This is a genomic window from Prevotella sp. HUN102, from assembly GCF_000688375.1.
GTDB lineage: Bacteria > Bacteroidota > Bacteroidia > Bacteroidales > Bacteroidaceae > Prevotella.
In genome coordinates, this window is the sequence record NZ_JIAF01000001.1 from 346028 (window position 1) to 576713 (window position 230686).

General features: G+C 46.3%; 182 protein-coding genes, 2 tRNA genes and 6 pseudogenes (2 of these 190 cut by a window edge). 83 read left to right on the forward strand and 107 right to left on the reverse strand.

The genetic code is table 11. From position 1 onward, the window contains the following. From P150_RS0101610 to ahpF, 12 genes are all read left to right on the forward strand, one after another. On the forward strand, positions 1-395 hold the end of the coding sequence (locus tag P150_RS0101610) for an ATP-binding protein (protein WP_028896199.1). It extends 2560 nt beyond the left edge of the window; only the last 395 of its 2955 coding nucleotides appear in the window; the start codon falls outside the window, past its left edge; its stop codon occupies positions 393-395. Positions 396-397: 2 nt separating this feature from the next. Beyond that, positions 398-1951: a response regulator receiver domain gene (locus tag P150_RS0101615; protein ID WP_028896200.1), complete on the forward strand. Its 1554-nt coding sequence runs from the start codon at positions 398-400 to the stop codon at positions 1949-1951. A gap of 104 nt (positions 1952-2055) precedes the next feature. Beyond that, positions 2056-3186, forward strand: a complete 1131-nt coding sequence (locus P150_RS0101620) for a DNA cytosine methyltransferase (RefSeq protein ID WP_028896201.1) — start codon at positions 2056-2058, stop codon at positions 3184-3186. Positions 3187-3734: 548 nt separating this feature from the next. After that, on the forward strand, positions 3735-4880 hold the full coding sequence (locus P150_RS16775; protein WP_155952890.1) for an McrB family protein: 1146 nt from the start codon (positions 3735-3737) through the stop codon (positions 4878-4880). 6 nt (positions 4881-4886) lie between these two features. Further along, entirely contained in the window at positions 4887-7109 is a 2223-nt protein-coding gene (locus P150_RS0101630) for a DUF2357 domain-containing protein (protein ID WP_081819252.1), read from the forward strand. Positions 7110-7130: 21 nt separating this feature from the next. Beyond that, on the forward strand, positions 7131-8156 hold the full coding sequence (locus tag P150_RS17335; protein WP_028896203.1) for a DUF2971 domain-containing protein: 1026 nt from the start codon (positions 7131-7133) through the stop codon (positions 8154-8156). Positions 8157-8246: 90 nt separating this feature from the next. Then, a complete protein-coding gene (locus P150_RS0101640; protein ID WP_028896204.1) occupies positions 8247-9923 on the forward strand; it encodes an RNA-binding domain-containing protein in 1677 nt (558 codons plus the stop codon). A gap of 584 nt (positions 9924-10507) precedes the next feature. After that, positions 10508-10954 (forward strand): hypothetical protein, encoded by a 447-nt coding sequence (locus P150_RS0101645; protein WP_028896205.1) that lies wholly within the window; start codon positions 10508-10510, stop codon positions 10952-10954. 84 nt (positions 10955-11038) lie between these two features. After that, entirely contained in the window at positions 11039-11959 is a 921-nt protein-coding gene (locus tag P150_RS0101650) for an IS982 family transposase (protein WP_028896206.1), read from the forward strand. A gap of 45 nt (positions 11960-12004) precedes the next feature. Continuing rightward, positions 12005-13768: a M6 family metalloprotease domain-containing protein gene (locus P150_RS0101655; protein ID WP_028896207.1), complete on the forward strand. Its 1764-nt coding sequence runs from the start codon at positions 12005-12007 to the stop codon at positions 13766-13768. A 612-nt stretch (positions 13769-14380) separates the two neighbouring features. Next, a complete protein-coding gene (gene ahpC, locus P150_RS0101665; protein ID WP_028896208.1) occupies positions 14381-14947 on the forward strand; it encodes an alkyl hydroperoxide reductase subunit C in 567 nt (188 codons plus the stop codon). A gap of 308 nt (positions 14948-15255) precedes the next feature. Beyond that, positions 15256-16815, forward strand: coding sequence for an alkyl hydroperoxide reductase subunit F (ahpF, locus tag P150_RS0101670; protein ID WP_028896209.1), 1560 nt, complete (start codon positions 15256-15258; stop codon positions 16813-16815). Positions 16816-17009: 194 nt separating this feature from the next. Here ahpF and P150_RS0101675 read toward each other — a convergent pair whose 3' ends face one another. Together P150_RS0101675 and P150_RS0101680 are read right to left on the reverse strand one after the other, a co-directional pair. Further along, entirely contained in the window at positions 17010-17858 is an 849-nt protein-coding gene (locus P150_RS0101675) for a YwqG family protein (RefSeq protein ID WP_028896210.1), read from the reverse strand. Positions 17859-18056: 198 nt separating this feature from the next. After that, the gene (locus tag P150_RS0101680; RefSeq protein WP_028896211.1) at positions 18057-19247 is read right to left on the reverse strand and encodes an aminotransferase class I/II-fold pyridoxal phosphate-dependent enzyme; all 1191 of its coding nucleotides are present in this window, start codon (positions 19245-19247) and stop codon (positions 18057-18059) included. Between the two features lie 187 nt (positions 19248-19434). Here P150_RS0101680 and P150_RS0101685 point away from each other — a divergent pair, with 187 nt between their 5' ends. The 6 genes from P150_RS0101685 to P150_RS0101710 all read left to right on the forward strand — a co-directional run bounded on the left by P150_RS0101685 (position 19435) and on the right by P150_RS0101710 (position 28086). Next, the gene (locus P150_RS0101685) at positions 19435-20463 is read left to right on the forward strand and encodes a diacylglycerol kinase family protein (protein WP_028896212.1); all 1029 of its coding nucleotides are present in this window, start codon (positions 19435-19437) and stop codon (positions 20461-20463) included. After that, the gene (locus P150_RS0101690; RefSeq protein ID WP_028896213.1) at positions 20463-21173 is read left to right on the forward strand and encodes a tRNA1(Val) (adenine(37)-N6)-methyltransferase; all 711 of its coding nucleotides are present in this window, start codon (positions 20463-20465) and stop codon (positions 21171-21173) included. The genes P150_RS0101685 and P150_RS0101690 overlap by 1 nt, the downstream gene beginning before the upstream one ends. Positions 21174-21283: 110 nt before the next feature. Beyond that, complete coding sequence (lon, locus tag P150_RS0101695) at positions 21284-23746, forward strand: endopeptidase La (protein WP_028896214.1); 2463 nt, start codon at positions 21284-21286, stop codon at positions 23744-23746. Between the two features lie 2 nt (positions 23747-23748). Next, the gene (gene tgt / locus P150_RS0101700; protein WP_028896215.1) at positions 23749-24876 is read left to right on the forward strand and encodes a tRNA guanosine(34) transglycosylase Tgt; all 1128 of its coding nucleotides are present in this window, start codon (positions 23749-23751) and stop codon (positions 24874-24876) included. Between the two features lie 10 nt (positions 24877-24886). Beyond that, entirely contained in the window at positions 24887-26113 is a 1227-nt protein-coding gene (locus P150_RS0101705) for an LptF/LptG family permease (protein ID WP_028896216.1), read from the forward strand. Positions 26114-26166: 53 nt separating this feature from the next. Beyond that, a complete protein-coding gene (locus P150_RS0101710) occupies positions 26167-28086 on the forward strand; it encodes a DEAD/DEAH box helicase (RefSeq protein WP_028896217.1) in 1920 nt (639 codons plus the stop codon). A gap of 173 nt (positions 28087-28259) precedes the next feature. Here the strand turns inward: P150_RS0101710 and P150_RS15660 are convergent. After that, positions 28260-29198 (reverse strand): annotated as a pseudogene (locus tag P150_RS15660) (IS30 family transposase). A gap of 424 nt (positions 29199-29622) precedes the next feature. On the opposite strand from P150_RS15660, the gene P150_RS0101720 reads away from it, so the two are divergent. Beyond that, positions 29623-31605 carry an OPT family oligopeptide transporter gene (locus tag P150_RS0101720; RefSeq protein ID WP_028896218.1) on the forward strand — a complete coding sequence of 661 codons (1983 nt, stop codon included), beginning with the start codon at positions 29623-29625 and terminating at the stop codon, positions 31603-31605. Between the two features lie 161 nt (positions 31606-31766). Here the strand turns inward: P150_RS0101720 and P150_RS0101725 are convergent, their stop codons facing one another. Further along, complete coding sequence (locus P150_RS0101725) at positions 31767-32252, reverse strand: hypothetical protein (RefSeq protein ID WP_231477558.1); 486 nt, start codon at positions 32250-32252, stop codon at positions 31767-31769. A 256-nt stretch (positions 32253-32508) separates the two neighbouring features. On the opposite strand from P150_RS0101725, the gene P150_RS0101730 reads away from it, so the two are divergent. Then, positions 32509-33432, forward strand: coding sequence for a patatin-like phospholipase family protein (locus P150_RS0101730; protein ID WP_028896220.1), 924 nt, complete (start codon positions 32509-32511; stop codon positions 33430-33432). A 35-nt stretch (positions 33433-33467) separates the two neighbouring features. On the opposite strand, the gene P150_RS0101735 is transcribed toward P150_RS0101730, so the two are convergent. The 4 genes from P150_RS0101735 to P150_RS0101755 all read right to left on the reverse strand — a co-directional run bounded on the left by P150_RS0101735 (position 33468) and on the right by P150_RS0101755 (position 36704). Next, positions 33468-34130: a cation diffusion facilitator family transporter gene (locus P150_RS0101735; RefSeq protein WP_028896221.1), complete on the reverse strand. Its 663-nt coding sequence runs from the start codon at positions 34128-34130 to the stop codon at positions 33468-33470. 67 nt (positions 34131-34197) lie between these two features. Continuing rightward, positions 34198-34986: a Cof-type HAD-IIB family hydrolase gene (locus P150_RS0101740; RefSeq protein ID WP_028896222.1), complete on the reverse strand. Its 789-nt coding sequence runs from the start codon at positions 34984-34986 to the stop codon at positions 34198-34200. A gap of 853 nt (positions 34987-35839) precedes the next feature. Further along, entirely contained in the window at positions 35840-36310 is a 471-nt protein-coding gene (rlmH, locus tag P150_RS0101750) for a 23S rRNA (pseudouridine(1915)-N(3))-methyltransferase RlmH (RefSeq protein WP_028896223.1), read from the reverse strand. Positions 36311-36365: 55 nt separating this feature from the next. Continuing rightward, the gene (locus tag P150_RS0101755) at positions 36366-36704 is read right to left on the reverse strand and encodes a DUF4491 family protein (protein WP_028896224.1); all 339 of its coding nucleotides are present in this window, start codon (positions 36702-36704) and stop codon (positions 36366-36368) included. Positions 36705-37188: 484 nt separating this feature from the next. On the opposite strand from P150_RS0101755, the gene P150_RS0101765 reads away from it, so the two are divergent. Both P150_RS0101765 and P150_RS0101770 read left to right on the forward strand, forming a co-directional pair. Further along, entirely contained in the window at positions 37189-38412 is a 1224-nt protein-coding gene (locus P150_RS0101765) for a site-specific integrase (protein ID WP_028896225.1), read from the forward strand. A 17-nt stretch (positions 38413-38429) separates the two neighbouring features. Beyond that, entirely contained in the window at positions 38430-39719 is a 1290-nt protein-coding gene (locus P150_RS0101770; protein ID WP_036931978.1) for a site-specific integrase, read from the forward strand. 89 nt (positions 39720-39808) lie between these two features. On the opposite strand, the gene P150_RS0101775 is transcribed toward P150_RS0101770, so the two are convergent. The 17 genes from P150_RS0101775 to P150_RS0101855 all read right to left on the reverse strand — a co-directional run bounded on the left by P150_RS0101775 (position 39809) and on the right by P150_RS0101855 (position 58205). Beyond that, positions 39809-40120 carry a helix-turn-helix domain-containing protein gene (locus P150_RS0101775; RefSeq protein WP_028896227.1) on the reverse strand — a complete coding sequence of 104 codons (312 nt, stop codon included), beginning with the start codon at positions 40118-40120 and terminating at the stop codon, positions 39809-39811. Positions 40121-40125: 5 nt separating this feature from the next. Then, positions 40126-40410 carry a helix-turn-helix domain-containing protein gene (locus P150_RS0101780; protein WP_028896228.1) on the reverse strand — a complete coding sequence of 95 codons (285 nt, stop codon included), beginning with the start codon at positions 40408-40410 and terminating at the stop codon, positions 40126-40128. Between the two features lie 28 nt (positions 40411-40438). Beyond that, positions 40439-40738 carry a helix-turn-helix domain-containing protein gene (locus tag P150_RS0101785; protein ID WP_028896229.1) on the reverse strand — a complete coding sequence of 100 codons (300 nt, stop codon included), beginning with the start codon at positions 40736-40738 and terminating at the stop codon, positions 40439-40441. 234 nt (positions 40739-40972) lie between these two features. Further along, positions 40973-42286 (reverse strand): sigma-54 dependent transcriptional regulator, encoded by a 1314-nt coding sequence (locus P150_RS0101790; RefSeq protein WP_028896230.1) that lies wholly within the window; start codon positions 42284-42286, stop codon positions 40973-40975. Then, positions 42204-44198: an ATP-binding protein gene (locus P150_RS15665; protein ID WP_081819253.1), complete on the reverse strand. Its 1995-nt coding sequence runs from the start codon at positions 44196-44198 to the stop codon at positions 42204-42206. Before P150_RS15665 ends, P150_RS0101790 begins: the two co-directional genes overlap by 83 nt. 440 nt (positions 44199-44638) lie before the next feature. Then, the gene (locus P150_RS0101800) at positions 44639-45118 is read right to left on the reverse strand and encodes an HU family DNA-binding protein (protein WP_036931979.1); all 480 of its coding nucleotides are present in this window, start codon (positions 45116-45118) and stop codon (positions 44639-44641) included. 228 nt (positions 45119-45346) lie between these two features. Then, a complete protein-coding gene (locus P150_RS0101805; RefSeq protein ID WP_028896232.1) occupies positions 45347-45553 on the reverse strand; it encodes a hypothetical protein in 207 nt (68 codons plus the stop codon). Between the two features lie 19 nt (positions 45554-45572). Beyond that, positions 45573-48917, reverse strand: coding sequence for a leucine-rich repeat domain-containing protein (locus tag P150_RS0101810; protein ID WP_028896233.1), 3345 nt, complete (start codon positions 48915-48917; stop codon positions 45573-45575). A gap of 600 nt (positions 48918-49517) precedes the next feature. After that, complete coding sequence (locus P150_RS0101815; protein ID WP_028896234.1) at positions 49518-50306, reverse strand: PRTRC system ThiF family protein; 789 nt, start codon at positions 50304-50306, stop codon at positions 49518-49520. Further along, positions 50303-51001, reverse strand: a complete 699-nt coding sequence (locus P150_RS0101820) for a prokaryotic E2 ligase family D protein (protein ID WP_028896235.1) — start codon at positions 50999-51001, stop codon at positions 50303-50305. Before P150_RS0101820 ends, P150_RS0101815 begins: the two co-directional genes overlap by 4 nt. A 5-nt stretch (positions 51002-51006) precedes the next feature. Continuing rightward, complete coding sequence (locus P150_RS0101825) at positions 51007-52098, reverse strand: hypothetical protein (protein ID WP_028896236.1); 1092 nt, start codon at positions 52096-52098, stop codon at positions 51007-51009. Positions 52099-52136: 38 nt separating this feature from the next. Further along, a complete protein-coding gene (locus P150_RS0101830) occupies positions 52137-52358 on the reverse strand; it encodes a PRTRC system protein C (RefSeq protein ID WP_028896237.1) in 222 nt (73 codons plus the stop codon). 4 nt (positions 52359-52362) lie between these two features. Continuing rightward, the gene (locus tag P150_RS0101835) at positions 52363-53352 is read right to left on the reverse strand and encodes a PRTRC system protein E (RefSeq protein WP_028896238.1); all 990 of its coding nucleotides are present in this window, start codon (positions 53350-53352) and stop codon (positions 52363-52365) included. Positions 53353-53384: 32 nt separating this feature from the next. Further along, on the reverse strand, positions 53385-53603 hold the full coding sequence (locus tag P150_RS18170; protein WP_036932015.1) for a hypothetical protein: 219 nt from the start codon (positions 53601-53603) through the stop codon (positions 53385-53387). 318 nt (positions 53604-53921) lie between these two features. Further along, entirely contained in the window at positions 53922-56036 is a 2115-nt protein-coding gene (locus P150_RS0101845) for a type IA DNA topoisomerase (RefSeq protein ID WP_028896239.1), read from the reverse strand. A gap of 73 nt (positions 56037-56109) precedes the next feature. Continuing rightward, entirely contained in the window at positions 56110-56370 is a 261-nt protein-coding gene (locus P150_RS0101850; RefSeq protein WP_028896240.1) for a DUF4099 domain-containing protein, read from the reverse strand. 53 nt (positions 56371-56423) lie between these two features. After that, positions 56424-58205 carry a DUF3945 domain-containing protein gene (locus P150_RS0101855; protein WP_028896241.1) on the reverse strand — a complete coding sequence of 594 codons (1782 nt, stop codon included), beginning with the start codon at positions 58203-58205 and terminating at the stop codon, positions 56424-56426. 649 nt (positions 58206-58854) lie between these two features. Here P150_RS0101855 and P150_RS0101865 point away from each other — a divergent pair. After that, a complete protein-coding gene (locus P150_RS0101865; protein ID WP_081819264.1) occupies positions 58855-60207 on the forward strand; it encodes an ATP-binding protein in 1353 nt (450 codons plus the stop codon). 256 nt (positions 60208-60463) lie between these two features. On the opposite strand, the gene P150_RS0101870 is transcribed toward P150_RS0101865, so the two are convergent. From P150_RS0101870 to mobA, 5 genes are all read right to left on the reverse strand, one after another. Then, positions 60464-61153 carry a leucine-rich repeat domain-containing protein gene (locus P150_RS0101870; RefSeq protein WP_155952891.1) on the reverse strand — a complete coding sequence of 230 codons (690 nt, stop codon included), beginning with the start codon at positions 61151-61153 and terminating at the stop codon, positions 60464-60466. Between the two features lie 91 nt (positions 61154-61244). Beyond that, positions 61245-61658 (reverse strand): hypothetical protein, encoded by a 414-nt coding sequence (locus P150_RS0101875; protein WP_231477559.1) that lies wholly within the window; start codon positions 61656-61658, stop codon positions 61245-61247. A 166-nt stretch (positions 61659-61824) separates the two neighbouring features. Continuing rightward, positions 61825-63846 carry a conjugal transfer protein MobC gene (gene mobC, locus P150_RS0101880; RefSeq protein ID WP_028896246.1) on the reverse strand — a complete coding sequence of 674 codons (2022 nt, stop codon included), beginning with the start codon at positions 63844-63846 and terminating at the stop codon, positions 61825-61827. A 17-nt stretch (positions 63847-63863) separates the two neighbouring features. Then, positions 63864-65117: a conjugal transfer protein MobB gene (mobB, locus tag P150_RS0101885; protein ID WP_028896247.1), complete on the reverse strand. Its 1254-nt coding sequence runs from the start codon at positions 65115-65117 to the stop codon at positions 63864-63866. A 1-nt stretch (position 65118) separates the two neighbouring features. After that, entirely contained in the window at positions 65119-65568 is a 450-nt protein-coding gene (mobA, locus tag P150_RS0101890; RefSeq protein ID WP_028896248.1) for a conjugal transfer protein MobA, read from the reverse strand. A 540-nt stretch (positions 65569-66108) separates the two neighbouring features. Between mobA and P150_RS0101900 the strand changes: the two genes are divergently transcribed. From P150_RS0101900 to P150_RS0101910, 3 genes are read left to right on the forward strand one after another with little or no spacing between them, the layout of a single operon-like run. Next, positions 66109-66864 carry a ParA family protein gene (locus tag P150_RS0101900; protein WP_028896249.1) on the forward strand — a complete coding sequence of 252 codons (756 nt, stop codon included), beginning with the start codon at positions 66109-66111 and terminating at the stop codon, positions 66862-66864. A 4-nt stretch (positions 66865-66868) separates the two neighbouring features. Next, a complete protein-coding gene (locus P150_RS0101905; RefSeq protein WP_028896250.1) occupies positions 66869-67318 on the forward strand; it encodes a DUF3408 domain-containing protein in 450 nt (149 codons plus the stop codon). Beyond that, complete coding sequence (locus P150_RS0101910; RefSeq protein WP_051617432.1) at positions 67315-68058, forward strand: DUF4122 family protein; 744 nt, start codon at positions 67315-67317, stop codon at positions 68056-68058. The genes P150_RS0101905 and P150_RS0101910 overlap by 4 nt, the downstream gene beginning before the upstream one ends. Before the next feature lie 150 nt (positions 68059-68208). Here P150_RS0101910 and P150_RS0101915 read toward each other — a convergent pair whose 3' ends face one another. From P150_RS0101915 to P150_RS15675, 9 genes are all read right to left on the reverse strand, one after another. Then, positions 68209-69522 carry a DUF1302 family protein gene (locus P150_RS0101915; RefSeq protein ID WP_028896252.1) on the reverse strand — a complete coding sequence of 438 codons (1314 nt, stop codon included), beginning with the start codon at positions 69520-69522 and terminating at the stop codon, positions 68209-68211. A gap of 1 nt (position 69523) precedes the next feature. Next, entirely contained in the window at positions 69524-70297 is a 774-nt protein-coding gene (locus P150_RS0101920) for an outer membrane lipoprotein-sorting protein (protein WP_028896253.1), read from the reverse strand. Positions 70298-70389: 92 nt separating this feature from the next. Next, on the reverse strand, positions 70390-72738 hold the full coding sequence (locus tag P150_RS0101925; protein WP_028896254.1) for an RND family transporter: 2349 nt from the start codon (positions 72736-72738) through the stop codon (positions 70390-70392). Then, complete coding sequence (locus tag P150_RS0101930; protein WP_028896255.1) at positions 72735-74480, reverse strand: ABC transporter ATP-binding protein; 1746 nt, start codon at positions 74478-74480, stop codon at positions 72735-72737. Before P150_RS0101930 ends, P150_RS0101925 begins: the two co-directional genes overlap by 4 nt. A 22-nt stretch (positions 74481-74502) precedes the next feature. Continuing rightward, entirely contained in the window at positions 74503-76257 is a 1755-nt protein-coding gene (locus tag P150_RS0101935; protein ID WP_028896256.1) for an ABC transporter ATP-binding protein, read from the reverse strand. 25 nt (positions 76258-76282) lie between these two features. After that, a complete protein-coding gene (locus tag P150_RS0101940; RefSeq protein ID WP_028896257.1) occupies positions 76283-76897 on the reverse strand; it encodes a TetR/AcrR family transcriptional regulator in 615 nt (204 codons plus the stop codon). A gap of 234 nt (positions 76898-77131) precedes the next feature. Beyond that, on the reverse strand, positions 77132-77425 hold the full coding sequence (locus P150_RS17350; protein ID WP_155952892.1) for a hypothetical protein: 294 nt from the start codon (positions 77423-77425) through the stop codon (positions 77132-77134). Between the two features lie 93 nt (positions 77426-77518). Next, a complete protein-coding gene (locus P150_RS0101950) occupies positions 77519-78760 on the reverse strand; it encodes a hypothetical protein (protein ID WP_051617435.1) in 1242 nt (413 codons plus the stop codon). An 18-nt stretch (positions 78761-78778) separates the two neighbouring features. After that, positions 78779-81325, reverse strand: coding sequence for a TonB-dependent receptor (locus P150_RS15675; protein ID WP_081819254.1), 2547 nt, complete (start codon positions 81323-81325; stop codon positions 78779-78781). A gap of 403 nt (positions 81326-81728) precedes the next feature. Here P150_RS15675 and P150_RS0101960 point away from each other — a divergent pair, with 403 nt between their 5' ends. Together P150_RS0101960 and P150_RS17020 are read left to right on the forward strand one after the other, a co-directional pair. Beyond that, on the forward strand, positions 81729-82025 hold the full coding sequence (locus P150_RS0101960) for a DUF4134 domain-containing protein (protein ID WP_028896259.1): 297 nt from the start codon (positions 81729-81731) through the stop codon (positions 82023-82025). Between the two features lie 4 nt (positions 82026-82029). Next, positions 82030-82179: pseudogene (locus P150_RS17020) on the forward strand (DUF4133 domain-containing protein); the annotation flags it as partial. Here P150_RS17020 and P150_RS0101965 read toward each other — a convergent pair. The 4 genes from P150_RS0101965 to P150_RS0101980 form a co-directional block, all read right to left on the reverse strand. Then, on the reverse strand, positions 82177-83673 hold the full coding sequence (locus P150_RS0101965) for an ATP-binding protein (RefSeq protein WP_028896260.1): 1497 nt from the start codon (positions 83671-83673) through the stop codon (positions 82177-82179). The pseudogene P150_RS17020 and the gene P150_RS0101965 overlap by 3 nt on opposite strands. A gap of 222 nt (positions 83674-83895) precedes the next feature. After that, on the reverse strand, positions 83896-84375 hold the full coding sequence (locus P150_RS0101970) for an HU family DNA-binding protein (RefSeq protein WP_036931979.1): 480 nt from the start codon (positions 84373-84375) through the stop codon (positions 83896-83898). A 228-nt stretch (positions 84376-84603) separates the two neighbouring features. Further along, on the reverse strand, positions 84604-84810 hold the full coding sequence (locus P150_RS0101975) for a hypothetical protein (protein ID WP_028896232.1): 207 nt from the start codon (positions 84808-84810) through the stop codon (positions 84604-84606). Between the two features lie 19 nt (positions 84811-84829). Then, positions 84830-88186 carry a leucine-rich repeat domain-containing protein gene (locus tag P150_RS0101980; protein ID WP_028896261.1) on the reverse strand — a complete coding sequence of 1119 codons (3357 nt, stop codon included), beginning with the start codon at positions 88184-88186 and terminating at the stop codon, positions 84830-84832. 683 nt (positions 88187-88869) lie between these two features. On the opposite strand from P150_RS0101980, the pseudogene traN reads away from it, so the two are divergent. From traN to P150_RS0102005, 5 genes and pseudogenes are all read left to right on the forward strand, one after another. Next, a pseudogene (traN, locus tag P150_RS15680) lies at positions 88870-89534 on the forward strand (conjugative transposon protein TraN); the annotation flags it as partial. 1 nt (position 89535) lies between these two features. Next, on the forward strand, positions 89536-90120 hold the full coding sequence (locus P150_RS0101990) for a conjugal transfer protein TraO (protein ID WP_028896262.1): 585 nt from the start codon (positions 89536-89538) through the stop codon (positions 90118-90120). After that, positions 90120-90974: a toprim domain-containing protein gene (locus P150_RS0101995; RefSeq protein ID WP_028896263.1), complete on the forward strand. Its 855-nt coding sequence runs from the start codon at positions 90120-90122 to the stop codon at positions 90972-90974. The genes P150_RS0101990 and P150_RS0101995 overlap by 1 nt, the downstream gene beginning before the upstream one ends. A 20-nt stretch (positions 90975-90994) precedes the next feature. Then, complete coding sequence (locus P150_RS0102000) at positions 90995-91459, forward strand: DUF3872 domain-containing protein (protein ID WP_028896264.1); 465 nt, start codon at positions 90995-90997, stop codon at positions 91457-91459. After that, positions 91443-91952 carry a lysozyme gene (locus tag P150_RS0102005; RefSeq protein ID WP_028896265.1) on the forward strand — a complete coding sequence of 170 codons (510 nt, stop codon included), beginning with the start codon at positions 91443-91445 and terminating at the stop codon, positions 91950-91952. Before P150_RS0102000 ends, P150_RS0102005 begins: the two co-directional genes overlap by 17 nt. A gap of 113 nt (positions 91953-92065) precedes the next feature. On the opposite strand, the gene P150_RS0102010 is transcribed toward P150_RS0102005, so the two are convergent. Genes P150_RS0102010 through P150_RS15695 form a run of 10 tightly spaced genes read right to left on the reverse strand, consistent with a single transcriptional unit; the run spans position 92066 to position 96367 of the window. Continuing rightward, positions 92066-92308, reverse strand: coding sequence for a hypothetical protein (locus P150_RS0102010; protein ID WP_028896266.1), 243 nt, complete (start codon positions 92306-92308; stop codon positions 92066-92068). A 29-nt stretch (positions 92309-92337) separates the two neighbouring features. Further along, positions 92338-92586, reverse strand: coding sequence for a hypothetical protein (locus P150_RS0102015; protein WP_028896267.1), 249 nt, complete (start codon positions 92584-92586; stop codon positions 92338-92340). Positions 92587-92598: 12 nt separating this feature from the next. Beyond that, positions 92599-93189 carry a hypothetical protein gene (locus P150_RS0102020; RefSeq protein ID WP_028896268.1) on the reverse strand — a complete coding sequence of 197 codons (591 nt, stop codon included), beginning with the start codon at positions 93187-93189 and terminating at the stop codon, positions 92599-92601. A 5-nt stretch (positions 93190-93194) separates the two neighbouring features. After that, complete coding sequence (locus P150_RS0102025) at positions 93195-93482, reverse strand: hypothetical protein (protein ID WP_028896269.1); 288 nt, start codon at positions 93480-93482, stop codon at positions 93195-93197. A gap of 1 nt (position 93483) precedes the next feature. After that, a complete protein-coding gene (locus tag P150_RS0102030; protein WP_028896270.1) occupies positions 93484-93936 on the reverse strand; it encodes a hypothetical protein in 453 nt (150 codons plus the stop codon). After that, complete coding sequence (locus P150_RS16785; protein WP_051617450.1) at positions 93933-94307, reverse strand: hypothetical protein; 375 nt, start codon at positions 94305-94307, stop codon at positions 93933-93935. Before P150_RS16785 ends, P150_RS0102030 begins: the two co-directional genes overlap by 4 nt. Before the next feature lie 5 nt (positions 94308-94312). Continuing rightward, on the reverse strand, positions 94313-95341 hold the full coding sequence (locus P150_RS0102040; RefSeq protein ID WP_036932018.1) for an LPD29 domain-containing protein: 1029 nt from the start codon (positions 95339-95341) through the stop codon (positions 94313-94315). A gap of 25 nt (positions 95342-95366) precedes the next feature. After that, positions 95367-95576, reverse strand: coding sequence for a hypothetical protein (locus P150_RS0102045; protein ID WP_028896272.1), 210 nt, complete (start codon positions 95574-95576; stop codon positions 95367-95369). Positions 95577-95595: 19 nt separating this feature from the next. Then, positions 95596-95877, reverse strand: a complete 282-nt coding sequence (locus tag P150_RS15690; protein WP_231477560.1) for a hypothetical protein — start codon at positions 95875-95877, stop codon at positions 95596-95598. Beyond that, a complete protein-coding gene (locus tag P150_RS15695; protein WP_036931983.1) occupies positions 95867-96367 on the reverse strand; it encodes a hypothetical protein in 501 nt (166 codons plus the stop codon). Before P150_RS15695 ends, P150_RS15690 begins: the two co-directional genes overlap by 11 nt. Positions 96368-96415: 48 nt before the next feature. Between P150_RS15695 and P150_RS17355 the strand changes: the two genes are divergently transcribed. From P150_RS17355 to P150_RS0102070, 4 genes are all read left to right on the forward strand, one after another. Continuing rightward, complete coding sequence (locus P150_RS17355) at positions 96416-96574, forward strand: hypothetical protein (RefSeq protein WP_155952893.1); 159 nt, start codon at positions 96416-96418, stop codon at positions 96572-96574. Positions 96575-97118: 544 nt separating this feature from the next. Further along, entirely contained in the window at positions 97119-97313 is a 195-nt protein-coding gene (locus tag P150_RS0102060) for a hypothetical protein (RefSeq protein ID WP_028896273.1), read from the forward strand. Between the two features lie 30 nt (positions 97314-97343). Beyond that, positions 97344-99173 carry a hypothetical protein gene (locus P150_RS0102065; protein WP_028896274.1) on the forward strand — a complete coding sequence of 610 codons (1830 nt, stop codon included), beginning with the start codon at positions 97344-97346 and terminating at the stop codon, positions 99171-99173. A gap of 172 nt (positions 99174-99345) precedes the next feature. Continuing rightward, complete coding sequence (locus P150_RS0102070) at positions 99346-99822, forward strand: HU family DNA-binding protein (RefSeq protein WP_028896275.1); 477 nt, start codon at positions 99346-99348, stop codon at positions 99820-99822. 189 nt (positions 99823-100011) lie between these two features. On the opposite strand, the gene P150_RS0102075 is transcribed toward P150_RS0102070, so the two are convergent. The 3 genes from P150_RS0102075 to P150_RS0102085 all read right to left on the reverse strand — a co-directional run bounded on the left by P150_RS0102075 (position 100012) and on the right by P150_RS0102085 (position 104865). Then, positions 100012-103014, reverse strand: a complete 3003-nt coding sequence (locus P150_RS0102075) for an N-6 DNA methylase (RefSeq protein ID WP_028896276.1) — start codon at positions 103012-103014, stop codon at positions 100012-100014. Positions 103015-103081: 67 nt separating this feature from the next. Continuing rightward, positions 103082-104023, reverse strand: coding sequence for a hypothetical protein (locus tag P150_RS0102080; protein WP_028896277.1), 942 nt, complete (start codon positions 104021-104023; stop codon positions 103082-103084). 23 nt (positions 104024-104046) lie between these two features. Next, positions 104047-104865, reverse strand: a complete 819-nt coding sequence (locus tag P150_RS0102085; protein WP_028896278.1) for a DUF4121 family protein — start codon at positions 104863-104865, stop codon at positions 104047-104049. 605 nt (positions 104866-105470) lie between these two features. Here P150_RS0102085 and P150_RS0102090 point away from each other — a divergent pair. Continuing rightward, complete coding sequence (locus P150_RS0102090) at positions 105471-107216, forward strand: phospho-sugar mutase (RefSeq protein ID WP_028896279.1); 1746 nt, start codon at positions 105471-105473, stop codon at positions 107214-107216. A 143-nt stretch (positions 107217-107359) separates the two neighbouring features. Here P150_RS0102090 and P150_RS0102095 read toward each other — a convergent pair whose 3' ends face one another. After that, positions 107360-107962, reverse strand: coding sequence for a LolA-like putative outer membrane lipoprotein chaperone (locus P150_RS0102095; protein WP_028896280.1), 603 nt, complete (start codon positions 107960-107962; stop codon positions 107360-107362). Positions 107963-107997: 35 nt separating this feature from the next. Beyond that, positions 107998-110424, reverse strand: coding sequence for a DNA translocase FtsK (locus P150_RS0102100; protein ID WP_028896281.1), 2427 nt, complete (start codon positions 110422-110424; stop codon positions 107998-108000). A 97-nt stretch (positions 110425-110521) separates the two neighbouring features. Here P150_RS0102100 and P150_RS0102105 point away from each other — a divergent pair, with 97 nt between their 5' ends. From P150_RS0102105 to tilS, 3 genes are read left to right on the forward strand one after another with little or no spacing between them, the layout of a single operon-like run. Continuing rightward, positions 110522-111169 (forward strand): 3'-5' exonuclease, encoded by a 648-nt coding sequence (locus tag P150_RS0102105; protein ID WP_028896282.1) that lies wholly within the window; start codon positions 110522-110524, stop codon positions 111167-111169. Positions 111170-111225: 56 nt separating this feature from the next. Then, entirely contained in the window at positions 111226-112422 is a 1197-nt protein-coding gene (locus tag P150_RS0102110; RefSeq protein ID WP_028896283.1) for a class I SAM-dependent rRNA methyltransferase, read from the forward strand. After that, the gene (gene tilS / locus P150_RS0102115; RefSeq protein WP_028896414.1) at positions 112412-113815 is read left to right on the forward strand and encodes a tRNA lysidine(34) synthetase TilS; all 1404 of its coding nucleotides are present in this window, start codon (positions 112412-112414) and stop codon (positions 113813-113815) included. The genes P150_RS0102110 and tilS overlap by 11 nt, the downstream gene beginning before the upstream one ends. Positions 113816-113924: 109 nt before the next feature. On the opposite strand, the gene P150_RS0102120 is transcribed toward tilS, so the two are convergent. Both P150_RS0102120 and P150_RS0102125 read right to left on the reverse strand, forming a co-directional pair. Then, positions 113925-114006, reverse strand: a tRNA-Tyr gene (locus P150_RS0102120). 5 nt (positions 114007-114011) lie between these two features. Then, positions 114012-114086, reverse strand: a tRNA-Val gene (locus P150_RS0102125). An 857-nt stretch (positions 114087-114943) separates the two neighbouring features. On the opposite strand from P150_RS0102125, the gene P150_RS17770 reads away from it, so the two are divergent. From P150_RS17770 to P150_RS0102160, 7 genes are all read left to right on the forward strand, one after another. After that, a complete protein-coding gene (locus P150_RS17770) occupies positions 114944-116698 on the forward strand; it encodes an endonuclease (protein ID WP_028896284.1) in 1755 nt (584 codons plus the stop codon). A gap of 227 nt (positions 116699-116925) precedes the next feature. Continuing rightward, complete coding sequence (locus P150_RS0102135) at positions 116926-117972, forward strand: hypothetical protein (RefSeq protein WP_028896285.1); 1047 nt, start codon at positions 116926-116928, stop codon at positions 117970-117972. A 99-nt stretch (positions 117973-118071) separates the two neighbouring features. Further along, positions 118072-119049: a hypothetical protein gene (locus P150_RS0102140; protein ID WP_155952894.1), complete on the forward strand. Its 978-nt coding sequence runs from the start codon at positions 118072-118074 to the stop codon at positions 119047-119049. A 566-nt stretch (positions 119050-119615) separates the two neighbouring features. Then, positions 119616-120290: a DUF4230 domain-containing protein gene (locus P150_RS0102145; protein ID WP_028896287.1), complete on the forward strand. Its 675-nt coding sequence runs from the start codon at positions 119616-119618 to the stop codon at positions 120288-120290. Next, positions 120283-120888, forward strand: coding sequence for a DUF4230 domain-containing protein (locus P150_RS0102150; protein ID WP_028896288.1), 606 nt, complete (start codon positions 120283-120285; stop codon positions 120886-120888). Before P150_RS0102145 ends, P150_RS0102150 begins: the two co-directional genes overlap by 8 nt. 5 nt (positions 120889-120893) lie before the next feature. Beyond that, positions 120894-122249: an MATE family efflux transporter gene (locus P150_RS0102155; RefSeq protein ID WP_028896289.1), complete on the forward strand. Its 1356-nt coding sequence runs from the start codon at positions 120894-120896 to the stop codon at positions 122247-122249. A 32-nt stretch (positions 122250-122281) separates the two neighbouring features. After that, positions 122282-122968: a DUF4840 domain-containing protein gene (locus tag P150_RS0102160; protein ID WP_081819255.1), complete on the forward strand. Its 687-nt coding sequence runs from the start codon at positions 122282-122284 to the stop codon at positions 122966-122968. 232 nt (positions 122969-123200) lie between these two features. Here the strand turns inward: P150_RS0102160 and cmk are convergent, their stop codons facing one another. Both cmk and porQ read right to left on the reverse strand, forming a co-directional pair. Then, positions 123201-123890, reverse strand: a complete 690-nt coding sequence (gene cmk / locus P150_RS0102165; RefSeq protein ID WP_028896291.1) for a (d)CMP kinase — start codon at positions 123888-123890, stop codon at positions 123201-123203. A 185-nt stretch (positions 123891-124075) separates the two neighbouring features. Further along, entirely contained in the window at positions 124076-125020 is a 945-nt protein-coding gene (porQ, locus tag P150_RS0102170) for a type IX secretion system protein PorQ (RefSeq protein ID WP_028896292.1), read from the reverse strand. A gap of 235 nt (positions 125021-125255) precedes the next feature. Here porQ and P150_RS0102175 point away from each other — a divergent pair, with 235 nt between their 5' ends. The 3 genes from P150_RS0102175 to P150_RS0102185 all read left to right on the forward strand — a co-directional run bounded on the left by P150_RS0102175 (position 125256) and on the right by P150_RS0102185 (position 127925). After that, positions 125256-126050 (forward strand): energy transducer TonB, encoded by a 795-nt coding sequence (locus tag P150_RS0102175; RefSeq protein ID WP_028896293.1) that lies wholly within the window; start codon positions 125256-125258, stop codon positions 126048-126050. Between the two features lie 126 nt (positions 126051-126176). Beyond that, positions 126177-127151: a polyprenyl synthetase family protein gene (locus P150_RS0102180; RefSeq protein WP_028896294.1), complete on the forward strand. Its 975-nt coding sequence runs from the start codon at positions 126177-126179 to the stop codon at positions 127149-127151. A 75-nt stretch (positions 127152-127226) separates the two neighbouring features. Next, positions 127227-127925, forward strand: coding sequence for a hypothetical protein (locus P150_RS0102185; protein WP_028896295.1), 699 nt, complete (start codon positions 127227-127229; stop codon positions 127923-127925). Positions 127926-128024: 99 nt separating this feature from the next. Here the strand turns inward: P150_RS0102185 and kdsB are convergent, their stop codons facing one another. Together kdsB and P150_RS0102195 are read right to left on the reverse strand one after the other, a co-directional pair. After that, positions 128025-128765 (reverse strand): 3-deoxy-manno-octulosonate cytidylyltransferase, encoded by a 741-nt coding sequence (gene kdsB / locus P150_RS0102190; RefSeq protein WP_028896296.1) that lies wholly within the window; start codon positions 128763-128765, stop codon positions 128025-128027. A 70-nt stretch (positions 128766-128835) separates the two neighbouring features. Beyond that, positions 128836-129819: a hypothetical protein gene (locus P150_RS0102195; RefSeq protein WP_028896297.1), complete on the reverse strand. Its 984-nt coding sequence runs from the start codon at positions 129817-129819 to the stop codon at positions 128836-128838. Positions 129820-129911: 92 nt separating this feature from the next. Between P150_RS0102195 and P150_RS0102200 the strand changes: the two genes are divergently transcribed. Genes P150_RS0102200 through P150_RS0102210 form a run of 3 tightly spaced genes read left to right on the forward strand, consistent with a single transcriptional unit; the run spans position 129912 to position 131841 of the window. Next, complete coding sequence (locus P150_RS0102200; RefSeq protein WP_028896298.1) at positions 129912-130685, forward strand: Rossmann-like and DUF2520 domain-containing protein; 774 nt, start codon at positions 129912-129914, stop codon at positions 130683-130685. Positions 130686-130696: 11 nt separating this feature from the next. Next, a complete protein-coding gene (locus P150_RS0102205; RefSeq protein WP_028896299.1) occupies positions 130697-131215 on the forward strand; it encodes an HAD family hydrolase in 519 nt (172 codons plus the stop codon). 29 nt (positions 131216-131244) lie between these two features. Then, a complete protein-coding gene (locus P150_RS0102210; RefSeq protein ID WP_028896300.1) occupies positions 131245-131841 on the forward strand; it encodes a Maf-like protein in 597 nt (198 codons plus the stop codon). A 628-nt stretch (positions 131842-132469) separates the two neighbouring features. Here P150_RS0102210 and P150_RS0102220 read toward each other — a convergent pair. After that, positions 132470-133573, reverse strand: coding sequence for an Mrp/NBP35 family ATP-binding protein (locus P150_RS0102220; RefSeq protein ID WP_028896301.1), 1104 nt, complete (start codon positions 133571-133573; stop codon positions 132470-132472). A gap of 185 nt (positions 133574-133758) precedes the next feature. Here P150_RS0102220 and P150_RS15700 point away from each other — a divergent pair, with 185 nt between their 5' ends. The 6 genes from P150_RS15700 (at position 133759) to P150_RS0102260 (ending at position 140212) form a co-directional block, all read left to right on the forward strand. Further along, on the forward strand, positions 133759-134715 hold the full coding sequence (locus P150_RS15700; RefSeq protein WP_051617456.1) for an LOG family protein: 957 nt from the start codon (positions 133759-133761) through the stop codon (positions 134713-134715). A 114-nt stretch (positions 134716-134829) separates the two neighbouring features. After that, a complete protein-coding gene (locus P150_RS15705; RefSeq protein WP_051617458.1) occupies positions 134830-135618 on the forward strand; it encodes a DNA/RNA non-specific endonuclease in 789 nt (262 codons plus the stop codon). Between the two features lie 386 nt (positions 135619-136004). Next, positions 136005-136952, forward strand: coding sequence for a cation diffusion facilitator family transporter (locus P150_RS0102240; protein ID WP_028896302.1), 948 nt, complete (start codon positions 136005-136007; stop codon positions 136950-136952). 173 nt (positions 136953-137125) lie between these two features. After that, the gene (locus tag P150_RS0102245; protein WP_028896303.1) at positions 137126-137476 is read left to right on the forward strand and encodes a hypothetical protein; all 351 of its coding nucleotides are present in this window, start codon (positions 137126-137128) and stop codon (positions 137474-137476) included. A 171-nt stretch (positions 137477-137647) separates the two neighbouring features. Next, positions 137648-139408, forward strand: a complete 1761-nt coding sequence (locus P150_RS0102250; protein ID WP_028896304.1) for a 1-deoxy-D-xylulose-5-phosphate synthase — start codon at positions 137648-137650, stop codon at positions 139406-139408. Positions 139409-139792: 384 nt separating this feature from the next. Then, positions 139793-140212, forward strand: a complete 420-nt coding sequence (locus tag P150_RS0102260; protein WP_028896305.1) for a hypothetical protein — start codon at positions 139793-139795, stop codon at positions 140210-140212. A 139-nt stretch (positions 140213-140351) separates the two neighbouring features. On the opposite strand, the gene P150_RS0102265 is transcribed toward P150_RS0102260, so the two are convergent. Both P150_RS0102265 and P150_RS0102270 read right to left on the reverse strand, forming a co-directional pair. After that, positions 140352-141773, reverse strand: a complete 1422-nt coding sequence (locus tag P150_RS0102265; protein ID WP_028896306.1) for an alpha-amylase family glycosyl hydrolase — start codon at positions 141771-141773, stop codon at positions 140352-140354. Between the two features lie 71 nt (positions 141774-141844). Further along, positions 141845-142648, reverse strand: a complete 804-nt coding sequence (locus tag P150_RS0102270) for an MBL fold metallo-hydrolase (RefSeq protein WP_028896307.1) — start codon at positions 142646-142648, stop codon at positions 141845-141847. A 270-nt stretch (positions 142649-142918) separates the two neighbouring features. On the opposite strand from P150_RS0102270, the gene P150_RS0102275 reads away from it, so the two are divergent. Continuing rightward, positions 142919-143701 carry a ZIP family metal transporter gene (locus P150_RS0102275; protein ID WP_028896308.1) on the forward strand — a complete coding sequence of 261 codons (783 nt, stop codon included), beginning with the start codon at positions 142919-142921 and terminating at the stop codon, positions 143699-143701. 520 nt (positions 143702-144221) lie between these two features. Here the strand turns inward: P150_RS0102275 and aat are convergent. From aat to P150_RS0102290, 3 genes are read right to left on the reverse strand one after another with little or no spacing between them, the layout of a single operon-like run. Continuing rightward, positions 144222-144866 carry a leucyl/phenylalanyl-tRNA--protein transferase gene (aat, locus tag P150_RS0102280; RefSeq protein WP_028896309.1) on the reverse strand — a complete coding sequence of 215 codons (645 nt, stop codon included), beginning with the start codon at positions 144864-144866 and terminating at the stop codon, positions 144222-144224. 19 nt (positions 144867-144885) lie between these two features. Further along, entirely contained in the window at positions 144886-147222 is a 2337-nt protein-coding gene (locus tag P150_RS15710; protein ID WP_051617461.1) for an AAA family ATPase, read from the reverse strand. Beyond that, positions 147223-147525, reverse strand: coding sequence for an ATP-dependent Clp protease adaptor ClpS (locus P150_RS0102290; protein WP_028896310.1), 303 nt, complete (start codon positions 147523-147525; stop codon positions 147223-147225). Between the two features lie 279 nt (positions 147526-147804). Between P150_RS0102290 and P150_RS18090 the strand changes: the two genes are divergently transcribed. Further along, positions 147805-147930: a hypothetical protein gene (locus P150_RS18090; protein ID WP_255327165.1), complete on the forward strand. Its 126-nt coding sequence runs from the start codon at positions 147805-147807 to the stop codon at positions 147928-147930. A gap of 36 nt (positions 147931-147966) precedes the next feature. On the opposite strand, the gene P150_RS15715 is transcribed toward P150_RS18090, so the two are convergent. The 4 genes from P150_RS15715 to P150_RS0102315 form a co-directional block, all read right to left on the reverse strand. Next, on the reverse strand, positions 147967-149301 hold the full coding sequence (locus tag P150_RS15715) for an ABC transporter permease (protein ID WP_081819256.1): 1335 nt from the start codon (positions 149299-149301) through the stop codon (positions 147967-147969). Between the two features lie 41 nt (positions 149302-149342). Continuing rightward, complete coding sequence (locus P150_RS0102305) at positions 149343-150575, reverse strand: ABC transporter permease (RefSeq protein ID WP_081819257.1); 1233 nt, start codon at positions 150573-150575, stop codon at positions 149343-149345. A 9-nt stretch (positions 150576-150584) separates the two neighbouring features. Continuing rightward, positions 150585-151568: an HlyD family secretion protein gene (locus P150_RS0102310; RefSeq protein WP_028896313.1), complete on the reverse strand. Its 984-nt coding sequence runs from the start codon at positions 151566-151568 to the stop codon at positions 150585-150587. Positions 151569-151630: 62 nt separating this feature from the next. Further along, positions 151631-153118, reverse strand: coding sequence for a TolC family protein (locus tag P150_RS0102315; RefSeq protein ID WP_028896314.1), 1488 nt, complete (start codon positions 153116-153118; stop codon positions 151631-151633). Between the two features lie 365 nt (positions 153119-153483). On the opposite strand from P150_RS0102315, the gene P150_RS0102320 reads away from it, so the two are divergent. From P150_RS0102320 to P150_RS0102355, 8 genes are all read left to right on the forward strand, one after another. Continuing rightward, a complete protein-coding gene (locus P150_RS0102320) occupies positions 153484-153714 on the forward strand; it encodes a DUF4492 domain-containing protein (protein ID WP_028896315.1) in 231 nt (76 codons plus the stop codon). An 84-nt stretch (positions 153715-153798) separates the two neighbouring features. Next, positions 153799-155334 (forward strand): cytochrome ubiquinol oxidase subunit I, encoded by a 1536-nt coding sequence (locus tag P150_RS0102325; RefSeq protein ID WP_028896316.1) that lies wholly within the window; start codon positions 153799-153801, stop codon positions 155332-155334. Next, entirely contained in the window at positions 155331-156473 is a 1143-nt protein-coding gene (locus P150_RS0102330) for a cytochrome d ubiquinol oxidase subunit II (RefSeq protein WP_028896317.1), read from the forward strand. The genes P150_RS0102325 and P150_RS0102330 overlap by 4 nt, the downstream gene beginning before the upstream one ends. Positions 156474-157114: 641 nt before the next feature. After that, a complete protein-coding gene (locus tag P150_RS0102335) occupies positions 157115-157729 on the forward strand; it encodes a DNA alkylation repair protein (protein WP_028896318.1) in 615 nt (204 codons plus the stop codon). A gap of 8 nt (positions 157730-157737) precedes the next feature. After that, the gene (locus P150_RS0102340) at positions 157738-158268 is read left to right on the forward strand and encodes an HXXEE domain-containing protein (protein ID WP_028896319.1); all 531 of its coding nucleotides are present in this window, start codon (positions 157738-157740) and stop codon (positions 158266-158268) included. 172 nt (positions 158269-158440) lie between these two features. Further along, positions 158441-160006, forward strand: a complete 1566-nt coding sequence (locus P150_RS0102345) for an acyl-CoA carboxylase subunit beta (protein ID WP_028896320.1) — start codon at positions 158441-158443, stop codon at positions 160004-160006. Positions 160007-160025: 19 nt separating this feature from the next. Further along, positions 160026-160175 carry a hypothetical protein gene (locus P150_RS17775; RefSeq protein ID WP_197018026.1) on the forward strand — a complete coding sequence of 50 codons (150 nt, stop codon included), beginning with the start codon at positions 160026-160028 and terminating at the stop codon, positions 160173-160175. Between the two features lie 8 nt (positions 160176-160183). Further along, on the forward strand, positions 160184-160609 hold the full coding sequence (locus P150_RS0102355) for a biotin/lipoyl-containing protein (RefSeq protein WP_028896321.1): 426 nt from the start codon (positions 160184-160186) through the stop codon (positions 160607-160609). A gap of 192 nt (positions 160610-160801) precedes the next feature. Here the strand turns inward: P150_RS0102355 and eno are convergent, their stop codons facing one another. From eno to P150_RS0102380, 4 genes are all read right to left on the reverse strand, one after another. Continuing rightward, positions 160802-162109: a phosphopyruvate hydratase gene (gene eno, locus P150_RS0102360; RefSeq protein ID WP_028896322.1), complete on the reverse strand. Its 1308-nt coding sequence runs from the start codon at positions 162107-162109 to the stop codon at positions 160802-160804. A gap of 787 nt (positions 162110-162896) precedes the next feature. Then, on the reverse strand, positions 162897-163823 hold the full coding sequence (locus P150_RS0102365; RefSeq protein WP_028896323.1) for a hydrogen peroxide-inducible genes activator: 927 nt from the start codon (positions 163821-163823) through the stop codon (positions 162897-162899). 305 nt (positions 163824-164128) lie between these two features. Continuing rightward, positions 164129-164464 carry a hypothetical protein gene (locus tag P150_RS0102370; RefSeq protein WP_028896324.1) on the reverse strand — a complete coding sequence of 112 codons (336 nt, stop codon included), beginning with the start codon at positions 164462-164464 and terminating at the stop codon, positions 164129-164131. A gap of 207 nt (positions 164465-164671) precedes the next feature. Then, positions 164672-165136 carry a hypothetical protein gene (locus P150_RS0102380; protein WP_155952895.1) on the reverse strand — a complete coding sequence of 155 codons (465 nt, stop codon included), beginning with the start codon at positions 165134-165136 and terminating at the stop codon, positions 164672-164674. 679 nt (positions 165137-165815) lie between these two features. Here P150_RS0102380 and P150_RS0102390 point away from each other — a divergent pair. Next, entirely contained in the window at positions 165816-167492 is a 1677-nt protein-coding gene (locus P150_RS0102390; protein WP_028896327.1) for a SulP family inorganic anion transporter, read from the forward strand. A gap of 283 nt (positions 167493-167775) precedes the next feature. Here P150_RS0102390 and P150_RS0102395 read toward each other — a convergent pair whose 3' ends face one another. The 7 genes and pseudogenes from P150_RS0102395 to P150_RS0102430 form a co-directional block, all read right to left on the reverse strand. Continuing rightward, on the reverse strand, positions 167776-169074 hold the full coding sequence (locus P150_RS0102395) for a M64 family metallopeptidase (RefSeq protein WP_028896328.1): 1299 nt from the start codon (positions 169072-169074) through the stop codon (positions 167776-167778). A gap of 32 nt (positions 169075-169106) precedes the next feature. Then, positions 169107-170255: an energy transducer TonB gene (locus P150_RS16790; protein WP_081819258.1), complete on the reverse strand. Its 1149-nt coding sequence runs from the start codon at positions 170253-170255 to the stop codon at positions 169107-169109. Between the two features lie 9 nt (positions 170256-170264). Next, entirely contained in the window at positions 170265-170948 is a 684-nt protein-coding gene (locus tag P150_RS0102405; protein WP_028896330.1) for a peptidylprolyl isomerase, read from the reverse strand. Between the two features lie 482 nt (positions 170949-171430). After that, a pseudogene (locus tag P150_RS15725) lies at positions 171431-172644 on the reverse strand (O-acetylhomoserine aminocarboxypropyltransferase/cysteine synthase family protein). Positions 172645-172878: 234 nt separating this feature from the next. Next, positions 172879-173574 (reverse strand): DUF5715 family protein, encoded by a 696-nt coding sequence (locus P150_RS0102420; protein WP_036931985.1) that lies wholly within the window; start codon positions 173572-173574, stop codon positions 172879-172881. Between the two features lie 113 nt (positions 173575-173687). Next, positions 173688-173885, reverse strand: a complete 198-nt coding sequence (locus P150_RS0102425; protein WP_028896333.1) for a hypothetical protein — start codon at positions 173883-173885, stop codon at positions 173688-173690. Between the two features lie 186 nt (positions 173886-174071). Continuing rightward, positions 174072-176717 (reverse strand): endonuclease MutS2, encoded by a 2646-nt coding sequence (locus tag P150_RS0102430; RefSeq protein WP_028896334.1) that lies wholly within the window; start codon positions 176715-176717, stop codon positions 174072-174074. A gap of 357 nt (positions 176718-177074) precedes the next feature. Here P150_RS0102430 and crcB point away from each other — a divergent pair, with 357 nt between their 5' ends. Together crcB and P150_RS0102440 are read left to right on the forward strand one after the other, a co-directional pair. Continuing rightward, complete coding sequence (gene crcB, locus P150_RS0102435) at positions 177075-177452, forward strand: fluoride efflux transporter CrcB (protein WP_028896335.1); 378 nt, start codon at positions 177075-177077, stop codon at positions 177450-177452. A 95-nt stretch (positions 177453-177547) separates the two neighbouring features. Further along, on the forward strand, positions 177548-178171 hold the full coding sequence (locus tag P150_RS0102440; protein ID WP_028896336.1) for a DUF2284 domain-containing protein: 624 nt from the start codon (positions 177548-177550) through the stop codon (positions 178169-178171). 680 nt (positions 178172-178851) lie between these two features. Here P150_RS0102440 and P150_RS0102445 read toward each other — a convergent pair. From P150_RS0102445 to P150_RS0102480, 7 genes are all read right to left on the reverse strand, one after another. Further along, positions 178852-179859 carry a 4-hydroxy-3-methylbut-2-enyl diphosphate reductase gene (locus tag P150_RS0102445; RefSeq protein ID WP_028896337.1) on the reverse strand — a complete coding sequence of 336 codons (1008 nt, stop codon included), beginning with the start codon at positions 179857-179859 and terminating at the stop codon, positions 178852-178854. A gap of 121 nt (positions 179860-179980) precedes the next feature. Next, positions 179981-185638, reverse strand: coding sequence for an alpha-2-macroglobulin family protein (locus P150_RS0102450; protein WP_028896338.1), 5658 nt, complete (start codon positions 185636-185638; stop codon positions 179981-179983). Between the two features lie 476 nt (positions 185639-186114). Next, positions 186115-186378: a hypothetical protein gene (locus tag P150_RS0102460; RefSeq protein ID WP_028896339.1), complete on the reverse strand. Its 264-nt coding sequence runs from the start codon at positions 186376-186378 to the stop codon at positions 186115-186117. 48 nt (positions 186379-186426) lie between these two features. After that, the gene (locus tag P150_RS0102465) at positions 186427-188925 is read right to left on the reverse strand and encodes a BamA/TamA family outer membrane protein (protein WP_081819259.1); all 2499 of its coding nucleotides are present in this window, start codon (positions 188923-188925) and stop codon (positions 186427-186429) included. After that, on the reverse strand, positions 188909-194032 hold the full coding sequence (locus tag P150_RS0102470; protein ID WP_028896341.1) for a translocation/assembly module TamB domain-containing protein: 5124 nt from the start codon (positions 194030-194032) through the stop codon (positions 188909-188911). Before P150_RS0102470 ends, P150_RS0102465 begins: the two co-directional genes overlap by 17 nt. 648 nt (positions 194033-194680) lie before the next feature. Then, positions 194681-195352: a YggS family pyridoxal phosphate-dependent enzyme gene (locus P150_RS0102475; protein ID WP_028896342.1), complete on the reverse strand. Its 672-nt coding sequence runs from the start codon at positions 195350-195352 to the stop codon at positions 194681-194683. 77 nt (positions 195353-195429) lie between these two features. Further along, positions 195430-195915, reverse strand: a complete 486-nt coding sequence (locus P150_RS0102480) for a DUF4494 domain-containing protein (RefSeq protein ID WP_028896343.1) — start codon at positions 195913-195915, stop codon at positions 195430-195432. Between the two features lie 205 nt (positions 195916-196120). On the opposite strand from P150_RS0102480, the gene P150_RS0102485 reads away from it, so the two are divergent. The 5 genes from P150_RS0102485 to P150_RS0102505 all read left to right on the forward strand — a co-directional run bounded on the left by P150_RS0102485 (position 196121) and on the right by P150_RS0102505 (position 204105). Next, a complete protein-coding gene (locus P150_RS0102485) occupies positions 196121-197326 on the forward strand; it encodes a pyridoxal phosphate-dependent aminotransferase (RefSeq protein WP_028896344.1) in 1206 nt (401 codons plus the stop codon). 8 nt (positions 197327-197334) lie between these two features. Continuing rightward, positions 197335-198582, forward strand: a complete 1248-nt coding sequence (locus tag P150_RS0102490; protein ID WP_028896345.1) for an FtsX-like permease family protein — start codon at positions 197335-197337, stop codon at positions 198580-198582. Between the two features lie 150 nt (positions 198583-198732). Beyond that, positions 198733-200403 carry an AMP-binding protein gene (locus P150_RS0102495; protein WP_028896346.1) on the forward strand — a complete coding sequence of 557 codons (1671 nt, stop codon included), beginning with the start codon at positions 198733-198735 and terminating at the stop codon, positions 200401-200403. Between the two features lie 186 nt (positions 200404-200589). Next, entirely contained in the window at positions 200590-202251 is a 1662-nt protein-coding gene (locus tag P150_RS0102500; RefSeq protein ID WP_028896347.1) for an AMP-binding protein, read from the forward strand. A 486-nt stretch (positions 202252-202737) separates the two neighbouring features. Further along, positions 202738-204105: an Ig-like domain-containing protein gene (locus tag P150_RS0102505; RefSeq protein WP_028896348.1), complete on the forward strand. Its 1368-nt coding sequence runs from the start codon at positions 202738-202740 to the stop codon at positions 204103-204105. Between the two features lie 200 nt (positions 204106-204305). Here P150_RS0102505 and P150_RS0102510 read toward each other — a convergent pair whose 3' ends face one another. Then, positions 204306-204899: a Crp/Fnr family transcriptional regulator gene (locus P150_RS0102510; protein ID WP_028896349.1), complete on the reverse strand. Its 594-nt coding sequence runs from the start codon at positions 204897-204899 to the stop codon at positions 204306-204308. 24 nt (positions 204900-204923) lie between these two features. Further along, the gene (gene lepA / locus P150_RS0102515; protein WP_028896350.1) at positions 204924-206705 is read right to left on the reverse strand and encodes a translation elongation factor 4; all 1782 of its coding nucleotides are present in this window, start codon (positions 206703-206705) and stop codon (positions 204924-204926) included. 175 nt (positions 206706-206880) lie between these two features. On the opposite strand from lepA, the gene P150_RS0102520 reads away from it, so the two are divergent. Beyond that, positions 206881-207273, forward strand: coding sequence for a hypothetical protein (locus tag P150_RS0102520; protein ID WP_051617493.1), 393 nt, complete (start codon positions 206881-206883; stop codon positions 207271-207273). Between the two features lie 135 nt (positions 207274-207408). On the opposite strand, the gene P150_RS0102525 is transcribed toward P150_RS0102520, so the two are convergent. Together P150_RS0102525 and pheT are read right to left on the reverse strand one after the other, a co-directional pair. Continuing rightward, on the reverse strand, positions 207409-208146 hold the full coding sequence (locus P150_RS0102525) for a YebC/PmpR family DNA-binding transcriptional regulator (RefSeq protein ID WP_028896352.1): 738 nt from the start codon (positions 208144-208146) through the stop codon (positions 207409-207411). Positions 208147-208159: 13 nt separating this feature from the next. Further along, entirely contained in the window at positions 208160-210628 is a 2469-nt protein-coding gene (pheT, locus tag P150_RS0102530) for a phenylalanine--tRNA ligase subunit beta (protein ID WP_028896353.1), read from the reverse strand. A gap of 882 nt (positions 210629-211510) precedes the next feature. Here pheT and P150_RS0102545 point away from each other — a divergent pair. Further along, entirely contained in the window at positions 211511-212392 is an 882-nt protein-coding gene (locus tag P150_RS0102545) for a neutral zinc metallopeptidase (protein WP_028896354.1), read from the forward strand. A gap of 152 nt (positions 212393-212544) precedes the next feature. Here P150_RS0102545 and dnaB read toward each other — a convergent pair whose 3' ends face one another. Further along, on the reverse strand, positions 212545-214089 hold the full coding sequence (gene dnaB / locus P150_RS0102550; protein ID WP_028896355.1) for a replicative DNA helicase: 1545 nt from the start codon (positions 214087-214089) through the stop codon (positions 212545-212547). A gap of 89 nt (positions 214090-214178) precedes the next feature. Between dnaB and ispE the strand changes: the two genes are divergently transcribed. Beyond that, positions 214179-215012, forward strand: a complete 834-nt coding sequence (gene ispE / locus P150_RS0102555; RefSeq protein ID WP_028896356.1) for a 4-(cytidine 5'-diphospho)-2-C-methyl-D-erythritol kinase — start codon at positions 214179-214181, stop codon at positions 215010-215012. 44 nt (positions 215013-215056) lie between these two features. Here ispE and P150_RS0102560 read toward each other — a convergent pair whose 3' ends face one another. The 8 genes and pseudogenes from P150_RS0102560 to P150_RS0102600 all read right to left on the reverse strand — a co-directional run bounded on the left by P150_RS0102560 (position 215057) and on the right by P150_RS0102600 (position 228355). Next, positions 215057-216412 carry a zinc ribbon domain-containing protein gene (locus P150_RS0102560; RefSeq protein WP_028896357.1) on the reverse strand — a complete coding sequence of 452 codons (1356 nt, stop codon included), beginning with the start codon at positions 216410-216412 and terminating at the stop codon, positions 215057-215059. A 46-nt stretch (positions 216413-216458) separates the two neighbouring features. Then, positions 216459-217175, reverse strand: a complete 717-nt coding sequence (locus P150_RS0102565; protein WP_028896358.1) for a glycoside hydrolase family 25 protein — start codon at positions 217173-217175, stop codon at positions 216459-216461. Between the two features lie 778 nt (positions 217176-217953). Then, the gene (gene hisS, locus P150_RS0102570) at positions 217954-219315 is read right to left on the reverse strand and encodes a histidine--tRNA ligase (protein WP_028896359.1); all 1362 of its coding nucleotides are present in this window, start codon (positions 219313-219315) and stop codon (positions 217954-217956) included. Between the two features lie 120 nt (positions 219316-219435). Continuing rightward, entirely contained in the window at positions 219436-220716 is a 1281-nt protein-coding gene (locus P150_RS0102575; RefSeq protein ID WP_028896360.1) for an adenylosuccinate synthase, read from the reverse strand. After that, on the reverse strand, positions 220703-221203 hold the full coding sequence (locus P150_RS0102580) for a Fur family transcriptional regulator (protein ID WP_028896361.1): 501 nt from the start codon (positions 221201-221203) through the stop codon (positions 220703-220705). The genes P150_RS0102575 and P150_RS0102580 overlap by 14 nt, the downstream gene beginning before the upstream one ends. 342 nt (positions 221204-221545) lie before the next feature. After that, the gene (gene htpG / locus P150_RS0102585; RefSeq protein ID WP_028896362.1) at positions 221546-223600 is read right to left on the reverse strand and encodes a molecular chaperone HtpG; all 2055 of its coding nucleotides are present in this window, start codon (positions 223598-223600) and stop codon (positions 221546-221548) included. Positions 223601-224511: 911 nt separating this feature from the next. Continuing rightward, positions 224512-225433: pseudogene (locus P150_RS15735) on the reverse strand (IS982 family transposase). Between the two features lie 720 nt (positions 225434-226153). Then, positions 226154-228355 carry a sodium-translocating pyrophosphatase gene (locus P150_RS0102600; RefSeq protein ID WP_028896364.1) on the reverse strand — a complete coding sequence of 734 codons (2202 nt, stop codon included), beginning with the start codon at positions 228353-228355 and terminating at the stop codon, positions 226154-226156. A gap of 603 nt (positions 228356-228958) precedes the next feature. Here P150_RS0102600 and P150_RS17365 point away from each other — a divergent pair. Together P150_RS17365 and P150_RS17370 are read left to right on the forward strand one after the other, a co-directional pair. Then, a pseudogene (locus P150_RS17365) lies at positions 228959-229256 on the forward strand (cell filamentation protein Fic); the annotation flags it as partial. Positions 229257-229439: 183 nt separating this feature from the next. Beyond that, entirely contained in the window at positions 229440-229571 is a 132-nt protein-coding gene (locus P150_RS17370) for a DUF3387 domain-containing protein (protein ID WP_231477566.1), read from the forward strand. A 22-nt stretch (positions 229572-229593) separates the two neighbouring features. Here the strand turns inward: P150_RS17370 and P150_RS0102615 are convergent, their stop codons facing one another. Both P150_RS0102615 and P150_RS0102620 read right to left on the reverse strand, forming a co-directional pair. Then, the gene (locus P150_RS0102615; RefSeq protein WP_036931987.1) at positions 229594-230025 is read right to left on the reverse strand and encodes a Fur family transcriptional regulator; all 432 of its coding nucleotides are present in this window, start codon (positions 230023-230025) and stop codon (positions 229594-229596) included. A 603-nt stretch (positions 230026-230628) separates the two neighbouring features. Next, on the reverse strand, positions 230629-230686 hold the final stretch of the coding sequence (locus P150_RS0102620) for a peptidylprolyl isomerase (RefSeq protein WP_028896367.1). 2087 nt of this gene lie beyond the right edge of the window; the window shows 58 of its 2145 coding nt (coding positions 2088-2145); the start codon falls outside the window, past its right edge; its stop codon occupies positions 230629-230631.

Genomic DNA, 230686 nt, shown 5'->3' on the forward strand with positions numbered 1-230686 from the left:
ATTTGTTTAAAGCGCGCTTGGAAAGACACCAGATAGCATTTAAGCATACCAATGGATTTGCTCGTCATAAACTATTCGGGTTTCGCTCGACATTCTATCCTGTGTTTGTGAACATTATCGATAATGCAATCTATTGGCTGAAGCAAAGTGATATTCCAGAGAAAGTTATACGACTTCATGCAGATGATACAGGTATATATTTGTCAAATAACGGCTTATCTATAAAACCACAAGATAAAGAACGAATTTTTGAGATGCATTTTTCCAGAAAAATCAACGGTCGTGGTATGGGGCTAAGTATAAGCAGGGAGGTTTTAGAGGCTGAGGGGTATTCGCTAATCCTTGACGAGCCCCGTGAGAATTCTACAGTAACATTCAAAATTTTCAAAAAATAATTATGGCACAGACGTTTGAAGAAATTACGAAGGGAGTAGTAAACCGTTTCCTTCAGAATATTCTCTTTATTGATGATAAAGCATTCCAATCAGATAATAAAGAAAATGAATTTGATGCGGGTCAGATTTCCAGTGCTTTCGCGAAGAACGGTAAGCTCTGTACTATTTTTGCACCGTCATCAGAATGTGACTTGTGCCAATGTTCCTCGCTTTTCTCAAAAGCAGATGCAATTGTATTAGATTGGTATTTGGATTTAACATCCTCTAAAGAATCTGTAGATGATGAAAAAGATGCAGAAGAAGACGAACCAAGGGGATTTTATACGAAATACTTGATCGAAGAAATTGTTGCAGATGCCAAAAACGAAAAGTTTAAAATAATAGTGGTATATACTGGTGAAACAGATTTAAGAGGAATAACTCAGGAAATATATAGATACATTGCCCAATATGGGGATTTCAAACAGGGTGATTGTTGTGTGTATTCTTCTAATGTGATGATTGTTGTTCGTGCAAAATATAATGGTGAAGAACAATTTAAACATTTAGAAGATTTGAAGGATAAGGTAATAAAATATGAGAATTTGCCTGATTTCATAACTAATGAGTTTTCCATTCATGTAAATGGGCTGTTGTCTATTTTTGCACTACTTTCAATTTCTATAATAAGAGAGAATACTTCTAGAATATTAAATGTTTATTCTCCAGAATTAGATAGTGCTTATTTAGGTCATAAGATGGTACTTCCAAATCCTGAAGATGCAAAAGAACTGTTAATCAAATTATTTGGTGAATCCATTACAGATTTGATCTCCTCTTCATGCATTGATACTCAGGATTGGTTATCTTTATGGATTAAAGATAGATATAAACAGCCCAAAACAATAAAAGTGACAGACAATAAAAGCATACAAGTAAGCCAAGAGTGTATAGGAAAAATATTCTTGGCGCATTTTGACAATTTTGAAGAATATATCAAAGCGATTTTAAAAGTTTCCAATAAAGAAGCTAAGATTATCTATAAGAATGCCGCATTATTATTGGATGAGAATGCCGACTCAGTTAAAACTGCTAATCTTTTATTTGCAAGATTGACTCATCACAAAAATGTTTTCTTGCCTCAAAGAGAGAATCCATATTTAACTTTAGGAACCATCCTTTATTCCTCAACTACAGACATGTACTATTTGTGTATTCAGCAGCGTTGTGATTCGTTAAGAATAGACGGAATAAGAAGATTCTTATTTTTGCCTCTTGTTGAGAGTGGTGGAGAAACTCATGTCGTTGTAACCAATGAAAAGCAATTACAAATAGCAAAGAATTCTTATGAAATTAAAACCATCAAATTTGAGGCAGATAAAGATAAACGATACGTATGCTCGAAACATATTAAAAATATGGGAAAGGATACTTTTGTCTTTACCTCTATTCATGATGAAGTATTTGAGTGGGTGTTAGAATTAAAAGATCTACATGCTCAGCGCATATTAAATTCTTATAGCGCAAATCTTTCTAGAGTCGGCTTAGATGAATCTGAATGGCTAAGGCAATTGTGATGTAAGAAGTAACACTATGAGTTAGTGGGTAACTATAATACACTTAAAGGGTAACTCGGAAAAGCTAGTGGGTAAGTTAAAACTATTAAGATTACGAAAAAACAATGAATATATTTTCTTTCTTTTCAGGAGCAGGATTCTTGGACTTAGGCTTTGAACTTGAAGGACACTATGATATAGTGTTTGTCAATGAGTTTCATAAGGCTTTTAATGACGTGTATCAGTATGCACGCCTGAACATGGAACTTCCAACACCTTTATATGGACACCATGTAGAGAACATTATTCATTATGTAGACGGGACTCATCCAGAAATGTTTCGTGATTTGATGAATTTGGTTAATGAATCTAAGGAACGTGCTCTTACAGGATTTATAGGTGGTCCTCCATGCCCAGATTTTAGTGTGGCAGGGAAGAACAGAGGAAAAGAAGGAGATAATGGTAAATTGTCACAAACTTATGCAGACCTAATTTGCCAAGCTCAACCTGATTTTTTCCTTTTTGAAAATGTAAAAGGATTATATAGGACAGCAAGGCACAGGGATTTTTTTGAGTCATTAAAGCAACAATTTAGAGAAAGTGGATATTCATTGACAGAAAGGCTGATTAATTCTCTTGAATATGGTGCTCCGCAAGACAGAGATAGAATAATACTTGTCGGCTTTAGTAAAAAAACGGTAGATTCTATGCATTTACCTGTAGAAAATGGGGTATTGCAAGGTTTTCCGTGGTTACAACATCAATTGTATAATTTAGATGAAATTAAAAGTTTACCTTGGCCAAAGAAGGATTCTTATAGAGAAGGTGTTCAAACAATAAAGCCTAATGGTATAATAGAAGATTTGACAGTCATGCACTGGTGGAGTCGGAATGACGTAGAACATCATCCAAATAGAAACATGTATTTCCGCCCGCGTGCAGGTCTTCATAGATTTGTAACAAAAGATGAAGGTGACGATGAAAAAAAATGCTTTAAGAGATTGCACAGGTGGAGATATTCTCCAACAGCAGCATATGGTAATAACGAAGTTCATATACATCCATTCCTGCCCCGAAGAATTTCTGTTTCAGAAGCACTGGCAATCCAATCGCTACCAGCAAATTTCGTGCTTCCTGATGATATTACATTGACAGATGCATTTAAGACTATAGGCAATGGTGTGCCTTTCGTGGCAGCTCGTGGTATTGCTGAGACTATTTACGATTACATCCATCATTATAATCCTCAATTATGAATTTAACAATAGAACACATTCTAGATTTGATCAAAGAACTCCCTGTTAATACTGATTTCAACTATGTCAGTGGTGGAGATAGTAAAGCCAAACTTATTTATGTAGATAAAGAAAACTCCAAAGTTGAAATTGCTCGTGTTAATGCTGATGGCTCGGAAAAAAATGCGAGTATGACCACGGATATTCTCAACTCGTTGGTTGCAAATATCAAAGAAAACATCCCTTTTAAGTTTGACAATGTACTAAATGGAAGTGGGAATGTTCGGTCTACAATGGAGGCTATATTTGCTCACACGAAGGAATTCTATTCTTGCAAAATCAAACGCGTAAAACATTTAATATGGGTTCCAAGCATACCACATGAAATTGGGAAGATTATTAATTATGATACAATAAAGCAAAGTGTTGAAGCATCATTAAGTAGCGAAAAATCAAAGATTGGCATAAAGGACTTACTGTATATAACCGCACTCCGCACTAAGCCCTTTCTTCTTCTTGCAGGCATCTCCGGTACAGGCAAAAGCCAGAAAGTTCAGGAATTGGCATTTATGACTTGCCCCGATGGTGAACTGCGGAATGAAGGTGGAACCACACCAGGGAATTATTGTCTCGTAGAGGTGAAACCTAACTGGCATGACTCAACGGAACTGTTGGGATATTATAGTGCTTTGTCTGGTAAATATGAATTGACGGACTTTATTCGCTTTGCATATAAAGCATCGCAGAATAAAGATGTGCCATTCTTCCTTTGTCTGGACGAGATGAATCTGGCACCAGTGGAGCAGTATTTCGCTGAGTTTCTAAGCATATTGGAAACAAGGAAGAAAGTCGGAAACGAGATATTAACCCAATATCTGTTGAGCAAAGACCGTTTTAGCAACTGCGAGTTGCAGAAGAAAGTATTGGTGAAGGAAGATGGTGACATCATTGAGGGCGACAAGCAGTACAAGATGGAGCTCTTGTATTCTGAAAAGGACGCAGAAATCATTACATACTTGAAAGAGAATGGACTGTCACTGCCCGACAACCTCTTCGTGATAGGTACGGTGAATATGGACGATACCACGCATCAGTTCTCACGGAAAGTAATTGACCGTGCTTTTACCATTGAAATGAATGGTGGTAAGATGTCGGAAATGTTCTCGCCAGAGAGCAAGATGCTGCTGGAATACAGGGAAGAGCCAATACCCCTTGAAGCGTTCAAGGCTGAATTTGTAAGAGCATACGAAGTGCTGGCCGATGCGCGGTTTGCAAAATATAGGGATGTGATTTCTACTCGCATCCCAGAATTGTTGGGTAATTCCGATGGTACTGCCGAGGCGGATAGCATCAACGGCATACTGAATGAAACGCCGTTCCGTGTCAGCTATCGTGTGCAGAATGAGTTGGTGCTTTATCTGAGTACGCTGATAGAGCGTGCCAACTTCCCTCAGCCAGACCAGATAGAAGGACCGATAGGCGAAGCCACACTGGCTATTCTGTTGGAAAAGGTGCTGCCCCGTGTGCAGGGTGAGCAGAAGCAGTTGGAAACGCAGAATGGCAAAAGCAATGTGCTGAAGGATTTGAAGACTTTCGTGGAAAGCCATTTTAAACCCGAAGAAGATACTGATGCGAACTCGCTGTACAACCAAGTCCTTCGGAAGTTAAAGGAGATGGATGACAAGCTGGCGAACTATTATACCAACTTCTTCTAATATCGTATGGAACTATTGCAATACAAATATCACGATGCCTACACCATCCAAGCCAGTAGCACGGATATATGTTTGTCGTGGCGGAAGTTCAAGGTGAGAACTAAGCAACTTCCACCAGAGCGGTATTGCAATTATGTGATGGCGAGTGGCGGTACGCTGAGAGCGTATAATGCAGACAGCAAAGCGATGGAGGAGGTGGCTGAGGCTGACTGGCACGAGGCCCGACCAGTCTTCTTTGAAGACCACAAGTATAACCTCACACTGACGTTTTTTGATGCTGCAGAGGAACCGCGCATCATTCATCCCAACAAAGAGGTGGAGGCGATGTTCAACACTGTTCAGACGGCATCGGGTGAGTACATCGTCAGTAGCAGTCTTGACTTCTTGAACCAGCCAGGTCACTTTGCCTTGGAGTTCGCCTACAAAAATACCGCCAACGAGCACATACGACACAAGATAGAGTTCGACGTGCTTTCGCCTAAACTCGATACGAAACACGACCTTGACATTATCATTCAGCAGATAAGGGCAGAATATGGTGACTTGGTTTTCCGCTATCTTACACTGACCTTTCAGCAGTTTGAGATGGGGCGTGAAGCTAATAACGAACTGATTTGGCTGTCGGTGTTCAAGCAGATTGTGGATAGTTATGTGCAGGCGGTTCGTTTCATCATTCATAAGCCACATAACAAGATGCGCCAATATGAGGAATACCGAAGAGCCGAGCGCATCAAAGGCTGGACACCTATGTTGGCAGAAAGATTCAGCAATGACCGTCTGAATGATGAAGAACAGGCATTAAGGAAATATTATAGGACGGAGCAAACGGAAGCGACTTTGGATACAAGGGAGAACCGCTTCGTGAAATATACGCTCCAACGCATCACTGAGCGTCTTTCGCTGTTAATACAAAGGCTTGGAGATGGAACATCGGATAGCGAGATAGAGAACCTGAAGGAGAAGCAGAAGGAACTGGAAATGCTTCGGCGAAACTCGTTCTTCAATAGCATCGGACACTTTGATGGGTTCCGTCAGCAGAGCATGGTACTCCAGCAGCGCAGCGGCTACTCGCAGGTTTATCGCTATTGGATTATGCTACAAAACGGCCTCGACCTGATACAAGGTGATACAAGCGTAGGTGTGCAGCCCATCTGGCGGCTCTATGAATTGTGGTGCTTCCTAAAGCTGAAGCAGCTTGTCTGCAAGGTGTTGAATATAGATGTCCACAACAAAGAACATCTTGAAAAGTATGTTCACGAAGACACGCAGAATGCCTTTGACTTGTTTAATGGCGGCACACTTAGTGGGAACATCACTTACACTAATCTGGAAAATGGCGATTTGGTGGAGGTGGGGTATCAGTATTCGTTTGATAGGAAAGGCGATGAACATGAGATGCGTTCTGCCACGACTGAGCAGAAGCCCGATATTGTGATGCACATTCACAAGAAGAACCGCGATATTACATTGACATATCTCTATGATGCAAAATATAGTGTCCGTGGCGATGATGACGCAACTTTGGGCAACGTACAAGATGAGCCAAAGCCTGAGACCATCAACGCAATGCACCACTACCGTGATGCCATCTATTATGGTAAGCGTGGTGAGCATCGTTTCTCGAAAGAAATCATCGGTGGATATATCCTCTTTCCTGGGCGTATGGACGAACACCGACTATTGGAGCAATTGCAGGATCACGATGACCAGTTGCCATACTTTCTGAAATCCATTGAAGAAGTAAATATCGGTGCATATCCATTGCTGCCAAACGAGGAAAGCGGATTGCTCTTAGAAAACCATCTCCGCAAAGTACTCCTTGATGAAAGTATCATTGAGCAACTTGAAGTGAGTGTGCCGCAGAGAGGTTTGTATTATATTGACACTCGGCCAAAGTCTGTTGAATCAAAGAATGTGTTTACTGTCACTGTCAGAAAAACGGATGCAGATTACCAGACATTCTTTGCCCATAAGGCAAAGAAGTATGTGATGGAGACCTTGCCAAAGGTGAACATCCTCGAAGCAGTTTACCTCCTTCCGATGGTAGGCGGTGATATTGACGGCTATTATAAAATATCAAGATTAACCATCGAGGATGGCAAGATGTGTCTAAAACTGGGTGAGTTTGTATCACTTGGTAACGAGTGGGTGAACATCTTCCAAAATATGCGTCATGGTGAACTTATTACTATGAATAATGTTTTGAAGTTGTATGGACAAAGATATTAAAGTTGAATATTAACATGTACGATGAATCGAGAAGAATTTGCAAAACGGCTTGAAGGAATCCAAATACAAGAAGGTACAGACCCTAAAGTCCTTTATGATAGCGTGTTGCCTATTAGTGACGCGTTAACACAGATGATGCCCCAGAGTCTATTTCGTTATAGGTCTTGCACTGAGAAGCAAATAGATGCATTTCAAAAAGATACTATTTATGCAGTATCTGCTGACCTGTTTAACGATCCCTATGATACGCTAGTTAGGTATGATCTTGATGGTATAAAAAATTACGTGAATGCCTTATTGGAAACAAATACCCTTGTTCAGTTGAAAAAATATCTTGAAGAAGGAAATGATTTCACAAACAATGTGAAAGATTCATTTCCTAAGGGCATGGTAGAGAAGATAAAAGAGCAAATATTAGCAACAGACTTTGAAGAAAAGAAAGATTTTCTTGCTACTTATAAAAGCCAAATGGTGCAAACAATAGATTTCTTATACCCTCTTTTAGCAGATGCAAGTAAACGGTTTGTTTCTATTGCATGCTTTTGCGAGTCAGTACAGTCTATAACAATGTGGAGTCATTATGCTGATTATCATAAAGGATTTGCACTAGAATACGAAATGCGTCCAACACTAACAAAAGGAATAAAAGAGGGGGTTGGGCTATATCCTGTAATATATGATGATATACGTTACGATGCTTCTCAATACATGGCATGGGCTTTTTTGAAAATGTTTGGCATTTGTGCACCAAATCCAGACGTCCTTTCTCACACAAAATGTGTTTTGCATAAATCAAGGCAATGGGAGTATGAAAATGAGTGGCGTCTTGTAGACTATTCTACAAGAAACTATTTAGTGGAAAATATCACATCCATCAATTACAAACCTACGGCAATTTATTATGGAGTACATATTTCCAATGAGAATAAAGAACGCTTGCATAAGATTGCCAAGGCAAAAGGTATAGCAGAGTTTGATATGTATATTGACTATTCTTCTCCGAGGTATGAGATGATGTATAAATCACACAAATGTTCTTCGGATTAACAAGCGATTCCTGAGAATTAACAAACGAAGGAATCATATTTAGCAGGCAACAAGCGTTATATATAAGTCGGATTAACAAACGTACAAAGTATGACAGAACAAACATTACAACAATATCTCATTAAGCAATACCCCAAAGAGGATGAGGGTTGCGAGTGGAAGGAATTCAAGAACTTGAAGAATGACTTCAGCGGTCATGAGAAGGATGATGTCATCTCCTACGTGTCTGCATTGGCTAACATGGAGGGTGGGCATCTGGTTGTTGGTGTCGAGGACAAAACGTTGAGGATTGTTGGGACGGATACCTACAACTACGATGTGCAAAAAGCACGGCTACGCTTAATTGATCAATGTGCCAATCTACCTTCAGAGGGGCTGCTTGTAGAGGAATTTATTACAGATGATACTCATAAAACAGTATGGGTCATCCATGTGCCAAGACACATGAAGAGACAACCCGTTTATGCGCATAACAAGGCATGGCAGAGGCTGGATGACTCGTTAATAGAGTTGACGGATTCTCGCAGGAATGCAATCTTGGACGAGCTGGACGAAGTGGAAAAGGACTGGTCTTCACAGATTATCCATGATGCAACTATTGATGACCTTGATCCTCGTGCGGTTGCCAAAGCCAGGGAGAAATTCATTGAATTGCATCCTGAAAGAGAAACAGAAATAAAAGCGTGGGACGATGCAACATTCTTGAACAAAGCGAAACTTACGATAAAGGGACAAATCACAAATTCAACAATCATTCTTTTAGGCAGAGAGGAAAGTGAGCACTTCCTTTCGCCTGCCGTTTGCAAGATCAGATGGATGCGCAAAAAGAATGGGACAGACGAGAATGAAGAGTTTGGTATATTCTCTATTCCCATGATACTCGCGGTAGATGAGGTTGCGGGGAAAATAAAGAATGCCACATACACTTATACGATAGAGGGAAACATGTTCCCTGACACCTTATTGCGCTACGATGTTTTCACCATTAGAGAGCCTTTATGTAATGCCATTGCACATCAGGATTATAGCCTGTCTGCGAGAATAGAGGTAGTTGAATATGAAGATGAACGTCTGCGTTTTAAGAATTATGGTACATTCCTACCATTGTCCGTTGAGTCTGTGGTCGAGAATGACTTTCCGGAATCAAGATACCGAAACAAGTTTTTGGTGGAAGCCATGCGTAACGTGAAAATGGTGGAGACAGAGGGCGGTGGTATTCGCAAACTCTATATGCAGCAAAAGAAGCGTTTCTTTCCAATGCCAAAGTATGACTTAGGCGGACAGACGGTAATTTGTGAGATAGAGGGAAGAGTGTTGGACGAGAACTTTGCCAAAATACTGGTCAACAATCCCAATTTGACTTTGGCGGATATTATCTTATTAGATAAAGTACAAAAGCATGAGCATGTTTCAGAAGACTCCCTTGCATATCTTAGGAGAAAGAAATATGTGGAAGGCAGAAAGCCAAATGTTTATTTGGCCTTCTCTGTTGTTAAGCAATCTAAACATGTGGGATTAAAGACATCTTATATCAAAAACAAAAGTTTTGATGACGATTATTTCAAAAAACTCATCATTGACTATATTACCAATTTTGGAAAAGCCACTCGTCAGGAGTTAACTGCATTATTGGAAAACAAACTGCCAGAAACGCTTTCCAAGCAACAGAAATTTGACAAGGTCACCAATCTTCTATCTTCGCTTAAGAAAAAGGGTATCATTAAAGTCATTGATAGAAAATATTGGGTAATGGCAAAGTCGGATTAACAAATCAAACAAACGAAATTCACAAACAAAAAGTGATAATAGTAGCGTAAAATGGGGCTTTATGCGGATGTCGGATTAACAAATGAAATCCAATTAACAAACCAGAATTAACAAATAAGATTTGGTTATGTCATATTAGTTTTGTACCTTTGCACTCACGATGAGCGTTCTTTGATTTGGTGAGAAATGTGTAGGAATATGTAAGTCCTCTCGTTTCTAAAGTGTTACCTTCATCTTTTCCGTTCAAAGGTAACCATCTGATATTCAAATCGAAAATAGAAGTTCTACTATTTTGAGACCGTTCTATTTCATTACCTTGCGTTTCTTTGCTAAATTGCTATTTCCCGTATTTCCGAGGTTTTCTGTGTAATGCATTTATAGTCAGTGAAAAATGCACTATTATTCCGATTTCAGTTGATTATTCCAACGTTTTTCTGTAACTTTGCCCTCGGTAAGCATAGCGATTTTTGTTTGTAATTCTTTGTATTTTAGCACTATAAAGTTACAACAAATTTCGCTAATTGCCAAATTTACAAGAACTTATAATTCATCGAACTCACGTTAATTAATTATTTAATTATACAATGGCAAAAATAAAAATTGGAGATTTAGTAAGAGTAAAATTATTAAATGATATGTATATGTGGGTACATGTACTGTTTGACTCACAATTTATAACAAAAGGGAAAAAAGAAATAGATCCTTACAATTATTTTTCTTTTTATGCATCGTGCTATTTGGTTAATGTTTACTCACAAATTTCAAAAGAAGAGGAATTAAAAGATGATGAAATATTTTTTAAGGGTATCTTTATCCCAAGAAGTCATCTTAGAAAATACGGCTCTACTATATTCAATATTCCAGTTGATTATAAGCAAATAGATTTCCCTGAACATACAGGAGGATTAAATTCTTCTTTTTGGCTATCAAAAGGGGAACTGGTATTAGGCAATATACCAAAAGAAAAGATAAATGAATGGAATAATCGTTTTAACGGAGGTTTCAGTGATATATACGCCAGTTCGGGATAAGAAAGTTGTTGAAAATGTTGGTAATCTCGCTTATTTTTTGTAACTTTACAGTTGAACATCAATTAATTACAAACAATATAAGCGATGATTACCGAAGACAAAGTTATAGAAATTTTCTGTGTTATTGATGAGTTTTGCAAGAATTTAGGCGCAGAATTGAATAAAAACCTTCAAATAGCTCCCACAGACGAAGGCTACAAGCATGTCAGACACCGTAAGGGGCGTATGTGTGAAAGTGAGATTATGACCATTTTGCTATGCTGCCATTTTGGGACTTTCCGAAACTTCAAACATTATTATCTGTTCTTTGTGAAAGTTCATCTTGCCCAATGTTTTCCCACCGCAGTATCCTACAATCGCTTTGTGGAACTTATGCCTCGGGAGTTCTTTACAATGCTTACTTTTATGAAACTTTACGCCTTTGGCAAATGCACGGGAATCAGCTTTGTCGATAGTACTATGATACCTGTATGCCATAATGTAAGAAGATATTTCAATAGGGCTTTTGAGGGCTTTGCCAAGAGCGGAAAGGGTACAATGGGATGGTGCCATGGCTTCAAACTGCATCTGCTTTGCAATGACACAGGAGAGATCATAACATTCTGTCTTACACCTGCCAACGTGGATGACAGAGATCGAAGGGTATGGTCTGTTTTTACAAAAGTACTCTATGGAAAAGTATTCGCAGATAGGGGATATATCAAGCGGGAACTCTTTGAGGGACTCTTTGAGCAGGGAATACATCTTGTACACGGACTGAAAGCAAAGATGAAAAACAAACTTATGCCTGTGTATGATAAAATCATGCTACGAAAGAGATATATAATAGAGTGTATAAATGAGTTATTGAAAAACAAGGCAAACCTTGTACATTCAAGACACAGGTCGATACATAATTTCATCATGAACTTATGCTCGGCATTGGCGGCGTATTGTTTCTTTGAAAATAAACCGGATGGGCTGTCAGTATATTTGGAAGATAAAAGACAACTGGAACTTTTTTAAGATTTATTATCCCGAACTGGCGTATAAATAATTCAAAAATTAGGTATGAAAAAAGGTTTAATAACACTTTGCCTGATACTGATTTCTCTTGTTGCAAGAGCAGGCAAAGCCGATCCTACTCCATTCGAGGTTACACAGCCGGATGGAACAAAGCTAATGGTGATTCTTCGTGGCGATGAACATTTCAGTTGGATGACAACTCTTGACGGCGCACTCGTTATGCAAACGGCCAATGGGTATTACATTGCCAAGGTGGACAGAGCCGGAAGTCTGATGCCTACCAAGCAGTTGGCGCATAACATAAACGTGCGCACAAAGGCTGAAAGGAAGTTGGTAAAGGCACAAAATCAAAATCTGTTCTTCGATGCAGCAAACAAGGCTATCAAGGCGCGCCGTTCGCTCCCCATCGGTACGACTACTCCGGCATACTTTCCACATAGTGGAAATCCGAAAGTGCTTACAATTCTTGTTCAGTTCAGCGATTCCACCTTCCATATCTCTAATCCCAAGAAGAGTTTCGACCAATATCTGAATAAGGAAGGGAAGTTGGAAAACTTCGGAGCTTACGAAGATCGCAATTATGGCTCCGTGCGCCAGTATTTCAAGGATATGAGTAACGGGCAGTTTACACCGCAGTTCGACCTTGTAGGACCTATTACACTTGCTAAACCATTAAGCTATTATGGCAAAGATTCAGGCAATGTCAAAGACATATACGCCAGTGATATGGTAAGAGAAGCCTGTAATGCCGTCAAAGACAGCGTGAACTTTGCCGACTACGACAGCAACGGCGACGGCATCGTAGACCTCGTTTACATTGTCTATGCTGGCTATTCTCAAGCCGTGGGCGGCAACGAAGCTAACGATTTGTGGCCAAAATCGTCTTGGATTCCTAGTGGAACAACTATCGACGGAGTTTCAATCAGAAGATACGGTATCAGCAACGAGTTGAACTTCACGCGTAAACTGAAGAAAGAGGATGGCAGCATTCGCAGGGCAATCAACGGTATCGGCTTGTTCTGCCACGAATTTTCACACACAATGGGACTGCCGGATTTCTATCCATATACGGCTTCTGCACGCGTGGACAACCAGACAATGGAATATTGGGACTTGATGGATGGTGGCGAATATACCGATGCCGGATACACCCCTACCCCATACACGCCGTGGGAAAAAGAAGTTATGGGTTGGATAAAGGTGGATACGCTCACACAAAATACCGGCAAAGTTACGCTCGCACACGATCAGGCATACAAGGTGCTCACACAGAACGAAAAGGAATACCTGCTGCTTCACAACATTCAGAACAAAGGATGGTACACCAAACTCTACAAGGAATGTGGACACGGAATGCTTGTCTATCGCATCAACTACGAGAAATCGGCTGTGAATATGTCCGACCACGTGAACGATATTGCAGGCAAACCCGGTATGACCATTGTTCCCGCTGATGGCATTTTGGTTACATCCTACAATGATAAATACACGCAGAAGGACTATGTTGCCAATCACGCTGGCGACCCTTTCCCCGGAACAAGCAACGTGGACTCATTGACTAGCGTGAAGATGAACTATCATACCTTCGCTTCCAAGCCTATCTACAATATTACCGAAGACACCGAGAAGGGCGAAATCAGCTTTACTTTCGAGAAAGTTTTAACCGGCATTGAACCTCATCCGATTGTAAACATCAAGCCGAAAGCCGACAACAGAATATATACCATCGACGGAAGATTTGTAGGATACGACAGAAAGAACCTGCCACAGGGTATCTACATTCAGAACAAAGAGAAGTTCGTGAAATAATTATCAGTTTCCACCATAATATTATAAGTCCCATAATCAAACGATTATAGGACTTATTTATTTTATCACATATCTTATTGAAAATCAACACTTTAAACATTGGTTTCCAAACGTGCGAAGATTGCAATTCATTCTTCGCAAAAACGCAGCGCAATCTTCGCAAGAATGCGCTGCAATCTTCGCACAAATGAAAATCGTGCTGAAATCAGTGCAGAATGGCAGTTGCACTACTGAATCCGAACGATGCGATTCTCTTGAATAAACCAATGAAAAACGGAGCAGAGAAAAACAGGATAAGGAAATGTGAAATCAATCAATTGATAATCCTTATTACTATTTTGGTAAGAAAATAAAGCGTCTGAAAACTTATTCAGAGCGCATAGAATGCCGAAAAACAAAGGGATTGAAGCGCATTATAGAAAGAATCTATCGTGCGATAGATTTAATCATTTGTAATAATTACATTATTTGGCGAACTTTGCATCGCAATTAAGAAATTAAATAAAACAATTAATAATACGAATGTCATAAGGTAGACTTCAAGCATCGCCTGCTGCAAGCATTAAGAGCAACAAGACACCGAATGGCATTCGCCAAAACAAAATCAAAATTATGGAATCAATTATCAATGCAAGAGTTCCTGAATTTAAGGTTCAGGCTTTCCAAAACGGTGAGTTCAAAACAGTTTCAAGCGAAGACATCAAGGGTAAGTGGGCTATCTTCTTCTTCTACCCGGCTGACTTCACATTCGTTTGCCCAACTGAGTTGGTAGACTTGGCTGAAAAGTACGACGAACTCCAGAAGATGGGTGTGGAAGTATTCTCAGTAAGCTGCGATACACACTTCGTACACAAGGCTTGGTTCGACACATCCGACAGTATCAAGAAAATCAACTACACTATGCTTGCCGACCCATTGGCAGTTCTCGCAAAGGGCTTCGGAGTGTTCAAGGAAGACGAAGGACTTGCTTACCGCGGCACATTCGTAGTTGATCCGGAAGGACTTATCAAGTTGGCAGAAGTACAGGATAACAGCGTAGGCCGCAATGCAGACGAACTTGTACGCAAGGTAAAGGCTGCCCAGTTCGTAGCTTCTCATCCGGGCGAGGTTTGCCCTGCTAAATGGAACGAAGGTGCTGAGACATTGAAGCCAAGCATCGACCTCGTTGGCAAGATCTAAAGAGGAAAAATAACAAAAACATTATGGATAGTCTCGCGCTCTCCACGCCTCACCTGTTCCCAAATAGTGGAACGATTGCTGCAAGGCAATCACAGGGAAAGGCTGGATGGCACGAGACTTTTTCGTAGAATTTATTTACCAAAACATTGGCAAAGAGGGATGACCGACCGGCATCTGGAATTGACTGACGCAGTTTCTGCATCTGTGTTCAATCGGTTAGTCCGATAAAACCAATGATAATCATAGCCGCTCGGACATTCAAAAGTCCTCTTCCTTTGAGAAGAAAAGAGTGGAAAGTTTTCAGAATAATGTTAGATAAAAGCATATTAGAACAAGTAAAAGGTATCTTTGCTTCGCTGAAGTCGGAGATTACCTTCGCTGCAAAGTTCAGCAGCAACGATGAAAAGAAGGGCGAGCTTCAGGAGTTTCTCAACGATTTTGCATCAACGTCTGATAAGTTGAACGTAGAATATACGGAAGAAGACGATGCAAAGCTCCATTTCAGCCTGTTAAAGGACCGCAAGCAGACGGGCATCACTTTCCGAGGCATACCAAACGGACACGAGTTTACCTCGCTTCTCCTTGCCGTTCTCAACACGGACGGACAGGGAAAGAACTTCCCCGACGAGACCATTCAGCGTCGCATTAAGGCTCTGAAGGGCAAGATTGCACTGAAGACTTACGTCTCGCTGACCTGTACAAACTGTCCTGACGTGGTGCAGGCACTGAACCTGATGTCTCTTATCAACCCCAATATCTCTCACGAGATGATTGACGGCAGCATATTCCAGCAAGAAGCAAGCGACCTTAACATACAGGGCGTGCCTGCTGTCTACTGTGGCGACGAGTCGCTGCACATTGGCCGTGGCGATCTCGGGCTGCTGCTTCAGGAACTGGAAGATATGGTGGGCAGCGAAACCGACGACAATGCTGAACCCATCGAGCGCGAATACGACGTAATCGTGCTCGGAGGAGGCCCTGCCGGTGCTTCGGCTGCCATCTATTCAGCCCGAAAGGGATTGCGTGTGGCAGTAGTTGCCGAGCGAATCGGTGGTCAGGTAAACGACACGACAGGGATTCAGAATCTCATTTCCGTGCCAATGACAAACGGTGTTCAGCTCGCTGCCGACCTCAAGAAGCATCTTGAGACCTATCCTATCGACCTTTTCGAGCACCGTAAGATTAAGAACGTTGAGCTTGACGGCAAGATGAAGAGCATAAGCGTGAAAGGCGGCGAAACGTTCAAGGCTCCGGCAGTCATCATTGCAACAGGTGCAAGCTGGCGACGTCTGAACGTGGGCGACGAAGCTAAATATATCGGCCACGGTGTTCACTTCTGTCAGCACTGCGACGGTCCTTTCTACAAGGGCAAGAACGTTGCCGTTATCGGTGGAGGTAACTCCGGAATGGAGGCAGCCATCGACTTGGCAGGCATCTGCAGCAACGTTACCGTGTTTGAATTTGGCGATACGCCAAAGGCAGATACCGTTCTTCAGGAGAAAGCTGCAAGTCTGAATAACCTCACGATAAAGACAAATTCGCAGACAACCAACGTAAAGGGCGACGGCACAAAGCTCACTCAGCTCACGGTAAAGGACCGTACAACTGAGGTGGAAACCGATTACGATTTCGACGGTGTGTTTGTTCAGATTGGTCTGGCTGCCAATACAGACCCATTCAGGGATGTTCTGGAACTCACTCCACACCACGAAATCAAGGTGGATGAGTTCTGCCGCACCTCAATTCCGGGCGTCTATGCAGCCGGCGACGTTACGAACGTGCCTTACAAGCAGATTATAATCGCGATGGGAGAAGGTGCGAAAGCCTCTCTCTCTGCGTTCGACGACCGTCTGCGAGGCATCATCTAAATCTCTGATGGCTATAAACGATAAAGGGGAAAGCACGCAGGCTTTCCCCTTTATTGTTTTAAGGCAGATGTAGTGGCAGTCAGTCAGTCCTTATATAGGAGCTAACTGTTGCAGTTCTGCTTTTCCTTTGCAGGCTTGAAGCTATGATACGAGCCGTCTGCCCGTTTATCAACCTGTCAAATATATTCAGATTCTCAACAGCAATCCCAACTATACAGCACTTTGCTGAAATCGCAACGCTTCAAATCCTCCAAGTTGATGAAGAAGTTTCCTACTCCTACATCGCCCCACATAATGATTTCATTGCCATCCTCATCGTCCACAGAATCAAGTTGCAGCAATACCGTATCGTAAGGACTGTCAGAATCGCGTGGGTCATCCTGTGTAAAGAACGGATAACCGAGCATATTGCTTGTAGTATCATCGCCCAGTTCCTCGTCCATATAGCTGTGTTCTTCCTCTGTGAAATATTCGTCTACATCAAAATCTTCCACCTCTTCATCATACACCTCTTTAAGAATGTCCTGTATTTCGTCGCCAATCAAATCCCAGTACTCCCTCGTAAGGTAAGTTGTCTTCCATACAAGATGGAAAGGACATTCTTTAAAGACAGGCAAGTCTTCGCTCTCCTTGCAGGTTTTTATGCCTAAAGCTTTCACTGCTTCTTCCGTAACCGTTTTGTCTACCTCGGGATGATACACCACTCTATATCCGTTCTGCACGCCGAGATTGTCGAAATCCAGCCCCATCAGATAACCTTCCGCATCGTCTTCTATGAAAAACTGCAGGATGCCTTTCTCAGGAAGCGGTGCTTTTGTTTTCTCTTCTTCAAGATTAATCTGTGCCAACAGCACGAGCTTTTCGCCCTTTTTGTTGGTCGGATAGTCCTGTTTCAAGTCCCAATAAGGCACTCCACCCAATTTAGTACCCGTGAGTGTCATTTCTTCCTCCACGGCATACTTCACCACATAGGCCTCCTTCGCAGTTCGCTTCTTGAGCTCTTCCACGATTCTGATTGTTTTTTCACTAATGTTGTTTGCCATATCTGTTCTGTTTGGGTTAGTTAATCGTATAACAGCGCAAAGATAAGGCATTGGAAGCAGATAAACAAATCTTTTCGATGCAAATAGTTCTTAAAAAATGTTGGATTGCAGGCTAAAAACGAACTCTGACACACAAAAGAAAATGGCTAACGCAGTTGGTTGCGTTAGCCATTTTATATTTCATTTCAGGGAAAATGCTTACTTGATGATTCCTTCTTCCTTGAAAATTGCTTTGAGAATTTCAACGCCTCGCTCCACCTGCTCCTTTGTGTGGGTTGCCATCAGTGCAAAACGCACCAAGGTGTCTTGCGGTGCACAAGCCGGAGGAATTACCGGATTGATGAACACGCCCGCTTCGTAGGCTTTCATCGTGATGATGAAGGTTTTGTAGGCATCGTGAACATACAATGGAATGATAGGGCTTTCGGTCTCTCCTATCTCGAAACCTTCCTCACGGAAACGCTTCAGCGCATAGTTGGTAACGTCCCAAAGACGCTGGATTCTTTCAGGTTCTTTCTGAAGAATGTGCAGTGCCTCGAGCGCGGCAGCCGTAGCCGATGGCGTGTTGCTCGCAGAGAAAATATAGGTTCTGCAAGTATGACGGAGATAATTGATGGTATCCTTGTCGCCGGCAATGAATCCTCCGATGGATGCAAGGCTCTTTGAGAATGTACCCATAATGAGATCAACCTCGTCTGTCAGTCCGAAATGGTCGCAGACGCCCCTGCCCTCTTTTCCGAATACGCCGAGACCGTGTGCCTCGTCCACCATCACGGAGCAGTTGTACTTCTTCTTCAGGGCAATGATTTCGGGCAGTTTGGCGAGGTCTCCTTCCATAGAGAAAACTCCGTCTACAACAATCAGCTTGATGGCTTCCTGTGGAAGTTTCTGAAGCACGCGCTCCAAATCTTCCATATCGTTGTGCTTGTAGTGCAACTGGGTGGCAAAGCTGAGACGGCGGCCGTCAATGATGCTTGCGTGGTCGCGGTCGTCGCAGATGATATAGTCGCCACGGCCGACAACCATCGCTATAACTCCGGCATTTACAGAAAAACCAGTTGAGAAGCAAAGAACATCTTCCTTTTGAGTAAATGCTGCCAGTTCCCTTTCAAGCTGAACGTGCAAGTCGAGTGTACCGTTCAGGAAACGACTACCTGCACAACCAGTTCCGTATTTATCCAAGGCCTTCTTTCCCGCTTCGATTACACGTGGGTCGTTTGGCAAGCCTGTATAGGCATTCGAACCAAACATCAGAATCTTATGACCGTCGATATCGGTAACCTCGGTTCCTTGCTTACTCGTGATTTCGCGAAAATACGGATACACGCCCGCATCCATATATTTTTGCGGCTCACGGTAATTCTTGTACTTGTCTTGTAATTGTCCCATTATAATTAAGGTGTAGTTTACCTAACTACGATTTATTTGGCTGCAAAGATACAACTTTTGAGCGATAATTATACAAAAATGCGAAGAAAACTGCATTTTAAAGTTTTTTTCGTATTAAAAATTTAATATAAAGTTTATATAGTTGTAAATTTGCAGTTCAGTTTTGTTTGAGTTTGCAGCAACTTGTATGAAGAAGAAAATCGTATTTATTATCAATCCGAATTCCGGTGCCGTGAAGAAAGACGGCATACCGGAATTGATTGAAAAATATATCGACAAGGAACAGTTTGACTGTCAGATACAATACACCGAATACGCCGGACACGCAACTGAATTATCCCGTCAAGCCGTTGAAAAGCAGACAGAGGTCGTGGTGGCAGTTGGCGGTGACGGCACCGTAAACGAAATTGGCCGGGCATTGGTCAATACGGATACGGCTATGGGCATTCTGCCCTGTGGCTCGGGAAACGGTTTGGCAAGACATCTTGCCCTCCCCCTCAACATCAGGAAAAGCATTGAGATTCTGAATCAATACGACGTTCAGGCTCTCGACTACGGAATCATCAACAATATTCCCTTCTTCTGCACGTGTGGTATGGGGTTCGACGCCTTCATTTCTATGAAATTTGCAGAGGCAGGCAAGCGCGGAGTGATCACCTATGTGCAGAAAGTGCTCGAGGAAGGGCTGAAGTACAAGCCTCAGACTTATGAAATCGAAGATGAAACGGGTGTTCACAAGTATAAGGCCTTCCTCATTTCAGTTGCCAATGCCTCGCAATACGGAAACAATGCCTACATAGCTCCGCAGGCATCAATGAGCGACGGCTATCTGGACGTAATCATTATGGAGCCTTTCGATGTGCTCGAGGCACCGCAGGTTGCCATCGATATGCTCAACAAGACGCTGAACAAGAACACCAAGATAAAGACTTTCAGGGCGAAAAGCATACACATTCATCGGGAATCCGAGGGTGTGATACACTATGACGGAGACCCGATTGAGGCAGAAGCAGACGTGAATATCTCGCTCGTGAAAAGTGGGATAAAGATTATTGTCAATCACGACGAGAACACGATTCAGTGTCAGCCGAATTTCATTCAGAATGCTTTTTCCGAACTTTTCTGCAATATAGACCATATCAGAAAGGAAATGACCAAGCAAGGCAGAAAGGTGCAGGCGTTAAACAAAGTTATTCTCCGCAAGCTGAAGAACTAATGGACTTTACATTCAAGCAGTTTCAGATAAGACAGGACAGGTGCGCAATGAAGGTTGGCACCGATGGTGTGCTGCTGGGTGCTTGGGCGAAAGGGGGAGAAAGAATACTGGATATTGGCACGGGAACCGGGCTTGTCGCCCTGATGATGGCGCAGAGACACCCCGCTTCATCGGTTGATGCCATCGAAATAGACAGAGAGGCTGCTCTTCAGGCAGAAGAAAACTTTGCCGATTCGGGCTTTTCGCACAGGCTTAAAGCATTCCATACCTCCTTGCAGCGTTTTGCTCAAGATGCAGAAGAAACAGGAGAGTTGGGAAGATATGATGCCATTGTGAGCAATCCTCCCTACTTCGTGGATTCATTGAAAAATAACGAACAAAACAAAACGATAGCAAGGCATACGGAAACATTGTCTTTCAAGGACTTGATAAACTGTGCCTGCAAACTTCTGAAAGACGATGGATGCCTCTCGCTGGTATTACCTTCAGGTGCCAAACACCTGATTGAATTAGAATGTATAAGTTACGGATTTTCAATCAGTAAGCTCGTTTACATAAAAACAAAGTCAAACAAAAAAACCAAACGCATATTATTGGAATTGACGAAAGTGCCACAGCCCTGCTCTGAAGAGGAAGTTTCTTTGATGAATGACGATTCGAGCCGGTCGTATTGGTATGAAAATCTTACGAAAGAATTTTACATTAAATAAAATTTCCCCTATTTATATTTATGTATTATTAAGATTAAAGATAGGTCAATGATTAACCTCTTTCATTTTAATTTTGTAATTTTGCACGTCAAATTATTATTGAAAACTTGATGAAACAAAATAATTCTATACAAATGTTTGCCGATTACGAAGGCGATCTCCCCGAATTGGACGTTAAGATAGAGGGAGAAATACCAGTTTTTGTAACTCGCAATCTTGTAATGTTTCCGGGAGTATTGATGCCGGTTCTCGTTGGCAGAAAGGCAACGCTCAAGTTAGTAAAATTTTTAGAACAGAATCCGGGTAAGGTGTTTGCTGTTGTCAGTCAGAAAGACGGCAATGTGGACATCCCTGAAGAAAAGGATTTATACCGTACTGGTATTTATGCGCGGCTCGTTCGTGCGTTCGATATGCCCGGAATTGAGAATGGAGAAAGCCGGACGGCTATCCTTCAGGGACTCGGTCGCTGTAAACTCGAAAAGATTACAACCGACGAACCCTTTATGATGGGATTGACAACAGCAATGCCGGATGAGATTGCCGACAAGCACGACAAGGAATTTACGACGGCTGTCAATGATATGAAGCTGACGGCAAAGGAATATATTCACGGCAGCGATGAGATTCCCGATGATTCTCAGTTTGCATTGGACAACATTACCAACCCTATTGTCTCCGTGAATTATGTGTGCTCGAATATGCCGTTCAGTATATCCGACAAGATGCACCTGCTTGAAGAGGAATCCATCAAGGATCGTTTGTTCCGTCTGATGAAGATTCTGAACAGGGAAATACAGTTCCAGCATTTGCGCCAGAACATCCGTTCAAAGACACGTGAAGACCTTGACGAACAGCAGCGTGAGTATTTCCTGCATCAGCAAATCAAGAATATTCAGGAGGAATTGGGCGATGGCGAGTCTGCTCCGGAGCGTAAGGAACTCATCGAAAAGAGCAAGAAGAAGAAATGGCCGGAAGAAATCGAAAAGGTATTCCAAAAGGAACTCGACAAGCTGAACACGCTCAATCCTCAGAGTCCTGATTACAGCGTGCAGGTAAACTATTTGCAGACGATGGTTAATCTTCCTTGGAATGAATATACAAAGGACGATTTGGATCTGAAACGTGCGCAGAAGGTGCTCGACCGAGACCATTACGGAATGGAGAAAGTCAAGGAACGCATTCTTGAATATATGGCAGTGCTGAAGCTGAAAGGCAGTATGAAGTCGCCGATTCTGTGTCTTTACGGCCCTCCGGGAGTCGGAAAGACCAGTCTTGGAAAGAGTATTGCAGAATCTATGAAGCGCAAGTACGTGCGTATGTCGCTGGGTGGTCTTCACGATGAATCGGAAATCCGCGGCCATCGGCGCACATACATCGGTGCAATGCCCGGCAGAATCGTTAAGAACATTCAGAAAGCAGGTTCTTCCAACCCTGTTTTCATTCTCGATGAAATAGACAAGGTTGCGCAGAACACGGTTCACGGCGATCCGTCTTCAGCTCTTCTGGAAGTGTTGGACCCTGAACAGAACAATGCCTTCCACGATAATTATCTCGATTTGGACTATGATTTGTCGAAAATTCTGTTTGTAGCAACAGCCAACGACATCAATACGATACCCAAACCTCTGCTCGACCGCATGGAACTGATTGAGGTTTCGGGCTATATTACAGAAGAGAAAATAGAGATTGCAAAGCGTCATCTTTTCCCGAAAGAACTGTCGAACACGGGGCTTGACATATCAAATCCAAAGCTGAAGTTCACAAAACCTGCTCTGGAAAAGATTATTGAGAGCTACACACGTGAGAGCGGTGTCCGCCAATTAGAGAAGCAGGTAAACAAAGCTCTCCGTAAATTGGCTTACAAACAAGCCGTTGATGAGGTGTTGCCATACGACAAGATTTCTCCGGTGGAACTGGAAGACTTGCTCGGAAAGCCTCCTTTCTATCGCGATATCTACCAAGGAAACGACTATGCAGGCGTTGTAACGGGCTTGGCTTGGACGAGCGTTGGCGGAGAAATTCTCTTTATTGAGACTTCGCTGTCGAAAGGAAAGGCAGGCAAACTTACATTGACTGGTAATCTTGGAGACGTGATGAAGGAATCGGCTGTGATTGCATTGGAATACGTAAAGGCTCACATTGATTCGCTGAAGGTGGACTATCGGATCTTCGACCAGTGGAACATTCATATCCACGTTCCCGAAGGTGCAACGCCAAAGGACGGTCCGTCGGCGGGAATCACGATTGCAACCAGTATCGTATCGGCACTCACACAAAGAAAGGTGCGCAAGAATACGGCTATGACAGGCGAGATTACGCTTCGCGGAAAGGTTTTGCCAGTGGGTGGAATCAAGGAGAAAATCCTTGCAGCAAAGCGTGCAGGCATCACAGATATTATAATGTGTAAGGAGAACCGAAAGGATATTGAGGAGATTCCGGAGAAATATCGCAGGGGAGTTGAGTTCCATTACGTTGAGAATATACAGCAGGTCTGGGATTTTGCTTTGACAGACGAAATGGTGGAAAACCCTATTGACTTTTCGATTAAGGAAGAAGAAAACAAGAACAACTAAGGATGAAATTTGAACTTCAATGTACGGATAAGGCAAGCGACGCCAGAACAGGTATCATAACAACTGACCACGGACAGATAAAGACACCTATCTTTATGCCCGTGGGTACTGCCGGAACTGTCAAAGGTGTGCATTTCTCGGAACTTGTCAATCAAGTTAAAGCTCAGATTATCCTTGGTAACACTTATCATCTCTATCTTCGTCCGGGATTGGAGATACTGAAAGCAGCCGGTGGATTGCATAAATTCAATGGCTGGGACCGTCCGATACTGACCGATTCCGGTGGTTTTCAGGTGTTTTCTTTGACTGGAATCAGAAAACTGTCCGAAGAAGGATGCGAGTTCAGAAGCCATATCGACGGCTCAAAGCACATCTTTACCCCCGAAAACGTGATGGATACAGAACGGGTTATCGGTGCTGACATAATGATGGCATTCGATGAATGTCCTCCCGGACAGAGCGATTACAGCTATGCAAAGCGAAGTCTGGAAATGACGCAGAGATGGCTGGACCGTTGTATCAAACGTTTCAACGAGACCGAACCGTTGTATGGCTACAATCAGAGCCTCTTCCCTATCGTTCAAGGATGTACTTACAAAGATCTTCGCACAGAGGCTGCCAAGTTTATTGCCGACAAGGGGGCAGACGGAAACGCCATCGGCGGACTTGCAGTCGGAGAACCTACGGAGGTTATGTATGAAATGATAGAGGTTGTGAATGCCATTCTACCGAAAGACAAGCCAAGATACCTGATGGGCGTAGGTACTCCTCAGAATATTCTGGAAGGAATTGAGCGTGGAGTAGATATGTTTGACTGCGTAATGCCCACCCGTAACGGCAGAAATGCAATGCTCTTTACCTACGACGGTACTATCAACATCAAGAACAAGAAGTGGGAAATGGACTTTTCGCCGATTGATTCGGATGGATGCGAGATAGACAAGATTACCACAAAGGCCTATCTGCACCATCTTTTCAAGGCAGGCGAACTCTTGGGAATGCAGATTGCGAGCATCCACAACATAGCATTCTATCTCAGACTCGTAACTGATGCAAGAGAACACATTGAGAAAGGCGACTTCACTCAGTGGAAAGCATCCATAATTGATCAGTTGGGAAGAAGAATTTAATTGGTATTCAATGAGTCAGAAGTTTGATAAATTAAAGCAAATCGCGAACAATGAAGCTCTTGCATCGAAAGCTAAGAGTCTGTTTGCCTTGCTCAAAAAGACAGGGACTTGGTTGGGTAATCATCTTACTTGGCTAAGTCCAAAGAAATATCTCGGTACGCTGGACTGGTATATCATCAAAAAGTTCATCGGTACCTACATATTCTCTATCATACTTATCATTTCCATTGCCATAGTTTTCGACTTCAACGAGAACTTATCAAAGTTTACGCAGTATCACGCACCGTGGAAAGCGATAGTTTTCGACTTCTATGCAAATTTCATCCCCTATTATTCGAACCTCTTTTCGCCGTTGTTCGTTTTCATAGCCGTAATTTTCTTTACTTCAAAACTTGCGGGCAATTCCGAAATCATATCAATGCTTGCAGCCGGCATATCGTTCAACAGACTGATGCGTCCGTATATGATTTCCTGTGTTCTCATCGCAAGCCTCACTTATTACCTGAACAGTTTTGTAATTCCACACGGAACGGTTATCAGACAGAACTTTGAGTCGCTTTACCGCAACTCGAAGAAAAACACCACTGCCGAGAATATTCAGCAGAAAGTAGGCCCCAACACCGTTGCGTACATACAATACTACGACAACAGATACAAGAGAGGCTACGGTTTCTCATTGGACAGGTTTGAGAACAAGAAGCTGGTAGACCACATGACGGCAACCGAAATCCAGTACGACACCGTGGCAGATGCCAAATATCACTGGAAAGCCTCCAACTGGAAGATTCGCAAGCTGAAAGGCTTGAAAGAGCACATCACGAGCGGCGCACAGATAGATACCGTAATCCTTATGGAACCCACCGACCTTGTTTATTCCAAAGGTCAGCAGGAAACCTTCACTTCGCCTGAACTGTTGGACTACATTTCAAAACAAACCAGCCGAGGTTCAAGAAACGTTGTTCAGTACGAGGTTGAATACCACAAGCGCATAGCGATGTCGTTCTCATCGTTTATCCTTACCATCATCGGACTTTCCCTATCGTCGCGAAAGCGCAAGGGAGGTATGGGAATGTATCTCGGAATCGGACTGGCGTTGAGCTTTGGCTACATTGTGCTTCAGACGGTTTCCTCCACCTTTGCCATAAATGCCAATACGCCTCCCGTGCTCGCGGCTTGGGTTCCCAACATCATCTTTGCCGTGATAGCCTATTTCTGTTACAGGAAGGCTCCTAATTAATATTAATGTAAAAAAAGAAAGCCCTTTGTGATGAAAGGGAACAAGATTAGAATATGAAATTTGAAAATTTAGATTTAAATGACGATGTACTCGACGCACTCTACGATATGCGATTCGAAGAGTGTACGCCCGTTCAGGAAAACTGTATCCCTAAAATACTGGAAGGTAAAGACGTTTTAGGCGTTGCGCAGACCGGTACCGGCAAGACGGCAGCCTATCTGCTCCCCGTTCTTTCCAAACTTGCAGACGGTGGTTTCCCTGAAGATGCCATCAACTGCCTTATTATGTCGCCGACAAGAGAACTGGCACAGCAGATTGATCAGGCGATACAAGGATTTTCCTACTATCTCGACGGCGTTTCCTGCGTCGCAGTATATGGTGGAAACGACGGAAACAGATACGATCAGGAACTCAAGAGCCTCGCCTTAGGCGCAGATTTAGTGATAGCCACTCCGGGGCGTTTCATTTCCCACATGTCTCTTGGCAATGTAGACCTCTCGAAGGTAAGTTTCTTCATCCTCGACGAGGCCGACCGTATGCTCGATATGGGATTCTCTGAGGATATTATGACCATTGCCCGCAAACTGCCGAAGTCTTGTCAGACGATTATGTTCTCTGCAACAATGCCCGACAAGATTGAAGACCTTGCCAAATCATTGCTAAAAGACCCCGTTGTCATAAAGCTGGCCGTGAGCAAGCCTGCCGAGAAAATCCATCAGACGGCCTACGTATGCCACGAAGTGCAGAAAATCGGCATCATCAAGGACATCTTCAAAGGCAGCGATTTGCAGCGTGTGATAATCTTCTCTGGCTCAAAACAGAAGGTAAAACAAATAGCACTCTCACTCAATCAGAAGCACATCAACTGTGGAGAGATGCACTCCGACCTCGATCAGGCAGCCCGAGACGAAATAATGTTCAAGTTCAAGAGTGGTCAGATAGACGTTCTTGTTGCCACGGATATCATTTCTCGTGGTATCGACATCGACGACATTACAATGGTCATCAACTACGATGTGCCCCGCGATGCCGAAGATTACGTACACAGAATTGGCAGAACAGCCCGTGCCGACCGCGACGGTAAAGCGATAACATTCGTTGCCGACGACGACATCTACTACTTCCAGCAGATAGAAAAGTTCCTTGAAAAGGAAATAGAAAAGGTAGCTTTGCCCGAAGGATTGGGCGAAGGACCTGAATACGTGCCGATGGGCAAGCCGAAGCGCAACGGAAATGCCAAGGACAGACGCAGAAAAGACAGAGACCACCAGAGCCATAAGGACAAGAAATCTCACAACAACAAGCGTCGGAACAGCGAAAACAACAGAACACAGGATTCCCGAAACGCCGGCGAAAACCGAAACGGCGCACCTCGGGGAAACGCTGCCGAAGATGTTTCTTCAAAGGCTCAATCCACGGAAAGGAACGATAATTCCGCAAAGAACTCCAACAGAAGCCATCAGAATCCCAATGCTCAGAGACAAAACGGAAACAGGCGCAATACTGACGAGCAGAACAACGGCGAACATTCGGCAGAAAAAAGCCAGAATGCAAATGCCGAAAGGACTTCAAGGAATGCCGACAGAAACAGCAGAAACGCTCGAAACAAGCAGAATGGAAGTCAGAAAAATGACAAACAGCGCACGGACGGCGGAGAAAAGGCTGACAACGCATCACGTGAAAATAGCAATCAGCGTGAGAGAAACAGAAACGAGCGTAAAAGCAAGACCAACGAGAACAGGCAGAAAAACAATAGTCAAAGGCGACAGGACGAAAAGCAGAACACAAATGCACAGAAGCCGAAGAACAGGAATAAGAAAAAGAACCGTGTTCACGACAATGCTGAAAAGCCAAGAAGAAGTACAAAATACGACATCCGTGATGAATATTCCGTACCTTCAAAACAGGATTCAGGAATCAAGTCATTGATCAAGAAGCCCCTGAAATGGCTCAATAAGCTGAGAGGAAAATAAGAACGCTTCCCTATCTCGGAAATAATTTGCAGGGTGTAACTTTCAAACCAACTGAAAGTTACACCCTTTTTCGTTTTTAAATAAGCTGAAAAAGTGCCAAGAAAACGAGCATACAAATTGAGTTTAGCAAATAAGCAAATCTCGGACTGTAGAGTCAACCAGCAAGTGCAAAATTACAACACATGTTTGAAGAACTCGCACTTTGGTGTGGAAAAGTTTAATTTTTCCCTTGGTCTTTCATTCAATTTCTTCTGTATGGCCATAATCCTCTTGTCCGTATAGTTCTCAAAGGAATCCTTTTTAGGGATATATTGCCTGATTAACTTGTTTGTATTCTCAATGGCTCCCTTTTGCCATGAACAATATGGATCTGCAAAGTACACAGGCACGCCCAACCATTTCGTGATATCCTTATGTGTGGCAAACTCAGGTCCGTTGTCAGTGGTAATGGTCTTCAGTCTGTCCTTGTATGGCAGCAGCAGTCTCCTGACTGCTTTTGCCAGAGGCTTCGACTGCTTCCCAAATGGCAGTTTCCGCATAAGCAACATATTGGTGGATTTCTCCACCAGTGTGAGTATGGCCCTTTGGGCAGGGTCGACAATCAGGTCCATCTCAAAGTCTCAAAATCTCTTCCCGTCCACTTCCTTGCTTCTCTCATGGATGCGCACCCTGTCCTTGACAGGAAGATGCCCACCCTTGGGGTGATGCCTGTATTTCATCTGATGTCTTGTGTGCCCGGCAAGTTTCCCTGTAGGGTCATTGTGGATGATGTTGTAGATGGACTGATGGGACACCCTTATCCCATCAGTCACACGCAGATACCCCGATATTTGTCTTGGAGACCATTGGTCATTAACGATATGTTCCTTGATTCTCCAGACCAATTCGTCGGAGAGCTTGGAGTTCGTCCCCGTTCTCTCTCTGCGCTGCATGGCCATGTCGTGCGCCTTCGTCCAGATATACTTTCCCGAGGGCGTGCTGTTGCGTTTGAGTTCACGTGAGAGTGTTGCCTGACTGATGCCGACGATGGCGGCAATATCTTTTCTTGCGGTTTTCTTTTGAAGTAAGGCGAAAATTTGCGACCTTTGCTCCGAGATTAATTGATGGTACATGAACAATACAAAGTTAGTTAATCCTGGGGAGACTTCGGTCTCCCTTTTTTAATTTGTATTGCCGGTTGTTGCTTTTTCCTCGCCGAGAGATGCAGACAACCTCTCGCTACGCTTCGAGAACGTCTGCATCTCTCGGCGAGGGCTACTCTTTTTTGCACTTCGATTTGGAATCTTCAGGACTCATATAAATTTGATTACCTCAGTTCGGGATAAGATGGCAAAGAAAATTCTCACAGATATCACAATTACCTTCTAAAAAGGGCTGATTACTGCAATTTTCATCTTGAAATAAATGAAAATATAGTATTTTTTATTTATCTTTGTGGGGTATAAAAGGGTGTTTTAGGGCGAAATCATCTGTGAACTGTCGTCCTTGCGCCCAACGAATCGAGTGCGTGAACAAACATACAAAATCAAAACATATATGGAAAATCAAGAAAAACTAAATGCGGAACTCCCCGAAAACGCCTTTCGTGAACTGAAGGAGGGCGAGGAGTATCAGCCGGTAATGGCACCACAGAAGGTTTACAGAGAAGTAAACGGATGGTCGGTAACGTGGGGTATTCTGATGGCCGTGCTTTTCTCGGCTGCCGCTGCCTATCTCGGGCTGAAGGTTGGCCAGGTGTTTGAAGCTGCCATTCCTATTGCCATCATTGCAATCGGCCTTTCCTCGGCTACGGGCAGAAAGAATGCACTGGGCGAAAACGTTATCATTCAGAGTATCGGAGCTTGTTCTGGAGCCGTTGTGGCAGGTGGTATCTTCGTGATGCCGGCTATCTATATGCTCGAACTTCAGGCAGATTTTCTGCAAGTTTTCATTGCCGCTGCTCTGGGAGGCGTGCTCGGTATTCTGTTTATCATTCCTTTCCGAAAGTATTTCGTGAAAGATCAGCACGGAAAGTATCCTTTCCCCGAAGCTACTGCGACAACACAGGTGCTTGTAAGTGGAGAAAAAGGCGGCAGTCAGGCTAAACCGTTGCTCATTGCTGGTCTTGTGGGAGGTCTTTACGACTTCGTAATCGCCACGTTCGGATGGTGGAACGAGACCGTTACGACACGAATGATAGGATTTGGCGAAACCGTTGCTGAGAAGGCAAAGCTCGTTCTGAAGCTCAATACGGGTGCTGCCGTGCTCGGTTTGGGATACATCATCGGTCTTAAATATGCTTTCATCATCTGTATGGGTTCTCTTACCGTGTGGTGGCTCATCGTTCCGGCTATGGCACTCATATTCCCTGATACGGTTCTCAACCAGTGGGATCCAACTATCACGACAGCCGTCGGCGCAATGGAACCTGAAATGATATTCAAGTCGTATGCACGTTCCATCGGTATCGGAGGTATTGCTATGTCCGGTATTATTGGTATCGTGAAATCTTGGGGTATCATCAAGAGTGCGGTAGGACTTGCAGCGCGCGAAATGAAAGGCAAGGGAGCCAATCAGGAGGAAGCAATCCGAACACAACGCGATATATCGTTTAAGATTATTGCGTTCGGCAGTATCACAACGCTGATTGTTATCTTCATATTCTTCTATACAGGCGTGATGAAATTCAATCTGATGCACGCCGTCGTGGCTATCGTGCTCGTTGCCCTGATTGCTTTTCTCTTCACAACTGTGGCTGCAAACGCTATTGCCATCGTGGGTTCAAACCCTGTTTCGGGTATGACGCTGATGACACTGATTCTCGCTTCCGTTGTAATGGTGGCTGTCGGACTGAAAGGCAATGCAGGTATGCTCGCAGCTTTGCTGATGGGTGGCGTGGTCTGTACGGCACTTTCAATGGCAGGTTCTTTCATTACCGACCTCAAGATTGGCTATTGGCTCGGCACAACTCCTAAGAAACAAGAGACTTGGAAGTTCCTCGGCACTATTATTTCTGCTGCTACGGTGGCCGGAGTGATGATAGTTCTCGACAAGGCATACGGCTTTAATTCCGGAAAACTCGCTGCCCCACAAGCTAATGCAATGGCAGCAGTCATCAAACCATTGATGAGCGGACAGGGAGCACCGTGGGTTCTCTATGGAATCGGTGCTGTGATAGCCTTCATTCTCGACCGTTGCAAGGTTCCGGCTTTGGCGTTTGCACTGGGTATGTTCATTCCAATAGAATTGAATATCCCATTGTTGGTGGGTGGTGCCGTAAACTGGTATGTAACTTCACGCTCAAAGGATGCCGAAATCAATAAGATTCGAGGCGACAAGGGTACACTTTTGGCATCCGGTTTCATTGCCGGTGGTGCGCTGATGGGCGTTGTTTCCGCGCTGTTGAAGTTCGGTGGCATTGAATTCGACTATTCAGAATGGTGGAGCAATCATCTTTCCGAGCTCCTGTCGCTCATTGCTTACGTGGCATTGATATTGTATTTCATCATTGCAACAAAAGACACGAAAGCGAAAGAATAATCCTTTTAGAATAATATGAGGTTCAAACAGTCAGGCCGTTATGCTTCAACAGCAATTACGTTTCGCATATCTTGACTTACAGAACCTTTTAAATGAAACTATAAAAGCCCGACAATTCTTTGTCGGGCTTTTAATATAATCTAATATAATGAGCTTAAACCTTATTCCGTAATCTGAATGCAATAAGGCAACGGCTGCTGAAGTTCGATAAAGGAAATGGTGGGCTGACCTTCCTTTGTGCAGACAGTAGTACCCGGTGTAGACTTAATTACTTCGCCCATTTCGTATCCCAATGTCTTCGCTTGCTTTTTATAGGCATTGAAAGCAGCACGGTTGAAGAGATAGACATAGAGTGTTGTGCCGTTTTCAGCCAGAAGCACAAGGCTGGAATTGCCTTTCTTGAAGGAAGCAGGAAAGAAATCCTTCGTCAAATTCATATTCTTTACCCAGTTATAGTCCTTTCCATACTTATCCGTTGATACACCTTTATAAGTATATCCTTGGTTTTCCAGAATCCGTTTGGCCTTTTCAAGTGTCTTTCCTTGGAATATCCTGATGGCATCTTTTACTGAAACAACATCACTTTGAGCCTGAATACTCATCGCCAACAAGAGTCCAAAGAACGATAAAAAGATTTTTTTCATCATAAATTAGTTTTGTATTAATGCTGCAAAGATATTAAAAACTTTATGAAAATCAAATATATACGAATATATTTTGAGTCATTTTAAGTCTTGTTACTAAATTATTTAACGGATGATTCAGCATTCAACAGCAAAAATATTCAATAGATTGATTTGTAATTGCTGCTGATTAAGAATTTAAATGCTTATCTTTGCTTCGGAGAAACTGGTTTGCCGTCTGCGTTCAGATGGCGAACTGCATACAGAAAACTGATAGGAAATGACGAATTTACTCAATAAGCTCAAAGGATTTTTTACAAGAAAGCAACAGCCTTCAAGGAAGGTGGCACTGGTGCTTTCGGGAGGTGGCGCACGAGGGCTCGCACACGTCGGAGCCATTGAAGTGCTGGAAGAACGAGGATATACAATTACTTCTGTTGCAGGAACTTCAATGGGAGCACTTGTAGCTGGCGTATATGCCAACGGAAAACTCAAAGAACTGAAAGAACTGGCACTAAACCTCAATCTGAAACAGACATTGGGGCTGATTAATCTTTCGATGGGACTGGACCACGTTGCAAGCGGCGACAAGCTGATGGAGGCGATAGAACAACTCACAGGACAGACAATGATTGAGGATTTACCCATTCCCTACTGCTGCATAGCGTCGGATATAGTGAGCGGACAAGAGCGAGTGTTTCGCAAAGGTTCGCTGACAACAGCCATCCGTGCTTCCATTTCCATTCCTTGCTTCTTCAAACCCGTAAGAGAAGAAGGACATATAGACGTAGACGGCAGCATTCACAACACGCTTCCACTCGACCGAGTGGAGCGGACGGAAGGCGATATGCTCGTTGCCATTAACGTAAACGCACCCGACAGTTGCCCTTACGTCTATCTGAAAAGCGAGAAAAAAGATGCGGAAAAGCCGAAAACGGAGAAGATTTCGACGCTGAAGGCAAAGCTGCCTTTCCGTAAAATACAGTTTTCAGCCAATTATATGAATATGGCTATCCGTGTGGCGAATCTTGCCATTCAGGCAAATACCCAATTAGCATTGCGGCTTACACCTCCGGATATTTGTGCAGAACTTCCGATGGACCTATACAATATGTTCGATTTCAATAAAGCCGAAGAACTGATAAAGTACGGAAGGGAGGAAATGACGAGAAAATTGGATGAATACGAAGCCCGGTTTCGCTAGCAGAAAAGCAGTTTTCACGCTGCTTTCTTTTCGTTTCAGGAATGCGAAGAAGCCGTGAGTGCCCTACCCGTTTCCCACAACAGCCTCACAGCCCAGCGAATAACCACCAATGCCGAAACGATGGCTACGGCAGCATCCACCCAAGTGATATCCCAAAGCCACGCAGAAACAATTCCGATGATGGCTCCAAACTTTGTCAGCACATCGGAAAGCAGGTGCAGGTAGGCTGCCTTGCTGTTGTAGTCGCCCTCTCCTTGTCTGTCGCGCAGCGCAAAAGCACAGATAACGTTGGCTATCAGGCTAACTATTGCCACCCCCAATGCAAAACCAAAGTTCGACATCTGGGCGTCGTGGTCGTGATGCTCGTGCCCGTGCAACACCCCGAAACCCTCTAAAATAATCACGAATGCCATTATCATCAGCAGGATTCCACTCGTGAATGCCGAAAGTTTCAGGATCTTGTCGCTGTCGTAGTTCTCCGACTGTCGGCTTTCCAGTCTCCTCACAAGCACATAGGCTGCCCAGTTAAGCCCTACCAAGAGCACGTGCGACCCCATATGGATACCGTCTGCCACCAAAGCCATAGAATGCGACAGGAAACCGACTGCCATTTCTGCCACCATTACCACGAACGTGAAGAGCACCACGAGCCGGATGCGCTTCTCCTGTTTTGTCCTCTCTATATGAATCGTTTCCAAATTGCTGTTAGTTATCGCTTGTTTTTTACCTTATTTCCCTGCATACATCCTCATTACAGATTCAGTTTCAGTCTATCACGCCGAAATGCTGCAAGGCATTTCTAATGCCGTCTTCGTCTACCGAAGTAGTGATATAGTCGGCTTTCGCCTTGACTTCCTTACTGGCATTGCCCATTGCCACCCCGATGCCCGCCGATTGCAGAATGGAAACGTCGTTTCCTCCGTCGCCGAATGCAATGCACTCTCCTATTTTATAGCCTAAATGCGCTGCCATAGTGCGCAACGCATTGCCCTTGTCGGCACCTTTCACCGTAATGTCCGTGAAATCGGGATGCCATCGCGCCGAAACACAATGAGGCATATCGGGCATAATATGTGCTTCCGACTCGGAAGAAAAGAAAGGCGTGAGCTGAAGAATTGGACTTTCGAGCAGGGAATCAATCGGTTTTCTGATGTCGATATTCGTTACCCCGAGATCTTCCACGAATATTTTAGTGAATATCTCCCTGTAATTGTGGATGGCGATGTCTTTCTTTCCGCACACAATCACACTGTAATTGCGCCTGCTTGCGTCCTCAATCATTGCCAGAACGTCTTCCTTCGGAATGGGTTTTACGACTATATCTTCGTCGCCTACGAAACAATACGCTCCATTGAACGTGATGTAGCCGTCGATGAGGTGCTCTATCGCCCCGATGTTGTTGATAATGGCAACAGGACGACCGGTGGAGATATAAATCTTCACGCCGTTTTCCTTCGCCTTTGCGATGGCATCGATGGTAGACTTTGGTATTTCGTGCGTCTTGAACGACACTAGCGTACCGTCTATATCGAAGAATGCTGCCTTGATTGCCATATAAATACTTCAAGTTTGCTGCAAAGTTACTAAAAGTATTTGTGATTTTGGGAAGTTTTGATGAGATATGAGTGCAGATTACCTAAATATAATTACTGCAAAATATGCAGAAACCGGGTTGTCGGATAAGTATTCATAATTTAGTTGCTATAATCATTACGCAAGGCTTTCTTCCGAAGCAAGCTCTCGAATCTGTAAATATTGATTACTGAAAAAACGCACATATTTTTCTGCAAAATAGAGATTTCCAATGCTTCTCCCGACGGTTGAAAACCATTTTCTGCATCATTGAAATCCATTCAAACGATAATTGCAATGCGTTTTTGCGAAGAATGGGTTGCATTCTTCGCAAAAAAGAAAGACGAATAAACGAAGAAAATCCTATAAATTCAGGTTGTTTTCGCTGTTAATTTGTTCTATTAGCGAACATTAAAAAAAGATTTATATGCACAGATTTGCATAGTCAATCACTAATCTGCTGATAACAAACAGATTAAATATGCACACAAAAAACTTGCGTTTTTGAAAAATAAAAATCTTCTGCCGAAAATAATGGAATTATAGAGAGGGATTTGTAAACATTATTCACAAAAAACGAATGCTATCTGCGCAATCTGCGTAATTCATCGAGAGATAACGTTCTCGCTGATTACGCAGATTGCGCAGATATTTTATTATGCTAAAATTGTTTTGTTATATACTTTAATATTTAAAACGTGAACTGGTATTCTAAAAAAGTTAGATAACTGTACTACAAAATAACTTTTAAAGAACTATATCTTATCGTCTCCTGAAACGTTATTTAATTTGTCAGAGGCTATGCAGCATCATTATCAGCCTCTCATTTACGGATTTACTCGTGATGATACGGCTCGCCTTTTATGATGGTGCAGGCTCTGTATAACTGTTCAACGAAGATAAGGCGCACCATCTGATGGGAGAAAGTCATCTTGGAAAGCGATATTTTCTCATTGGCACGCTTATAGACATCTTCCGAAAAGCCGTAAGGACCACCGATAATGAAGACCAGTCGCTTTGCCGTGTTCTGCTTTTTCTGAAGCCACAGCGCATATTCCACGGAACGGAACTCCTTGCCGTGCTCGTCGAGAAGCACCAATGTGTCTGAGGACTGCACTTCTTTCAGAATCAGTTCGCCCTCGCGGGTCTTCTGCTGTTCTTCAGACAGTTTTCTGGTGTTCTTCAGTTCGGGAATGGTGGTAATGGTAAACGGGAGATAATGCCCTATGCGCGAAACATAGTCCTTTATCCCTGCGATGAAATGCTCGTTTTGAGTCTTTCCGACCAGTAGCAGCGTAACTTTCATAATGGCAAAAAGATTGCCGTTCCATCCTTTTCAGTAAAGGCCCGGAACGGTGTTTCTACTTCTTTCTTTCGTCAATCTCTTTATCGTACTGGCGTGTGTATTCGCTTTCTCTGTCCTTGTTCATCGGAAACCACCCACGCTCGACACGCTTTTTCTGGTCGAAGAGTTCGCCGATTCCCCAGAGAAGCGATGCACCAGTAACACCGAGAAGTGCCGACCAGAACACTTTTTCAATGAACAATGCGCCGACACAGCAGGCAATGCCCACAATAAGGTAGAGAATCCACGGCTTGGTGCCGTAATAATATTCAGTCTTTATAACCAGAGGATGGCAGAGTCCTATAATAAGAAAGGTGCAGATTGCAAGAATCACGCCTTCGTAGTATAATTCCATAATGGGCAAAACGTAATATATAGTTGATAATAATATCCGACGGCATTCGCAATAGTATTCTCATTTTGTACTAATTACAAATCATCAATGCAAAAATACGAAGAATTCGGCTAAAATCGGCAAGAAAACGAAGAATAATGCAAGTATCTGTCTATAAAGGAATAAAGGTATTACGGTTCAATATCTTTCATCTTTTCTAAAAGGCATTCCATTATGGGTTCGTGAACTTTGTTACTACCTATCCGTTGCCTTTTGGAAAGACGAAAATCCATCAAGACAGATATGAATCCCATTCCGGTATTTAGTTGTAGGACAGGCTTATAAGCCCTCCTGTTCACCTGCAAAGATACTCTTTTTCTTCCCGACATGAAAGAAATATGAGAACAATTTTCCCTGCATGTGGCTTTTTTCCTTATTCTGCTATATTCTTCATAGGTTGCAAAGGCTCTGCATCAGTTAAATTTGCAAACAAAAACAGATGATTATGAAACAAAGTGATGTAAGGCTCTCGTTCTACCTCAAAAAGAGCGAAATCAACGAAGAGGGGCGATGTCCCATCATGGTACAACTTGCCGTGGGCAGAAATTCCAGAAGTTCGTTCAGTGCCAAGCTGTCGGCTCCATTAAAACTCTGGGTGTCCGGACGCGTGAAAGGAAAAAGCATCGTCGCGTTGGAAATCAACAGACGATTGGATGAACTCAGGGCCTCCGCCCTCAATATCCACAGGGAACTGGCAGCGGTCCATCAGAGGGTTACTGCCGATGACGTGAAATGCCGCTTGTTGGGCATGGCGGAAGGACAAGTAACCCTGCTGTCGTATTTTGAATCCTTTCTTGACAAGTTTGACGGGCGCATTGGGATAAACAGATGTAGGACAAGCGCAAAATCCTACCATTATGCCTACAAGAAACTCTCTGTCTTTCTACGACACCAATACAGGTTGTCGGACATCTCGTTTACCGCCCTTGACCGTTCCTTTATAGAGAAATATGACACATATCTGCGGACAGACTGCCATCTTGCACCCGGAAGCATCATTTTATTGACCACCCGTCTGAACACCGTCATCGGCGAGGCTATCGCTGACGGCATCATCACGGCCAATCCTTTCTGCGGATATAAGCCAAAGCGTCCTGTCTATAAGAGAAAGTACCTGACGTCAGATGAACTGCACCGGCTTATGACAACGCCCCTGCACAGCGACGTGATGTATCTTGTACGGGACATGTTCCTGTTTTCCTGCTTTACGGGAATATCCTTTGGTGATATGCGCCGCCTGTCCGTGGAGCATTTGGAAAGAAGCATGGACGGAAGGCTCAGGATAAGGTCCATGCGTAAGAAGACAGGGGTGGTTTATGAAGTCCCGCTGCTTGAGCTTCCGCTTCATATCATTGACAAATACCGGGATGCGGCACCTGACGGAAGACTCCTGCCGATGTACAACAATTCCGATATGAACAGATACCTGAAGCGCATTGCAGTCCTCTGCGGCATTGAACGCCGCATTGTCTTTCACATGGCAAGGCACACCTATGCCACGGAGATAACCCTCTCTCACGGCGTTCCCCTTGAAACGGTAAGCCGTATGCTGGGACATACGCGGATTACCACCACGCAAATCTATGCAAAGGTTACGGACGACAAGATAGATACGGACACCAAATTGTTGAATGACCGCATTGCCGAATGTTTCCCCGTTGTAATTTGAATAAAACATCCTGAGACATGACAACTGAAAATAACATGCATCCTGCCGTGCGAAGACACCGCAGCACCTTTTCCGTATTGTTCTACATCAATCGCACCAAGGTACGCAAGGACGGTTCCTGCCAGCTTCTGTGCAAGGTCAGTATTGACTCGAAATGGGAGCAGATAGGAACCAAGGTCTCCGTGAATCCTGCCCTCTGGAATCCTGCGACGGGACGCGCGGACGGACGGAGCGAGAATGCCCTTGTCGTCAACCGGGCCATTGACGACCTGACGGAGAGAATCAACCGGCATTATCGCCGTATCAGGGGGGAATTGGGATTCGTGTCAGCCGAACTTGTCAAGAATGCCCTGAAGGGTATCGGCCAGAAGCCGCTTACCCTGTTGGCGCTTTTCAGGGAGCATAATGACGAGTTCCGCAAGCGTGTCGGTGTGGACCGGACAAGGGAGAGCTGGAAGAGCTATCTGAACTCATACAATCATCTCGCATCATTCGTTGAAGAAAGAATGTCGAGGAAGGATGTTGCGCTGCGCAGTCTTGACAAGGAATTCTATGACAGCTTCGACCTCTACCTGAGAAAGTCCTGCCACATGAAAGCCAAATCAGTCCATGAGCACCTGTACCGCCTGAAGAAGATGACGATGCGGGCGGTAAACCAGGGAACCCTGCGCCGTGATCCCTATGCGCGCCTGCATCCCGAACTTCCCAAGCGGGAAAGCCGGCATCTCAGGCTTGACGACCTTCAGACGATACTTGCGACGCCGGTAGAGCAGCCGAACCTGTGGCGTGTTCGGGACTGGTTCATCTTTTCCACCTTCACGGGGCTGGCCTATGCCGACTTAAAGCGTCTGTGCGAAGACAACGTCACGCAGGCCGCGGATGGGACGTGGTGGATACACATCAGGCGCAAGAAGACCGATACTCCCTCCGTAATCCGTCTCCTGGACGTCCCGCTGCGGATTATTGAAAAATACCGGAATGAACGGAAAGACGGGCGCATATTCAACCTCTATGCCCGCAACTACCTGATAAAACTCACGAAAAGGCTGGGAAAGGAATACGGTATCAATCTAACCTTCCACATGGCACGCCATAATTTCGGCACGCATGTCACCTTGTCCCAGGGAATCCCGATAGAAACCGTAAGCAGGATGATGGGACACAAGAGTGTTACGACCACGCAGATCTATGCGCACGTCACGGACGGCAAGATAGATGAGGACATGAAGATTCTTCAGAAGCGAATGCAGGCAGGCAACCTGTCCCTATACGAACAGGACAATGAGAATTCATTTCTGCAAAAGTAATAATGCGCCACACTGACAACGGGCAGTTCCGATTTCCGGGGCTGCCCGTTGTCTGTATCCAGCATCAAGCGGAAATAGTAATATAAAGTTCAAATCCACTCCTCGCCGTCCATGCTTTTCCTATGAATACTCTCCAGAAATTCCTGAATCTCCGACTCCCGGTAAAGTACCTTTCCCTGCATCTGGTAGTACGGAAGTATTCTTTCCATGCGGTATTCGTGAAGCGTCCGGCGGCTCACTTTCAGCAGGCGGGACAGTTCCTCATCATTGACGAACCGGTCTCCCCTGAAACTTTTCCGAATGTCCGGCTCCAGCCTGTCCAGTGCCTTTTCCACATTGGACAGGCGACGGAGCAGATCCATTATCCGAGGGTCATTCCTGTCTATGAAATAATGACTCATAATGATTATTTTTTGGGGTGATACGATGATTCCAACATTCTCTCCACATCCTCCGGCCTGTAAAAAGCCTTATGGCGGATATAGCTGCAGGCTATCAGCCCTTTTTCCCTGTATGACTGCAAAGTACGCTTGGATATGCCGAGCAGCTCGCATACATCCTGGCTGTCCAGCCATTTCTTGATCCCCACATCCGCTTGTTTCTCCAAAAGGAGGCCTGCCCTTTCCTCTATTCTGCGCACACGCTCCATCAGGGTGTCGAAGGTTCTTAAATCCATGCTTATAATTTCCATTGTATTTCTTTTTAAGTCAGACAACCGGTTACTCTCCTTTCTTTACAGGCAGTTCCTTCCCCTTGCTTTTAAGGAAATCGCCAATTTCAGACGCCTTGTAGTAAGTGCGTCCGTCTATCATGTAATAGCGTATCAGTTTTTTCTGCCGGTAGCGCGCCAGCGTCCGCTTGGTCACGCCGAGCAGACGGCACAGGTCATGATTCTCCAGCAGCGTGTCGCCGTCAAGGCAGTCCTTGACCTTGTTCATGCGCTCCAGTGTCCGGTCCACATTGTCGAAGCGTCCCATTATCTGAAGGAACATCTTCTGTACGGTTTCCATCTGTATCATTGCAAACTGTTTTAAGTTAATATGAATTTTTCCTTAACTTGCCGCGCAACAGGTTATGCCATATAATACGCCAAAAGCATGCCACAGACACTATCTTTCACCAAAACTCATTGATATTCCGCTGAATGTCAATGCAATAGGATTTTAATCATATCTTTCACAGATAATTATGATTGTGGTAAAATACGAGGATTTCTTGCGATATGCCATTGCATACCGCAAGAAATGAACCGCTCATTCAATCCTGTACTTGTTTATCTTTCGATACAGCGTAGTGGGATTGACATTCAGGAGTCTTGCCGCCTGTGTCTTGTTACCCCTGCATATTTCAAGAGCCTTTATGATGGAGTCTTTTTCCAGCCGGGCATCCCTCAATGGGACAAACTGCTCCGGTTCTATCTTTGGGGATGGCGGAATCATGGCTATTCCCAGATTCTTTTCCGTGATACGGGAACTTTCCGAAACCAAGACGGCACGCCTGACTCTGTTCCTGAGCTCTCTGATGTTACCGCTCCACGAATGTGTGAGCAAAAGCCGTTCAGCCTCTTTCGTGAACCCGGCCGTTTCCTTTCTCAGTTCGCCGGAGAATTTCTTTCTGAAAAACTCCGCAAGCGGGAGGATGTCCTCCTTACATTCCCGCAGGGGCGGCAGCCGTATCTCAAACTCACACAGGCGGTGATACAGGTCCTCTCTGAAGAACCGCTTTCCAATAGCTTCCTCCATGTCCTCATTCGTTGCCGCCACGATACGCACATCTGCTGTCCGCTCCCTGTTCCCGCCGATGGGGAGGTACGCGTTCTCCTGAAGCACTCTCAGCAGTGCCGACTGGGTTTCGTAGGGAAGTGTCCCTATCTCGTCAAGGAACAGCGTACCGCCTCTTGCCGTTTCAAAATATCCCTCCTCGCTCCTGTCCGCGCCCGTAAATGCCCCTTTCTTATGCCCGAAGAACAGGGAAGCCGACAGTTCACGGGGTATGGCCCCGCAGTTCACGGCAACGAATGGGCGATGTTTCCTTGGACTGTTGAAATGTATGCTCTTGGCTATTTCCTCCTTTCCCGTTCCGTTTTCACCGAGTATCAGTACGGACAGGTCAAAGGGCGCCACCAGCCTGGCAAGGTGTTCCGCCTCCCTTGCCTTCAGGCCGGGACGCCTGAAATATTCCCTCTGTTCCGACTGCATGACGGAAAGCGCCTTAACCTGTTCGGCTACCAGTTCCAGCAGGCGTTCCCTGTATACGGGCTTTGGAAGATAGTCCTTTGCTCCGAGCTTGATGGATTTCACCGCATCCGGAAAGGAGGCATATTCGGTCATGATGACGTAAGGTACGGCTTTTCCTTCTCTGATCATCCATTCGAGCAGAGATATTCCGTTTCCCCTCGGCAACCGAACGTCTGCCAGAATCAGATCGAACTCCATCTTCTCTATCCACTTTTTTGCAGCAGGCTCGTCTATGGCCGTCATCACCTCAAAGCCGTTCGCCCACAGCCACTCTTTCTGTATATTGGCAAGTGCCACATTGTCTTCCACTATCAGTATTTTCTTTCTCATGTCTTATCCTTTCCAGTTCCTTTTCCGTATCAGCTATAAGTTTTCGTATCTCAATGATGATATTTTCCGTGCAGGTATTGACGGTATTGCTGTCCGTGCCCATGCCCTTGAGCATCTCGTGGTAGTATTGCAGCTTGCATTCCCGCCGCATCAGTTCCCACAAGGGGCGTATCCTGTGCACAATCTCGCGCAACGCCTCCCTGTCAGCCTCTTTCATGGCACGTCTCAGGTCTGCGATGTCTTTCCTTGAACTTGCTATCAGTTTTTGCAGGATACCGCACTTGTCCGTCGTTCCGCGTGTCAGAGGAGTAAAATCGGCACAGCATGTCTGCTGTGCCACAGAAGAGAGGCTTCGCAGCAGTTCGTTGGAAGAAAAAGGCTTGAACACACAGCCGGAGAAGCCTCTTGCCATGATGTCTTCCCGCGAGAAGTCTCCCCGCGCACTCATGGCTATCACGGGAAGTTGCCTTGAGTTCTGCAGGTTCGATTTTCGCAGAAGTTCCAGCAGGGAAAAGCCATCCGTTCCCGACATCCGTATGTCGCTCAGCAGTACGTCGTAGTCTTGCCGGCGTATGGCGGCGGAAAACTCCGATGTGCTGCTGTATGCCGTACAGGAAACACCGTTTCGTTCCAGCATCTCCCTGACCATCTCAAGCTGTAGGGTGTCGTCGTCAATAACCAGCACGTGATGCGGAAGAAGCAACGGCCTGTCATCTTCTCCCGACATGCCGTTGTTCACAGGGAGGTCCGTTTTTGGAAGCGGCAGGGAAACCCTGAAGGATGAGCCTTTCCCCTGTTTGCTTGTGACGCTGATTCTGCCTCCCATGAGAATTACGAGTCCTTTCGTTATGGTCAGTCCAAGGCCATAGCCTTCCTCTTTCCCGGCATTGTCGCATCGCTCGAAAGGAACGAAGATTCTCTCCATCGTCTTCTTGTCCATTCCGATTCCCGTGTCCCGTATTTCCACTTCCAGTTTTCCTTTGGAATATACAGCCCGGAATACAACCCTTCCGCGACAGGTATATTTCATGGCGTTGGTCAGCAGATTGTCTATGATTTCCTCTATACGGTCCGCGTCTCCTATCAGTGTTACATCCGTTGACTTGAAGGTATGAACGAAAACCAAATTCCTGTCCTTGGCCATCTGTACGGCACATGTCACAGTCCTGTCCAACAAGTCCGACAAATGGAAGGGGATTGCATTTACCGTTGCCTTTTCCTCCTTCAGCCTGTATATGTCCAGCAGACCGTTCAGTAGATGCAGGATATGCAGGCAGCGTTCCCTTATATTTGCAAGATATCTGTCGTGTTCTTCCTTGCAGCATGCGCTCATGGCGAGTTCGGCACTTCCGCTGATGACATTCAGCGGACTGCGGATGTAATGAGAGACGGAGAGGATTATTTTCTTGTGCGTTTCCAGCAATATGCGGTGCTCCCGTATGCACTTTTCCTTTTCGAGCAGTGTCTTTTCCAAACAGAGGAAATGCCGGTATATAAAAATGTATGATGCCGAAAGAACACAAATTACGCCGGCTGTCAGGCTGCCTATGACTATGGCATGACCGCCACGTATGGGCAAGGAGTTTCTGTTGCCGGTATATAGGTACAGTCCCGTCTGTATCGGCATTTCCTGCTCCGGCAGGCTGTCGCGTAGCTCCAATAGCGGCGGCAATGATTCCATACTCCTGAAACAGCTCCATTCCCCTGCCTTGATGCAGACGATGCCGCCGGTGAGAAGTACGACAAGCACATAACTAGCAACAAGCTTGATGTGGAAGGAAATTCTCTTTATGCGTTTTCTGATGCTCCCAAGCATATCCTGCAAGGGAAACGAAAGAATATTGTCGGGTGGCAGGCTTTTTATCTGATAAAATAAATGTATTATGGGTTTATAAATCTTGAGTATCATCATGATGGATAAGTTTTTCAGTTATCAACGTTTGGTGGTATGCTGAAAATCCCAACCAATATATCAAAAAAATGCAGAAATCCCTGTCGTTTCTGCGCTCTATGCCACTCTTTCCGTGAACGAATGGCAATGGAAACTGACACTCCCTTGGATTCGTATATCCCTTGGTCTATGTCGGTTTTCACATTTGTTGCTCCTTTGGTTATTTGACCGTTTGTTAAAATGTATGTGTTCCTCCATTACATCCCGTTTCGCATATTAAATTCTATTAACAAAGGTACAATTTTTCCAAAGACGAGGAACTGACTGACAAGGGTTTACTAATAAAAAATCGAATAATACTCACCTCTCAGCAACCAGTCTTTTTGAAACCAAAGGCGCAAGCCCTGTTTCCCAACAAGCCTTGCGCCATATAAATTAAAGAGTTATAAAATTCAAATGATTTATGGGTTGAGATCTTCTCCACCCTCCGTTGATGATTCGGAATCCTCCGAAGTGACCTTGCCTTTCCATTCCTCCCATTCGATGTCCACGTCGGTCAGGCCACGCACGGCACGGCGACCGCCACCTGTGGCTCTTGTGCCACCGCCACGGAATCGGGTTTCGGGAATGAAGCGCACGCGCACCCCATTGATGAGCGCAGCGGTTACTTCCTTTTCTGTTGCCACACCGTTCTTGTTCGTCGCCGCCGTGAAGTAGAAAGAGCCGATACCATCTAATTTTACCGAGCGGCCCTGCGCCATATAGTCGCCCATTACTCCGCCCAATGCTGTGAGCACGGCACGCACATCGGCGGGGCTTACCGTCGATTCGGCTGCCACGCGCTTGGAAATTTGCTCCGTCGTGATGGCAGAGCCTACGAGAATGGATTTGGGATACCACTTGCCGTTCACTTTCATCTGTACTTTCTTGTAGAATGCCATAGGTTTGATTGTTTTGTGCCAAAAGCGGCTGAAATGTTAACAACGACTAAAGTATAAGTAGTGGGGCACTGAAGTATAAGTAGTGCCCTACTGAAGTAGGACTTGTCGCCATCTCTATCTACACCACTCATCGGCTGGTTAATAATTGTTGCTCAAAAGAGCCGTATTGCCGGAAGCATAAATGCCATGCCCCACCATCAGTGAGGCAGAGCATGGCATCACGCTGTATTAGTCTTCCCAAGCATTGAAGCCCGGTTTTGCCCAGTCGTCCTCCTCGTCGAAGAAACCCTGCTTTGCGCCAATGTCGTCTTCCTGTCCGGCACCTATGCCGTGGTTGGGATCGTTGTCCACACCGATGCTCCAAGTTTCCATCAGGGAGTTTACTTCCAGTTTGACAACCTCCGTGAGAGGTTCCGTATATGTTTTTTTCTTCATTTTGCTTTCTTTCCTATTATTATTTGATGATTACTTTCTTTCCGTTGTGGATATAAACACCTTTTGTGGGCTTTACCTGCACGCCGCTGAGATTGTAGTAAGGCGCGTTGTCGCTGTCCTTGCCTGTTTCGATGATGCCGTCGATGCCCGTAACGGTGCTGTCGTCGTCGAACACGATGCAGAAGCCTTTGGCAGGAGCCGACGCGCTGTTTGCCATTCGGAAATATGCCTTGAAGTATGGGAACGTGGCGCCGTTCTTGAGTTGCACGAATTTGCCCCGACTCTTGCTGAAAGCATAGTATTGATAGCCGGTCTCATTGGTGATTGGCGTATCTTCCACAGCACCTATCATACGGTTGTTGTCTGTCTCGCTATAGCCAAGTGCAGTCAATGCCGACTTATCGTGGGCTTGCGCTTCATCCATTTCGCAATAGGAATTCACCGTAACGGCTTCCTTGCTGCGTATGAGCGCACCAACAAAGGCTGGCACATAGTAGTTGTCCACGCTGTATGCCTTTACGAACGGATTGCTTGTGTCGTAGGCGTGGGTGTAGTCCTTCGGCACATAAGGCTTGATGTCGTTGCTGCCTTGTCCGGAAGGATATTTCACGTCGAACGGGAAGCACACCGTGCCGCCGTAGCTGTTGGTGGTCTGCGGTATCTTGTGGGTGATATTGAGCGTGTGCTTCTCTGTGCCTCCTATGGTCTTGGCTACTTCCCATTTATCCTTATATGCCTGCACTTTGCTTTGTTTCACATAAATATTTTGGTTTTCCTTGAACGGATAACTGTCAGGCTGTTCGAAATCAACAGACCCGAGTGAGCCCGGCGTGTCGCCTACGAAATAAACGTCCTTGATGCTGTTGCCCTTGAAGGAATTCATACCGACATAACTCATATCTGCCAGCGAGACGATGGCTTCCGCCTTGTTGGTCTTTTCGTATGCGAAATCGAGAATGCTGCTGACTGTGTAATCCTTCTCCTGCCAAGTCTTGCCACGCGTGTCGGTATAGTTCGGCTCTTTGGCTGTCTTTTCTATGATAACCGATGTGCGCTCATTATAGAAACTGATGACACCCACGTCGCTCACGGAAGTGGGGAAGAACTCTGTGCCGCGGTCGTAGCCCACTTCTGTTACAAATGAAGGATGCACCTCCTTGAATCTGCTGTTATAAGTATTCACAGTCGCGTCGTTGTCACTGCTCTCATACCATTTCTTGCGTACAAAAATTGTAACATCCCTAAGATTTCTGGATTGGTACATGATGTCGTCTTTCAATTCCGGCACACTTTCCTCTCCCATGAAACTGAGCGATTTCAAGTTGTTGCAAAGGGCAATGGCACGAGTGCCGATGGCGGTTACTGTCTTGGGGAATGTAATATTGGTAATCTTGTTACTACCATAGAAAGCATAAGATTTTATCGTCGCAACGTAAGGAACAAGCGCATACTTGGTGCTGGCCTTACCTGCCGGGAATACTACGAGTTCTGTCTTATCCTTATTGGTCAACATTCCGTCAAGTGAAGAAAAGTTCGTATTGGCCGTATCCACCTTGATGGCGGTTAGGTTCTCGCAGAAATTGAAAATTCCAGTACCTATGGTTGTTACCGAAGCAGGAATATTTATTGTAGTCAAATTAGTATAATTATCAAAAGCCTGCTGTTGGATTTCGGTAACTCCAATTGGCAGACTGATATATTGAATTCCACTGGAGCCAAAAGCACCCTCTCTTATCTCTTTAATCTTTGAAGGTGCCTGAAAAGTTACGGTTTCTAAGGCTTCCGTCTTTAGAAAGGCACCCTTGCCTATCGCCGTTACAGAAGCCGGAATATCCAATTTTTTGAGTTTTAAGTCGTTTGCAAATGCTTGGTCGTCTATTCGTTTCATTTTTGTTGCTGAACCATCGAAGGTGAAACTCTCAAGGTTTGGCATGTTACCAAAAGCCTGATAGGTTATTGCATCAAGTTGTGAGCCATCTGCAATATGTATATCAGATAGTTCGGTATAGTTGAACGCACCCGACCCCAAAGTTGCGAGAGAGGCGGGGAGTGTCATACTGCCATGCAGTTTCGTATTACCAAAGGTTGAGCTACCGATATGCGCAAGACGAGAGTTTGCCCCAAAATCAAGCGTTGAAATAGAACTGAAACGAAAAGCTTGGTCTTCTACCTTAGTAAGTGTTGAAGGAAATTTGATACTTGAAAGTTTGGAAGAATAGAATGCCTTACCTTTAACTGTCTCGGTTCCTTCTAAAATCTGGTAAGAGCCTGTCTTAGCTATTGGGCATAGATAAAGTGTTTTCTTATCCTTGGAATATATGATACCATCATCACTGACATAATTAGGATTATTTGAATCAACAACATATTCCTTTATATTATCGCAGTTAAGGAAAGCTCCGTCTTCTATACTGCTCACTTTAGACCCAATATCAACTTTTTCCAAGCCTCTGGCATAATCAAAAGCCTGCATGGCGATAGTTTCTGTATTACTGAGGTCAATAGACTTTAATACCGTAGACGTATGGCAAAATGCATTACCTTTAATGGTTCTTACCGTAGAAGGAACAACATATTTACCACCCGGAAGCGTACCTGTATAATCCTTTGGAAAAGTAATAAGTTCGGTTCCGTTACGATTCAGAAGTACGCCATCTACATCCTTATAGTTTGGATTGTCGGTATCAACCCGAAAATAAGTACCGACAGCCAAGAAACTGCCGGTAATTCCCGTTTCAATATTGGTAACTGATGAAGGAATTTTTATTTCCTGTACATTACCACATACATTAAAAGCCGTTGGCGCAATGGTTGTAATACTACTTGGTATAGTGACATTACCACTAATACCTGTTGGATAAGCTTGAAGCGTTGTTCCGTCTGCGGAAAGAAGCCAACCTTCGTTATTGTTCTTAAATGTAGTATTTCCATCAACCACCTCGAAGAAAATTAATTTGTTATTTGCCTCAAAACAGTTTGTTCCCATCGTTGTGAACGACTTCGGAAATGTAACCTTGGTCAGATTCTCTGATTTGCCATAACATCCCTTTCCCATTTTAGTGTAACCTTCTGAAAAGGTTATACTGGTAACCCCCTTGGCACATCCCGTGTATTCTTTCGACTCTGTGATGTAGACCTTTTCTTGATTCTTGGGATGTATCACATATGAGGGAACGGTTTTTGGACCAGAACCCTCAATATTACTTACAGCTGCCGTGTTTTTATGACTCACTAAATCCATTGCCGTCACAGTGTAAGTAATGTCATCTACCTTAAAAGTAGTTCCCACAGCTTGGGCGTATGCCCCTGTTGCCGACATTATCATTGCCAACAACAGCATAAAAAATAGTTTTGTTTGTTTCATAAAAATAAAATTCTATTGATTTATAGATTTTTGTTGTATTAAACAGATACAAATATTCCCTTAGACCGATGGCAGAAATCTGGCCAACGGATACGACAAATTAAGAAGAGGAATTCTTTGGAATCCCTTTTCTTAAATGGAGTTGCACGAAAAAACTCGCGCGCGTATGCGAAGATGTTTTTGGGGACGTTACGCCGGTAGCGCCTATGAGAGAGAGAGAGAGAGAGAGAGAGAGAGAGAGAGAGAGAGTAACAAATTATTTGGAACTGCCAAATAATCCGACGACAAATTCACGGCATTTTTCACGCCGTACTCCGCAACAGATACCATACGAGAATCCGCAGAAAAACCTCCGTTTCCCTGCGCCGCGCATACACCTTTATTATATAAGGAAAGATGCCGCTGATAACCGTTATTCTCTAATCCGTTCACTTAGTGATATTTATAATTGGATGCAAAGATAGTTAAAGTTTCCGAAATTTGCAAGAGAAATTTGAAAATCAAGTGGAAATAGTGTGCAAACGATTTACAAATGTTAGATTAGGTGGCTTATAATTTATGGAGAACCCAATTCATTGTATGACTTGGATTCTCCATATTTCAGAGGCTTATCGGATTGACCTTCATCGTGCCGAGATTGAGAAACAGCCCCTGATGGTCTATCATTCCGTTTCGGAACAGTTTCCACAGAATGTCGCATCCCAGATGTGCCAGTATGGAGTTGATGAACAGGTCCTGCTTTTCCAATGCCTCTGCCAGCGAACAGCTCGGCCCGGAATCCTTGTCCTTTACTTCCTTGTAGTCCACATATTGCGTGATGACCTTCAGGGAACCGACTGTCTCATACCGTTCGGACTTCGGCTGCTCTATTTCTTCTGGAATGGTTCCCAGAACAGCCTGCCCCGCAGCCTGGGTGTTTCCGAAGTCAAGCCAGTAGAGCGGTGTGAGATCGTCTATATGGTTTTGGGAAGTGAGTTTTTTGAGGACCTTCCATAAGTCTATCCTTGACCGGACATTGTCCGTGCAGGTAATGAAGATGTTCGAGAGGTCCTCACGGGTCATTTTCTTGGCATCTGAGGGGTATCTGCACGCTTTTGCCCTCCAGTCGTTTCCAAAGAAGTTGTTGATTCGCGTGATAAGGCACTGCGCCTTGTTCAATCCTATTTCCGACTGCCCGAAGAGCTGCCTGCCCATATTGGCGGGACTGACGGTGTCAGGGTCATAAAGGGTGACATACAGTCCGGGATGTCCGAGAGCCTGCAGTGTGGCATCCAGCCGTGCCAGGCAGGTAAGCACCTGCGAACCCGTACCGCCTCCGCCAATCAGCGTAACGGTGACGGGGTGCTGCGGGGTCAGCAGGTATGGGATGGTATAGTGTACTCTTTTCATTTCAGGATATCTTTTAGTTTGAGATTGTCCAGGGGCTTCAGTTCGTCAAGGCAGAACGGCGCGTTCCGTGCCGCCTTCGTAACCAGTACGAGGTTGCTCTTTGTGGGATTGCCACGACTTCCAAGATGTGAGAACTCTGTCAGCCAGAAGATCTTCTCCCAGTATTCGAGCAGGTTTTCGAATGTGGGGTTGGAAGGACGCTTCAGCTCGGCGTTCCCAAGACAGACGCCTGCCCCTGATACATTGAAGAACGGAGCGGCATACAGGGGTGTCCTCTCGGTGGGTATCTTTCCCTTGTAGGCATAGATTCTCATACCGTGCGCCCCTGCATCGTAAATGATGCCCGGCAGATGGTATTCGGCATTCTCGATGCCCAGGTTTCCCTTGAAGAACATCATGTGCTTTTGGGGAGGATTGTACCATACATACCGCTCGCTTCCCATCCTCGTGTCACATGCAAGTAGTCGTGCAGGAATTCTTCCGCATGGCGTGACATGGTAATTCGCTGAGAAATTGTGAACGAGTGATTTCATGAACTCCGTGGTTACGGGACTGCCGCTTTCCATCCTGCCGTCATCGCCGATTCTGCGAAGTTCCAGGAAGTACCTGTCATCCTGTTCCGTCTTATAGACAATCAATGCGGCATGGGGATACATGAGCGTCGTGATTTCCTTTGTAAGTTGATTCATAGACATTGTATTTAATTATTTGCAGTGATGTCGATAAAAGAATCCGCCCATTGGAAAAACCTCTCCGGATAGTCGTCATCCATCGTGAAAGGCTTCTCCGTGTCGGGAGAAAGGGCGAGTGTCTCCGTAGGGACAATGCTGTACGAGTACGGCTCATTATAGTTGTAATCGTTTACCAGAGCCTCGGATATGATGTCGTCCGTGTCATAGACCACCCTGACCTGCGACTGCAACGGCATCGGAAGAAACTCCGGCTCTTCCTCATAGAAAGGATCGTATTGATAATCCATGAGGGCCTTTCGCGGAAACAGGAACTCACATCCCTCCTTCATCGAGTCAAGCAACAGACGCTCGTCTTCATTTTGCGGGACATAACGCTGTAGGGCCCGGACTATGTTCCTGTGGTAGGATTTGCCTTCCACCCGTCGCAGCAGCCTGTGTGCCTTTCCTTCTTGGAAAGAGCGGAGGAACCTGTCCGTTTCCTTCCGCTCTTCCTTTTCATATCCGTTCATTTCAGAGTCCTGAAGGCAGGTAATAATCATTTCGGTGTCATCCGCATGGAGAATGGACTCAATCCTGTTTCCTTCCATCAGCCGGTGAAGAAACGATATGCAGAGCCGTCTGAACGGCGGTCGCAGTTTCTCCACGAACTTGACCGGGAAATAATAAAGGGTGTATTCTCCCCATTTGTGAGTTTTCCACAGGTTGAAATACATCCTGCCCTCCTTGTGCTCGATATTGACATTGACATCGCCGTCAAGCAGGTTTTCCATCTCATAGTACAGATGGCAGATGCTTTCTGTCAATGACGTTCTCCGTCGGTGTACGGCCTTCTTTCCCAGCAGTTCCGCATAGCGGTAAAAAGATTCACGCAGGAAAAGGTAGTTTTCCTGCGTGATGAGATTATAGGTTCTGTCTCCCCATTCCCTGTTCAGGAATCCGGGTGCAATGGGTTTATACCTGACATTCAGAAAAGGATTACAGCACCCGGAGGTGCCGTAATTCTTTCTTGTCTTCCTGTCTGGAATCGGTGGCTTTGCCTCAGCGAATAGACTATGAGCCTCGCGAGTGCGTCTTGCTGATGTATATCCAGAAGTGTACATGATTCACTGTTTTTACGTTCGTTATCATTTTCCATTGCTCATCCTTTTACACCGATGGTCGTCTTGAACTCATACTCGGCTTTGTCATCACTGATGCTTGGGCCGTGTACCGTCGCCGTCGTCAGCTCCGGATAGATGTTGGCATAGTAGCTCATGACCATGTCGGGGCTGTAGCTGCCGTCGGGATCTTTGAGTGTGATGTTCTCACTGCCTTTCCTGAACTTGAATGTTCTCTTCATTCCTTTGATTTCGAGTGCCATAGTCTTATATGATTTGAGATTGTTGAACTGTGTGTCTGTTTAGCATGGAGGTCGGAAAGTCCGGATAGCCGGCATATTCTCCCGGGTCATATCCCTGTTCGGCATAGCGCCGTATGTCTTCCGATGCCTGCGGCTGCATGAACTCTGTCGGTTGCTGCACATAGCCCTGCTGCCTGCTGTCGGGATATGCCTGCTGGCCGTTCACCACGGGCTGGGCATATATAGGATATTGATTCTGCATCGGCTGGCCCTGTGCCGGCTGTTGCGGGTATGCGGGTTGTGGAACCGGCTGTGGGTACGGCTGTTGCTGGACAGGGGGATTCTGCTGCATTGGCATGGCTTGCGGAGCGGGTGCCGGTTGCTGCGGCATTGCCACCTGTTGTACTGCCTGTGGCTGCTGAGCGTCTTGCTGTACCGGCTGTTGCTGTGCCTGTGGAGCGGCCGGCTGTGCATTTTCCACCGTTTCCGGCTCTGCCGACATGTCAAACAGGCTTCCACGGCTGAGTTCCTTCTTCTGTGCCTCGATTTTCTCGTCTATGGACTGCAATTCCTGAGGCTTGGCAAACGTCCTTGCCTGCTTGAGGGCTGCAAGGGCTTCCGAGTGTTTCTTCGCGGCGATAAGCTCGTCTGCCTTTTTGAGGTATTTCTCACATTTCTCGCGCTTTTCCCTTTCTTCCTTGGTCTCCTTGGATTTCGCCTCTTTGGCGGCCTTGCTGTTGGCGGCTGCCTTGTCGGCCTGCCGCTCGAACTCCTTCATATTGGTTATCAGCCCGGCAACCCTCTGCACCGGCTGGCCGATTGCCCTGATGAAATCCGCGTCAAGCTCCTGGGGCTGTCCGCTGACGGTCAATGGCACGATGTGGTTCTGCGCCTCGTCCTTCAGGGAGTTGGACTTTGGCAATACGGATACTGTCAGTCCGTTGTCGGACTTGCGGATGACGAGCGTGAGATCCACCGCTTCCGTCATCATTTGATGGATTGATGTAAAAAACATAATTCTGTAATTTTAGATTGTTAAAAAAGTGTCTAAGCATCACGCTGCTGCCTGAAGTATTCCGCCAGCAGCCTGTTTCTGTCTGGATGCCGGATGATTCTCCTGATAGGGTCAAGCAGTGCGGAGATTGGTACCGGTCCTGTTGTCCGGCCGGATGACATCTCCGCTGTCAGCGCCGGGCTGGCTTCCTCGGCCGGTTGTTTTCTGATGGAGGCTGTACTCCATGTTCCTGTCATGATGTTCTGTTCCATAATCTTATGTTTTAAATTTGAATATTCAGGCTTTGGCAGCCTGTCGTGAACTACGAGGGCCTTGGCGGCAAATGTGCCGCGGTAAGGCAAGGTTTTGCGGAAAAATACCGAAAGCCCGCAGGGCGAGGATGATTTTTTCGCAAACCGTGAGGCCTGACCTTGCCGTCCGAGAGGGCCATTTGCCAACTTTGCCCTGTAGTTCCCGACGGACTGCCGGAGAAGTTTCCGTTTTCTGCTTTCGGTATGGAAGACCTGCTGAAACGAAAAAAGCCGCCCCATCGTGGGACGGCTTCATGAAATCCGCATCTTTTGTCCTGCTCAGGCAACGGGCATGCCACTGCCTCTTTTACCCTTGGTCCTCTTGGGGAATGCAAGGGTTATTTCCTGTCCGCTCCCCAATGAAAGGGTGGCGTCGAACGTCTTCCCGTTCTTTCCTCTCAAGCCTTTTATCACTCCGGTCTCTCCCTTTGTCAGAAGCTCTGTCATCTGAAAGTCGGTCAGTTCCTTATTCAGGAACTTCCTGAACAGGACAAAGCCGCACTCCCCACAGTCGCACTTGGCGGCCTTGCCGCGGATGGCGACATTGCCCTTCCGGCATCTGGGGCACGGAAAGGTCTTTTCCCTTATCGCGGGAAAGCGGATGCCGAGTACGTCCCGGGTAATCTGACGGGTATAGTCGCCGATCTCCCGCATGAAGCTTTCCCCTGTCAGGGTGCGCCGCTCTATCTGCAGGAGTTTCTTCTCCCACGTCCCGGTCAGCTCCGCATCCGCCACGCGCATGTCCCTGACGGCATTGTAAAGGAACATACCCTTTTCCGTGGGGATGATATTCTTCTCCGAGCGTGAGACATAGCCCCGCCTGATGAGTGTCTCAATGATGGACGCCCTCGTCGCGGGCGTGCCTATGCCGAGCTCCCTGATGGCTTCCCTTGCCTCCCCGTCGGCGATGTCCTTTCCGCAGGCTTCCATGGCGGCAAGCAGCGTCGCCTCGGTATGGAGCGGTTTCGGAAGGGTCTTTCCCCGGACGATTCCACTGCCTGAGACAGGAATCCTCTCCCCGGACCGGAAGACTGCCGTTCCGTCATTGGGCTCCGTTTCTCCATCCGTGCGGTCTTCCGCTTTTGAAAAGACACCGCGCCAGCCGGGATTCAACACCACGGAGGTGCATGAGCGGAAAACAAGCCCGGCACATTCCGCCTCCATCAAGAGATTCTCTCTCCTGCACGGAGGAGAGAAGGCCTCCAGCATGCGTCCCGCTATCATCATGTAGACCGTCAGTTCTTCCCCGGTAAGGTCCACGGGTGTGACACCCGTGGTGATGAGCGCATGGTGGTCGGTCATCTTCGTGTCGTCCACGCAGCGCATGTTGAGTTCCGTCAGGTCGAAGGACTTCCCGTATTCCCTGAATTCCTTTTTCCTGATGATTTTCCCCAGCAGGGTGGGAATTTCCGCCATGACATCCTGCGGAATATGGCGGCTTCCCGTCCTCGGATAGGAAATAATCTTGCGTTCATAGAGTGACTGGGCAATTTCCAGCGTCTTCTCCGCGGTAAAGCCGTGCAGGGCATTGCAGTCCTTCTGCAATGCGGTGAGGTCATAAGGCAGCGGAGGCGCCTGCTCTGCCGGCTGCCGCTCAATTCTTGTAATGGTGGCAACCGTACCTCCACAGATTCGGGAATATGCCCGCTCTGCCGCCTGCCTGTCCCTGATTTTTTCAGTATGACGGAAAATGCGGTGGTCTCCATCCTTTTTCAGCGTGACATGCAGCATCCAGTAAGGCGTGGGGACAAACTCCCTGTTTTCCCTGTACCGTGAGCATATCATGGCAAGCGTGGGTGTCTGCACGCGTCCGATGGAATTGTTTGCCGTCCCTGAGACGGCTCCGAGCGCACGGCTGGCGTTCATGCCGACGAGCCAGTCGGCCTTGGCGCGGCAGAAGGCGGCATCATACAGGCTGTCGTATTCGTGTCCGTCCCTGAGACGGGCAAGCCCGCCGCGTATCGCCTCGTCGGTGAGCGAGGAAATCCAGAGCCGCCTGAAAGGCTTGCCGGGCTTCAGGTAATCATAAATAAGTCTGAAGATGAGCTCACCCTCACGTCCGGCATCCGTGGCGACGATGATGCTCTCACACCTGCCGAACACTTTTTCTATGATTCTCAGCTGCTTGGCGGCAGCCAGGTCGGTGATCATCCCCCTGTCGGTCCTGACCTGCCTGACGGCCAGCCGGAAATCATCCGGCACGACGGGCAGTTCCTGTTTCCCGTCCCCCGTATGGCCGTATGCCTCGGGCATTGCCAGGGAGATGAGATGCCCCAACGCCCATGTGACGGCATATCCGTTCCCTTCCCTGTATCCTTCCTTCTTTCTTGCTGCTCCGACCACGCGGGCGATGTCCTGTCCCACGCTCGGTTTCTCTGCGATGATGGCTATCATAGTCGAATATGAAATTAGGACCGTTCCCCACTGTTCGCACGGAAGGGGAAACGGTCGGTTGAACATGGTCTGTCTACGCTATCCTGGCATTCTTCACGCCGTTGACCTCAAGCAGCGGCGCACCGTCCTTCCTTACCAGCCGGAGCGTGGCGTCCATGACCACGTCAACGCCGAACAGCACGAGGCTGAGCGTGACGACGCCGGTCTGCTCGCCGCTGAGGAGCGTGTCGAGCTCACCCTGCTTTTTTATGTCTTCCTTTCTTATGCCTATGACTGCGAGTTCCCTCCAGTCCACTTCTTCCACCTTGAATGGTATGTTGATTTTCTTTTCCATAATCTTGACTGATTTTTTGTGTCCTAACTTACATTTTGTTCAGGGGAGGGCCGTCATGAGACTTTCTTTCCCCTTGACTTCTTGGGCTCTTTCTTCTGCTCCTGTGCCTTCTTCTGCGCCTCCGCCACCACATTGCGCTGGGAGGCGTTCTTGTTGCGGTCCGGATTCTCGTTGTAGTAGTCGAGCTTGCCCTGGTAGGGATTCACCTTGACGTACTGCGCGAAGGTCTTTCCGTCAAATCCTTTCATACCCTCTACCAGCACGGCCTTGCCGTCCTGCAGCCCCGCCCTCTGGGTGGCGGAGAGGGTGACGCCCCATATTTCTGCCGGGATCTTGAAGTTCTCACGCTGCTCGAAGCCGTCGGGCGTGCGCGAGTAGCTGAGACGGCCCGTCTCCAGGTCTGCCTTGATGAAGGATGAGAATTCCTCGCCCTTGCGGGTGACCATGTCCTTGAGGAAGATGACCTTGCCCTCACGCAGGTCCTGGCGGTCCTCCGCGGTGAGCGGAACGCCGTTGATCTCCTTGGGGATGTAGATTTCCCTGTCGCCCTCCGGAGAGTCGGGGTTGTATCTCGTATAGGCGGGACGCCCGCTCGCCTCGTCGAGCTTGACGAATGCCGAGAAATACTCGCCGTCGGTGCGCTTCATGTCCTCCACGAAGATGGCTTTCCCGGCATTCAGGTCCGCCACCTGCTGGTCGGTGAGCTTCACGCCTCCGAGTTCCTGGCGGTTGAACAGGCGGTCGTTCTCGAAGATGTATTCTATGCCCCTCCGTTCCGCGCTGAACTGGATATAGGCGTTGAACTCCTTGCCGGAATTGGCCGTCATGCCCTCGATGTAGACGGCCTTGCCCTCCTTCAGGTCGTTCTTCTCCTGCTCGGTGAGTTTCACCTTCTTGATTTCATCGGGAATGTAGGCATTCTCGGCCTTCATCGCCACCACCTCGTTGGTGAGCCTGTCAAGGCTGATGAAGGAGGGGACGTATTCCCCGTTGCGGGTCTTGAGCTCCACCACGCGTCCCATGTTGCCCTTTTCAAGCAGGTTCTCCTTGTCCTCTTCCGAGAAGATGTGCCCGAAGAAGGGGCGGTCGAGGTCGGGTTTGGCGCGTATGCCGTGTATTCCGAGCACGACGGGGCCGTTGGCGGACTGCTGGAACGAGAGGCGGGCATCGGCACGTAGCACGGCAGCCCCGAAATTCATGGAGATGGAGACTGTCTTGCTGGTCTTATAGCTTTTGAGCATCTGCTCCAGCAGCCCCCTCTCCTGCAGGTACTCGCGCGAGAGGCCGAAGTTCTTGAGCTCCTCCCAGTTGATCATCGATTCGTTGTAGCGCAGCGGGGATGCCGTAGTGGCGGCCGCTGTCTGCGCCTGTGTCTGTGGTTCTGGATTTTTCTTTGCCATTTCTTCTTCTGTTTTTGGTTTTGTACTTTGTTCCTTTTCCTTGTTTTTTGGGGTTACCTCGTATTTCTTCAGGAAATCTTCCACGGCATCGGTCTTCCGGCCGTTGGCAAGGTCCTCTATGGCCTGCCGGACTTCCGGCTTTTTCAGGTGCCTGTCCCTGACGGAGAGGATGCCGAAGCGTGCCGGGTCCCTGACCTGGCTCCAGAAGTTCTTGAAGAAATTCTCGAAGATGTCCGCATAACGGTCCACTTTCAGAAAGGAGTTCCCGTGTTTCGCGTCGGCGGGTACGGTCTCATACCTGCCGTTCCTGTCGAGTTTTGAGACTGCCCGGAGTATAAGTTCCATCTTGTCGAGTATGAACACGATGTCACTCAACTGCTCGTTCTCCGTTACCGGTTTTGAGGGTGTTTCCGCCCTGATGCTTTGCTTTGCCATACTTGTTGCTTTTATTGGTTGATAAATAATGGATGTCGCTGCAAATATACACCTTTATGCCGTATAAAATACTGGTTTACAAACAGATGGCTATCCGTGTCATCGTATGTCATTGCGTTGCATTGGCAACATTGGGGAACATGGGGAAAGAAGAATGGAAAGGAAAGGGAAAGGGGAATGAAAAGGCAGGGAGAAGAACTGGAAAATATGCAGATTTGCGAGGTGGGCCGCTTTTGTCCCCCTTCATTCGGCTTGTAGGGACAGGAGCGGGCTTCGTTGGCTGATGACAGTGTTTCCTGAATGGTTGGGGAGATAGTGAAATGAGCATAACATATCCCCTATGTGTTTTTCCTTGACCGTTCTATGCGTCATCGGTCGGCTACGCCTGCTATGTCCCGACAAGACAATCAACTCGGAAGAGTGGTATCGGAGCGTTTTTTTCGGTAAAAAATCCCGCAGGGCATTTTTTGCCGAAAAACCCTTGTGGCCCCGAATGCTCCGATACCACTTTCCGGGTTATCTTTAAAAAGGGACATGGCTGGCGAAGCCGGCAAGGTGTTTTTTCAAAAACGTGATATTTTTCTTGCTTTATTCCTCAAAAACGTGTATATTTGCACATAATTGAATCTCAAAAACGTGATAAATGCTTATGATGAAGCGTAAGATATACCAGACTCTCCTTGAATGGAAGGACAGGAGACAGGGTGAGACGGCACTGATGATAGAAGGTGCGCGCCGTGTGGGGAAAAGCTATATCGTCGAGGAATTTGCAAGAAGGGAATATGAATCGTACATCATCGTCGATTTCAACCATATAGATGCGGAGACGATGGACATATTCGAGCAGTACCTCCCGCAGCTTGACCGGTTTTTCCAACTGCTTCAGCTGAAGACGGGCGTCAGGCTGACGGAGCGCAGGTCGCTCATCGTCTTTGACGAGGTGCAGCTCTATCCCAAGGCGCGCGCCGCCATCAAGTACCTTGTCAAGGACGGCCGCTATGACTACATAGAGACCGGCTCGCTGGTGAGTATCAGGAAGAACTCAAAGGGGATTGTCATACCCAGCGAGGAACACACCGTACAGATGCACCCGATGGACTTCGAGGAGTTCCTGTGGGCAATGGGCGAGGAAATGCTGGCGCCATACATAAGGGATTGCTTTGAGAGGAAAGCCCCGATGGGGCCCATCCACCGCAAGGCGATGGAATGGCTGCGTCTGTACATGATTGTGGGGGGAATGCCGCAGGCGGTGGCAAAGTATGCCGCTACAAAGGATTTCGACTCGGTGGACGAGACCAAGCGCGACATACTGACGCTTTACCGGAACGACATTCACCAGTATGCCGACAATGACGAGATAAAGGTGGTGTCCATCTTTGACGGGATTCCGGGACAGCTGCAGCGGCATGAGAAGAAGTTCAGGCTTTCCTCCATATCCACGTCCGCGCGCATGAGGGAATACGAGTCGGCGTTCGTGTGGCTGAGCGAGGCAAAGATCGTGAACTGCTGCTTCAACACCACCGAGCCGAGCATCGGCCTGCGGCTCAACGACGAGCGCACCACGCTCAAGTGCTACATGGCGGACACGGGGCTTCTCGTCAGCCACGCCTTTGACGAGCGCGGCATCGTAGCACAGGAGATATACACCAAACTGCTGCTGGGCAAGCTTGAAATCAACAGGGGCATGCTCGTTGAAAATTTAGTTGCACAGATGCTCCGTTCAAGCGGGCACAACCTGTATTTCTTCTCGCAGTCGGACAATGAGAATGCGGAGAACCGCATGGAGATAGATTTTCTCATAGCCAAGTCAAGGATTACAAGCAAGCACAACATTTCCCCCATAGAGGTGAAGTCGGGCAAGGGCTATACGCTGACCTCCCTGCGCAAGTGCATGAGGAAATACGGCAATTACCTTGCCACTCCCTATGTTCTCCATGACGGCGACATTAAAGCGGAAGACGGCATCGTCTACCTTCCTCTATATATGACAGGCTTGCTTTAATCGAAGCGAGAATCATATAGGAGTCTGTAATTGCAATGACACTGATAATAGACAATAAAGCAGTATCTGATTTCTATTGCATTATCATTGTTGAGTGATGCACAAGAATCTACATGAAAAAGGAGAGATGTCTAACCTGTAGTCAATCAAGTTTTAACCTCTCTCACTTTGGAGGAGTGTCCGAAAGTGGCGGAAACCAGTCTATCCCCTCTCGTTTGTGTGAGAGGGCGATTATGGACTTTCGGATGATGCCCCTCTACTCTCCGGGATAGTCTTCATTATTCCATCTCCATTGCTCTACTTTCCAGCCTTTCTTTTTAAGTTCAGTCACCTGAGTCGGTGTAAGTTTCTGCGTGTCGCCTTCTTTCGTGTTCTTGAACATGAGTGTACCATTCCCGACTTTAGGCAGTTTCACGCTTTCATAGGTGAGCCTGTTCTTAAAACAAGTAACGGCTTTCAACCGCGTACAAGCACTTGCGTTGAGCAAAGTCAGTTGGTTGGCGGAACAATCCAAATACTCCAACTGCACACAGCCATTTACGTTCAGGGAAGTCAGCAGATTATATCCGCACCTCAAGGTCTTTAGGTGTTTGTTTCCTCTTACGTCCAAGCGGGTCAATTTTATTCCGTAGCATTCAAGATGTGTAACCCTCCCCGTAATCGTGATGGTTTGGGTCACTACCCTATACGTTCTAAGAGACATATGCTCCCATTCACGCCTTACCTCAGTAGCACCCTTTACCAAAGGTTCATCGTCTTTGGCAAAAAGAAACTGAATCTCTTCGCCCACCGGTGCAGCAGTGGTCATCACCATGCCATCCGGAACGGGCGGTGCCTCGTCTTTATCATCATTCGAACAGGCTGCCAGCATCAAGTTTATTGTCATCACCATAGCAAGGGTGTAAACTGTTTGTGCAAAGTTTGTGCAAAATCTTGTTACCTTCATAGTTTGCTCGCTTAAGAATTTTTTCTACTATTGCAGAAACAACAATAGTGTTGTCTTTGCGAAGTGATTATTGTAAGTTATCAACAACATTTTATCTCCAGAAAGCCCTGATGATTCTGAATACAGCCCATAACAGCGTAAAAGGCGCAATGAAGAAGCCGACGATGGTGAACAAGGCCAACTTGAATATATAATATGCCGTCCACTGCCCGTCTGTCCCTGCCATCATCTTATATGGCATGATATCCTCTACGAACATGTAGCCTGCCCATACAGCCATCAGCAGATAGCCTGTCATCCACTGCCTGTCGGGAGATTCCTTGGTTGACAGGAAATTAAGTTTGTAGCCAATGACAAACAAGACTATGAGAAATGCGAGGTTGAGGATGCTCCGGTGAATCTCGTTCCGCTTTCTTCTCTGATAGCATGACTTGCAGAGGATGGGGCGATATTGGGATGCACATTCCGTACACAGCCCCTTGCCACAATCTACACATCGTGCCACAGCTGGTTCGTGTGGATGATTGAAACAATTCATGAGCAATTACATTTTATTATTTTGCGAAAATACAATTTTTTTTTGATAACAAGCAAGGAGCCCTATCATTATTTATAGGTATTTATACTGATTTTCCCGTATCATCCCATCTGCCATTCAATTGTAAGAGCCGTCATTCTTCCTGTTTGTCCTCCTTGGGAATCAGGTGAGCCAAGTCCGGATCGTTCTTGATACGCTCCATTTCATCCTCTATTATCCTCAGCACATCTTTCTTGATTCTGCTGTAATTGCGTTCTATCTGCTGCTGCATGATGTCATTCCCGTCTTCATCCCTGAACTCATTAATAACCGGAATCTTCCTGTATGCCCTCATCTCATCGGAAACCTTTTGGGTATCCACGATAATTCTGGAGTGGAATATCTTCTGGTCTATCTCCTCACCGAAATTGTCGGCCACACTGCCGACGAACGTTCCCTGTGAGAGGTTTGCTATCTTGGAGGCCGGAATAAGGGAGTCAAGCTGCGTGTTGATGGATGTTGACGTATCCTGCCGGTTGATGGAAAGCGACTGCCGTTGCTGGAGGATTTTGCCAAAGCGTTCGGAAAGGTTCTTGGCGGTTTCTCCCACCACCTGCCCGCTGAACACATTGCCTACCGTGTTCTGTATGACCTTCGCCTCCTTGTCCCCATAGTCCCTTGCCAGCTGCGAGAAGTCCTGAAAGCCCAAGCACACCGCCACCTTGTTGCTTCGTGCCGTGGCTATCAGATTGTCTATGCCCCTGAAGTAGATGGTGGGAAGCTCGTCTATGATGATGGAGCTCTTCAGCTGTCCTTTCTTGTTCACGAGCTTCACGATCCTGCTGTTGTACAGCCCCAGCGCCGCGGAGTAGATGTTCTGGCGGTCGGGATTGTTGCCCACGCACAGGACTTTCGGATGTTCGGGATTGTTCAGGTCAAGCGTGAAGTCGTCTCCCGTCATCACCCAGTAGAGCTGCGGCGAAATCATACGGGAAAGCGGAATCTTTGCCGATGCTATCTGTCCCTGCAGCTGGTCCTGCGCGCCGCCCTGCCATGCGTCCATAAACGGGGAGAGGTAGTTCTCCAACGAGGGATAGGAGGTGAGAATCGTGAAGATGTCGGCATACGGCTTGTTGAGGAACTCGATGGCGTGGGGGAAGGTGCAGTATTCCCCGTCCCTGTATATCCTCAGATACCAGATGATGGCCGCCAGCAGGATAATCGGCGACTCCACGAAAAAATCTCCCTGTTTCTGTATCCATGTCTTGTTCAGGTTGAGCATGATGGTATATGCCGACTCATAGGCGTCGCTGATGTCCGACATGAACCTGGGATTGATGGGATTGCAGCGGTGCGATCGTCTCGGGTCGTCGAAGTTGATGACGTAGAACTCAGGCCTTACCCTGTATTTGTCCGTGTTCCTAAGCAACTCGTTATAGGCGATGACCGAGAGGTCGTCGAACTTATAGTCGTAGATATACACGGCAAATCCCTTGGATATCTGCTGCCTGATGAAGCTGTTCACCACCGCATAGCTCTTTCCCGAACCCGGCGTGCCGAGCACGATGGTGGCGCGGAACGGGTTTACCACATTGATCCAGCCGTCCCACTCCCGGCCCTGAAAGACGAAGCGTGTCGGCAGGTTTACGGAGTATTCGTTCTCCATGAGGCGCGTTTCCTGCATGAAACTCTCGTTGGCAGTGTTGAACACGTCTTCCATCAGGTTATGCCTGAACATGCGGCTGATCCAGACGCCCGCCATCAGCAGGAGAATGTATCCGGCCGACAGAACGGAGGCATACAGTGCCATGACGGTAACGGCAGGCAGCGGCAGGTCAAGCAGCCACCAGTTCATGAAGAACAGCACGAGGCCCGGAAGAAAGACGGCGTATATCCTCTCCCAAGTCATCTCCCGGTTCTTCACACCTTTGGTCCCCAGGCAGGACAGGGCGAGGAATATCAGGGCGAACACCTTCGTAAGGAGCAGGCTCCTGAACAGCCCTGCGGTCCGCTGGAAATTCATCAGTATCCTGTCAAAGATGCCGAACTGAACGTTCAGTTCCACAAAAGCCTGATAGCAGTACCAGTAAATGTGAATCACTACGAATATAATAGAGATGGCACGCATGAACTCCATGACCTTTGCCAATCCCCGTAAGTCATCTTCCTGTTGCATGGTCGTATTTTTTTGATTTATGAGATGCCGTTTGAGCGGCGTTTCCTCTTCTTTTTCCCTTGCATCCTCCGCGCAAAGGCCTCTTCCTCGTGGTCAGGGCCGGTCGGTTCGAAACTGAACAGTCCGAAAGCCTGTTCTATTGTCTCTCCCCAATCCATTCCGTCCGAAAGGCTGTTTCCCTCAGCCGTGCCCCGGTTCTCTGCATCCGTAGTTATGGTCGGTTCATTGAACAGTCTTTCGAACATGTTGGCGGAGCATTCCTTTCCAATCCGTGAACCGTTGAACACCTCCCTGTTCCCGTGGTCGATGAATGTCACCCCGTATATGCGGCCTGTCCCGCTTTTACGGAAGATTACGTCGATGCCTTTGGCGGCCAGCAGTCTTGCGAACTTATCCCTGTCGTGCCGGCAGCCGTGCATGGCAATCCTTATACTGTCGGCTGCCACCGGTTTCCGTCCGTTCCGCTTGAAGGCACGCAGGTTACGGGCGATACGCCTTTCGATGCCATCATAGCCGAACCGCTCTCCGATGAGTGAGGATTTTATCGGGGTACAGGCCGGTGTTCCCTTCCCGTCAGTTACCGTATATATGATACCCCGATAGGGCTTTCCGTCAAACTCTCCTTTCACCTGCTTTGCGTCGATGTTGAAGCAGGACAGCAGGGCACTGTATTCGCCGAACGACCGGTAGCCGTAGGAGGAGAACACGCTTTTCAGGATGTTCGACACCTGCGTCTTGACATCCCCGGCGCGGTAGTCCGCTTTTTTAAGATACGGCTCCGGCAGTTCCTTTCCCTTGTCCGCCACCTGCTGCAGTCCGAACTCCGCCTCCAGGTCCCGGCAGACCTTCATTGAGCGGTTCCATTCATAGGCATCGGAAATCTTCTCCCCGTTTTCCTTTACGCAGGTGGAGACGATGTGTATATGCCTCCGCTCGATGTCCTCATGTATATATACGACATAGGGTTGGTCGCCATATCCCATCCTGCGCATATATTCCTCTGCCAGAGTCTTGAACTCCCCATCCGTCAGATGGTCTTCGGGCGTGGGGTTGAGGGAGATGTGCAATATCGGCTTCTCGGTGTTCCTGTTGGCAAGCAGGTAATTCTCAAAGGACAGCAGGGTGTTCCGAAGGGTGTTCCCGCCGTCTGCTTCCATATCCGCGATGATACGGTTACCATGAATGATGCGGGCCGTCCCCTCATCCACTTTTCTCTGATTGTAGATGATTGCTCCATACAGCGAAACGCCCCTGTTAATCTTTACCACCATGTTATTTACCATTTTCTGTGTGGTCCAAGTATCTGTTCCTGTATTCCTGCGTAAGCGAGACGACCTGCCTGCTCAGCATGACCAGTTCGAGAGTAGCCTTTTCAAGTTTGCGAAGCAGTACGAACGCACGCTTGTCCCCGAAGTTCTTCTTCACGGCCTTTACCGTCTGGTTGTAGTTGTTGCCTACTGCCTGGAACTGATGATAGAAATTAGTCAATCGGATGTAATAGTCCATCGTGGCCTTGTCTATCCTCACTACCTTCAGTTCCCTTTCAAGCAGCACGGTCTTGATGAACCTTGCCCTTTGCGTCATGCCCGATTTCTGGAAAAGTGCCTCAAACCTCCCTTTCTCCTCCGCATTCAGTTTGATGCCGTATCGGAATACGGCAGGGTCGGACTTGCGCTTGCGTCCGGCCTTATGTTTCCTGTCATTGCCGTTTTTCTCTGTCATACCTCACGATTTTATATTTTTTCTGTCTGTCTGCGTATTCACGACTTTGGAGTGAATGGACCCGAGCTGCCAGGCGAGCGGCAAGTTGTTTTGGGATGCCCGATTCATTTCGGGCGTCCCAAAACACAACTTGCTATGTTCGCTTGAACATGAATTTTCCTGTCGTCAAATTGTGCTTCGCCCTGTATGCGGACTGCACGGTAGGATTTGACGGTCAGACGGAACGAATCCGCTTCGGCGGCAAAGTTACAGGTAAGGAATCAAATACGGAACAGGCGGAATGATGCAACGGAATGACAAATGGTGACATATGTCGACAATACACGGAAAAGGACTCTGAAAGTCGTTTTTTCTGTGTTTATTTGCAGTATGGATGCATCAGTGCAGGACTGACTTCGTGCGCTCATGCCTGTGTGAAGCCACTTGTTCAAGCCTTCATACAGTCATACATTCATACAGGAAGTATTGATGGCATGGATATGTTCCGCCATTCACCGGTGCAGACACACATTACTGCATACAACTTAAAACATACGGATTATGAAAAAAGAAACGTTATTCGTTGCCCTGAGCAACCAGAAGGGAGGCGTGGGAAAGTCTGCCTTCACCGTACTGCTGGCAGGCTACCTGCATTATCTCAAAGACAAGAACGTGGCGGTGGTGGACTGTGATTCCCCGCAGCACAGCCTGTGTCGCATGAGGGAGAGGGACATGCAGGCCATAGAGCAGAATCCACATTACCGGCAACTCCTTGTAAGGCAATGGGAGCATATCAGGAAGAAGGCCTATCCCGTCGTGGGTGCGACGCCCGACAAGGCAAGGGAGGCTGCCGACGAGCTTGCCCGGGACGGTGACTTCGACATTATCCTCGTGGATCTTCCCGGAACGATGGGCACACAGGGGGTGTTCAGCACCATTGTCAACATGGACTACGTCATCACGCCCATCATTGCTGACCGTATCGTGATGCAGAGCAGCCTGGCTTTCTCCACCACGGTACTGGACTATATCAGGGGAAAGAGTGATATTCCCCTGAAGGACATCCTGTTCTTCTGGAACAGGCAGGACCGGCGTGCTTCAACGGAGATATTCGACATCTACAACGGTATCATCAGACAGCTGGGACTGACGGTGCTCAATACTGTCGTGCCGGAAACGAGGCGTTATGACAAGGAGCTTTCCATAAAGGGAAGAAGTTTTTTCCGCTGCACGCTGCTGCCTCCGCCGGCTGGTCTGCTTAAGGGCAGCGGCTTGGCGGAACTGGCGGAAGAGGTGATTGCAAAACTCAAGATATAGGGATATGGCAAGGAAAAAGATAGAGGTAAACGAGGAGGTCCTGAAGGAAATCATGACAGGCGACCTGCCCGTCTTTGGCAAGGAGCAGCCTGTAAGGGAGACTGTACGGGAAAGACGGGAGGCAGACTCCTCTGAATCCCGGGAAAAAGAGAACGAGGCCGTAAACAATCCAAAGGCTGATGCTGCTCAGGCAGCCAATGAGGGAAGTGGAAATAAAGTCCGATATACAGAGAGGGAATACAGGGAACGTTTTCTTGCGGCAGGAAATATCACCCAGCGCAGCCAGACCTATGTCAGCCGTGAGAATTATGAGCGTATAAGACGTTTCCTGCCGGTAATAGCTCCCGATGCCAGCATATCAGGGTATGTCAACAATGTACTGACACGCCATCTGGAAGAGTGCCGGGAACTGGTCAATGAATTGTATAACCGTGAAATATCAAAACCTTTATGAATATGGAAAAGTATTTATATCTCTTTGTCAAGACGGTGTGCTTCGCATACCTGTCGTGGCGTTTATGGATTTTCCTGTTTTGCCGTTCCTCCGCCTTATGGGGCAGACTCATCGCATGGGCAAGACTGATACATAGTGAAATGGCAAAAAGGCGAATGGTCAATATGAAAAAAGAAAGGCGGAAGCCTGTGATGCAGTCGCAAGCCATTAATGGCAGGGAGGAAGAGGTGATCGGCAAGACAAAGATCGTTTACCTTGAAGATCCTGAGAGGCGTGATGTCGAACCGGTCCGTAGTGAACCGCTTCCTGCTTCGGATTTTATAGGTGAAGACGATGAAATCTCGGACGATGAGGTGGAGAACAGTCTGTCTGCCAGGCATGGATCTGTCAACGACATTCTTAGTGAGGAGGAAAAAAGGGAAATGATGGAACCTGTCGGCGCGGAGCCTGATGCTGATTTTTCGGAAGCCCTGACCTATGAGGATATGAAAAACGTGGCGGATGTGCTGACGGCACAGGGTAATGTCTCCGAAGAAAACTGTATCAGGGCTGCAAAGACCTTATACAACATCCGGCAAACGGACATGTTTGGTTTTATGACCTCTCAAATCGGCAATATGGAGCTGGTGGAGAATCTGCTCAGGGAATGTCTTGACGAGCAGGGAACGCCACTGAAAAAAAGAAAAAAGATGCAGGATGCAAAGAAAACAGAAATATTTGATTGGAATAAATTTGTTTGATGTAAAAGATTTACAGGTGCATAAATCGGGATATGAAAAGTAAATAGTAGGAATGTAGTCAGGGGAAGATATAAATATTACCATACTCTGACTACATTCTACATAGCAATTTCAGAATATTACTTCTTTTTTCTGTTGAAGCCCATATCGTTAAAAACTATATTTCATTTTTATCCATGCCTCAGAGTTCTTCGCATACATAGCAAACTTGCCCTTGTCGGCATGGAAATAGTCGTAGCCAGCGGTAAGTTCCATCTGGTCGTTGAGGGCATAGGATGCGGACAGACGGTTGAAGATGCCGCCGTTGGTAACGTCGATATAGGCGAAGGTAGAGAGTTTCAAGGTGTTGTGCAGCATTTCCTTTGCGATCCTTGCGGTGGCAAGTCCGGCGTTGCGATAGACGGAGAGGCCATCAAGGTTGCCCGATGTGTGTTGATGGCAATACTGCATGCTGATGTTCCAGTCGCCACCCGGATACCAGTCTGCGCCCACGAGAGTGTTGAGGACGTTTCGGCGCGCGGTGTTCTTTCCTAAAACCGCCCCCTGCGCCTCACCTATATAGTCGGCAACTTCAGCACGAAAGACGAACTGACCGGCGGGGAGCGAGCAGTCGGCACCGAACATTGTCATGCGGTGATACTCGCCGTTGATGCGGAGCGACCGTCTGTCGTCCGACAGCACGGGGTAAAGGGCAGGCATCTTGTTCCATGTGCGCAAGGCACTCACGGAGAAATCCACTCCGCTGAAGTTTGCCGTGAGCCGTCCACCAAACTCCATGTTCCTGATCCGCTTTTCGGGTTTTCCGCTTTCCAAGTCGATGGTATAGGGCAGTTGTGCTGACGGCAACCGCACGGCCCACGGATTGCGCTCGTCCGTCGGCAGCACGAAGAAATCGACTATCGGATTGCATACGGCCTCAATGGTGACCGGGCCAATCGTGTACCGTGCCCGCAGAGCGTTGACGGGCATGCGGATGTCGTCGTAGTCCTGTGCGAGAAACTCGGTGTAGTCGAACGGCGACACGCAGTCGGTAACGCGCAGTGCGTCGGCCACGCCCCAGACAATAATCTGCCGCCCCATGCGCAGGTCGAGGTTTCCCTTCGCATAGGAGAGATATGCCTCGCGCAGTTCCAGCCGCGTGCGGTCTTTCAGCACGCCGTTGTAGGTGGCGTTCAGCGACACGAAGAGCGAGGCTGCCCCCTTTTCGAGTTTCACCTCTCCCCGTGCACGGGTCCTTGATGCCATCAAATCGGCCTTTCCCTCCGCCCTCACGGCGTGGTAGGTATCGAGAAATCCCTTTGCCTGCACTTGCAGGGTATTGTCGTCGGCTTCTTCCGGCGGCACGGTCTCCGGACTTGTGCCTATCGAGGATTCTACGACGACGGTGTCAGTCTCAACCTGAGCCGATGCCTGTGCCGAGAACATCGGCACAAGCAGCAGCATGAATAGTCTAAACGGTTTCATATCAGAGTCCTTTCTCCAGTTTGGAAACGGTGAAGAGGTTTGGCGACACTTTCACATTGAACCGCTGGTTGTCCATACGAATGACGGTCTTGTGCCCCGTCTGCACATTCTCCATCTGCATGAGGTGCATAGTCCAGAACCCTTGCACCTTTTCTATATTGGAGATGGTGAGCCGGCGATGCAGCTTGTTCAGCTTGTCGTAGTATTCGCCCTTGACAGCCATCAGGCAGTCCTGCCGGATCCACGTGACGCGGCGCGCATAAATCTCGTCTTTGTCGTTGGGTACCGACTGCACCACCCAGCATTTGTGCCCGCCCAATGTTTCCTCGCGCAGCAATTTGTGCTGTTCCTCGTCCACGCTACGCGTGCTCATGTCGTTGTAGGTAAAGTCGCTGCCCATGAAGTAGTCGGTTTTCGACGACTTTCCGCTGATGCGCCTTGTCTTTTTCATCGCCGGGAGATAGAGCCACTTGTCGTCTACCTTCACGGAGTTGTCATAGTCCCACGTGAGGAAGCCCGTGCCCTTCACATCGCCGGGATAGGTGAAGAACATGATTTTCTTTGTGTCCTTTCCCACGTCCATCGCCCACGACTCCAACTTCCGCATACGCTTGTGCCCGCTTTTCTGAATGAGCGTCATTTCAATGGTGGCATAGCGTGTGTCGCCGTCGGCGCGGTTCTTTACTTTCTGCATGATGTCCCGGCCTGTCAGTTCTGCGGCCTGTGCGGCGAAAACCATCGCCAGAGCCATGATAATCGTTGATATTCTTTTCATTTTTCTTTTATTTTATAGGATTTATATGTTATTTTTCTTTTGCGGAAGCATTGTCGGAAAATCCCGACAGCACTTTTTCCATTATGGAAGCCCTATCCCTGCTTTTCCTTTCCGAATACCCGCAGGTATTTGAAGAGAATAGGCGTGAGGAAGAGGTCTGCCAGCAATGCCGACACCATACCCGCCACGGCGAGAATGCCCCAGTTGCACATCTGCGTGGCATCGGAGAAGATGAAACCGGCAAATGTTGCCGAGATGATGGCCGTGGACATGACGATGGCGAGCCCCTCTGTGCGGAACGTGCGGTTGATGGCTTCCGAGTAATTGCCGCATCGGTCGTATGCCACATGGCTGTGGTTGATGAAGTGGATGGTGTCGTCGACGGCGATACCCAATACCATCGGGATGAGCGAGGCGGTCATCATGTCGAGCGGATAGTCGAGCCAGCCCATCATGCCGCCCACGATGATGGCAGGGGCGATATTGGGTATCATGCCCACGAGTCCCACCTTCCAGTTGCCGAAGATAAGCACGAGGATAACGCCGATGACCAGCACCGAGAGGAGCATCGACCACATCTGCCCACGCTCCACATACTGCTGCATGACGGTGAACTGAGGGATATTGCCCACCACGGAGATGTGCGCGCCGGGGAAAAGTCGGCGAGCCTCTGCTTGCAGGGCGTTCATCTCCTTTTCGGCTTCGTTGGAGTTGTAGTCCTTCATTTCTATTTGCAGGCGCAGCCGCTTGTAGTCATAGTCCATCCAGTATTCCGACTCCGTGCCTCCGGCGTTCTCGTAGAGCAACAGCAGTTGCGCCACCATGTCGGCATCGTCGGGGATGCGGTAGAATTGCTGCTTGTTGCCGTTGAGCGTGCAGTTCATGTCCTTCACGATGTCGGTAACGGAGTTGTGGCGTTTCGTCAGTTTATAGTCACTTGCCGTCTCCGCCAGCCGGTCGAGTTTCTTCAGGTTCTCCGGCTTCTTGGCATCGTTGTCGTGCGGCAGGGTAATCATGAGGTCGTAGGCATACATCGAGCCGAGTTCGGTCTCGCACAGGTCGAGGAACTTCTTGACGTAGGGTATCTTCCGCCCCATCGTCTTCTCGATGTCGAACGCCGGCTCGATGAAGAAGAGCCCGATGCCGCAGAAGATGGTCAGAGCGACCGATGACACGACAAACGACCGATGGTTGCGCATCACGAAACCGCCCAACCGTTCAAAACGATTGCCGATGAATCCCTCAAAACTCCTCGACATGTCGATGGCGGGCTTGCGTTCCTTGCCGAACGACAGCAGAATGGGCGTGAGCAGCAGACAGGTGAGCAGCACGGCCAGCAGACAGAGCGAGGTGTTGATGCCGATGGCCTGCATCGGGACAATCTTCATCGAGAGGAATGTCATCATGGCTGCCACGGTGGTAAGCCCCGACAGCAGCACGCCCCAGCCGGTCTCGCCCACGGCCTCCTTGATAGACTCCCTGCGCTTGCCCGTCTCCACAAACCGCGTCTTGAAGAAGTTATATAAGTGGATGTTGTAGGCGATGGAACAGGCAAAGGTGAGTATCACGCCTATCATCGCCGTAGTCATGTCAATGTAAATGCCTGTCCAGCCGATAATGCCGAAACTGATGAGCAGTCCGGAGACGGAAGTGAGCAGCGGTGCGACGACTCCACGCAGCGAGCGGGTTACGACGAACATCACCATGATGGAGATAATGAAGGCAAAGAGGAACAACCGTCCCATTTCGCCTTGCAGATAGGTAAATTTCTCATAAGCCAAATAAGGCATCCCTGCGGCGTTGGGCGACAGCTCGGCATACTTCGCCTTGCTGATGATATGCCCGGCCTCCTTGCCCGTGAGCATGTCGGGGGCAATGTTGCTCGTCTTCTTCCATACGCTGTCCTCGGGGAACGGGCGCAGTTTTACCATAATCCATGTCATCGTGCCGTCTGTCGACACCATCTTCTTTGCCAGATAGGGCTTGCTGTACGCCTTGCGTCTGATTTCTGCCAATGAAGTGGCGTCCAACGGTATCTCGTCCGGCACAATCTGCTCGATGGTCATGCCCTCCTCCGTGCCTGCGGCAAACTCGATGTCGGTGAGCGATGTCACCTTGTCGGCATACGACAGACTATCCTTCAGTTCGTTGCTCAACTCACGGATGAGTATCAGACTGCGTTGTGAGAAGATGTCCTTGTTCTTCACCAGCACCGCTACATAGTAGTCGTTGCCGAAGATGGACTTGAACTCATTGGTCTTGAGCAGCATCGGGTCATCGCTCACGAAGTAGTCGTCGAATGAGGTTCTCATCACGATGCGTTTCGCTCCCACGAACGAGAAGGCGACGACGACTGCGAACAGCGCACCCACCACAAGGCGGTGGCAGAGTATCCATTCTGCCAACTGCCTGAACTTACTGTTAATTCTTACGATTTTCATTGTGCTATATCTGTTTTGTTGTCATTTTCCTGTTGTAAGGCCACCATTCTTGCAAACTCACCATTCATTGCCATTAACTCGTCGGGTGTTCCCTGCTCGCTTACCGTTCCGCCGTTGAGTACCACGATGTGGTCGGCATTGCGGACCGTGCGCATGCGGTGGGCAATGATGATGACGGTTTTACCCTGTACCAGTTCGGAGATACCTGCCTGTATCTTCGTTTCATTCTCGGCATCAAGGCTGGCGGTGGCTTCGTCCAATAGAATAATGGGGGCATCTTTCAGAAGGGCGCGGGCAATGGAGATGCGCTGCCGTTCGCCGCCCGAAAGGTTTTCACCGTTCTCACCGATAACGGTGTCGTAGCCCTGCGGCATGCGACTGATAAAATCGTCGCACTGTGCCAACCGTGCCGCATGACGCACTTCCTCGTCGGTGGCATCGCGCTTGCCAATGCGGATATTGTCGGCAATGGAGGCATTGAAAAGCAGTACGTCTTGGAAAACGATGGCGTAGTTTTTCAGCAGCGTTTCAGGATCTATCGTGGAAACATCTCTTCCGCCTATGAGTATCTGTCCGCTATCAATGTCCCAGAAACGCGCGGCGAGTTTGGCCGTCGTGCTTTTTCCTCCGCCCGATGGTCCCACAAGTGCGGTAACCTCTCCCCGGCGGGCGGTGAAGGAAACATTGCTCAGTACCTGTTTTTTGGTTTCGTAGGCGAAACTCACGTTTCGGAACTCTATGTCGTAGTTATTTATCTCCAACTCTCTGCTTCCTTCCTGTGCCGGCATCGCGTCGATTTCCTTTACACGATTGATGCGCACATCGAGAAAGGCAAGTATGGCAAGGTTGTTGCACACCTCCTGAATCGGGTTGTACACCATTGCCGAGGCTATGAGAAAAGCCAGATAGGTGAACATCGACACGTCGCCCCGTTGCAACAGCCACGCCCCCACGAGAATGACCGACGGCATGCCTAACTTCAACAGCACGGCGGAGAGGTTGACGAACGTGCCGGCAACCAACTCGTGGCTGACCAGTTCCTTTTCGTAACCTTTCAGCCGCCGGTCAAAACTGTGGCAGTATGCCTCTTCACCATTGTACGACTTGATTTCCTGCACACATTCTAGCCCTTCCTGTACCTGTTCGGTTACACCACGCTTTACGTCATAGACCTGTTGGAAAGCCCTGCCGAGTTTACGGCGCGACAGCAACAGAGTGGCTATGCCCAACGGCACTACCCAGAAGAGTGCGGCGGCCAGCCGCCAGTCGTAACAGAACATTCCGACGGCAATAATGATGACACTCGTCATGGCGGCAAAAAGTTGCGGTACGGCATGCGAGAATATCTGTTCCAGCATGGTGCAGTCTTCCATTATGGTGGATGTGAGGTCAGACAGGTTGCGCTCGCCGAAGAACGCAAGTGGCAGGCGGCGCAGTTTCTCCGCCACGCCGATGCGCCGCTGTGCGCTTTCGGTGTAGATGGTGGTGTAAGTGCTGTCGTACTGCCACCGGGCCACGAGGAACATAATCACCGCCAGTCCCGCCGCCAAGAGCAGGTAAAACCACAGCGTGTGTTGTCGTGTCTGCGTTTCCGTTCCGATGCAGTCCATAAGGAACAGAAACAAGTAAGTGGGCGGCAACATCAATGCAAGATTGAGCAATGTGGAATAGGCTATTCCTCGCCGCAGGTCTTTTGCCCCTTTTTCCGACAGGGCGAAACGGTTTTGAAAATATCTTATCATTGTCGTATGGCTTTTTGAATGGTTATAACTTCCATGCTACGGATTTCTGGTATTCGTTCCACATTTTATAATACAGTGCCTTACGGGCGATGAGTTCCCCGTGCGTCCCCTGTTCGGCAATCCCGCCGTTCTGTATTACCACGATGCTGTCGGCATCCTGCACGGTGGTCAGCCGGTGGGCTATCATCAACACCGTCTTGCCGCGAGTGAGATGCGCAAGGGCCCGGCGGATAAGATGCTCATTTTCGGGGTCTGCAAAGGCAGTCGCCTCATCGAGTACCACAATGGGGGCATCCTTAAGAATGGCGCGCGCAAGAACGATGCGCTGCTGCTCGCCGCCCGACAGGTAAGTTCCCTCTGCACCAATCACGGTCTCCAATCCTTGCGGCAGCCGTTCGATGATTTCACGGCTCTGAGACAAGTCTATGGCGCGGTTTACCTGTTCAAGCGTGGCTTCGGGACTGCCATAACGGATATTCTCTAAAATGGAGGTTTTGAACAGTCGGGTATTCTGGAAGACGAACGACACGCTGTGCATCAGTTCCTCCTTGTCCATCTGTCGCACGTCTATGCCTCCGATGCATACACTGCCCTCACGCACATCCCAAAATCGGGGAATAAGTCTTGCTATGGTGGTCTTTCCGCTCCCCGATGCTCCCACAAGTGCTATTGTCTTTCCTTCGGGGATCGTGAGGTCGATATGGCTCACGGCGTCTTTCTCCGCTCCCTCATATCGAAACGACACATCATGGAAGCAGATGTCGAAAGCCTTGACTTTCCGTGGCGTTTCACAGTCGGGAAGCGGTAATGCGCAAGTGAGGTTCTCCAACCGTTCCACCGCCTCGTTCGCCAGAAAGAGGTTCTGGCTGAGGTACATCGTCTTCATCACATTGACGGAGATAATCGGGGCTATCAGCACATAGAGTATCATGTCGGAAACGATGACCGCCAACTCTCCGCCATGCCCTATCAGGATAATGCCTGTCGGCACGAGAAAGAAGGCAAAGGCATTGATGGCGACGGTGTAGGCAGACATCGGAGAACGCCACTGGAGCGTGTATCTGATAACAAGGTCACGATAATTGATGATACTGTCGTAAAAACGCTTGAACGAGAAGACCGTCTGCTGAAATACTTTCACCACAGGAATGCCGCGCACGTATTCCACCGCCTCCGCGCTCATCTTCTCCTGCGCATCGAGATACATCCGTTGGAATTGGTTGTTTCGTGGGTTCATCATATAGCCCATGATGCCAAAGGCACAGATAAACGGTATCACTGAGGCAATGCCCAGCTGCCAGTCTACCGCAAACAGAAGGATGATGACACCGAGCGGAGCGACTATGCTTCCAGCCACGTCGGGCAGGATGTGTGCCACGAAAGTGTGTGTCTGCCCTGAGTCCTCATCTATGATTTTGCGCATCCGCCCCGTATTCCGGGGATCGAAGAACCCCAGTGGCACACGCATGAGCCTTTCCATCGCACTGCGCCGCATGTTGGTCTCCACACGGAAAGCGGCAAGGTGCGACAGCATGAGGGCGACGAAGTAGAGCAGCACGTTCACTATGGATACTACGAATGCCGCGAGGGCATAGTCCCACAGAGGCGTGCCGGCAAGGTCGCCTTCGACCGTGAGCAGCGTGCGCACCACAAGCCACAAAAGAATAAAGGGAACGAGCGACAGCAGTCCGTTGAGTGCCGACAGCCCGACGGAACAGGGCAGCAGCCATCTGCGCCCTCCCATGTAAGCTCCTAAGCGTTTGAGTGTCTTTATCATATATTTGGTCTGTCTTGAGAGTCGGTTATGGTTTCATCAGCTCTTTCCATCCGGCCATGCCGAAGGACACGTATTGCTTGAGCGTCAGCTTGATTTCCTCGTCGCTATAATCCTCATGCTCCACGAGTTCGCAGAAGAGAGTCATCCATGCAGAGCAGGTAAGATGGACCAGAAACGGGGAGATGTTGATGTTGAGATGCGGATAGCGCTCTTTCATCAGGCGCATATATTCTATGCCCACCTGCATCTGGTGGTCGATGATTTTATTCTTATATCCCTCCAGCGAAGTGCCTTCGGCATTGAAAAGGAGCAGCCGCAATTCGGGACGAAAATCCTTGATGAGCGCAAGCATGGAAAAGATGTAGTCAATCTGCTGCTGTCGCATATCGAACACCTCTATGGATAGATTCTCCTCGTCGTTGTGCGAAAGGATATATCGGTCGATTGCCGAGAGCAGCGGACGCATCACCGCGCAAAACAAGGCATCCTTGCTGTCAAAATAATGGTACAGGTTGCCCACCGTCACACCGGCCTTGCGCGCCACGTTACGGATGCACGTGTGCCGAACACCGTTCTTGATGAACTCCCGATGCGCCACCTCCAATATACGTTGTCTAACATCTGTCTTTAATTTCTGCATAGTCGGATTAGAATAGTGAACATTGTTTTGGATTGTTCATAAAAAAAACGCACAATGCCATAAGCCGTAAGTGCGTATTTGGAGTTCGAGAGTGTTATATGAATGATTTTGTATCATATCTATCACAGAATAAGCATTATATTTCCTTGTTCCATTTCCACGCTTCATAGGCAAGGGTAATGCCCAGCACGACGAGCATGGGGTGGATGAAAAGTTGCGGAAGCTCAAAGCCGGTTACCAGTTCCAGACTATGTGCCGTACAGAACAGGGAAAGGAGGGAGGCAAGGCAGAAATGAACCGTTTTATGCAACGCTTGCCGGCATAGAGTGAAAGTAGCAGTCCTGTCGCCGGTATCGTGAATGAGACAATGGCCATCAACACCAATATGGGCATCGGAGCCACGCCTTCATCAGAAATAGCAATGTTTGCTTTCCAGAAAAGAGGAATCATGTCTATCAGGGAGTGTGCAGACATCCCGGCTATCATTGCCACCCATAGAATGGATATTTTAAGATTTCCCTTCATCATTTCTTGTTGTTTATTGGTTATGTAATGAAGGACGAGTTCTGTAACCTTCTTGGCAGTTTATGGAAGTTTACAAAAACTCGTCCATAAGTTGTTTTAGTCTAAAGAAATCACCTTATAGGCACCGGTAGGAGTCTTCACGCTTGGCTGCATGGAACCTTTACCCGTTGCCATGTCGTAGCGATAGAAACCTATGCCGCTGTCGGTGTGCTCACCAAAATAGATGGAATCACCCACCTTGATGACGGCATTGGCAGCCCAGCCACACGATGCGGGGAGGGGAAGAATGCGTCCGGTCTTCTTGTTCACGTCTATCTCATAAGGTACATAGCATTTGTTGACGATATAGGTCTTGTCGTCGGGGTCTTTTACGAGTGATGGCTTATAAAGGAACGTGTAGATTTTCCCGTTGCCGCCATAGGCCATTGACATCCCGTAAGAACCGACCTCTGCTCCCTCGGTGGTTTGCAGACTCATATAAAACTCCTTGTCGAACTCTGTCTCGCCTTTCTTGATACGCAGCAATCCGTCCTTGTATCCCTTGCCGGGCATAAACTGGCACATCATCGCCGCACGCGGTCCGGTATGGAAATAGATATTGCCGGCTTCGTCGATGACAGGAGTGGTATGTCCGACCATTCCGAGGCTGGTCGCACGGTCGTCTTTTATGACTTTATCCACCTTGTCGGTCGCCACGTCGATGACGGCCACTTGCGCAGGTGTAGCAAGGATCTCCTTCATCGACTTTGCCTGATTGAGCGGCAGGAAGAGTTTGCCGTCGCGCACAATGCCATTGCCTCCGTCTGGGTCCTTGTCCTCTTCCGCATAAGGCGAAAGGTCTATCTCTTTCGTCACGCTCATCGTGGCCGGGTTGAACACAATCAGTTGCCCACGGCTTGCGCATGTGACGGCATAGGCTTTTGTGTCGCTCGCAAATACGATTTCAACCACGTTGGGTGAACCCGGAAAAGAAAGTTTGCCGGCGGGCTGGGCGGAAAGTTTCCCGTTGGCATCCACCTCGTATTTGTAGAGCGTCTGCTCGCCTCCATAGCCATACATCGAGCCGGACTGGAGATAGACATACTTTCCGCGTTTCTCCATGAACAGATGTCCCGTGGGAAGCGTGACGGCTTTGTTGTAGGTTACAGTCGTGCCTTCATTGAAATTCTCAAACCCCGTGATGAAGAAACTGTTGTCCGATTGTGCGGACATCAGGAAGTGGTTCTTGGATTGGGGCTGAGGGACAGGCTGGTCGTTGTTTTCCGAACACGATGAAAATGTTGCTGCAAACAGCATGGTCAGACAGGGCAATGCCCATAGAATTTTGTTTGTTTTCATAACTTTTATATTTTATGGTTATCTTTTATTAATAATGTATTTTATCTTCAAGTGGAACGTGCGTCTTTCCATCGGATAACGGAACTCCGCCCAATTCTCACGATTGAGTATGTTTCGCACCTCAAGACTAAGTTGGCATTGGCTGTTGAAAGAATGATGAAGGGCTACGTCCCAACTGTATCTTGCCGGTATAAGCATAGTGTTGTTGTCGCTTGCCTCCCAGTTGTAACTAAACTCCTTGGTAAATCCGAAAGAAGAGACAAGTGCTGAGGACGTAGAACGCCCGAGCAAGCCATCCTTGTGCAGACGCAGCCCGACGTTGCCAAAGAGGTAAGGCATGTTGGGAATACGATAACGATAGTGAAAGTTTTCCCCACCGCCAACGGCATCCTTTCGCCTGTCGCGGGCATCCTGCCATGTGATGTTTCCTTGCATATCCAGCCAACGGTTCAGTTTGCCGTCTATTTCCATGTCCACGCCCATCACACGGACCTTGCCGATATTGTCATAGGCCATATTCATGGAACTATACATCAGTTTAATCATGTCCTTTGCACTCATGTAGAACGTATTGAGGCCAAGCCGCACCTGCGGGTAGTGTCCGACATTGATGAGCCATATCGCACCTGCATTGATATTGAGGCTACGTTCTGGCCGAAGTTTTTCAGACGGGAGCAGCAGCACACCGTCACCAAACAATTCCTCGGCTATGGGCATTCTGACGGCCGATTGCATGGAAGCTTTCAGCGTCAGGGCATTATTCGGAAGAAGATGCAGTGCCATTGCCTCGCTCCAGCCTATCATGGTACTGTGGTTGGTTGAGGTTCTGGGTTTGTCTTGCAGCATGATTGATTCGGCAAACGGAAGAACTCTTGAATGGTGGTTGAAGACCTTTATCCCCAATTCGTTTGTGAACTTGCCATCGTATAGTTTCCATTCATGGGTCAACCCGGACACGATGGTATGGAGCCGGCTCGGGTAGCCGCTGGTTGGCAAGCGGGAGTAACGATCGGCAAGTTCGTCTTTGGGTATCTTGCGCCCATAGCGGTAATTGGTATTCCATGTAATAAGTTGATGGTTGTCAATCTTGTAAGTCAGGTTGAGCAGCTCACGGATAGAGGTATGCCTGTCGTGTGAGTCGTTTGGAACGGAGCCAATCTCTCCACGTCCGGAGCCACTTGGAAACTTGTTTCCGATGAAATCGTAGCAATAATGGGAGGTGTCTACCTGATTGACAAGGCTGAAACCGATAATCGAGTGGAGTTGTGCCGTTAGCTTTCCATTCAGAAACTTTTTTTCAAGACTTAATGCTATATTGGCCGAACGTGTACGCGTAAAGGCATGTTGGATGTTGTTTTGCACGTTCATCAGTCCGCCTTGTATTTCCTTGCGATAATAGTCGGCACTCAATGTGATGTCAAATTGCTCAAACCATAATTGTCGGCTGCTGATGCCCACACTGAAACCTCCGTGCAAGTAGGCGTCATGGTCGCGATGAATGGTGCGTCCCAATTCAAACGGGGAAGAAAAACTATAATTATTCTTCGCATAGTTCATCGTAGCACTGGCATGCAGGGTTGTTGATGTCTTCCCCAGATAATGTTTCAGTTGCAGGCTGCCGATATAGGTGTTGTAAGATGCCGCCTCTAATGCCGCTTCCAAATGATTCTTTTTGAAGTCCTTCAGAAGGATATTCACGGCACCGCCCAATCCATCACCACCCAACCACGCAGGGATTATGCCTTTATATACTTCCACCTCCTCTATCATGTCGATTGGAATACTGCTGAGCTGGAACTCATCGGAGTTTCCCATTGGCATGCCATTGACGAATATGCCGATGCGTTTGCCGTCCATGCCTTGTATGATGATACGCGATGCATTTCCCAGCCCTCCTTGTTGCGCCACCTTGATACCGGCAGTGTTGTCAAGAATCTCGTTTAAGGTGGCTGTCTTATATTTGAGTGATTTTCCGTCTATGATTGTCACTGCCGAGGGGACTTCACGATGCATCTGTGCCTTGCTCTTTCCCAATACTACTACATCAGACAGGAGGTTGTCCAACGGTAGTAATTCCACATCACAGCAGATGCTGTCATTGACGTATGACTTTTGACCGAAGGTTATGTTGCGGCTTTTATATCCTATGTATTGTACTTTTATCCTCTTGTCGTGTCTCGAAGGAACATTCATCTTAAATGTACCTGTATGGTCAGAGGTTGTTCCTGTTCCGGAATTGTCCAATATGACCGTGGCACCGTTCAAGGGTTTGTGGGTCTGCGCGTCAGTGATTCGACCATAAATGATTTTTTGGGCGTAAACATCCTGCCATGCGAATAGGCAAATGAAAACTATAAGAAAGTTTGGTCGTGTGCGCTTACTCTCATTGCTCCACCCAGACTCTCTATGATCATGATTATATGACAGTCTATTCAGGCACTTCTTCAAAAGTGAACACCCGTCAACTTTATTCATAAAAAAAGCGCACCGTCTTTTATCTGAACGGTGCGCTTGGCTTAGTGGACTTTCATGCCCATGTCGTATATCTATGTGTGTCCTTATCATAACTTCTTTTTTTCGGTGCAAAGATAATAAGGTTTACATAATGGCACAATACCCAAAAATCGGTATTTTATATCCATTTATGCTTGTGATTATATCGCAAACGTATGCAAGAAAAAGTATGCCTATCCTTATTTTTTCTCTTCCTCTCTGTGACAGTACACTAACGCACAGTATATGCATGATAAAATTCAATACCGTATATTAGCGTAAGAAAGAATTTCTCCGTAAATTCAGCATTGTATGTCGCTAAGAATCTTCTCTTGATGTTCATTGAAAAGCATCTTATCGGATGCAATATAATGACATAAGATGACAGATGTCGTACAGTCAGGAAAATCTGTTGTCATATCCTATACTTTTGTGGTCGGAAACATTTTTGTCTAATTATTTTATATTTCGACCTATGAAAAGAAAAGTCTTTTTTGCAGCCTTAACGCTGCTTGTATCAATGACAGCCATTGCTCAAGGCAACGGTATCTCGGGTATCAACCAAGCGACAAGCATGGTGACGAGTTATTTCGACCCTGCCACGAAACTCATCTACGCCATCGGTGCGGTCGTGGGACTTATCGGAGGGGTAAAGGTCTACTCAAAGTTCTCGTCCGGCGATCCGGACACCTCGAAGACCGCCGCAAGCTGGTTCGGGGCGTGTATCTTCCTCATTGTCGCAGCCACCATTCTGAGAAGTTTCTTCCTCTAAGTCTATGGAGACCTATCCCATCAATAAGGGAATCGGTCGCTCGGTAGAGTTTCAGGGACTCAAAAGCCAGTATCTGTTCATTTTCGCCGGAGGGCTGCTCGCCCTTTTCGTGCTGTTTGTCATCCTCTATATGGCGGGATATATCAAGTATTTATTTTCTCAATATCTCAAGGCATCTTTTCAGCATAGTTTCGTTACCGAGAATTATGACATATAATTTTTGTCTTGCTCTTGTCAAAATCTGATACAGCATCTGCCGTTGTGAATAGTAGTCGTTACCTGCCGTTAGTTTTCCGTTTCCATCGTACCTGAAAGTTTCGTCCATTACTGCTACAACTTTATCAAATTCCTGACCTATCACAGCATGTGCACTTTCTTCATTGGCTATTCCATACCCTTCATATTTAAATATGGAAACTGTTCCGGGAGTATATTTAGGTACTTTCCAACCTTTTTCTTGTAGGTATTTTGACAATGCTATAACATCTTTCTTGGTCGAACAATAATGCAAATTTATGTTTGAATTATCAGAATGGGTTATTTTCTCATGACAATCAAATAAAGGCTTAATAAAAGAAGCGATTTCTTTATTGGTTCTTATCTTGTCTGTCAGTTTGTAAATTGGTTGAGTCAAAATCGCCAAAATTTGTCCAGACATATTCCGCGCCCTCTCGTTATTATGTAAATATTGCTTTTCGTCAAACGAAAAGATACACTTCATTTTCTTTTTTTCCGCATTAACTTTTATATCGTTAAATTGCGATTGGTATATTCTTTGTGCTTCATCTACTATTATCACTTCAAATTCTGCCAAGTTTTTATATCCAATATTTTTTGCCATACAAATATCCCAACCATATTCGCTTTGCAAAACATATTGCCCTTCATTCAATTGTGCACAATGAACAATGAGAACCTTTTTATCTTTACTCATCAACTCCTTAGCTATGTCGTATGTCAGCAATGTTTTTCCCGTTCCTGCTGCTCCTGTAAGTGCCATAAACTCTGCCTTAGTACTTTCGACAGCATTCAAAATCTTGCATTTGATTTCCTCCTGATGCTCTGTTAGGAAGTATTCCTCTTCCATAAATTGCTGTGTAGAATTGAATGGAGATATCAGATAGTTGCCAGGATTGAAAAGTCTGTCAATATCCTCTGTTACAGTGTTGTCTTTCGACAATTCCTTATATAAAATGTCAAAACTTATGGAAACAATATTATCCTCATCGTTCAGCATATAGAGTGTGTTAGACTCTTGGATGTATGTAAACAATGATACTTCCTTATTTAAGAATTTCAGATAATATGAATTTCTTTTGAGTTGTTTCAATATTTTTTCCTCGCCTGCCTTGGATTTTAATTCGATATTGACAATATTGTCATCGTTTATTCGCAGTAAATCAAATTCTTTTCCAATTTGTGGAATCTTATAGCCCACAAAGAAATTATCCAATAAAGGTGTAAGGTTATCCACTGTTTTAAATTGGTTTATGAAAGATTTCATACACTCCAATTCGCCTTCTTTCAGTCCTCCGTTTTTACCTTTCTCTGCCAATTCTATTCCGTAAAAACTTAGAAATGCGATTAGAGTGTCTTTGGATAGTTGCTCATACGCATCTGTTAAAGTATTCAGATTTATTGCTTTCATTTATTTAGTATATTAATTCTGTGTTGTATGTACAAAAACAGTGCCAAAGAGTTATCCAAATATCTAACCTATATAAAATAAGCAAGCATTACATGATAATAATTACCGTTTTTTGTTTTCTCCGTTCTAAAACGGAATAGAGATAAATCAAAACAGGCGCAAGCCCTGTTTCCCAACAAGCCTTGCGCCATATAAATTAAAGAGTTATAAAATTCAAATGATTTATGGGTTGAGATCTTCTCCACCCTCCGTTGATGATTCGGAATCCTCCGAAGTGACCTTGCCTTTCCATTCCTCCCATTCGATGTCCACGTCGGTCAGGCCACGCACGGCACGGCGACCGCCACCTGTGGCTCTTGTGCCACCGCCACGGAATCGGGTTTCGGGAATGAAGCGCACGCGCACCCCATTGATGAGCGCAGCGGTTACTTCCTTTTCTGTTGCCACACCGTTCTTGTTCGTCGCCGCCGTGAAGTAGAAAGAGCCGATACCATCTAATTTTACCGAGCGGCCCTGCGCCATATAGTCGCCCATTACTCCGCCCAATGCTGTGAGCACGGCACGCACATCGGCGGGGCTTACCGTCGATTCGGCTGCCACGCGCTTGGAAATTTGCTCCGTCGTGATGGCAGAGCCTACGAGAATGGATTTGGGATACCACTTGCCGTTCACTTTCATCTGTACTTTCTTGTAGAATGCCATAGGTTTGATTGTTTTGTGCCAAAAGCGGCTGAAATGTTAACAACGACTAAAGTATAAGTAGTGGGGCACTGAAGTATAAGTAGTGCCCTACTGAAGTAGGACTTGTCGCCATCTCTATCTACACCACTCATCGGCTGGTTAATAATTGTTGCTCAAAAGAGCCGTATTGCCGGAAGCATAAATGCCATGCCCCACCATCAGTGAGGCAGAGCATGGCATCACGCTGTATTAGTCTTCCCAAGCATTGAAGCCCGGTTTTGCCCAGTCGTCCTCCTCGTCGAAGAAACCCTGCTTTGCGCCAATGTCGTCTTCCTGTCCGGCACCTATGCCGTGGTTGGGATCGTTGTCCACACCGATGCTCCAAGTTTCCATCAGGGAGTTTACTTCCAGTTTGACAACCTCCGTGAGAGGTTCCGTATATGTTTTTTTCTTCATTTTGCTTTCTTTCCTATTATTATTTGATGATTACTTTCTTTCCGTTGTGGATATAAACACCTTTTGTGGGCTTTACCTGCACGCCGCTGAGATTGTAGTAAGGCGCGTTGTCGCTGTCCTTGCCTGTTTCGATGATGCCGTCGATGCCCGTAACGGTGCTGTCGTCGTCGAACACGATGCAGAAGCCTTTGGCAGGAGCCGACGCGCTGTTTGCCATTCGGAAATATGCCTTGAAGTATGGGAACGTGGCGCCGTTCTTGAGTTGCACGAATTTGCCCCGACTCTTGCTGAAAGCATAGTATTGATAGCCGGTCTCATTGGTGATTGGCGTATCTTCCACAGCACCTATCATACGGTTGTTGTCTGTCTCGCTATAGCCAAGTGCAGTCAATGCCGACTTATCGTGGGCTTGCGCTTCATCCATTTCGCAATAGGAATTCACCGTAACGGCTTCCTTGCTGCGTATGAGCGCACCAACAAAGGCTGGCACATAGTAGTTGTCCACGCTGTATGCCTTTACGAACGGATTGCTTGTGTCGTAGGCGTGGGTGTAGTCCTTCGGCACATAAGGCTTGATGTCGTTGCTGCCTTGTCCGGAAGGATATTTCACGTCGAACGGGAAGCACACCGTGCCGCCGTAGCTGTTGGTGGTCTGCGGTATCTTGTGGGTGATATTGAGCGTGTGCTTCTCTGTGCCTCCTATGGTCTTGGCTACTTCCCATTTATCCTTATATGCCTGCACTTTGCTTTGTTTCACATAAATATTTTGGTTTTCCTTGAACGGATAACTGTCAGGCTGTTCGAAATCAACAGACCCGAGTGAGCCCGGCGTGTCGCCTACGAAATAAACGTCCTTGATGCTGTTGCCCTTGAAGGAATTCATACCGACATAACTCATATCTGCCAGCGAGACGATGGCTTCCGCCTTGTTGGTCTTTTCGTATGCGAAATCGAGAATGCTGCTGACTGTGTAATCCTTCTCCTGCCAAGTCTTGCCACGCGTGTCGGTATAGTTCGGCTCTTTGGCTGTCTTTTCTATGATAACCGATGTGCGCTCATTATAGAAACTGATGACACCCACGTCGCTCACGGAAGTGGGGAAGAACTCTGTGCCGCGGTCGTAGCCCACTTCTGTTACAAATGAAGGATGCACCTCCTTGAATCTGCTGTTATAAGTATTCACAGTCGCGTCGTTGTCACTGCTCTCATACCATTTCTTGCGTACATAAATGGTGACGTCCTTAAGATTGCCGGATTGGTACATGATGTCGGCTTTCAATTCTGGCACACTCTCCTCTCCCATGAAACTGAGCGATTTCAGGTTGTTGCAAAGAGCAATGGCGTGCGTGCCTATTTCCGTCACCGTCTTGGGGAATGTGATATTGGTAACTTTGTTGCTGCCATAGAAACAGTAGGCTGCGACTTTCTTGAAGTAAGGCACGAGCGTGTATTTTGAGTCGGCTTTTCCGGCAGGGAACACTTGCAGTTCTTCTTTGTTGATGTCGCAGAGCATACCGTCAAGCGTACTGTATTTTGTGTTGCCTGATGCGACGATGAATTTCAGGAGACTCTCGCAGAAATTGAACGCTCCTTGCTTTACTTCCAAGAGATTCTTGGGCAACTCTATCTCCGTGAGTTTCGTACAATGGTCGAAAGCCAGTTCTTCAATCAACTTTATGCTTTCGGGAAGTTTGATATGTGTGATTCCGCAGTCGGCAAATGCTCCTTTGCCGATGCTTGTAAGAACCGACGGTTCCTCGAACAATACGGTTTCCAGAGCTTGCGCTCCCTTGAAAGCACCGGAGGCGATGCGTTCTACGTTTTTGGGTACGGTGAACGTTTTCAGACTTGCACAATTGCTGAATACGGAACTTTGTATCGTTTTCAGGTTGTTTGCCCCGTCAAAAACCACCTTCGTAAGTTTTTCTGCATTCGAGAAAAGAAAAGGAGGCAGGGATTCCAACAGACTCCCATTGGCAATATGCACCTCCGTGAGTGTTTTTATGTCGGCGAAACATGCATCCCCAAGTTTCTTTACCGTTGCAGGTATGGTTAATGTTTCCAACTTGGTGTTTTGGAAAGCATTTGCCCCGATTTCCTCAAGTTGCGAGGGAGTTGTGAAATTGACCTTTTTCAAAACCTTGGCAGTCTTGAAGGCAGCCTGACCAATGGTCTTCACGGTCTTTGCAATCGTGATTTCCTCCAATTTCTGAACATCTGCGAAAGCAGACTCTTCAATCTTTTCCGTACCTTCAGGCACTGTATAGACACCCTCTTTCCCCGATGGATAAATCAAAAGAACTTTATCATCCTCTGTGAAAATGACACCATCTTTTGATTTGTAATGAGAATTTTCTTCTGCTACATCAAAAGCCTTGATTTTAGGGCAGTTGGTAAATGCACCCTTGCCAATCTTCGTTACGTCTTTGCCAATCTTCACGCTCTCCAAAGCACTGCATGAGTTAAAAGCCGAATTGCCGATTTCCTGTGTCTCGTTCAAATCAAGTTGCTTCATATAGCAGTTGATTGCCGCATTCTGCGCCACAGTTTTAACGCCGTTAGGAATGGTAAGTTTCTCATCAGGAGTTTGCAGTTGGTCGTACTTGAAAGGAACGTGTACGAGTGTTTTGCCATCATGGCTGCACAAAAGACCGTTGATATCCTTGTATTTTACATTGCCTGGCACTACTGTAAAATGAGTACCGCTACTGTTGAACGAGGGGTACTCGGCATTCTCCGAAATCTTGCTGACGGAAGTCGGAATGGTAATCTTTTTCATTTCCCTGCAATTGGAGAATGCCGACGGCATGATCTCTTCCACTCCACTGGGAACGGTGTAGTCGCCGGTCTTGCCTGCAGGAACATAGACAAGCTGCCTGCCATCTTTTGACAGCAGTGCTCCCTCATAGGTTTTATATTTGTTATTTCCCGATTTCACCACAAACTCCGTAAGTTTCTGACAGTTGAGAAAACACCCAATACCTACCTGCCCGCAAGTTGCAGGAATGATTATCTTTTGCAGGTTTTCGGCAAAGCGGAGAGAATGTGAGTTGATTTCCTTGAAGCCCTCGGAAAACTCCACTTCGGTAACACCGTTATCCACCTTGGATTCCCAAGGCACACAGCCCACCACATTGTACCATTCCAGGTCCATGCCAACCGGAGTTTGTACCTTCGTGGGGATAACCACCTTGCCGCTACCCCCTACTTTCAGCACTTGCACCTCATTCAGTGAGGTATTATGCAAGTCTTTCTTGACAACCTTATAGGTACAACCCTGGTAGTCGAATATTGTTCCTACCGTCTGGGCAAACGCCCCTGTTGCCGACATGATGATTGCCAGCAACAATGAAAACAATAGTTTTGTTTGTCTCATAATTTAAATTGATTAATTAAATTGATTAAAATATATAGTTTATAACTCTTGTTTATTCTTGAAAAATTCTCACTAATGTGGACTTATATCCGTTAGCAGACACTTGGCCAACGGACACGACAAAACAGGCAACGGAACTTCTTGTAAGTCCTTTGCCCAAAGGCTTTGCGCCGTTTCTCATGCGCGCGTATAATAAGATGTTTGTGTAAGGAGTTGCGCCAGTAGCGTCTATGAGAGAGAGAGAGAGAGAGAGAGAGAGAGAGAGAGAGAGAGTAATAAATTATTTGGAACTGCCAAATAATCCGACGACAAAATCACAGGAAAATCTTGTTTTTCCTGCGCCACACATATACCTTTATTACATAAGGAAATATGCTGTTGATAGCCGTTGCCCTCTAATCCGTTCACTGAATGATAGTTATAATGGGGTGCAAAGGTAAGGAAAATTTCTTAATTGACAAATATTTGTCAGATATATTTTCTTGAGCTACTTGCTTGAAGCACGGAAATCATGCCGTAGTCTCATCTGTTCACAGCAGAGATAATTCCTGTGTGAAAGCGTATCGGCAAGAGGTAAATAACAATTGAACCTACCTCTTTTGTACTGGTTTGTGAAAATGCGTTGAAAAACTACAGGGTATGGCAGGGATGCTCTATTGATGACCGTTCTCTCATATAATGTGGGAGTGGAGAACTTCATCCGTGTGAAAGCGACGGTCAAGGACTTCCGTGAGGAGACGAACATGAGTGTCATCACGGAAGACGGGGCATTTTACACCTTTAATGTCAAGTATGCCAACGAGCCGCTGTTACTCAATGTGGAAATGGCGGACTTTATCCACGACGGGGCGGGCGTAAACCGACCGAACAACGCAATGGAGGTTTATCTCAAGGAACTCGGCAGCGAGAGTCCGATGCTGGTAAGGCTTATCATGAAGTCCATTCACAAGGAGGACAGGCGGACTGTGAAGCACATCGGCAGCAAGTCCTTCGGTATTCAGTACCTGCTCAAAGGGTTGTACTCTCATAACGGACTGCTGTATTTCCATACAGAACTGCGCAACAAGTCCAATGTGCCGTTCGACATCGACTTCATCACGTTCAAAATCGTGGACAAGAAGGTCGCCAAGCAGACCGCCATGCAGGAGCAGGTACAGCTTCCGCTGCGTGCCTACAACTATGTTACCTGCGTGGCGGGGTATTCACGCTTCAGAAGTTCACCATCCCCGATGACAAGCATCTCATTGTGGAGATGCACGAGAAGAACGGAGGAAGACATCAGTCCTTCGTCGTGGAGAATGAAGACCTTGTGCGTGCAAGAGTAATTGACGAGCTCAAAGTGAAGTGATATGAGAAAGCTCGCATTTTTCCTGTTTGTCGTGTCGCTTGCCCTCTTTGCAGGGCAGGCGCACGCCCAACGCTGTCTGCCCAAGATGAAAGGCATACGCCTGACCGCAGGCATGGCGTACGGTTTTTATTCCGCTTCCTCAAAGAATGAGACAGGATACTCGTTCGGGGCTTCGCTTGCTACCTACACGAAAGGCGGACATCAATGGGTGTTCGGGGTGGAGTATCTCCGCGGATACCATCCTTATCGGGATAGCCGTATCCCTGTGGAACAGTTCACGGGCGAGGGAGGTTTCTTCTGTAACGTGCTTTCAGACGGAAGCAAGACCTTCTTCCTCTCCACCGGCATTTCCGCTTTGGCGGGTTATGAGACGGTCAATGGCGGAGAGAAACGGCTCTTTGACGGCTCGACGCTGCGCAATAAGGACGGCTTTATCTACGGTGGTGCCGTTACCTTGCAGACGGAGACCTATCTGACGGACAGATTCGTGTTACTGCTCTATGGCAGGGAGCGTTGCCTGTGGGGAGGCTCTACGGGACGTTTCCATACGCAGTACGGTGTCGGACTGAAAATCATGCTGGACTGATGGACGTGCGACAGATGAGAGAAATCCCCATTGTGGACTTCCTGAACGCGATGGGGATTCATCCGACCAGACAGAAAGGAAACGCCTTGTGGTATTCCGCTCCGTACCGCACGGAGCGGACACCCTCCTTCAAAGTCGATATCGTCAAGAATGTCTGGTTCGATTTCGGGACGGGCAAAGGAGGTGATATCTTCGACTTGGCAGGAGAGTTTATCGGAAGCGGTGATTTCCTCCTGCGGGCGGCATTCATCGCCAAGAGCGGAACGTGTCCGCTGCCTGCTTTGAAACAACCGCAAAGAAGCGAAAAGAAAGAACCAGTCTTCAATGATATTTGGGTGCGACCGTTGCAGGATGCCAAACTGCTGGGCTACTTGAAAGAACGGGGTGTCAATGCCCACGTTGCCATACCCAACTGCGAGGAGGTTCGATACCGTGTGCATGGCAAACGGTACTATGCCATCGGCTTTCGTAACGATGCCGGAGGATTGGAGCTTCGCAACCGCTTCTTCAAGGGCTGCATACCGCCGAAGGATATTTCCTTGAAGTGTAACGGCTCGGACGTGTGTTCCGTTTTTGAGGGCTTTATGGATTATCTCTCCGCCATGCAACTCGGTATCATCGCTTCGGATAGGCTTGTCCTTAATTCCGTTTCCAACGTGGAGAAGGCAGTAAGAGTCTTGCAGGGCTATGAGAGGATAGAATGCTTCCTCGACAATGACGAGGCGGGGAGAAGGACTTTTCAGAGACTACACGACTGTTTCGGGGAGAAGGTCATCGACCGTTCCTTTCTGTATGCCGAGCATAAGGATTTGAATGAGTTTCTGCTTTTCAAGAATGCAGAGAACAATGTATAACAGCAAAACGATAATGAACAATGAAGAAGAAAATATTGAATACGATTTGGGTAATGGGAGTGCTTGCCCTCGCAGGGTTTTGTCTATCTGCTTGTAATCACGAGTTGGATATTCAGCAGGCGTACCCGTTCACGGTAGAGACAATGCCGGTGCAGAAGCATATTGTCAAGGGACAGACGGCGGAGATACGCTGCACGCTCAAACGGCAGGGGCGGTTTGAGGATGCACGCTATACCATTAGGTACTTTCAGCCCGATGGCAGTGGTAGATTGAAAATGGATAACGGTACAGTCTTCAAGCCCAATGACCGTTACCCGCTCACTAAAGAGGAGTTCAGGCTATATTACACCTCCGTTTCCATCGACCAGCAGACGATAGACGTGTATGTGGAGGATAATTTCGGACAGGCGGAAAAACTCTCGTTTGAGTTCAACAGCCAAAGGGACGAGGAAAAGGAGAAGAAAAATGATGAGGGTAAGAAGTAAACTTGTCGTCTTGTACCTTGTCTGCCTTTCCTGCTTACAGCTTTCCGCTCAGGAGGGCGGAAAGGCTCTCTTTTCATTACCGCCGTTTGAGCGTGCCATTGTCTGCATCAAGCATTTTGAGGGCTTACATACTTGGAAAGATTACCCATATGTAGGCTATGGACATCGGCTTCTGCCCGGAGAGCGGTTCACGGCGGCGATGACGGAACGGCAGGCGGACTCCCTGCTTCGGACAGACCTGATGAAGCGTCTGATGATGTTCAAAGACTATGGGAAGGATGCCTTGCTTCTTGCCGTTCTGTCCTATAATGTCGGAGTGGCCAGATTGCTGGGATATGGGAAGTATGCCAAGAGCAGATTGCTACGAAAGATAGAATTGGGCGACAGGAATTTCTACCGCGAATTTATATCTTTCTGCCGATACAAGGGCAAAGTCCTCAGAGGATTGGTCAAACGGAGAAAGGTGGAGTTTGCCCTGTTTTATATTCCTTGACTATAAAAATGACTCTTGCAATACATTATAAATATTGCAAGAGTCGTTTTTGATGATGAATCTATTTATATTTAGGACTTATAGCAACAGAGTAGGCTGGCTAATATGCCAACTTATCCTTTATGTCTTTTCTCTTTTTTTCGGAGAGTTATCCTTCCAATCTTCACATCGGGGTGAATATCAAATGCCCAATCCACTTCTTCTTCGGGAAGTGTGCTGTGAATGTTTCCACCCATTACCAATCCGCAATCTTCTCGGACTTTCTGCTGTGCTTCCTCCCTGTTTTCTGCAACCAACTCATATACGCCATTGAATATGTATTGCGTATGTACCCGGTATATTCGTTTTTTTTCCATAATTTCAAAATTATATAATACAGTTTATTCTACCTTTTATTATAAATGACATCACAATCCTCTGCTTCCGCAGATAGTCCGAAAGCCGGTACACAAGAGAAATAAGGATGCGAGTTGCCTGCATTGTCTCTATGAGGTGATATGATTTCCACACGATTATCCTGATACCATTTATCCACAAGCGCAATTTCCTCGTCTGTCAATCCCGTTGCATCGCCGTTTACCAGATAGCACAGGCTCCATGTAGGAATTTTCTCTGTTGTCTTATATTTTTTCATTGCTTTTCCAGATTAATTAAACAACGTTCCGTCAGATAGAAACTCGTACTCGTTTGCTTCACATTCATCCGCGAAGGCTTCCATGCTTATCATATACTCCGCATCGTCCATGCAGGCTTTGAAAAAGCTGTCCAGACAATTATCCATCAGCTCATACAGTGTTGTGTTGTCAGGACTTTTCAGGAAGTCATATATGGGATTCAGGATATTATGGTCAAAACAGTAGCCTGTAAGCACGCAGCAGTCCGTTACGAAGATGCGGCTCCTGCGCCTTTTGTCGTAACTGTGCTTCCAATTAATCTTGGGAATATACGGGACATCCCAATAGTTATTGACAAGGTATTTCAGCAATCTTACCCCTTTCAAGTTGTCTTCCTCCTCGCTGTAATGGGAAGTGAAGCGATAAGTGTATGTGCAGGTATCGTATGACCATCTTTCCACCTCTATTTTGAACACCTTTTCAAAAGCCTTCAATGTATCACGATTTTCCTTTCCCCAAGGGTATTCAAAATTCTCCATCCATTGGCGGTATGCTTTTTCCTGTGCTTCGCCGGACAGTTCATTCAACGGGTATATCTCGTAAGTCCTTGTTTCCGTTCTCATATCCGTCAGGTGTTATCAGGTTTGTTATTGACGATGTCCTCTCCGCTGGCAGAAAAGACTTCTATTGTCGGCTGACCTCCGTTTTCTTCCACGGAAAGACTTTCTGAAGTGTCAAATAAGGTTTCGCCATCCGTTATGATGACTCTTTCGTCGTCTTCCATTAAAAGGACATCCTCTCCTTTCCATGACTTGACGACGGAAACGGCTTCCTTGTAATTCGCTGCCTTGACCTCAAAATAGGTGCGTTCCCAACAGGTAACCTTTTGGTCTTGATAAAATCTGTATTTATTCATCTTATTGCTTATTTGAAGGGTGGTTATCCGTTATTATGTCCTCTAATGTGAAACTTTCAGCCCAGAACTCCTCATTCGTATGCTTGCCGTATGCGGAATACATAAAATCGCCTTTCGGATAGACATGCAGCCGGTAGAGGTTGAGCCTGTTCTCTGGTTTCACGAGCCTTTCCTCCTCGTTCTTTTCCAGTTCAACATAAGCCGGGGAGTCTTTTTCCAGCAAGTTTATAATGTCTTCATCCTCAGTATGGTAGAAATCCACACCGGTGTCATAAAAGGCTGCGGAACAGAAATCCATGTTTTCCGCAAATGGCCGAACCATTTCCAGCCTTTTCCTCATTCTCTTGAACCATGATTCTTTACAATGGATCAGCGCAAAGTTGCATCTGTCCCATTCGCTGTCGGTATATGCCCTGACCAGTATCGTGTCAGTCGGGTGATTTGCCTTTTTCATCTTGTCTTTTGGTTTTGTTTGTTCATATTCAATAGTATATTCTCAATCCTGTCGTACAGGCGGTTGAACTGTTCCTGATAATGATTCAGAAATTCCCCATCCACATTGCACATTTCCTCCAGTGGAAGGTTGTTCCTCCTTGTGAGAATGACATCCGTCAGGAATGTTACGGCCTCTATTGTCAGGGACCTGTCCTTGTCCTGACCTGCATTGTCTATCCACGACATCGCAAGGGATACGGTCTGTATCCTCTCCTGCATTTCCGCAGGTATGTCCTGCCAGGCTGACAGGGGCAGCCCGTATTCAGCCAGTGTCTCTTTGAGGCATGCGAGCTGCTCTTGCCCGTTGCTTTGATTTTTCTTCATCATCATAATTCTTATACGGTTTGTAATTGATGTTTTTCCTGCCAGGCCTTATATGCCTCGGCATATTCCTGCCGCTCTGTTTCCAGTTGATGTTCAGTTACAGGAGTATAGCCGAGGAAACGGATTACTCCCTCCCCGCAGCCGGTCAGCTCACACCGTATGCCTGCCTGTTCCAGCTTGTCTATCCGCTTTTGTGCCGTTTTCGCACTTGAATAGGTCTTTGGCCAGAAGAAACGTTCGCCGGTACGGCTGTAGGTGTCTTCTCCGAGTATCAGCTCTCCGTGGAATTTATGGCTGTCCAGAAAGCCGAAACGCGCCTTTCCCAGTGCCTGCCTTACCGCCTTGTGCGCCTTGCCTTCGGGATGCCTGAACACTTCGGCTTTCTTCCCCTTGCAATCAAGTCTGGGCAGGACTACCTTGTACGGCTTGTTGTATTTCCCGATTCCCAGTGAAAGATAGAAATTGGTGTCGAAATAGTCGGTCATGACGTCGCTGTTGTCATAATTGTAGGACATGGCAAAGTCACGGATGTTCGACAGCACCTCCCTGGCACGGTCGGTAAGGACGGAGTCGGAGTCAATGTGATATTGGTTCACGTCATGGTATATGATGCCCGAGTCCTTGGCGAAAGGCTCAAAGTCCGCGGACATGAGGAAAATCCTGATGGAGCCGTAGCCGTCCCTTGTAACGGAGAAGCGGTACCGAGGATAGGTTTCCCTGAGCCATGTGCGGATAAGGTCTGCTATCTCCGGCACGCGCTGGCCCTTGTAGTTCCTGCCTCTCCACCTGTATTCGTTATAGACGAACTCGGTATATTCCCGCGCGGATGCGTCGGAGTAGTCGTTCTCATACCCTGTCAATGTTTCCGAAACGTCGCGCCTGTCCTTCCAGACTGCATATAGTTTCCCGAACTCAAGGTTGATTTGCTGCATTATCGTGATATCGCCTCCCCTGTCGGGATGATATTGCAGTGCCAGCCGGCGGTATGCTCTCTTCAATTCCGCGAGGCTGCCGATATTTGTGAAATGACTCGTTTTCATAATCATTGCGTTTTTATCACTGCCCTCAGACAAAGGCAAGTCGGTTGATGAAATATGGGATATAGTCGTTTTCCAGACCAAGATTGCTGCATGCCAGTTCAAAGTCCGAATATCTTAGGTCGTTCACTTCCTGCAGCTCCATCAGGTTCTGCACCTCGCTTTCGAGGTATTCGCTTGCTTCTTCCAGCTTGCAGCAGCAAGTCTTGCAAATCAGTTCAATCATTGTCTTTTTCATAATTACTCATTTCTTGTTTTTATATGTTTATACATTCCTCTTTCTCACGCCTGCCGTCGTACAGGCTGACAGCCCTTTCCACCAGAAGCTGCCGGTTCCCGTCCGACAGTTCCGCATAGAGGCGTTCTGCTGCTCCCCATGCGGAAGGTTTGCAGACTGCGCACCATTTGCTCCATATATGGGCCGACATGTTGCCGTACACGGCCTCGCATTCCTCATGGCTCCATCTGTTCCACATATAGAAGAAGTAACTGGAGACATTGTCGGTTGCTTTCCTGTTTCTTTCCATTTCACTCTTCATTTTCATTAAACATTCTGGAGCACATCATCTCTCTCCTGTATTTTTCGGCATACATACCGGTATCCTCACATAACTCTTCGGGGTAAATCATATCGTCATCATCGTTTTCACCTGCGACGGGATTGCTTTCGCACATGTCCATATAGTGGGACACCATCTGGTACGGATCATCGTCGGCGAGGTTGTGCGCATGGCGTCTGCACCAGTTTATGAAACTCTCGTGTTCCTCTTCGCCCGTCTGTTCCAGAGCCTCCCTCAATTCGAAGAAGTTTGGGAGGAGACTGTCTTTGGTTATCAGCTCTTCGGGAATATTGTCCCATTCCGTGTATCTGTACTCAGGGGCTTTCTCCTTAGGGAAAAGCAACGAACAGGCTCTGAGGAACTCATCCATGTCGCCATAGTCGGATAAGGTCAGCAGGTATTCCTCCGGCTGTCCGGTATCAATCAGGTGTTGTGTGGTCACTGCCACTTCTGCGTTGTTCAGATTCATGTCTTCTGTTTTTATTTATTGACAATTAAAATATTCATGTGGAAGGCTTTGGAAGCCATACTTCCATTCCACGGGCGGCAAGATGGGCGTATCCTCGGCTGTGCAAGGTTTTTCGGGAAAATACCGAAGCCCCTGTGGGCGAGGATGATTTTCCACGAAAACCGCTTGCGGCGCAGACCTTGCTCAGCCGGCAAGGGTACGCCCTAATTTTGCCAGTGGAATGGAAATATGGCTTGTGGACCGGAAATAAATCTCTTATACGTGATTATCTGCGGATAGGGGAAACACCGTGAAACAATATTTGCGCATGCCTTTTGCACGTTTTTTGAATTTATCTGTTTTTGTTTGTACATTTAAGAAAATTTAATTACCTTTGCAGCGAAATTCCAGTAAATTGCTTCAAAAAGGACTATACATAGTGAGGTGTGACAGGCGGCAAGAAAATGGTGTTTCTTGCGCGAAATTGTCGGTAAATTATTTGGTCATTCCAAATAATTTGCTAACACACACACACACACACACACACACTCTCTAACCGCCAATAGGCAGGTATCTTTTTTCACTTGTTCGTACGCGCGCGTGACCGCGCGACAACCATAATGGGCAAAGGCATTCCGAAAGGTTTGCCCTTGCCCATTATCGTATATTTTTGTTGTTGCTCAGAAATGTGAAATAAGAGCGGATAAAAGATACATTTTAAGAAAAAAATGCAATCAACGAAGTTTAATTATGACAAAATCAAGTAGTGATTATGAAAAAGAAAAAGTATCAGCGGCCACAGATAGATGTGGTGCAAGTAGAGTGTAGCAACATTATCTGTACTTCTCCGCAGACCGGAAAAATCGAGGATTGGAAATTGGACAATGACGATTCCGGGAGCGACGACTGGGGAAGCGACGAAAGCAGAAGTAAGGGGAATAGCCTCTGGGGAGGTTTTGAAGATTAGTCAATAACCAAAAAAGAAAGAAACATAGTAATGAAATCATTAAAGAAGATGAAACTCATCGCATGTGTCGGCATGGTAGCCGTTATGGCCTTTACGGCTGTGTCCTGTTCTGATGAGATGGTAGAAGAGAAGAAAGGCCCGGGCGAAGGTCGGGGGAAGTTTGAGGTAACTCTGTCGGGAAGCATCGCTTCTTCGGAAACAGGCGGAAGGCAAAATGCCCGATCGACGCGTGCAATAACCCAGCCCGACGAGGCATGCGGATTGAAGACCTTGTGGAAAGTCGGAGACAAGATTACGGTAGGTTTCTACGGTTGGAATGACCAAATGAAGACTGTGGAGATGACAGTGGAATCAATAAGCGGCGGTATCGCGAAATTCAAGGGCGAAGTTGAGGACTACTGGGATAAGCAGAAATTTCAGGAGAGTAAGCTTTTTGCCGTAAACAACGAAGCCGACGACAAGATAAGCGTAGATGTGAAAGAGAATCATTTTATGGTGGATGTTGATTTCAGCGGACAGAACGGAAAACCTGAAAACATTGCCAACTACGACCTGCTCTATGCCGAGGGGAAGGCTGCTCAACGGCTCAATTTCTCACATAAGACAGCAGTGATGCGGCTTGGCCTGAAACCTGCAAACGGCTCTTCGGGCAGTCTTTCAGGTCTCTCGTTCTTCTATAAGCCCAATGTTTCCACTGCGGGCACATCTTTATTCGCAGGCAAGCAGACATTCAAGTTTGGTGAAAGTCCGGAAGAAAAATACGAAGCCAACTCTTTTCTTTCCCTGTCGGAAACCTCTATCGGGCAAAGCAACGGCAAGGCACAGGTATATGTGGCAGTGCCGTCTAACGGCAAACTCTACGGCACACTGTCTGTTCTGGCAAGCTTTACCAACGATACTTATCACAAGGAACTCAATCTGAAAGGTCAGGCGTTCCCCGCACAGCATGTCGTGGCAAAGGACATCGTTTTGAAATCCGACGAGCGTGCTCCAAAAGTTGGCGACTATCTGTACAGCGACGGGAGTTGGGGACCACTGGTTTACTATACTGACAAAGTTCCGGTGGCTCTTGTTTTCAGCAACTACACAAGCCCGGCAGACAGAGCGAAAGGCTATACTCACGGCTATGCCATAGCACTTAGAGATGCCGCATGGCCTACACCTTGGGGACCAAGCAATACGGATTATCCTGAAGCGGACAATCTGTTTGAGCATATTGGTGTTACAGCACCACTCACGATGATGAACAATTTGGACGGATTGACAACATCCAATACTTTATATGAAAAGTATCTGAAAGGATATGGCTGGAACGAACATTATGACAATCATAAAACTACTGCCGCAATCACCGTTGCCAAGGAATACGGAGGCAGCGCATGGCGAAGAGCCTATACTGATGTTACCGTAGGTGTTCCCACGCCATCAACTACCAGTGGCTGGTATCTGCCAAGCCTTGGGCAGTGGTTTCTCATGTTTGCCAATCTTTCGGGATTAGATCCAAACCAGCTGTGTTTCTCACAAGATTCAGGCAATAATATATATAGTCTGAGTTGGCTGTTCCATTCGGCAGAGGAAAAGAACAGTTATTTGAGTAAGTTTAAGAATTATTTTGATACCTATTCAAATACGACTCTCAGTAGGTATTACAGTGAGGGGAGAATACCTCAGTCTGTATTCTATCTTCCCAGTAATTTTCAGATACCTTGGTATCTTTGGGCTTGCAATGAAGCAAAGTCTGACGGAACTGCCTGCTGTGTACGCATTACTGAAACTGAAATAGGTTTTACTTATCTTGGTAAAACAGAGGGAGGGCAGATCGATAACGGTTATGCTGCCCGTGCGGTAATTGCCTTCTAAGCATGAGAGGTTCTCTGGCAATTCAAATACTAACCAGCCGAATGGTGATGTAGATACAGATTGCGGCAAGTCCTACTTCGGTGGGGCACTACTTATACTTCAGTGCCCCACTACTTATACTTTAGTCGTTGTTAACATTTACACCGCACTTCGGCACAAAACAATCAAACCTATGGCATTCTACAAGAAAGTACAAATGAAAGTGAACGGAAAGTGGTATCCCAAGTCCGTTCTCGTAGGCTCTGCCATCACGACGGAGCAGGTTTCCAAGCGTGTGGCAGCCGAATCCACCGTAAGCCCTGCCGATGTACGGGCCGTACTCACGGCGTTGGGCGGTGTGATGGGCGACTATATGGCGCAGGGTCGCTCCGTGAAACTCGACGGCATTGGCTCGTTCTACTTCACGGCGGCGACGAACAATAACGGTGTCGATACAGAAAAGGAAGTAACCGCTGCGCTCATCAACGGCGTGCGCGTTCGCTTCATCCCCGAAACCCGCTTCAAGGGAGGCGGCACACGAGCCACCGGCGGCGGTCGCCGTGCCGTGCGCGGCCTAACAGATGTGGACATCGAGTGGGAGGAATGGAAAGGCAAGGTAGATGCCGACGAATCCGGCTCGTCGGGCGGTGACGAGAATCTCCTTCCGTAAGTGAATTATTTTATAACTCTTTTAATTTGTATGGCGCAAGACTTGTTGGGAAACAGGGCTTGCGCAATTTGTTTCTTGTTCTTCTATTTTAGTTGTTGTTTTCATAGTTGCAGATGCTTGCATACATATAAAAAGCATATCATAAACCGCATTTTCCACTTCTGAAATATGGTTTATGATGCGGACAGGCTAAGCCGTGATGCGCTGGCTTCCCCATGTGATGCGTACCTTGCCCTCGCTGTCCTGATTGCGCACCAGCAGACTGTCGATGACCGACATCGTTATGTCGAACTCCTCGAAAATCTCCGATTTCCGCTTCACCTCTCCCGTCTTGATGAACTCGTTGAGCCTTTCCTTGGTAAGTACCAAAGCCATTAGGTTCTGCTCCACGGAATCCTCATAGGTAACGAAATGAACGTTTTTGAGCTGCTCGGAATCAAGCCGGATAAAGCGGAAATAGAACTGCTCCATCTTGGGAATGTTCCATTGCAGCGATTCGAGGATGACATCGTTGCAGGTAGGGATGTTTACCGAGCTTTTCAGGCTCTGCTGGGTACAGATGAGTATGCCGTTGACGGAACTGTCGAAGGCGCTTACTATGGCCTGCCGTTTCCTGAACGACACGTCTCCCTTGATGATGAATACCGGGCGGTCGGGGAAACGCTCGCCGATGCTTTTCTCATACAGGCCCAATGCCGCGAGCGACGTGCAGCCGACGGCTACCTTTCCGGGTATCCGGCTGATCATGCTTGCGATATAGCGTGTCTTCCCCGGATAGTCATTACCGAAATAGCCTTCTATCAGATGAGGGAGCGAGCAGGCCTTGATAAGCAGCTTTATCTGCCGTATCAGCCGCAGTCCCGCGTCTTTCCTGCTGTCGCCCGTGCTATTGTAGTAAAGTTCGCAAATGCGGAAGAACTCCTCGATGATGATGCGGTAGACCTCCCGCTCTCCGTCGGAAGGTGTTACGGAATGTGTCCTTATCCTGTATTTCTCGCCCGCGAAGTCCTTGAACTTGCGGGTTATGACGGTCTTGGCTATCAAGCCGAAAAGTTCATCCTTGTTATATACGTCCTGATTCTGCTTCTCTATGCCGAAGACGGTTGCCTTGCCCGGACAATGGCATGCCTTGAACAGTACATGCCCGCGGTAGGGCGGAAACGGCTTTCCGCGATATGGGTTGTCGGAACCCTCTATCGTCTTGTCCCTGTTCTCCCGGTAGATGTTGGCGCAATGGCAGATCATATTGGCGGAATTGTTGTAGAGCAGTTCAAACTGGGAGTAAAGCTCGGTGATGTTGTTGCGTGTTGTGGTCCCGGTGGAGAGAATCTTATATGGCAGTCTCCGGAATATGCACAGGACATGGCGTGTGCGCTGGGAAGTCGGATTGGTTATCTCGTCCGACTCATCGAACACCAGGCAGGTCTTTCGGGAATGTTTCTTGTTGAATCGCATGAGCGGTCTTTTCAGTTTGGCGAGCATTGAGAGTGAAATCACAAGGAACATGCCCTCCCGTACCGTTTCCAAGTCTGCCTTGCAGTGTATCATGCGGAACTGCTCCCCGTTCATCGTAAGGAAGGGAATCCACGTCATGTTCGTGGCGATGGCTGGGGCAAGGATGAAGACGTTTCGTACCTTCCGCTGCTTGAGCAGGTATCTTGCCCAGTGATAGACGGCGGCGGTCTTGCCGGATCCCTGCTGCCAGTTGAGCAGGGCATAGCGTTTCTGCAATACCATGTTCAAGTCGTGCTTCTGCAACCGCGTGAACCGGCATGTGGCATGGTCCTTGTTGATGAAGGTTGCGTCGTCAAGGTAGCGTGCGATGGAAACGTCGGGCTGCATGGCTGAAAAGTCCGGACTCTGAATGTCGAACTGCCGTCTCTTGCGTGCTATGAGTTTCCTTGCGCTTCTCATCTGCTGCTGTTGCTTTTCCGTCGGAATCGGCATGGCGGGCAATTCCGCGACTCCCAACACGAGGTCGTTCATACTGACTGCCCTGTGCTCCACCTTGTCAAGCAGCCGGGGAGCGTATTGCTTGAGCTTGAAGCCGTATGAGGTTTTCACAAGGGCCACCTCCTTTCGCGGTATGGTGTTCTGCCCGGCAATATAGCGGCGGATGATTCCGAGCACCTTCGCCGAGGTAAGCTTTCGTCTTTCCCATTCCTTGTATTCGACTGTCGAGCAGCCCTCCGGCGGCTTTTGATTGCGGAACTTTGCAACAAGGGCGACGGCCTTGTCCAGATGCCTGCGCAATACCTCGTGAACCTTCAGCTCATAGAGGTATTTTGCTATCTTATACTCAAAATGCTCCATCTCGGCCTTGTCCATAAAGTGCGTTTCGCGCATCAGCTCAATGCGCCGGATGGATTTCATCGCCCTTGCCTCCGCTATCCTCGCCTTGAGTTCCTCCTTGGTCAGGAACTCATCGCTCTTGTAGGGCTGCATCTCGATGTGCCTGGACTGACGGAGAAACACCATGATCTTGGTGTTGAAGTTCTGTACTCCGGTCTGCTCAAAGGCATTTGCTTCGAGCCGGGTCTGTCCGATGAAGGAGAAGTGCTCGTTGACGGTGCCCACCCTCGTCTTTTCCCAGAACTCATTTTGAAGGAACGAGAGCGGCACGACCATCATAAGCAGTCCCGCCGGGTTCAGCACGTCGTATGCCTTTTCCATATAGAACTCCTGGGACAGCCGGAAGTCGATTTTCAGGTTGAAGGGTGGATTGCCGATGATGACGTCGAAGCGTTGTTCCGGCAGATAGCGTGAGATGTCGCACTGCTCGATATGGGCGTCAGGATACAGGTACCGCGCCACGGTGACGGCCTTGGCGTCGATGTCGAATCCGTAGGTGTTGTGCGGGTTGGGCAGGTGGTTGAAGAAATTGCCCATGCCGCAGCACATGTCGAGAATCATTTCCGAGGGTTTGGGAGCAAGCATTTCCACCATGTCACGGCAGATTTCGTGGGGCGTGAAGAACTGTCCCATCTCAAACTCCTTCTTGGCCTCCGCATATTCGCTATAATTGGAAAAGTCTGCCTTGTGCAGGTTGTGCAGCCCGCCGATGCCCGTATAGCAGTTGTATACGCTCTCCTGTGGAATGTCATTCTTTCCCTTGTCTATGCAGAAGAGGATTTTCTCGTTGATTTCCGCACGCTTGTCCTGCGGTATTCGTTGGGGGATTATTTTATACATATCTTGGATGTTCTTGTGAAAATGAAGACACTCCGCAGGGAGATTCCTGCGGAGTGCCCTGAAAATGTCAGTAACTCTCCGGCTTGATGTCGCCGAGCCTCAGCCGGCCGTAGCAAGCCTGCGCCGCCTCCCTGTCCTTGAACCTGATGTCGATGCGGCCGTTCTTGAAAAATCTGATTTGTTCGGCGTTGGCGGTTGTCAGGTCATACCATGAGAAGACGTCTATGTTGTCCTCGTTGAAATTGAGAATCATGTCGCTGCTTCCACAGAGCAGGTCGTCTGAGCCGAAGACGATTCCCGAGCAGAATGTCTCAAGGTCGGTCCGATAGTTGTAGTGAAGGCGGTTCTGATTATAGTTCGTACTGTAGAAGTCGTCAAAACTCAGAATATTGGGAAATGAAATCTTGCAGTTTTTCAACTCGGGAACTTCGGGACTCCACCTGCATTTATGTACGGTTCTGTGAAAGCGGATGAGGAGTTCCTCTTCGGCGGTGGTCCTGAAACTCCGTCCGCCAAGATGCTCGATGACCATATCCACATAAGTGGCATAGTCGGGGCGGAAGCCCATTTCCAATGTGTCCTTGTCTATTGAGGGAGACGGAACGGAAACGTTGTAGGTCCTGTTGAAATACGAGACGATACGGTTGGCGAACGCGCTGACGGCCCGGTAGTTGCAGTCCACCATTTCATTGATGACCTTGAACGGCTTGAATTCCAGTTCCGTATAGTCCTTGCAAACTTCTCTGTATGAAGGATAACTGTCCCTGTACCGGATTTCACCGTTGTCCTTGTAACTGATCCGGTGGCTTTCCCTATATTGTTCTGCCTCTTCCGTGAAGATGCCGTACCAATGGTCGATGCGGTCGAGAGACTTGTACAGCTCGTCCTGTTGCTCCCTGCAATATCTCCTGTCCTGTTCCGTAATCTTTTCCTCGTTGTGTACCTGTACGTTCAGAATGTCTGTCAGTAGGTCGGAACCACACTGCTTTTCCTTGTTGATTGTTTCCATTTGAATATGATTTTTGAAAGTTGTTACTGTTGGGTTCTAATGCGGTACAGGGTTGTGATGTGCTTTTCCCTGTTCTTGACAATTTTTACCTGCTCCCTGTAGCAGTTGATGCTGCGCTCGGAAATGGGAGCTTTCATTCTGTCCCATTCTTCTTGTGGGACAATCCTCTGTCCTTGCCTGAAGCACCAGATGACGTAGTGATTATGAAAGCTGCCGGGGAAAACCGTTGCTTCATAATCCTGCAGGAATTGCTGATATTCTTCCTCTGTCCGGAATGCGATTCCGTCACCGCTGTATAAATACCTGCTGCCATTTTCAACATTTTTTCGGATATGGATTTTACGCCATGTCTCGGTGGTGAAGTCTCCATAATAAGGATTGGGTTCGGAATATTCCCACAGAGGGACTTCTGCCGTAAAGGAGACCGAGCCATTTGCCGTCGCACCGCAGTGTCCCCATGCCTTGAACGCGCCTTCATACCTGCCTGCAAATCGCAGGTTATCAGGGTTCACTCCCGTGAAAGGCCCTCCGCTCACGTCAATCCAGATTGGTTTGTCCTTGGCTGTTCCCACAAATGGTATGTATGGGTTCATACAGACGGAGAGATTCTTTCCCCGTTCTTTTTCAAGCAGGGCATTGGGATAAAAGTCGCCGTATTTATCGGTCAGTCTCAGCCTGTCCCCGATTTGTGGTCTTACATCCGACCGGCTTTGTTCGATCACTTCCACGAGCCTGTTCACCATGCTCACATCTTCTTCCATAAGCGAATGCTCACGGTCAAATGAAAGATTGACCGGACGGAGCGTTTCGAGAGTGTACTTTCCTTTTGTTGTCTGTTCCATATTTTTTTGTTTGATTAGTCCGGCTTTATGGGGCCGGAGTTCCCATAACTACAGGCATATAAGGCTCGTGCGCTGACCATACAAGGTTTTCTGGAAAAATACCGCAAGCCCTATGGGCGAGGATGATTTTTGCAGAAAACCTTGGAGGGTCAGGAAAAGCACGAGCTAACTTTGCCTGTGGTTATGGGATACTCGGTGACAGGAACAGGCTTTATCCGCTTATTATTCCATATCTGTTCTTGGCACAAAAGGAATCATAGAAAAGATTTCAGGGAATTTTATATGTGTTTTCGGGTAAAATGATTATCTTTGCCGGTGATAAGGAGTTGTTTGGCAATCTAAGAAATAATGGCAGTTCAGGGAAGAAACATTTTTCTTATCCGTTGCCGATTATTGTTTGATTTCTTTTTATTCTACTTGTAATCAGTATAATGGCACTTGATTACATCAAAAATACAAAAAATAAATCAATAAGCGCATTATTTTCGGAATAATTCAGTATATTTGCATTGATAATAAATTAGGGGCTAACCACTTTATAAAAATAGGTATAGAAACAATGTATGCTCCTGAATATTTTGGACATTTTATTTAATAATTAATATATGAATAATCAGGAATTGATCGCTCAGTGTGAGCAAAAAGCAAAGCAATGGCTCTCGCCTGCTTTCGACAAGGAAACACAAGATGCAGTAAAGTCTATGATTGAAAGCGAGGATAAGAACAATCTTATCGAGAGCTTCTACAAGGACTTGGAATTTGGTACCGGCGGTCTTCGCGGTATTATGGGTGCCGGCTCGAACCGTATGAACATCTATACAGTGGGTATGGCTACTCAGGGATTTGCCAACTACCTCAAGATGAACTTCAAGGACAAGGAAGATATCAGTGTAGTGGTCTGCCACGACTGCCGCAACAACTCGCGCCTCTTTGCGGAGACCACGGCAAACATATTCTCTGCAAACGGCATCAAGGTATATTTGTTCGAGGATCTGCGCCCTACGCCGGAATGCTCTTTTGCCATTCGCCACTTCGGCGCACAGGCAGGTGTAAACCTCACTGCGTCTCACAACCCACGCGAATACAACGGCTACAAGGCTTATTGGGGAGATGGCGCACAGGTAATTGCTCCGCACGACAAGGGGATCATTGAAGAAGTAAACAAGGTAACGGTTGAGAACATCAAGTTCGAGGGCAACAAGGACTTGATTGAGATTATCGGCGAAGAGATTGACAAGGTATATCTCGAGCAGGTAAAGACTATCTGCATTGATCCTGAGGTTATCAAGCGTCAGCACGATTTGAAGATTGTCTATACTCCGTTGCACGGCGCAGGTCGCGTAATGATTCCGAGAGCACTCGAATCTTGGGGTTTCGACAACATCCACTGCGTGAAGGAACAGATGATAAAGGACGGCAATTTCCCAACCGTAGACCGTCCGAACCCGGAAATCGCAGAGGCTCTCACGCTCGGTCTTCGTGATGCCAAGGCATTGGATGCTGACATTCTGATGGCTTCCGACCCTGATGCGGACCGTGTTGGTATGGCTTGCAAGGACAGCAACGGCGAATGGATTCTCATTAATGGCAACCAGACCTGTCTGCTCTACCTTTGGTACATCATCACAAACCGTCAGGCAGTGGGCAAGATGCAGCCTACGGACTTCATTGTGAAGACCATTGTTACAACAGAATCCATCACGAAGATTGCCCAGAAGCAGAAAGTGGAAATGCGCGATTGCTATACCGGTTTCAAGTGGATTGCCCGCGAAATCGCTATCTCCGAAGGCAAACAGCAGTATATTGGTGGTGGCGAGGAGAGCTATGGCTTCCTTGCTGAAGACTTCGCACGAGACAAGGATGCCGTAAGTGCCTGCGCCTTGTTGGCAGAAATCTGCGCTTATGCCAAAGACAAGGGCAAGACGCTGTATGACATCTTGATGGATATCTACCTTGAATATGGTTTCAGCCTCGAGCATACAATCAATGTTGAGCGCCCGGGCAAGTCTGGTGCTGAGGAAATTCAGCAGATGATGAAAAACTTCCGCGAAAATCCTCCAAAGGAACTTGGTGGCAGCACCGTATGCCTGTGGAAAGACTATCTCACGCTTGAGTCTGTTTCTGCCGACGGCACTAAGACGGCACTTGATATGCCGGCTACAAGCAACGTGCTTCAGTGGTTCTGCACAGACGATACCAAGGTAAGTGTCCGCCCATCGGGCACCGAACCTAAGATTAAGTTCTATTTGGAAGTGAAGGATACTATGAACTCTGCTTCTGAATACAAGGCACTTGTTGAAAAGGCGATGGTAAAGGTTGAGGCTATCAAGAAGAGCCTGAATCTCGATTAATATTCAATCAACTTACAAATAAAAAACAGCTTGCACCTGAAAAAGTGCAAGCTGTTTTTTATTGATGGTATAAGTCTGAAAAAATCTCTTTCTATTTTATTGCTTTGTTCCTGAATCCAAGCAGGGTTGCAGGGAAGAAAGTTTTATCTCAAATCTACGATTTCAGCCGAAGAATACTGGTTCTTGTTGAACGTAAACGTATTGTCGGGCTGCTTTGCCGCCTTGATGTTGGAAACATTGATGGTCAGCCATTGCTTGCCTTGCAGCATTTTGATTTTCTGCAAGACGTAAGATTTTGACACGGTTACATAGAACTCCTGCATACTGCGCGCCGGATGGATGGCCTTCAAATGAACCTCGTATCCATTATTTACCGTTTTCATCGACATATTGTAGCCGCTCTTATACAAAGTGAGGAAACTGTAAGGATTGATGGACATACGCTGAGACTCGTTTGGCGTTGAGATGTTTACCTCGTTTGTACTCTTCATATACGACCATTGAGTCTTTCCGTCGAACCATACCGTCATTTCGGGAGTCGTAACCTTGAATTTCTTGTCCTTCAAGAGGATTGTTCCCGACGTGTTTCCCTCACTTCCACCCGAAACACTGAAGTTGGCAGAAGCTCCGGACTTAATTGTCAGTTGCTTTGCGCACTTATCCAAAACTGTTTTTGCATTCTGCGCAAACGTTCCTATGCTGAGTGCTATGCCAAGTATGAGGCATAAATGTCTTTTAATGTTCATAATATTCTCCTTTATTTATAAATTAAACATCTATTCTATTTTAAGGTGGACAGCAAGGCGTCGAGACTTACTTCGTCCGTAATGAGCACTTCGCGCGGCTTTGAGCCTTGTGCAGCTCCCACAATTCCCGCTTTTTCCATCTGATCCATAAGTCGGCCGGCTCTATTGTAGCCGATGGAGAAACGTCGCTGAATCATACTCGTTGAGCCTTGTTGGTTCAATACAATTGCCTTGGCTGCCTCCTCGAATAGTGGATCGATGCTCGATGAATCGAGTCCTACGCCACCTGACGCTCCACCTTCTTCGGCAATAGGTTCCGGAATCTCCAACGGCAGAACAGGACCGGGCTGATTTGCGATGAAATCGGATATATTTTCAACTTCCGGCGTATCTACAAATGCACACTGAACACGTATCGGTTCGCCTCCGTTCAGATAGAGCATATCGCCTCGACCCACTAATTGCTGTGCGCCGGGACGGTCGAGAATGATTCTCGAATCCATCATTGCGCCTACTCGGAATGCGATGCGTCCGGGGAAGTTCGCCTTTATATTACCCGTGATGATAGATGTTGTAGGACGCTGCGTGGCGATGATCATGTGCATTCCCACGGCACGAGCCAACTGCGCAATGCGGGTAATAGGCATTTCTATTTCCTTGCCTGCCGTGAGAATAAGGTCTCCGAACTCGTCGATAATCACAACGATGTACGGCATAAATTCGTGTCCCTCCTCCGGATTCAGCTTGTGGCTGAGATACTTCTGATTGTATTCCTTGATGTTTCTTGCACTGGCAGACTTCAGGAGATTGTATCTCTCATCCATCATAACGCAGAGTCCCTTGAGCGTCTTCACTACTTTCTGAACATCCGTAATGATTGGCTCGTCCTCATTTTCCTCAACGGCTGCCATAAAAGGCTTTGCAATCGGCGAATAAACGCTAAATTCAACCTTCTTAGGGTCTACAAGAACTATCTTCAGTTCGTTAGGATGCTTCTTGTAGAGCAATGAAGTGATGATGGCATTCAATCCAACGGATTTACCCTGACCAGTTGCGCCAGCCACGAGCAAGTGCGGAATCTTCGCCAAATCCACCATATACACTTCGTTTGTAATGGTCTTTCCCAATGCAATAGGCAGTTCCATCGTTGATTCTTGGAACTTTTTGGAATTGAGAATCGAATACATCGACACGATTGACGGTTTCTTGTTAGGCACTTCAATACCGATAGTGCCCTTTCCGGGCATAGGAGCAATGATACGAATACCGATTGCAGCAAGTCTTAGCGCAATGTCGTCTTCGAGATTCTTAATTTTTGAGATGCGAATACCCTGTGCAGGGGTTATTTCGTACAAGGTAATGGTAGGTCCTACCGTTGCTCTGATGCTCCTGATCTGCACACTGAACTCGTCGAGCACCTGAATAATCCTGTTCTTGTTAGCCTCAAGTTCTTCCTTATCAACGTAATTTACTTTTGAATCGGAATCATACTCCTTCAGCAAAGCCAACGTAGGGTATTTCCAACTTGTAAATGGTTCACGTGGATTTATCGGAGTAGAAAGGTCTACATTGCCTGCAACCACCTTGCCTTTGGCCTCTTCCTCCTTTGTAGTGGCATTAACGTCGATTTCTATTTCATCGTTGGTCTTAGCCTTTTCTTTCCGTGATTTGTGGGCTTTTTCTTCATTTTCGCCTTGAATATTGTCGTCCAAGAACTCAACGGTTGTTGGTATTGGGTCGATAAATTCGTCGTTTTCCGTTGCCAAATCCACCGTTTCGCTGCCAGTCGCTGCACTTTCAGAATGATTCACGATGGTAAACTTTACCTTGTTTCGCAGGTAGCCAACAGGATTGAGCATTTTCCGCACAACTGTAATCGTTTCATTGGTTATATATGTGAGGAAAGCGAGCATCACAATTACGAGCAACGCTATCAATCCCGGAGAACCGATGATATTTTCTACGTATTGAACGCAGAAAGCACCGTGATCGCCGCCTGCATTGAACACCTGATTTTCCGTCAATGGCGCGAGGAATTTGGCAAAAGCAATCGAACTCCATACCATAACCAAGGCTGTACCGAAAAACCATTTCCACAGATTCGTCTTCTCATACGCCTTCATCATCTTCACGCCACATATAATAATGTAGACCGGAATAAGGAATGCCGGTATGCCAAAGCACTTCGTTATGAAGAAATAAGACAGAATAGCACCGATTGACCCACAGGTGTTTTGAAATTCCTTGGCAGAATTTTCAATCTCACCGGGACGCAGTGCCGTAACGAGACTTTGGTCTGCCTGCCCCGTGGAGAAATAGCTGATAAAAGCTATAAATACAAATATTGCCAGACAAAGTAGGATCAGTCCGAATACAAAACCAGTCTTGTCATTAACTATATAATCCAATCCGATAGCCTCGCTAAATGTCTTAGGTTTGCTCTCAGTTTTCTTTTTTGCCATCACTAAACGTTTATTTACTGCAAAAGTAGTGATTTATAAGGAGATTCTGATACCTTTTCAGAACTTTTTTTTAATTTTGCACATCCATTAAGACGTTATGACAACAATATTATATAATAAGTTTGATAAAAAGAGTATCGGGCAGTTACCGAGGGCTACGTTTCCCGGGAAAATTGTCGTCGTTCTAAATGAGGAAGAAGCAAACAAAGCCGTAGACTATCTGCTCTCTTGTGATATTCTGGGAATCGATACTGAAACCAAGCCCGTCTTTAAAAAAGGTCAGCACAATAAGGTTGCTCTTCTGCAAGTAAGCACAAGGGACATCTGCTTTCTGTTCCGTCTGAACCTTATTGGCATTCCTCTCTGCCTCGTTCGTTTCCTTGAAGACAGAACCGTTCCTAAGATTGGACTGTCATTGACCGACGACATTATGATGCTGCACCAGCGTTCGCCATTCAAACAAGGCTATTTCATCGACTTGCAGAACCTTGTCGGAGAATTTGGCATTGAAGATATGAGCCTTCAAAAGATTTACGCCAATCTCTTTCACGAGCGAATCACGAAGCGCGAACAACTCTCAAACTGGGAAGCTCCAATTCTCAATGACAAGCAGAAGATGTATGCGGCAACCGATGCTTGGACCTGTATACAAATCTTTGAAAAGCTCAACGAACTGAGAGATTCGGGCAATTACAAGACAGAAGTCGTTCCGGTGCCTGACACGGATAATGAGGAGGCGAAATAAGAGAATGGAAATCATTGAATGTTAAACATTTATTCCAAATAGATTAAAGTAAGGCTATGTACAAGAATATATATCTGAAAAAAGGAAAAGAAGACAGTTTGCTCCGACGCCATCCGTGGGTTTTCTCGGGAGCAATCGCAGGAATGGACGATGGTCTTGCTGAAGGCGATATCGTTAGAGTGTTAACCCGTTCCGGCGATTTCATCGGTGTAGGCCATTATCAGATTGGTTCGATAACGGTAAGAATCCTTTCGTTTGAAGACAGACCTATCAATGACGGATTCTGGAGCGAAAGACTCGCCTCCGCATTGGATGTCCGCAAATCAATCGGTGTAATCAGAAACGGCGATGACACTTCTACACCAAACAACACATACAGATTGGTACACGGCGAAGGCGACAATCTGCCCGGATTAATCGTCGATGTGTACGACAAGACCTGCGTTGTTCAGGCGCATTCAGTGGGAATGCACGTTTGCAGATTCGATATTGCGAAGGCACTCAAAGCCGTTTTGGGCGACAATGTAGACAGTATCTATTACAAGAGCGAGACCACATTACCTTTCAAAGCAGAATTAGGACAAGAAAACGGCTTCATATATGGCGATACAGACAACAATATTGCCATCGAAAACGGGCTGAAGTTCCATATTGATTGGCTGAAAGGTCAAAAGACAGGATTCTTCATCGACCAGAGGGAAAACCGAAGTCTGCTCGAATACTATGCAAAGGACAGAACCGTTCTGAATATGTTCTGCTACACCGGAGGCTTTTCCGTGTATGCTATGCGTGGTGGTGCCAAGACGGTTCACTCGGTGGATAGTTCAGCAAAAGCCGTGGAACTGACGAACGAGAACGTTGCCCTGAACTTCCCCAATGACGAACGCCACGCCGCATATTGCGAGGATGCCTTCAAATATCTCGATGAAAACGACGATAAATACGACTTAATTATTCTCGACCCACCTGCATTTGCCAAACACCGCAGCGCACTGAAGAATGGTTTGCGTGGTTATACGCGTTTGAATGTTAAGGGATTTGACAAAATAAGAAAAGGTGGTATTCTCTTCACTTTCAGTTGTTCACAGGTCGTTACAAAGGAACAATTCCGTCAGGCTGTGTTTACTGCGGCTGCTCAGGCAGGCAGAAAGGTAAGAATATTGCATCAGATTCATCAGCCTGCCGACCATCCTATCAACATTTATCACTTGGAAGGCGAGTATCTGAAAGGACTTGTGCTTTATGTTGAATAAGGTTAAGGCATATATCGACAAAGAAAAACTGCTGAACAAGCAGAAACTCTATCTCGTAGGACTATCGGGAGGGACAGACAGCGTGTCCCTTCTCCTGATTTTGCAGCAATTAGGATACAGAATCGAAGCTGCACACTGCAATTTCAATCTGAGAGGCGAAGAGAGCATAAGGGATGAACAGTTTTGCATCGACTTATGCTCAAAACTCAATATTAAGCTGCACATAATACATTTTGATACAATGTCTTATGCCGAATTGCATAAAGTAAGTATTGAAATGGCTGCAAGGGAATTGCGCTATAAGTATTTTACAGATTTATCAAGGGATATAGATGCAGAAGGCGTTTGCATTGCCCACCACAGAGACGACTCCGTAGAAACCGTTTTTCTTAATCTCGTTCGCGGCACCGGCTTAAAAGGGTTGCAGGGAATCCGTCCGAAGAATGGAAACATCATTCGTCCGTTATTGAATTGTCAGCGTTCGGAACTGGAAGATTACCTGACGGGGCAAGGCGAGAGCTATATTACAGACAGTTCAAACCTGAAAGACGATGTGAAACGTAATAAGTTAAGAATAAACATATTACCACAATTACGCGAAATTAATCCTTCAATAGACAAAACGATAGCCCGGATGTCTCAAAACATCATCGAGGCAGGCAGGATTATCAATGCTTCTATATCCGGAATACTGCCTTCTCTGCTCCAAGGACAGGCAGAACAAGTTGCCTTCTTTACTCATATATTATATAATGTGGAACAGAATGCAAGCCCAGAACAGCGTCCGAAACTTGCCATCTTCGACAAAGAGGTAATAAAAGCATTCCCTTCCAGCGAATATCTGCTTTTCTTTCTGCTCCAGCCATTCAGATTTAATTCCGTTCAGATACAGGAAGTCAATGCTTCGCTCGACGTTCATTCCGGCAAAAGCTGGACTTCCGACGGCTACGAACTGGTTTTGGACAGGGATGCTCTGATATTGTCTGCCACCGATGGAATGCAGAAAGGAAAAACAATGAAATTTCCCGAAACCGGCAAATACGTTTTTTCAGACGCTCTCACTATCTCCATTGAAGAAAAAACAATCGACAAGTCATTCATAATACCCAAATCCCGGCAGCAGATAGCAGTAGATGCCGACAACATCAACTTCCCCATCACTTGCCGAACTGTAACAACCGGCGACAGATTTATACCGTTTGGAATGAATGGCTCAAAACTGGTCAGCGACTATCTTACGGATATTAAACTGAACCTCATCGACAAGCGCAGTCAGTTAGTTCTCGTCGATGCGAGCGAACGGATAGTATGGGTCTTGGGGCTGCGTTCCGACAATCGTTTCAAGATTACTCCCGAAACAAAAAGAGCCATTTTAATTTCCTTGCAGGCGTGAAACCACGATGAATGCTGCCCAACCGGAATAAGCATCCATTAACAACTGGGAAACAAAATCAATTATTAGGAAACAAAAAAGGATGCAGTAATCTGCATCCTTTTCAGAGTGGGTAGTGATGGATTCGAACCACCGAAGCTAGAAGCAGCAGATTTACAGTCTGCCCCATTTGGCCACTCTGGAAACTACCCGTCCGTGGGCGTTGACGGATTCGAACCGCCGACCCTCTGCTTGTAAGGCAGATGCTCTAAACCAGCTGAGCTAAACGCCCTTACTTTTCGTAAGCGAGTGCAAAAGTACATTTATTTTCTTGATTGTGCAAATTATGCGATAAGTTTTTTTACAAAAAAATCTACCCCATACAAGTATATTCAGGCTAACTTACTGAAGCAATGATAATTCCAAGTTTTTATTCTCGTACCACAATTCATAGTCAAGAGAAATTATATCTCATAGATTCAGTACCATCCTATTGTGAATTATCTTGACAAAAGGCTCTCTATAATTCGTATATTTTCGACCAGAGATTTTTATTTTTCAAACATGCGCTGTATTGATGTGCATAAATAATTCTATGAATATCAACCGAATAGGGCTATGAAACTTAAATTTGTGCAGAAAAATTACGCTGATAAGTTCTTAAATCAACCAATAAAACAGAATTATACAACACATTTTAGGGTGCATTCAACGTATATTTGCATTCCATTCTTGCGACAAACACATTGCATTTATCGCAAGAATGGAAAATGTTCTTCACGAAATTGCATTGAAATACTCCGTTTTTCCATTTCCATCCAACCGAATTAGGCTTTTATTTCTCTATTTTGAAGAAAAAAAACATCGTTTTTTGAGTAATATTTCTTGATAGAATCATCCGATGGAATCACAAAAACAAGTGCGAATAATCAATGAAATCATTTTAGATTCTGATAATTTTCAAACGCCCTCCCACCCCATTTTCAATTTCCATTTTCCGTCGTCAATTTGGCTCTTAATGACTTTCTGATGCCGTTATCAGCTACAAATCTACACATTATTTGAAATTTGGGCGATTTTTCTTGCATTTCTTATTTAGTTTTTATACCTTTGTAGAACTATTCCATTAAAAATCTAAATTTATCATATATGTACAAAAATCTACTTAAAACAGCATTGGTCGTATTGGCTCTTGCAACAAGCATTTCGGCGCAAGCCATCGACAGACAGCATTTAGCTAAATATGCTGCCCAACTTAAAGGTTTAAAGAAAGCCGACTTGAAAACAAAAATCCACGAAATTATCGGTAATCCTAACACATTAAAGTATGGTGGAAAAGGAAAAGGAACGTGGTGGGGTTTTTATCGTACCGACCGTATTGCAGAAACAAATGAATGTCGTAACCGATACAGCGACAAGAAATTCTACTTTACAGGGAATTATGAAACAAGTGGAGCGTCAATTAAAGGTATGAATATTGAGCACTCTTTTCCAAAAAGTTGGTGGGGGAAAGAAGAAAACGATGCCTATAAAGACCTTCATCATCTTTATCCTTCAGACTCAAAGGTAAACAGTGCCAAAGGAAACTTGCCAATGGGTAAGGTTAAAGGCTCTGATGGCTCAACTGAAAAGATAGGTAACAGCGAGGGTACGCCAAGTAGTTTTCGCGTATTCGAACCTGCAAATATTTACAAAGGCGACTTCAGTCGTACTTATATGTATATGTGTACGGCATATCAGAATTTAACTTGGAAAGGGGATAATGGTTTACGTGAGTTGGAAAATAACAAATGGCCTACTCTTCAGGAATGGGCTTATAAACTCTATTTACAATGGGTAAGAACTGACCTTGTAGACCAAATAGAAGTAGAGCGCAACAATGCCGTTGCAGAGATTCAGGGCAACCGAAACCTCTTTATTGACTATCCTTATTTGGCAGAATATGTTTGGGGAGACAGCGTTGATGTAGCGTTCGACCCTTATACTTCAATCACAACAGCAGCAGACGACAGCCGTTATGGCAATCAGGTTGCTCCGAAGGTGGCCACTCCAACATTCTCTGAACCCGAAGGTACATTCCTTGCTCCGTTCAACCTGACGCTTTCTTGCGCTACGGAAGGTGCAACCATCTATTACACAACCGACGGAAGCACTCCATCTGCTGCAAGCACAAAGTATGAAAGTCCTGTAACTGTCAGCCAGACAACCACCGTGAAGGCTATTGCTATCAACGGTGCCGACCAAAGTGCAGTAGCATCCGCTATCTATACATTTGCGTCTTCAGCAGGTTCTTGCTACTTCGTTAAACTTAGTGGACAGCCAACTACGGGCAAGAAGTATCTCATCGTTGCAAACAATGGTGGCACACTCAAGGCTGCTAAGCGCGCAACTCCGAAGAGTGGCAAGAATTACTCATATCTTTACGAACAGGATGTAAATGAAATACAAGGCGTAATCATCCGTTCCGACTACGAACTTGCCTACACATTCGAGGCAAGTGGCAGTGGATTCACTATCAAGGACAATGCAGACAATTATTATTCTCACCAGAGTAATTTCAAGACATTCACTATAACAACAGATGCTTCAAATGCAGATGTATGGAATGTTAGTATGAATGCAGACGGAACATTCAAGATTACGGCTTCAAACGACGGACATCTCATTCTGTATTCGCCACAATACAAGTCTTTCGGACAGTATGCGAATGCTGATGCAGCCAACCTCTACCCTATTCTCTACGAAGAAACAACCTACGAAGTTGCAGGAATAGAGGATATTCAGACAGAAGCAGCAGCGGGAGACGGCAAGATTTACAATCTTCAGGGCGTACAGATGCCAAGCAAGAATAGCTTGCAGCCGGGCATCTATATCCTCAACGGCAAGAAATTTATCGTAAAGTAAGCACTCGCCCTAAAACATATCCGGAATGAAATAGGTTTCGGATAGCAGACAATATTAAAGCTGACAGTTTGCAACATTTCGTTGCCAACTGTCAGCTTTTCTTTTATTTTCTTTGTTATATGAAAACTTTTATATACTTTTGTTCCCCAAATTAACTTGCTCATATAGAAAAACAAACTGTCATATTAGATGATTGCCCACATTCAAATGGCAGAAAAACTGGAATAATGAAACGGCTATTATTACATATCGCTCTCTGTCTTGCGTGCCTGACAGCGTCAGCTCAAGCATTGCAGACCTATCTGCCCAACTTCAAGAAAGGTCAGAAGGTACATTATGAATACACCTATACCACTACAAGTACCAATACCAACGACGGAAGCGTGAACAACGACGTGAACGCCTACCCTCTCTTTCAGGCTGACAATATGAACAGCATCTACCAGCGTGCCGTTCCCGGCGAAGTATATACAAATAAATTCTCGCTGAACGTACTGGAGGCAACTCCCTACACCTATACTTTTGAACTCGATATTGAGGAATCCAGCAACATTCTGAGCGTGGCAAGCCAAGAGCCTGACGTACTGATGCTGAAGATTATAGGCCAATCGCTGAAGAAAGTGAAGCCTGTCATCACTTTTCCGCGCGATATGAGCAGTTTCCTCATCAACAACAAGCGTGAAATCATCGCACAGTTCGGCGAAGACCTATGGACTTATATGATAAAAGACCAGCAGTATTCGCAGCAACTGGAGGACGAAATGCCCGATAAGGACGAAATGATCAACCAACTGACGACGGAACTCAACAAGGGAAACGAGCTATACGATGACCTTAATATTCTTTGTCCCGGCTTCAATGCTCTCACACAGGCTTACTGCCAACCGTTCGCAATCGGCAGTTTTGAGGCAGGTCAGCCACTCAATGGCTATAACCGTGATGACGTTTATGAGAAGCAGAGCGCAGCAATCGGCAGCGACGGCGCGCTGAACTTCAACAACACCGTGGAGTTTTTCCGTTATATGAACGACAACACCGAGCCAAACGAATATTCATCTATCGACAAGAAGAAAAACAAGACACCCGAAGACAATATTCACAGCTACGAAACATACCCTCCCACGGCTGCAACGGCAAACGACGTGCGATGCAGCGTGCAGATTGAAATGAAGAGCAGCGCCGATACTTGGATGGAACTCTACCGTGTTGCGTCCATTGCCGACTTCCGTTCGTCTATATGGGTAGGAAGGGAACATCTGAAACGCATCGGGTAATCGACAGAAAGCCGATTACCACCCTCTCATCGAGCCACTTGCCAGTCATAAACGGCGCAGGCTGCACTAACATTCCTACATAAATTAACCTAAGATTGTATGAAAAGATTATTATTTGCATTCATCACAGCATTGTTCTGCCTGAATGCAGCCGCACAGCAACAGCACTACAAGCCCCGCTTCAAGGTGGGCGACACAGCCATCTACCATTACGAACGTAAACAGAGCAAACAGGAGAAGTCCGGCCTCAATCCGGATATGCACTACCGAAGTCTTGACAGCCAATGGAGTGCTTTCACCCAATACTTAGATGGTTTGTACTCTCACAATATATCTCAGGACATTAAGCTCACGGTGCTCGAAGTTACTCCCTACACAACAACCTTTCAACTGGAAATGCTGAACACCTTGGACGCAAGTCTCGACAGCACAGAGCAAGAAATAATGAGCATTCTAACCTCTACGCTCAGCCGCAACAAGCCTATTCTCACCTATTCCTCGAGACTTGGCAGCTATCTTTGGGCAAACAAAGCTGCATCTATAAGGGAAATTGCACTTGCAGCGAAAGCCAACGACCCGGAAATAGAAGAAACAATTGAAGAAATCATTGCAATGTATGAAAGTCTGTCTGAACAATTTGACCTCTTAGACCTGTTCTGCCCGGCTCTCGAAATGTTTTCAAGAGCCTATCAGACTTCTTTCGTTGAGGGAAAACACACCGAAGGCAAAGAGCTTTCGGGCAGTATAAAGGATGCCTGTTTCGCGCAGGAAGCAAGCCTAAGCAAGAAAAACGAGCTGAACTTCACGAGCAATATCAAGGCCTATCTGCGATATGTGGAGTACATAAACGAAGACGACCTGTATGAAACGGATAATGAAAGCGACAATGAATACGGAGTGAACCCGAAATATCTGCGACTTGGGAATGTAGATTATCGGACAGACCCGGGCTGTTTGCCCACGCATTACACGCCATTCGTTTCCATTCTTCGCAAGAATGCAGTGCGCTTCTGCAAGCAAATCAATCACAAACCAACAAGCTCTCGCCGTTGTTGGAGACAGGATTTCCATACATAGTAAGCCATAAATTTGCATCATTGTAAAGATCAGTCGATTATTATGGTATACCGATCCCTCAAAAGGGTCGAGGGTTTCAAGCGGAAGGGTCGAGGGTTTTGAGCAAAAAGGTCGAGGGTTTTGAGCGGAAAGGTCGAGGGTTTTCTTGAAAACCCACGACCTTTTTCGCGTATTTGCACCGAAGACACAGAAAAAACCGCCGGAGGGTACAGGCTCCCGACCTCCACACGGCAACCCACCGTGGAGCACCTAAACAGAAGAATGGATTTCTTTTTCCGCACACTTGCAATTCATTCTTGCGAAGATTGAAATTTCAAAAAGAACAAACTCTGGCTGATAATTCGCCATTTTATGGAACATTAGGCAGTAAAATGAGGATGGAGAAACAGCGACAAAGCCTGAAAGATGGAGTATAACAACTATTAATATGCATTATTTGTGCAGTTGAGCCGAAATATCTAACTTTGCACACATTATATAATAAATCGGAATCGGATGCAGGAACATCAGCGTCAGCATTGGAAAATCTGATTTCCGAAAGGCAAACTACACGAAAATTCATCATTATGAAACGAATCATTCCCATACTGATATTGTCCGTGCTGCTCGGAGCTTCGTGCTCAAAGGACAAGAACGCACCGACGGACGAAACGCCCGCAGACACATTGGCACTACTGATTACGGGCATTCAGAAATGCTCCAAGCTATATGCCACCGAGTGCCACGTACACAAGATTATCACGCACAAGGACAAGGTGAAATCGAACTTCACAATTCTGAATCAGGAGATAAGCCTTGACGTGCCCGTAGGCGTGCGCAAGATAGCCATTCCCATTGATGCCGTTCTGAAGGCTTACGTGAATTTCGACGGTTTCAGCGAGAAGAACGTGCAGCGCAACGGCGAAAAAATTATGATAACGCTTCCCGATCCGGAAATCGTGCTGACAAGTACCAAGGTAAACCACGCCGAAATGAAGCAGTATGTGCCGCTTCTGCGCGGGAATTTCTCCGACGAGGAAATGGCAGGCTACATCAATGAAGGCCGGCAGGCCATCGTCAAGGCGATACCCGAACTCGGCTTGATAGAGAATGCACGCAAGAGTGCGGCAAGTCAGCTCGTCCCTATGATAATGGCGTTGGGCTACGCCGACAAGAACATCACGATAGCTTTCCGCAAAAACTTTACCGATAGCGATTTACGCACCATCATTGACAAATCAACAGTAGAAAATAATGAATAGATTTTTCGACGGATTACTGAGATTCATCCAAGGAATCAGCAAGACTGTATGGGTCGGTGTCATCGCTGTCGTCCTCCTTGCAGTCGGTATCTTCTGTTTCTTTCCGTGTAAGGAAAAGCCGAAAACGGTCAATCCCATACAGATTCAGAGCATAAAGGACATAGGACAGTGGGAATTTCTCTCCATCAGCAACGAGGAACTCGTGGACACCGTTTCCAAGAATATGTTCGGCGACGACGAACTGGCAAGGATATACTACGGCACCGTGCGCATAGGGATAGACCTGAAACAGGCAAAGCCGAAGTGGATACGCACCGAGGGCGACTCGGTGGTTACGGCCACGCTCCCACCCGTCGGGCTGCTCGACCGCGATTTCATCGACGAAACCCGCACAAAACCCTTCTATGAGGATGGAAAATGGACTCCGGAAGACCGCGAAAGCCTCTACAACAAGGCGTACAGGAAGATGATTGCGCGCTGCCTGACAAAAGAGAACATAGCAACAGCCGAACAGAATGCCCGCCAACAGTTCACGCAACTGTTCAAGGCAATGGGCTTTGCCAAAGTGAATATAGAATTTGAGAAGGAAAAGAAATAATAAAAATGCTGTTAAACCTCAAGCCTTATTACACACATTACCGTTCATTGACTCATCTGGGAGTGCCCATCATCATCGGACAAATCGGTACTATCGTGCTCGGATTTGCCGACACGCTGATGATCGGCCGACACAGCACGCAGGAACTGGCTGCTGCGGCATTCGTAAACAATATGTTTGTGCTCGTGCTTATCTTTGCAATGGGATTCTCCTACGGCCTCACGCCGATTGTAGGGTCGCTCTACGGCCGCGAGGAGCACGGCAAGATAGGTGGAATGCTCAAGAACTCGCTGGTGGCGAACACATTGCTGGCGTTGGGACTGGTGGTAATAATGACCATTCTTTATCTGAATCTGGGCAATCTCGGGCAGCCCGAGGAACTTTTGCCGCTGATGAGGCCCTACTTTATCGTGAATCTCATATCGCTTCCGTTCGTCTCTTGGTTCAACACTTTCAAGCAACTGTCTGACGGAACCACGGACACGAAAACGCCGATGTGGATTCTTTTGGGTGGAAATCTGCTCAACATCGTAGGAAACTATGTGCTGATATACGGCAAGGTGGGCTTTCCCGAGCTCGGTCTGTACGGTGCAGGTCTGTCTACGATGTTCTCACGCATCGTGATGGCACTCGTCTTTGCCTACGTGTTCCTCTGCACGAAGCGTTTCAACAGCTATAAAGGCGGCTTCTTCGCCGAACCCATCAATGGCAAGGACATTTCGCATCTCTGCCGAATCGGCTTTCCCCTGAGCATACAGATGGGAATGGAGACGGCAGCCTTCAGTCTGAGTTCCATTATGGTGGGCTGGATTGGAGCGATGGCACTGGCCGCCCATCAGGTAATGCTCACTATTTCGCAGTTCTTCTATATGGTATATTACGGAATGGGGTCGGCAGTTGCCGTGCGTGTGAGCTATTTTACCGGTCAGCACGACTATAAAGCCGTCAGCTATTCAGCCTCGGCCGGCTTCCATCTGATACTCCTCATAGCCTTTGCCGTCTCTGTTCCGGTGGTTATCTGGCGCGATTCGTTGGGCGTAATCTTCACCGACAGCAGCGAAGTGTGCGAAATGGTGGGGCTTGCCATACTGCCGTTGATTGTCTATCAGTTCGGCGACGGAATGCAATGTGCCTACGGAAACGCACTGCGTGGGCTTTCCTATGTTCAGCCTCTTATGTACACGGCGTTCATTGCCTACTTCGTTATCAGTCTTCCGCTCGGATATTTCCTTGGAATCTACCTTGAGGGAGGACTGCTCGGCATTTGGTTTGCCTTCCCGTTCGGGCTTACCACGGCGGGATTTCTCTATTATTGGTACTTCCGAAAGCGATTGAAGGAAGTGTGGCATCTGCAAAGGTAAAGTAAGGACGAATATCCACAATACTATAACTTATGAAACAAACTGTTTTCAAACCTATTCTTATCGGCATTTTCGCTATCCTGATGCAATCCTGTCATAAAGACCCTGTGTTTCTCTACGGCTACATACATTCATCAGAGGTTCAGAAAAAACTTATGGAGGGCGTGAGCGGAACCTATTCGGGTAAGATGCTCTGTATAGGAAGTGCTGAAACGCAGCCCGATGCGGAGTCTGTGAGGAAGACAACAGAGGACGTCAGATATACCGTGGATGGCTATCAGCCCAATTACAGCGGCAAGAATGCGGGATACATCACCATTCACAACTATCCCGTCAGCCTGATTGGCTACACCGTTACCGATCCGGAGCTTGCAGCCGCCCTGAAAGCACAGCCCAACCGCGACCTGCAAATTCGTTTCTGGATAGGCGACCCTGTCCTCTCCCGTGAGGAAAACAAGACCAAAGGCACTATCAATTTTGAGTATATACCGGTCAGCCTGTCTCTGGAATATGGTGGAACGTTGCACAATGTGCTTATCAAGTTAGGAGGAAACAATGCCATCGAAATAGATGGAGAGAAGGAATCAACGTGGAATATCAATGCATTGACTTTCTCTGTCAGTTCCATTTCGGTAGACGGAAAACTGAAACAGGAATACGAACAATGGGAAAAGAAGTCGAGTGAGTTCTATACATTCATACGAGGCAAGCGGGACTAAGAGGGACGGTTGGCAAGAAGACAAGGGAACAGATTGGCAAGAAAACCACTTCTTAAGCTGAGTTCGGAATAAACAGACAAGAAAATAAGGTAACGGATTTACAGGAAAACCGGTTGATGATGGTAAAGCTATAAGCTGATTGTTTAAGAATCTCCATCTCAACCCGCCCCATTGGCATTGATTTTCTTGTAAATCCGTTCCCTTATTTTCTTGTCTGTTTCCTAAATTCTGCCTATTGTACTGCTTTCTTATACTGTTCCATCAGCCATTCCTTCTGTTCGGCAATGGAGATATTGCTGTTGTCGAGTTCTATTGCATCGTCGGCTTTGCGCAGAGGCGACGTTTCGCGGTGCGAATCAATGTAGTCGCGTTCCTGCACATTCTTGAGAATCTCGGCGAAATCGGCATCCGTTCCCTTGGCTTTCAACTCATCGAAACGACGCTGCGCACGCACTTCGGCAGATGCTGTAACGAAAATCTTGAGTTCGGCATTCGGAAACACTACCGTACCGATGTCTCTGCCGTCCATCACGATACCTTTTTCGTCGCCCATCTTCTGTTGCTGGGCCACGAGTGCAGCACGGACAGATGGCACGGCAGCGATTGGACTGACGTGAGACGATACTTCCATCTGGCGGATTTCCTGTTCCACGTTCTCGCCGTTGAGATAAGTATCGGGTCTGCCCGTTTCCGGATTCAGCCTGAAACTGATGTCTATGTCGGAAATCCGTGCTTCGAGTTCGGCAAGCTTGATAGTACCGTCTTCATTGAAGAGATTGTTGCGGAGGGCAAACAGCGTTACCGAACGGTACATTGCGCCGGTATCTACATAGATATACCCGATTTCGCGTGCCAAGTCTTTCGCCATTGTGCTCTTACCACAAGAAGAAAAGCCGTCGATGGCTATAATGATTTTTTTCATAATAAATTGGTTTCCAGTCCTTTCCCACGAAAGGAATACTTTGGGAGAAAGTGGCCGGAAATTATTTTAAATGTTATACTTTGTTTTTTCAAGTTCCGTTCATCCACCATCGGGAGCGTATCGCATCAGGACTAACCCTCGGCAAGGGCGCATCCCTTCGGAGAATATTCGCGGCGTTCGCAAGATTAAAGCGTATATGCGAGATTCACGAGGATTGAGCTGCTCGATGCGTGATACTTTCCATAGGCGAGGTTGAGCTTGAAACGCTCAAGATTGATGCCTCCACCAAAGCTGAACCCGGCTCCGTGTGCGCTTGCGTCGTCCATCTTGCCGATAACCATCTCGTCGGCTTTACGGAAATTGTAGCCGCCGCCAATCCAAATGCTCTGCGAGAGAAGAATGTCTGCACCGAGATTGACGTGATTTGCAAAACGATAATTGTAATGAGTGAGGTCTACCAACGTGAGCGAGAGCCGCACCGGAAGGGATGCAAGCGTCTTGCTCACGCCCACTTGCAGGTCGAAAGGCATCTTTCCGAAGTCCTCTTCGTAAGCCTTCACTTGTCCACCAAGATTTTTCGCAACGGCGGAAGCCGACCATTCACGCTCGGGATCATAGTAATTCAAACCAAGGTCTACGCCAACGGCAATGCTGTTGTAGTTGCCGATATAAGAAGTAACGAATTTCGCCGTGATACCACCGACGAAATTCCGTGCCAGTTCGTAGGAAAAAATGCCCTGTATGGCTATTTCGCTCGCATTAAATTCGCCTGTCTGGACGTTGTTTTCGTCCACTTCCTTCATCTTTCCGTAGTTCATATACTGTATTCCGCCTGCGAGCGTGCCTTTTTCCTTGATGGTTTTCGTGAACGAAGCCCCCATATAGTTCGCTCCTTTCATATAGTTCATATAGTTCAGCCCGATGGTCATATCGCTGACCGACGATGCAAGAGCCGGATTTGAGAACATCAGGGAGGGATCATCCTCTATAATCGTAATGTTTTCGCCGCCGAGAGCTGCTGCGTGCGCACTTACAGGTAGGCGCAGGAAGTTATATTCTGTCTGGCTCTCCTGTGCCCAAGCCATCGTTGTCGATGCTATAAGGAAGAGAGTGAAAATGAGCTTTTTCATTTAATCTACTTTAATTTATCGGCAAAGATACATCTTTTTCCGAATATCTTATTAATTTTGTCAGTCGAAAGTGGTGCTAAGGGCTATTGCACATTCGGACAAACAAGCCGACTTGCAGCTTTCCCGTCAGCATTTCAACACCGTGTCTTAGCGAAGAAGAAGGTTCGTTGCAGAGCCTGAAACCTTCATCAGACACTCTTTTATAACGAGTTTCGGCTCTTTTTAGTGTTCAGAATTGGAAATAAAGAAAACAAATAAGGCAGATTTAGAGAACAAGCGATGGATAGGTTTCGTGCTTGGGCTTGTCTGTGCGCTTTCAATATTCTTTGTTGCAATGGAATATTCCGATGAAAATACAAGCGATTCCGAGAAACTCATCGACTTGGTAAAAGACCTTGAACTGAAAGATACGGAACTTCTGCCTGCCATTGACCAACAGGATTTGGCTGCTGAGAAGGAAGATAAGAAGCCAACGATGGAGGATATGCTGAATATGAAGCGCAGCGAAACGCCACAGAAGGTTACACCGAAGGAAATCGGCAGTATGGATTCAAACGATGACAAGACGGCTGCGCCCAATGTGAGCAACGTTCCTGTGCTTACGACGGAACCGACTACGATTCCCGACCCTCCGACGGTTTCGGAAGTGGACAAGGAAGAGAAGAACAAGATGACCGACAAGAACTCCGATGAGGAACTGGAACGATACGATGACAAGGTAAGCAAGCGCATTCTGTCCGATACGCCAACCCCTCCGGGAGGATGGAGTGAGTTTATGAAATGGCTTACTTCGAGCATCAAATATCCGATTTCGGCAAAGAATGCAAACAAGCAAGGCATTGTAAACGTAACGTTTATCATAAATGCAGACGGATCGGTAAGTGATGTAAAGATAAAGAACGGAAAAACACCCGAGTTCGACAACGAAGTGCTGCGTGTGGTGCGCACGATGGGAAAATGGAAACCGGGTATTGAAAACAATAAACCTTGTCGGTCGATGATAGAAGTGCCCGTAGTTTTCTCGCTGTAAGGCTTCGACTGCGCAACATTTCTTTCACAGTTGTCCTACACCTTATATAATATAGGACAATAATTTTAATACTTTTCCGTTATTGAGAATACAAAATTAATCTGAAAATATCAAAATCTGACATATATGTACACATCAGAAGAACTTCTAAAGAAAGTAAACGATTATCTGGCAGGGCTTACTTACGGTCGCAAACCCGCAAGTCTGTACGAGCCAATCAAGTATGTGTTGGACTTGGGAGGCAAGCGTATCCGTCCGGTATTGATGCTCTTGGCGTATAACCTTTATAAGGACAATCCTGAAACAATACTTTCCTCTGCCTGTGCATTGGAAACCTACCATAACTACACGCTCCTTCACGACGACTTGATGGATGAAGCACCTATTCGCCGTGGTCAGCAGACGGTACATAAGAAGTGGAACGACAATCAGGCGATACTTTCCGGCGATTCAATGTTGGTGCTTGCGTATGAAAGACTGGTGCAATGCGATGCCAAACATCTTAATGCCGTGCTTCCTCTATTCACGGAAACGGCATTGGAGATAGGCGAAGGGCAGCAATATGATATGGAATTTGAAAACCGTAATGACGTTACGGTGGACGAATATATCGAAATGATTCGCCTGAAAACCAGTGTTCTGCTGGCCTGTGCTATGAAAATGGGAGCTATTCTTGCCGATGCGCCATCCGAAGATGCCGAAAATCTCTATAAGTTCGGCGAACAGATAGGTCTCGCTTTTCAGTTGCAGGACGACTATCTCGATGTTTACGGCGATTCAAAGGTATTTGGAAAGAAGATCGGTGGAGACATCGTTTCAAACAAAAAGACCTATATGCTCATCACGGCTTTCAATCAGGCAAACGATGAACAACGCTCACTCCTTGAACATTGGATTGGTCAGGAAGAGTTCGATGCTGAGGAAAAGATTGCAGCCGTAACGAAATTGTACAACGAAATAGGGATTGACAGACTTGCAAAGGAAAAGATTGACGATTATTTTGAACTAAGCAAGAAATATCTCGAGGGGGTAAACATTCCCGAGGAACGCAAAGCTGCGCTGAAAGCATACGCAGCCGATATGATGAAGAGACAAAAGTAGAGAAACCATATTCGCTGTTTCTTATCGCTTTTTCCACCAATTTGCCAATCCTGATACTTTATTAAACATTCAGAAATGCCTTACAGACGACTTCCAAAAACCGATGCTGCACGCCTGAAAGCGTTGAAAACATTGTTGGAAAACAATGAAATATATACTGTCCGAAACAAATTCATAGACTGGAAACTGCTGAATCAGGCACAACCTCTGCACGACAGACTGCTCACTGCCATTGAGCAGTACAGGATTTCTATGTCGTCGCAGGTGCGGAATGCGAAGAAGATGGACGGACTGCAAAAGCGTGCGCTGATGTATCTCAGCCATTTCATTCAGGTTTTGCTGATGTCCGTAGAACGAGGAGAGATTAAGCGCAGTCAATTAGTGCTTTACGGTTTCGATGAAGATACTACAACGCTCCCGAATCTGAAAAACAATGTGGGATTATTGGAATGGGGACCGAAAGTTATAGAAGGCGAAAAGGCACGCCAAAAGAAGGGAGGCCGCCCCATCTATAACCCGTCAATCGGTATGGTTTCCACTCATTTCGACATTTATCAAGAGGTGCGTAATTCGCAGAAGCGTCTCCAACAGCGTACCTTCAAAGCCCATCAAGACATATCAAAGCTGCGTCCGGAAATCGACGAACTGCTCTTGGAACTATGGAACGCCATAGAAAACCACTTTGCAGAGCTTCCTCCGGAACAGAAATTCAACGAGTGCAGAAAATTTGGCGTGGTATATTATTACCGTCGGCACGAAGAAAATCTTTATTAAGACGATGTTAAAATCTCACAGTCCCAGTATCTCTATCCTTCTGTAAGAGATTTTCTGCTCTTTTACGAGAAACTCACTATTCTTTTTAAAGCCTCTCCCCTATCTCTTTGCGAGAAACTCCTCTGCCTTGCTCAGGTCTTCAGGCGTATCAATACCTACGGTTTCTATATCTGTCAAGCCCACCTGAATCCTGTAACCGTTCTGAAGCCATCGCAACTGTTCCAATCCTTCGGCAAGCTCAAGGCTCGACTGTGGCAGTTTCGTAATTTGGCGCAACACCTCTGAGCGATAGGCATAAAGCCCGATATGCTTCAGGAAAGGATAACTTTCGAGCCAGTCTTTTTCTTCCTTGCCACGAATGTACGGAGCCAACGCACGGGTAAAATACATTGCATAGCCGTTGTTGTCCAGAATAATCTTAGGCGAATTGGGATTTCGTGCAGCCTCGATGCTCTCAAATCTTTTTCCCAATGTAGCAATCTGCGTTCTGTCGTCCTCAAAACAGGAGATTACCGTTTCTATCTGGCTTTTCTGAATGAAAGGCTCGTCTCCCTGAATATTGATTACCACGTCGAACCCACCTCCAATCTTTTCAAGTGCCTCTGCAATACGGTCGGTTCCACTCTGATGGTCGGAACGCGTCATAACAACATTCGCGCCAAGCGATTCCACCGTATTATATATGCGCTCATCATCGGTTGCCACCCAAACCTCATCAAGCACCTCTTGAACCTGTTCGATTACTCTCTGGATAACATATTTACCTCCCAATTTTGCCAAAGGTTTGCCGGGAAAGCGTGTAGACGCATAGCGTGCGGGAATTATTCCAATTACTTTCATTTTTTATTTTCTGTTTAAAGTCGAAGCAAAGTTACGATAAGTTTTCCACAATAGCTTTGCTTCCCGAGATTTATATTCTGTAATACCAAAACAAAAGTTTGTTCAACCAAGAATAGGAAAACCTGAACCACCGATAGGAACTCACAGGTTTGCCGCCGAAACTCAATATAAAGTCGCGGTATTGGCTGTGATTAAACGGCAAACCGATATTAAGAAAGTGCAGATGATCCTGTCCGATTGCATACATTTCCTTGAGCGCACACCATATAGTGGCGTAATGAGGATAGAACAAAGCATACCTTTTCTTGAGCGAAGTCTCGAACCACAGCATCGACTCCTTTCCCGAATCCACGATAACGCTGCCTCCGATAATCTTATCCTTATAGAGCGTTACGAAAATATGTCCGTTGGCACTCGCTCCAATGAGCTGAAAAAGTTTCTCATTCGGAATGTAACGCTGTTTTCTGAATCGGTAATAGCCTTTCACCAATTTGTAGAAAGCCCTTATCTCCTCATTGCTTTGGGCTTCACGGGTCGTAATTCCCGAATCCCACGCCTTCTTCAAACGCTTGACGGTCTTCTTGGAAAGTCTTTCCTCTGGGGCTTTGCTGTGCAGCGAATTGTGAATCTGCGACCACGGTATGGGCACAAAGTTATGGCTCCGCAGGCATTTATAGCCGAACATCTTCTGCGAAATGTCGCTCACTTCCACGTGCGTGCAACGGTGTTTGCGGAGATATGCCATCAGCGTATCGAACATACAGGTAAAAACCTTCAGCTTCTCCACAACATTTTTCTCGACACTCTCCTCGTAAACACCCTCTCCATAGACACGTCCGTAGTCCAATAGATGGAAAGGAACGAACCGCCACCGATGGCGGATCGTTGCCAGAAGCTGCCCTATCGTTTTTCCGTCTTCACGAACGGCTACAACCATACACGGAGACATACCTGGCGTACGCTCCAGAATCCCAAACAGCTCCTGACTATGAAAGAAATTGCCAAAAGTAAGTTGTGGAAGGTCTCTACTGTCGGTTATAATACGAATCGTCATAAATCCTCCTTAGCTGCAAAAATAGTAAATGTTTTCTAAAAAAGCAACCTACATCGTGTTTTTTGACTGTCTTTTAGTAATTTTGTAGTATTATGAAAATAGTATTGATAGGTGCCGGCAATCTGGCCACCTGCCTTGGAAGGGCACTTCAGCTTGCAAAACACGAGATACGTCAGGTGTACAGCCGGACGCTTTCCTCGGCTCAGCAACTGGCAGACAGGCTCAACGCTGCTGCCGTCTCTGACATAGAAGAGGTAACGAAAGATGCCGACCTCTACATTATTGCTGTCAAAGACAGTGCGTTGGAATCCGTAATTCGGCAGTTGTGCGTGGGCAGAGAGGAGCGCATTTTCGTGCATACGGCAGGCTCTATGCCGATGAACATTTTCAGCGGCAGGGCAAAGCACTTTGGAGTAATCTATCCTATGCAGACCTTTTCCAAAGCGCGTGAGGTTGATTTCAGGGAAATTCCCATTTTCCTCGAAGCCAGTTCGGAATCCGTTTATGCAGAAATCAACGAACTGGCACGAAGCATTTCAAGCAGAATTTACAAGCTGAACAGCGCAGACAGACGCTACCTGCACCTGTCTGCCGTATGGGCGTGCAATTTCGTAAACCATTGCTATAACATTTCATCGGAAGTGCTTGAGCAGAAATGCATTCCCTTCAGCGTAATGCTCCCATTGATAGACGAGACTGCACGGAAAATACACACGATGCAGCCGAGAGATGCCCAGACCGGACCTGCCGTCCGCTACGACGAAAACGTGATTCGCGCACAGATGGAGCTGATGGGTTTCGATGCCGACTCGCAGAAACTGTACGAAAGCCTGTCTGTCAATATTCACAAAAAGAACAACAAATAAATTTCAATACAATGATCAACTACGATTTAAAGAAAATCCGTGCAATAGTATTCGACGTAGACGGCGTGCTCTCTGCCGGAACCGTCGCTATGGATGCGAAGGGCGAACCTATCCGGACAATGAACATCAAGGATGGATACGCCATTCAACTGGCAGAAAAGCTCGGACTGAAAATCGCCATTATGACCGGAGGACGCAATGAGGAGATTCGCCTGCGCTATGAATACCTCGGCGTGAAAGACGTGCTCCTGAACTGTTCGGTAAAAATCAGACATTGGAAGGGCTTTACGGACAAGTACGGCTTGAAAGACGAGGAGATTATCTACGTGGGCGACGATATTCCTGACTACGAAGTGATGCGCCGCGCCGGCTGTTCGTGCTGTCCCAAGGACGCTTGTTCCGACATCAGGGAAATTGCAACCTACGTGAGCGATACGGAAGGAGGCTACGGCGTGGCGCGCGACGTGATAGAACAGGTGCTGCGAGCACAGGGAAAATGGAAAATGGAGGGTAAAGCCTTCGGATGGTAACAAACTGTAAGACCAAGAACATAGAAACGATGCCTTTCAAGAACTATAACATAATTCTCGCAAGCAATTCCCCACGCAGAAAGGAATTGCTTGCCGGACTGGATATTGACTTCAAGGTCAGTGTGTTGCCCGATATTTCGGAAGATTATCCCGACGATATTCCGGCATCGGACATTGCCCGATACATCAGCGAACAGAAGGCAAAAGCCTACAAGAGCCTTATCGGCGAGAACGATTTGGTTATCACCGCCGATACAGTAGTGATAGTGGGCGACGACATTCTGGGCAAACCGAAATGTGAGGAAGAAGCACGGGAGATGCTCGAAAAGATCAGCGGGCGCACGCATCAGGTGGTTACGGGTGTCTGCCTGACCACGAAAGCCTTCCAACGCAGCTTCAGGGTTTCCACAAACGTAACGTTCAAGCAGCTCAAGGACGAGGAAATATCCTATTACATTGAGCACTACAAGCCTTACGATAAGGCAGGAGCTTACGGCATTCAGGAATGGATAGGCTATGTGGGCGTTACCTCTCTCGAAGGCAGCTATTTCAACGTGATGGGACTGCCCGTTCAGAGAATCTGGGAAGAACTGACTGCGTGTTTGGGAAGTGAAGAAAACAATTAGAGCGTCCATTGGCGATGTTCGGAAAACAACGGATATGGATTGCTGACTTGTAAAAATAGATTACCAAAAAACGCACATTTTCTTTTTTCAAACCAGAGAAAATACGGCAGAATCTGAACGCTTGAAAATCATTTTTCGCAATTTTGCAATGCAATCTTCCGAAGAACGTACTGCATTCTTGCGAAGAACGGAAACCGTTTGTGCAAGAACAACGCCCGAAACTATGAGGAATTGAAGCGAAAAGATAGTCGAAAAGTCGGTTTTATAAGTCTATTTGAGAATTATTTTTATTCCTTTTAATGCACAAAGCTAAATCTTCAGGCACATATACCTGATTATCAACAAACTAAGATTGCACACTCATAACTCGCTGATTTGAAAAATGAAAATATTTTATTCAGAATATGCGAGTTTTAGAGCGTCTTTTGTCAAGATTATTCACAGAGTTTTGGATAAGAAAGCAAGGGCATTCTTTCATCGTTTTCGGCTCGTTCTGAATTTAGAATCGCAGCAGTTCATAGGCGTACTTACAAACAAAAGAATATAAATAGAAAGTGCCTGCATCCGATTGAATGCAAGCACTTTCCGTTTGATTGATTATATGATTACTGGAATAAGCGTAAACGGCTTACTTCTGCGTTACTTCCACAATCTTTGTTGGGGCTTTCTCCTTGTTTCTACGGTTCACAACAGTAACGACTGCCTGTGCAAGATTGATGAAGGCCTGTCCGGTTACGGTGTCAATCTGCGTTGCAGCCGGCGTACCCTTGTCGCCGTTTTCGCAAATGCTCTGCACAATAGGAATCTGAGCGAGCAGCGGACATTCCATCTCTTCTGCCAGTTTCTTCGCTCCGTCCTTGCCGAATATGTAGTATTTATTGTTTGGAAGCTCGGCAGGAGTAAACCACGCCATATTCTCTACCAGTCCAAGGATAGGCACATCCACCTTTTCATTCCGGTACATATCTATACCCTTGCGCGCATCTGCCAAGGCAACGTTCTGCGGAGTGGACACAATCACGGCACCGGTAATTGCCAGAGTCTGGAGCAACGTCAGATGAATGTCGCTCGTTCCGGGTGGTGTGTCGAGGATAAAGTAGTCGAGTTCGCCCCAATCGCCGTCGGCAATCAGTTGCTTCAGCGCATTGGATGCCATACTGCCGCGCCACAAAGTAGCTGTATCGGGATTGACAAAGAAACCCACGGAAAGGAGTTTCACGCCGTATTTCTCCACCGGTTCTATCAACTGGCGGCCTTCTTTCTCGACGGCATACGGACGAACGTCCTCAACGCCGAACATCTTGGGCATACTCGGACCGAAAATATCGGTGTCGAGCAGTCCCACCTTGTAGCCGAGCCGCGCCAAAGCGATGGCAAGATTGGCAGAAACGGTGCTCTTTCCTACTCCGCCCTTGCCCGAACTTACTGCAATCACGTTCTTTACCTGTGGCAGCATCTTGCCAACTTCGGGACGTGGTGCCGACTTGAACTCGGTCTTGATTTCCACTTCCACATCCTTGCTCACGGAGTAATGAATCTGCGCCTCGACAGCCTTGAGCGTAGACTTCATAAACGGGTCTGTCTCGCGTGGGAAAAGCAGCGTAATCGTTGCCTTCATTCCGTTGATTCTCACATCATCGGCAAGCATTTCGCTCTCGATAATATTCTTTTTAGTTCCGGGATATACCACCTGCGCCAACGCATCGGTAATGAGTTTTGGATATAGTGTCATAATCTTAAATCATATATTTTGTATAGTTATCTGCAAAGATACGAAAAAAGCGGGAGATAGAGGTGTGAAAAGAAGTTATATTTCGTTGCAACAGTCATTGAATACGGCTTAAAATTAAGCAGAGAAGGGGCTGAATTTGCATCGTTTGCTATTTTTTTGTAACTTTGTGGAAAAGGAAAAGAATTATGATTACAGTTCCGGAATACAAAGAGATTGAAGCAATCGGCGAATATCTGAAGGGCGTTCCCTTCGACGTAAGCCGACAGTCGCTCTATTCGGCAGCAGAACTTTATAAGGGATACGACATCCGTCGTGAGAAATCATTTAATGAATGCTACGACAGAATTGTGTATCAGCATTATATGCGAAATGGAAAACGTGCTGAAAATGCGAACGAAGCATTGGCCCGCTCGCTTCACGACCATCATATCAGCGTGGCAACAGACCGTTTTCTTGACGTCCACGACCGACATCTGTGCGTAGGAATAATGGGAGGACACGCATTGCTGCGAACCGACAGGATGTATAAGGAAATCGTTATGATAAGCAAACGGCTGACCGAACTGGGATTCGTAATGATAAGCGGGGGTGGTCCGGGAGCTATGGAAGCAGCTCATTTAGGCGCGTGGATGGCAGGTAGGAGCGCAACCGAGGTGCAGACGGCTCTCAACATTCTTGCCCCTGCTCCGTCTTTTCGCAATGAGGGTTGGCTGAGAACGGCATTTGAGGTTATCGGCAAATATCCACAGACGTACTTTGAAAGTCTTGGCATTCCAACTTGGCTCTACGGACACGAGCCGTCTACGCCCTTTGCCACGCATATAGCCAAACTGTTTGAAAACAGTATTCGCGAAGACAGCATCCTTACGTTTGCCTACGGTGGCATCATCTACACACCGGGAAGTGCCGGAACTATGCAGGAAATATTTCAGGAGGCCGTGCAGAACCATTATCTGTCGTTCGGATTTGCCAGTCCTATGGTGTTTATGGGCAAGGATTTCTGGACAAACGAACTGCCCATTTATCCTCTTTTGCAGCAACTGATGGAAAAAGGCAAGTACAAGAATCTGCTTCTGTCGCTGTCTGACGACTCCGAAGAAATCATTTCGGAGATTGTGAGATTCCGTGCATCCAAGAAGTAATCAGCAATGAGTATCTTCAGGCAGTGGATAACGCCGACGGAATTGAAAAAATCACAAAACATTCGCCGTGCTTGACTAAAATAAGTACCTTTGCAAAGTAATAATTACTTGATAATGAAACTGAACAAATTATTCGTCGTATTGGCAACTTTCGCTGCCGTACTCACGTCGTGCGTCAATGCTGATACACAAAGTATGGAGATTCCTGCGAGACTTCAGGATCGTCCGGAGCAGATTCTCAAAAGAAAGGCTTATACAGTATCGTACAACAAAGACACGAAATGCGCTAATTGGGTGGCTTGGCATCTGACAAAGGAGCATACCTATGGGCGCAATCAACGTTCGCAGGATATGTTTGAAGAGGATTTTCAGGTGGCAACGCCACGTGCAACGAAAAATGATTATTACAATTCGGGATTCGACAGAGGGCATCTTTGTCCGGCTGCCGATACGAAATGGGACAATACTGCGCTGAAAGAGTCGTTCTATCTCACGAATATCTGTCCGCAAAACCATAACCTGAACAAATACGAATGGAATGACATTGAGATGCTTTGTCGCTCTTGGGCACGCAAATACGGCTCTGTCGATGTGGTTTGTGGCCCTGTCTACTATGCAGACAAAGCTCCGAGAATCATCGGAAAAGGCAAAGTTCGTGTTCCCGATGCGTTCTTTAAAGTAGTTTTGTGCCGAAACAGTGGCGCGAAAGCCATCGGATTTCTCTACAAGAACGTGGGCAGCAAGCAGAATGTGTACGACTGCATCCGTACCGTAGACGAAATAGAGAAGCTCACAGGCATTGATTTCTTCCCTATGCTGGACGACAATACCGAGAAAAAGGTCGAAGCAAGTTCAGACATAAAGGCTTGGACGCCCAGTTATCCTAAGCGATACAGCAAGTAAACACGCATCCGATTTAATGCAGAAGCAATGTGCTTTCTCTCAAAAAATAATAGTTTTTCAAGGAAAAAGTAATGGGTTCTCAAAGAAAAAATAATAGATTTTCAGAGATATGGAGGGTTTACGGTAATCATAAGACCATAAAACACCCCATTGCTTTAGGATTGAAGGAACAAGGCAGAGCATAGAAAACGGGGAAACGAAGTGGCAACGCCCTGAAGTTATCCGACGAACCGGATGCCTTCACGTAATTTATACAAAATATTGGTGCGTGATAGCTTTTTTATCCGTTTTTCTTTTAACATTCGTTTTGTTGTTGTATCTTTGCATTTCACGGATTTTTATCTGAATAATGAGAATGTTCATCTGATAATAAAGATACTCAAAAAATGAAAGAAGAACAGAAACAAGGACATAAGAGTGGTGGAATGCTCAGCGTTATTGCTGCTTTGGGAGCAAACATACTGGTTGCAATATCTAAATTTGTGGGTTATGCGCTTTCAGGCTCAACGGCAATGCTGAACGAATCCATACACAGTATTGTGGATTGCGGCAATCAGGTGTTGCTCTTGATAGGAAACAAGCAGGCACAGAGAGAAGCAACTGAAATACATCCGTTCGGTCAGGCACGTGCAAAATACTTTTACAGCACCATCGTGGCAATGATGTTGTTCTTCGGTGGTGGTGCATTGGGAATTATGGAAGCCTCCGAGAAGTTGTTTCACAGCGACCACAGCGTGGAAAACACGTGGCTGGTAATGGGTATTCTTCTTTTTGGCTTTATCGTAGAAATGTTCAGCTTGCGCGTTGCATTCAAGGAAATAAAGGAACTGAACAAGGATAATCTTCCATTGTTCACGTTTCTGAAGGAAAGCCGACACAGCGAAATACTGATAATCTTCGTGGAAGATTCCTGCGCCGTACTGGGTTTGCTGCTCGCAATGGCGGGAATGTTCCTCAGCCACATTACAGGAAATCCGTTCTTCGATGCACTTTCCGGTCTGTTCATCGGCATTCTGCTCTGCTGTGCAGCCCTCTTTCTCGCCCGAGAGTTTTACAGTCTGATGGTTGGAGAAAGCGCAACGAACAAGGATTTGGCTATTATAAGAAAGTCTTTTGAGCGCGATGAGATTTCCAAACTCATATCCCTGAAGACTATTCATCTAAGTCCCAGCGACGTTTTAATGACTGCAAAGATAGATGTAAAGTCTGAATACGAGCCACAGACCACTACGCTGATAAACGATATAGAGAAGAACGTGCGCGATAGTCTGAAGGAATACAAGATGTATATCTACATTGAGACTGACAAGTACAAGGAAGACTACAAGAGATAAATACAAATTCCGATTAAGACTGTTGAAAATAAGCGCATTATCTTCCATCATTGAAGCATACCTATGCGCTGAAGAAAATGTAATTGCCACAAGAATGCCCGAAACCACCAACAAGAAGAAATTGTAATATTCGGCATACAGCAATACAAAATGATAACCCTTACAATTAAATTATGAGCAAATTCCACCTACTCGACATCATTTATTTCTGTGGCGAACACGAAGGAAAGTTCACGGATGGCATTGCCGTTCTGTCGATGCCTGTTTGCCTTGCCCTAAGTCTGCCGTTGCTTTATCTTGAAAGCTTTTGGATTTTCATTCCGTCTACCATTATTTGGGCTGTTGTGTTCAAGATTACCAAATATTTTTATAACACGAGGGAACGCCGTACAATGGTACTCGAACATTACAGTGGTTCCGTTTATGATAACAAAACCCTTGCCCCACTCGTTGTCATAGCCTATTGGACAATCATTCCCCTCTTGGCACTCCTCGCATACATCTTTTTTCATCCACAATTATAAGTCCGATACCATCCATAAATCCAACGGTTTGTTTTAATAACAGTTAAAACAAACCGTTTTTTATATAAAAAATCCATTATTGTTGACTTACACTTATTCTATATTTTCATTTCTAATGGAAATAAATTATCTTTGTATCAATCAAAATAAGACTTAACAACACATATTAATATGTATATAGAAAAAATTGACAGTCCGAAAGACTTGAAGGATTTAAGCATCGAACAACTTTCTGTATTGGCCGACGAAGTCCGTGCAGGTGTGCTGAACAGAGTAAGTAATCACGGCGGACACGTGGGGCCTAACCTCGGTTTTACCGAAGCTACCGTGGCATTGCACTACGTTTTCAACGCACCGGAAGACAAGATTGTATTCGACATCTCACACCAGAGCTATCCTCACAAGATGCTCACAGGCCGCAAGGAAGGCTTCCTTGATGTAAGCAAAATCAATTCCATATCAGGTTATTCCTCTCCTTTGGAAAGTCCGGAATACGACAACTTTGAAATCGGACACACCTCCACGTCGGTTGCCCTCGCATCCGGCTTGATTAAAGGCAGGGACATACTCGGTGGAACAGAGAATGTGATTGCAGTGATTGGCGATGGTTCGCTGTCGGGAGGCGAAGCATTCGAAGGACTGGACACGGTTGGCGAACTCGGCACCAACGCCATCATCATCGTGAACGACAATGAAATGAGCATTGCCGAGAACCACGGCGGACTCTACGGGCATCTGCGCGAACTGCGCGAAAGCAAAGGACTGTGTGCCAACAACTATTTCAAGACGCTCGGCTTCGATTACACGTATCTGGAGGAAGGAAACGATGTAGGAAAACTCATCGAAGCATTCCAAAAAGTAAAGGATATAGACCATCCTATCGTGGTACATATCCATACAGAGAAGGGGCACGGATATGCTCCCGCAGTCGCAGACAAGGAGTCTTGGCATTGGAATTTCCCATTCAATCTCGAAGACGGCAGTCCCAAGAAGCAGCGAGGCAGCGGCGAATACATACCACAGATGCTCGGCAAATGGCTATTTGAGGAAACAAAGCGCGACCCGAAACTTGTTTGCATCTCTGCCGGCGTGCCTGCCATCCTCGGATTCAACGAGGAAATCAGAACAAAGATGGGCAAGCAGCACATCGACGTGGGCATTGCAGAGGAAGAAGCCGTGGCACTGGCTTCCGGAATGGCGAAGCGCGGAGCACATCCTGTGTTTACTACCCACGCAACATTTATGCAGCGCACCTACGATCAGCTCTGTCAGGACCTCGCCGTGAACGGCAATCCGGCTGTAATCAATGTTACGGGTTCGTCCATCTACGGTATGAACGATTTCACACACATCTGTTTCTTCGATATTCCGATGATAAGCCACATCCCGAATCTCGTCTATCTTGCCCCGACTACCTACGAAGAGCTTATCGCAATGGAGAGCTGGGCTATCAGACAGGAGCAATACTCGGTTGCAATCCGTGTTCCAGAATATGGAGCACACCACGCCAAGGAGCCGGTTGATACGGATTATTCAGACCTTAACAAGTTCAAGGTGGCTCATCGTGGCAACACGGTAGCTGTCGTTGCGGCAGGCGACTTCTATCAGAAGGGCGAAGCTGTGGTAAAGGCTTTGCAGACTGACGGAATCGACGCTACACTGATTAATCCCCGCTATCTTTCGGGAATCGACGAAGCCTTGCTGGAAGACCTGAAGAAAGACCACCAACTGGTGGCAACCATCGAAGATGGTTCGCTCGATGGTGGTTTTGGCGAACGTATCGCCCGTTTCTATGGTCCTTCAGACGTGAAAGTGCTCTGTTTCGGTGTGAAGAAACAACTCTACGACCGTTACGACGTGGAAGAAGTTCTGCGCGAGAACCATCTGACCGACGAGCAGATTGTTGAGGATATCAAGCGCATCATCAAATAAAGTTCGGAAGTCTCAATACGATTTGTAAGTGTCTGAAAATCAGATAGTAGAACAATGATTTCCATTCTTGCGAAGATTGCATTCCATTCTTCGCAAGAATGCACGGCAAACGTGCGAAGATTGCAAGCCATTCTTCGGACAATTAAAAATCGTATATAAATCCGTCTGCAATGAATGGTCTATGGATTATATCGCTTGGTCGCACTTTTAAGAATAGAAGACAGTAATACCCCATCGCCTGATTAGTGAAAATCTAATCAGGCGATTTCCTTTTGTTGTACTGATAATCCCTTAATTCTTTGGTAGTATTGGATATTTTGAGTAATTTTGTCCGGTCTGTATGTGTTGTTGCAGCAGATAAACAGAGAAAATTTGAAAGAAAGTATGAGTTCAAATTCAGGAAATAAACCTACCTATACCACACCGGTCGCCATCTGTGCCGGTGTACTCTTCTTCGGTTCGCTGTTGCTCACCTGCCTGATGGCTACCCGCGATATGGCACCGCCACGCAAATACGAGGTGGATATGACGGGTACGATTATCGGTGTAGACACAACATCGAAGATTCCCGTGCTGACAAAGGAAGAAGCAAAGGAAGTTGAAATAAAGGAAAACAAGAAGGTGGATTACGTGGAACCACCGAAAACGGAAGCTGAAGACATCCCTGCTCCGGAACCTATCACGCTTCCGGCTGCCCCTCCTCCTATTATGGAAAGCGAAAATGCAGCTTCTGCTGCACCAACTGCCACGGCTCCGAAGACGGAAACCAAGATTCAGTCTCCGAAGATTGAACCAATAGAATAAGAAGATACAAAAAAGAGTTCGGGATTGTCTCGAACTCTTTTTGTATATTAAGCTGCAATTCTACTGATTCCTTGCAGATTTATGCGCAAAATCGTCAGTATCTTGCCATCTATTCTCTATCCGAAACACGGATTTTTCCTTATTTCTTCACAAGAATATAAGAAGTCAATGGAGAGAGTGTACCCTTCAAAATGCCTTTTTTTACGCTGAACATCTTACCGGAAACCTCATCCTTGTACTTGCCGTTGGGAAGACTTGTTGCAAGGCTTATCGTCTGTGGCTCTGAAGATATGTTCAGCAACGCCACACCTTTCTTACCGCGGGCAACCTCTACCACCTTTCCGTTGTCCGAATACACAAGCATCTCGGGCTGTCCGTGCATAGCCTTGCGGAATTTGTTCACGGCAGCAACTTCCGGATGCTTGAAAGCATCGTTTCCTTTCTTACCGATAATGTTGTTTCCCCATACGTTTTCAGGCGAACTTCCGTCAGGACGGGAATAGAACAACGGCACACCATACTGCCGTGCAGTAATAAACACCCATCCCATTCTTATCTGTGCATCCGTCAGATGAGCCGATTCGTGGGCATTGCAGTAAGTATCGTGCGACTCAACCCACGTGATAAGCTGACTCGGCTTTGCAGGATGGCAGTAGGTTGCTATCTCATCCTTCTTCCATTCGTTGCCCTCGAGCGCGTAACGGATGCACCATCCCATAGAACTCGCAGTAACTGCGCCAATCGCATCGGCGTATTCTGCCTCCTTGACGTTTCTGTCTTGCAGCACTTCGCCGTAGATAAACAAGTCTTCTCTCGGCATTGAGAGCGTCAGACCTTTCACGGCTTTCTTGCCCGTAGCCACTTCCCAGAAGTCGTTTTGCGTTGCTTTCGGATCCTTCGGGTCGCTGGGCAGTCCGATGTGCTTCGCCGTATCGTAGCGGAAACCACGCACACCACAACTGATAAGGTCGTTTACGTAGGTCATATAATAGTGTTGAAAATCAGGATTCTCCGTATTCACATCGGGCAATCCTCCCATCTGTCCGGTCGTACATTGCAAACGGTCGTTGTAATCCTTGATTTCATCAAAGCCGGCCTTGTGATAAAGGTTGTCGTGTCCTCCTACGGCAGCATCCAGAGCATCCTCCACCTGACAGTCGTTGAGAGCCGTATGGTTAGGCAATACATCCACTATGATGCGAATGCCGTACTTGTCTGCTTCCCTGCAGAGTGCCACAAGGTCATCGCGCGTCCCTACATTGTAGTTTCCAATCTTCCAGTCTGTGGGCTGATAGTGGTAATACCACTTGCCTTTGCCGAACAGTTGATTGCCACCACCTTTGTCTCGGCTCACTTCCGTTACGCAATGCTGGGCAGGCGAAGTCTGAATTACGGTGTAACCTGCCTCTGCAATATCCTTCATATTCTCACGAATGGTGTTGAAAGACCAACACCAAGAATGGAGAATCACGTCGTCATTATTGGTTTGCACCGATTGCTGTGCATAAGCACCCTGAAACTGAAATGCAAGGGCTGCTAAAAGTAAAGGAATTTTCTTCATTTGTCGTTATCTGTTAATATTTGGTTCAACTTCGTTTCATATATTCTTGTTGAGCGTCTTTTGCGCTGCGTCTACTTCATCTCATATACTTCGCCGGGCGTTTTTCGCTTCAGCACTTCCAGTCCGAAGTCCTTTCCCGGCACAATTCCGTTTGCCCTGAGAATCGACTCAATGGTTTTTCTTGCCAATTCAGGATGATTGTTCTCATCGCTCAAGTGGCAAAGCCATACATATCGCAGTTCGGGAGTGGCGTTTTCAGCAAGCAGCGTGGCGCATTCGCCATTGCTCAGATGTCCGATTGGACCACTGATGCGCTCCTTCAGATAGGCAGGATAAGGGCCGGCAGCCAATTTTTCCGGCTCGTGATTGGCTTCAATCACCAGATAGTTAGCCAAACCTACATACTTCCGTATCTCTTCCGTAACGTGCCCACAGTCGGTTACGAGCGTGAACCTGATTCCTTCGTGCTCGATATAGTAGCCCACGCAGTCGGTACTGTCGTGAGGAACAGCAAAGGGAGTTACCGTAAACTCGCCTATCCGATATTCCCGGTTCTTCTCTATGAGGCGAACCGACTCGGGATTCACTTTCTTACGGATGCACCAGTTACGGTCGATGCCTGCGTGTACCTCCTTTGTGGCGTAAACCGGCAGCTTATGGTCTGCACTGAACGACCCAACAGACTTCACGTGGTCTGCGTGGTCGTGTGTTACCAGTATATTATGTATCATTGATAATTGAAGTCCGTAATCGTGGAAATGCTTCTTCATAGTTCTGATACCCACCCCGCAATCTATTATAAGGGCGTCAGTATCAGAATATAAGAGATAGCAATTACCACTACTACCACTTCCGATAGACAAAAATTTCAGCATTATTGAAAAATATTTAATGCAAAATTAACAAAAGAAATCAAGACTACAAAAACATCCCCTTGCTTTCTCCGTGCTTTTTCATATTATTAAGATGTAAAAAAAGCAACAGAATATGTCCCTTCTGCCATTTTCAACCGACTACTTTGCAGCATATTAAAAATAATGAGTATCTTTGCAGCAATTCACTTGAAAGAAAAACGGCAGAAATCAACGATTGTTTGCCACTATCTTAAAAGGTGGTTTCCACAATCAAAATACGAAATAAAGAAAATGTACGGAACAGTTTTAGGATTAATGATCCCCCTCTTGGGGACTGTTTTAGGCTCGGGCTTCGTGTTCTTTATGCGCGACGAGATGCCTCCACGCCTTCAGAAGGCTCTTCTTGGCTTTGCATCGGGCGTGATGGTGGCTGCGTCTATCTGGTCGCTCATCATTCCTTCGATGGAAATGGTGGAAGACGATATGGGAAAGATGCGAATCATCCCTGCCGTGGGAGGATTTCTGTTGGGCATTGCTTTTCTGCTTGTCATCGACTTCATCACTCCTCACCTCCATTTAGGCAGCAATACGCCCGAAGGACCGAAGAGTAAGCTCAGCCGAACGGCGATGCTTACCTTTGCCGTAACCATACACAATCTGCCTGAAGGTATGGCTGTGGGCGTTGTTCTTGCCGGTGCGCTGCAGGCAGGGAGTGCCATTTCCACCACGGCCGCCCTTGCAATGGCGATAGGTATTGCCATTCAGAACGTTCCCGAAGGTGCGATTATCTCGATGCCGATGCGAGAGGCCGGAAACTCCAAGCTGAAATCGTTCATCATCGGTTCGTTGAGCGGCATTGTAGAACCTCTCGGCGGCATCCTCGTGATTCTTCTTGCAAGCACTATCGTGCCTGCCCTGCCCTACCTGCTCAGCTTCGCAGCCGGCGCAATGCTCTATGTCGTGGTGGAAGAACTCATACCTGAAGCCTCGGAGGGCGAGCATTCCAATCTCTCCACCATCGGTTTTGCCATCGGTTTTGCCCTTATGATGACGCTCGATGTGGCATTGGGATAGTATGCACGGCAGAAACGACAACCAACCTAAGCCGAAAACACATTCCATTTCTGTGAATTTTATTGACAAAAGTCTCTCCATAATTCGTTTATTTTGAGCAAAATATTTTTCATTTCAAAATAAACGAATTATGGATGTGCAATCATAACAAGCTAATAATCAAAATAATGTGCTTTCTGTGAGTGTTTTGTGCATACAAATATCATCAAAACAATCGCAAAAAGGACAATAAACAAGACGAAACAACCAATATTTCAGCTCCATTTTCCGTATTTTCATTCCTTGTTTCTGCGACAAACGAAATGCGTTCTTCGCAAGACTGCAACGCCGCCTTCGGATATTTGCTTTCCAATTCTCCGAAAAATGAAATCCAATGCTCCGAATACGGCTCGTAAATCTCCAGATTGCTGAAAAATTTTGTGCGTTTTTTGGTAAATGAATTTTACAAAGGGGCAAGGCCGCAAGAGGACGAGGAGACAAGGAAATTAGTGCTGACAAAGTGTATTTGCAGTCTTCCCTACTATTCCAAATACTTCAAATATTCGTCATAAGGGATGAAAGTACCGCCCATCGACTTGAGATGCGGGGTCTCGAACTGGCAATCTATCAGTCCTCCGTCGTGCTGTTTCAGGAAGTCTGCCAAATAGATGAGAGCTAACTTTGAAGCCGACGGAACGAGCGAAAACATACTTTCGCCAAAGAAGTTGCGACCAATCGTTACGCCGTACAGTCCTCCTACCAGCCTGTCTTCCTTATCCCACACCTCAACGCTCGCAGCAAAGCCGCGCTTGTGGAGTTCCTTGTAGGCCGAAATCATTTCCCCGCCCAGCCACGCTCCCTCGTAGTTATAGCGAAGTCGCGAACAATTCGTTATCACGGCATCGAAATCCTCATTCATTCCCACGCTATACTGCCCCTTGTTCATCAGCGTCCGCATACTGTGCGACACGTGAATCTTGTCAGGAAATATCACGAACCGGTTCATCGGGCACCACCAAAGTATCTGTTCGCGACGACGGAAGTCGAACCACGGAAAGATGCCGTTGCTGTAAGCGAGCAACAGTCGGTCTGCACTCAAGTCGCCACCGACGGCAAACAAACCGTCTTCTTCGCCCAGACGAGGGTCTGGAAAGCCGATTATTTCGGGGTCTAACTGAAAAATCATAGCGAATCTGTCTTGTGAATTATTGCACGTTCAAAACCAAACTGCCCTTCAGAGCATCGGTTCTGCTTTCCTTTGAACTCTCTTCAGGCTCACAATCCACCATCACTTTTCCACCTTTCTTCAGTTTGCCGAATAAGATTTCCTTCATCAGCAACGGCTTCAGACGACTGTTGATAACACGGTCCATTTCGCGCGCACCATATTCGGGAGTAAAACCAAGCGAAAGCAGATAATTTGTCGCATCTTTTGACAGTTCCATCACAACCTTCTTAGCCTCCAGTTTCTCCTCCAACTGACCGAGTTTCTTCTTCAGAATGAGTCGGGCCATCGGTTCATCCATATCACGGAACACAACCGTGCCCGACAAGCGATTGATAAACTCCGGCTTAAATGTTTTCTTCACTTGTGCAAGCATTGCTTCGCCACGTCCTACACCACCTCCAAAACCTACGCTTGCACGACCGGCATACTGCGCTCCGGCGTTGGAAGTCATTATGAGGACAACGTTTCGGAAGTCAGCCTTCTGACCTTTGTTGTCCGTCAGTCGGGCATAATCCATTACTTGAAGCAATATGTTGTAAATATCTGTATGAGCCTTCTCTATCTCGTCTAATAAAAGTACACAGTTAGGAGTCTTTCTTATAGCATCAGTGAGCAATCCCCCGTCTTCATAGCCCACATATCCGGCAGGCGAACCAATGAGTTTTGCCACCGTATGCTTCTCCGTATATTCGCTCATATCGAAGCGCACGAGTTCTATACCCAGTTCCTGTGAAAGCACTCTTGCCACCTCCGTCTTTCCAACACCGGTAGGCCCTACGAAAAGGAGGCTCGCCAACGGCTTGTTGTCGTCCAAAAGACCTGCTTTCGCCATCTGGACAGACTCCACAACCTGCCTAATGGCTTCGTCCTGACCATATATCTTCGTGCCAATACGATTGTAAAGAGTTTTCAACGCATCGTTGTTCTCCTCCTTCATAGCCACGGCGTCTATCTTGCATACCTTTTGCAGTATCTGCTCGATAAGCCCTTTCGTTACATATTGCGTTTTTTTGTCCGTAGGATGAAGCTGCAAATAAGCCCCGGCTTCGTCTATCAGGTCGATAGCTTTGTCGGGAAGAAAACGGTCTGACATATATTTGTCGCTCGCCTTTACGGCAAACTCAATGGATTCGGGGCGATAAACCACACGATGGAACTTTTCGTAGTTTTTCTGCAAGCCCTGAATGATTTTGATGGTTGCATCAACAGACGGTTCCTGTATGTCAATCTGCTGGAAACGACGCACAATTCCCTTTGCACGAGCCATCTGCTTGTTGTATTCGTCGTAGGTAGTGGAACCGATAAAGCGTATTTCGCCCGATTCCAGATAGGGTTTCAGAATGTTTGAAGCGTCAGGTCCGCCATCGTTCGTCGCACCTGCACCCATAATATTGTGGATTTCATCGAGATAAATAATTACGTTGCCCTCCCTGATGGCTCCGTTCATTACCTCTTTCAGACGCTTCTCGAAGTCGCCACGGTATTGAGTGCCGGCAAGCATCTGCCCCATTTCCATCTGATAGATGCGGCAATCTTTCAGTTTCTCGGGCACTTGCCCACGCCTGATTCTCTCTGCCAGTCCATACACCAAGGAAGTCTTGCCCACTCCCGGCTCACCCACGTGCAACGGATTGTTCTTTTCCTTTCTGCAAAGCACCTGCACCGTTCTGTCCAACTCTGCTTCGCGCCCGATGAGAGGGTTGTGTTGGTCGAGATTGTCGGTAACGCACATTACCAACTGCTTCCACTCCTCGCCCAGTTGCTCTTCGTCCGTCGGAAAACTGCCCTGCGCAAAGCCGAAGGCATTGTCGGGATTCGATTCAAAATCATCGGTTTCATCGGAATCTTCTCCACTTTCGCCCGACATCAATTCGTAATTTGAAATCAGATTGGCCATAAACTCCGCCTCATCCCCGATAGCATTTTCCAGAAATATGGCTGCCGAAGATTCCTCCAAAAGCAGAATGGCTTTCAGTAATTGCGGAATTGTAAGTTCGGCACTTTGCGCACTCGCCTTCATTTGCAGGGCAAGATTTACCATCTCGGAATACTGATAGGAGAAAGAAACGTTGCCGTCGTGCTCAAAAGGGTCTTTTTCCAAAGAATGCAGATAGAGTGAGAGCCGTTCTTTCAGGAGGTTAAAGGCATTGCTGTTGCTTTTGAAAGTTTGCTGAAACGGTGGCTGAAAGAGGACTCCGTAGAGAAAATGCTCCGGCTGCACGAACTCGTGCGAGAGGCTGTCGCTCAATTCCACGGCTCTATTTACGGCAAAATTTACCCATACGGACAGTTTTTCTTCGTATTTTCTGCTCATTTATTCTTCTTCGTAAGTTAATCGTAATGGGAAATTATATGTTCGAGCCAATTGAGTGGCTTTCTGCACTTTCGAGACGGCAGCATCAAGCGTGTAAACGCCTGCAACTGCCTTGCCTTCACGGTGTACCTGCATCATCAATGCTTCGGCAGCTTCCTCCGTTTTAAAGAAGACCTGCACAAGAATCATTACCACAAAGTCCATCGTTGTGAAGTCGTCGTTGTGGAGAATCACTTTATAACGCTTCGGTTCTCTGATGCCCGTGCGTTCCCTTTCCTTGATAGATGATTGTTCTTTTCCCATTTGCAGGCAAAGATAATGATAAAAATCGGAATAGCCAAACAAGGTTTCTATCTGAAATTGGGATGAATCCGAATTTAAAGATACAAGGCAATAAAGGGATAATTTGACAGGCATATCGTCTCGTAAATTCAAAGGAAAAACAAATGACCGAAGAATGGAAAACAATCTTCGGGCATTTGCAATGCGTTTTTGCGAAGAACGGACTGCATTCTTCGCACGTTTGAAAATAGAATATTTGTTAATTGATCATCAGATAGTTACAGTTATGATTTCAGAGAAATGCGAGATCACGGCTATAAGGCTGAGAGCGAGCCAATGGATGGGCAAAATACTTTCTTCCTTATTTCAAATTACAACGGAGAAGAAAGGCTGAAATCATTTGATGATGAAGAAACCTACTTGTAAACTTGTCCCCTTGTAGCCTCGTCTCCTCATATCGTTTTATACATTATCTCCGGAATGCTTGTGTCGCTCGCTGCGTTCTTTTCTGATTTTCTCCTGAATGCTGCTTGTTCGTGCCAGAGCGTGCTTGCGCGCACTGATAATCTGATAGCGATAAACAAGGCAAGTGATGAAGAAATAGACAAGGGTCTGAATCCAAAGGGCGATGTATTCGGTGCGAACTTCCTGCAAGGTGGCTCCCATTGAGGAGATTCGGAGGAACCCACGCACGCCGAACGTAGAGGGAATGAGCCAACTGAAGCCTTGCCAAATGCCGGGAATATTGCTCTGCGGCCAACTGATTCCGGTTAGGAAAAGGAAGGGTATGGAGGTAAAGACTACGAGCAGCATCACGTTCTCACGATAACGGACGAGACAGGAGACGGTCATTCCGAAAAAGATGACGGAAAGCAGATAGGGCACCATCAGTCCGATGAGGTCCGAAGGTTGGGCAAGAGCCGTGAAACTGAAGAAGTGCGGCACGGCAAGCGTTACATAGGCTGTGATTACACAATAGATCATAAAATAGCAAAGGGACTTTCCCAATACGATTTTGAAGATTCCGTTGTGATGCTTGCTGATGGGCACGAGGTCCTGATAACGGTTGTTTTCGCGCGCCGTACCGGCTGAAAGACCGATTCCGAGAAGGAGCGTCTGCTGGATAATGAGAATCAACACACCGGGAAGAAGCGAGTTTCCGTAACCGACGGTGGTATTGAAGATTGGTTGCTCGTCTATTTCCATCGGATGGGTATTGAGTTCTTCCTCGCGAACAGTAAAGCTGCCGGTTTTCGGTTTCTGAATCTCGCTGTTCATTGCAAGCGATACCGTCTGCGCCGACAGGAGGATGGCTTTATAGGTAAGCATCAGACTCATATCGCAGTAGATGCTCAGATGTGCCTGTTCGCCACGATAGATTCTGCGTTCAAAGTCTTCGGGGAAGTAAAGAATGCCGTTTGCCTTCTGTTCCTGTATGAGAATCTGCGCTTCCGACATAGAAGTGCAGCGATAGGCAGCCTTTGTGTCGGGCGACGCGTCGAACTGACGGATGAAGTTCCGGGAGGTCTTGGAATTTGACAGATCCACAATGGCAACGGGAACTTCGCGCACCACTTCGTTATTATAGACCCAAGAATAGAGCAAGGGATAGCCGAGCGGCACCAAAATGAAGAACAGAAGCAAGCCTTCGTCCTTAACGGTATTCTTCATTTCAAGCCACCAGATATAGCAGACGGAAACGAAAAGCGATGTAAGTCCCCGAAGTCCTTTTTCTTCTCTTCCCTGTTGGGAGAATGAAGCTGCATTGGTGTTGTTGTCTTTTGGTTTGTTCGACATTGATTCTTACTTTTTGAGGGTTGCAAAACAAATCTCGATTCCTACGGTATATAAACGTATTCGAGCATTGCTTTTTTCATATTCCGTGCCGTCAGTATCGGTAAGAGGGCGAAAGCTGCGAGTGCCACCACGTTCCACCACGCATTAATAAGTGGATAGCCGTTGAAAACGGTAATCTGATACACCATATAGTAATGCCGGAGTGGGATAAGTTGGGCAAAAGATTCGAGCATCGGGTGCATTGCGAACACCGGAAAGGTGGCACCACAAAGTGAAAAGCCGACGACAGCCCACAACGAGCAGATACTCATTGACATACGCAGCGAGGGCATCAGCCCGAACATAAAAGTGCCGAAACCTTGTGAGGAAAGAACGGTAAGGAAGCCGAGGAGCAGTATTTTTGATGCTCCACCGGGATGGGGAAAGTTCAGATAGCCGTAAACATACCATTCGTAGCCCAGAAAGATAGTCATAAAAATGAGGAATTGAGGCAGCAATTTGCCTGAAAGGGCTATGAAGATGTTGTTTCCCGACATTTCCAGCCATTCTTTTCCGCGTCCGAACTTCAGTTCCGTGCCGATACTGTAAACCGTAATCAGGAATATGAAGAGCACAAGAATACCCGGCACCATAATCGTAGTAAGATAAATGTTGTAGCTCAACAACGGATTGCCCACCAAGTGCATATCAAGCGCAATGGGTTGGAGGAACGTTTTGATTTCTTCCGACGTTTTTCCGAGCATCTGTAATTTGGCAGAACCGACGGCTGCACCACCAAGTGTGGACACGGTTTTAAGGTCTTTGAAAAGCATCGAGCCTGCCACGAGCGTTACATTACTATAATAAAAGGAGATTTTCGGCTGTCGCTTTGCAATGAGTTTCGCCGTCGTGCCTTCGGGAATATAGAGGAAAGCATAGATTTCATTGCGCTGAATGGCTTTGCGTGCCTCGTTCACGTTGGGATAATGAGCCACAACCTCGGTGCTTTGAAAGGAATCAAGATTCCGGATAAGCGCACGGGTAGTAGTGGAATTATCGTTATCAACCACGCCGCAAGGCAAATTTACGGGCTGTCCTTCCTGCATCAATGAGGTAAAGAAGAAAATGATGAGCAAAGGAAAAACAATCATACAAAAGAGATAAATCGGCGTATGGATGAGTTGGGCGACCTCTCGGGAGGCGACAGCAAAGAGACGCAACAACGCTCCGCCCACTCTTGCACGCAGGGAGGGGGCTTGTGATTGTCCGTTGGTGTCTTTTTTCCTCTTGAACATCGTGTTTCCTTACTTTATTACCAAGGACATTCCCGGCTTCAATCCGTCTACCTTATTTACTGGTTTAGCCTTTACCTGAAAGGTCTTGAGATCGTACTGACCGGTGGTCTTCGTAGCTTTCCATACAGCATACGAACCTTGGTCCTTAATGGCTGTTACTTTCATATCAATACTCTTGTTGAAAGCCGGCACGAAAGCCTTGATAATGCTGCCCACTTTCATTCCCTTGAGCTGATCTTCACGGATATTGAACGTGCCCCAGACGTCGTCTACCATTGCAATGCTCATAATCGGGCTACCGAAACCCACGAGTTCACCTTCCTTTGGGTAAATCGTTGATACTTCGCCGTCGGCTGTGGCATACTGCGTTGTTTCCTTCAATACCGAACGAACAACATCGACTGCCGAGCGGGCTGCCTGTGCCTGCTTCTGCGCCGCACGTTTGGTTTCCTTACGGGCACCGTTCTTTGCCAGTTCCCATTGCGAACGGGTGGCTTCAACTGCTGCCTTTGTTGTCTTGTAGGCAGCCTCAGCTTCATCGCGCTTCTGTGCTGAAACAACTCCTTCTTCAAAGAGTCTGTTCAGGCGACCGTAGGTCTTTTCTGCGATTTCATTAGCCGTAACAGCTTGTTGATAAATCTGATATGCACCCTCAACGGTTTCCTGACGAGTCGGTGCTTCTGCCAAATCGCTCAATGCCTCGGTGGCATTTGCCGTAGCTTCGAGCACTTTTTCCTGTGCATTTGCCTCCGGAATTTCAAGTACGGCAAGCACGTCGCCCTTATGAACAAAGTCGCCTTCCTTTACACGGATTTCGGTTACACGTCCCGGCAACTTGCACGAGACTCTGTATTCACTTACTTCCACCTCTCCCTGTATGACTTCTTCAGTACGCTCGAGCGTGAAATAACCTATTACAGACACAAGGACTACTACGAAAACGAATCCTAAAATTGTTAGGAGAATACTGTTATGTTGAGTTTTTGCAGACATAGTTCTTTTTGAATATATGATTTTGAATATTATCTTACGAATATTGTTGTCAGCGACTGCTCTTAATTCATCAAACCAAGGGCTTTTCGCAATCCCACCTGTGCCGTGCGCACTGCTATTTCAGCATCAACGATGGCGGTCTTAGCCTGCATCCACGCTGTCTGTGCGCCCATAACATCGGTTATTGTCATTACCCCTTCCTTGAATCCTACGTTGGCACAACGGAGATTTTCCTCTGCGGCAACCATATTTTTATTGGCAGTTGCAAGCTGTTTGTTGGCATTTTTCAATCGGAAACGATGTTGTTCCACCTCCAGTTGTATTTTGTTACGCACGTCGCCAAGTTCCATTTCGGCAATGCGCGTCGCCGTTTTGGCCGCCCGTAGTCGGTATTTGCTTTCGTTCCAACGCCAGATAGGCACGTGGACAATCACACCAATGTTCCACACATCCTTGAATTTCTGTTCAAAACCATTGAAGAGATTCGGATTCGACACCGTATATCCGGCCGTGAGAGCCACGTGGGGAAGATAGAGCGAACGGATAAGTTTGTTGTTCTGCCTGCTGATATCAACTGCATTTTGCAGCAAACGGACTTCCGGACGACCGTTGAATGTGGTGTCCCGAACATCATAATCTATCGGTTCGTTCGCTGCCAAAGCGTCCGTCTGTTCGTCTTCGAGCAGCAATTCGCCGTCAAGCTCAAGCCCGCAAAGCTCGCAAAGAGCCATCTTAGAAAGTGCAATTCCGTTCTGAAGCTGCGCAATCTGCAAGTCGGCCGTGTTCAGTTTCACATCGACTTTCAGTCCGTCGGCTTTCGTTGCCACGCCTTCTTTATACATTTTCTGCACGTTGTCGCTGAATTTCTGTATCAGATTCCTATATTGCAGTGCCAATCGTTCTTTCTTTTTCAGAGAAACGGTCAGCCAATAGGCATTGTCTACTGCGTAAAGCACGGTTTGTTGCTTCAGCGCAATAGTATTTTGTGCAATATCCTCGCCTATCGTGGCAATATCGTTCGCAGCTTTAATCGCCCCACCCATATAAATAGGTTGTGTTATCATCACGCCTGTCGCATAAGTATTCCGGGAATTTGAACGGAAAGCATCACGGACGGACTGCCCGATGTTGTTGCCAGCCTGCACAAGCGGCGTGGTAAGATTGCCGAACATCTGTCCCAACTGCTGCGCAACGTCGGGCGTGATGATGCCTTGCTGCGCCAAGCCTGTAATAGTCTCCCCTATCTGTCCTCCTATCTGCCCGATGGAATTGGTGCCGAGATTCGACAAAGCCTCTTTCTGACGGTCGCTGAGCAACGACACTTCTCGTGTAAAATGCTCATAACCTGCCAGTCCGCTCACTCTCGGCAAGTATTTAGTCTTTGCCGCTTTGTGGACATTCTCGGCAATATCGGCCGTCAATTTTGAGATTTTCAACTGACGGTTGTTTGCCAATGCCAGTTCCCTGCACCGTTGCAATGAGAGCGTGCTCTGGGCAAAGGATGCCAAAGACACACCGGAAAACAATATTATAGAATATATGAACTTCATCATAAGCCTTACAAATAGCTAAAAGTCTCCACTAATATCATCACGGAAAGGAGATATTTCATCCTCTACCGGCCCGTTCATAGGCTGCGAGCATTTTGCAGCTTTCCTTTTTCAGAGCATTACTTTCTCGCTTTCAGGTGCAATCCTTTTCCTTTTCGGGATAAGAACAGCCCAATTTCGAGGAGCTTTCTTTTTTCTCTTACAAAAGTATTCAATTTTGGTAATAATTCCAATTAAAATTGTTCGATTCTTCTTTATTTTCTATAAATGATAGAATTTTGGAGAAAAAAAGGATAAGTTTAAAATATTTTAATTAAATTTGTACCATCATTTGTAAATATTACAGATACGAAAACATTACCGTTATGAAAAAATCGGGTTTCTTTTATCGAGCTTTCGATTTATACTATGAGGGTTTTAAGAATATGACCCTTGGCAAGACGCTGTGGACTGTCATTATCATCAAGCTCCTGATAATGTTCTGTTTTCTCAAGCCTTTCTTGTTTCCAAACCACATAAAGCAGAATGCGGCGAAAGGACAAGAAGATAAATTCGTGGCAACGGAAATGCTGGAGAGAGACGGAAACGGCAAATGAGAATGATCATAGATGCTATATCGAGGTTCAGCAATTAAAGTATAACATTCAAATTCATAATTCAAATAAATCTAACAGTTATCAATGGAAAATCTATTATTAGCCATCGACCCAGATGTAGTGAACTGGTCGCGCGCTCAGTTTGCCCTTACAGCCATCTATCACTGGCTGTTCGTGCCTCTGACGCTCGGACTTGCGGTCATTATGGGTATTATGGAAACGTGCTATTACCGCACGGGGAAAGAGTTTTGGAAGAAAACTGCCCAGTTCTGGCAGAAGCTCTTCGGTATCAACTTCGCAATGGGTGTTGCCACAGGTATCATCCTTGAGTTCCAGTTCGGCACAAACTGGAGCAACTATTCTTGGTTTGTGGGCGACATCTTCGGTGCGCCACTCGCCATTGAGGGTATTTTGGCCTTCTTTATGGAGTCTACCTTCGTGGCAGTAATGTTCTTCGGATGGAAAAAAGTGAGCAAGGGATTCCATCTTGCCTCCACTTGGCTTACCGGCCTCGGTGCTACTATCTCTGCGTGGTGGATTCTTGTTGCCAATGCTTGGATGCAGTATCCAATCGGATGCGAGTTCAATCCTGACACGATGCGCAACGAGATGACCTCTTTCGTGGACGTTGCACTCAGCCCGATGGCAGTAAACAAGTTCTTCCACACGGTAACATCTTCTTGGGTACTCGGCGCAACGTTCTGCGTGGGCGTTTGCTGTTGGTATCTGCTGAAGAAACGCCACGTGGAATTTGCAAAGAAAAGTCTTAAAGTAGGCGCAGTTGTTGGCCTTTTCGCCTCCTTGCTCGCAGCCTTTACCGGCGACGAGTCGGCTTATCAGGTTGCACAGCATCAGCCAATGAAGCTCGCTGCAATGGAAGCTCTCTATGAAGGTGGCAAGGATCAGTCTCTTACAGGCATTGCACTCGTGAATCCGTTCGAGCAACCTGACTATATGAACGAGAAGGAACCCTCAATGCGAATCGCCGTTCCCAATGCACTCTCGTTCCTTGCAACACGCGACCTCCACGGATTTGTGCCCGGCGTGAAGGATATTATCAATGGTTACACCAAGGATGACGGCACCGTTGAGCCTCCTCTTACCGAGAAAATAGAGCGTGGTAAGGCTGCCATCGCCGCCCTGAAGGCTTATCGTGGCGGCGAAAAGACTGCTGAAAACGAGAACACGCTGAAGGAAAATATGAAATACTTCGGCTATGGCTACATCAAGAATGCCGAGCAGACCGTTCCTTTCATACCCATCAACTTCTGGACATTCCGCATAATGGTAGGTCTCGGCTGCCTATTCATCCTCGTATTTGCCGTGATTCTCTTCTTCCTCTACAAGAAAGACATCGCACAACCACGCTGGTTGCAGCAAATCGGACTTTCCCTCATACCTCTGGGCTACATTGCCAGCGTGAGCGGATGGCTTGTGGCAGAGTTCGGACGTCAGCCTTGGACCATTCAGGATATGCTCCCTACTTGGGCAGCCGTCAGCGATGTTGCAAGCAACGGCGTAGCACTCACATTCTTCTTATTCCTATTCCTCTTCACAGCAATGCTCGCAGTTGAAATCAGCATTATGTGCAAGCAAATCAAGAAAGGGCCAACACTATGACATACGAATTTTTGCAACATTACTGGTGGTTCCTCATTGCAGTCTTAGGAGCCTTGTTGGTGTTCCTGATGTTTGTTCAGGGCGCAAACTCAATGATATTCCAGTTGGGTAAAACCGACATTGAGCGTCGTCTCGTTGTCAATTCCACGGGACGCAAATGGGAGTTTACCTTTACCACACTCGTTACCTTCGGAGGCGCATTCTTTGCATCCTTCCCATTGTTTTACAGTACCAGTTTCGGCAGTGCCTACTGGGTTTGGCTTGCCATCCTCTTCACGTTCATCATTCAGGCCGTGAGCTATGAGTTCCAGAACAAGGCTGGCAACCTGTTCGGCGCAAAGACATTCCAGACCTGCCTGATTATCAACGGCATCCTCGGTCCGTTGCTCATCGGTGGAGCCGTTGCAACCTTCTTCACTGGTTCCAACTTCATCGTAGAGAAAGGTAACATTGCCGACGAGATTCCTACTGTAATCTCGCATTGGGCAAACGGTTCCCGTGGTCTCGACGTGCTGCTCAATCCTTGGGTAGTTATCTTCGGTTTGGCAGTTGTGTTCCTTGCCCGCGTGCTCGGCACACTCTATATTAATAATAATGTGGACGACAAGGAAATCCGTTCCCGCGTGCGTCCTCAGCTCATCGTGAACACCGTGCTCTTCCTCGTCTTCTTCCTTACATTCTTTGTGCGCACCCTCGTCAGCGACGGTTTCGCAGTAACGGAGTCGGGAGAAGTAGTGATGGAACCGATGAAGTATCTCAACAACCTGCTCGATATGTGGTATCTTGCCCTCATTCTTCTCGTCGGCGTGCTGCTTCTGCTCTACGGCATCGTGCGCACCGTCCTTCAGAAAGACTATATCAAGGGCATCTGGCCTGCCGGCATCGGTGTTGTACTGGTGGTAATCGTGCTTTTCCTCATCGTGGGTTACAACAACACGGCTTACTATCCGTCTACGGCCGACCTCCAGAGTTCGCTTACGCTTCAGAACAGTTGTTCAAGCGAGTTCACGCTCACGGCAATGTTCTATGCGAGCCTTCTCATCCCATTCGTTCTCGCCTACATTTTCTACGCTTGGCGCAGCATCGATGCAAAGAAGCTCGACCGTGAGGAACTGGAAAGCGACGACCACGCATACTAAGTGCAAGCACACAAGATATTATCCGAACATACGATAAGTAAACAAGGGAACGAATCGTAAGCAGACTCGTAAACTTGGAAGCAAATCAGACTATTTCGCCCAATCAGATTAAACCCTGATTGGGCGAAACTGTTTAATGCAAGTTCGGCAAATCATTTACTGCAAGTTCGATTAACTCAAGAGATTACTCAAGCTCAAACCGAATATGATACTTCGTGGACACAGCCGATAGGAAGTATAGCTTTCTGCAAAATCGCTGTTTGTACGAGAAATAAAAGTACAGGTGTTGAAGACATTATCCCAATCCAACTATACCGAACTTAAGTATCACAATTATGAATATTCATACATTTCTTCATTCAAGAAGTAAAATCATAACACATTAAAAATCAGAATATTACAAACCAATCCCATTCTTCGCAAAAACGCATTTCATTCTTCGCACAAATGCAACGCAATCTTCGCAAGAATGCGCTGCGTTCTTCGCACGTTCAGAATGCAAACGCAGCGTATGTATAATTATACAAGAATTGATTAGAATAAAGCCGAGGCTAATTCCCGCACTATATATCTTTCGCAATAAATCGGATGTATTTGCGTTAGCATTATAAGAAGACTTATCCCTTACATCGTTCAATATAATGAAGATAGACAACATACTGAACAAGATACGGCAGATAGAACACGGTTTTCAGCACATTATTGATGGAACTGATGAAATTCTTTCTGCATACTCAAACGAACAATCTTTTAATCTTGCTCTTGAACTGTTCAAGCACGAAGCCTATCAGGCACGAATGCTGGCTACAACGATATTAGGCAGATTGGCAGCAACGAATGACGAAGCCCTTGGTTTTCTAAAAGAACAAGTAAGCATAGATGAAAACTGGCGTGTACAGGAAATGCTCGCAAAGGCTTTTGATGGAGTTTGCAAGCACAGGGGATATGAAATGTCTTTACCTCTCATTAAAGAATGGATGAATAGCGACAATCCGAATGTTGTCCGTGCCGTAACAGAAGGGTTGAGAATTTGGACAAGCCGTCCATTCTTCAAAGAAAACCCATCAGTTGCCATTGCTCTGATCAGCAAACATAAGGCACACGAAAGTGAGTATCTCCGTAAATCCGTTGGAAATGCTTTGAGAGACATAAGCAAGAAGCACGCAGAATTAATACGGAAGGAAGTACAGCAATGGGATTTGAATAATCCAAAAGTTCTTTTTACCTACAAACTTGCAGCAAAGTTGCTGAAATAAAAGAAAAGATGATGAATTTAGAACTGATAATGATACTTCTCCCCATTGTATTTATGGTTCACGAATACGAGGAGATTATTATGTTCAAACGGTGGCTTGGGCAGAATAGGAATGAACTGAAAAGGCGTTTTCCGAGATTCGAGCAGTTTCTTGCAAGCAGGGGATATTTTGATTATTCAACAGCTACATTTGCCATAGGAACAGCCCACGAGTTCATTCTGATTTCCGTTGTTTCTTTCTGTGCCGTATGGTTCGATGCTTATCAATGGTGGTTCGCAGCATTTGCAGGCCATTCCATACACCTTATGGTGCATCTTGCACAATGGGCAGTCTATCGAAAGTACATACCTGTCATCATTACCACAATCCTGACATTGCCTTATTGCATCTATGCCTTTGCAGAATTTGCAAAAGCCTCTATTCTATCTCCTACGCAGATGTGTTTATGGGCAGCAATCGGCGTTGTTCTTATGGTGCTTAGCCTGCTCTCTGCATTGTTCCTTATGGACAAGTTTCAAAAGTGGCAGAATAAACATTGAGTTAAATAATTAAGTATATATCCATTGAATTTCACATTATGATACTTAACAAATTTAAAAGATGGGCAGTTTCTGTGTGAGTATCAGCTTTTTTTCGTATTTTTGCACGTAATTTATTGGAATTATTCAACTATAATTCATTTTAGACTTTACAAAGAAAATAAATATATTTATGAGTAAGCAAACTGAAAAAATCAAAGAGCTCGTAGCAAAAAGAGAGCAAGCTCGCTTGGGTGGTGGCGAAAAAGCTATCGAAAAGCAGCACGCTCGTGGTAAATATACTGCTCGTGAGCGCATCGAAATGTTGGTGGACAAAGGTAGTTTTGAGGAATATGATATGTTCAAACTCCACCGTTGCCACAACTTCGGAATGGAAAAGAAGCAGTTCTACGGCGATGGTGTCGTAGCCGGTTCGGCAACAATCGACGGCCGTCTGGTCTATGTATATGCACAGGACTTTACCGTTAATGGTGGTTCGCTCTCTGAAACGATGGCTCAGAAGATTTGCAAGATTATGGATATGGCTATGACAAACGGCGCACCCGTAATCTGTATGAACGACTCCGGTGGTGCCCGCATTCAGGAAGGTATTACTTCTCTGGCCGGTTATGCTGAAATTTTCGAGCGCAACATTCTCGCTTCAGGTGTGGTTCCGCAGATTTCAAGCATCCTCGGTCCGTGTGCCGGTGGTGCTGTTTACTCTCCCGCCCTCACGGACTTCATCATTATGAAGGAAGAAACAAGTTATATGTTCCTCACAGGTCCGAAGGTTGTTAAGACTGTAACGGGCGAAGACATCGACGCTGAGGGTCTCGGAGGTGCAAGCGTACACGCTACAAAAAGCGGTGTTACCGGTTTCACGGCTAAGACGGAGGAAGAGGCAATGGAAATCATCAAGACTTTGCTCTCCTATATTCCTTCAAACAACCGTGAGGAAGCTCCACGTGTTGAATGTACTGACCCTATCGACCGAAAGGAAGACTTGCTGAACGAAATCATTCCTGACGATCCTAATCAGGCATACGATATGTATAAGGTAATCAAGGCCGTAACCGACAACGGAGATTTCTTTGAGATTCAGCCTAAATTTGCCAAGAACATCATTACCGGTTTCGCCCGTTTCAACGGTCAGAGCGTGGGTATCGTGGCCAATCAGCCGTCAGCTTACGCAGGCGTGCTCGATGCAAATGCAAGCCGTAAGGGTGCTCGTTTCGTTCGTTTCTGCGATGCTTTCAACATTCCAATCGTGTCGCTTGTAGACGTTCCGGGCTTCTTGCCGGGCACAGGTCAGGAATACAACGCCGTGATTCTCCACGGAGCGCAGTTGCTCTACGCTTACGGAGAAGCCACCGTTCCAAAGATTACCATCACACTTCGCAAGAGCTACGGTGGTTCTCATATCGTTATGGGCTGCAAGCAGTTGCGTTCCGACCTCAACTATGCATGGCCGAGTGCCGAAATCGCAGTTATGGGTGCGTCGGGTGCCGTTGCTGTGCTCTGTGGTAAGGAAGCAAAGCAGGTCAAGGATGAAGGCGGCGACGTCAAGGCATTCCTCGCTGAGAAGGAAGAAGAGTACACAGAGAAGTTCGCCAATCCGTATGAAGCAGCACAGTATGGCTACATCGACGACGTAATCGAACCTCGCAACACTCGTTTCCGCATTTGCCGCGGCTTGGCTCAGTTGGCTCATAAGAAGCAGAATTTGCCGGCGAAGAAGCACGGTTGTATGCCAATGTAATCATCAATAGGAGAATAAAATGGACAAAAACAAATTTGCAGCTATTGCAATGGCACTCTTTGAGTACAGTGGCAATAATGTACACGATATCGAACCGGGCATCATTACCATCAAACCTAAGTGTACGATGTGGGATGCCAAGTTTGAGATTATGACCCAGAAACCATAAGATAAAAAATGAAAGAATTCAAATATACAATCGACGGTAAGGAATACAATGTCGAAATCGGCAGTATCAGCGAAGACTTCGTAGCTGACGTAAAGGTGAATGGCGAAGCATTCCAAGTTCAGATGGAGAAACCGGCAGAACCAGAGAAGAAAAAGGTTGAACTCGGCAAGCCTGTTGCAGAGGAAAGCGCAGCATCAGGCGCACCTGCAAACTTCAATGCTTCCAATGCCATCAAGGCTCCGCTTCCGGGCACTATCACTTCAATCGAGGTGGAAGTGGGTCAGGACGTGAAAGCCGGCGACACAGTTCTCGTGCTCGAAGCTATGAAGATGCAGAACAATATCGAGGCTGAAAAGGACGGAAAGGTAACCGGTATCATTGTAAAAGTAGGTCAGGCAGTTCTCGAAGACGAGCCAATGATCGTTATTGAATAAATAAGGAGATTGCTGAATTAAGGCAAACTCCGTAATTCACATCGAAGATAAAGATAAAAGCAGGTATCGCTTGATACCTGCTTTTATTTTAACCGAACTCCGGTGGAGCTAAGCGAAAACTTCTCTGACCAACAAAAAACAGGGAGCAATCGGTTGATTGCTCCCTGTTCTATAATTTAGCGTAAGCGTTGTTTACTTTACTTTGTTGTAACCGTACTTAGCTGTGCAGCAAAGTTCCTCTTCGATGCGGATCAACTGGTTGTACTTAGCCATACGGTCTGTACGAGACATAGAACCAGTCTTAATCTGACCAGAGTTTGTAGCAACAGCGATGTCGGCGATTGTTGTATCTTCTGTTTCGCCTGAACGGTGAGAAGTTACTGATGTGTAGCCTGCACGGTGAGCCATTTCGATAGCTTCGAGCGTCTCTGTGAGCGAACCAATCTGATTAACCTTGATAAGGATAGAGTTGGCAGCACCCATCTTGATACCCTTTTCGAGGAACTTAACGTTGGTAACGAACAAGTCATCGCCTACCAACTGGCAACGGTCGCCAATCTTGGCTGTGAGCTTAGCCCAGTTTTCCCAGTCGTTTTCATCCAAGCCATCCTCGATAGAGTCGATAGGATACTTAGTAATGAGTTCTTCCAAGTAAGCAATCTGTTCGTCAGCAGTAAGTTTCTTGCCGTTTGGATCCTTTGGCATACCGTCCTTGAGCTTGCTGTAATCGTAGAACCAAGCACCGTTTTCGCAAGTTGCAAACTCAGAGGCAGCGCAGTCCATAGCAATCTTCACGTCCTTACCCGGTTCGTAGCCGGCATCCTTGATAGCCTTCATAATCTCATCGAGGGCATCTTCGATACCGTTGAATGCAGGAGCGAAACCACCTTCATCGCCAACAGCAGTAGAAAGACCACGCTTCTTCAGGTTCTTCTGCAATGTGTGGAACACTTCAGCACCCATACGGAGAGCTTCACGGAGTGAAGGAGCACCTACCGGACGAATCATAAATTCCTGGAATGCGATAGGAGCATCTGAGTGAGCACCACCGTTGATGATATTCATCATAGGAACTGGCAATGTGTATGTGTTAGCACCACCGATATAACGGTACAAAGGCATATTGAGAGCCTTAGCAGCCGTCTGGGCTACTGCCAAAGACACACCGAGGATAGCGTTGGCACCGAGCTTGCTCTTTGTAGGAGTACCGTCGATTTCCAACATCTTATAGTCGATTGCACGCTGTGCAGTTACGTCGAAGCCCTTGAGAGCAGGAGCGATAACGTTGTTCACGTTCTCAACTGCCTTCAAAACGCCCTTACCACCGAAACGACCCTTGTCACCATCACGAAGCTCGAGTGCCTCGTTCTCACCGGTAGATGCGCCAGATGGAACACTTGCACGACCCATTACACCATTGCAAAGAGTTACTTCTACCTCAACAGTAGGATTGCCACGAGAGTCGATGATCTCACGAGCGTGAATTTTTTCAATCTTCATAATTTTACCTTGTTATTTTTAATATAATAAAATATAAACCTTATCATTCTTTTAGATTCCATATTGAAAATGAATGCCGACACAAACTGTGTGGATGTTATCCAATTCTCAAACAACATTTTTCTTAGCGTTGAGGAAACAGCTTTCGCATAAGCTCATTTTCGGAGTTCAAAATTATAAAAAAAGAATGAACGGAGCAAACATTTCACAGAAAATAACACGGCTTTCAGCCACTATAACAAGGCTATTTCACATTGTTTCAATATCTCTTTCGTTTTTGTAATGTGCAGATTGCAAAAGGTTTACGTTTATTCGGTCCACAATAGGGGCAACAATGGGGCTCGATCGGTCGCAGTAGGCAGACAGGATTACAAATTCCGGAATTTGGAAGCACGTTTATTAAAATCTAATTAATGGGTAAACAGATTTACAAAACACTAAAAAAGATGATTCCTATACATTCATCGTCTTCCATCGGACCATATTTAAAGATGGCGCAACACCTCAATCAACAATAATTTGTAAGTGTCTGAAAATCAAAGAATAAAATATAAGGTTGCAAACGTGCGAAGATTGCATTTCATTCTTCGCAAGAATGCAACGCAAACGTGCGAAGATTGTAAGCCATTCTTCGGTTACTTGCAAAGTGCCTGAAATTGGATTGAAAACGGGACGGGCAAACAGGAAAACAAGCGTACAGTAATAATGCCCTGCCCTGATGAATAACACACGCTATATCTTGTCATTCATCGTCCAGAATTTGATTTTTCAGCAGACAATAAGAGCCTCACACTTCCTCTTGCGACTTCTGCATCTTTATCATCGAATCGGGAACGGCCTGCTGAATTTTATCTACAAGCAATTCGCGCAGCGTGGTTCTGATGAAGTTCTTGCCAGTCATAAGCACTACATCGCGTGTAGGAATAGGATGAGCAAATGGTTTTACGAGCTGCTGCTGCGCATCAGAAAGCTGTGCTATGGAAAGTTCCGGGATGAAAGTAACGCCTTTTCCACTCTCAACGATGCGCATAAAGGTTTCAATGCTGCCGAGATTATAGGCTTTCTTGCTCTTGATGGCCGATTTCAACTGGCAGAATTTCACTAATTGGTCGCGGAAACAGTGTCCCTCGTCGAGCAGCCACAGATATTCGCCGCTCAAATCGGCTGTCCGTATCGCCTTGTAGTCATAAAGTGCATCGCCTTTTGCTACGTAAACAAAGAATTTCTCATAAAACAGATGCGAACATTCAAATTCTTCCAAACCCTCCACACGTGCCAGAATACCTGCGTCGATATCGCCTCGTTGCAAAGCCCGTCGCATATCCTCGGTCTTCAGTTCCGTAACACGAATGTCCATATCAGGATATTCATTCATCAGCTGAGGCAGAAACCGCGGTATGAGGTAGGGAGCGACGGTCGGAATGACACCGAGATTGAACGTTCCGAAGAGCGAATGCTTCTGCTCTTCCACCACTTCCTTCAACCGTCGGGCACGAACGAGCACGCTCCACGCACGTTCAATGATAAGCTGCCCCGAGGGAGTCGGCTTTATAGGCTGTTTTCTACGGTCAAAAATCTTCACACCCAACTCATCTTCCAGTTTCTGAATCATAGAACTGAGCGTAGGTTGGGTAACATTGCAGTGGTCGGCTGCCTTGGCAAAGTGCTTAAACCGATAGACAGCCATTACATATTCAAGTTGTTGAAGTGTCATTCTTAATAGTCCTCCAAGTGCAAAGTTACCCAAAATAATCTATCCCTCAAAATACCGACCATCGGAAAAAGCATTTGTATCTGAAAAATCACTAAAAATGATGATAAAATTAAATATACCAATAAACATTCAATGATTGAAACCCGTATAAAAGAATTAAGCCCGGCTTTGAGCCGAGCTTAATATATTAAATGTCTTATGCTTGAATTAACGTCTTTCGCCTGAAGTTCATATTAAAGAGGGCGTATACGCCTCATCAATAAAGCCCCGCGAAATGAGTTAAATTTGCATTACTCCAATTTAGATTAACGGACTACAACCTTAGAAGTCTTAACAGTACCGTCCAACATCTTAACCACCTTGATATTAACGCCGGTAGTTGGCTGTGCAACACGCTTACCTGTAACGTCGAAGTAAACTACTTCTGCTGCCTCTTCGTTAGAATCTACTGTGCTGATACCTGCTGTAAATGCGCCAGTACCCTTGAGTTCGCAAGCTGTATAGAACTCAACAACAGCCAAATCAGCTCTGTCGTTATTGAAAACTACCGAAGTTGCAGGCTTGAGTGTGTACTTGTCTTCAGCCGGGTTGTAAACAAATACAACATCTGCCAAGTCTGTTATATCATCGAGTTCTTTCATTTCCTTTGATGCGCTCCCAAGAATAATTTCAAGTTAGTTGCAATGCCAATATACTGACCCTTAGGGAATGTTACCACATTGTTTGCATCGATAGTACCCTTAACGGCAGCATTAGCGCATTCTTCGATATTGAGAAGACCCTGGAAATAAACATCGCTCCCTACACGTCCTACCTTCACAGTTCCGTCAAACTCATTTTTACCAGTTTTACTGGCAGCATTTGGAGCCGTCATCGCTAAGATTGAGCTTGATGTTATCACCGTCGATTGTGTAAGTAAAAGACTTATCAGTGCTTTTTACATAATCGTCACCTTTAAATTCATATACATCAACATTCAACAATGTGGTACCTGTTTCGCCGAGATCAGGCAAGAAGAATACAGTCTGACCAATAGGAACTGTGATTGTATTGCCTTCTTTCGTACCTTTTACCCAAGTACCGATGGCGATTTCTGCAATAGGGTCCTTGATGTAAACTCCATTGGATGCAGTTGTAACCACTTCCAGTGTAGTGTTCTTGAACACGTGGATCTCGCCCGTATCAGAGTTAATAAACTTACCAGTACGGTTGTAAACCTTGTGTGTACCTTCAGGCACAACAGTGATCATGTTTTGTGCAGTTGCTCCGATTGCCATCATAGCAACAAGAGCGAGGAGTAAAATTTTTCTCATACGTTTAAAATTGTTTATATCAATAAATCTAGTCTATATATTTTTGCTTACAAGTCCAGTCTATATATTATGGGCAAAATAACTATGTTTTTTTGAAAAACCAACTTTCAAATAAAGTTTTTTCAGATTAAGTTATTTTTTTTATATAGAATGCTTAAAAACAGTCTATTAAAAGCCGTCTGATAGACCTTTTTAATTTATTTGATCGTGTTTGGATAAGCCTATACATATTTATATATAGGGAGATGAAATCACAATTTTGCATACTGTAAGCAGACCTAATTACACTGTCGGCACAGCAGAATAACGAAACAACTGCCTGCAAATAAAAACACGATTTGCAATCTTCGCAAGAATGCAATTCATTCTTCGCAAAAATGCAGCGCAATCTTCGCAAGAATGGAATGCAATCATCGCAAGATTGGAAAACGAATTTTTATCCGTTGATTTTCAATTACTTACAAACAGTATGAAATTATACTTTACATAATTTTGATTGGCAGGCTGATGAAGTGCGGCAATATGTATAATTTCCTGTCGGCAGCATTTTGCAATGCTTGATTCAAGCAAGGATTGGTCATTACTTTTGCCTTTTACGATTATATTCTTTTAATTTTTTAACTTTTTATTCTTTAACTTTTTCTTACCTTTGCAGCTCATTGCTATTACTACAAGAATAATGAAACTATTTGATTACAAGCCAGTACTGGCTGACACGCTTCGCAGTTACAGTAAAAAAAGCCTCGTAGCCGACTCTATGGCAGGCATCATTGTCGGTATCGTGGCACTTCCTTTGGCAATCGCTTTTGCCATTGCTTCGGGCGTTTCTCCTGAAAAAGGTATCATCACGGCGATTATTGCCGGACTGATTATCTCTATTTTTGGTGGAAGCAAGGTACAGATTGGTGGTCCTACGGGTGCTTTCATCGTCATTGTCTACGGAATCATCGAACAATACGGCATACAGGGACTTACCATTGCCACGATTATGGCCGGGCTCTTCCTTATATTATTAGGTGTATTGAAGTTGGGAACCATTATCCGATACATTCCCTATCCTATCGTAGTTGGTTTTACGAGTGGTATTGCCCTGACCATCTTTACCACACAGATAAAAGATCTCTTCGGACTTACCATCGACAGCGTGCCTGCCGAGTTTATAGACAAATGGATTGTATATGCCCACTCCTTCGATACTATCGACTGGTGGAGCACCGTCGTGGGCATTCTCAGCATCCTGATTATCGTTGTTACCCCGCGTTTCTCGAAGAAAATTCCGGGTTCGCTGGTGGCAATCATCCTGATGACCGCAGGTGTATGGGCATTGAAGAGCTTTGCAGGCGTCAATTCCATCGAAACTATCGGCGACAGATTCACTATCAGCAGCAGTCTTCCCACAATGGAAATCCCGTCGTTAGACCTCGAAACCATCAAAGGGCTTATCTCTCCCGCCATTACCATCGCTATCTTGGGTGCGATTGAATCTTTGCTCTCGGCAACCGTAGCCGACGGCGTTATCGGCGAACAGCACGATTCAAATGCAGAACTCGTAGGACAGGGGCTTGCCAACATAGCAGCACCACTCTTTGGTGGTATTCCTGCAACTGGAGCAATAGCGCGCACAATGACAAACATCAACAACGGCGGCAAATCGCCCATCGCCGGCATTATTCACGCCATTGTCCTGTTGCTCATTCTTCTTTTCCTGATGCCGTTGGCGCAGTATATTCCGATGGCGTGTCTCGCCGGAGTTCTCGTCGTTGTTTCGTATAATATGAGTGGATGGCGCACGTTCGCTGCCCTTCTGAAGAATCCCAAGTCCGATATTCTCGTGCTTCTCATTACCTTCTTCCTTACCGTCATCTTCGATCTCACGATTGCCATCGAGGTCGGGCTCATCATTGCGTGCCTGCTCTTTATGCGTCGTGTGTCTGAAGCTACCGACATCCGAATGATCAGAGACGAGATTGACCCGAACGACGACACGGACATACAGCTCAACAACGAACATCTGACCATTCCCGAAGGCGTGGAAGTGTATGAAATCAACGGTCCTTACTTCTTCGGAGCAGGCAACCAGTTTGAGAATCTGATGATGAATATGCACAAACGTCCCAAGGTTCGCATCATCCGTATGCGTAAAGTGCCTTTTGTTGATTCAACGGGAATTCACAACCTCACTACACTCTGCGAGCGTTCGCAGAAAGACAACGTGAAGATTATCCTTTCGGGAGTCCGTCCTAATGTTGATGACGTACTCCGTAAAGCCGGATTCAACGAACTCGTAGGCGAAGAAAACATTTGCAGTCATATAGATATTGCTCTCGAACGTTCCAAAATTCTTATTTCAAAATAGCAAACGGACAGCCGGGAGTAAAGAAAACGGATGGCATTATATCCGGGTTCGGAATTATCCCTAATTAAAGCGTTTTGCGTTTTTGCGAAGATTGCGTTGCATTCTTCGCAAAAACGCATTGCAATCTTCGCAAGAATGCAGCGCAATCTTCGTATAAATGGAAACGTGTTCTTTATTAACTGATTATCAATGATTTAACTAAACAATAAAGAGATAATAAAAACGTGGCGTATTTGAAGGTCAAACTTCAAATACGCCATATTCTTTTTCCGAACGACAATCGCTATTCGGTATAGAAATCCACCAGTCGCTTGATGGCTCTTTGGCAAACAGGACAGAACTCGGGATTGCTGTTGGTGCGCATTCGGCAGTCAGGATAAGGACGATAGACGCCCTTCTGCGAGTAGCCGGCAGGCGAATAAGCTCCAATCTTCCATTTTGCGTACTTCGCACCGGGCTTATCCAAATCTGCCGGCTGCGGAGTTGGAACAGCAGTTTTGCTTTCCGTCATATCCTTCCATTTTGATTTGAAATCCACCAACGTGGTAAGGTTGGGCTCCCAAGGCTCAATATCGTGAGGATACATATTCAATTCCTCTGCGCCATAGGCATATTCATCGCCCAAACCTGCAAAGGAATGTCCAAACTCGTGTACCACCACCGGCTTGAAATAAGGATGATGCGTCATAGAAAGGTTATAGGAGTTCAGGATTCCACCACCTCCGTAGCTGTCTGTATTTACCAATACGATGATATGCTCGTAGGGAGTGCCCGCCAACCAGTTGTGCAAATCCTTCAGATGCAATGTGGTGAGATACCGGTTGCTGTAAAATGTGTCGAAATTAGAGTGCAGTGCCGTGTTTTTCCACACGCCGAGAGTCGGCTCGGAAGTGCCGCTGTCCACCGACGGTGCCTTCACGGCAACGATATTAAAGCGGTTTCGCACAGACTTGAAAGGCTCGTGGGCAAACATTGCCTCCACAGCTATCTTGCAATCTTTTATGAAAATCGGCATTTCTGCCTCTGTGTAGCCTTCGGCAATATAGGCAATGTGGATGCAGCGAGCCGTGTCGGCAGCCTGCTGAAGCGTTTCGTATGGCGTGATTTTCCGTTCGCCAATCTTTCTTATCAGTATATCCGTCGGCACAACGGTATGCGTCAGCGATGCCGTTATCTCTCTTCTGTTGTTTCGCAAGTCCACCGTTACGTCCACCGTGTCCTTTGGATAAGGCACAAGGAAGACATTTTCAAACGACCTTGTTTTTGTCTTTGCCTCGTCATAGGTAATCCATTCCTGAAAAAGTGTTGAAAAAGAGTTTCTGTAAATCACTTCCTTTGTGCGATGATGGCGCACCGTAATCTGTCCGTTTCCCTCTACGGGCAGTTCCGACAGACGTTTTGTCTTGCCGTACCAACGTGGAATGCGACACAGTTCATCAACGGCGATATACTGTTTTTCGGCATTTCCCGAAAAAGAATAGTCTATTCGCAGTGTAGCATCTGTGAAATGCTGATTGAAATCCTGTGTAAAGGCTGTCAGACAACAGAATGCAAACAGGATAAGTGTCGTGATTTTTCTCATCTTATTATGGTTATTTTGGTTATTACAGAATATTAATAAAATCGGAATCTGACCGGTATCATAAGCCAGCAGCGCACCGGTTTTCCTCCTTGCTTTGCTGGTTTGAAACGTGGAAACTGCCTGATAACCTTCAATGTTTCCGTTCCGAATCCGTCTTCTCCCCCTTTGACGATGATTGGCGAACTGATGGTTCCATCGGTTTCTACAACAATTTTCACTACCGAACGCCAATTAATGCAATCATCTATATGGATAGCAGGAATTTGAATGTGCTCAGCTATAAACTTGAACATAGCATTCAAACCACCCGGAAATTCAGGCATCTCTTCACAAAATTCATAAATACGTCCACGCGTGGGTCTTGTTCCGTCAAGAACAATGGCTTTGTTGCGTTCAAAGAACTTGCGCGCACCGTTTATTCTATATTCCTTCCAAGGATAGACAGAGCAGATTGCCTGTGCAATAAACGATTCGATATGTGCTTTCTGGTCGTCGGTAAGGTCGTCGGGGATTGCTTTCTTAACACAAACTTTGCACTCTTCTATCTTGCCCACCGTTTCTGTACGCCCAAAACTTACATCGAATAAAATCTTGTGTCCCTCAATCGTGGGCAAATCGGCAATCGGGATATAATTTTCCACCGAATCCCGCTGAAAAACCTCCTCTACTGTCAAGCCGGGATAAACCTCGTTTTCAAACGATTTGGCCTTTATTATTCTGCCCTTTTCCATCGTCAGCAGCACTTCACGCTGATAATTGCGCTCGAAACCACTATGAAGATAATACAGCAGAGAATCCTTGCCCAGTCGTAAGCTGCCCGAAACCCAAGAAGCAACAATCTTTCCCTTCTGAACATACGCAGCGCAGACTGCCATCATCTTGTCTTTGTCGAGCTTTTTCATCGTCGAACCCTTGTCCCGTAAGCAGATACTGTCCAGCACCAACAATGAATCATCCACCGACCAATAGCCCGTATAGCCCGTCCAATTGGACGTTACATAGCCGACTTCGGGCAGCATCTTTCTGATTTTTCCGTTCAACTCTGCGTTCATTGAAAGAGGGTGCGCCAAAAGTTCCCATTTCTCGCCTCCATAGTATATTACATCTCCCACCTGACCAGTTGGCGAAGCACTTCGGACGCAGAAAACGAAAAGCAATAATAAACAGGTAACTTTCTTCATACGCCGTGATTATTTCACAACCGTAGCCCTGATGATTCTTATATCAACATTCGGACGGTCGTTTTCATCGCAGACAGCAGATTGGATTTTCTCTACAATCTCCAGTCCTTCCACCACTTCTCCAAAGACTGTGTAGGTAGCATCCAAATGAGGCGTACCACCGATGTTTTTATATATTTCACGCACTTCGGGCGACATCTTTACCGTTCCCTTCGTATATTCGTCCAGTCGTCCCTGTGCCCAGTCCAATTGCTTGTCGGAATAGCGAATGCCCCAGACGATGTAGAACTGCGATGCCGAGGAAGCGTGCTCCGGATTCACGTCGTCAGGCTCTCTTGCGGCAGCCAAAGCCCCACGCTTGTGCAGGAACTTAGGGTAGACGATTTCGGCAGGAATCGAATATGTCTCCGGTGTGTCACCCAACTGCTGCCCCGACTTGGCAGTCTTGGAACCCATATCGCCCGACTGCACCATAAAATTCTTTATCACACGATGGAAAAGCACGCCGTCGTATTTGCCTTCGCGCGTCAGTTTCAGGAAGTTGTCTCGGTGTTTCGGCGTTTCAGTATAAAGCTGAACGCGAATGTTTCCACTGTCGGTTTCCAAGAGAACTTCGTGTCGCAAGGTATCGGTTTGCGCCTGACCAGCCATAGCAATCAGGCAAAGCAGCAAGGTTATAAATTGTTTTTTCATATTATCAGTATTGTTTAATTAATTTGTTCAACTGCAAACTTACTCATTTTTTTCGAGTTATGCAATCACTCGCCGCAAAAGTATTGATTTTCTATCCCCGAAAAGGCTGTTTTCCTCTTTCCAAAAAGAGATTTCCCCAATTATTCCACGATACCCTTTTCACTTACCTGCAACACTTAATTTCATCAACAAAAAACGTTTGAAAGAACACGGTTTGCAAGTAACCGAAGAATGCAATCCATTCTTCGCAAAAACGCAGCGCAATCTTCGCAAGAATGGAATGCAATCTTCGCAAGATTGGAAATTGATTTTCAGACACTTGATTTTCAATCACTTACAAACAGGAATATAGGTTTGCAATATTCGCAAACAACGGAAATTATAAAAGTTACAGAACTCAAGTATTCCGCTTTCTGAAAACGCTGTATAAAGACTTTCAGCGTAACAAAATCAGGAAAGGGATACTTGAGTTCTGTAATTGATTAGAGTTTGTCCAATGCCTGACGAATATCGTCCAGCAAGTCGTCTATATCCTCAATACCAACCGAGAAACGGATGAGGTCGGGCGCAATGCCTGCATCGCGCAGTTGCTCGTCGGAGAGCTGACGGTGTGTGTGGCTTGCCGGATGCAGCACACAGGAACGGCAGCCGGGCACGTGTGTTACGATGTTGATGAGTTCCAGCGAATCCATCCACTTGATGGCAGTTTCACGGTCGCCCTTCAGTCCGAACGACAACACGCCGCAAGAGCCGTTCGGCAGATATTTCTGCGCACGTTCATAGTTCTCGTTTCCTTCCAATCCACAGTAATTTACCCACGCCACACGTGAATCATTGTTCAGAAATTCGGCAATCTTCTGCGCATTTGCGCAATGCTGACGGATGCGAGATGCAGACTTTCCATTCCGAGATTGAGAAGGAAGGCGTTTTGCGGACTTTGAATGCTTCCGAGGTCGCGCATCAACTGCGTCGTCATCTTGGTAATATAGGCAAGTTTGCCGAAATTCTCCGTGTAGGTAAGGCCGTGATAAGAATCGTCCGGCGTGGTAAGACCGGGGAATTTATCCTTGTTTGCAGTCCAGTCGAAGTTGCCGCTGTCGATGATTGCGCCACCTACGGCCACTGCGTGTCCGTCTAAATACTTAGCGGTAGAGTGCGTTACGATGTCACATCCCCACTCTATCGGGCGACAGTTGATTGGTGTTGCAAAGGTATTGTCCACTATCAGCGGCACACCATTCCTGTGAGCAATGCCTGCAAATTTCTCAATGTCGAGCACGGAGCAGCCGGGATTGGAGATTGTCTCGCCGAACAGCAGCTTAGTGTTCGGCCTGAAAGCCTTCTGAATCTCTTCTTCGGGAAGATTCGGGTTGATGAAAGTACATTCAATGCCCATCTTCTTCATTGTTACGCCGAAGAGATTGTAGGTTCCTCCGTAGATTTCATTTGATGAAATGATGTGGTCGCCTGCTGAACAGATGTTCAGAACGGCATAGAAACTTGCTGCCTGACCTGAAGAAGTGAGCATACCTGCCACGCCACCTTCGAGTGCTGTCAGCTTTCTTGCCACATTGTCCAGCGTAGGATTCTGCAAGCGCGAATAGAAATAGCCCTCTTTTTAAAGGTCGAAGAGCATTGCCATTTCCTCTGAATTGTCGTACTTGAACGTAGTGCTTTGCACGATTGGCACTGCAATAGGCTCGCCATTCTTTGGTTCTCACCCTGCTTTCACGCAGAGTGTGGAAGGTTTTAGTTTTCTGTTTCCCATAAGTTTAATTTTACATTGATTGTTGTTATCCGAAGCATTGCAAGTGATATATAATGAATATCGTCAATGGGAACTGACGGTTATCCTGTAAACATATTCCTGAATCTTCGTCTATATATAATATCTATTCTTTACTTTAGTCTAAATGAGATTGGATCTGAATCATTTTTTTCTCACGGTTATGTGGAAACAATGCTGATTTCTCTCGAAAATCACCCAGCATTTTCCCTCTTCTCTGAGTTCGTAAATCACTTCGCCGAGCATATTTGCCATCACATCGTTGTTCACGGGTTCGCCGTCCGTGCTGATTCTGTTGTACCGGGTATAGCTCAAATCGAATGTTGTGCCATACATATGTGAGGAATTTGAGGATGCGTTGCCGTTCACTTTCCGCAGACTTGCCACATCTTCGCGGGTGCGCAACATAGAGGTTGCAATGATTCTGTGCGAACGATAGCCCGCTTTCTTCAGCTTTTTCTGAAACCGTTTGCCGATGGTCTTGAGTAACTGCTTGGCACCGTCAGTGAGATAAGGGCTTGAATGCGTCATCGGGTCGAGCAGATAATACTTGTTCGACGTTATCTTGTTCAGCTTTCTTGCCTTTTTCCTTACTTCGCTTCTACGTTCAATGGGCGTAATTCCATATTTCGTTGCCGCCTCAAGCTGCTGTCCGTTCAGGTCTTTGAAGTGATATTTGCTGCTTACCGATGCGTCATCTTTCCGGAAAGTGCTGCCAGTTCCACTATATTTGCCGCTCACACACGCAGCAATCACGCCCAGTACAAAAAGACACGATGCTATTGCAATCGTCTTGTACGGGTTGAATTTTGGTCTTTTCTTATATATTCTTCTAACCATTATTCTTAAGTTCAGCTGACAATGTATGGCTTTCAACCACTATTTTTCATCTTAACGGAGATAGATTTACTATCGATTGCACACTAACAATCTCTTCATTGCGTGCAAACGGGCTACAATCGGCTTGTTTCCAACAAAACATCGGCAACGTCTGACGGTTCATTGAAGAGCATTCCCTCTTCGAGTTCATCGTCTCTCAGTTCGTTCAACAACTGAATCGCAGTAGATTCGTCGATGGCCGGCTCGCCGTTCTGCTTCGTTCTTGCGAGCAAATCGTCGAGAATCGCCTGTCTGTATTCCAGTATATTCATATTCTTGTCTCCTATTCCCACTAACGAGGGATATTGATTTTTATTATATATCTTTCTCTTTATAAGTTACTTATAGTCGAAAACACATTCATTGGAAGCATTGTATCGTCTGAACATTATTTCATCTTCGCAAGTTTTTGCCTTAATGGGGTTTCCCTGAAGACGAATGGAGCGCGTAATGCTCCTCTACAATTCCACTATCGTGATTCCGGCACCGCCGAACTGCACGTGCTCGTCGCGAAAACTCTGCACATTGGGAATGGAATTGAGATACTGCCGAATCATCGTTCGCAGAATGCCGTTGCCTTTTCCGTGCAGAATCTTCACTTGTCCGGCTCCGACAAGTATGGCATCGTCGATGAAATACTGCACCTGATTGATGGCTTCATCGGCTCTCAAGCCCCGAACGTCCAGTTCTTGCCGGAACTGGTTACGATGCTTGTCAATCGTTTCGCGCGTTTCACGGCTGTAATTGTAGGCTTGGAATTGCTTTTGCGACTCTTGAATGGAAGCCGTATCGGCGTGTTCCAACCTATTGAGTTGCATCTTCGTGCGCATTCCACCGAATATAACCACGGCCTGCTTGCCGTCGATGCTTTCCACCTTTCCAATAGATGTCAGGCCTTTGATACGCACTGAGTCTCCTTCCTTGATGGTCTTGCCGTCCTTCTGCTTCTGAATTGCAGTCCGCAATGACTCCACGGCAGCCTGTTTGCGCTCGGTTTTATCTTTCTTATGCTGTTCGTGGCGTTCCTTTCTATTCTTTATTTCATCTATTTTCTTCTGAAAGTCCTCATCACTCAAAAGTCCGCTATTGCGCATATCCTGCTTATTGGCAGGTTTTTTCCCATTTCCTTTCGAGTTGTTTGCAGGTATGGTGCCATCTCCTTCAAGGATACTTGCTTCGTAATCAGCCAACTGCTGCCGTAATCGCTTCGTTGCTTCCTTCTCGGCTTGCTGTTCACGAATCTCGCGAATCACATTCTCAATGCGCCTGTTGCTCTCCTTTATCATCTCTTCTGCCTGAGCTTTGGCGCGATTGATAATCTGCTTGCGACTCTCGCGCAGCTCTTCCATCTCCTTTTCGTACTTTGCTATCGTCTTCTCCAACTCTTTTTCGTGGCTGTGGATAGTCTGTCGCTTGCTCTCCCAATAGCGTTTGTCGCGCACAATGTCCTGCAAATACTTATCGCTCTGAATATAATCCGAGCCAACTATCTCTGAAGCATCCTTTATTACTTCGTCAGGAATACCCGTCTTTCGTGCAATCTCGATGGCAAAGGAGCTTCCCGGACGACCAATGGAGAGTTGAAACAAAGGACGCATCTCGTGTCTGTCGTACAGCATTGCGCCGTTCGCTACTCCCGGATGATCTTCGGCAAAGTGTTTCAGGTTCTGATAGTGCGTGGTTATCACTGCCCAAGCCTTCTTTTGCCAGAATTGCTTCAGCACGGATTCGGCAATTGCACCGCCAATCTGCGGCTCTGTACCAGTTCCGAACTCATCAATGAGAATCAGCGTTCGGTTATCGGCCTGCTTCATCATATTCTTCATATTCATCAGATGCGAAGAATACGTACTGAGGTCGTTCTCAATGCTCTGCTCATCGCCGATATCTATCATCAGATGATGGAACGTTCCCGTTTCAGAACGGTCGCCGACGGGAATCGACAAACCACATTGAAGCATATATTGGAGCAATCCCACCGTTTTCAGACACACCGATTTGCCACCTGCATTCGGTCCGGAGATAATCAGAATACGCTTGTCTTCGGTCAGTCTGATGTCCAAAGGAACAACTGTATTGGGCTTTTGCTCAATGCTTTCATCAACATTCGCCGCCAATGCTTTTCTTGCCAGCGATAATTGAAGCAATGGATGAACAGAACGAATCCAATCTATCTGTGGTTCAGGGCTTATCTTGGGTTCAAATGCCTTGAAAAGTCTGGCCAATTCAGCCTTTGAGCGTATGAAATCTATGCGTGCAAGGAAATGATAGGAGTCGAGAATCTCGGCCACGTGTGGGCGAACCTGCTTGGCAAATTCCGTCAGAATGCGAATGATTTCCCTTCGTTCCTCATTCTCCAACTCACGAATCTTGTTGTTTGCTTCCACAACCTCCGTTGGTTCTATGTAAACCGTCCTACCCGTGGCACTCTCATCGTGAACGATGCCCGATATTCTGCGCTTCATTCCCGGTGCAACAGGTATCACAAGACGGCCGTCGCGCATTGTAGGAGCAACATCTTTCTCCACCACTCCTTCGCTCTGGGCAGCACGGAGAATGCTGTTCAGCGTGCGCGATATGCTCCCCTCCACCCTTGCAAGCTCTCTTCTGATTTGCAGGAGATCGGGCGATGCCGTGTCGCGCATCTTCCCAAACTTGTCGATGATCTGACTGATGCGCTGCACGAGTATCGGAAACGTTGCCACTCCATCGGCCAATGCGTACAAAGCCGGGTAGAATCTCCTTATCTCTCCGTCGTCCCGTTCCTCGCCTGCGCTCAGAAACTTCACGATGGCAATGATAGTTTCCAGCGAACGCTTCAAATCGAAGAGTTCATCGACCTCCATATACGTGCCCTGCAAGCGAATACGCGCCACGCTCTGCCGAACATCAAACACGTTGTCGAGTGGAAAGTCCTCCACTCCTTCCTGTATTCTCCTAAATTCGCGCAGTTCTTCCATCCACTGATTAATCTGATTTGTATCAATGGAAAACTCCATTCGGTCCACTTCTTCCTTTCCAAGTGTAGACAAACAGCGTTGATGGAGCAGCGAACGTATTTCGTTGAAACCTATCTTTTGTTCAAAGTTGTTGGGATATATCATTGATTCTCCTTACTTCAGCAATTATAATCCAAAGTTCGGGCTGCGCAGCACAACGTTTCATCCGTTTTACGCCACTCGTTCTCCTCACTCTGAATTGATTCGCAAAGTTACAATTTTTCTTTTTAATAATGTTGCAGTTTGGTCGTTAATTGCTTTTTTCGTACTTTTGCAAGGATTGAAACGAACTGGTAACAGGGGAATCAAGCCGCTCGGGAAACATTATTTTGCAACGGAAACACTCCTTTTAAAAGACCAGAGAAGTTGCACTCAAGAACATTACAAGAACAATAAACCAAAGAATGAGCAATACATTTCAATAAACTGAAATACAATGTATTGAAAACGTAAATAAAATATATTATGAAAGAGTTTTTACTCGTAGGCATTGGCAGTTTCCTTGGTGGTGGAATGCGCTTTCTCGTTTCAAAAGCAATGATCTCTTGGATGGCATCCTCTTTCCCTTTAGGCACGTTCACGGTAAACATCATCGGATGTTTAATCATTGGTTTTGTTTCAGGTCTGCCACTCGGAGGATGGTTTTCGCCCAACACGAAACTTATTCTTACAACCGGTTTCTGCGGAGGATTCACAACTTTCTCCACCTTTATGAACGAAAACTCATCGCTCGCAAAGGACGGCAATTTCACATTGGCTGCTCTCTACATCTTCGCAAGTCTTGCCATCGGCTTCCTCTGCGTGACAGCCGGACACCAGTTGGCAAAAACATTCCAATAATCTATTCCTGGACAATACGCATTTTTTGCCCCTTTCCTTGCCCGTCTTCGAGAAAGATTCGTACTTTTGCAATACCTATACAATAAACATTGACTATGAGCACAAGAGAAATAACATCTATCGGCGAAGCTAAGGACAAAGGTTTCAGCCTATCGAACATCGCTACCACCATCCCCGTAAAGGAATATGCAGATGGTTACAGGGACATTGAGAAGTTTCTCGGTTTATGCAAACAATGCCCTCGCTTCGGAAAGAGCTGGACTTGTCCTCCCTGTGAATTTGACGTTACCGAATACGTGGAACAATTCAAATATGCCCACATATTGAGTATGAAGATGACGTTCGACGAGGAAACGATGAACAAGACCAATACTGCCGAAGACGTGCGCACCGTTTGCGATGAGGCTATGAAATTCAGCCTGACGAAGGCATCTGCCTATCTCAGAAAATACGAACGGAAATACCCCGGAAGCATCTGTTTTTTAGGTTCCCGCTGCCTGCTTTGCGGCTCAAAGCCTTGCGCCCGACTGGAAAACAAGCCGTGCCGACATCCAAAGGACGTGCGTGTTTCGCTGGAAGCAGTAGGTTTCGACCTTGGAAAAACAAGTCAAGACCTGTTGGGAATTGAAATGAAATGGGGAAAACCAGACCGCCTTCCCGAATACATCACGCTCATCACGGCTCTTCTCACGAACGACGAGAACCTTGTGCTGACCTGAAAGAACGTTCCTGAGCGCATACTTCAAACTGCATCGTTTTTATTATGAAGGATATTTCATTTGCATATCTCCCTTCTTCACGCCTACCAACGTTAGCTTCATCTTCGACTCAGGGGCGAATTGAGTTTTAAATACAACTGAATTTTCTTTACATATAGCCTAAAATTTTGCCCATATTTTCAAAAAAGAATCCCTTTGTTTGAAAATATGGGCATTTTTGACGGCTTTAATAAACTGTTGATTTACAACGAATTAAATCCTATCACCCAATAATCAGGACAAAGCACGCCATATATTCTTCGCAAGAATAGCAGAAAATAGGTCAAAATACGGCAATGACAGCGAAACATTCTTCGCAAAAACGGATTGCATTCTTGCGAAGAATGCAAAACAAACTTCGCAAGAACGTTTGGCAGTTGTGCGAAGAATGGAAAATAAACTCGCAAATTCGGATTTATATTCTTTGTTTTATCTGTCCGGATTTTCTATTTTCAGATTTTTCAAAGGGCGTTTTTCGGTAAATCATTTTTACAATATTTATTTATGAGTTCGGGACAGTTGCAAACTTATAGGTAGAAAACTACAAACAAAAAGAATGCAAAACTTTCAAGAGATTCTGTCGCTCTTGAATGCTTTGCATCCTCTGTGGGAAAAACAATATCCGTAATTCGGTCAGCCGCTTACACCATTACGCCGTTTACCTTACGGAGGATTTCGTCTCTGCATTCCTCCATCAGCCATTTCGGCGTGCTCGTTGCACCACAGATGCCAACGGTGTTTACATTCTTGAACCACGCCATATCTATCTCATCGGCACTTTCCACCTGATGCGAATTGGGGTTCACGCTCAGGCATTCGTGGAAAAGCACCTTGCCGTTGGAGCTTTTCCGCCCTGCAACGAAGAGTACAAGGTCGTGTTTTGTGGCAAAGGACGAAATATTCGGCATACGATTCGCCACCTGTCGGCAAATGGTATCGAAACTTCTGAAAGTTGCATTGGGAGAAATGTTCTCCTGAATGTATTCAATTATCTTATGAAATTCGTTCAGGCTCTTTGTTGTCTGGGAATAGAGATAGATGTTCCGTTTGAAATCCAACTGCTTTATTTCCTCGAACTTCTCTACAACGATAGCCTCGCTGTGTGTCTGCCCCACCAATCCTAACACCTCGGCGTGTCCGGGTTTGCCGAAAATAACTATCTGGCTGTCTTTATTGTCAGCCTTTTCCCGCAATTCTCCACCTATATTATAAGGTGTAGATTTCCGAACTTCGGTATTTTCGTCGGCAAGGGAGCATCCGGTGTCTTTCAATACCCGTTCATCCGTTTCTGCCGAAGCAGCATTCGCCCCTCTTTCATACTGATTCTTGATTCTTCTTTGCAGGGCAAGCACCACAGGACAGGTGGCATCGATAATCTCTATATTGTTCTTCCGTGCCAATTCATAGGTTTCCGGTGGTTCGCCGTGGGCACGCAGCAATACGGTAACGTTGCGGAGTTCCTTCAACTCATCGTGATTGATGGTAATCAACCCTCTTTTTGTGAGCCGTTCCACCTCCATACTGTTGTGAACGATGTCGCCCAGACAGTACAGTTTCGTTCCTTTCTGCAATTCTTCTTCAGCTTTCTTTATGGCTGTCGTTACGCCAAAGCAGAAGCCGCTGCCGTCGTCTATTTCTATTTGAAGCATTTTCGTTTTTACTTAACGGCGAGGAATGATGACTATCAATAATGTTTGGGATTCAGACACGGCATCGTGATTGCCCATCCGAACCCCAAATCATCTTGAAACTCATTTCCTCTTGGATATCTTATTCATTAACTCTAACTATCGCTGCCCCTGTTCGGCCTGAATACTCGGGAGCATAAGCACATTGTGCTGTGCAGGTTCCGGTCTGATAGACGCCTACGCGATCTATATAATATTCTGTTTCAACAACGTGTGTTCCTTTCGCCATCTGGTCGAAATAGAAGTTTGTTGTGTAATCTTTCGGCGCAATGTAGTATCCGCTCCAACCTTGATAACCGCTTAATTGCTTTACCGGCTCCAGACAAGCTGCCCGTTTGTCTATTACCTGAACGAAATCATAGTCGCGGTCGGCTGTTATCGTAAGGCGAACAACTACCTTGTCGCCCACTTTCAGCTTCATTTCGCCGGTGGTTCTGTTATCAACGCTTACAGGAATCAGTTCGCGCTTTACCTTCAGTTCAGAGTTTGACGACTTGATTTCCGTAATTGGCTGGAAGAACTGGGCGTAAACGGCTCCCCAACTTGTGCCGGTGCTGGTCTTTTCAACTGTCAGCGTGCTTGCAGATTCTCGGCTTTCATCATTCGGGGTCGTGTTTACAGACACCTGTTTCTGCACCTTCACATAGCCCAGACCTGCTGTTGCCTTCGGCGTTTCAATACGCTTGCCATCCAGTTTCAACACGCTCGCCTCGCCATTGTCCATCGTCCATCTGCCGTCGTTCATAAATGCCCAGATGGCATCCACGGAATTGATTGGCGTATCCCAAGCCTGTGTGCGCTTCGACTGCAATATCCATCGCTGCATTTCCTGCACGGTCTTCACGTCGTTCGGTCTGATGGTTTTGAAAGCCTCGATGGCAGCCACTTCGGTAGGAATCTTGTAGTCGCTCCAACTGTAATATGCGTGGCGGGTGTCGAAATATCTGCCTTTTTCTTCAGAATAAACCGTGTATTCCTTGATGCTCTGGAGATACTCTTCGGCTTTCTTCGTCTGGCCATATTGCTTCAGGATTACGGCAGTATTGGCCTTTCCGTAGATTGTCAGATCGACAGGTTTCTTCGCAAGAAGACTGATAAGGTAAGTGATGTCGGCCGTTGTAGGACGCTTTGCCAAAGCATTGCTATACAGGTAGTCGCAGAGTGCGTCGGAAGGTACGATATTCTTGTATCCCTTCTTCTCAAGTTTCTTCATTTCAATAACACGTTCGGCCACTTCCTTGTCCAAATAACGGAACGCACTGGCGAGCAGCGTCTTTGTTTCGTCGTTATTCTCGCCCATCAGGGTGTTGAGACGGGTCAGCGTCTTCACTACGGACACCGTCATATACATATTTCCTCGCATCCCTTCCCACCAAGAGAACGAGCCGTCGGAGTTTTGCAGCCTCTTCAGGTTTGCCAATGTCGAACCGATATTGCTCTTTAATTGGTTCTCATCAAAGAAACGGATGAGCATCTGTTTCTGCTCAGCTTCATTGTTGGCATCAAGCACCCACGGCGTTTCGTTGAGCGCAAGCTCCTTCAAATCCTGATTCTTCTGCAATGCCGACATCATAGATGTCTCCTCGCCCTTTTCATTTCGCCACGCTTCTATGGTCTGCTTAATCTTTGGCGAAGTCTTGATTATCTTGTTTGCAAGGTTGTTTGCATAGAAAGCCGACACGAGACTGATGGCATTCTTTGTGTTCACGTCAGCCACATAAGGCAATGCCTGAATCATCAGCCAGTTAGGATTGTTCGTATATTCCACCGTCAATCTCTGATTAGTGGTGTTCTTCGGGAAGAGCTTTGTCAGATCAATGTTCTTCACACCGGCTTCATTCTGCGTGAACGGATAGGTGTTGATGACGTACTCACGGTTTGGAAGCACAGCAAGATAGTGCTGCTCGCCGTCGGAATAGCCGTCGCCCTTGGCAAAGATTCGTACAATGAGCATATTCTGGTCGGCCGTAAGCTGCCTTGCACTGCCTTCTTTCAGCACGTCTGCCAAAGAGAAACTTGCCGATGAAGTGCCGTTTGCAGCCATAGTAAAGTCCTTTTCTTCAGTATATAAAACCTTATCGGTCAATGGATCAACGAGTTCGAGGGTTGCAATGCCGCTCACTTCCTTTGCAGAAGTGTTCATAATGCGTGTGGAAACAACAGCCTCGTCGCCCAAACGCACGAATCTCGGCAGGTTTGGCTGCACCATCACGGTTTTCTGTGCGATTACTTCACCGTCAATCTGGCCATAATTAATTGCCTTATCGTGAGCAAAACCCATAAATTTCCACGTGGTAACGCTCTCAGGCAATTTAAACTTCACGCTGATATTGCCTGCATCGTCGGTTTCCAAGTTAGGATAGAAGAACGCTGTTTCATTGAAATTCTCGCGCATCTGCAACTTTGGCTTCTTCGCAGTAGCCGCTCCGGTTTCGACTGCTGCTTTTGCCTCGGTCTTTCCTCGCATTTCTCCGTACTTAGCAGGCTCTGCTTGCGATGCACTCAATGAGGATTCGGCTGCTTCTTTCTTGACAGCTGCCAACTCAGGTACGGCCATATCGTACATAACATTCTTATCCATTGAACCTGCTCCACGCACCATTATCCTCCGACGATTGAAAACCATCTGCTCATTGAAGTCAATAAAATAACGATTGTCGAAACCGGCGAAAGACAAGTATCGTATGCCCGATTGCGGAACAGGCACCGTATAATACATTTGGAACGAAGAAGTGAGTGAACCAGAGAAAGAAGCACCTGTCAATCGGTCGATAAAGTTTTTGCCGAACGCCCAATAATGTGTCTTAATCTGGTCGAGACTCATATCATAGAGCGTTGTCACCATCCGTGCTTTTGCAGCTTTTCCGTCCGGCGATTTCACTGTCAGCGTCCATTCTTCGGCTTGTCCCGGCACCAGACGGTCGCGGAAGGTCTTCCACTTCACGCTCAATTCCTTGTCGGGATGCGGACGACGGATGGCTGCATTGTGAGAATACATCACACCGTTCTTAACCCAAGCGTAGTTTATCGTCAAGCCATCGCCATATTCAGGCTTGTACGTAAACTTACGTGTTGTCAATGCGTTGCTCTGACGGATTGCTCCACGCTCCAAAATCTTCTTGTCAGAATATATTGTATATATAATGTATTGGTCTTCATCGCTCGAACCAATCTGAATATAGACCGGTTTGCCGTCGTTCGGGAATCTGTCTGCACTCTGATAGAACCAATCGTGCGTTTCAAGCACGGGTTTCTTGTCGTCGAGTGAGAATATAATGAAAGTCTTACGCAATGTATCGCCTTCACAGGTAGCGAACAATTCGTACTGACCAGACTTCAAATCCTTCAGTTCGATAGGTTTATTGGCAGCCACGGCAGTAAGAGAGCCGAACATCTGATTGTCTTTCCTGTATGGAACAACGGCATATTCCACCTTTCCATCGACTGGCTGACCGGCAGCATTTACCATCTTGAGCGTAAACTGCTTCAGTTCGCCCCTCAATGCTCTATCCGGCAAATCCGTCGTTATCTCTATCGGCTTGAATCGCAACGGCAGAACCATATCGCCTTCGTGGGATTCGCCTGCAACATCCGTTACCTTTGCTTCCACTACAAACCTTAGATATGGACGGAAATAGCTTGTTTCTTCTGTTTCCTTTGCCTTTTCGGGCATAACGATAGGAACGGAGATTTCGAACTCGCCATTCTCATCGGTCGTTACTTCGCCCTTTGCAAGATTGAGGTCGTAATGAGAGGTGTACCAACTGTAATACGAGGCTTTTCGGTTGATGCTGTATTCCACCTTTGCGCCTTGAACGGCAACGCCGGAATAGGTTTTGGCACGTCCCTTTACCTTGATTGTGTCGCCATCGGCGTACTTTTCCTTGTATTCGTCAAATTCAACGTCGAAGGTCGGACGCTTGTATTCCTCCACACTAAAGTAGAAACTCTCGTGATTACAACTGATGGAATAGCTGCCCGTAAGTTCGTTCTTTGGCAATTCAAAGTCGATGGCAACTGCACCATACTCGTCTGTGGTTGCTTTCTTCGTGGCAACGGTTTCATAGTTGGCATTATAGAGACGTACCGTAAGCTCCTCATTCGCCAATGCGCGCGACGTGAGCAAGTTGTGGTTCATCTTATAATACATTAGCGATGCGTGAACGGCCTGTCCGGGACGGTAGATGCTCCTGTCCGTAAATATCCTTACGATATTCTCTTCGCCTATTCTATCTCCTCCTTTCAGGTATCTGTACATAGCATCCGACGACGGAAGCGCACGGTCTTTATCGGTATAGACATAAACAGAGGTGCGCTCTCCCGCCGAAGGCTTCAGAACTTCTCCGTCGGCATTGGTTACAAGCGTTTTAGCCTTGTCTCTCTTGAAGTAATATTCGTTGGAAATCATTACCTTTGCGCCCTTTACCGGCTGGCCGGTGGTAGCATTCACAACCACGAAACGGTCGCCACTCACCGAGGCATCCTCGCTCAGGAGGAAGAGGTCCGTAACATTGTAGAGTTCGTATTGCGGTGCAATTTTCCTGTCAGACGATGATATTTCCACCAAATAGATGCCCGGTTCGAGCTTTGGCATAGCGAAAGAGCCTTTCGTAAACTCGTATTCGGGACGCTTGGGGAACGTAAAATCGAAGGTCTTTGCCGATGAAGGAATGAGCTTGGCTCTTATTTTCTTGAGATTTTCCCGGTAACTTGGGTTCAGACCGTGGTCGCCTTCCAACGTGGTGCGTGTTATCGTGAGCTTCAAATCGGTAAGATTCCTAACCTCAAACTCCTTTATCTTCTGTATGGTATTCGAAGGCCAGACGTATGAATCAAGCTCGAAGCTGAAACTCGGCGCAGTCATCTCATTGCGTTTTTTGCGCAGAAGTTCCATTTCGCTGAATGCTCCCCAACGCTTCAAGGCATCATCAATATACGCAATCCTGTCCTTTGCCTCCGAACGGTCATTGAAAGCCAACTGATACTTCTTGACTGCTGCCTTTCCACATATAGGCAAGTCGCCGTAAAGTACTGTCAATGAATCCATTTGAGCCACCGTGGCATCCTTACCCAACCTGTTATAGGCCGAAAGGAATGCAGCCTGACGGTTGCCTGTGGAAGAATAATACTTGTCCATCACGTCGTATCTGCCCGTCTCGGCACCGATTACGTGCAGCAGGTCGTCATTGTAGATGGCATCGTCCTTGCCCAGTTCCAGCAACGGCTTGTATTCGGCTGCCTTGTGCTGTGCCAGAAGTTCCGGATTCGCTATCGCCTTGTCGAAATAATATTTATATGATTTTGTGCTGAACGCATCATCGGGGTCGGTTTCCTCGTCCGTCATATTCTCCAATACGCTCGGAACATCCTCCACATCGTCGAATCCTCTCGAGAGCAGCAGCAGTTTGCCCAAGGCACAGTTGTAGATTGCCGACTGCACCTTGTCGCGCTTGTCGGCCTCCTCCACCAGTTTCACGAGCCGTTTCTTCTGCACATTGGCAGAATCGGGCGAAATCAAGGTAACAAGACTCGACGTATAAAGTTCGGCAGCCAACAGGTTGCCGTACGATTTCTCCTTCTGTGCCTTCAGGATTATCTTGCCCAGCACCTCTATCTGTGTCTTTGGCAAGTCTTTCCGCGAAGCTTCATCTACCTGCTTCCATAAAGCATCGTAACTCTGTGCGAAAAGTGAAAATGGAGACATAACCATTATAATGAACGTTATTAAGATTTTCTTCATACCTTATTTATTTTATAATGTAGGATACAAAGATAATTATTTAAATCCAAATAGCCATACAAACTGATAATTAGAAATATAAAATTATCTTTTTTAAGAATGGATAGCCTATAAAGTGAGATTCAACTAAAAAATGTTTTGAAAAACATTACCTCTCGGCTTTGCTGTTTCCTCTCTCACGGATTTCAAGGAAGCACGGATATTATGAATATAAATTCATTTTACAACTACTTGTAATTCAATGTATTACAAGTAGTTTTCATTTTTGCGAAGAATGCACTCCATTCTTCGCAAGAATACATTTCAAACGTGCGAAGATTGCCTTCCAATCTTCGCACGTTTGAAATGTAAGGGTGCAGTATGCGTTTTTCTGCATATAAATACAGGAAAACGTCAATGAATATTCTGCCGCTCCATACTGTGGACAGAACCATTCTCAAGACCGAAAATCGGAAGATTCGGAAGGAAGAACAGAGCTAATTCAACTTACGGCTCTGCCGCACTTCCTTCAGCACGTTCAAGCGTTGTTCATATATCGGCCGCCACTTGTTGATCATTTCCTGAAGTGTCTGGCTCTGCCTTTCCAACTCTTTATACTCTACTGATGCTTCTTCATTGGCGCGGCTCAATTCCAACATACGAGCGAGAAAGAGCCTCTGCTGCTCGTCGGCACGCTTTAATTGGGCACCGAGCTTCTCCACTGAGGCTATATAATCGAGAGCTTTGTCTATATTATCCATAAGTCTATTCGGATTTGATGATGTAAAATGATTTGAATCACGACACTATCAGAACGGCATTCCGATGGCAAAATGCAATGCCTGCGCATCGCGGAATCGGTCGATATTGTAGAATCCGCTCTTGCCTGTCTCGTAAGGCACGTGCAGACCGACGCCCCAGTCCACGCGAACCATAAAGAAACCGAGGTCGTAGCGAAGTCCTACACCTGTACCGAACGCCAGTTCCTTGAAGAAATTGTTGAATTTGAACTGCGAACCGGGACGGCCGTCGTCGTTATGGAGCGTCCAGACATTTCCGGCATCGAGGAAAGCCGCGCCGTAGAGATTGCCGATGAGGTGCGGACGGTACTCGAGATTCATCTGTATTTTCACCTCGCCAGTCTGTTCCACATACGAACGTGTACTGAACTCGGGAATATACTTGCCCGGTCCTATCTCGCGCACGTTGAAAGCACGGATGCTGTTTGCGCCTCCCACGAAGAACTGTTCGGAGTATGGGGCAAAACTGCTGTTTCCGTAAGCCCATATTACGCCTCCGTTCACGTGGGCTGCAATGGAGGTTTTGGACGAAAGTGTCCACAGTTTGGTAAAGTTCGTCTCTAATTTCACGAATTGTGCAAATGGATTCTTGAACATTGTCTTGTTCCTTTCACTCCATTTCTCGCCGAATGCGGCATAGCCTGCCGAAAGAACATTGGACGCTTCGCTTACCGTTGTCCACCAACGAATCGGATTCGCATAGTTCATCGGGCTTTGATAGGTGTACTGGAGACTGGCTTTCGGGATGAACTGGTCGGCCATCGACACTTCCAGATAAGGTATGTCGTTTATCAGCGTGAGGAAACGGTCGGTTACGCTGTGCATATATTCATACGAGAGCGACAACGGTTTGAAGATAAACGAATTGCGCTCGTTGGGCATCCAACTGTAAGCCAGTTCGCCCGATACGACGTGCCGCTTGAAATACCGCGAACGGTTCAGTACGTTTACCGATGCGCTGAGCGTGGTCATCGGTGTTTCAAAATATTTCCGACGAGGTTTGGGAGCCAGTGGCGTTTCGCCTCTCGCCAATGCTTCCTCACGTTTGCGGCGAATGCGTGCCCTCCGTATGCGGGGCGGTACTTGGAAAGGATTCACGATTCGTGGAAATTGCAGGCTTGCTTCGGCTCCGTATTCATAATCGTTCACACCTGCCATTTCATCGTCGTCGCTACGGTTTGTTATCCATTCGTAAGCTCCGTGCAGACGGATGTTGAGCAGCTCGCCGCCACGGAACGCATTGCGCTTCGTAAGACCGACAACCAGCTCCGGACCATACTTTCCTGTGGTTTTTCCACGGCCATAAGCCTCAACGTAGAAGTCGTAAGGCTTGTCGAAAATGGCATCGAGCGTCATATCGAGAATGCTGCAAGTGTCGGTACTGTCGTGTGGAGCGAAGGTAAAGTTTGTGGAAGTGAAAAGCCCGGTTGCGTTGATTTTCTCCAGACTTTCCTGATATTTCTCCAGACTGTAAAGGTCGCCACGACGCATCTGAAGGTCGTTTGAAAGCACACGGGTGCGCAATGGCGAACGGCTGCCGTTGTAATTGATGGTAAAGTTGCGTGTCTTGCGCTGATTGTGCAGTTCCTCGAGGAAATTTCTCTGAAGATTGATGGTTATTTCTCCAATTCTCCACTTGCGAATCGACTTGTCGCTCACGGAATCCGCCATCTGCAAGCGCATAATTGCCTTGCCGGGAACGAGCGTTGTATCGGCAAGATAGCTCGCATCGTTGTTCTGATAGTAATAATAGCCGTTGTCCCGGAAGAGAGTCGTGATGCGCTGTCGTTCCCCTTCAAGCGTAGCCACGTCGAAAGGGTCGCCATTGTGGATGACGGCATTCGCACTGTCGGAACGTATCAGGCTGTCGGCCTCGGGGGGGAAGTTTGTGTATTGCAGGCTGTCGATGGTCCAGAGGTGTCCCATATCCACAAAATACTGCATCTTCATCTTCTTAGGATGGGACTGCGGTACTTCCTTATAAGTGATTTTTCCGTTGAAATAGCCTCGCTTGTCGAGAAGATTCTCGCCCACCGTTACGTGCAGGTCGGGCGCAACGTGGCTCATCAGCACGGGCTGTGAGCCGAAAGCACGGGTCATCCATCGGCCGAATCCAGTTGTGTCGGGCGAAAAGGCATTCCAGATCCACAAGCCGATGGGGAACGGTGACTTCAAGGATGGACTGCCGAAGAGCGAGCCGTTCGGCGTGGTGGCAAGTACAAGATCCAACTCTTCCTGCACAGACGGAAAGTGATTGTTCTTTTCGTAGTTGGAATATTGCGTCGTCTTCATTCCGGTATATAAGTGTTCGCCGTCGGGAATCGCGTTGGTCGTGCTGCAAGAAGCCAAAACAGACAGGAGCAGACAGATAAATATGCCTGCAAAGAGGACGTTTCGGAACGCATTTTGGATGCCGTTGAGGGTACTTCTGCCTGTGTCGTCTTCCTTTTTATAAGGATTGGCACGCTTCTCGCCCACCACTATATACTGATTACTTTTTCTTTCCATTCTCAAAGTTGATTAAACTGTCGCGGGATGTCGGCTGTTGTGGGGCAGATGTGTCTTCGCCGTTGCTCCTGAACTTGAAGATGTCCTTGAAATGACGGAGTTTTCTGCGCCACATAAAACCGATTCCGTATTCGCCTTGCTCTCCTTCGAGCCAGTCGTAAGCCTCGCGCTCGTAGTAAAGTTTCAGATATTTCGTTTCTTTCTTGTTCAATCTGTACTCCACGGACAGGTTATCAAAGAAGGCTCCGTTGCGTTCCGAGAATTGAGAACCGGTAGAAACACGTCCTCCCATAATGATTCTCAGTCGGTTGTCCCACAATCTCTTCGAGAATTTGAAGGTATAATCCGTGTGCAGACTGCCGTTGGCGTCCGCCGCACTCTCCATATTTGCAGTTATATCAAGCCCCATTGAGTTCAGAGCCTTGCCGGTAATGGAGTTCACCTGACTTTGAAGGAAGCCTGCCAGTGCGCTGTTCATAGCCGTGTTGGCGTTGGAATTGTTGGCACCGTCGAAATACATTCCCGAAGCCAACATCGTTACGGCGAGCTTTGAACGCTCTTCCGCACTCTTGGTACTGAGCGTATTCTGCATTTCTTGGTCTTCGGGAGCATCTATTATAAACTCAACGCCGGGCTTGGGGAATCTCTTTGTAAGACGAACTCCACAAGCAAAGTCCACCAGTCGTCCCTGTCCTGTACCGTCGGAAACGCTCGTCTTGATGTCTTCCGTAGCTTCAATGCTCAGCAACGGCTGCATCGGGTCGCCCGAAAATTCGAGATACGAACCTTCCTGAATGTTGAATGTGCGCAAAGGAATAATCGGAAGCGAATACTTCATCACACCACTGTTGAGCGTATATCGGCCACGGAGCTGAATACTGTTGGTCGGATCGTAGTTCATTGTGAGAGAACCGCCGCCGAAAAGGTCGATATAATTGGACTTATCGGAATTGAGCGCACAGACAATATGCGCCTGTTCGTCGATATCTATGCCCAACTGCATACTGAAACCAGTAATGTCGGGTCGCCGAATCACGTCGGGCGTGGAATCATTGAGGTTCGTAAACTGCACCAAATCCTTGAGTTCATTGTCCGTTGTCAGCGTTGCATCGCGCAGAACATAGGTCATATCCGTCGTTCCGAGCACATCCAGCTTGCCACGCAAATTAAGATTGGAGAGCAATCCCTGCATACGTCCGTTGAAATTGACGAATGCCTTGCCGAAAACCTCCGAACGGGGATTCTCCTTTGCATCGATGATTTCAAAGTTTTCGGCACGCATCCGTACATCCATCTTCATACGGTCGAAGCTCGAGAAGTCGAGATAGCCTGCCATTGTAAGCGGGGAATCGTTGTTGGCAAACATTTCAAAGTTCTCAAATTCCACACGGCTGTCCTTAATCAGCACAGGGTCGTCGGCAAACCGCATATCAATTCCATAAGGGATACTTACAAGATGCGCCGAATCCAAGTAGAGTTCGCCATCTATATCCAACTGATTCAGCGGTCCCTGAACCGACAACAGTCCTTCGCCCTCACCACGCAAGCCCACTATCTGGTCGGGAACGAAGCCGTTGATATAGCTCAACGGGAAACGGTCCATACGGAAATCGGCATCCAGATAGCCCTCTCCGTCGCTCTTGTAACTGCCCGAAAGTTCGCCCACCTGCCTGTTTCCCTTCGTAAGGATAGCATCAATCTTGTGCGTTCCATCCTCGAGAGGAATGTAAACGAACTGCGCTCCCACGTTGCCCATCGCACTGTTCTCGTATATCATATCCCTGATGGTCATATCACTGGACACCGTAAGGTCGCTTTTTGTCTGAACAATGTGATAATCGCCATCGAGAACACCCGACATCTTTGGTGCCAACGGAAGCACGGAGAGCAACTGTCCGATTTCAAACTTGTGCATTGAGAGCGTCAGATTCTGCAAGGAAGCCGTGTCGGCATCCTCCGTGAGCAACTGAATACCTCCTCCATCGTCTGCCATCAACTGCAAATCCGCCGACAATCGCCGGTCTTTTCCTATATAAACATAGTTGTCCTCGTTTACATTAAACTGCTTATAGCCCAGAATCGCCTTCGAGGAAGTGAGGTTCAGCTTGATACCTTCGGCTGCCATTGCAGCTTGCGTGGACAGTGCCAACGCAGGCTTGTCCTTCATATCCATTACTGCAAGCGAGGCATTGATGCCGTGTTCAAAGAAAGAACCCTGAAGGTAACCCTTGTAAGGATAGTCGTTGTCGGGTCCATTGAGCAGGGCCGCCTCATATTCAAGCCCCTGTTGTCCGGTACTTAATTCTATCTGCATCGTGTCGATGCGCAAACTGTCGTACACGAGCCTATCAATGAGAATCTGTCCATTCAATCCTCTCGACGGAGACGACGTTATATCAATGTTAGCCGAATTGAAAGCGTAGCCCCTTTCTGCCAGCAAACGACTGAAAAGATTGCCTGAACCACTTTCAAGAATGAATCGTCCGGTGGGCAGATTGCGCTGCAAAGCCAACTGGTCGATGGTCTTGTTAGCCAACTGCTTGCCCAAATCGCGCGATATATTGCCGAAAGACGCAAGCACCTGCTTGTAGCTTCCGTCCAAATCGGTGTTGAGCAGGAAATCGCCTGCACGAATAACGGCGTGCGTGGTGTCTCTCCGGCTCAGCACATCAAGGCTCACATCGCCCGGAACATAGGCCTTGTCGCGTGTCTGCACCTGCAAATCGCCGAGCATTCCCTTTACCATCAGGTCGTCTTTCATATCAGACGAGAAATCGACGTTGGCAGAGAAGTTCGTGCTGAACGGCTGATCCACAATGCCCAACTGATAGAAATCGGCATTGGCAACAAGTCCGTTGAGACTGCCCTTAATATCATTGCCCGACATACTTGCGCCAAGATTGAAACTTCCGGCCAACAATCCCACCGTATTCGAGCCACGAACCTCGTTCAGTTTCAGGTCGCCCAGATAGCCGCTGACAGAATACCGGTCATTCATATTCGACTTGAAATCAATGTCGGCATCGGTAGAGAGTTCGTAAACCTGACTTACAAGCCCCAGACCTTTCAGGTCGGCTTTCGCCAGATGTCCCTTTATGTGCGAATCGAGATTGCTTCCCTGCACGGCAGCCGTAAGATTAAAGTCGCCCACAACCAGTTTTCGGCTGCGTATCAGCCCAGCATCGGTAAGCGAGAAATCGAGCAACTTGCCCTTGATATAATGCCTGTCGTTGAGATTCGACCTCACATCCACGTCTGCCCACGCACTGATTACGTAAGCATCGTTCATTGCGCCGAGCCGTTTCAGGTCTATCCGTTTCAACATCCCCTTCAGATGGCCGTCCACCAGCTTGTCCGTGAACTTACCGCTGAACGAGAAATTCCCGCCGAGCATCCTGTTCGTGCTGTTGATTGTCGCCTTCGTGAATCCGTTTTTCATCGTGATTCTGCCCTTGATACCGTCAAGAACATAATCCTGATATTGGAATCTGCCGATGTCGGCACTGAGATTTACGGCAGCATTGGGACTGAAAAAGTCCATTCCGTGTCCACTTGCCGAGACCGTTCCGCTGAACGGATGCAAGCCCATTGTGGGCAGAAATTCCTGTAATTGCAGATTGTTTGCCTTTGCCGTAAGGTTATATGCGTCGTTTCGTGTGTCGTAGCTTCCCCTGACGTGGACATTTCCCCGTCTTTCCGACAAATGAATGTCTGCCGTATAAACGCTTTCGCGAATCTTCACATTGCCGTTGATTCCCATTCCGTGAGGGAATTTCACGGTTTTCGCCACCTCTCTCGGCAAGAGTTTGCCCACGAAGTCGAGATTCTCTGCCTTTCCTTTCAGCGCAATATCCGAACGCATACGTGCTGGCTCTGTGGGATTGGCTATCCATCCCGTAGCGGTCAGGTCGAAATTGCCGGGCATTGCCAAGTGCAACTGCCTGAAAGTGGCGTATTTCATATTTCCCTGTAAAAGCCCCTGTACGTTAATCGGCTTTTGAGGAATGGCATTCAGCATCTTCGGGTCGAGAGAAGTGAGGAACGGTTTCAGGTCGGCTACGGACAGAAAACCGTCCAACCTCGTATAGAGTTTACCGGGATTGACCTCCGAGAAAGCATTCATTTCCATCCGGAACGCCCCTGCCAGCTCCGTTCCGGGCATTTTCAGATACATTTCCGGCAGATGAATGGCAACGGAATCCATTGAGAACGGACCACGAAAATCCTGTATCACAAGCCCGCTCTTCTCCTTGAAGTTTGCCGTTCGCACCCTCGCTGCAATCTTCGGAGCTGCATACACGAAGGAATCTACGCCTATGTTCAGTTCGCTCATAGCGATATAGCTCGCATCGAAACCACGCCTTGCACGAGGCTCATAGTTCAAATCGTAGTTGAGCGAGCCACCGTTCCAGTCCAGCGAGCTTACCTTATAAATGCTCTTGTCCAAGGCAAGTTCGGTGTTTTTCGCCGCAGCCTTCTCAAAATTCGCACGCACACTCATCGTATCCCCCGGCAGGTGCAGCCGGAAGTCGGTCTTCGCAATCCTCAACATATCAATATTGATTCTGTTGAGCGCATTTTCGGAAGATGTGTCTTCGGGAACGGTGTCTGCAAGGGCTATGTCGAGCCAGCCTCCTTCGATGTCGGCAAAGTTGATCCGCAGCGAATCTCCTCCGAACGTGAAACCGCGGCTGACCAGTTTCAGTTTTTCAAGATTGGCTTTAACTTGCAGATCGCCTATAAAGTTCGTGGTATTCGCCTTCAGACGTCGGAAAGAAAATTCGTCTATTTCCACTTTTCCGCTGAAAAGCGGCATCATTCTCACTTGCAGCACAAGACTTTCCACGTCGGCAACGGTATCGTTGCGCTCGGGAATGGAGTCGTTGGGCTTCAATGCCAGCAAGCCGTCGAGCTGAAGGTCGATGGGAAAGGAAAGATTCACTTGCTCAATGCTGACCCTCATTCCCGTTTTCTCAGAGGCATAGGATGCCGCCTGCCTTACAGCCCAGTTCTGAACGGGCGGCAAGTAAAGCAGCAATGTAAGAATAAGAAAGAGTACGACCGGCGCAAGAACGATTGCCACGAGCCATTTCATTGTTTTCTTCATACCCAGATGCCTTTGACAGTAGCTACATTATTATATAACAACATTGCAAAGTAACACAAAAAAACTGGAATTACGAAAAATCTACACATTAATTTTACGATATTAATATGCAACGCTCGGGATAGACGGACAAGCGTACAAGGAAACAAGCCTGAGAGGCAAGCGCAAATATATCTTTCCGTTCTGAATAATCTTAACAAAACACTCTCCATAATTCGATTATTTTGAACGAAATGTTTTTTATTTTCAAATACGCGAGTTTTGCGTGTGCAATCTTAAACTACTATATATCAACACACTAAGAGCAACACACCAGTCAATGTGCAGAAAGAAAGCATCAGAGACTTCCCAAACAGAACATTATATCATACCAAAAGAACAGAATTTACAGTAAATTCCTCACGGAAACGGCATACGTTCTTGCGAAGAACGATTTGCATTTATCGCAAGAATGGAAGACAATCTTCGGATATTTCAGAAACAATGTTCCCAAAACTAAAAAACATTGGTGGGAAGAAGGCTGAAAATTCTCCAGATTACTGAAAAATTTTATGCGTTTTTCGGTAAATGGATTTTACAAAAAAGAATTGCAAGTGCCATTGGGGAATGAAACCTCAATGGCACTTGCAATTCTTAATTCCACATCAATCAATATATGCGTGGGCCGAAAATGGCCGTACCCACTCTTACCATCGTGGAGTTGCATTCGATGGCTATCGGGTAATCGTCGCTCATTCCCCAAGAGCGTTCCCTGAAATCGTCGTCATCGGCAAAATACGTTGCCTTGATTTCGTCAAAGAAATCAGATGCCGTCATCATCTCTTTACGAATCTGCTGCTCGTCGTCCGTGTTGGAAGCCATCATCATAATGCCCGAGATATGCACGCCTTTCATTTCCCGCCATTCGCCCGATGCCAGAAATTCCCGGCATTCATCGAGCTTGAAGCCGTACTTTGATTCCTCTTCGGCAATGTGCAGTTCGAGCAGAACATTGATAACTCTTTCGTTCTTCAGGGCTTGCTTGTTGATTTCCCTCATCAGTTTCACAGAATCAACAGCCTCTATCATCGAGATATAAGGTGCTATGTACTTTACCTTGTTCGTTTGCAGATGCCCGATAAAATGCCATTCAATGTCTTTCGGCAGGGTTTTCGCCTTCTGCGAAAGCTCCTGTTCGTGGCTTTCGCCGAACACGCGCTGCCCTTCGGCGTAAGCGACTTCCAGATATTCGTTGGGATGAAACTTACTGACGGCTATCAATCTCACGCCGTCAGGAATGTTTGCCATCACATCGTGCAAACTCTTGGCTACATCAAACATATTTTCAATCAGTATTTAAAGGTTAGGTCAGTGTTGCGGGATGGAGATACGCGACGCACCTCCATTCCTCCGGGATTTTACCCTTCGTATTCAGGCTTTGCATCGGCAGCCTTGGAAGCCGAACGGTGCTCGAAAACGTCCATTATCTTTGTGTCGGCGATTGACACGATGGCGTAGTCTATCATCGTCTGTCCCATCACTTCGTCCACGTGCTTCACGGCACCGTTTACCGAGTTTGCCTGAACGAGATAGGTAATGTAGGAACGTTTCTCCTTTTCCGTCTTTTCGTCAATCATGATAAAAGAGAGTCTTGCCTTGTACCACTTGTCGTCCATATCGCCGTCGCTGAAGAAGATTTCCCCATACACGGCAGGCGTGATTGCCTTCACGTCGAACTCGCCGCTTATATAGTGCGACATTTCCTCCGTTATGGCACTTTCTGCCTCGGAAAAGCTCAACGCCTCCACGGTGTAAGCCTCTGTAACCTTCTTGTTCTGACCATCTTCCATCGTCTTGTCGTAGCGCACCTTGGTCTCGAACCACTTGCTTGTCTTACTTCTCATCTTATGATTATTTTATACCGCACGACCTGTGTCGGGCTGTTTTTAATGTTTATACTTATGCAAAAGTAGTAAAAAAGTCTGGCTTAATCTGAAAAATGTGCCATTAAAATAAAAAAAATATCTATCTTTGCATATCATAATATCAGCACAAGGTTTCATAATGTAAGCCTTCTCGATATTAAAGTATTAATTTAAAGTAGAAACTATGCCGGAAATATCAGTTCGAGGACTTCAAATGTCTGAATCACCTATCAGAAAACTGACACCGTTGGCCGAAGATGCAAAGAAACGGGGCGTCAAAGTTTATCATTTAAATATCGGACAGCCAGATCTGCCAACTCCACAGTGTGGACGCGATGCGCTGAAGAATATCAACGGAACCGTTATGGAGTATTCTCCGTCGCAGGGCTATGCTTCCTATCGCGGGAAACTTTGTGGATTCTACAAGAAATCCGACATCAGTCTTGATGCAGACGACATCATCATCACGGCAGGTGGTTCGGAAGCCGTGCTGTTTGCATTTATGGCTTGCCTGAATCCGGGCGACGAAGTCATCCTGCCCGAGCCTGCCTATGCCAACTATATGACTTTCGCCATTTCCGCCGGTGCGACAGTCAGACCTATCCCCACTTCCATCGAAGAGGGATTTGCATTGCCGAAGGTTGAGAAGTTTGAAGAACTGATAAACGAGCGCACAAAGGCCATTATGATATGCAACCCTAACAATCCGACGGGTTATCTCTACACGCATAAGGAAATGGAGCAGATAAGAGACATTGTGAAGAAGTACGACCTCTATCTGATTTCGGATGAGGTGTATCGTGAATACAATTACACCGGTCTGCCATATATATCGGCTATGCACCTCGAAGGAATCGAGCAGAACACGATTATGATAGATTCCGTTTCCAAGCGTTACAGCGAGTGCGGCATACGCATCGGTGCGCTTATCACTAAGAATGAGGAAGTCAGGAAGACGGTAATGAAGTTCTGTCAGGCGCGTCTTTCTCCTCCATTGATCGGTCAGATAGTTGCCGAAGCCAGTCTGGATGCGCCCGAGGAATACTACCGAGAGGTGTATGATGAGTATGTGGAGCGCAGAAAATGCCTCATTGACGGACTGAACAACATTCCGGGAGTCTATTCTCCTGTTCCGATGGGTGCATTCTATACGGTGGCGAAACTTCCGGTAGACAATGCCGACAAGTTCTGCCGATGGTGTCTGACCGACTTTCAATACGAAGGCGAAACTGTAATGATCGCTCCCGCATCGGGATTCTACATCACTCCGGGCGCAGGCATCGACCAAGTGCGCATTGCCTACGTGCTCAAACGTGAGGAATTGCAGCGTGCCCTGACCGTTCTTCAAAAGGCTTTGGAGCAGTATCCCGGCAGAAAAATAAGCGAATAATACGATATATGAACTTTCCATTATTTATAGCGAGAAAGATAAACGACAGCGGGGATAAGACCAGAAAGGTTTCCAAGCCTGCCATCCGAATTGCCACTTTCGGCGTGGCTATTGGTCTTGCCGTTATGATAGTGTCGGTTTGCGTGGTATTGGGATTCAAACACTCCGTGCGCAACAAGGTAATAGGGTTCGGAAGCCATATTACCGTTGCCGACTTTATGACTTTGCAGAGTTCCGAACAATATCCTATTCAGATTACGGACAGCGTGAGGAACGCATTGGCAAAGGTAAAAGGTGTGAAGCACGTGCAGAGATTCGCCTACACACAGGGCATATTGAAAACCGATGACGACTTTCTTGGTATGGTATTGAAAGGTGTCGGACCTGAGTTCGACTCCACTTTCATTCATCAGAATATGCTGGAAGGCAGTATTCCCGTCTTTTCAGACAGTGCCAATCAGCAGAAGATTGTCATATCGAAGACCATTGCCGACAAGCTGAATCTGAAACTGGGGCAGAGCATCTTCGCCTATTTTGTGAATAAAGATGGGGTGCGCACGCGTAAATTCACAATCAACGGAATTTACGAAACGAATATGAAGCATTTCGACTCGCAGATCTGCTTTACCGATTTATACACAACGAACAAGCTAAACGGCTGGGCTGCCGATCAATATTCGGGGGCAGAATTGCAGGTGAACGACTTTGAGAAGCTCGACGAAACGGCACTGAATGTCTTGAAAAGCGTGAAGAATAAGACAGACGACTACGAAGGTACTTATTCTGCCGATACTGTCATCGAACAGTATCCACAGATATTTTCTTGGCTCGACCTGATGGATCTTAACGTTTGGATGATTCTCGCCCTGATGGTGGCAGTTGCCGGCGTAACGATGATTTCCGGTCTTCTCATTATCATACTGGAGCGCACGCAGATGATTGGTTTACTCAAAGCAATGGGCGCAAAGAACAGACAGATAAGAAGTATATTCCTCTGGTTTGCCACCTTTATCATCGGCAAGGGACTGCTGTGGGGCAACATTGTTGGAATAGGAATCATATTAATCCAGAAGTATTTCGGACTGATTGAGCTGAATCCACAGACCTATTATGTGAGTACGGTACCCGTGGAAATCAACATTCCCCTGATCTTAGCCCTGAACATAGCCACATTATTAATATGTGTGTTCGTGCTCATCGCACCGAGTTTCCTCATAAGTCATATTCATCCTGCCAAATCAATGCACTACGAATAGACGGAAAAACTATATTAAACTATTGAGTTTTTGATAATTACAACATTTTTAAACAGAAAAAGCGAATTAAAGAACACATTTTTCTGCACAAAACGTTTTGAAATGAGCAAAAAATAAAGTAACTTTGCACGCAATTAACAAATGTGTGCAATGGATTCAATACCAAGTTTCAACTCATACATAGAGAACAGTATCAAGGATAACTGGGAAAAGGACGCCTTGACAGACTATCACGGGGCGACACTCCAGTACCACGACGTGGCAAGAAAGATTGAAAAACTGCATATCCTTTTTGAATACAGTGGGCTAAAGAAAGGAGACAAAGTGGGATTGTGCGGACGAAACTCCTCAATGTGGGCAGTCTGCTATCTGGCAACCCTTACATACGGAGCTGTGGCTGTGCCGATTCAGAACGAATTTACGCCCGAACAAGTCTACAACATCGTAAATCATTCCGAATCAAGACTTCTTTTCGTCGGCGACGTCGTTGCTCCAACGTTGGATGCAGCGCAAATGCCCAATCTTGAAGGCATCATTTATATCCCGGACTTGTCGTTGGTAATGTCAAGGTCGGAACAACTAACGTATGCACGTGAGAATCTGAACGCCATCTTCGGACAGAAATTCCCTAAATATTTCCACAAGGAGCACGTAAGCTACCATATTGACTGTGCGGAAGAACTGGCTCTGATCAACTATACCAGCGGAACAACCGGCTTTTCAAAAGGCGTAATGATTCCTTATCGTGCGTTATGGAGCAACTTGGATTGGGCAAACAGCGAGTTCGGCGTGCATATTCCGAAGCACTCCAACATCCTTTGCACGTTGCCGATGGCTCATATGTACGGTATGACGTGCGAGTTCATCTTCAACATCTGCTTCGGAAACCATCTCTTCTTCCTCACAAGGCTGCCCAGTCCAACGCTGATTTCAGAGGCTTGCAGCGAAGTAAAGCCGGCAATGGTCGTTGCAGTTCCGTTGGTTGTAGACAAGATTATACGCAAAAAGATATTTCCACAGATTGACAACAGAGCCACTTCAATGCTGTTGAAAATGCCCGTTATCAACAAGAAAATCAAGGAAAAGATCCGCAACCTTGTAATGGAGGCATTCGGAGGAAACGCCTATCAGGTAATGACCGGTGGTGCGGCGTTGAACAAGGAAATTGAAGATTTCCTCACAAGCATTGATTTTCCCGTGAATGCGGGCTATGGAACAACGGAAACTGCTCCGATGATCACATACAGCGACCAGTCGGATTTCGTGGGAGGTTCGTGCGGCACCATCGTAAAGCACATGGAAATGAAGATTCTCAGTTCCGACCCAAAGACCATTCCGGGCGAAATCATCGCACGAGGATTAAACGTAATGCAGGGCTATTTCAAGAACGAAGAAGCCACAAAAGCCGTGCTCGACAGCGACGGATGGTATCATACGGGCGACCTTGCCACAATGGATGAAACCGGACACGTATTCATCCGAGGCAGAATAAAGAATATGCTGCTCGGCGCAAACGGGCAGAATATCTACCCGGAAGAAATAGAAGACAAGCTCAACTCAATGGCAATGGTCAGCGAAAGCCTGATAATCCAAAACGGCGACAAGCTGATCGGACTTGTAGTACCCGATATGGAGGAAGCATCCTCAATGGGTTTCAGCGAGGAAGACCTGCAAAGCATTATGGAAGAAAACCGTAATGCCCTCAACCAAATCCTCCCGACATTCTGCAAGATATCGACTATCAGAATCCAACAAGAGGAATTCAAGAAAACTCCCAAGAAGAGTATCAAGCGTTATTTATATCAGAACGCAGAAGTATAACACATAAAAGGCATTAAGTACCACTGATTTATTCCTTCAACGTCCGCTGCACCGTTATGCAGTAATTGGAGGATAAATCAGTGGTATTTTTGTTCTATTTAGAACGACAAGGCTAAAAAACTGCACATTATTTTTTGAATTGTGCAGATTTATGGCTATCTTTGCACTTAGCTTAAACATTATGCGATGGAAAAAATACCAAGTTTTAATGAAATGATAGAAAAGAGCATTATTTCCCATTGGGATTTGGACGCTCTTACAGACTATAAAGGAAAGACCCTTCAGTATCACGATGTGGCTCGAAAGATTGAGAAAATCCACATTATGTTTGAAGCAAGCGGTGTAGTGAAAGGCGACAAAATAGCTATTTGTGGCAGAAATTCATCTATGTGGGCTGTTGCATTCCTTGCAACACTCACATACGGAGCGATTGCAGTCCCCATTCTGCACGAATTTACACCCGATCAGGTACACAACATTGTGAACCATTCCGACTCAAAGATTCTCTTTGTGGGCGACGTTGTGGCAACAGAAGTCGATGCAACAAAGATGCCGGGACTCGAAGGCATTATCTATCTGCCCGACCTCTCGCTCGTTATCAGCCGAACAGAGAAGCTCACATACGCCCGCGAACATCTGAACGAGATGTTCGGTAAGAAATATCCGAAATATTTCCGACAGGAACACGTTCACTACTACCGTGAACAAAGTCCCGACGAACTGGCACTTATCAACTACACAAGCGGCACTACCGGCCGTTCAAAGGGCGTTATGATTCCCTACCGTGCAATGTGGAGCAATGCAGACTTCGCCATCCACGTGCTCGGAAAGCAAATCAAGGCAGGCGACAACGTAATCAGCATCCTGCCGATGGCGCACATGTACGGAATGGCCTTCGAGTTTATCTTTGAATTCATCCACGGAGTACATATATTCTTCCTTACCCGTATGCCGTCGCCGGCCATCATTGCTCAGGCACTTGCCGAAGTGAAGCCCTGCATAATGATTGCCGTGCCGCTCGTTATCGAGAAAATCATCCGCAAGCGCGTGTTCCCAAAGATTCAGAACAACAAGATGAAGCTCCTCCTCAATATGCCGATGATCAACAAGAAGGTAAAGGAGAAGATTCGCGAACAGGTGTATCAGGCGTTCGGAGGCAATCTTTACGAGGTAATCATTGGCGGAGCCGCGCTCAACAAAGAAATTGAAGCCTTCCTGAAAGACATCGAATTTCCATTTACCGTTGGCTACGGAGCCACGGAATGTGCGCCGATTATCTGTTACAGCGACTGGAAGACATTCGCAGAAGGCTCTTGCGGCAGGGCGGCACTCCATCAGAAAGTGCGTATCGACAGCTCCGATCCGGAGAACATTGCCGGAGAAATCCTCACAAAAGGCCCCAACGTGCTTCTCGGCTACTACAAGAATGAGGAGGACACAGCGCGCGCCATCGACAAGGATAACTGGTTCCATACCGGCGACCTCGGCACGATGGACGCTGAAGGAAACGTATTTATCCGTGGACGCTCAAAGAATATGCTCTTGGGAAGCAACGGACAGAACATCTACCCTGAAGAGATAGAAGACAAGTTGAGTTCGCTCCCACTCGTTGCAGAGTGTCTCGTGATTCAGCGTGAGGAAAAACTCGTCGCACTGGTCTATCCCGACCACGAGGAAGCCAAGAACTTGGGATTGAGTGATAATGATATCAGAAACATTATGAACGAGAACAAGACGCAGCTCAATGCCGCTACCCCAGCCTACTGTAATGTTTCGGATTTGGAAATACTCGACGAAGAGTTCCAAAAGACTCCAAAGAAGTCTATCAAACGATACCTATACAAGTAGGAAAAGAAATGCTCTTCAGTCTGATACAGTCCTAAAGTTCTGAAAACAGCACTAAAATTCAAACTGAGAACGCATTTCTCTCAAACGAATGCACATTAATTTCATATAGATTAAGCCCTCAAACTCTCGCAGTTTGAGGGCTTTTTCATTGCTCCATCAAAACGTTGGAAAGCATTGCCAACAGAAAAATGAGACAATCTTTCCACCATTAAAAAGAACACTCATAACACATTGAATATAAACCACTTACAAACACTCTACAAACATGCGAAGATTGCAGCTCATTCTTCGCAAAAATGGAATGCAAATGTGCGAAGATTGAATTGCATTCTTCGCACGTTTGCATCACAACGGAATAACGCCCATTTCTCTCTACATAAAAAACAGGCACAATAATTTGTAAAACTGCTTTAATTTGATTATTTTTGTAACGAACTAAACAATAGTACAACAATCTATTGATTCATAACCAAATTTATATCCATTATGAAAAAACAAAAAATTTCATTCATCCTAATGCTTCTCGGCATTATTATGTTCGCAGCTTGCTCTGACAAGGACGAGCCGGAACAGTCGTTTACAATCTCCGTGAAACCTGCCACGCTATCGCTTATCGTAGGACAGAGTGAAACACTCACCGTAACCGGTGCGCCCAAAGATGCAGAAATAATATGGAGATCGTCCAACGAGCAAGTTGCTAAAGTGCGAAACGGCAGAGTGGAAGCAGTCGGAGAAGGCTCTGCCAACATTATGGTTATTGCCAGAAAAGGCAATATCTCTTCTGAAGCACAGTGCCAAATTACTGTCAAGAAAGCTGTTTTGGAGAAGTATATCAGCTTTGACGATGCCTACCTGAACAAGACTTTGCTGGAGATTCCCGGTCTGGATGCCAATAAAGACGGTGAGATTTCGCCCGAAGAAGCCAAGACCATACACAAACTCAACTTCAGCTATCCGGCAGGCGAAAGTGTTCCCGCTGAGAAAACCATCAAGAGTCTAAAGGGTCTGGAATATTTTGTAAACCTCGATACGCTTACATTGAACTATCATAAAATATCCGATGCCACCCCTATCAGCAAGCTGAGCAAACTCTCGCAACTGCACTTAGGCGGTAATCCCATCACGGCTATCGACCTTTCAAACCTCAAGGAACTGAGAGACTTGCGCATCTTCAAGTGTGAAATAGCCAATCTGAACCTTGCCAACAACACCAAACTGGAGATATTGGACATTCACAATACGAGCATCGGCAGCATAGACCTCACCTCACTCAAAGAGCTTTCAATTATCGTGGCGCGTGAAACGAAGCTCACAAAGATTGAACTCAAAGACCTGCCAAAGCTCACTGGCGTAGACTTGCGCCAAAGTCTGCTGCAAGAAATAGTTGTAAGCAATTTGCCGAAACTGGAAAAACTGTATATCGAACAAAACCAAATCAGCAAGATTCAGCTCAGCAACCTGCCCGAACTGCAACATCTCGTAGCTTATGAGAACCAGATCAGCAAGATAGATTTCAGTCTTCCGAAACTGATGTTCCTCACTATCCACCAGAATAAAATTACCGAAGCCGACTTCAGCAAGATGCCTATGCTCTTCCGTTGCTATATGAGCAACAACCTTTTGAAGAAAGCCGACTTCAGCAACAATAAGGTTATCGCACAAATAGAAATGTCGGAAATGCCGAATCTCGAACTCATCGACCTGAAAAACGGCGAATTTTCGGATAATGCCGAATACGAAATGCTGTATAACAACGTCAAGTTGAAGAAGATACGCGTAGACAGCGGCGCAGAAGAAACCTATGTGAAGGGCTTAGTAAAGAATTTCCCGGACATTGAAGTGGTAACAGAGTAGGAGAAATAAGGCAGATAAGTGTGAATGATAAAGAAACCTTCTCATAAATTTGGTGATTTCTTTACTTATTCTATTATCAACTTATTCCAAACCTGGCTATAAACAAAAAAGCGATGTGCGTTTATGAATATACGCACATCGCTTTTTCTTATCACTTATGTTGCACTCTTCTTCAGAAAAACCTGTATGGAAGAATGTCTTTAATCGAGCAGAGTGGACGCACGCACACGGCTCAGCGTCTCGGGTGTCATCTGCAAATAACTTGCAATATACACCAATGGGGCACGGAGAATAACCTGTGGGTTCAGCTTGCACATCTTCTTGTATCTGTCCTGAGCCGTCTCGAAACGCACGAGGTCGGCGTGTATCTGGGAAATAATCAGGCTCTCTTCCAATATCTTACGATACAGAATCTGAATATTCACGTTGTGCAAAGCCACTTGCTCCAATCTATGTTTCGGCAAAGCATATACCAAAGTCGGTTCCAACGCTTCCACTTGGAGCTTTGTCGGCTCTTCGCGGAACAGACTCTCGATACACATAAAGATGGTACGGTCTTCTCCCAGATGTTCGGTAATCTGCTTGCCGTTCTTGAAATAGAACTGGCGAATCAGTCCACGCTCAATGTAATAGATACTGTTGCAAACTTCGCCTTCCTTCAGAATCATCTCGCCTTTCGCATACTTGCGTGGGACAAGAATACTTTCCAACACGTCAAGCTCATCGTGAGTCATTGTGCTGTACTTCCTCGCCAACTCACGCGCTATATCTCTGGTTTCGATGGTTTCTTTCATTATGTTATTTCTCCTAAATGGTTTCTAATCCAACTTCAATACGGCCAAGAACGCTTTCTGCGGCACCTGTACATTGCCCACCTGCTTCATACGTTTCTTACCTTTCTTCTGTTTTTCCAAGAGCTTTCGCTTTCTGCTCACGTCACCACCATAACACTTAGCCGTTACGTCCTTGCGCACCTGCTTGATGGTTTCGCGCGCCACAATCTTCCCTCCGATGGCTGCCTGAATGGCAATATCAAACTGCTGGCGAGGAATCAGTTCCTTTAATTTCTCGCACATTCTGCGTCCGAAGGCTACGGCGTTGCTGTCGTGAGTCAGCGTAGATAGTGCGTCCACAGGCTCTCCATTCAGCAATATGTCCAGTTTTGCCAGTTTCGACGGACGGAACGAGTCTATATGATAATCGAATGAAGCATATCCCTTGGAAATACTCTTCAGTTTATCGTAGAAATCTATCACGATTTCGCCCAACGGAATCATAAAAATCAGTTCCAGACGGTTGCCGCTCACGTAGTTCTGACTGACGAGTTCGCCTCGTTTGTCCAGACAGAGCGTCATAATCGGACCGATATAATCAGCCGAAGTAATGATGGATGCCTTGATATACGGCTCTTCAATATGCTCAATCATCGTAGGTTCAGGCAGCCCCGATGGGTTATGCACCTCGCGGATCTCGCCCAACTTGTCGTAAACCATATAGCTTACGTTCGGAACGGTCGTAATCACATCCATATTGAACTCACGGTCCAGACGTTCCTGAATGATTTCCATGTGCAGAAGTCCGAGGAATCCGCATCGGAAACCGAATCCCAGAGCCTGAGAACTTTCAGGAGAGAATGTCAGCGAGGCATCGTTCAACTGTAATTTCTCCAAGGATGCACGCAGGTTTTCGTAATCACTCGGATCAACCGGATATACGCCGGCAAACACCATAGGCTTAACCACTTGAAAACCTTCGATGGCACTTTCGCAAGGACGATCAATATGCGTTACGGTATCGCCCACTTTCACTTCACGTGCGTTCTTAATGCCCGATATTATATATCCTACCTCGCCCGTACTCAGCTCTTTCGTAGGCTTCATATCCATCTTCAGCACGCCCACTTCGTCGGCATCGTATTCCATTCCCGTCTGAACGAACTTCACTTTGTCGCCTTTCTTTATCGTTCCGTTCGTTACCTTGCAGAGCGTGATAATGCCGCGGAAGGAATTGAAAATGGAATCGAAAATCAATGCCTGCAACGGCGCGTTCTTGTCGCCCACAGGTGCAGGCACACGCTTGATGATTGCATCCAGAATGGCAGGTACACCTTCTCCGGTCTTGCCACTGGCACGAATGATGTCCTCTCGTTCGCAGCCAATGAGGTCGATGATTTCGTCCTCAACTTCCTCCGGCATAGCGTTAGGCATATCAATCTTGTTGATTACCGGAATAATCTCGAGATTGTTATCAATGGCCATATACAGGTTGGAAATGGTCTGTGCCTGAACGCCTTGCGTGGAATCGACTATGAGCAGCGCACCCTCGCACGCCGCAATACTTCGCGAAACCTCATAGGAAAAGTCTACGTGTCCCGGAGTGTCAATCAGGTTGAGCACGTACTTCGTTCCCTCTTGTTCGTACTCCATCTGAATGGCGTGACTCTTGATTGTGATTCCTCTCTCACGTTCCAAATCCATATCATCAAGCATCTGACCACTCGTTACCTGAATAGTTTTCGTAAACTCCAAGAGACGGTCGGCTAATGTGGATTTTCCGTGATCAATATGCGCAATGATACAGAAATTTCTTATATGATCCATTGAAATATTATTCTTTTATCAGGCAAAATTACGAATAAAAAGCGAAATATACGAAAGAACAATTCATAAAATACTACATTTTTTCTATCTTTGCATTCTGATTATTCGGATGATTTCATTTGGAAAGCAACTCCGATTCATCTTCACAACAATTCCAATAAAACGTTTTATAGTGATGAAAAAGTTTTTTGTTTTCTGCATTGCAGCCTTATCGCTCGCCGGATGCCACGACAGCTTGGAAGAACGTGCCAAAAAAGACACGGAAATGTACACGCTCAAGAAGTGTCCTACGCCGATTATCTACAATGAACGCACCGACAGTATCGTTTTTGAGCCCGACACCCGAACGCTGCACTATCATCTTTCACTGTTCAATGAAGCTGACGATGATGCCGTCATAGCCTTGGTAAAGGATAAAAAGACTGCAAATCTGCTTGAAATCCTGAAGAATGATATGCAGAGAAAGGCCTATAAGGACGAAGGATTCAATTTCAGATACACCTACGTATCGGGCAAGAATCCGAAGAAGGTCTACATAGACGTAATTTTCAAGAAAGGAGATTATTAAGATTATCTGCCGGAAGAAACGGCAAAACCAGATAATAGAACAAAAAGAACATTGTCTTACAATATTCAAACGGAGTGTTCCAATATTCATTTGAATACCGGAACACTCCGTTCTCCTTATATTATTAAGTCAATATTATTCAGCTTTATCAGCCGGTTTCATATTGGTATATACATTCTGCACGTCGTCGAAGTCTTCGAGCTTGTCAATCATCTTCTCAATCGTCTCACGTTCTTCATCGCTAACTTCCTTCAAATCGTTAGGAATGCGTGTGAACTCTGCCGATGTGATTTCAAAACCGTTGTCTTCCAAGTGCTTCTGAATCTCACCGAAACTTGTCGGTTCGCCGTAGATGGTGATTTCTCCCTCTTCTTCGTCGAGGTCGAACTCATCTTCCACTCCGTAATCAATCAAATCGAGAATCAATTCATCCATATCCAGTCCTTCCTTCGCCTTGAAACTGAACACAGACTTGTGGTCGAAGAGGAACGAAAGTGAACCCTGCGTACCGAGTGTGCCATTGAACTTGTTGAATACCGAACGGACATCACCCACGGTGCGTGTGGTATTGTCGGTCAAGGTATCCACGAAGATGGCAATTCCGTGAGGTCCGTATCCTTCATACGGCACTTCCTTGTAGTCGCTTGTATCCTTACCCATAGCGTTCTTGATGGCACGCTGGATATTGTCCTTTGGCATATTCTCGCGCTTACAAGTTGCGATAATCGCACGCAAGCGTGGGTTTGTTTCCGGTTCAGGGCCACCAGCCTTTACGGCGATAGCGATTTCCTTACCCAATTTTGTGAAAGTACGAGCCATGTGGCCCCATCTCTTCAGCTTAGCAGCTTTACGATATTCAAATGCTCTTCCCATTGGAATTGTTCATTTAGCGGAGTTCTGCTCCGAGTTTATTTGTTAAATTTTTAATTAATTTCTGCATAATGGCGTCGATAGCCTTGTCGTTCAGGGTCTTGCTCTCGTCCTGAAGAATGAAGTTCACGGCATAGCTCTTCTTACCTTCAGGCAGATTCTTGCCCTCGTAAACGTCGAAAAGCTCCACCTTCTTCAGCAGTTTCTTCTCGCTCTCACGTGCAATCTGCTCTATCTGTGCAAATTCCACATTGGAATCGAGCAGCAATGCGAGGTCGCGGCTGACGCTTGGATACTTGGATATCTCTTCAAACTGAAGATTGTTCTTGCGAACGGCCTTCATCAAGCCCGTCCAGTTCAGCTCAGCATAGTAAACCGGCTGTGCAATATCCATCTTCTTGAGCAGTTTATGGCTCAAGATACCCATCTCGACAACCACCTTTCCGGCACGGGTCTTCAGTGCCAAAGCCTTGTCGAAGATGTTATTATCAGATGATTCTGCAACTATCATTCCCTGTGCCACACCGATACGGCGGAGAATATTCTCCACGTGAGCCTTCAGTTCATAGAAAGTGCTGTCTTCGTTGGCGTGCGCCCAAGAGCCTTCAACACGCTTGCCGGTTACCCAAAGTCCCAAGTGGTAAGTCTGATTGTAGGCCTTGATAGGACTTTCCTCGCTCCACTTCTCCTGTTCGTACTTATAGGTGTTGCCCATCTCAAAGAACTTCAGGTTCTGTGCCTTGCGGTTCACATTTCTCCTGATGCTCTCCAGACCACCGAAGAGCAATGTCTGGCGCATAACGCCCAAATCGCTCGACAACGGATTCATCAGTTTTACGGTCTGTTCCCAAGGATAAGCGTTCAGCTCCGTCCCTTCATAGTAAGACGATGCCGTGAGCGAATTGTTCAGAATCTCGTTGAAACCTGCGCCAACAAGCTGCTCGCTGATGATATCTTCCTTATGATGGTTCTTGTCTGCTTCTTCAGCAATGGTGAGAGACGACTTCAAGGTAGTCGGAATCTCCACATTATTATATCCATAGATACGCAGAATATCCTCCACAACATCACACGCACGCTGAACATCCACACGATAGGGAGGAACGATGAGGTCGAGCCCTTCGGCATCTTCCTTCACTATTTCCATTTCAAGACTCTGTGCAATGCTCTTGATGGTTTCGGCACCGAGCTGCTTACCAATCAAACGATCGGCATATTCATAGTTCAGACGAACGGGGAAGCCTTCCATCTTCGTGGGATATTCGTCACGGATTTCCATACTTACCTTCGCACCGGCCAATTCCTTACAAAGGATTGCAGCCTGCTTCAGGGCGTAGATAGTGCCGTTAGGGTCGATACCACGCTCGAAACGGAAGCTGGCATCGGTGGACAAACCGTGGCGGCGGGCACTCTTGCGAATCCACGTGGGATGGAAATAAGCACTCTCCAAAATCACGTCCTTCGTATTTTCGTAAGTGCCGCTGCCCTTTCCACCGAACACACCTGCGATACACATCGGTTCTTCGGCGTTGCAGATAGCCAGGTCGTGCTCTCCGAGCGTGTGTTCCTCGCCATCGAGCGTAACGAACTTCTTACCTTCGTTCTTGTCTTTCACGATAATCTGTCTGCCTGTTACCATATCTGCATCGAAGCAGTGCATCGGCTGTCCGTAGGCCATCATCACGTAGTTCGTAATATCCACAATATTGTTGATAGGACGAACGCCGATAATATTCAACTTATCCTTCAACCACTTCGGACTTTCCTTTACCTCACAGCCGGTTACGCTCAAGCAGGCATAACGACGGCACGCTTCTGCATTCTCTATCTTAACATCAATTTCAAGATCGTGATTATCTACAACAAACTTATCGCAATCCGGGCGGTGCAATGAAGTTTCATAGCCATTCTGTTTCAGCCACGCATAGAGGTCGCGGGCTACTCCATAGTGGCTCAAAGCGTCGGCACGGTTGGCAGTTATGTCTATTTCCAAGAGCCAGTCGCTGTCCAACTGATAGTATTCGGCTGCCGGCATACCCACCTGAGCATCTTCCGGCAAAACGATGATACCGTCGTGGCTCGTGCCCACACCGATTTCGTCCTCGGCACAAATCATACCCAAGCTCTCAACGCCTCTGAGTTTGCTCTTCTTGATTGTGAAGCTCTCTTCGCCGTCGTAAAGCACGCAGCCCAAATCTGCCACGATTACCTTCTGCCCGGCTGCCACATTGGCCGCGCCGCAAACAATCTGCTGCGGCTCGCCTTTGCCCAAATCAACGGTGGTAACGTGAAGATGGTCTGAGTTCGGGTGCATCTCGCAGGTAAGCACCTTTCCCACGAAAAGCCCCTTGAGTCCACCACGAATCGTTTCCACTTCCTCCACGCTTCCGACTTCAAGTCCTGTGGATGTCAGCGCAGCCGCCAAATCCTGTGGAGTGAGGTCGAAATCCACGTATTCCTTAAGCCATTTGTATGAAATATTCATTTATCTTGATATTTTATTTATTTCAAATTTATGAGAGTTTACTATAAAGTAACGTGCAAAATTAATAAATTTTATCGATATGCCCAAATCTTAATCTACCTAATTAATACAGGCAGATGCAATTATAGGTTCGTTGGATTTGCATCCGTTTTCCAACTGTCTTTCCTACCGGCGAAGAATCCTTGATGGGCTTAGCAAAACCTTTCATCTGCCGCCTGCTTTCGGAATAAGTCTATTGGACAATGAATCTATAAGTTTAATAATTCAGGGATAAATACATTGATAATCAAATTGTTTAACCATTTCTTTTCAATTCTTCTCGAAGCTCAGTCGTAATCTTCTCGCCCGTATATTCGTCTGTTGCCATATTATAATGAAATCCGATTTATCAACAAATCGGATGGGATTCTGCATCAGCCGTTCAGCAGAACAATTATCACGCTCGAGAAAGAGAAACAAACACGTTTTGCAAGTATGCGAAGAATGCACTGCAATATTCGCAAAAACGCAACGCAAACGTGCGAAGATTGCAGCGCATTCTTCGCACGTTTGAAACCAAGGAATATAACCATTGATTATCAATCACTTACAAAACCAACAACAACCACGGCACAGTTTCATTCCAAACTTATGTATGAAAAAATCCGACGAACCGGAAACCTCTGCCTCGTTCTGCATCTGTCTGTTTTCTCTTACTGCCTGATTTTCATATATTTTCTGCAAACTCATCATCAGATTTCATAAATTTGATTCTATCGGAAAATTATAAATATTTTCACATTAGGCAAAGACTTTTAGCAAATATCATTTTTTTATTTTATCTTTGCAACATATTTATATAGACAAAAGACTATTAACAGATAAAAATCAAGCAGAAAGAATATGAGACTTACAGGACGCAGACAAAGCAGCAACGTTGAGGACAGACGTGGAATGAGCACCGGTGCGAAAGCTGGCATCGGAGGAATTGGCGGTATCATCCTCATTGCAGTGATGACGCTTCTCGGTGGTGGCAACATCGGCGACGTAGTTACACAGGTGGTTCAGCAGCAGATGCAGGGACAAGTACAGGAAAAGACCAACGGCAAAACCGAATTTACGACTGAAGAACAGGAACTTGCCGAATTTTCAAAGACTATTCTTGCAGGCACGGAAGACGTGTGGGTGCAGCAGTTTCAGGAGAACGGAATGCAGTATCAGTTCCCTACCCTCGTGCTCTTCACGGGTGCTGTGAATACGGCTTGTGGAAATGGGTCGGCAGCAATGGGTCCGTTCTATTGCAGCGGCGACCAAAAGCTCTACATCGACCTCAGTTTCTTCTCAAGTATGAGAAAGCAGCTCAACATTGAGGCCAAGGGCGACCTCGACTTTGCCTACGCCTACGTGATTGCGCACGAGGTAGGCCACCACGTGGAGTATCTCCGCGGAATTCTCGGAAAAGCACACGCAAAGATGGCTCGCTTGGATAAGACAGAAGCAAACAAAATCAGCGTCAAGCTCGAGTTGCTCGCAGACTACTACGCAGGCTGTTGGGCACACTACGACAACGAGAAATACCAGAGTCTTTCGGACGGCGATCTCGAAGAAGCCATCGACTGCGCCGAAAAGATTGGCGACAATTACTTGCAGGAAAAAGCACAAGGCTACTCGCAGCCCGAAAGTTTCACGCACGGTACGTCTGAACAGCGTATGTACTGGCTGAAGAAGGGCATTGAAACGGGCAACTGGAACACTACGACCTTCGCTCCGGGCGAATTGGACTAAGGAGCATTCCATCCTCAAACCTGTTCTTTCGCCATCTTATGCCTATGGCTTCGGGCTGATTGCTAAGGCATACGCCAGATTGAACACCATAGAAAAAGACCATATCTCGTCCTTTGGGAACAGAGATATGGTCTTTTTGGTATGTCAATATCTTAGAACGGAGGGCGTTCCGTGCCGGGAGGAGGCAACGGTCCGTCGTCGAAACCGGGTGGAGGAGGCAGTATGTCGGGGCCGTTCATCTTACTTCCGACAATCTCGCCTCCCATATCAAACGGACTGGGAAGCCCTGAATCATCTGGATTTGCAAACCTTGTGAACTCTCCTCTAAAGTTCAACAGCACGTCGCCGGTTGCACCTTTACGGTGTTTCGCAATGATAATCTGCGCCATACCGCGAAGGTCGTTGCCCTTTTCATCCTGATAGATGTGATAATACTCCGGACGATGCACGAAGAGAACCATATCGGCATCCTGCTCAATGGCTCCGGATTCGCGCAAATCGCTCAACTGCGGCCGCTTTCCCTCGATGCCGTCGCGCTGCTCAACGGTACGATTCAACTGCGAAAGTGCCAGAACGGGGATGTTCAGTTCCTTTGCCAATCCCTTCAGCGAACGGCTGATGGTGGACACTTCTTCCTGTCGGCTGCTGAATCGCATACCGTTTGCGTTCATCAACTGGAGGTAGTCAATCATCAGCACCTTGATTCCGTGCTCCCTTACCAGTCGTCTGGCTTTCGTTCGTAACTCGAACACCGACAATCCGGGCGTGTCGTCCACGTAAACGGGTGCTCCGTCCATCTTACGGATGTTCGTATCGAAACGTTCCCATTCGTCGGGTGTGAGCTGACCGTTCAGAATCTTGCTGCCGGGAATGGAACAAACGTTGGAAATCAAACGATTGACCAACTGCACGTTGTTCATTTCAAGAGAGAAGAATGCAATCGGCGTCTGATAGTCTATCGCAATGTTCTTGACCAAACTCAAGGCAAACGAGGTCTTACCCATCGCCGGGCGGCCGGCAATAATCACCAAGTCGGAAGGCTGCCAACCGGCAGTTATCTCGTCGAGTTTGTAATATCCGGTCGGAACACCGGTCAGTCCTCCGTCGTTCTGCGATGCCTTGAGGAGAATCTCGTGCGCCTGCTTCACCACGGTGTCTATCTGAACGTAGTCTTGCGCCATATTCTTCTGCGAAAGCTCGAACAGGCTTCCTTCGGCGCGCTGCATCAGCTCATCGACATCGACCGTCTCGTCGAACGCATCTGTTTCAATCATTGAGGCAAAGTGTATCAACTGGCGCGCCAGAGACTTTTGCGCAAGGATTCGCGCGTGGTATTCTATGTTGGCAGATGATGCCACCTGCGAAGTGAGTTCGGCAATATAAGCCGGCCCGCCTACGTCGGCGAGCGTTGCCTTACGCCTCAACTCCTCCGTAACGGTCATCATATCCACAGGGTTTTCCTGAAAATTCAGCGACTGGATGGCTTCATAGACTTTCTGATGGCGAGGTTCGTAGAACGTTTCAGGGCGCAATATCTCTGAAACAACGGTAAATGCGTCCTTATCGACCATCAATGCGCCCAGAACCACACGTTCAATATCCGTGGCCTGTGGCTGCAAGTGTCCGAATGAGGTGTCAATAGGAGCCGACTGTCGTCTTCTGCTATTTCTTGTAGTGGTGGTATTCTTTTCTGCCATAACGCTACAAATTTACAAAAAAGTTTTCAACTCGGGCGTTTTATCATTCAAGTTTTTCTATCTTTGCACTACATAAAATTACATACGATATGATTACTTATCCCTGTTGCAAAATCAATCTCGGACTGAACGTAGTGAGCAAACGCGAAGACGGCTATCATAATCTGGAAACGGTGTTCTATCCCATCCCACTCTGTGATGTATTGGAAATCAAAGAAGTAGACAACGCATCGCATTCCCTGTGTACATTGCAGATGGAAGGAAACGAGTTGGACTGCAACGCACAGGACAATCTCATTGTGAAGGCCTACAACCTAATAGCCAAAGACTATAAACTGCCCTCTGTAAAGGTGTCGCTCGAAAAGCGAATACCGTCGCAAGCTGGACTGGGTGGTGGTTCGTCGGATGCCGCTTTTATGATAAAGTTGCTCAATGCGCAGTTCAATCTGAATATATCCATAGCTCAAATGGAGGACTATGCAGCCAGACTCGGCGCAGACTGCGCATTCTTTATTCAGGGAAAACAGACTTTTGCCACCGGCATCGGAAACATTTTCACACCACTGAATACGGACAAAGACCTTCTCAAAGGCTGTTACATAGCTATCGTGAAACCTGATATTCCCATCCCAACCTCCGAGGCTTTCAGAAACATCAAGCCTCAACACCCGGCTATTTCCTGCGAAAAGGCAATTCTCGAACCGATAGAGGACTGGAAGAATATGCTGAGCAACGACTTCGAGAACTCTATATTCGGGCTTCATCCTGAATTGCCTGCAATCAAGAACAAGTTATATGAACTGGGAGCGACATACGCACAGATGTCGGGAAGTGGAAGTTCGGTATTCGGAATATTCAAGAATGAACCTGAAAACTTGAAGCAATGCTTCGATGGAGCATTTACCTTCACAGCCAAACTCTAAGAAAAACAAAAACGGAGCAGCTTGTGCTGTTCCGTTTCTTTATGTTACCAAGATATCGAAGTTATCTTTCCGTTCTGTAAAGTTGCATTAATCGTTTTATTTACTTTCGGACTTGTACCGTCTTTCTTGCTATATGCTATAAAGCCATTAATCGAAATTTTCAATGCAGAACTGCCGTCCTCCTTTTTCTCTACCGTAACATTTGCCGATTCTTTGTTGAGATTCCAAATCGCCTGACTCACATCTGCCTTGTAGAGGTCGATACGGATATAGTCCATTACGTTTTTGGCTGTCGCGCCCGCTGCTCCTTTGAAGCTGAAAGTTTCTGCCACTTCTGCCTTAATCTTGTCTGCACTGCGGCTGTTGATACCCACGAGGAAATTCCGTACTGCCGAAACTGCCTTCGACTTGTCTTCAGAACTTGCCTCGGCAGGCAATGATGCCTCTGCCATATCCTTCAGTTTCTCTTCTGCTTCAGCCTTGTGCTTACCGTATTTCTGCTGCTCCACGAACAGGCAGTAATCAAGATACGACTTCTCCGTATCTTCGGCAGTAGCGTTTGCCCACGCAATCTCATCCATCTTGTCGAGGATTTCGTTCTTCTTATCCGAATCAGGATTCTTAGCCAAATATGCACGGTATGCCTCTATCGTGTTCTGAGCCTCGACCTTGGAGAGTTCGTCGTCTCCCTGCGTCAGGGTGGCAATGGCATTCTGCAAGGTTTCCTTCTGTTCAGCCGAAGCGTTCGGATGTTCCTTCAGGTATTTCAGAATCAGTTCAACGTCATTGCTCTTCAAAGCTACTGAATATTCGTCTGCCGCTTGGTCTGCCAGAAGCCCTTTATTATAGAAGAACAGGAAGATTACACCTATCAGCACTGCCAACAGCAATGATACCAGCAGCGCAATATGATTGTTCTTCTTTGTTTCTTCGCTTGTAGCGTCGCTTATTTCTGCATCGTCATCGACTTCGGCATCAACAAAAATCTCTTTTTCCTTTTCCGACTCAACAACTTCTTCCAACTCAACGGCTTGCAGAACTTCATCGTCTGTTTCCGAAACATCCGCCGCCACTTCAGCACCGTGCATCGCTGCCGCCTCAACTACCGTCGTATCAGCCTCAGCCAGAGAAGCATCTGCACTGGATTCATTATCCATTACGATTGCTTCGGCTGAAGATTCGTCAGCCTTTTCGGTATTCTCCAATCTGTCTTCTGCAATATTTTCCGAACCGGTCAATTCAGAATAATGACAATTCGGGCAGGATGTTTCAACATTGAGATAAGTTTCGCCACAGTTGGAACATTTAACCAAATGTCCTGCTATCTCCACTCCACAATGTGGGCACAATGGTGCCTTGTCGCTAATCTGATGTCCACATTCTGGGCACTTAATAATCATAACTCTATTAAAATTATATTTTGGAATCTATATTATTATCAGGTTATCAGTTTCTTCGTCGCTTGGGGAATTTTATCTCCCTCATACTGTGCCGTCCCATCAATCGGCTCTTATCCACGTAGCCTTTCACGCCTCTGATTTTTCCCTTACCGGTATATTGCCAAGCGTAGATGTCTCTGCCATCGCTCAACACGGGTTCCGCATCGGAGTATTGGGCAATAAACAACTTATAGCCATCCAGACAGCCACCTGCCAAATGTTTATTGTAGAAATTGGTATAGGTATAGACCAAAGGCTTCACTCCGTACTCAGCAGTTACCAGTTCGAGGAACTTCGTGAGGCTGTCGCGCAGGGCATAACTGCTCAGACCGCCGTTGGTTTCGATGTCAATCATCGGAATCAAGTCCTGATCCTGCGGACGGCACTGCGCACGAAAGTTGCGCAACTGCAACACCTGCGGCACCGTTGGTCTGTAAAAATGGTACGAACCCACGTTCATACCGTGTCTCTGCGCAGCCTGAATATTCTCATAATATCGCTTGTCGATATAATCTCTTCCCTCAGTCGCCTTCAGATAAACGTAATTCATCTTGTGATTACTGTTCTCTGCCACCTGTTCCCACCATACATCGCCCTGATAATGGCTCATATCCAGACCGTGAACGTGTGAACACGTATCTTCACACTGTATCGTATATTGTGCCTTTGCAGCAACAACGGCAAACGCACAGGCACAAATCAAAAGGAGTCGTTTTATCATCATACTTGCAAAGTTACTATTTTAAATCCACATATTAGTGTTTATTTAAACTTAGAAAAAATATTTAGCACTTTTTAGATAGCGTTCTGAAGCCGTAAAAAGGCACACGCTCAAAATACTGATAGAACAGAAGCCGCGCTGCTGACTGAAACTGCATTCGTTGAATCTTTATTGCCACGCATCGGCATTGCATCATTTCCATTCCGAACGCTCTGAATATTCTTTACAAAAGGCTCTCCATAACTCGCTTATTTTGAACAAAAGAGTTTTATTTTTCAAATACGCGAATTTTGACTGTGCATCCGTAAGCATCTATATTGCAACTATCTATGTTTGTCCATCAATTTTTGTGCATTAATTTCTCAATAATTATTTCTGATATAGATGAATAAATCCGACTTTCCGACCTCATTTCGCACATTATTCATCGCATTTTCGGATTGTGTCCGTGCGATAAACGCTTTGCATTCTTCGCAAGAATGCAAAGCAAACTTCGGTAGTTTGCTATCAGAAATTGCGAACAATGGATTTCAATCTTCAAAATATGCTTCCATTTTCTCTGTATTGCTGAAAAAATACGAGTGTTTTTCAGGATAATATTTTTACAAAAATATTGGAATCAGGATTAATGAACGAAGGAGGCAAGGAAACAAATTAGCAAGGATATTAAGTTGAAAAGAGGAAAGTTTAGAAGTAGGTTTATTCGCCACTCATAGTTTAGGGCAAAAGAAAAGGGAACGCATTTGCGCTCCCTTTCGTCTTTTTTGTAAATTGAAAATTTCTACTTGATTTTCTCCAAAAGCTCCTCCAGAGTTACCAGCAACTGTTCGCCGGTTGCCATTATCTTCAGAGTAATCTTGCCCTGCTCCATTTCATTGTCGCCTGCAAGCGCGACGAAAGGAATGTTCTTCGCATTGGCGTACGCCATCTGCTTCTTCATCTTCACGGAATCGGGGAAAATCTCAGTCCTGATATTGGCAAGACGGGCTTTGGAAACGATTGGCAAAACATAGTCGGTTTCCTTTTCTCCGAAGTTGATGAACAACAGTTGAGTGCCCTGCACGCTTTCCTTGGGATATAAATCCAATGCGTTCAACACGTCATAGATTCTGTCTGCACCGAAACTGATGCCTACTCCGGAAAGTCCCGGCATACCGAAGATGCCCGTAAGATTGTCGTAACGGCCGCCACCGGTAATAGAACCGATTGCAACGTCGAGTGCCTTCACTTCAAAAATGGCACCGGTATAATAATTCAGACCTCTCGCCAAAGTTAAATCAAGCTGAATTTCATTGTTCAGGGCTGTCTTCTTCAAGGCATCAAGAATGTATCTTGTCTCTTCAACGCCTTTCAGACCTGTTTCGCTTTCAGACAACACGCTTGCGATGGTCTCGAGTTTCTCGTCGTTCGTTCCTTCCAACTTGAAGATTGGCTGCAATTTTTCGATGCCTTCCTTGGATATTCCTTCCTTTTCAAGCTCTTCGTTCACGCTTTCCAGACCAATCTTGTCGAGCTTGTCGATAGCCGTTGTAATCTGAACTATCTTGTCTTGCTCGCCCATTACCTCCGCCAGACCGGTAAGAATCTTACGATTGTTGATTTTTATCTGCACACGCACACCGAACTTAGTGAACACCGTGTCTATAATCTGCATCAGCTCTACTTCATTGAGCAGCGATTCGGAGCCAACCACGTCGGCGTCGCACTGATAGAACTCACGGTAACGGCCTTTCTGTGGTCGGTCTGCGCGCCAGACAGGCTGAATCTGGTAACGCTTGAAAGGCAACTGCAACTCTTCACGGTGCATTACAACATACCGTGCAAACGGTACCGTGAGGTCGTAGCGCAGTCCTTTCTCGGAAAGTTTTGTCTGGAGCTTCAGCGTGTTGCGACCAACGAGTTCCTCATCTGTGCATCCTTTGAGGAAATCTCCCGAATTAAGTATCTTGAAAAGCAGTTTATCGCCCTCTTCGCCATATTTTCCCATCAGCGTCTGAAGGGTTTCCATAGCCGGAGTTTCTATCTGCTGGAAGCCATAAAGTGCATAAACTTCCTTTATCGTGTCGAATATATAATTTCTTTTTGCCATCTCCACCGATCCGAAATCTCTCGTACCCTTTGGGATGGATGGTTTATTTGCCATAGCCTTTTATTTTAATGGACGGAAAGACAAGTGAAGTAGTGAACCAATAAACTACCGACTTGGACTTCAAGTAATTTACTTGCTCACCCCCACTTACCTGTCTTCGCATTATTTTTATACTTATCTGTTTCTTTCAATCGTCTGTGCTCTGTCCGGACCTATCGAGATTACGCCAATCTTTGTTTCAAGGAAGTTCTCTATAAAGGCCACATACTCCTTAAATTCCTGCGGGAACTGCTCTTCGCTTGTGAAGCCGGTCATATCTGTTTTCCAACCTTTGAACTCCTTATAAACAGGCTTTACATCGATAATCTCGTATGGCAGTTCCTCAGTAATTGTTCCGTCAGGCAGTTCGTATGCGACACAAGCCTTGATGGTATCGAAATCATCGAGCACATCGCTCTTCATCATAATCAGCTCCGTTACGCCGTTTATCATTATGGAATAGCGCAGTTGAATGAGATCCACCCATCCACAGCGACGCTCTCTGCCGGTTACTGCACCGTATTCGTGGCCGAGATCGCGGAGTTTCTCGCCTGTCTCGTCGAACAGTTCTGTCGGGAACGGACCGAAACCGACACGTGTGCAGTATGCTTTCATAATGCCATAGACGTTTCCTATCTTATTCGGACCGATGCCCAGACCAGTACAAGCACCTGCTGATATGGTGTTTGAAGAAGTTACGAACGGATAAGAACCGAAATCAACATCGAGCATTGTGCCCTGAGCACCCTCGCAAAGCAGGTTCTTTCCATCACGGAGAATATGATTTATCTCGTGTTCGGAATCCACAAAACGGAAGTTCTTCATATATTCGATGCCTTCCAGCCACGTTTTCTCCACTTCCTCGAAGCCGTCAAAGTCTGTCCAACCCATCGAAGCCAGCATCTTCAGGTGGCGTTCCTTGTGCTGTGCGTATTTTTCCTCGAAGTTTTCGAGAATGTCGCCCACACGAAGACCGTTCCTACTGGTTTTATCCGTATAGGCAGGACCGATTCCCTTGCCGGTAGTTCCCACCTTTCCATCGCCCTTTGCAGCTTCCAACGCACGGTCGAGCACACGGTGTGTCGGCATAATAAGGTGTGCTTTCTTAGAGATATAAAGCCTTTCAGACAATGGATGCCCGCTCTTTTCCAAGTCCTTTGCCTCTCCCATAAAGAGATCCGGAGCCAATACCACGCCGTTTCCGATGATATTTACCTTGCCTCCTTGGAATATTCCCGACGGAATAGAGCGCAACACATATTTCTGACCTTCGAACTCCAAAGTGTGACCAGCGTTAGGACCACCCTGAAAACGTGCTATCACATCGTAGCGTGGAGTCAATACATCAACTATCTTTCCCTTGCCTTCGTCTCCCCATTGCAGTCCTAAGAGGACATCAACCTTACCTGTTTTCATTAGCTTTATCTTGTTTCTGTTTCAACTTGTTGCGTTCCCTCGACATCTTCGCCTGACAGCGGGAGCATACACCGTAGATGTATAGCGAGAAACCGTCTTTCCTGAATCGCTGAAATTTGGTATTGGCTATAGCATCGGTTATTTCCACTGCCTCTATCTCTGTAACGGCACCACATACCGTACAAATCTGATGTATGTGATCCTCGTTGTTGTAGCAGGCTTCGTATTTAGTCTGCCCGATGAAACGATGACGCACAACCAAACGCAGCTCTATGAAAAGCCGCATCGTATTATACAGGGTGGCTCTTGACACTCTGAAATTTGAATTTTCCAACGCCAAGCTCAGCTCGTCGAGCGAGAAATGCCCTTGCATATCATAGACAGCGTCGAGAATAGCAAACCTTTCAGATGTCTTTCGATGATTGTTCATCTCAAGATATCCGTCAAGAATATCCCTTACCTTTTCTTTGACTATATTTTTAGTCACTGTTGTCTGATTAAATTTCCCACAAAGTTAAATATTTTTAAGAACAAAATCCAAATAAGAAGTAGAAAAAAAAGTTAAATAAAAGGATTGGAAAGCAAGTAACCGAAGAAATAAGCTAACGCTTTGGAAAGACGCCTACCGTCTCATTCACACGAAAACATTTTCACGCACAGCCGAGCCAGTCCGCCCAAAACGCAAAAAGGAGGCACTCTGACTGTCAGAATGCCTCCCGAGATTGATATAGAAGATTAGGTGTTCAAGATTAAACGTACTTACTTTTTCCGTTTATTCTCTTCTAACTCTGCATCAAAAGATTTTGAACACCTGTCTCAATAAAACCTTTTACTTTATCAGATTCACCGAACGCTTGATGAACTCATTGAGCGATGCGCCTTTCAGCATACCGTTCTGGAGCAATGCAAGGTCGATAAGCTGATGAATGGTGCCGTTGTCCTTCGCATAACCGGCAATCACCTGCTTTTTCTCCTCACGCTGCTTGCTGAGGTTCTGTTCTGTATTGCTGAGGTCGTCCTTCTCCTCCTGCGTGATTTCCTCGGGCTTCTTCTTGCCCTGTTCCTGCTGAAGAATGGTCTGACGAGCCTGCAAACCCTTGATTTCGCTGAGGATAGGCTTCAGTGTTTCCTTCGTAGATGCTTCGCCCTCGGAGAGAATCTTCTTCACGAGTGCGTGGTCGGAATTGAGCACGAGCGTATAGGTGTCGGGCATCTGACCATAGAAAGCCATTCCCTGCTGATAACGGCTCATTTCCTTCATACGGCGCATATACTCGTTCTGCGTGATTATCACAGGCTGAGCATCCACACCCATAGCCTGAACGTCTACCATAAACTCGCTTTTATCCAACTTAGGAACCTGAGACTGGAACGCTTCTGACAAAATGTCGCGCTGCGTCTCGTTCAGGTCAAGCTCCGGCGCATTGTCCTTTGCGATGATACGGTCGATGGTATCGGAATCGACACGCACGAAGCGAGACTTCTCGAACTTCTGTTCCAACATAGAAACGGCAGGCACGTCGAGCTGTCCGTCGGTCAGCAACACGCTGTATCCCTTAGCCTTGGCAGCCTCAATATATGAGAATTGCTCTTCCTTGTCGGTTGCATAGAGATAAACGAGCTGACCGTCCTTGTCGGTCTGATTATCCTTAATCAGCGTTTTGTATTCCTCGAACGTGAAATGCCTGCCGTCTACATCCGTAAAGAGCGAGAAGTCCTTTGCACGGTCGTAGAAGTCGTTTTCAGAAAGCATACCATAGTTCACAAAGAGTTTCAGGTCTTCCCATTTTTCCTCGTAATCCTTACGGTTATCCTTGAAGATTCCGTTCAGTCTGTCTGCCACTTTCTTCGTGATGTAAGACGAAATCTTCTTCACGTTGGCATCGCTCTGCAAGTAGCTTCGGCTCACGTTCAAAGGAATATCCGGCGAATCTATCACGCCGTGCAGCAACGTAAGGAACTCGGGCACAATGCCCTCCACCTGATCCGTTACGAAAACCTGATTGCAATAGAGCTGAATCTTGTTGCGCTGCAGCTCTATGTTGTTCTTCACGCGCGGGAAGTAGAGAATACCCGTGAGGTTGAACGGATAGTCCACGTTCAGATGAATCCAGAACAGAGGTTCGTCGTTCATCGGGAAGAGCGTGCGGTAGAAGCTCTTATAGTCCTCATCCTTGATTTCAGATGGCGACTTCGACCACAACGGAGCCACGCTGTTGATTACGTTGTCCTCATCGGTATCCTGCATCTTGCCGTCCTTCCATTCCTGCTTCTTGCCGAGAATCACGGGCACTGCCATAAACTTGCAATACTTGTTGAGCAGTTCCTCTATCTTGCTCTTCTGAAGAAATTCTTTGCAGTCATCGTCGATGTGGAGCACGATGTCGCTGCCTCGGCTCTCCTTCTCGGTCTCCTCAAGCGTAAATTCAGGACTTCCGTCGCAGCTCCACTTCACGGCCTTCGCACCTTCTTTGTAGCTCTTCGTGATGATGTCCACCTTCTTGGCCACCATAAATGCCGAATAGAAGCCCAATCCGAAGTGTCCGATGATAGCCTCCGCCTTGTCCTGATATTTCTCCATAAAGTCGCTCACGCCGGAGAATGCAATCTGATTGATATACTTGTCAATTTCCTCTGCATCCATACCGATACCGTTGTCGCTGATGGTAAGCGTGCCTTCTTTCTCGTCGATCTTAATGCGTACAGCCAAATCGCCCTGTTCGCCCCTGAAGTCGCCTGTGATGGCAAGCGTCTTCAATTTCTGCGAAGCATCCACAGCGTTCGACACCAATTCACGAAGGAAGATTTCGTGGTCAGAATAAAGGAATTTCTTGATAACCGGAAAGATATTCTCCGTTGTTACTCCAATTTTACCTGTTTGCATAGTTCTGTATTTTAATTCTATTTTCTTATTTTTCTTCCCAACTATTTACAAATACCGTGCCAACAGCAGCTCTTTTCGCAACAAAAGCACTATTTCCGAAAAACATCTTCCACGGAAATTATCTCCACTTTCCGCGAAAGCAAAATCAGAGTTTGTAAAAATCAGTTACCGAAAAAACGTACCTCTCCCATCCTCGTTTTAGAGAAAACAGAGCCATTTCAGCACGTTTCCTCCTCCATTTTCCGAGCTTTTCCCCAGAAATATCCGAAGATTGCGTTGCGTTCTTGCGAAGAATGCACTGCATCCATCCGAAGATTGCAAAGCGAATCTGCGAAGAATATATCGCAAAAACAGTCCTTTCTTTCCATTTTATTTTCCCTTTTAGGAACAATTCAAGGAATTTATTATGCACAAAAAGAGCGTAACACAAGGCAAACCATTACGCTTCAACCACTTACATACGCACACTCATTTTGCCAATATTTGAAAAATAAAAATTACTGGCGCGAAATACGCGAATTATAGCGCAGCTTTTGTAAGAAATATTCATTGTGTGCCACAACCATTTTCCTGTGCCTACAAAGAGGATTTGGAATCAAGGAATCGCATACTATCAAGTTCGGATTTATCCCGAACCAAGGCAAGGAATAAAGATATGAAAGGACAAAAGATAAAGAAACGGGAGAACAAGGAAAAATCACAATAAAAAAACGCCCAATTACTCACGTAATCAGACGCTGAACATTTCTGACTCGAACCTCGCTTTTGTCCTATTGAAGACCTTTTGGATTCGAGAATCAGAAAATTTTGAAAATTTGTAGAATCCGTCTCTCGTGGATTTTCAAGCAATCCAAACGAGAAAACAGATCAATAAAATCTAATATCAATACGCCAGTTCGGGATAATAAATCTTAAAAAAGTTCCAGTTGTCTTTTATCTTCCACATATACTGACAGCCCATCCGGTTTATTTTCAAAGAAACAACATGCCGCCAATGCCGAGCATAAGTTCATGATGAAATTATGTATCGATCTGTGTCTTGAATGTACAAGGTTTGCCTTGTTTTTCAATAACTCATTTATACACTCTATTATATATCTCTTTCGTAACATGATTTTATCATACACAGGCATAAGTTTGTTTTTCATCTTTGCCTTCAGTCCGTGTACAAGATGTATTCCCTGCTCAAAGAGTCCCTCAAAGAGTTCCCGCTTGATATATCCCCTGTCTGCGAATACTTTTCCATAGAGCACTTTTGTAAAAAACAGACCATACCCTTCGATCTCTGTCGTCCACGTTGGCAGGTGTAAGACAGAATGTTATGATCTCTCCTGTGTCATTGCAAAGCAGATGCAGTTTGAAGCCATGGCACCATCCCATTGTACCCTTCCCTCTCTTGGCAAAGCCCTCAAAAACCCTATTGAAATATCTTCTTACATTATGGCATACAGGTATCATTGTACTATCGACAAAGCTGATTCCCGTGCATTTGCCAAAGGCGTAAAGTTTCATAAAAGTAAGCATTGTAAAGAACTCCCGAGGCATAAGTTCCACAAAGCGATTGTAGGATACTGCGGTGGGAAAACATTGGGCAAGATGAACTTTCACAAAGAACAGATAATAATGTTTGAAGTTTCGGAAAGTCCCAAAATGGCAGCATAGCAAAATGGTCATAATCTCACTTTCACACATACGCCCCTTACGGTGTCTGACATGCTTGTAGCCTTCGTCTGTGGGAGTTATTTGAAGGTTTTTATTCAATTCTGCGCCTAAATTCTTGCAAAACTCATCAATAACACAGAAAATTTCTGTAACTTTGTCTTCGGTAATCATCGCTTATATTGTTTGTAATTAATTGATATTCAACTGTAAAGTTACAAAAAATAAGCGAGATTACCAACATTTTCAACAACTTTCTTATCCCGAACTGGCGTAGATTTTAGACACATTTACTCTAATATGACAAAAGTGTGCTTAAACCCCTTATTAATAGGAGTATGGGATTTAATAAAGTCTTGAATGAATAGTTTTATTCTTTCTGCGCTCATCCCCTTGTGCAAGGTTCAGTTTTGTCTTTAAATCAGCATTCAGCGATTCTATGACATTGTTGATATTTGGTAAGTTTACGATAGATGGACCTGATTAAGACTCCGTATTCTTCTGAAAGATTCCGGATAGTTAAATTGCCCTTAGAATAACTACCATTTACCATAGTTGGAGTAAATCGTTTATGTCCAACAAAGGTTCGGTTGTAGGACTTACAACACCAACGTTGTGCATCACGAAAATGACCACGCTTTACAGTTAGCTTTGAGCCACAATAAAAGCAGATTTTGTGCCATAATATATAAATGGAACAAAGATAATGATTACAAGAAACTTACAAAGATTTTATGCAATTTTTTGTCATATAAGCCACAAACTTTCTATCATCGACCATAAAAAAGCAGTTGCTCTGCAAAAAGAGAAGAGCAACTGCACGAAGAAATCTACTTTACTTAGATTAATAATCTAATTTTAATCCAAATTACAAAATGTTGTTACCCGATTATGTTATAAAAAAGCAACAGTAAGCCCTGCCATTACAATACTGACCATTGACATCAATTTGATTAAGATGTTCAAACTGGGACCTGACGTATCCTTGAATGGGTCACCAACAGTATCACCGACGATAGTAGCCTTGTGATTCTGCGATCCCTTGCCGCCATAGTGTCCTTCCTCTATCATTTTCTTTGCATTGTCCCAAGCACCACCTGCGTTAGACATAAATATCGCTAAGGTAAAACCTGCTGCCAAACCTCCCACGAGCAAACCGAGAACACCTGCCACGCCAAGCACCAAACCAACGATGATAGGGATTGCGATTGCCAGAAAACTGGGCAAAATCATTTCGCGCTGTGCGCTGCGAGTAGAAATCTCCACACAACGACCATAATCGGGTGTTGCCTTGCCTTCGAGAATACCTGCTATTTCACGGAACTGACGACGGACTTCCTCTACCATTGACTGGGCTGCACGGCCTACCGAACCCATTGTGAGTCCACAGAAGAGGAAAGCTGTCATAGCACCTATGAATGTTCCAACGAGCACTTTAGGATTCATCAACGTTACCTGAAAGAAGTCCATAAAGTCGGGCATTGTAGCTTTTGACGGTTCAAATACCTCTCCTGTCGGATAAAGAAACTGCTGACCACCCTCTACGGCACGAACCATTGCTATCTTTACCTCTTCAACATAAGATGCAAGTAATGCCAATGCCGTGAGTGCAGCACTACCGATAGCAAATCCCTTACCCGTAGCCGCCGTTGTATTGCCAAGCGCATCAAGTGCATCTGTGCGCTGACGAACCTCCTCGCCCAAGCCACTCATTTCGGCATTGCCACCTGCATTGTCCGCAATTGGGCCGTAAGCATCGGTTGCCAAGGTAATACCGAGTGTGGACAGCATACCTACTGCCGCTATACCTATGCCATAGAGACCGTAGCTGATGGATTTCGTGTTCATACTGAGATCGAAGCCATTCGCACAAAGATAGCTCAACATAATGGCAACAGAGATTGTCAATACCGGGACACAAGTTGAAATCATACCAGTTCCAATGCCTTTGATAATAACGGTTGCCGGACCGGTTTCGCTGGATTCAGCAATCAACTGGGTGGGCTTATAGGAATGTGATGTGTAATATTCCGTAGCCTGTCCGATAATGACACCTGCAACAAGGCCGGTAACTACTGAGAATGAAATGCCCATCCAGTTCTCCAGACCAAGCAGATAAAGGATAACAAACGATGCCGTTGCCACCAGAATGGCACTAACATTGGTTCCTAAGCCGAGTGAATGCAGCAAATCCTTCATCGTTGCGCCTTCTTTCGTCCGTACCAGATAGATACCAAACAATGAAAGGAAAATACCTACTGCCGCAATGATCATCGGAGTAATGACTGCTTTAAGCTGCATATCGGTATTCAATGAGAAAGCCGTTGCACCAAGGGCAGCCGTAGAAAGAATGGAACCACAGTAACTCTCGTATAAATCAGCTCCCATTCCGGCAACATCACCCACATTGTCGCCCACATTGTCGGCGATAGTGGCAGGATTGCGTGGGTCGTCTTCAGGAATGTCAGCTTCCACTTTCCCCACAAGGTCGGCTCCAACATCAGCCGCCTTCGTGTAGATACCACCTCCAACACGCGCAAACAATGCCTGTGTAGAAGCACCCATACCAAAGGTAAGCATTGTAGTAGTGATGGTAATCATCGCCATTTTCTCACCTGCATACACGGCACTCAATACAAGAAACCATATAGCAATGTCGAGAAGGCCAAGACCTACAACCACCAGTCCCATTACGGCACCACTGCGAAAAGCAATCTTCAATCCTCTGTCCAATCCTTGGCGCGCTGCATTAGCCGTGCGGGCAGAGGCATAGGTGGCAGTCTTCATACCGAAAAATCCCGCCAACCCCGAGAAAAGTCCACCGGTAAGGAAAGCAAATGGCACCCAAGGGTTCTGCACGCGGAGCACATAAGCCATAAATGCAAAAATTACAGCTAAAACTATGAATACAATCAACACTACTCTATATTGTTGTTTCAGATAGGCCATAGCCCCATTACGCACATACTGAGCTATTTCTTTCATTTTAGGAGTACCCTCATCCTCACCTAACATAGACTTGAAAAAGAACCAAGCCATACCCAATGCCACAATAGATGCTATCGGCACGAGCCAAAATACAGTTGGAATGTTCATAGCGTTTTGTTTTTACGGTTAGTATTAATTGTTTGTCGATTAGTTTCTGCCCAACTCTCCACAGAATAATTACTTAGATAGTTGGCAGTATGTGAACAAAAGTACAAATAAAAATATTTTCTCTCCCTATTTCCATTTATTTTTAACATAAATAAATGCTATTGTCTTTCATTTTTATCTTTTTACCCTCGCCATAAGTAATCATCCATAACCTTATATCAATTATACTAATCCTCACTCACAACTTACTTTTACCGTAGATTTCTTTTATCTAAAAATTATCGTTGGGAAAATTCAGTACCAGTAAGATTTCAACTAATCTTCTTCTTTAAAACAAATTCCAGTATTCCGAACTTGAATTTGATGATAAAATCAAATGGACTAACTCAGAATGGACTGCAAAACAATAAAGTATATAGGACTGAGAATTTATTTCCTTAAAAGAAGAGTTTTTACTCTTCATTTTCGCTTATTATTATACAAGAATATTTACTATATTTGCAAATAATACTTAATGAAAGTGGCAACCAACAGAATAAAAGATTCACAACGAGACAGGTATCAAGCAGATCTGATTCAGCGAGAAGTTTCGCAAGAGTATAACAAATGCCAGAGAATACCTTTGACGAAATTATGAACAAGTATGTCAAGTATGCTAAAATGAACGTGCCTCATCCTTTTATGGAAAGCAATATTCGCAGCACTCGCATTTGGCTTGACCTTATGCCAAAGTGTCCTCTCAAACGGTATATGGATTGGAGCCAGATAGGCAAGAAAGACTATCTAAATGCCATACGTGCGCGTGTAGCTGATAGCATCATTTGGTACAGCCTGTGCTCATTACAAAGATTGATGACAGAGAAATGGTTAATAAGGATGTTCATATTATTACGAACAATAATGAATGATTATAAAATAAGACATAATTCTTTCAACGGAACTAAGTCTTTCCACAATGCCTTGATCAAGCCGCAAGCAATCCACTACTTTTATAGTAATGAAGAATTGGTTGCCAAGACAAAGGAGTTTATTGACTCTTTGCGTAAAAATCGCACAATTGATTACTCCTGCCGGCATACGCAGAATGATTAAGCATCTTCTGAAGAGATACCATTACCCACCAGAAGAAGTTGCCAATGCATTAGAAACCATTATCAAGCAGTGCGAGCAGTGGGTGGATAATGAACAAGAGAATTATTCAACAAAATCTGCATAATTTATGGGAGGACAAGCGAGAGTTATGAAACGCTTGTGTGATTTGTTTGCTGACAATCAGGACAAATGCCTTTATAGTATAGTTGGGCATCCTCGATTGTGAAGCCTTCCATCTGACCACTGACCATTCTCGGGGGACGCACGTCGTGGAAATCGAATACGCGGCCACAATGTTTGCAGCAGAAATGGGCGTGTGGGACTGTTGTTCCGTCGTAGCACACTCTGTGCTCATCAATCGTAATCATCAATGCTGCTCCCTTTTCGGAGAACATTCGCAATGTATTGTAAATCGTAGTTCTGCTGACTGTCGGGATTCGCTTCTTGAGGTTCACAAACACTTCATCTACTGTCGGATGAGTGTGATGCGTTAGAAGATAACGCATAATCTCTATGCGCTGAACAGATGGGCGTATGCCACAATCCATCAATTTCTGATATGCTGGGTCAATATTCATAATCTATAAAAATCTTGCGCAAAAATAATTAATAATCTATGAATAACCAAATAATTATCTGAAAAGATTCCAAATTTAACCATAGAATGGCTATTTGAGGGGACGAGTTTACAAGGAGACAAGTTTACAAGGAAATTACTTTTGTATGTGGAACAAGGAAACAAGGGGACGAGATTACAAGGGGAGATATTTAAAACTGATATAATTCAGGAATATAAAAACTAATCAACAACTCATTCCAACATCATCTGATTCTCTTTCTTATCGGTTGATTCCTTGATTCATTTACACGCATAATTCATTCAACTCGTAAAATTATAAATCTGTCCACTCGGCAAATCGCTCCTGCATCGGCTGCTCTCCTTGGTTCATTGACACGCATAATTCATTCAACTTGTAAAATTACACGAGTTGCTCTCCTATCAACTTCCCTCTCGTTCACTTATACACGGTCAAGTCTTTCAACTACAAACTTACAATACATAAACTATCAAAATCTTTTTCGTATAAATCTGAAAACGCATCAACCTATCCCCAATACAAAAAATATGGCAGCACGAACTGTGCTGCCATATTTTTTATGATGAAATTTGCTTTATAAACTTAGAAGAACAAGTAACGCTTGTCTACTACCTGTGCCTTCAGCACGAGATCCTGCATA

What these genes read in the sequence shown, in the direction of transcription:
- P150_RS0102025 (WP_028896269.1), bottom strand. Translation starts at nt 93,482, where the DNA reads ATGAATAAATACAGATTTTATCAAGACCAAAAGGTTACCTGTTGGGAA.
- P150_RS0102575 (WP_028896360.1), bottom strand. Translation starts at nt 220,716, where the DNA reads ATGAAAACAGGTAAGGTTGATGTCCTCTTAGGACTGCAATGGGGAGAC.
- P150_RS0101680 (WP_028896211.1), bottom strand. Translation starts at nt 19,247, where the DNA reads ATGGGACAATTACAAGACAAGTACAAGAATTACCGTGAGCCGCAAAAA.
- P150_RS0102430 (WP_028896334.1), bottom strand. Translation starts at nt 176,717, where the DNA reads ATGATATATCCCAACAACTTTGAACAAAAGATAGGTTTCAACGAAATA.
- cmk (WP_028896291.1), bottom strand. Translation starts at nt 123,890, where the DNA reads ATGAAAAAAATCATTATAGCCATCGACGGCTTTTCTTCTTGTGGTAAG.
- P150_RS0101925 (WP_028896254.1), bottom strand. Translation starts at nt 72,738, where the DNA reads ATGAAAATCGTAAGAATTAACAGTAAGTTCAGGCAGTTGGCAGAATGG.
- hisS (WP_028896359.1), bottom strand. Translation starts at nt 219,315, where the DNA reads ATGGCAAATAAACCATCCATCCCAAAGGGTACGAGAGATTTCGGATCG.
- P150_RS16790 (WP_081819258.1), bottom strand. Translation starts at nt 170,255, where the DNA reads ATGAAGAAAGTTACCTGTTTATTATTGCTTTTCGTTTTCTGCGTCCGA.
- P150_RS0102500 (WP_028896347.1), top strand. Translation starts at nt 200,590, where the DNA reads ATGGAAAAAATACCAAGTTTTAATGAAATGATAGAAAAGAGCATTATT.
- ahpC (WP_028896208.1), top strand. Translation starts at nt 14,381, where the DNA reads ATGGAATCAATTATCAATGCAAGAGTTCCTGAATTTAAGGTTCAGGCT.
- P150_RS0101975 (WP_028896232.1), bottom strand. Translation starts at nt 84,810, where the DNA reads ATGAAGAAAAAAACATATACGGAACCTCTCACGGAGGTTGTCAAACTG.
- P150_RS0102135 (WP_028896285.1), top strand. Translation starts at nt 116,926, where the DNA reads ATGAAACGGCTATTATTACATATCGCTCTCTGTCTTGCGTGCCTGACA.
- P150_RS0101935 (WP_028896256.1), bottom strand. Translation starts at nt 76,257, where the DNA reads ATGATAAAGACACTCAAACGCTTAGGAGCTTACATGGGAGGGCGCAGA.
- P150_RS0102310 (WP_028896313.1), bottom strand. Translation starts at nt 151,568, where the DNA reads ATGTCTGCAAAAACTCAACATAACAGTATTCTCCTAACAATTTTAGGA.
- pheT (WP_028896353.1), bottom strand. Translation starts at nt 210,628, where the DNA reads ATGAATATTTCATACAAATGGCTTAAGGAATACGTGGATTTCGACCTC.
- P150_RS0102265 (WP_028896306.1), bottom strand. Translation starts at nt 141,773, where the DNA reads ATGAAGAAAATTCCTTTACTTTTAGCAGCCCTTGCATTTCAGTTTCAG.
- P150_RS0102095 (WP_028896280.1), bottom strand. Translation starts at nt 107,962, where the DNA reads ATGAACATTAAAAGACATTTATGCCTCATACTTGGCATAGCACTCAGC.
- P150_RS0101835 (WP_028896238.1), bottom strand. Translation starts at nt 53,352, where the DNA reads ATGTTTTTTACATCAATCCATCAAATGATGACGGAAGCGGTGGATCTC.
- P150_RS0101655 (WP_028896207.1), top strand. Translation starts at nt 12,005, where the DNA reads ATGAAAAAAGGTTTAATAACACTTTGCCTGATACTGATTTCTCTTGTT.
- P150_RS17770 (WP_028896284.1), top strand. Translation starts at nt 114,944, where the DNA reads ATGTACAAAAATCTACTTAAAACAGCATTGGTCGTATTGGCTCTTGCA.
- P150_RS0102445 (WP_028896337.1), bottom strand. Translation starts at nt 179,859, where the DNA reads ATGCTTCAAATAGAAATAGACGACGGCAGCGGCTTCTGCTTTGGCGTA.
- P150_RS0102290 (WP_028896310.1), bottom strand. Translation starts at nt 147,525, where the DNA reads ATGGGAAAAGAACAATCATCTATCAAGGAAAGGGAACGCACGGGCATC.
- P150_RS0101845 (WP_028896239.1), bottom strand. Translation starts at nt 56,036, where the DNA reads ATGATAGCCATCATCGCAGAGAAACCGAGCGTGGGACAGGACATCGCC.
- rlmH (WP_028896223.1), bottom strand. Translation starts at nt 36,310, where the DNA reads ATGAAAGTTACGCTGCTACTGGTCGGAAAGACTCAAAACGAGCATTTC.
- P150_RS0102270 (WP_028896307.1), bottom strand. Translation starts at nt 142,648, where the DNA reads ATGCTGAAATTTTTGTCTATCGGAAGTGGTAGTAGTGGTAATTGCTAT.
- P150_RS16785 (WP_051617450.1), bottom strand. Translation starts at nt 94,307, where the DNA reads ATGATGATGAAGAAAAATCAAAGCAACGGGCAAGAGCAGCTCGCATGC.
- kdsB (WP_028896296.1), bottom strand. Translation starts at nt 128,765, where the DNA reads ATGAAAGTAATTGGAATAATTCCCGCACGCTATGCGTCTACACGCTTT.
- P150_RS0101915 (WP_028896252.1), bottom strand. Translation starts at nt 69,522, where the DNA reads ATGAAACCGTTTAGACTATTCATGCTGCTGCTTGTGCCGATGTTCTCG.
- P150_RS0101730 (WP_028896220.1), top strand. Translation starts at nt 32,509, where the DNA reads ATGACGAATTTACTCAATAAGCTCAAAGGATTTTTTACAAGAAAGCAA.
- P150_RS15705 (WP_051617458.1), top strand. Translation starts at nt 134,830, where the DNA reads ATGAAACTGAACAAATTATTCGTCGTATTGGCAACTTTCGCTGCCGTA.
- P150_RS0101910 (WP_051617432.1), top strand. Translation starts at nt 67,315, where the DNA reads ATGAATATGGAAAAGTATTTATATCTCTTTGTCAAGACGGTGTGCTTC.
- ispE (WP_028896356.1), top strand. Translation starts at nt 214,179, where the DNA reads ATGATTACTTATCCCTGTTGCAAAATCAATCTCGGACTGAACGTAGTG.
- P150_RS0102000 (WP_028896264.1), top strand. Translation starts at nt 90,995, where the DNA reads ATGAAGAAGAAAATATTGAATACGATTTGGGTAATGGGAGTGCTTGCC.
- P150_RS0101800 (WP_036931979.1), bottom strand. Translation starts at nt 45,118, where the DNA reads ATGGCATTCTACAAGAAAGTACAGATGAAAGTGAACGGCAAGTGGTAT.
- P150_RS0102005 (WP_028896265.1), top strand. Translation starts at nt 91,443, where the DNA reads ATGAGGGTAAGAAGTAAACTTGTCGTCTTGTACCTTGTCTGCCTTTCC.
- P150_RS0102060 (WP_028896273.1), top strand. Translation starts at nt 97,119, where the DNA reads ATGAAAAAGAAAAAGTATCAGCGGCCACAGATAGATGTGGTGCAAGTA.
- P150_RS0101690 (WP_028896213.1), top strand. Translation starts at nt 20,463, where the DNA reads ATGGACTTTACATTCAAGCAGTTTCAGATAAGACAGGACAGGTGCGCA.
- P150_RS0101740 (WP_028896222.1), bottom strand. Translation starts at nt 34,986, where the DNA reads ATGGCAATCAAGGCAGCATTCTTCGATATAGACGGTACGCTAGTGTCG.
- ahpF (WP_028896209.1), top strand. Translation starts at nt 15,256, where the DNA reads ATGTTAGATAAAAGCATATTAGAACAAGTAAAAGGTATCTTTGCTTCG.
- P150_RS0101810 (WP_028896233.1), bottom strand. Translation starts at nt 48,917, where the DNA reads ATGAAACAAACAAAACTATTTTTTATGCTGTTGTTGGCAATGATAATG.
- P150_RS0102185 (WP_028896295.1), top strand. Translation starts at nt 127,227, where the DNA reads ATGCCTTACAGACGACTTCCAAAAACCGATGCTGCACGCCTGAAAGCG.
- P150_RS0102495 (WP_028896346.1), top strand. Translation starts at nt 198,733, where the DNA reads ATGGATTCAATACCAAGTTTCAACTCATACATAGAGAACAGTATCAAG.
- P150_RS0101960 (WP_028896259.1), top strand. Translation starts at nt 81,729, where the DNA reads ATGAAAAGAAAAGTCTTTTTTGCAGCCTTAACGCTGCTTGTATCAATG.
- P150_RS0102210 (WP_028896300.1), top strand. Translation starts at nt 131,245, where the DNA reads ATGCCTTTCAAGAACTATAACATAATTCTCGCAAGCAATTCCCCACGC.
- P150_RS0102545 (WP_028896354.1), top strand. Translation starts at nt 211,511, where the DNA reads ATGAGACTTACAGGACGCAGACAAAGCAGCAACGTTGAGGACAGACGT.
- P150_RS0101900 (WP_028896249.1), top strand. Translation starts at nt 66,109, where the DNA reads ATGAAAAAAGAAACGTTATTCGTTGCCCTGAGCAACCAGAAGGGAGGC.
- P150_RS0102030 (WP_028896270.1), bottom strand. Translation starts at nt 93,936, where the DNA reads ATGAAAAAGGCAAATCACCCGACTGACACGATACTGGTCAGGGCATAT.
- P150_RS0102470 (WP_028896341.1), bottom strand. Translation starts at nt 194,032, where the DNA reads ATGAAGAAAACAATGAAATGGCTCGTGGCAATCGTTCTTGCGCCGGTC.
- P150_RS0102220 (WP_028896301.1), bottom strand. Translation starts at nt 133,573, where the DNA reads ATGACACTATATCCAAAACTCATTACCGATGCGTTGGCGCAGGTGGTA.
- P150_RS0102465 (WP_081819259.1), bottom strand. Translation starts at nt 188,925, where the DNA reads ATGGAAAGAAAAAGTAATCAGTATATAGTGGTGGGCGAGAAGCGTGCC.
- P150_RS0102600 (WP_028896364.1), bottom strand. Translation starts at nt 228,355, where the DNA reads ATGAACATTCCAACTGTATTTTGGCTCGTGCCGATAGCATCTATTGTG.
- P150_RS0102245 (WP_028896303.1), top strand. Translation starts at nt 137,126, where the DNA reads ATGAGCAAATTCCACCTACTCGACATCATTTATTTCTGTGGCGAACAC.
- P150_RS0101870 (WP_155952891.1), bottom strand. Translation starts at nt 61,153, where the DNA reads ATGAAGGTAACAAGATTTTGCACAAACTTTGCACAAACAGTTTACACC.
- P150_RS0102365 (WP_028896323.1), bottom strand. Translation starts at nt 163,823, where the DNA reads ATGACACTTCAACAACTTGAATATGTAATGGCTGTCTATCGGTTTAAG.
- P150_RS0101630 (WP_081819252.1), top strand. Translation starts at nt 4,887, where the DNA reads ATGGAACTATTGCAATACAAATATCACGATGCCTACACCATCCAAGCC.
- P150_RS0102395 (WP_028896328.1), bottom strand. Translation starts at nt 169,074, where the DNA reads ATGAGAAAAATCACGACACTTATCCTGTTTGCATTCTGTTGTCTGACA.
- P150_RS0102090 (WP_028896279.1), top strand. Translation starts at nt 105,471, where the DNA reads ATGAATAATCAGGAATTGATCGCTCAGTGTGAGCAAAAAGCAAAGCAA.
- P150_RS0101785 (WP_028896229.1), bottom strand. Translation starts at nt 40,738, where the DNA reads ATGATACAGATGGAAACCGTACAGAAGATGTTCCTTCAGATAATGGGA.
- P150_RS0101640 (WP_028896204.1), top strand. Translation starts at nt 8,247, where the DNA reads ATGACAGAACAAACATTACAACAATATCTCATTAAGCAATACCCCAAA.
- P150_RS0102205 (WP_028896299.1), top strand. Translation starts at nt 130,697, where the DNA reads ATGATCAACTACGATTTAAAGAAAATCCGTGCAATAGTATTCGACGTA.
- P150_RS0101995 (WP_028896263.1), top strand. Translation starts at nt 90,120, where the DNA reads ATGGACGTGCGACAGATGAGAGAAATCCCCATTGTGGACTTCCTGAAC.
- P150_RS0101710 (WP_028896217.1), top strand. Translation starts at nt 26,167, where the DNA reads ATGAAATTTGAAAATTTAGATTTAAATGACGATGTACTCGACGCACTC.
- P150_RS0102150 (WP_028896288.1), top strand. Translation starts at nt 120,283, where the DNA reads ATGAATAGATTTTTCGACGGATTACTGAGATTCATCCAAGGAATCAGC.
- P150_RS0102305 (WP_081819257.1), bottom strand. Translation starts at nt 150,575, where the DNA reads ATGTTCAAGAGGAAAAAAGACACCAACGGACAATCACAAGCCCCCTCC.
- P150_RS0102325 (WP_028896316.1), top strand. Translation starts at nt 153,799, where the DNA reads ATGGAAAATCTATTATTAGCCATCGACCCAGATGTAGTGAACTGGTCG.
- P150_RS0101930 (WP_028896255.1), bottom strand. Translation starts at nt 74,480, where the DNA reads ATGATAAGATATTTTCAAAACCGTTTCGCCCTGTCGGAAAAAGGGGCA.
- P150_RS17775 (WP_197018026.1), top strand. Translation starts at nt 160,026, where the DNA reads ATGGACAAAAACAAATTTGCAGCTATTGCAATGGCACTCTTTGAGTAC.
- mobB (WP_028896247.1), bottom strand. Translation starts at nt 65,117, where the DNA reads ATGGTGGTAAAGATTAACAGGGGCGTTTCGCTGTATGGAGCAATCATC.
- P150_RS0101620 (WP_028896201.1), top strand. Translation starts at nt 2,056, where the DNA reads ATGAATATATTTTCTTTCTTTTCAGGAGCAGGATTCTTGGACTTAGGC.
- P150_RS0102065 (WP_028896274.1), top strand. Translation starts at nt 97,344, where the DNA reads ATGAAATCATTAAAGAAGATGAAACTCATCGCATGTGTCGGCATGGTA.
- lon (WP_028896214.1), top strand. Translation starts at nt 21,284, where the DNA reads ATGAAACAAAATAATTCTATACAAATGTTTGCCGATTACGAAGGCGAT.
- P150_RS0102525 (WP_028896352.1), bottom strand. Translation starts at nt 208,146, where the DNA reads ATGGGAAGAGCATTTGAATATCGTAAAGCTGCTAAGCTGAAGAGATGG.
- lepA (WP_028896350.1), bottom strand. Translation starts at nt 206,705, where the DNA reads ATGGATCATATAAGAAATTTCTGTATCATTGCGCATATTGATCACGGA.
- P150_RS0102275 (WP_028896308.1), top strand. Translation starts at nt 142,919, where the DNA reads ATGTACGGAACAGTTTTAGGATTAATGATCCCCCTCTTGGGGACTGTT.
- P150_RS0101990 (WP_028896262.1), top strand. Translation starts at nt 89,536, where the DNA reads ATGAGAAAGCTCGCATTTTTCCTGTTTGTCGTGTCGCTTGCCCTCTTT.
- P150_RS0101815 (WP_028896234.1), bottom strand. Translation starts at nt 50,306, where the DNA reads ATGAAAAGAGTACACTATACCATCCCATACCTGCTGACCCCGCAGCAC.
- P150_RS0102485 (WP_028896344.1), top strand. Translation starts at nt 196,121, where the DNA reads ATGCCGGAAATATCAGTTCGAGGACTTCAAATGTCTGAATCACCTATC.
- P150_RS0102520 (WP_051617493.1), top strand. Translation starts at nt 206,881, where the DNA reads ATGAAAAAGTTTTTTGTTTTCTGCATTGCAGCCTTATCGCTCGCCGGA.
- P150_RS0102370 (WP_028896324.1), bottom strand. Translation starts at nt 164,464, where the DNA reads ATGAAAGAACTCGATGATATAACAGACTTGGCAGATGTTGTATTTGTT.
- P150_RS0101770 (WP_036931978.1), top strand. Translation starts at nt 38,430, where the DNA reads ATGACAACTGAAAATAACATGCATCCTGCCGTGCGAAGACACCGCAGC.
- P150_RS0102250 (WP_028896304.1), top strand. Translation starts at nt 137,648, where the DNA reads ATGTATATAGAAAAAATTGACAGTCCGAAAGACTTGAAGGATTTAAGC.
- P150_RS0102260 (WP_028896305.1), top strand. Translation starts at nt 139,793, where the DNA reads ATGAGTTCAAATTCAGGAAATAAACCTACCTATACCACACCGGTCGCC.
- tgt (WP_028896215.1), top strand. Translation starts at nt 23,749, where the DNA reads ATGAAATTTGAACTTCAATGTACGGATAAGGCAAGCGACGCCAGAACA.
- P150_RS0102140 (WP_155952894.1), top strand. Translation starts at nt 118,072, where the DNA reads ATGAAAAGATTATTATTTGCATTCATCACAGCATTGTTCTGCCTGAAT.
- P150_RS0102020 (WP_028896268.1), bottom strand. Translation starts at nt 93,189, where the DNA reads ATGAGAACGGAAACAAGGACTTACGAGATATACCCGTTGAATGAACTG.
- P150_RS0101645 (WP_028896205.1), top strand. Translation starts at nt 10,508, where the DNA reads ATGGCAAAAATAAAAATTGGAGATTTAGTAAGAGTAAAATTATTAAAT.
- P150_RS0102460 (WP_028896339.1), bottom strand. Translation starts at nt 186,378, where the DNA reads ATGGATAATATAGACAAAGCTCTCGATTATATAGCCTCAGTGGAGAAG.
- P150_RS0101775 (WP_028896227.1), bottom strand. Translation starts at nt 40,120, where the DNA reads ATGAGTCATTATTTCATAGACAGGAATGACCCTCGGATAATGGATCTG.
- P150_RS15675 (WP_081819254.1), bottom strand. Translation starts at nt 81,325, where the DNA reads ATGATAAGGACACACATAGATATACGACATGGGCATGAAAGTCCACTA.
- P150_RS0102100 (WP_028896281.1), bottom strand. Translation starts at nt 110,424, where the DNA reads ATGGCAAAAAAGAAAACTGAGAGCAAACCTAAGACATTTAGCGAGGCT.
- P150_RS17370 (WP_231477566.1), top strand. Translation starts at nt 229,440, where the DNA reads ATGATTAAGCATCTTCTGAAGAGATACCATTACCCACCAGAAGAAGTT.
- P150_RS0101825 (WP_028896236.1), bottom strand. Translation starts at nt 52,098, where the DNA reads ATGTACACTTCTGGATATACATCAGCAAGACGCACTCGCGAGGCTCAT.
- P150_RS0101830 (WP_028896237.1), bottom strand. Translation starts at nt 52,358, where the DNA reads ATGGCACTCGAAATCAAAGGAATGAAGAGAACATTCAAGTTCAGGAAA.
- P150_RS0102480 (WP_028896343.1), bottom strand. Translation starts at nt 195,915, where the DNA reads ATGAGAAGTAAGACAAGCAAGTGGTTCGAGACCAAGGTGCGCTACGAC.
- P150_RS0101725 (WP_231477558.1), bottom strand. Translation starts at nt 32,252, where the DNA reads ATGATGAAAAAAATCTTTTTATCGTTCTTTGGACTCTTGTTGGCGATG.
- P150_RS0101820 (WP_028896235.1), bottom strand. Translation starts at nt 51,001, where the DNA reads ATGTCTATGAATCAACTTACAAAGGAAATCACGACGCTCATGTATCCC.
- P150_RS0102085 (WP_028896278.1), bottom strand. Translation starts at nt 104,865, where the DNA reads ATGGAACAGACAACAAAAGGAAAGTACACTCTCGAAACGCTCCGTCCG.
- P150_RS0102615 (WP_036931987.1), bottom strand. Translation starts at nt 230,025, where the DNA reads ATGAATATTGACCCAGCATATCAGAAATTGATGGATTGTGGCATACGC.
- P150_RS0102450 (WP_028896338.1), bottom strand. Translation starts at nt 185,638, where the DNA reads ATGAAGAAAATCTTAATAACGTTCATTATAATGGTTATGTCTCCATTT.
- P150_RS0102105 (WP_028896282.1), top strand. Translation starts at nt 110,522, where the DNA reads ATGACAACAATATTATATAATAAGTTTGATAAAAAGAGTATCGGGCAG.
- P150_RS0102560 (WP_028896357.1), bottom strand. Translation starts at nt 216,412, where the DNA reads ATGATTATTAAGTGCCCAGAATGTGGACATCAGATTAGCGACAAGGCA.
- P150_RS0101755 (WP_028896224.1), bottom strand. Translation starts at nt 36,704, where the DNA reads ATGGAATTATACTACGAAGGCGTGATTCTTGCAATCTGCACCTTTCTT.
- dnaB (WP_028896355.1), bottom strand. Translation starts at nt 214,089, where the DNA reads ATGGCAGAAAAGAATACCACCACTACAAGAAATAGCAGAAGACGACAG.
- P150_RS0102040 (WP_036932018.1), bottom strand. Translation starts at nt 95,341, where the DNA reads ATGAAAACGAGTCATTTCACAAATATCGGCAGCCTCGCGGAATTGAAG.
- P150_RS0101685 (WP_028896212.1), top strand. Translation starts at nt 19,435, where the DNA reads ATGAAGAAGAAAATCGTATTTATTATCAATCCGAATTCCGGTGCCGTG.
- P150_RS18090 (WP_255327165.1), top strand. Translation starts at nt 147,805, where the DNA reads ATGCGAGATCACGGCTATAAGGCTGAGAGCGAGCCAATGGATGGGCAA.
- P150_RS0102145 (WP_028896287.1), top strand. Translation starts at nt 119,616, where the DNA reads ATGAAACGAATCATTCCCATACTGATATTGTCCGTGCTGCTCGGAGCT.
- P150_RS0102070 (WP_028896275.1), top strand. Translation starts at nt 99,346, where the DNA reads ATGGCATTCTACAAGAAAGTACAAATGAAAGTGAACGGAAAGTGGTAT.
- P150_RS0101965 (WP_028896260.1), bottom strand. Translation starts at nt 83,673, where the DNA reads ATGAAAGCAATAAATCTGAATACTTTAACAGATGCGTATGAGCAACTA.
- P150_RS0102420 (WP_036931985.1), bottom strand. Translation starts at nt 173,574, where the DNA reads ATGGTTAGAAGAATATATAAGAAAAGACCAAAATTCAACCCGTACAAG.
- porQ (WP_028896292.1), bottom strand. Translation starts at nt 125,020, where the DNA reads ATGAAAAAGCTCATTTTCACTCTCTTCCTTATAGCATCGACAACGATG.
- P150_RS0101855 (WP_028896241.1), bottom strand. Translation starts at nt 58,205, where the DNA reads ATGGCAAAGCAAAGCATCAGGGCGGAAACACCCTCAAAACCGGTAACG.
- P150_RS0102240 (WP_028896302.1), top strand. Translation starts at nt 136,005, where the DNA reads ATGAAAGAAGAACAGAAACAAGGACATAAGAGTGGTGGAATGCTCAGC.
- P150_RS0102380 (WP_155952895.1), bottom strand. Translation starts at nt 165,136, where the DNA reads ATGAGAAAAATTTTACTCCTCGCTCTTGTTGCTATGATGGCAATCGGA.
- P150_RS0102505 (WP_028896348.1), top strand. Translation starts at nt 202,738, where the DNA reads ATGAAAAAACAAAAAATTTCATTCATCCTAATGCTTCTCGGCATTATT.
- P150_RS0102075 (WP_028896276.1), bottom strand. Translation starts at nt 103,014, where the DNA reads ATGTATAAAATAATCCCCCAACGAATACCGCAGGACAAGCGTGCGGAA.
- P150_RS0102355 (WP_028896321.1), top strand. Translation starts at nt 160,184, where the DNA reads ATGAAAGAATTCAAATATACAATCGACGGTAAGGAATACAATGTCGAA.
- P150_RS0101950 (WP_051617435.1), bottom strand. Translation starts at nt 78,760, where the DNA reads ATGAAAACAAACAAAATTCTATGGGCATTGCCCTGTCTGACCATGCTG.
- P150_RS15695 (WP_036931983.1), bottom strand. Translation starts at nt 96,367, where the DNA reads ATGAATCTGAACAACGCAGAAGTGGCAGTGACCACACAACACCTGATT.
- P150_RS0102155 (WP_028896289.1), top strand. Translation starts at nt 120,894, where the DNA reads ATGCTGTTAAACCTCAAGCCTTATTACACACATTACCGTTCATTGACT.
- P150_RS0102510 (WP_028896349.1), bottom strand. Translation starts at nt 204,899, where the DNA reads ATGAAAGAAACCATCGAAACCAGAGATATAGCGCGTGAGTTGGCGAGG.
- P150_RS0102475 (WP_028896342.1), bottom strand. Translation starts at nt 195,352, where the DNA reads ATGTTTGATGTAGCCAAGAGTTTGCACGATGTGATGGCAAACATTCCT.
- P150_RS0102345 (WP_028896320.1), top strand. Translation starts at nt 158,441, where the DNA reads ATGAGTAAGCAAACTGAAAAAATCAAAGAGCTCGTAGCAAAAAGAGAG.
- P150_RS0101780 (WP_028896228.1), bottom strand. Translation starts at nt 40,410, where the DNA reads ATGGAAATTATAAGCATGGATTTAAGAACCTTCGACACCCTGATGGAG.
- P150_RS0101720 (WP_028896218.1), top strand. Translation starts at nt 29,623, where the DNA reads ATGGAAAATCAAGAAAAACTAAATGCGGAACTCCCCGAAAACGCCTTT.
- P150_RS0102390 (WP_028896327.1), top strand. Translation starts at nt 165,816, where the DNA reads ATGAAACTATTTGATTACAAGCCAGTACTGGCTGACACGCTTCGCAGT.
- P150_RS0101765 (WP_028896225.1), top strand. Translation starts at nt 37,189, where the DNA reads ATGAAACAAAGTGATGTAAGGCTCTCGTTCTACCTCAAAAAGAGCGAA.
- P150_RS0102010 (WP_028896266.1), bottom strand. Translation starts at nt 92,308, where the DNA reads ATGGAAAAAAAACGAATATACCGGGTACATACGCAATACATATTCAAT.
- P150_RS0101980 (WP_028896261.1), bottom strand. Translation starts at nt 88,186, where the DNA reads ATGAGACAAACAAAACTATTGTTTTCATTGTTGCTGGCAATCATCATG.
- P150_RS0101905 (WP_028896250.1), top strand. Translation starts at nt 66,869, where the DNA reads ATGGCAAGGAAAAAGATAGAGGTAAACGAGGAGGTCCTGAAGGAAATC.
- P150_RS0102320 (WP_028896315.1), top strand. Translation starts at nt 153,484, where the DNA reads ATGAAAAAATCGGGTTTCTTTTATCGAGCTTTCGATTTATACTATGAG.
- P150_RS0102440 (WP_028896336.1), top strand. Translation starts at nt 177,548, where the DNA reads ATGAGCACAAGAGAAATAACATCTATCGGCGAAGCTAAGGACAAAGGT.
- P150_RS0101705 (WP_028896216.1), top strand. Translation starts at nt 24,887, where the DNA reads ATGAGTCAGAAGTTTGATAAATTAAAGCAAATCGCGAACAATGAAGCT.
- P150_RS0102425 (WP_028896333.1), bottom strand. Translation starts at nt 173,885, where the DNA reads ATGAATATACTGGAATACAGACAGGCGATTCTCGACGATTTGCTCGCA.
- P150_RS0102565 (WP_028896358.1), bottom strand. Translation starts at nt 217,175, where the DNA reads ATGATGATAAAACGACTCCTTTTGATTTGTGCCTGTGCGTTTGCCGTT.
- P150_RS0102015 (WP_028896267.1), bottom strand. Translation starts at nt 92,586, where the DNA reads ATGAAAAAATATAAGACAACAGAGAAAATTCCTACATGGAGCCTGTGC.
- P150_RS0101790 (WP_028896230.1), bottom strand. Translation starts at nt 42,286, where the DNA reads ATGAGAAAGAAAATACTGATAGTGGAAGACAATGTGGCACTTGCCAAT.
- aat (WP_028896309.1), bottom strand. Translation starts at nt 144,866, where the DNA reads ATGATTTTTCAGTTAGACCCCGAAATAATCGGCTTTCCAGACCCTCGT.
- P150_RS18170 (WP_036932015.1), bottom strand. Translation starts at nt 53,603, where the DNA reads ATGGAACAGAACATCATGACAGGAACATGGAGTACAGCCTCCATCAGA.
- P150_RS17350 (WP_155952892.1), bottom strand. Translation starts at nt 77,425, where the DNA reads ATGATGAAGGGAAATCTTAAAATATCCATTCTATGGGTGGCAATGATA.
- P150_RS0102405 (WP_028896330.1), bottom strand. Translation starts at nt 170,948, where the DNA reads ATGAAAAAACAATTTATAACCTTGCTGCTTTGCCTGATTGCTATGGCT.
- P150_RS16775 (WP_155952890.1), top strand. Translation starts at nt 3,735, where the DNA reads ATGACTTGCCCCGATGGTGAACTGCGGAATGAAGGTGGAACCACACCA.
- P150_RS15710 (WP_051617461.1), bottom strand. Translation starts at nt 147,222, where the DNA reads ATGAGCAGAAAATACGAAGAAAAACTGTCCGTATGGGTAAATTTTGCC.
- P150_RS0101865 (WP_081819264.1), top strand. Translation starts at nt 58,855, where the DNA reads ATGATGAAGCGTAAGATATACCAGACTCTCCTTGAATGGAAGGACAGG.
- P150_RS0102180 (WP_028896294.1), top strand. Translation starts at nt 126,177, where the DNA reads ATGTACACATCAGAAGAACTTCTAAAGAAAGTAAACGATTATCTGGCA.
- P150_RS15715 (WP_081819256.1), bottom strand. Translation starts at nt 149,301, where the DNA reads ATGTCGAACAAACCAAAAGACAACAACACCAATGCAGCTTCATTCTCC.
- P150_RS0102080 (WP_028896277.1), bottom strand. Translation starts at nt 104,023, where the DNA reads ATGGAAACAATCAACAAGGAAAAGCAGTGTGGTTCCGACCTACTGACA.
- mobC (WP_028896246.1), bottom strand. Translation starts at nt 63,846, where the DNA reads ATGCAACAGGAAGATGACTTACGGGGATTGGCAAAGGTCATGGAGTTC.
- P150_RS17335 (WP_028896203.1), top strand. Translation starts at nt 7,131, where the DNA reads ATGAATCGAGAAGAATTTGCAAAACGGCTTGAAGGAATCCAAATACAA.
- P150_RS0102340 (WP_028896319.1), top strand. Translation starts at nt 157,738, where the DNA reads ATGATGAATTTAGAACTGATAATGATACTTCTCCCCATTGTATTTATG.
- P150_RS0101650 (WP_028896206.1), top strand. Translation starts at nt 11,039, where the DNA reads ATGATTACCGAAGACAAAGTTATAGAAATTTTCTGTGTTATTGATGAG.
- P150_RS15700 (WP_051617456.1), top strand. Translation starts at nt 133,759, where the DNA reads ATGATTACAGTTCCGGAATACAAAGAGATTGAAGCAATCGGCGAATAT.
- P150_RS0102195 (WP_028896297.1), bottom strand. Translation starts at nt 129,819, where the DNA reads ATGACGATTCGTATTATAACCGACAGTAGAGACCTTCCACAACTTACT.
- P150_RS0101805 (WP_028896232.1), bottom strand. Translation starts at nt 45,553, where the DNA reads ATGAAGAAAAAAACATATACGGAACCTCTCACGGAGGTTGTCAAACTG.
- P150_RS0102110 (WP_028896283.1), top strand. Translation starts at nt 111,226, where the DNA reads ATGTACAAGAATATATATCTGAAAAAAGGAAAAGAAGACAGTTTGCTC.
- P150_RS0101920 (WP_028896253.1), bottom strand. Translation starts at nt 70,297, where the DNA reads ATGAAAAGAATATCAACGATTATCATGGCTCTGGCGATGGTTTTCGCC.
- P150_RS0102335 (WP_028896318.1), top strand. Translation starts at nt 157,115, where the DNA reads ATGAAGATAGACAACATACTGAACAAGATACGGCAGATAGAACACGGT.
- P150_RS0101615 (WP_028896200.1), top strand. Translation starts at nt 398, where the DNA reads ATGGCACAGACGTTTGAAGAAATTACGAAGGGAGTAGTAAACCGTTTC.
- tilS (WP_028896414.1), top strand. Translation starts at nt 112,412, where the DNA reads ATGTTGAATAAGGTTAAGGCATATATCGACAAAGAAAAACTGCTGAAC.
- eno (WP_028896322.1), bottom strand. Translation starts at nt 162,109, where the DNA reads ATGAAGATTGAAAAAATTCACGCTCGTGAGATCATCGACTCTCGTGGC.
- P150_RS0102315 (WP_028896314.1), bottom strand. Translation starts at nt 153,118, where the DNA reads ATGAAGTTCATATATTCTATAATATTGTTTTCCGGTGTGTCTTTGGCA.
- P150_RS0101970 (WP_036931979.1), bottom strand. Translation starts at nt 84,375, where the DNA reads ATGGCATTCTACAAGAAAGTACAGATGAAAGTGAACGGCAAGTGGTAT.
- P150_RS0102160 (WP_081819255.1), top strand. Translation starts at nt 122,282, where the DNA reads ATGAAACAAACTGTTTTCAAACCTATTCTTATCGGCATTTTCGCTATC.
- P150_RS0101940 (WP_028896257.1), bottom strand. Translation starts at nt 76,897, where the DNA reads ATGCAGAAATTAAAGACAGATGTTAGACAACGTATATTGGAGGTGGCG.
- mobA (WP_028896248.1), bottom strand. Translation starts at nt 65,568, where the DNA reads ATGACAGAGAAAAACGGCAATGACAGGAAACATAAGGCCGGACGCAAG.
- P150_RS0101850 (WP_028896240.1), bottom strand. Translation starts at nt 56,370, where the DNA reads ATGGAAAAGAAAATCAACATACCATTCAAGGTGGAAGAAGTGGACTGG.
- P150_RS0102490 (WP_028896345.1), top strand. Translation starts at nt 197,335, where the DNA reads ATGAACTTTCCATTATTTATAGCGAGAAAGATAAACGACAGCGGGGAT.
- P150_RS0102330 (WP_028896317.1), top strand. Translation starts at nt 155,331, where the DNA reads ATGACATACGAATTTTTGCAACATTACTGGTGGTTCCTCATTGCAGTC.
- P150_RS15665 (WP_081819253.1), bottom strand. Translation starts at nt 44,198, where the DNA reads ATGATGATACTCAAGATTTATAAACCCATAATACATTTATTTTATCAG.
- P150_RS0102200 (WP_028896298.1), top strand. Translation starts at nt 129,912, where the DNA reads ATGAAAATAGTATTGATAGGTGCCGGCAATCTGGCCACCTGCCTTGGA.
- P150_RS0101675 (WP_028896210.1), bottom strand. Translation starts at nt 17,858, where the DNA reads ATGGCAAACAACATTAGTGAAAAAACAATCAGAATCGTGGAAGAGCTC.
- P150_RS15690 (WP_231477560.1), bottom strand. Translation starts at nt 95,877, where the DNA reads ATGAAGAGTGAAATGGAAAGAAACAGGAAAGCAACCGACAATGTCTCC.
- htpG (WP_028896362.1), bottom strand. Translation starts at nt 223,600, where the DNA reads ATGCAAACAGGTAAAATTGGAGTAACAACGGAGAATATCTTTCCGGTT.
- P150_RS0102045 (WP_028896272.1), bottom strand. Translation starts at nt 95,576, where the DNA reads ATGAAAAAGACAATGATTGAACTGATTTGCAAGACTTGCTGCTGCAAG.